211 protein-coding genes and 1 pseudogene (1 of these 212 running past the window's edge) are annotated in these 228,104 nt (G+C 59.0%); 101 read left to right on the top strand and 111 right to left on the bottom strand.

Going from position 1 to position 228,104, the window contains the following annotated elements:
- The 5 genes from G7W63_RS10875 to G7W63_RS10855 all read right to left on the bottom strand — a co-directional run.
- Positions 1-1,094 carry the 5' portion of an isocitrate lyase gene (locus tag G7W63_RS10875; protein WP_166257372.1) on the bottom strand. Its footprint begins 496 nt before the window's first position, so only the first 1,094 of its 1,590 coding nucleotides appear in the window; the start codon lies at positions 1,092-1,094; its stop codon lies beyond the left edge, outside the window.
- A gap of 217 nt (positions 1,095-1,311) precedes the next feature.
- The gene (locus G7W63_RS10870) at positions 1,312-3,009 is read right to left on the bottom strand and encodes a cation:proton antiporter (protein ID WP_166257369.1); all 1,698 of its coding nucleotides are present in this window, start codon (positions 3,007-3,009) and stop codon (positions 1,312-1,314) included.
- A 120-nt stretch (positions 3,010-3,129) separates the two neighbouring features.
- Positions 3,130-5,079, bottom strand: coding sequence for a CASTOR/POLLUX-related putative ion channel (locus tag G7W63_RS10865; protein WP_166257366.1), 1,950 nt, complete (start codon positions 5,077-5,079; stop codon positions 3,130-3,132).
- Between the two features lie 177 nt (positions 5,080-5,256).
- Positions 5,257-6,069, bottom strand: a complete 813-nt coding sequence (locus G7W63_RS10860; RefSeq protein ID WP_242634405.1) for a DMT family transporter — start codon at positions 6,067-6,069, stop codon at positions 5,257-5,259.
- A 168-nt stretch (positions 6,070-6,237) separates the two neighbouring features.
- A complete protein-coding gene (locus G7W63_RS10855; RefSeq protein ID WP_166257360.1) occupies positions 6,238-6,783 on the bottom strand; it encodes a macro domain-containing protein in 546 nt (181 codons plus the stop codon).
- Positions 6,784-6,942: 159 nt separating this feature from the next.
- On the opposite strand from G7W63_RS10855, the gene G7W63_RS10850 reads away from it, so the two are divergent.
- Positions 6,943-7,983 (top strand): acyltransferase family protein, encoded by a 1,041-nt coding sequence (locus tag G7W63_RS10850; protein ID WP_166257357.1) that lies wholly within the window; start codon positions 6,943-6,945, stop codon positions 7,981-7,983.
- A gap of 46 nt (positions 7,984-8,029) precedes the next feature.
- On the opposite strand, the gene G7W63_RS10845 is transcribed toward G7W63_RS10850, so the two are convergent.
- The gene (locus G7W63_RS10845) at positions 8,030-8,950 is read right to left on the bottom strand and encodes a lysophospholipid acyltransferase family protein (RefSeq protein WP_166257354.1); all 921 of its coding nucleotides are present in this window, start codon (positions 8,948-8,950) and stop codon (positions 8,030-8,032) included.
- A gap of 154 nt (positions 8,951-9,104) precedes the next feature.
- Here G7W63_RS10845 and G7W63_RS10840 point away from each other — a divergent pair, with 154 nt between their 5' ends.
- The 6 genes from G7W63_RS10840 to G7W63_RS10815 all read left to right on the top strand — a co-directional run bounded on the left by G7W63_RS10840 (position 9,105) and on the right by G7W63_RS10815 (position 16,106).
- Positions 9,105-10,136 carry a ChaN family lipoprotein gene (locus G7W63_RS10840; protein WP_166257351.1) on the top strand — a complete coding sequence of 344 codons (1,032 nt, stop codon included), beginning with the start codon at positions 9,105-9,107 and terminating at the stop codon, positions 10,134-10,136.
- Positions 10,137-10,321: 185 nt separating this feature from the next.
- Positions 10,322-11,401 carry a TRAP transporter substrate-binding protein gene (locus G7W63_RS10835; protein WP_166257348.1) on the top strand — a complete coding sequence of 360 codons (1,080 nt, stop codon included), beginning with the start codon at positions 10,322-10,324 and terminating at the stop codon, positions 11,399-11,401.
- 134 nt (positions 11,402-11,535) lie between these two features.
- Positions 11,536-12,081 carry a TRAP transporter small permease subunit gene (locus G7W63_RS10830; protein WP_166257345.1) on the top strand — a complete coding sequence of 182 codons (546 nt, stop codon included), beginning with the start codon at positions 11,536-11,538 and terminating at the stop codon, positions 12,079-12,081.
- Positions 12,078-13,367: a TRAP transporter large permease gene (locus G7W63_RS10825; protein WP_166257342.1), complete on the top strand. Its 1,290-nt coding sequence runs from the start codon at positions 12,078-12,080 to the stop codon at positions 13,365-13,367. Before G7W63_RS10830 ends, G7W63_RS10825 begins: the two co-directional genes overlap by 4 nt.
- A gap of 290 nt (positions 13,368-13,657) precedes the next feature.
- Entirely contained in the window at positions 13,658-14,980 is a 1,323-nt protein-coding gene (locus G7W63_RS10820; protein ID WP_166257340.1) for an SAM-dependent methyltransferase, read from the top strand.
- Position 14,981: 1 nt separating this feature from the next.
- A complete protein-coding gene (locus G7W63_RS10815) occupies positions 14,982-16,106 on the top strand; it encodes an NAD(P)/FAD-dependent oxidoreductase (protein WP_166257337.1) in 1,125 nt (374 codons plus the stop codon).
- Between the two features lie 90 nt (positions 16,107-16,196).
- Here G7W63_RS10815 and G7W63_RS10810 read toward each other — a convergent pair whose 3' ends face one another.
- Positions 16,197-16,670, bottom strand: coding sequence for a Dps family protein (locus G7W63_RS10810; RefSeq protein ID WP_166257334.1), 474 nt, complete (start codon positions 16,668-16,670; stop codon positions 16,197-16,199).
- Positions 16,671-16,890: 220 nt separating this feature from the next.
- Between G7W63_RS10810 and G7W63_RS10805 the strand changes: the two genes are divergently transcribed.
- Positions 16,891-17,151 (top strand): DUF2061 domain-containing protein, encoded by a 261-nt coding sequence (locus tag G7W63_RS10805; protein WP_242634388.1) that lies wholly within the window; start codon positions 16,891-16,893, stop codon positions 17,149-17,151.
- A 40-nt stretch (positions 17,152-17,191) separates the two neighbouring features.
- Here G7W63_RS10805 and G7W63_RS10800 read toward each other — a convergent pair whose 3' ends face one another.
- Together G7W63_RS10800 and G7W63_RS10795 are read right to left on the bottom strand one after the other, a co-directional pair.
- Positions 17,192-18,640, bottom strand: coding sequence for a dihydrolipoyl dehydrogenase (locus G7W63_RS10800; RefSeq protein WP_166257331.1), 1,449 nt, complete (start codon positions 18,638-18,640; stop codon positions 17,192-17,194).
- 254 nt (positions 18,641-18,894) lie between these two features.
- Positions 18,895-19,983, bottom strand: a complete 1,089-nt coding sequence (locus tag G7W63_RS10795; protein ID WP_166257328.1) for a 3-deoxy-7-phosphoheptulonate synthase — start codon at positions 19,981-19,983, stop codon at positions 18,895-18,897.
- A gap of 373 nt (positions 19,984-20,356) precedes the next feature.
- Here G7W63_RS10795 and G7W63_RS10790 point away from each other — a divergent pair, with 373 nt between their 5' ends.
- Entirely contained in the window at positions 20,357-21,130 is a 774-nt protein-coding gene (locus G7W63_RS10790; protein WP_242634387.1) for a secretin, read from the top strand.
- Positions 21,131-21,148: 18 nt separating this feature from the next.
- On the opposite strand, the gene G7W63_RS10785 is transcribed toward G7W63_RS10790, so the two are convergent.
- A complete protein-coding gene (locus G7W63_RS10785; protein WP_166257321.1) occupies positions 21,149-21,658 on the bottom strand; it encodes a J domain-containing protein in 510 nt (169 codons plus the stop codon).
- Positions 21,659-21,940: 282 nt separating this feature from the next.
- Here G7W63_RS10785 and G7W63_RS10780 point away from each other — a divergent pair, with 282 nt between their 5' ends.
- The 4 genes from G7W63_RS10780 to G7W63_RS10765 all read left to right on the top strand — a co-directional run bounded on the left by G7W63_RS10780 (position 21,941) and on the right by G7W63_RS10765 (position 28,201).
- Positions 21,941-23,065 carry an efflux RND transporter periplasmic adaptor subunit gene (locus G7W63_RS10780; RefSeq protein ID WP_166257318.1) on the top strand — a complete coding sequence of 375 codons (1,125 nt, stop codon included), beginning with the start codon at positions 21,941-21,943 and terminating at the stop codon, positions 23,063-23,065.
- Positions 23,065-26,163 carry an efflux RND transporter permease subunit gene (locus G7W63_RS10775; protein ID WP_166257315.1) on the top strand — a complete coding sequence of 1,033 codons (3,099 nt, stop codon included), beginning with the start codon at positions 23,065-23,067 and terminating at the stop codon, positions 26,161-26,163. Before G7W63_RS10780 ends, G7W63_RS10775 begins: the two co-directional genes overlap by 1 nt.
- Positions 26,164-26,257: 94 nt before the next feature.
- The gene (locus G7W63_RS10770; protein WP_166257312.1) at positions 26,258-26,572 is read left to right on the top strand and encodes a DUF3301 domain-containing protein; all 315 of its coding nucleotides are present in this window, start codon (positions 26,258-26,260) and stop codon (positions 26,570-26,572) included.
- A gap of 213 nt (positions 26,573-26,785) precedes the next feature.
- Positions 26,786-28,201 (top strand): sensor histidine kinase, encoded by a 1,416-nt coding sequence (locus G7W63_RS10765; RefSeq protein WP_166257309.1) that lies wholly within the window; start codon positions 26,786-26,788, stop codon positions 28,199-28,201.
- Here G7W63_RS10765 and G7W63_RS10760 read toward each other — a convergent pair.
- Positions 28,134-28,793 (bottom strand): response regulator transcription factor, encoded by a 660-nt coding sequence (locus G7W63_RS10760; RefSeq protein WP_166257306.1) that lies wholly within the window; start codon positions 28,791-28,793, stop codon positions 28,134-28,136. The two genes, G7W63_RS10765 and G7W63_RS10760, sit on opposite strands and share 68 nt — an antisense overlap.
- A 229-nt stretch (positions 28,794-29,022) precedes the next feature.
- On the opposite strand from G7W63_RS10760, the gene G7W63_RS10755 reads away from it, so the two are divergent.
- The 4 genes from G7W63_RS10755 (at position 29,023) to G7W63_RS10740 (ending at position 33,789) form a co-directional block, all read left to right on the top strand.
- Positions 29,023-30,714, top strand: coding sequence for an acetolactate synthase large subunit (locus tag G7W63_RS10755; protein WP_166257303.1), 1,692 nt, complete (start codon positions 29,023-29,025; stop codon positions 30,712-30,714).
- 45 nt (positions 30,715-30,759) lie between these two features.
- Entirely contained in the window at positions 30,760-31,509 is a 750-nt protein-coding gene (locus G7W63_RS10750) for a substrate-binding periplasmic protein (RefSeq protein ID WP_166257300.1), read from the top strand.
- A 102-nt stretch (positions 31,510-31,611) separates the two neighbouring features.
- Complete coding sequence (locus G7W63_RS10745; RefSeq protein WP_166257297.1) at positions 31,612-32,907, top strand: pyridoxal phosphate-dependent aminotransferase; 1,296 nt, start codon at positions 31,612-31,614, stop codon at positions 32,905-32,907.
- A 78-nt stretch (positions 32,908-32,985) separates the two neighbouring features.
- Positions 32,986-33,789: an inositol monophosphatase family protein gene (locus G7W63_RS10740; RefSeq protein ID WP_166257294.1), complete on the top strand. Its 804-nt coding sequence runs from the start codon at positions 32,986-32,988 to the stop codon at positions 33,787-33,789.
- A 48-nt stretch (positions 33,790-33,837) separates the two neighbouring features.
- Here the strand turns inward: G7W63_RS10740 and slmA are convergent, their stop codons facing one another.
- From slmA to G7W63_RS10695, 9 genes are read right to left on the bottom strand one after another with little or no spacing between them, the layout of a single operon-like run.
- A complete protein-coding gene (slmA, locus tag G7W63_RS10735) occupies positions 33,838-34,425 on the bottom strand; it encodes a nucleoid occlusion factor SlmA (protein ID WP_166257291.1) in 588 nt (195 codons plus the stop codon).
- A 45-nt stretch (positions 34,426-34,470) separates the two neighbouring features.
- A complete protein-coding gene (locus G7W63_RS10730) occupies positions 34,471-35,280 on the bottom strand; it encodes a thiazole synthase (protein WP_166257288.1) in 810 nt (269 codons plus the stop codon).
- A 46-nt stretch (positions 35,281-35,326) separates the two neighbouring features.
- Complete coding sequence (gene thiS, locus G7W63_RS10725) at positions 35,327-35,530, bottom strand: sulfur carrier protein ThiS (RefSeq protein ID WP_166257285.1); 204 nt, start codon at positions 35,528-35,530, stop codon at positions 35,327-35,329.
- The gene (locus G7W63_RS10720) at positions 35,527-35,943 is read right to left on the bottom strand and encodes a DUF423 domain-containing protein (RefSeq protein WP_242634386.1); all 417 of its coding nucleotides are present in this window, start codon (positions 35,941-35,943) and stop codon (positions 35,527-35,529) included. The genes thiS and G7W63_RS10720 overlap by 4 nt, the downstream gene beginning before the upstream one ends.
- A complete protein-coding gene (locus G7W63_RS10715; protein ID WP_166257282.1) occupies positions 35,933-36,733 on the bottom strand; it encodes a symmetrical bis(5'-nucleosyl)-tetraphosphatase in 801 nt (266 codons plus the stop codon). The genes G7W63_RS10720 and G7W63_RS10715 overlap by 11 nt, the downstream gene beginning before the upstream one ends.
- Positions 36,730-37,572: a 16S rRNA (adenine(1518)-N(6)/adenine(1519)-N(6))-dimethyltransferase RsmA gene (gene rsmA / locus G7W63_RS10710; RefSeq protein ID WP_166257279.1), complete on the bottom strand. Its 843-nt coding sequence runs from the start codon at positions 37,570-37,572 to the stop codon at positions 36,730-36,732. Before rsmA ends, G7W63_RS10715 begins: the two co-directional genes overlap by 4 nt.
- Positions 37,569-38,567, bottom strand: coding sequence for a 4-hydroxythreonine-4-phosphate dehydrogenase PdxA (gene pdxA / locus G7W63_RS10705; RefSeq protein WP_166257276.1), 999 nt, complete (start codon positions 38,565-38,567; stop codon positions 37,569-37,571). Before pdxA ends, rsmA begins: the two co-directional genes overlap by 4 nt.
- Entirely contained in the window at positions 38,564-39,886 is a 1,323-nt protein-coding gene (locus G7W63_RS10700) for a peptidylprolyl isomerase (protein WP_166257273.1), read from the bottom strand. The genes pdxA and G7W63_RS10700 overlap by 4 nt, the downstream gene beginning before the upstream one ends.
- 40 nt (positions 39,887-39,926) lie before the next feature.
- Positions 39,927-42,275 carry an LPS-assembly protein LptD gene (locus G7W63_RS10695; RefSeq protein ID WP_242634404.1) on the bottom strand — a complete coding sequence of 783 codons (2,349 nt, stop codon included), beginning with the start codon at positions 42,273-42,275 and terminating at the stop codon, positions 39,927-39,929.
- A gap of 247 nt (positions 42,276-42,522) precedes the next feature.
- Here G7W63_RS10695 and G7W63_RS10690 point away from each other — a divergent pair, with 247 nt between their 5' ends.
- The 3 genes from G7W63_RS10690 to G7W63_RS10680 are packed head-to-tail and all read left to right on the top strand — an operon-like array spanning position 42,523 to position 44,999.
- The gene (locus G7W63_RS10690; RefSeq protein ID WP_166257270.1) at positions 42,523-43,548 is read left to right on the top strand and encodes an aminoglycoside phosphotransferase family protein; all 1,026 of its coding nucleotides are present in this window, start codon (positions 42,523-42,525) and stop codon (positions 43,546-43,548) included.
- Between the two features lie 4 nt (positions 43,549-43,552).
- Positions 43,553-44,242 carry an N-acetylmuramate alpha-1-phosphate uridylyltransferase MurU gene (gene murU / locus G7W63_RS10685; protein ID WP_166257267.1) on the top strand — a complete coding sequence of 230 codons (690 nt, stop codon included), beginning with the start codon at positions 43,553-43,555 and terminating at the stop codon, positions 44,240-44,242.
- Between the two features lies 1 nt (position 44,243).
- Positions 44,244-44,999, top strand: a complete 756-nt coding sequence (locus G7W63_RS10680; RefSeq protein ID WP_166257264.1) for a co-chaperone DjlA — start codon at positions 44,244-44,246, stop codon at positions 44,997-44,999.
- A 17-nt stretch (positions 45,000-45,016) separates the two neighbouring features.
- On the opposite strand, the gene G7W63_RS10675 is transcribed toward G7W63_RS10680, so the two are convergent.
- On the bottom strand, positions 45,017-46,006 hold the full coding sequence (locus G7W63_RS10675; protein WP_166257261.1) for a DUF3530 family protein: 990 nt from the start codon (positions 46,004-46,006) through the stop codon (positions 45,017-45,019).
- Positions 46,007-46,135: 129 nt separating this feature from the next.
- Between G7W63_RS10675 and rpe the strand changes: the two genes are divergently transcribed.
- From rpe to trpC, 6 genes are all read left to right on the top strand, one after another.
- Positions 46,136-46,807 (top strand): ribulose-phosphate 3-epimerase, encoded by a 672-nt coding sequence (gene rpe / locus G7W63_RS10670; RefSeq protein WP_166257258.1) that lies wholly within the window; start codon positions 46,136-46,138, stop codon positions 46,805-46,807.
- Positions 46,804-47,493, top strand: coding sequence for a phosphoglycolate phosphatase (locus G7W63_RS10665; RefSeq protein ID WP_166257255.1), 690 nt, complete (start codon positions 46,804-46,806; stop codon positions 47,491-47,493). Before rpe ends, G7W63_RS10665 begins: the two co-directional genes overlap by 4 nt.
- 233 nt (positions 47,494-47,726) lie before the next feature.
- Positions 47,727-49,214, top strand: a complete 1,488-nt coding sequence (gene trpE / locus G7W63_RS10660) for an anthranilate synthase component I (RefSeq protein WP_166257252.1) — start codon at positions 47,727-47,729, stop codon at positions 49,212-49,214.
- A gap of 15 nt (positions 49,215-49,229) precedes the next feature.
- Positions 49,230-49,808, top strand: coding sequence for an aminodeoxychorismate/anthranilate synthase component II (locus tag G7W63_RS10655; RefSeq protein ID WP_166257249.1), 579 nt, complete (start codon positions 49,230-49,232; stop codon positions 49,806-49,808).
- Positions 49,809-49,863: 55 nt separating this feature from the next.
- Positions 49,864-50,895: an anthranilate phosphoribosyltransferase gene (gene trpD, locus G7W63_RS10650; protein WP_166257246.1), complete on the top strand. Its 1,032-nt coding sequence runs from the start codon at positions 49,864-49,866 to the stop codon at positions 50,893-50,895.
- Positions 50,896-50,926: 31 nt separating this feature from the next.
- Entirely contained in the window at positions 50,927-51,739 is an 813-nt protein-coding gene (gene trpC / locus G7W63_RS10645; RefSeq protein ID WP_166257243.1) for an indole-3-glycerol phosphate synthase TrpC, read from the top strand.
- 74 nt (positions 51,740-51,813) lie between these two features.
- Here the strand turns inward: trpC and G7W63_RS10640 are convergent, their stop codons facing one another.
- On the bottom strand, positions 51,814-52,428 hold the full coding sequence (locus G7W63_RS10640; RefSeq protein WP_166257240.1) for a glutathione S-transferase family protein: 615 nt from the start codon (positions 52,426-52,428) through the stop codon (positions 51,814-51,816).
- Positions 52,429-52,588: 160 nt separating this feature from the next.
- Here G7W63_RS10640 and G7W63_RS10635 point away from each other — a divergent pair, with 160 nt between their 5' ends.
- The 5 genes from G7W63_RS10635 (at position 52,589) to G7W63_RS10615 (ending at position 57,414) form a co-directional block, all read left to right on the top strand.
- Positions 52,589-53,650 (top strand): PA0069 family radical SAM protein, encoded by a 1,062-nt coding sequence (locus tag G7W63_RS10635; protein ID WP_166257237.1) that lies wholly within the window; start codon positions 52,589-52,591, stop codon positions 53,648-53,650.
- Positions 53,651-53,728: 78 nt separating this feature from the next.
- Entirely contained in the window at positions 53,729-54,463 is a 735-nt protein-coding gene (locus tag G7W63_RS10630; RefSeq protein WP_166257234.1) for a glutathione S-transferase family protein, read from the top strand.
- 23 nt (positions 54,464-54,486) lie between these two features.
- On the top strand, positions 54,487-55,089 hold the full coding sequence (locus tag G7W63_RS10625; protein WP_166257231.1) for a DUF938 domain-containing protein: 603 nt from the start codon (positions 54,487-54,489) through the stop codon (positions 55,087-55,089).
- A gap of 47 nt (positions 55,090-55,136) precedes the next feature.
- Complete coding sequence (locus G7W63_RS10620; protein ID WP_166257228.1) at positions 55,137-56,330, top strand: M24 family metallopeptidase; 1,194 nt, start codon at positions 55,137-55,139, stop codon at positions 56,328-56,330.
- Positions 56,331-56,469: 139 nt separating this feature from the next.
- Positions 56,470-57,414, top strand: a complete 945-nt coding sequence (locus tag G7W63_RS10615; RefSeq protein ID WP_166257225.1) for an alpha/beta fold hydrolase — start codon at positions 56,470-56,472, stop codon at positions 57,412-57,414.
- Between the two features lie 258 nt (positions 57,415-57,672).
- Here G7W63_RS10615 and crp read toward each other — a convergent pair whose 3' ends face one another.
- Complete coding sequence (crp, locus tag G7W63_RS10610) at positions 57,673-58,314, bottom strand: cAMP-activated global transcriptional regulator CRP (protein WP_166257222.1); 642 nt, start codon at positions 58,312-58,314, stop codon at positions 57,673-57,675.
- 241 nt (positions 58,315-58,555) lie between these two features.
- On the opposite strand from crp, the gene G7W63_RS10605 reads away from it, so the two are divergent.
- The 4 genes from G7W63_RS10605 (at position 58,556) to G7W63_RS10590 (ending at position 61,647) form a co-directional block, all read left to right on the top strand.
- Positions 58,556-58,990, top strand: a complete 435-nt coding sequence (locus G7W63_RS10605; RefSeq protein ID WP_166257219.1) for an OsmC family protein — start codon at positions 58,556-58,558, stop codon at positions 58,988-58,990.
- Positions 58,991-59,225: 235 nt separating this feature from the next.
- Complete coding sequence (gene speD, locus G7W63_RS10600) at positions 59,226-60,017, top strand: adenosylmethionine decarboxylase (RefSeq protein WP_166257216.1); 792 nt, start codon at positions 59,226-59,228, stop codon at positions 60,015-60,017.
- A 147-nt stretch (positions 60,018-60,164) separates the two neighbouring features.
- On the top strand, positions 60,165-60,767 hold the full coding sequence (locus G7W63_RS10595; RefSeq protein WP_166257213.1) for an FMN-dependent NADH-azoreductase: 603 nt from the start codon (positions 60,165-60,167) through the stop codon (positions 60,765-60,767).
- Between the two features lie 34 nt (positions 60,768-60,801).
- Positions 60,802-61,647 carry a pirin family protein gene (locus tag G7W63_RS10590; RefSeq protein ID WP_166257210.1) on the top strand — a complete coding sequence of 282 codons (846 nt, stop codon included), beginning with the start codon at positions 60,802-60,804 and terminating at the stop codon, positions 61,645-61,647.
- A 52-nt stretch (positions 61,648-61,699) separates the two neighbouring features.
- Here the strand turns inward: G7W63_RS10590 and G7W63_RS10585 are convergent, their stop codons facing one another.
- Complete coding sequence (locus G7W63_RS10585; RefSeq protein ID WP_166257207.1) at positions 61,700-62,566, bottom strand: phosphoribulokinase; 867 nt, start codon at positions 62,564-62,566, stop codon at positions 61,700-61,702.
- A gap of 22 nt (positions 62,567-62,588) precedes the next feature.
- Complete coding sequence (locus G7W63_RS10580) at positions 62,589-66,371, bottom strand: DUF1631 family protein (protein WP_166257204.1); 3,783 nt, start codon at positions 66,369-66,371, stop codon at positions 62,589-62,591.
- Between the two features lie 103 nt (positions 66,372-66,474).
- Between G7W63_RS10580 and G7W63_RS10575 the strand changes: the two genes are divergently transcribed.
- A complete protein-coding gene (locus G7W63_RS10575) occupies positions 66,475-67,545 on the top strand; it encodes an aminopeptidase (protein WP_166257201.1) in 1,071 nt (356 codons plus the stop codon).
- On the opposite strand, the gene argA is transcribed toward G7W63_RS10575, so the two are convergent.
- The 7 genes from argA to coaBC form a co-directional block, all read right to left on the bottom strand.
- The gene (gene argA, locus G7W63_RS10570; protein ID WP_166257198.1) at positions 67,516-68,823 is read right to left on the bottom strand and encodes an amino-acid N-acetyltransferase; all 1,308 of its coding nucleotides are present in this window, start codon (positions 68,821-68,823) and stop codon (positions 67,516-67,518) included. The two genes, G7W63_RS10575 and argA, sit on opposite strands and share 30 nt — an antisense overlap.
- Positions 68,824-68,863: 40 nt before the next feature.
- Entirely contained in the window at positions 68,864-70,042 is a 1,179-nt protein-coding gene (gene argE, locus G7W63_RS10565) for an acetylornithine deacetylase (RefSeq protein WP_166257195.1), read from the bottom strand.
- Between the two features lie 77 nt (positions 70,043-70,119).
- Entirely contained in the window at positions 70,120-71,532 is a 1,413-nt protein-coding gene (locus tag G7W63_RS10560; RefSeq protein WP_207308933.1) for an acetylornithine deacetylase, read from the bottom strand.
- A gap of 64 nt (positions 71,533-71,596) precedes the next feature.
- The gene (gene argB, locus G7W63_RS10555; protein ID WP_166257192.1) at positions 71,597-72,493 is read right to left on the bottom strand and encodes an acetylglutamate kinase; all 897 of its coding nucleotides are present in this window, start codon (positions 72,491-72,493) and stop codon (positions 71,597-71,599) included.
- Between the two features lie 31 nt (positions 72,494-72,524).
- The gene (locus G7W63_RS20125; RefSeq protein WP_166257189.1) at positions 72,525-75,161 is read right to left on the bottom strand and encodes a phosphomannomutase/phosphoglucomutase; all 2,637 of its coding nucleotides are present in this window, start codon (positions 75,159-75,161) and stop codon (positions 72,525-72,527) included.
- Positions 75,162-75,317: 156 nt separating this feature from the next.
- Positions 75,318-75,779, bottom strand: coding sequence for a dUTP diphosphatase (dut, locus tag G7W63_RS10545; protein ID WP_166257186.1), 462 nt, complete (start codon positions 75,777-75,779; stop codon positions 75,318-75,320).
- Positions 75,780-75,809: 30 nt separating this feature from the next.
- Entirely contained in the window at positions 75,810-77,021 is a 1,212-nt protein-coding gene (gene coaBC / locus G7W63_RS10540; protein ID WP_166257183.1) for a bifunctional phosphopantothenoylcysteine decarboxylase/phosphopantothenate--cysteine ligase CoaBC, read from the bottom strand.
- A 193-nt stretch (positions 77,022-77,214) separates the two neighbouring features.
- Here coaBC and radC point away from each other — a divergent pair, with 193 nt between their 5' ends.
- The 3 genes from radC to rpmG all read left to right on the top strand — a co-directional run bounded on the left by radC (position 77,215) and on the right by rpmG (position 78,538).
- Positions 77,215-77,889 carry a RadC family protein gene (gene radC, locus G7W63_RS10535; protein WP_166257180.1) on the top strand — a complete coding sequence of 225 codons (675 nt, stop codon included), beginning with the start codon at positions 77,215-77,217 and terminating at the stop codon, positions 77,887-77,889.
- A gap of 245 nt (positions 77,890-78,134) precedes the next feature.
- Positions 78,135-78,371 carry a 50S ribosomal protein L28 gene (gene rpmB, locus G7W63_RS10530; protein WP_166257177.1) on the top strand — a complete coding sequence of 79 codons (237 nt, stop codon included), beginning with the start codon at positions 78,135-78,137 and terminating at the stop codon, positions 78,369-78,371.
- A gap of 11 nt (positions 78,372-78,382) precedes the next feature.
- Positions 78,383-78,538: a 50S ribosomal protein L33 gene (rpmG, locus tag G7W63_RS10525; protein ID WP_166257174.1), complete on the top strand. Its 156-nt coding sequence runs from the start codon at positions 78,383-78,385 to the stop codon at positions 78,536-78,538.
- Between the two features lie 56 nt (positions 78,539-78,594).
- Here the strand turns inward: rpmG and G7W63_RS10520 are convergent, their stop codons facing one another.
- The 4 genes from G7W63_RS10520 to G7W63_RS10505 all read right to left on the bottom strand — a co-directional run bounded on the left by G7W63_RS10520 (position 78,595) and on the right by G7W63_RS10505 (position 82,858).
- Positions 78,595-79,455 carry an endonuclease/exonuclease/phosphatase family protein gene (locus tag G7W63_RS10520; protein WP_166257172.1) on the bottom strand — a complete coding sequence of 287 codons (861 nt, stop codon included), beginning with the start codon at positions 79,453-79,455 and terminating at the stop codon, positions 78,595-78,597.
- Positions 79,456-79,533: 78 nt separating this feature from the next.
- Positions 79,534-80,157 carry a thiol:disulfide interchange protein DsbA/DsbL gene (locus tag G7W63_RS10515; RefSeq protein WP_166257169.1) on the bottom strand — a complete coding sequence of 208 codons (624 nt, stop codon included), beginning with the start codon at positions 80,155-80,157 and terminating at the stop codon, positions 79,534-79,536.
- A 373-nt stretch (positions 80,158-80,530) separates the two neighbouring features.
- Positions 80,531-81,982: an alpha/beta hydrolase gene (locus G7W63_RS10510; RefSeq protein WP_166257166.1), complete on the bottom strand. Its 1,452-nt coding sequence runs from the start codon at positions 81,980-81,982 to the stop codon at positions 80,531-80,533.
- Positions 81,983-82,249: 267 nt separating this feature from the next.
- Entirely contained in the window at positions 82,250-82,858 is a 609-nt protein-coding gene (locus tag G7W63_RS10505; protein ID WP_166257163.1) for a c-type cytochrome, read from the bottom strand.
- A 185-nt stretch (positions 82,859-83,043) separates the two neighbouring features.
- Between G7W63_RS10505 and yihA the strand changes: the two genes are divergently transcribed.
- Entirely contained in the window at positions 83,044-83,688 is a 645-nt protein-coding gene (gene yihA, locus G7W63_RS10500; RefSeq protein WP_166257160.1) for a ribosome biogenesis GTP-binding protein YihA/YsxC, read from the top strand.
- A 212-nt stretch (positions 83,689-83,900) separates the two neighbouring features.
- Here the strand turns inward: yihA and G7W63_RS10495 are convergent, their stop codons facing one another.
- Positions 83,901-84,563: a TetR/AcrR family transcriptional regulator gene (locus tag G7W63_RS10495; protein WP_166257157.1), complete on the bottom strand. Its 663-nt coding sequence runs from the start codon at positions 84,561-84,563 to the stop codon at positions 83,901-83,903.
- 240 nt (positions 84,564-84,803) lie between these two features.
- Here G7W63_RS10495 and G7W63_RS10490 point away from each other — a divergent pair, with 240 nt between their 5' ends.
- The 4 genes and pseudogenes from G7W63_RS10490 (at position 84,804) to ggt (ending at position 88,859) form a co-directional block, all read left to right on the top strand.
- Positions 84,804-86,249, top strand: a complete 1,446-nt coding sequence (locus tag G7W63_RS10490) for a coniferyl aldehyde dehydrogenase (protein WP_166257154.1) — start codon at positions 84,804-84,806, stop codon at positions 86,247-86,249.
- A gap of 131 nt (positions 86,250-86,380) precedes the next feature.
- Positions 86,381-86,863, top strand: a complete 483-nt coding sequence (gene coaD, locus G7W63_RS10485; RefSeq protein ID WP_166257151.1) for a pantetheine-phosphate adenylyltransferase — start codon at positions 86,381-86,383, stop codon at positions 86,861-86,863.
- A 91-nt stretch (positions 86,864-86,954) separates the two neighbouring features.
- Positions 86,955-87,113: pseudogene (locus G7W63_RS19980) on the top strand (4Fe-4S dicluster domain-containing protein); the annotation flags it as partial.
- A 3-nt stretch (positions 87,114-87,116) separates the two neighbouring features.
- A complete protein-coding gene (gene ggt, locus G7W63_RS10475) occupies positions 87,117-88,859 on the top strand; it encodes a gamma-glutamyltransferase (protein ID WP_166257148.1) in 1,743 nt (580 codons plus the stop codon).
- A 43-nt stretch (positions 88,860-88,902) separates the two neighbouring features.
- Here the strand turns inward: ggt and G7W63_RS10470 are convergent, their stop codons facing one another.
- The 4 genes from G7W63_RS10470 to G7W63_RS10455 form a co-directional block, all read right to left on the bottom strand.
- Complete coding sequence (locus G7W63_RS10470) at positions 88,903-90,195, bottom strand: DUF945 family protein (RefSeq protein ID WP_166257145.1); 1,293 nt, start codon at positions 90,193-90,195, stop codon at positions 88,903-88,905.
- A 32-nt stretch (positions 90,196-90,227) separates the two neighbouring features.
- On the bottom strand, positions 90,228-92,354 hold the full coding sequence (gene ppk1, locus G7W63_RS10465; RefSeq protein WP_166257142.1) for a polyphosphate kinase 1: 2,127 nt from the start codon (positions 92,352-92,354) through the stop codon (positions 90,228-90,230).
- A gap of 60 nt (positions 92,355-92,414) precedes the next feature.
- Positions 92,415-93,431 (bottom strand): porphobilinogen synthase, encoded by a 1,017-nt coding sequence (hemB, locus tag G7W63_RS10460; protein ID WP_278185421.1) that lies wholly within the window; start codon positions 93,429-93,431, stop codon positions 92,415-92,417.
- A gap of 276 nt (positions 93,432-93,707) precedes the next feature.
- Entirely contained in the window at positions 93,708-93,929 is a 222-nt protein-coding gene (locus tag G7W63_RS10455; protein ID WP_166257140.1) for a hypothetical protein, read from the bottom strand.
- A gap of 274 nt (positions 93,930-94,203) precedes the next feature.
- Between G7W63_RS10455 and G7W63_RS10450 the strand changes: the two genes are divergently transcribed.
- From G7W63_RS10450 to panP, 4 genes are all read left to right on the top strand, one after another.
- Positions 94,204-94,836 carry a TetR/AcrR family transcriptional regulator gene (locus G7W63_RS10450; protein ID WP_166257137.1) on the top strand — a complete coding sequence of 211 codons (633 nt, stop codon included), beginning with the start codon at positions 94,204-94,206 and terminating at the stop codon, positions 94,834-94,836.
- A gap of 20 nt (positions 94,837-94,856) precedes the next feature.
- A complete protein-coding gene (locus tag G7W63_RS10445) occupies positions 94,857-96,554 on the top strand; it encodes an isovaleryl-CoA dehydrogenase (RefSeq protein ID WP_242634401.1) in 1,698 nt (565 codons plus the stop codon).
- A gap of 138 nt (positions 96,555-96,692) precedes the next feature.
- On the top strand, positions 96,693-97,031 hold the full coding sequence (locus G7W63_RS10440) for a DUF503 domain-containing protein (protein ID WP_166257131.1): 339 nt from the start codon (positions 96,693-96,695) through the stop codon (positions 97,029-97,031).
- A 203-nt stretch (positions 97,032-97,234) separates the two neighbouring features.
- Positions 97,235-98,911 (top strand): pyridoxal-dependent aspartate 1-decarboxylase PanP, encoded by a 1,677-nt coding sequence (panP, locus tag G7W63_RS10435; RefSeq protein ID WP_166257128.1) that lies wholly within the window; start codon positions 97,235-97,237, stop codon positions 98,909-98,911.
- Between the two features lies 1 nt (position 98,912).
- Here the strand turns inward: panP and G7W63_RS10430 are convergent, their stop codons facing one another.
- Together G7W63_RS10430 and G7W63_RS10425 are read right to left on the bottom strand one after the other, a co-directional pair.
- On the bottom strand, positions 98,913-99,179 hold the full coding sequence (locus G7W63_RS10430; protein WP_166257125.1) for a hypothetical protein: 267 nt from the start codon (positions 99,177-99,179) through the stop codon (positions 98,913-98,915).
- Positions 99,180-99,262: 83 nt separating this feature from the next.
- Entirely contained in the window at positions 99,263-100,828 is a 1,566-nt protein-coding gene (locus G7W63_RS10425; protein ID WP_166257122.1) for an inorganic phosphate transporter, read from the bottom strand.
- A gap of 190 nt (positions 100,829-101,018) precedes the next feature.
- On the opposite strand from G7W63_RS10425, the gene G7W63_RS10420 reads away from it, so the two are divergent.
- The gene (locus G7W63_RS10420; protein ID WP_166257119.1) at positions 101,019-102,119 is read left to right on the top strand and encodes a GGDEF domain-containing protein; all 1,101 of its coding nucleotides are present in this window, start codon (positions 101,019-101,021) and stop codon (positions 102,117-102,119) included.
- Between the two features lie 79 nt (positions 102,120-102,198).
- On the top strand, positions 102,199-102,648 hold the full coding sequence (locus tag G7W63_RS10415; protein WP_166257116.1) for a flavodoxin domain-containing protein: 450 nt from the start codon (positions 102,199-102,201) through the stop codon (positions 102,646-102,648).
- Positions 102,649-102,711: 63 nt separating this feature from the next.
- On the opposite strand, the gene tesB is transcribed toward G7W63_RS10415, so the two are convergent.
- Positions 102,712-103,581, bottom strand: a complete 870-nt coding sequence (gene tesB / locus G7W63_RS10410) for an acyl-CoA thioesterase II (RefSeq protein ID WP_166257114.1) — start codon at positions 103,579-103,581, stop codon at positions 102,712-102,714.
- On the opposite strand from tesB, the gene G7W63_RS10405 reads away from it, so the two are divergent.
- A complete protein-coding gene (locus tag G7W63_RS10405) occupies positions 103,580-104,194 on the top strand; it encodes a hypothetical protein (RefSeq protein WP_166257111.1) in 615 nt (204 codons plus the stop codon). The genes tesB and G7W63_RS10405 overlap by 2 nt on opposite strands.
- A 29-nt stretch (positions 104,195-104,223) precedes the next feature.
- Here G7W63_RS10405 and G7W63_RS10400 read toward each other — a convergent pair whose 3' ends face one another.
- Together G7W63_RS10400 and rd are read right to left on the bottom strand one after the other, a co-directional pair.
- The gene (locus G7W63_RS10400; RefSeq protein WP_166257108.1) at positions 104,224-105,378 is read right to left on the bottom strand and encodes an FAD-dependent oxidoreductase; all 1,155 of its coding nucleotides are present in this window, start codon (positions 105,376-105,378) and stop codon (positions 104,224-104,226) included.
- Between the two features lie 16 nt (positions 105,379-105,394).
- A complete protein-coding gene (rd, locus tag G7W63_RS10395; protein WP_166257106.1) occupies positions 105,395-105,562 on the bottom strand; it encodes a rubredoxin in 168 nt (55 codons plus the stop codon).
- A 238-nt stretch (positions 105,563-105,800) separates the two neighbouring features.
- Here rd and G7W63_RS10390 point away from each other — a divergent pair, with 238 nt between their 5' ends.
- The 5 genes from G7W63_RS10390 (at position 105,801) to phoR (ending at position 110,059) form a co-directional block, all read left to right on the top strand.
- Positions 105,801-106,358 carry a hypoxanthine-guanine phosphoribosyltransferase gene (locus G7W63_RS10390; RefSeq protein WP_166257104.1) on the top strand — a complete coding sequence of 186 codons (558 nt, stop codon included), beginning with the start codon at positions 105,801-105,803 and terminating at the stop codon, positions 106,356-106,358.
- Positions 106,324-106,920: a chorismate--pyruvate lyase family protein gene (locus tag G7W63_RS10385; RefSeq protein ID WP_242634385.1), complete on the top strand. Its 597-nt coding sequence runs from the start codon at positions 106,324-106,326 to the stop codon at positions 106,918-106,920. The genes G7W63_RS10390 and G7W63_RS10385 overlap by 35 nt, the downstream gene beginning before the upstream one ends.
- An 81-nt stretch (positions 106,921-107,001) precedes the next feature.
- The gene (gene ubiA, locus G7W63_RS10380; RefSeq protein WP_166257101.1) at positions 107,002-107,886 is read left to right on the top strand and encodes a 4-hydroxybenzoate octaprenyltransferase; all 885 of its coding nucleotides are present in this window, start codon (positions 107,002-107,004) and stop codon (positions 107,884-107,886) included.
- Positions 107,887-108,004: 118 nt separating this feature from the next.
- A complete protein-coding gene (gene phoB / locus G7W63_RS10375) occupies positions 108,005-108,697 on the top strand; it encodes a phosphate regulon transcriptional regulator PhoB (RefSeq protein WP_166257098.1) in 693 nt (230 codons plus the stop codon).
- A 39-nt stretch (positions 108,698-108,736) separates the two neighbouring features.
- On the top strand, positions 108,737-110,059 hold the full coding sequence (gene phoR / locus G7W63_RS10370; RefSeq protein ID WP_166257095.1) for a phosphate regulon sensor histidine kinase PhoR: 1,323 nt from the start codon (positions 108,737-108,739) through the stop codon (positions 110,057-110,059).
- Positions 110,060-110,075: 16 nt separating this feature from the next.
- On the opposite strand, the gene G7W63_RS10365 is transcribed toward phoR, so the two are convergent.
- Complete coding sequence (locus tag G7W63_RS10365) at positions 110,076-110,894, bottom strand: response regulator (protein ID WP_166257092.1); 819 nt, start codon at positions 110,892-110,894, stop codon at positions 110,076-110,078.
- Between the two features lie 170 nt (positions 110,895-111,064).
- Between G7W63_RS10365 and G7W63_RS10360 the strand changes: the two genes are divergently transcribed.
- Positions 111,065-112,336, top strand: coding sequence for a lytic murein transglycosylase (locus G7W63_RS10360; protein WP_166258331.1), 1,272 nt, complete (start codon positions 111,065-111,067; stop codon positions 112,334-112,336).
- Positions 112,337-112,418: 82 nt separating this feature from the next.
- Here the strand turns inward: G7W63_RS10360 and arfB are convergent, their stop codons facing one another.
- Positions 112,419-112,835 carry an alternative ribosome rescue aminoacyl-tRNA hydrolase ArfB gene (gene arfB, locus G7W63_RS10355; RefSeq protein WP_166257089.1) on the bottom strand — a complete coding sequence of 139 codons (417 nt, stop codon included), beginning with the start codon at positions 112,833-112,835 and terminating at the stop codon, positions 112,419-112,421.
- Between the two features lie 41 nt (positions 112,836-112,876).
- Between arfB and G7W63_RS10350 the strand changes: the two genes are divergently transcribed.
- Both G7W63_RS10350 and G7W63_RS10345 read left to right on the top strand, forming a co-directional pair.
- On the top strand, positions 112,877-113,914 hold the full coding sequence (locus G7W63_RS10350; RefSeq protein ID WP_166257086.1) for a metal-dependent hydrolase: 1,038 nt from the start codon (positions 112,877-112,879) through the stop codon (positions 113,912-113,914).
- Positions 113,911-114,609: a pseudouridine synthase gene (locus tag G7W63_RS10345; protein WP_341273680.1), complete on the top strand. Its 699-nt coding sequence runs from the start codon at positions 113,911-113,913 to the stop codon at positions 114,607-114,609. Before G7W63_RS10350 ends, G7W63_RS10345 begins: the two co-directional genes overlap by 4 nt.
- Positions 114,610-114,646: 37 nt before the next feature.
- Here the strand turns inward: G7W63_RS10345 and G7W63_RS10340 are convergent, their stop codons facing one another.
- Genes G7W63_RS10340 through ilvD form a run of 4 tightly spaced genes read right to left on the bottom strand, consistent with a single transcriptional unit; the run spans position 114,647 to position 118,284 of the window.
- Positions 114,647-115,126, bottom strand: coding sequence for an asparaginase domain-containing protein (locus tag G7W63_RS10340; RefSeq protein WP_166257083.1), 480 nt, complete (start codon positions 115,124-115,126; stop codon positions 114,647-114,649).
- A 28-nt stretch (positions 115,127-115,154) separates the two neighbouring features.
- Positions 115,155-116,093, bottom strand: coding sequence for a D-alanyl-D-alanine endopeptidase (gene pbpG / locus G7W63_RS10335; RefSeq protein ID WP_207308932.1), 939 nt, complete (start codon positions 116,091-116,093; stop codon positions 115,155-115,157).
- Positions 116,094-116,105: 12 nt separating this feature from the next.
- Positions 116,106-116,561, bottom strand: coding sequence for a CopD family protein (locus tag G7W63_RS10330; RefSeq protein WP_166257080.1), 456 nt, complete (start codon positions 116,559-116,561; stop codon positions 116,106-116,108).
- Positions 116,562-116,607: 46 nt separating this feature from the next.
- Positions 116,608-118,284, bottom strand: coding sequence for a dihydroxy-acid dehydratase (gene ilvD / locus G7W63_RS10325; RefSeq protein ID WP_166257077.1), 1,677 nt, complete (start codon positions 118,282-118,284; stop codon positions 116,608-116,610).
- 278 nt (positions 118,285-118,562) lie between these two features.
- On the opposite strand from ilvD, the gene G7W63_RS10320 reads away from it, so the two are divergent.
- Positions 118,563-120,974, top strand: a complete 2,412-nt coding sequence (locus G7W63_RS10320; protein ID WP_166257074.1) for a phosphoketolase family protein — start codon at positions 118,563-118,565, stop codon at positions 120,972-120,974.
- Between the two features lie 52 nt (positions 120,975-121,026).
- Here G7W63_RS10320 and G7W63_RS10315 read toward each other — a convergent pair whose 3' ends face one another.
- Positions 121,027-123,732 carry a cation-translocating P-type ATPase gene (locus tag G7W63_RS10315; protein ID WP_166257071.1) on the bottom strand — a complete coding sequence of 902 codons (2,706 nt, stop codon included), beginning with the start codon at positions 123,730-123,732 and terminating at the stop codon, positions 121,027-121,029.
- Positions 123,733-123,880: 148 nt separating this feature from the next.
- On the bottom strand, positions 123,881-124,486 hold the full coding sequence (locus G7W63_RS10310) for a Yip1 family protein (RefSeq protein ID WP_166257068.1): 606 nt from the start codon (positions 124,484-124,486) through the stop codon (positions 123,881-123,883).
- 149 nt (positions 124,487-124,635) lie between these two features.
- Here G7W63_RS10310 and G7W63_RS10305 point away from each other — a divergent pair, with 149 nt between their 5' ends.
- Positions 124,636-125,628 (top strand): LLM class flavin-dependent oxidoreductase, encoded by a 993-nt coding sequence (locus G7W63_RS10305; protein ID WP_166257065.1) that lies wholly within the window; start codon positions 124,636-124,638, stop codon positions 125,626-125,628.
- A gap of 41 nt (positions 125,629-125,669) precedes the next feature.
- On the opposite strand, the gene G7W63_RS10300 is transcribed toward G7W63_RS10305, so the two are convergent.
- A complete protein-coding gene (locus G7W63_RS10300; RefSeq protein ID WP_166257062.1) occupies positions 125,670-126,242 on the bottom strand; it encodes a glutathione S-transferase family protein in 573 nt (190 codons plus the stop codon).
- A 234-nt stretch (positions 126,243-126,476) separates the two neighbouring features.
- Between G7W63_RS10300 and G7W63_RS10295 the strand changes: the two genes are divergently transcribed.
- Positions 126,477-127,274, top strand: a complete 798-nt coding sequence (locus G7W63_RS10295; RefSeq protein ID WP_166257059.1) for a dienelactone hydrolase family protein — start codon at positions 126,477-126,479, stop codon at positions 127,272-127,274.
- 41 nt (positions 127,275-127,315) lie between these two features.
- Here G7W63_RS10295 and G7W63_RS10290 read toward each other — a convergent pair whose 3' ends face one another.
- From G7W63_RS10290 to cysZ, 6 genes are all read right to left on the bottom strand, one after another.
- Positions 127,316-128,230, bottom strand: coding sequence for a bile acid:sodium symporter family protein (locus G7W63_RS10290; RefSeq protein ID WP_166257056.1), 915 nt, complete (start codon positions 128,228-128,230; stop codon positions 127,316-127,318).
- A gap of 210 nt (positions 128,231-128,440) precedes the next feature.
- Positions 128,441-128,647, bottom strand: a complete 207-nt coding sequence (locus tag G7W63_RS10285; protein WP_152205488.1) for a cold-shock protein — start codon at positions 128,645-128,647, stop codon at positions 128,441-128,443.
- Positions 128,648-128,928: 281 nt separating this feature from the next.
- Entirely contained in the window at positions 128,929-129,309 is a 381-nt protein-coding gene (crcB, locus tag G7W63_RS10280) for a fluoride efflux transporter CrcB (protein WP_166257053.1), read from the bottom strand.
- Between the two features lie 120 nt (positions 129,310-129,429).
- Positions 129,430-131,880, bottom strand: a complete 2,451-nt coding sequence (locus G7W63_RS10275) for an acyl-CoA dehydrogenase (RefSeq protein ID WP_166257050.1) — start codon at positions 131,878-131,880, stop codon at positions 129,430-129,432.
- A gap of 98 nt (positions 131,881-131,978) precedes the next feature.
- Positions 131,979-134,828, bottom strand: a complete 2,850-nt coding sequence (gene rapA / locus G7W63_RS10270; protein ID WP_166257047.1) for an RNA polymerase-associated protein RapA — start codon at positions 134,826-134,828, stop codon at positions 131,979-131,981.
- Positions 134,829-134,853: 25 nt separating this feature from the next.
- Positions 134,854-135,606: a sulfate transporter CysZ gene (gene cysZ / locus G7W63_RS10265; RefSeq protein WP_166257044.1), complete on the bottom strand. Its 753-nt coding sequence runs from the start codon at positions 135,604-135,606 to the stop codon at positions 134,854-134,856.
- Between the two features lie 94 nt (positions 135,607-135,700).
- Here cysZ and G7W63_RS10260 point away from each other — a divergent pair, with 94 nt between their 5' ends.
- Positions 135,701-136,102 (top strand): VanZ family protein, encoded by a 402-nt coding sequence (locus G7W63_RS10260; protein ID WP_242634383.1) that lies wholly within the window; start codon positions 135,701-135,703, stop codon positions 136,100-136,102.
- Between the two features lie 452 nt (positions 136,103-136,554).
- Here the strand turns inward: G7W63_RS10260 and G7W63_RS10255 are convergent, their stop codons facing one another.
- Positions 136,555-137,202, bottom strand: coding sequence for a class I SAM-dependent methyltransferase (locus tag G7W63_RS10255; RefSeq protein WP_166257041.1), 648 nt, complete (start codon positions 137,200-137,202; stop codon positions 136,555-136,557).
- A gap of 131 nt (positions 137,203-137,333) precedes the next feature.
- Here G7W63_RS10255 and mnmH point away from each other — a divergent pair, with 131 nt between their 5' ends.
- The 5 genes from mnmH (at position 137,334) to G7W63_RS10230 (ending at position 141,982) form a co-directional block, all read left to right on the top strand.
- Positions 137,334-138,455, top strand: a complete 1,122-nt coding sequence (mnmH, locus tag G7W63_RS10250) for a tRNA 2-selenouridine(34) synthase MnmH (protein WP_166258318.1) — start codon at positions 137,334-137,336, stop codon at positions 138,453-138,455.
- 96 nt (positions 138,456-138,551) lie between these two features.
- On the top strand, positions 138,552-139,385 hold the full coding sequence (locus tag G7W63_RS10245; RefSeq protein ID WP_166257038.1) for a mechanosensitive ion channel family protein: 834 nt from the start codon (positions 138,552-138,554) through the stop codon (positions 139,383-139,385).
- Between the two features lie 279 nt (positions 139,386-139,664).
- Positions 139,665-140,243: an aminoacyl-tRNA deacylase gene (locus G7W63_RS10240; protein ID WP_166257035.1), complete on the top strand. Its 579-nt coding sequence runs from the start codon at positions 139,665-139,667 to the stop codon at positions 140,241-140,243.
- A 71-nt stretch (positions 140,244-140,314) separates the two neighbouring features.
- Positions 140,315-141,613, top strand: a complete 1,299-nt coding sequence (locus G7W63_RS10235) for an FAD-dependent oxidoreductase (RefSeq protein WP_166257032.1) — start codon at positions 140,315-140,317, stop codon at positions 141,611-141,613.
- Between the two features lie 3 nt (positions 141,614-141,616).
- Positions 141,617-141,982, top strand: a complete 366-nt coding sequence (locus tag G7W63_RS10230) for a histidine triad nucleotide-binding protein (RefSeq protein ID WP_166257029.1) — start codon at positions 141,617-141,619, stop codon at positions 141,980-141,982.
- Positions 141,983-142,026: 44 nt separating this feature from the next.
- On the opposite strand, the gene G7W63_RS10225 is transcribed toward G7W63_RS10230, so the two are convergent.
- The 6 genes from G7W63_RS10225 to G7W63_RS10200 form a co-directional block, all read right to left on the bottom strand.
- A complete protein-coding gene (locus tag G7W63_RS10225) occupies positions 142,027-142,869 on the bottom strand; it encodes a DUF2059 domain-containing protein (protein ID WP_166257026.1) in 843 nt (280 codons plus the stop codon).
- A 95-nt stretch (positions 142,870-142,964) separates the two neighbouring features.
- Positions 142,965-143,687, bottom strand: coding sequence for a phosphate signaling complex protein PhoU (gene phoU / locus G7W63_RS10220; RefSeq protein WP_166257023.1), 723 nt, complete (start codon positions 143,685-143,687; stop codon positions 142,965-142,967).
- Between the two features lie 27 nt (positions 143,688-143,714).
- Positions 143,715-144,602, bottom strand: coding sequence for a phosphate ABC transporter ATP-binding protein PstB (pstB, locus tag G7W63_RS10215; protein WP_166257020.1), 888 nt, complete (start codon positions 144,600-144,602; stop codon positions 143,715-143,717).
- 11 nt (positions 144,603-144,613) lie between these two features.
- Entirely contained in the window at positions 144,614-145,891 is a 1,278-nt protein-coding gene (gene pstA, locus G7W63_RS10210; protein WP_166257017.1) for a phosphate ABC transporter permease PstA, read from the bottom strand.
- Complete coding sequence (pstC, locus tag G7W63_RS10205) at positions 145,884-147,272, bottom strand: phosphate ABC transporter permease subunit PstC (RefSeq protein ID WP_166257014.1); 1,389 nt, start codon at positions 147,270-147,272, stop codon at positions 145,884-145,886. The genes pstA and pstC overlap by 8 nt, the downstream gene beginning before the upstream one ends.
- A gap of 136 nt (positions 147,273-147,408) precedes the next feature.
- A complete protein-coding gene (locus G7W63_RS10200; protein ID WP_166257011.1) occupies positions 147,409-148,458 on the bottom strand; it encodes a substrate-binding domain-containing protein in 1,050 nt (349 codons plus the stop codon).
- A 265-nt stretch (positions 148,459-148,723) separates the two neighbouring features.
- Between G7W63_RS10200 and G7W63_RS10195 the strand changes: the two genes are divergently transcribed.
- The 6 genes from G7W63_RS10195 (at position 148,724) to G7W63_RS10170 (ending at position 153,612) form a co-directional block, all read left to right on the top strand.
- The gene (locus G7W63_RS10195; protein ID WP_166257008.1) at positions 148,724-149,140 is read left to right on the top strand and encodes an acyl-CoA thioesterase; all 417 of its coding nucleotides are present in this window, start codon (positions 148,724-148,726) and stop codon (positions 149,138-149,140) included.
- Between the two features lie 114 nt (positions 149,141-149,254).
- Positions 149,255-150,205 (top strand): phosphate/phosphite/phosphonate ABC transporter substrate-binding protein, encoded by a 951-nt coding sequence (gene phnD, locus G7W63_RS10190; protein WP_166257005.1) that lies wholly within the window; start codon positions 149,255-149,257, stop codon positions 150,203-150,205.
- Between the two features lie 20 nt (positions 150,206-150,225).
- On the top strand, positions 150,226-151,041 hold the full coding sequence (phnC, locus tag G7W63_RS10185) for a phosphonate ABC transporter ATP-binding protein (protein ID WP_166257002.1): 816 nt from the start codon (positions 150,226-150,228) through the stop codon (positions 151,039-151,041).
- A complete protein-coding gene (gene phnE, locus G7W63_RS10180; RefSeq protein WP_166256999.1) occupies positions 151,042-151,857 on the top strand; it encodes a phosphonate ABC transporter, permease protein PhnE in 816 nt (271 codons plus the stop codon).
- Entirely contained in the window at positions 151,854-152,663 is an 810-nt protein-coding gene (gene phnE, locus G7W63_RS10175) for a phosphonate ABC transporter, permease protein PhnE (protein ID WP_166256996.1), read from the top strand. The genes phnE (G7W63_RS10180) and phnE (G7W63_RS10175) overlap by 4 nt, the downstream gene beginning before the upstream one ends.
- A gap of 4 nt (positions 152,664-152,667) precedes the next feature.
- Positions 152,668-153,612 carry a TIGR01459 family HAD-type hydrolase gene (locus tag G7W63_RS10170; RefSeq protein WP_166256993.1) on the top strand — a complete coding sequence of 315 codons (945 nt, stop codon included), beginning with the start codon at positions 152,668-152,670 and terminating at the stop codon, positions 153,610-153,612.
- Between the two features lie 124 nt (positions 153,613-153,736).
- On the opposite strand, the gene G7W63_RS10165 is transcribed toward G7W63_RS10170, so the two are convergent.
- The 5 genes from G7W63_RS10165 to G7W63_RS10145 form a co-directional block, all read right to left on the bottom strand.
- Complete coding sequence (locus tag G7W63_RS10165; protein ID WP_166256990.1) at positions 153,737-154,534, bottom strand: ABC transporter permease; 798 nt, start codon at positions 154,532-154,534, stop codon at positions 153,737-153,739.
- On the bottom strand, positions 154,521-155,129 hold the full coding sequence (locus tag G7W63_RS10160) for an ABC transporter ATP-binding protein (protein ID WP_166256987.1): 609 nt from the start codon (positions 155,127-155,129) through the stop codon (positions 154,521-154,523). Before G7W63_RS10160 ends, G7W63_RS10165 begins: the two co-directional genes overlap by 14 nt.
- Before the next feature lie 96 nt (positions 155,130-155,225).
- Positions 155,226-156,428, bottom strand: a complete 1,203-nt coding sequence (arsJ, locus tag G7W63_RS10155; RefSeq protein WP_166256984.1) for an organoarsenical effux MFS transporter ArsJ — start codon at positions 156,426-156,428, stop codon at positions 155,226-155,228.
- A 1-nt stretch (position 156,429) separates the two neighbouring features.
- A complete protein-coding gene (locus tag G7W63_RS10150) occupies positions 156,430-157,434 on the bottom strand; it encodes an ArsJ-associated glyceraldehyde-3-phosphate dehydrogenase (protein WP_166256981.1) in 1,005 nt (334 codons plus the stop codon).
- 46 nt (positions 157,435-157,480) lie between these two features.
- Positions 157,481-158,245 (bottom strand): metalloregulator ArsR/SmtB family transcription factor, encoded by a 765-nt coding sequence (locus tag G7W63_RS10145; RefSeq protein WP_166256978.1) that lies wholly within the window; start codon positions 158,243-158,245, stop codon positions 157,481-157,483.
- An 84-nt stretch (positions 158,246-158,329) separates the two neighbouring features.
- Between G7W63_RS10145 and arsH the strand changes: the two genes are divergently transcribed.
- Both arsH and arsB read left to right on the top strand, forming a co-directional pair.
- The gene (gene arsH, locus G7W63_RS10140; protein WP_166256975.1) at positions 158,330-159,082 is read left to right on the top strand and encodes an arsenical resistance protein ArsH; all 753 of its coding nucleotides are present in this window, start codon (positions 158,330-158,332) and stop codon (positions 159,080-159,082) included.
- Positions 159,083-159,092: 10 nt separating this feature from the next.
- Entirely contained in the window at positions 159,093-160,163 is a 1,071-nt protein-coding gene (arsB, locus tag G7W63_RS10135) for an ACR3 family arsenite efflux transporter (protein ID WP_166256972.1), read from the top strand.
- A 144-nt stretch (positions 160,164-160,307) separates the two neighbouring features.
- Here arsB and uvrD read toward each other — a convergent pair whose 3' ends face one another.
- The gene (uvrD, locus tag G7W63_RS10130; RefSeq protein ID WP_166256969.1) at positions 160,308-162,473 is read right to left on the bottom strand and encodes a DNA helicase II; all 2,166 of its coding nucleotides are present in this window, start codon (positions 162,471-162,473) and stop codon (positions 160,308-160,310) included.
- 247 nt (positions 162,474-162,720) lie between these two features.
- On the opposite strand from uvrD, the gene G7W63_RS10125 reads away from it, so the two are divergent.
- The 3 genes from G7W63_RS10125 to G7W63_RS10115 all read left to right on the top strand — a co-directional run bounded on the left by G7W63_RS10125 (position 162,721) and on the right by G7W63_RS10115 (position 166,027).
- Entirely contained in the window at positions 162,721-164,334 is a 1,614-nt protein-coding gene (locus tag G7W63_RS10125) for a methyl-accepting chemotaxis protein (protein ID WP_166256966.1), read from the top strand.
- A gap of 131 nt (positions 164,335-164,465) precedes the next feature.
- A complete protein-coding gene (locus G7W63_RS10120) occupies positions 164,466-165,602 on the top strand; it encodes a hypothetical protein (protein WP_242634382.1) in 1,137 nt (378 codons plus the stop codon).
- An 11-nt stretch (positions 165,603-165,613) separates the two neighbouring features.
- Positions 165,614-166,027, top strand: coding sequence for a type 2 periplasmic-binding domain-containing protein (locus G7W63_RS10115; RefSeq protein WP_166256960.1), 414 nt, complete (start codon positions 165,614-165,616; stop codon positions 166,025-166,027).
- 78 nt (positions 166,028-166,105) lie between these two features.
- Here G7W63_RS10115 and G7W63_RS10110 read toward each other — a convergent pair whose 3' ends face one another.
- Positions 166,106-167,557 carry an NAD-dependent succinate-semialdehyde dehydrogenase gene (locus G7W63_RS10110; protein WP_166256958.1) on the bottom strand — a complete coding sequence of 484 codons (1,452 nt, stop codon included), beginning with the start codon at positions 167,555-167,557 and terminating at the stop codon, positions 166,106-166,108.
- A gap of 190 nt (positions 167,558-167,747) precedes the next feature.
- On the opposite strand from G7W63_RS10110, the gene G7W63_RS10105 reads away from it, so the two are divergent.
- Positions 167,748-168,761, top strand: coding sequence for a histone deacetylase family protein (locus tag G7W63_RS10105; RefSeq protein ID WP_166256955.1), 1,014 nt, complete (start codon positions 167,748-167,750; stop codon positions 168,759-168,761).
- Between the two features lie 20 nt (positions 168,762-168,781).
- Here the strand turns inward: G7W63_RS10105 and thiI are convergent, their stop codons facing one another.
- On the bottom strand, positions 168,782-170,236 hold the full coding sequence (gene thiI / locus G7W63_RS10100; protein WP_166256952.1) for a tRNA uracil 4-sulfurtransferase ThiI: 1,455 nt from the start codon (positions 170,234-170,236) through the stop codon (positions 168,782-168,784).
- Positions 170,237-170,400: 164 nt separating this feature from the next.
- Between thiI and ppnN the strand changes: the two genes are divergently transcribed.
- Positions 170,401-171,789 carry a nucleotide 5'-monophosphate nucleosidase PpnN gene (ppnN, locus tag G7W63_RS10095; protein WP_166256947.1) on the top strand — a complete coding sequence of 463 codons (1,389 nt, stop codon included), beginning with the start codon at positions 170,401-170,403 and terminating at the stop codon, positions 171,787-171,789.
- A 65-nt stretch (positions 171,790-171,854) separates the two neighbouring features.
- Here ppnN and G7W63_RS10090 read toward each other — a convergent pair whose 3' ends face one another.
- Positions 171,855-172,190 (bottom strand): c-type cytochrome, encoded by a 336-nt coding sequence (locus G7W63_RS10090; protein WP_166256944.1) that lies wholly within the window; start codon positions 172,188-172,190, stop codon positions 171,855-171,857.
- Between the two features lie 251 nt (positions 172,191-172,441).
- Between G7W63_RS10090 and G7W63_RS10085 the strand changes: the two genes are divergently transcribed.
- Entirely contained in the window at positions 172,442-173,545 is a 1,104-nt protein-coding gene (locus tag G7W63_RS10085; RefSeq protein WP_166256941.1) for an enoyl-CoA hydratase/isomerase family protein, read from the top strand.
- Between the two features lie 62 nt (positions 173,546-173,607).
- On the opposite strand, the gene G7W63_RS10080 is transcribed toward G7W63_RS10085, so the two are convergent.
- The 3 genes from G7W63_RS10080 to G7W63_RS10070 all read right to left on the bottom strand — a co-directional run bounded on the left by G7W63_RS10080 (position 173,608) and on the right by G7W63_RS10070 (position 177,001).
- Entirely contained in the window at positions 173,608-174,264 is a 657-nt protein-coding gene (locus tag G7W63_RS10080) for an ankyrin repeat domain-containing protein (RefSeq protein ID WP_242634381.1), read from the bottom strand.
- A 136-nt stretch (positions 174,265-174,400) separates the two neighbouring features.
- Complete coding sequence (locus G7W63_RS10075; protein ID WP_242634380.1) at positions 174,401-176,611, bottom strand: tRNA(Met) cytidine acetyltransferase TmcA; 2,211 nt, start codon at positions 176,609-176,611, stop codon at positions 174,401-174,403.
- 6 nt (positions 176,612-176,617) lie between these two features.
- Positions 176,618-177,001 carry a DUF2237 family protein gene (locus tag G7W63_RS10070; RefSeq protein ID WP_166256935.1) on the bottom strand — a complete coding sequence of 128 codons (384 nt, stop codon included), beginning with the start codon at positions 176,999-177,001 and terminating at the stop codon, positions 176,618-176,620.
- A gap of 272 nt (positions 177,002-177,273) precedes the next feature.
- On the opposite strand from G7W63_RS10070, the gene G7W63_RS10065 reads away from it, so the two are divergent.
- The 4 genes from G7W63_RS10065 to G7W63_RS10050 all read left to right on the top strand — a co-directional run bounded on the left by G7W63_RS10065 (position 177,274) and on the right by G7W63_RS10050 (position 182,543).
- Positions 177,274-177,948 carry a hypothetical protein gene (locus tag G7W63_RS10065; RefSeq protein WP_166256932.1) on the top strand — a complete coding sequence of 225 codons (675 nt, stop codon included), beginning with the start codon at positions 177,274-177,276 and terminating at the stop codon, positions 177,946-177,948.
- Positions 177,949-178,074: 126 nt separating this feature from the next.
- Positions 178,075-180,363, top strand: coding sequence for an ATP-dependent helicase (locus tag G7W63_RS10060; protein ID WP_166258312.1), 2,289 nt, complete (start codon positions 178,075-178,077; stop codon positions 180,361-180,363).
- A 53-nt stretch (positions 180,364-180,416) separates the two neighbouring features.
- Positions 180,417-180,911 (top strand): outer membrane protein assembly factor BamE domain-containing protein, encoded by a 495-nt coding sequence (gene bamE, locus G7W63_RS10055; RefSeq protein ID WP_242634379.1) that lies wholly within the window; start codon positions 180,417-180,419, stop codon positions 180,909-180,911.
- A gap of 126 nt (positions 180,912-181,037) precedes the next feature.
- A complete protein-coding gene (locus G7W63_RS10050) occupies positions 181,038-182,543 on the top strand; it encodes a flavin-containing monooxygenase (RefSeq protein ID WP_166256929.1) in 1,506 nt (501 codons plus the stop codon).
- Positions 182,544-182,567: 24 nt separating this feature from the next.
- On the opposite strand, the gene G7W63_RS10045 is transcribed toward G7W63_RS10050, so the two are convergent.
- Positions 182,568-183,839, bottom strand: a complete 1,272-nt coding sequence (locus G7W63_RS10045; protein WP_166256926.1) for a D-amino acid dehydrogenase — start codon at positions 183,837-183,839, stop codon at positions 182,568-182,570.
- 97 nt (positions 183,840-183,936) lie between these two features.
- Here G7W63_RS10045 and G7W63_RS10040 point away from each other — a divergent pair, with 97 nt between their 5' ends.
- A complete protein-coding gene (locus tag G7W63_RS10040) occupies positions 183,937-184,758 on the top strand; it encodes a TatD family hydrolase (RefSeq protein WP_166256923.1) in 822 nt (273 codons plus the stop codon).
- Positions 184,759-185,069: 311 nt separating this feature from the next.
- A complete protein-coding gene (locus G7W63_RS10035; RefSeq protein ID WP_166256920.1) occupies positions 185,070-185,546 on the top strand; it encodes a helix-turn-helix domain-containing protein in 477 nt (158 codons plus the stop codon).
- A 133-nt stretch (positions 185,547-185,679) separates the two neighbouring features.
- Here G7W63_RS10035 and G7W63_RS10030 read toward each other — a convergent pair whose 3' ends face one another.
- From G7W63_RS10030 to G7W63_RS10010, 5 genes are all read right to left on the bottom strand, one after another.
- Positions 185,680-186,591, bottom strand: coding sequence for a LysO family transporter (locus tag G7W63_RS10030; protein WP_166256917.1), 912 nt, complete (start codon positions 186,589-186,591; stop codon positions 185,680-185,682).
- A gap of 62 nt (positions 186,592-186,653) precedes the next feature.
- Complete coding sequence (locus tag G7W63_RS10025; protein ID WP_166256914.1) at positions 186,654-187,025, bottom strand: PA4575 family protein; 372 nt, start codon at positions 187,023-187,025, stop codon at positions 186,654-186,656.
- Between the two features lie 21 nt (positions 187,026-187,046).
- On the bottom strand, positions 187,047-187,367 hold the full coding sequence (locus G7W63_RS10020; RefSeq protein WP_166256911.1) for a DUF2288 domain-containing protein: 321 nt from the start codon (positions 187,365-187,367) through the stop codon (positions 187,047-187,049).
- A gap of 223 nt (positions 187,368-187,590) precedes the next feature.
- Positions 187,591-190,356: an aconitate hydratase AcnA gene (acnA, locus tag G7W63_RS10015; RefSeq protein ID WP_166256908.1), complete on the bottom strand. Its 2,766-nt coding sequence runs from the start codon at positions 190,354-190,356 to the stop codon at positions 187,591-187,593.
- A 331-nt stretch (positions 190,357-190,687) separates the two neighbouring features.
- Entirely contained in the window at positions 190,688-192,517 is a 1,830-nt protein-coding gene (locus tag G7W63_RS10010) for an ABC transporter ATP-binding protein (protein WP_423202286.1), read from the bottom strand.
- Between the two features lie 317 nt (positions 192,518-192,834).
- On the opposite strand from G7W63_RS10010, the gene G7W63_RS10005 reads away from it, so the two are divergent.
- The gene (locus tag G7W63_RS10005; RefSeq protein ID WP_242634378.1) at positions 192,835-194,148 is read left to right on the top strand and encodes a DUF4013 domain-containing protein; all 1,314 of its coding nucleotides are present in this window, start codon (positions 192,835-192,837) and stop codon (positions 194,146-194,148) included.
- Position 194,149: 1 nt separating this feature from the next.
- On the opposite strand, the gene G7W63_RS10000 is transcribed toward G7W63_RS10005, so the two are convergent.
- On the bottom strand, positions 194,150-195,598 hold the full coding sequence (locus tag G7W63_RS10000; protein ID WP_166256902.1) for a rhomboid family intramembrane serine protease: 1,449 nt from the start codon (positions 195,596-195,598) through the stop codon (positions 194,150-194,152).
- A gap of 144 nt (positions 195,599-195,742) precedes the next feature.
- Between G7W63_RS10000 and G7W63_RS19975 the strand changes: the two genes are divergently transcribed.
- The gene (locus tag G7W63_RS19975) at positions 195,743-196,489 is read left to right on the top strand and encodes an OmpA family protein (protein WP_242634377.1); all 747 of its coding nucleotides are present in this window, start codon (positions 195,743-195,745) and stop codon (positions 196,487-196,489) included.
- Positions 196,490-196,576: 87 nt separating this feature from the next.
- Here G7W63_RS19975 and G7W63_RS09990 read toward each other — a convergent pair whose 3' ends face one another.
- The 5 genes from G7W63_RS09990 to G7W63_RS09970 form a co-directional block, all read right to left on the bottom strand.
- Positions 196,577-196,978, bottom strand: a complete 402-nt coding sequence (locus tag G7W63_RS09990) for an MAPEG family protein (RefSeq protein ID WP_166256899.1) — start codon at positions 196,976-196,978, stop codon at positions 196,577-196,579.
- A gap of 13 nt (positions 196,979-196,991) precedes the next feature.
- Positions 196,992-197,231, bottom strand: coding sequence for a GlsB/YeaQ/YmgE family stress response membrane protein (locus G7W63_RS09985; RefSeq protein WP_166256896.1), 240 nt, complete (start codon positions 197,229-197,231; stop codon positions 196,992-196,994).
- 111 nt (positions 197,232-197,342) lie between these two features.
- Entirely contained in the window at positions 197,343-198,047 is a 705-nt protein-coding gene (locus G7W63_RS09980; protein WP_166258301.1) for a lysophospholipid acyltransferase family protein, read from the bottom strand.
- A 42-nt stretch (positions 198,048-198,089) separates the two neighbouring features.
- A complete protein-coding gene (locus G7W63_RS09975) occupies positions 198,090-198,692 on the bottom strand; it encodes a class GN sortase (protein WP_166256893.1) in 603 nt (200 codons plus the stop codon).
- Complete coding sequence (locus tag G7W63_RS09970; RefSeq protein ID WP_166256890.1) at positions 198,689-200,839, bottom strand: marine proteobacterial sortase target protein; 2,151 nt, start codon at positions 200,837-200,839, stop codon at positions 198,689-198,691. The genes G7W63_RS09975 and G7W63_RS09970 overlap by 4 nt, the downstream gene beginning before the upstream one ends.
- Positions 200,840-201,022: 183 nt before the next feature.
- On the opposite strand from G7W63_RS09970, the gene pdsR reads away from it, so the two are divergent.
- Both pdsR and G7W63_RS09960 read left to right on the top strand, forming a co-directional pair.
- Positions 201,023-201,724 (top strand): proteobacterial dedicated sortase system response regulator, encoded by a 702-nt coding sequence (pdsR, locus tag G7W63_RS09965; RefSeq protein ID WP_166256887.1) that lies wholly within the window; start codon positions 201,023-201,025, stop codon positions 201,722-201,724.
- A gap of 44 nt (positions 201,725-201,768) precedes the next feature.
- On the top strand, positions 201,769-203,766 hold the full coding sequence (locus G7W63_RS09960; protein WP_166256884.1) for an ATP-binding protein: 1,998 nt from the start codon (positions 201,769-201,771) through the stop codon (positions 203,764-203,766).
- Here G7W63_RS09960 and G7W63_RS09955 read toward each other — a convergent pair.
- A complete protein-coding gene (locus tag G7W63_RS09955; protein ID WP_166258298.1) occupies positions 203,735-204,541 on the bottom strand; it encodes an ATP-binding protein in 807 nt (268 codons plus the stop codon). The two genes, G7W63_RS09960 and G7W63_RS09955, sit on opposite strands and share 32 nt — an antisense overlap.
- Positions 204,519-205,505, bottom strand: coding sequence for an alpha/beta fold hydrolase (locus G7W63_RS09950; protein ID WP_166256881.1), 987 nt, complete (start codon positions 205,503-205,505; stop codon positions 204,519-204,521). Before G7W63_RS09950 ends, G7W63_RS09955 begins: the two co-directional genes overlap by 23 nt.
- 179 nt (positions 205,506-205,684) lie before the next feature.
- Here G7W63_RS09950 and G7W63_RS09945 point away from each other — a divergent pair, with 179 nt between their 5' ends.
- The gene (locus G7W63_RS09945) at positions 205,685-206,128 is read left to right on the top strand and encodes a hypothetical protein (protein WP_166256879.1); all 444 of its coding nucleotides are present in this window, start codon (positions 205,685-205,687) and stop codon (positions 206,126-206,128) included.
- A gap of 7 nt (positions 206,129-206,135) precedes the next feature.
- On the opposite strand, the gene G7W63_RS09940 is transcribed toward G7W63_RS09945, so the two are convergent.
- The gene (locus G7W63_RS09940) at positions 206,136-206,864 is read right to left on the bottom strand and encodes a polyamine aminopropyltransferase (RefSeq protein ID WP_166256876.1); all 729 of its coding nucleotides are present in this window, start codon (positions 206,862-206,864) and stop codon (positions 206,136-206,138) included.
- A gap of 208 nt (positions 206,865-207,072) precedes the next feature.
- Here G7W63_RS09940 and G7W63_RS09935 point away from each other — a divergent pair, with 208 nt between their 5' ends.
- Positions 207,073-207,762: an SDR family oxidoreductase gene (locus G7W63_RS09935; RefSeq protein WP_166256873.1), complete on the top strand. Its 690-nt coding sequence runs from the start codon at positions 207,073-207,075 to the stop codon at positions 207,760-207,762.
- 62 nt (positions 207,763-207,824) lie between these two features.
- Here the strand turns inward: G7W63_RS09935 and G7W63_RS09930 are convergent, their stop codons facing one another.
- The 5 genes from G7W63_RS09930 to G7W63_RS09910 form a co-directional block, all read right to left on the bottom strand.
- Complete coding sequence (locus G7W63_RS09930) at positions 207,825-209,162, bottom strand: erythromycin esterase family protein (protein ID WP_166256870.1); 1,338 nt, start codon at positions 209,160-209,162, stop codon at positions 207,825-207,827.
- 130 nt (positions 209,163-209,292) lie between these two features.
- Positions 209,293-209,907, bottom strand: a complete 615-nt coding sequence (locus G7W63_RS09925; protein ID WP_166256867.1) for a PqiC family protein — start codon at positions 209,905-209,907, stop codon at positions 209,293-209,295.
- Positions 209,904-211,559 (bottom strand): PqiB family protein, encoded by a 1,656-nt coding sequence (locus G7W63_RS09920; RefSeq protein WP_166256864.1) that lies wholly within the window; start codon positions 211,557-211,559, stop codon positions 209,904-209,906. Before G7W63_RS09920 ends, G7W63_RS09925 begins: the two co-directional genes overlap by 4 nt.
- Positions 211,549-212,169 (bottom strand): paraquat-inducible protein A, encoded by a 621-nt coding sequence (locus G7W63_RS09915; protein WP_166256862.1) that lies wholly within the window; start codon positions 212,167-212,169, stop codon positions 211,549-211,551. The genes G7W63_RS09920 and G7W63_RS09915 overlap by 11 nt, the downstream gene beginning before the upstream one ends.
- Positions 212,166-212,765: a paraquat-inducible protein A gene (locus G7W63_RS09910; RefSeq protein WP_166256860.1), complete on the bottom strand. Its 600-nt coding sequence runs from the start codon at positions 212,763-212,765 to the stop codon at positions 212,166-212,168. The genes G7W63_RS09915 and G7W63_RS09910 overlap by 4 nt, the downstream gene beginning before the upstream one ends.
- A gap of 316 nt (positions 212,766-213,081) precedes the next feature.
- On the opposite strand from G7W63_RS09910, the gene G7W63_RS09905 reads away from it, so the two are divergent.
- Both G7W63_RS09905 and G7W63_RS09900 read left to right on the top strand, forming a co-directional pair.
- Entirely contained in the window at positions 213,082-213,348 is a 267-nt protein-coding gene (locus tag G7W63_RS09905) for an acyl-CoA-binding protein (RefSeq protein ID WP_166256857.1), read from the top strand.
- A gap of 123 nt (positions 213,349-213,471) precedes the next feature.
- On the top strand, positions 213,472-213,783 hold the full coding sequence (locus G7W63_RS09900) for a site-specific integrase (RefSeq protein WP_166256854.1): 312 nt from the start codon (positions 213,472-213,474) through the stop codon (positions 213,781-213,783).
- 39 nt (positions 213,784-213,822) lie between these two features.
- On the opposite strand, the gene G7W63_RS09895 is transcribed toward G7W63_RS09900, so the two are convergent.
- Positions 213,823-214,299 carry a hypothetical protein gene (locus G7W63_RS09895; RefSeq protein WP_341273679.1) on the bottom strand — a complete coding sequence of 159 codons (477 nt, stop codon included), beginning with the start codon at positions 214,297-214,299 and terminating at the stop codon, positions 213,823-213,825.
- 120 nt (positions 214,300-214,419) lie between these two features.
- Complete coding sequence (greB, locus tag G7W63_RS09890; protein WP_166256851.1) at positions 214,420-214,923, bottom strand: transcription elongation factor GreB; 504 nt, start codon at positions 214,921-214,923, stop codon at positions 214,420-214,422.
- 411 nt (positions 214,924-215,334) lie between these two features.
- Here greB and G7W63_RS09885 point away from each other — a divergent pair, with 411 nt between their 5' ends.
- On the top strand, positions 215,335-215,607 hold the full coding sequence (locus tag G7W63_RS09885) for a hypothetical protein (protein ID WP_166256848.1): 273 nt from the start codon (positions 215,335-215,337) through the stop codon (positions 215,605-215,607).
- Between the two features lies 1 nt (position 215,608).
- Here G7W63_RS09885 and G7W63_RS09880 read toward each other — a convergent pair whose 3' ends face one another.
- The 8 genes from G7W63_RS09880 to ftsY all read right to left on the bottom strand — a co-directional run bounded on the left by G7W63_RS09880 (position 215,609) and on the right by ftsY (position 223,703).
- Positions 215,609-217,096: a HAMP domain-containing sensor histidine kinase gene (locus tag G7W63_RS09880; protein WP_166256845.1), complete on the bottom strand. Its 1,488-nt coding sequence runs from the start codon at positions 217,094-217,096 to the stop codon at positions 215,609-215,611.
- The gene (locus G7W63_RS09875; protein ID WP_166256842.1) at positions 217,083-217,763 is read right to left on the bottom strand and encodes a winged helix-turn-helix domain-containing protein; all 681 of its coding nucleotides are present in this window, start codon (positions 217,761-217,763) and stop codon (positions 217,083-217,085) included. The genes G7W63_RS09880 and G7W63_RS09875 overlap by 14 nt, the downstream gene beginning before the upstream one ends.
- Positions 217,764-217,858: 95 nt before the next feature.
- On the bottom strand, positions 217,859-218,656 hold the full coding sequence (gene hyi / locus G7W63_RS09870) for a hydroxypyruvate isomerase (protein WP_166256839.1): 798 nt from the start codon (positions 218,654-218,656) through the stop codon (positions 217,859-217,861).
- 3 nt (positions 218,657-218,659) lie between these two features.
- Positions 218,660-219,595 carry an NAD(P)-dependent oxidoreductase gene (locus G7W63_RS09865; RefSeq protein WP_166256836.1) on the bottom strand — a complete coding sequence of 312 codons (936 nt, stop codon included), beginning with the start codon at positions 219,593-219,595 and terminating at the stop codon, positions 218,660-218,662.
- Between the two features lie 105 nt (positions 219,596-219,700).
- Positions 219,701-220,561, bottom strand: a complete 861-nt coding sequence (rpoH, locus tag G7W63_RS09860; RefSeq protein WP_166256833.1) for an RNA polymerase sigma factor RpoH — start codon at positions 220,559-220,561, stop codon at positions 219,701-219,703.
- Positions 220,562-220,805: 244 nt separating this feature from the next.
- Complete coding sequence (gene ftsX / locus G7W63_RS09855; RefSeq protein WP_166256831.1) at positions 220,806-221,810, bottom strand: permease-like cell division protein FtsX; 1,005 nt, start codon at positions 221,808-221,810, stop codon at positions 220,806-220,808.
- A gap of 9 nt (positions 221,811-221,819) precedes the next feature.
- On the bottom strand, positions 221,820-222,494 hold the full coding sequence (gene ftsE, locus G7W63_RS09850) for a cell division ATP-binding protein FtsE (RefSeq protein ID WP_166256828.1): 675 nt from the start codon (positions 222,492-222,494) through the stop codon (positions 221,820-221,822).
- A gap of 9 nt (positions 222,495-222,503) precedes the next feature.
- Positions 222,504-223,703 carry a signal recognition particle-docking protein FtsY gene (gene ftsY, locus G7W63_RS09845; protein WP_166256825.1) on the bottom strand — a complete coding sequence of 400 codons (1,200 nt, stop codon included), beginning with the start codon at positions 223,701-223,703 and terminating at the stop codon, positions 222,504-222,506.
- Between the two features lie 203 nt (positions 223,704-223,906).
- On the opposite strand from ftsY, the gene rsmD reads away from it, so the two are divergent.
- Positions 223,907-224,506, top strand: coding sequence for a 16S rRNA (guanine(966)-N(2))-methyltransferase RsmD (gene rsmD, locus G7W63_RS09840; protein WP_166256822.1), 600 nt, complete (start codon positions 223,907-223,909; stop codon positions 224,504-224,506).
- A gap of 48 nt (positions 224,507-224,554) precedes the next feature.
- On the opposite strand, the gene G7W63_RS09835 is transcribed toward rsmD, so the two are convergent.
- Positions 224,555-225,730: a DesA family fatty acid desaturase gene (locus G7W63_RS09835; protein ID WP_166256819.1), complete on the bottom strand. Its 1,176-nt coding sequence runs from the start codon at positions 225,728-225,730 to the stop codon at positions 224,555-224,557.
- 208 nt (positions 225,731-225,938) lie between these two features.
- Between G7W63_RS09835 and mutM the strand changes: the two genes are divergently transcribed.
- The 3 genes from mutM (at position 225,939) to yrfG (ending at position 228,083) form a co-directional block, all read left to right on the top strand.
- On the top strand, positions 225,939-226,751 hold the full coding sequence (gene mutM, locus G7W63_RS09830; RefSeq protein ID WP_166256816.1) for a bifunctional DNA-formamidopyrimidine glycosylase/DNA-(apurinic or apyrimidinic site) lyase: 813 nt from the start codon (positions 225,939-225,941) through the stop codon (positions 226,749-226,751).
- Positions 226,752-226,897: 146 nt separating this feature from the next.
- Positions 226,898-227,233 carry a hypothetical protein gene (locus G7W63_RS09825; RefSeq protein ID WP_166256813.1) on the top strand — a complete coding sequence of 112 codons (336 nt, stop codon included), beginning with the start codon at positions 226,898-226,900 and terminating at the stop codon, positions 227,231-227,233.
- Between the two features lie 169 nt (positions 227,234-227,402).
- Positions 227,403-228,083: a GMP/IMP nucleotidase gene (yrfG, locus tag G7W63_RS09820; protein WP_166256810.1), complete on the top strand. Its 681-nt coding sequence runs from the start codon at positions 227,403-227,405 to the stop codon at positions 228,081-228,083.
- The last annotated feature ends 21 nt before the right edge of the window (positions 228,084-228,104 follow it).

Genomic DNA, 228,104 nt, shown 5'->3' with positions numbered 1-228,104 from the left:
TTAACCATGGAGGCGATCTGGCCAACATGGGGCTTCTCGGTTTCGATCCACAGCAGGTCAGCACCATTCTGGAGGCTGGTGATACAGTCCAGAACCACGCGGTCTTCGCCTGAGCCCGGCTTGAACTGGAACAGACCGGAAGCCAGGCGCTTGGGCTTGACCAGCTGGCCGTTCTGCTTGATCACAACGTCGCCGTTGTTGATGTCTTCTGCCCTGTCGATAACGTCGCCATCGATGAAGCTGTTGTACTGGTCGCCCAGGTCACCCGGCTCGTTGGTCACGGCGATCTTCTGGGTCAGGCCTGCACCCAGGGAGTCAGTACGGGCAACGATAACGCCGTCGTCAACACCCAGCTCCAGGAACGCCAGACGAACCGCGTTGATCTTGGACAGGAAGTCGGCGTGGGGTACGGTGACCTTGCCATCCTGGTGACCACACTGCTTCTCGTCGGAAACCTGGTTTTCAAGCTGGATACAGCAGGCACCGGCTTCAATCATCTTCTTGGCCAGCAGGTAGGTGGCTTCTGCGTTACCGAAGCCGGCGTCGATGTCGGCGATGATCGGCACCACGTGAGTTTCGTGGTTGTCGATCTTGGCTTCCAGTTCCTTGACCTTGGCGCTGTCGCCAGCTTTGTTCGCTTCTTCCAGATCACGGAACAGGTGGTTCAGTTCCCAGGAATCTGCCTGACGCAGGAAGGTGTACAGCTCACCGATAAGGGAAGCAACAGAGGTCTTCTCGTGCATGGACTGGTCAGGCAGCGGCCCGAATTCGGAGCGCAGGGCTGCGACCATCCAGCCAGACAGGTACAGGTAACGACGCTTGGTGGAACCGAAGTGCTTCTTGATGGAGATCAGCTTCTGCTGACCGATGAAGCCGTGCCAGCAACCCAGGGACTGGGTGTACTGGGAGGTATCATTGTCATAGTTCGCCATGTCTTCGCGCATGATCTTGGCGGTGTACTTGGCGATATCCAGACCCGTCTTGAATTTGTTCTGGGCGCGCATGCGAGCGGCGTGCTCGGGCTTGATGGCGTTCCAGGTGGGGTTCTGCTTTAGAAGCGATGCGATGGCATCAACGTCGTTTGCGTATGGCATGATTTCAATCCTGTGTCGTAGGTTTTACGTGGCTTTTGCCGAAGGCATGAAAGTGATTCCATGAGCCAGCGGGATGCTCAAAAAATGGGCTGCACGCTGACAGTGGCGACTACTTTAGTGCCTGGGAATTCATAATTGAAATTTATATTGTCTATTCCCGGCATTTTTTATATGAATACCCTTGACCTAAAGTCTAACATCAGCCTCAAGCATTTGATTAATAATTGGTTTCAGCGGTTTCGGGATAGCTGTTAATCATCTCTACAGCTTGACGGCCGGCATCCTGGAACGGCATGAAGACCAGATGAGCCCCCGCCCGCAACAACGTTTCCCGTTCCTCGGGGTTCTTGGTGGAGACGGCCACCCGGCCCTGATAGCCATGGTGCTTCAAGGATGCCATCAACACCAGTCGGGGGTCGCCGTGGGTGACACCCAGCTCATGCTCCGGCATGGCAGAGATAACCCAGGACGGATGCTGTAGTGGCAGGGTACCGACCAGTTCCTCATCTGTGGCATCCCCGTAGACGGCGTCGAACCCTGCCTTGCGCCAGCGTCGGACAACATCCGGATTGAAATCGACCGCGAGTATCCGGTGGCCTGCCTGCCGGAGGTTCTCCGCCATTGAGCGGCCATAGCGCCCCAGGCCAAACAGGATCACATCATGCTGGCGCGATGCGACGGTATCGGCCGCAGCGGCTTCGCGGAAAGGGTCCTTGCGCTCGAAAATGCCGAGGGCCGGTTCGAACCAGCGATAAAGCGTCTGGGAGTAGCTGATCATATAAACTGAAAGTGCGATCGTTATAAGTCCGACCAGGGTTACAAGGCCCAGGGCGTCCGTGTTCAGGTGTCCCAGGGAAACCCCCATGGCAATAAAAATGAGTGAAAACTCGCTGATCTGGGCAACGGTGAGTCCTGCCAGAAAGCCGGTGCGCTTCCGGAAACCAAGGAAGCCCATGATGATGACAACAATCAGCGGGTTCCCGACCAGGACAAAGACCGACAAGACCAGCGCCGGCCAGAGCTGGGCCCCCAGCATGCCCAGATCCAGCTGGGTGCCCAGGGAGATGAAGAAAAACAGCAGCAGGAAGTCCCGAAGGGAGGAAAGGCGCGCGACAATGGCTTCCCGGAATTCGGTGGACGCCAGCGAAACCCCGGCCAGAAGGCCACCCAGCTCTTTGCTCAATCCGACATAGTCAGCCACGGCCGCCAGCAGCGCTGCCCAGGCAATGGCAAAGATAATGAGCAGCTCAGACGAGTGGGCGATCCGGGTAACAAGAGGATCCGCCAGATACCGGATAAACAGCCCCACCAGCACAAGCAGCGCCACCCCGTAGCCGAGCACCTGAAGAACATGGATCAGCGGACCCGCACCACCGCTCTCTTCCGCCCCTATGCCGAAGGCCGAGAGCACCAGCATCGCAAGGATGACCACCAGGTCCTGAACAATGAGAAAACCGATGGCGACGCGCCCATGGAGGGAATCAACCTCTTTCTTGTCCGTCAGCAGCTTGACGATAATAATGGTACTGGAAAAGGTAAGAGCCACCGCCACATAGAGCGACGTCAAGAGCCCCAGGCCCAGGGCCAGGGCTATGCCAAACCCGACAACAGTGGTAAAGGCCACCTGCCCCAGGCCTGTAGCCAGTGCCACCGAGCCCAGCGTCCTCACCAGCTTGAGGTCAAGCTTCAGACCCACCAGGAACAGCAGCACGGCGATGCCAAGCTCCGCCAGCAGGTCAATCTTGGCGTGGGAGTGTACCAGGTCAAGGGCGGATGGCCCCGCCAGTACCCCGACCGCAATAAAGCTGACGATCATGGGCTGGCGCAGAATCAGGCCCAGGGTCCCGACCACTGCGGCCAGCATGAGGAGGACACTGAGTTCGTAGAACGGATGACTCGCCAGAAGCTCGGCCATGGTGAAAGTCCTTTTCGTTAACTCAGCTCTTCGTTAGCCGTTCTCTTGAATAAACATGCTGTACGGGCTCCATTATAACGTTTACAGCAACCCCGATACCCGACCCGAATCAGTTAAATGCTAGACCGACAATACCACCAGACGGTCCCCAGGCTGAAGATCCAGGTAATCCCGCCGGGGCGGGCTTAGCATCAGGTGCCGACCCTGGCTATCCGGTGCATGGCGAAACACCCCCAGGGCGATCTCCCCTCTCTCCGCCACGATACGCTGGAGCAACTGGAAGTCGACACTGGCCGGCAATGGGTAGTCCTGGGCATCCCGGAATTGTATCTCTGCCCCGCCCTCGGTAAACAGCTCCTCAAACACGACGCCCAGTTCCCTCCGCAGGGCCACCTGGGCCAGCACGTGACTGAGGATCATGGGACTGACAATGACCTCACTCTGATTGGCACTCAGCAGCGACTGGTTGTCCGGATCGCTCAGCTCCATGATCAGCTGGGGCCTGCGGGTATACTCGCTGAGTATGTCTTCCAGCTGCAGATACCCGACCAGGGTGCGGGCATCGGCCTCCTCCCCGGAAGCCAGCCTGTCACTGCTCAGTAACAGCACCGAATCGTAGGTGTCGGGCCGAAGGCGGCGAAGCTCCCCTTCTACCATGTAGTCAGCCTCCACGTGCCGGACGCGAACCCGTTCGGTCTCCCCGGTATAACCGGCAATGTCCCGCTCCCGTGCATCCGCCGGCACGACCGAGATGAGGTCGATGTCAAACCGGTGGGAGGGATAGCTGGCCAGCTCTGTCATCAGACTCATTACCCGCCGGTTCCAGCCCAGGATCAGCATCCGGTGGGTACGGGGTTCCGGTGCAGGCAGCCGGGCCTCCGGTGCCGGACGGTCGATCATCCTGAGCGGCTCGGCTTTCTTGTCGAGTTCGGTATCCGGGTAATCGTACGCCAGGAGGACAAGTCGGTCCTCTGCGGTTACCTGGGTATCGGAGGGCGCCAGCAGTCTGACCTGCCAGCGCTTGCCCCCGGTGCCCGGCTGGAGCAGCCCCAGCAGGATGGCCCGGGGCAGTTGGGCCGCTACTTCGGCAAGGGTCATACCAGCGACCGGTTCACCACTGCGGACAAACAGCTCCTGACCGTCATCTGATGACAACAGTTCGTTGTAAACTTCGGACAGGCCCGGGTGCAATATGTTCTGGGTCATCAGGCGACTGATGGTGGCATCTCCGGCAACCACCTCAACCTCACCGGGGTAGGCACGCTCGATAACCGGGGTTTTGCGCAGATCCTGCACCTCAGCGACCACAAAGGGCAGTGGCACGGCCAATTCGCGGGCCTGGGCAGCAATGGAAAGGAGCGCCTTCACAGTCTCCACATCGGAGGTCACCAGACTGTTGGGGCCGTGGGCACCGCTGGGCACGATCACCGCTGCAGCATCGAGACAGGCCACCCGGTGCAGTGCATCAGGCTGGATCGCCAGCCCCGCCCGCAGGATGATCTGCCGGGCCCGCCGACCGATGCCCGGCTCATTCCGCAGCTCGTGCACCTGCCGGGCCGAGGCGTTTTCGGACAACACCACCAGACGCAATCGACTGGTATCGTGGCGCTCCAGAAACCGCCTGACACGCCCTTCCGAGCCCAGCAACTCCGCCAGCAGCGGCAGGGTCTGATTGGTCCAGCCCAGTACAACCACATGATTTCTCAAAGCGACCGGCGTCAGCCCGCGCTCAAGGTCTGTCATCTTGGCAATCAGCCAGCGGGTCAGGATCGCCACCAGCGTGCCCATGAATACCACATAGCCGCTGATGGTCAGCAGCGTCGACACAAACCGTTGCCAGTTACCTACGTCGTCACCCAGGTAGCCCGGGTCCGTCAGCCTCAGGAAGGCCCACCAGACAGCATCGCCGACATCCTCAAAGGGCGTACCCAGCGGAATCACGAGCAGGCCGCCGACTAGGGATATAAGAAAGATAAAGACGCCTACCACCAGCAGCTGGAAGCCGGCGCCTTTGACCAGCTGGCGTTCCACCACGAATTTGACCCGGTCAATAAAACGTAAACGCAGCATTTCTGTGCTCCAGGTAGGCCTTTACAGACAGTGTGCCCAGAGCGCGAAACCAGCAAAAGGTCCTACGCCCGGGCTGAGCATCATACCGTATCCGGCAAGCACGCAGTTGCAATAGGTGTGGAGTCTCCCCATTGGACAACCGGGCATCACACGTAGGATTTGATGGCAGTTGGCGGTTTAAAGGGCGCCGGCACGGCGTTTCTCAAAAATGACCAGGCCGATGCCGCCCAGTATGGCGACGCCTGCAAGAACCAGCCGCAGGGTCAGAGGTTCACTCAGCAGCAGAACCCCTCCGATAGCGGCGATGACAGGAACACTCAACTGGACGGTGGCCGCTGTTGCCGACTTGAGTGCGGGCAGCACCATGTACCAGACCGCGTAGCCCAGCGCCGACGTAACGGCACCAGAAGCAAGGGCATAGGCGGCCCCGGCGCCATCGAGGCTGAAGTTGCCGAGCATCAGGATGCTCAGCAGAAGCGTGAAAGGTACGGACCTGGCGAAATTACCGGCGGTAACCCGGGTGGGATCTCCCGCGCCTTTGGCCCGCAGCGAGTAGCACCCCCAGGCCACCCCGGCAGTCAGCATGAGTGCCGAGCTGGTCACAGGGGGCGCCGTCAGCCCCGGCAGCAACAGCCCCACCAGACCGCCAAAGGCAAGCAGAAAACCCAGCCATTGCAGCAGCCGAAGCCGGTCGCCCTGCCACAGTCCGTAACTGATCATGGTCGCCTGCACCGCCCCGAACAGGATCAGCGCGCCAGTGGCAGTAGACAGACCGAGGTAGGCAAAGGAGAAAGCGGCAGCGTAAATGAACAGTGCGAATGCCGACAGCCAACTGCCCTGACCGGAAGCGCTGGTCCGCCGGGCATTCACCAAGAGCCAAAGCACCAAGGCGCCAGACATCAGTCGAATGGCTGTGAACGTGGCCGCATCGATATCGGTCTCGCGCAGAGCGGCACGGCCCAGCAGCGAGTTCCCGGCGAATGCGATCATGGCAAGGGTAGTCAGAACAAAAGCACGAACCTGGGTCACAGCCACTCCTGAGATTCCGCCACGTAACAACAGATAGCGCAACCCAAGTGTAGTGGCCATTCAGCGACAGCGCTTCCCTCAAAGGTCGTAGCCTGATCCTTCTTTCAGCCAGGGCCCCGGGCCGGTTAACTATACGTCCGGATCTGCCAGAGCGCCCAGGGCGAGATCGTGAACGCTGCGGTCGCCTTCACTGGCAAGCACAAACCTAATGTGTGCTACCGATGTGCCCTGACCGATCAGGTTCAGCAAGGTGCTGAAAGCGACTCGGGCTGCGGCCTCCATCGGGTAGCCAAAGGCCCCGGTGGATATCGCGGGAAACGCCAGGCTCCGGATGCCGTGCTCTTCAGCGAGGGCTATGGCATTGCGGTAACATGCCGCGAGACGCTCATCAGCAGGTTCATCGACGCCGTATACCGGCCCCAGGCAATGAATCACGAACTTGTTGGGCAGATTCTGGCCGCCGGTGATGACTGCCTGCCCGGGCCTTATAGGTGCCAGAGAGTGGCACTCATCCTCCAGACCGGGTCCGGCTGCCCGGTGAATGGCGCCGGCAACCCCGCCACCCGTTCGCAGTTCGGCATTGGCTGCATTCACTATGGCAGCCATATCAGGCTGCTGGGTGATGTCGCCTTGTACGCATTCGATGGTCACTCCGTGAATCTGTCGCTGACTCATGACGGTCCCTCCTGCGTTCTGGTGTGGTTTCATCACACCAGCATAACGGCGCAGCCGCAACCGGGACAACCGGGGCAGCAAGAAACCCTGGTGACACCTTTGATGACACCCAGGCCAGTAATCATTAAACTCGGCCGTCACTTTGCCGTGAAGCCGCCTATGCCTCAGACCGACCGTCTACTAGCACTCGACGCCTTGCGGGGCCTGGCTGCCCTGGCGGTGGTGCTGTTCCATTACGCGCCCTATTACAACCAACTCTATGGCCATGGTTTCCAGCCCTGGCCGGTACTGGAGTTCGGGCGCTATGGCGTACACCTGTTCTTCATGCTCAGTGGCTTCGTTATATTCATGACCCTGACCCGGACACCTACCGCTGGCTGGTTTGCTGTAGCCCGGGCCTTCAGGCTGCTGCCCGCGCTCTGGTTCGGGATCGCTGTCACCATGCTGTCGGTACACCTGCTCGGACCTGCAGACCGTGCCGTGCCGCTGGGCACGGCCATGGTAAACATGACCCTGCTCCACGAATACCTGGGCTTCGCCCATGTGGACGGGGCCTATTGGAGTTTGGTCATCGAAGCTACCTTCTATGCCTGGATCGCCCTACTGTTCTACTGGCTCGGCAATGGCCCCATGCTAATGCGCATTTTCTGGCTCTGGGTGGTGGTCAGCTATCTGGCGGTCATCTACTGGGGGGTTATTCCGGATGGCCTTGAATTTCTCCTGAAGGAGTTGCTGTTTACCCGCTACGCGCCCCTGTTCATCAGCGGCATGCTGCTGTACCGCTGGCATAGCCGCGGCTCACTGCCCGTGGGTGAGGGATTGCTTCTTGGACTGGCGGTTGGCCACTGCCTGATCGCCTACCGGGCCCCCTTCAACCTCTTTGTGCTCGGCTGCTATATGGTATTTGCCCTGGCCATCGCCGGACACTTGAACTGGCTTGCCACCCGCCCACTGCTCTGGCTTGGCCGGCTATCCTATGCGCTTTACCTGGTTCATCAGAATGTTGGCTACGGCATCATGACCATGAGCTACGGAGCGGGCCTGCCCGGCACGGTGGGGCTGGCCCTGGCCCTGCTGACCGCTTTCGCGCTCGCCATTGCGGCCCATCACTGGGTGGAAAAACCGGCGCTGCAATGGTTCCGGAGCGCCCGGGAAGCCATGCTTGCCCGCAAGCCAACAGAGCCTGTGAGCCCCCTGTGAGGATGACGAACCGGTATCTGTGAGGCAGATCTGCAGAACTTTAGAGTCAATATATTGTTGGCGCACCTTCCGGGCGTGTCTTGAAGCGTTTGTGAAGCCACAGGTACTGATCCGGATGCTGACGGACAGTTGCTTCAATAAACCCGTTCCAGGCGGCAGCGTCATCCTGCTCGTCAATGCCGAAGCTCTCCTGAATGGGTGACAGGGTGACCTGGTAATTGCCATCGGGCGTACGAAGGTGGCTGACACAGATGACCGCCGCGCCGGATTCACGGGCAATGTAACTCGGAGTGCTGATGCAGTTGGCTTCAACGCCGAAAAAGGGGGTGAACAGGTCACCCTTGCGCCCGAAGTCCTGATCACAGGCGTACCAAACCTGGCCACCCTCCTTGAGAAAGGCCAACATGCTGCCCAGCTGTCGTTTGGTAAATGGCTGTATATTGAAATGACGCCGGCGACCGGTTTCAATCATCCGGTCCACGATCGGATTGTTGTTGGGGCGGTACATATAGCCGGGCTTGCTAAGCCTGGAAGCGATCAATGGCAGGGCGAAATCAAAAATACTGTAGTGGGCACCAATCAGTAAGACGCCCCTGCCCCGAGCCATGGCCTCATCGAGATGCTGCAGGCCGTCAAACACGGTGCTGTCCTGCTGCGGGGCCGTGTTCCGCCACCAGGCGTGGGTGCTCTCGAGGAACCCGCGGCTGCAGGCCACAAAACAGTCCTCCACAATCTGTCTGTGCCGGCTTTCCGGGAGTTCAGGGAAGCAGGCGGCGACGTTGGTCATGGCCACTTTATGGCGGGACTTGAGACGCTTATTCAACATCAGCCCCAGGGACCGTCCCCAGCGCTGCTTCTGGGTCATGGGGAGCCAGGACAACAGAAAAAGCAGGGCAACGACCATCCAGGTAGGCCAGAAGCCCGGGTGCCACAACGGACGCGTCCGTCTGCGGAATCTCTTGCTCATCAGATCAATCGCCTGCTTGGGTAGGAAAAAGGGCTAGCCAGTACGTACTACAGTCAGAATGAGCGCTTCGGAATCTGCTCACAATGACATAAATGCCGCGTTTTAAACAGTTGACCCTGGCGCCGGCCGGGCGCAGCGGGATCTGGAGAGAACCATGACAAAAAGCTCAATACTTTTGCTACTTGGGCTGGCTTTGTTCCTGCCCGCCTGTGCAGGACCAGGCAAAGGAGCTCTGGACAAGCCCCAAGCCTTGCAAAGCCTGTACGACTTTCACCTCGTGAGCGCTAAGGATGGCCAGCCACAATCTCTTGAGCAGGTTGTGCAGCAACTGGCGGATGTGGATGTGGTCTTTATAGGCGAATACCACGGCCACAACGGAGCCCATTACTTCCAGGCCCGTATGCTAGCTGAACTCCATAGGCAGCAACCGGACCTGGTGCTGTCCATGGAGCAGTTCACTATTGAGCACCAGGCCACCCTCAACCAGTACCTCAAGGGCGAAATCGGTGAAGCGACACTGTTAGAAGAGGCCGAGGCCTGGCCCAATTACCGGGCGTCCTACCGCCCCCTGGTAGAGTTTGCCCGCAGCCACTCCCTGCCTGTGATCGCCGCCAATGCTCCCGCGGACGTGGTGCGCTGCGTCGGTCGGGTGGGCGCCGACTATCTGGATCATCTTGAGCCTTCAGAGCGGTCCGAATTGCCGGAGGCGCCTTTCTTTACAGTGCCCGCTTATGAGGACAAGTTCGCCGCCGCCATGGGGCAGCAAAATCGTGGCATTGCAGGAGGCCGCCTTTTCCACGCCCAGCTCCTGCGTGACAACACCATGGCGAAGGCCATCCTTGAGGCGTACCGAGCCCGGCCCGGTCAGCAGATCATCCATGTCAATGGCACCTTCCACAGTGAAGAACATCTTGGCACAGTGGCCGCGCTGGCCTGGCGTGATCCGGACCTGAGCATTCGCGTCGTCAGCCCGGTCATTGCTGACAATCCCGACAGGCCCGAGCTGAAACCGGGGGATTCCAAAAAGGGCGACCAGCTCTACATGCTCCGGGAATTGCCGAAGGACTATGTCGACCCCGAACGCCAACGTGAGATGTTGAAGCGCCACCACAACAAAGCGGCCGATCCTGCCTGTGACAGCCCTGGCCAGGCAACAGGATATACCGCGCCGACCACTAAGACTTAAGTCGAGTGGAGCCGGCATTTTAGTTCATTCCAGCAACAAACCGTGCTAGCTTGATCGGGCAATATTTTGTGGCTTCCTGGTCGCTCACGGGGTGGCTCAGAGAAGGGTTCAGCAAGGCTGAACCGGTACAGTTGAGCCAAACGGTCGCCACAACCAACAATAAATACAATGAGGAACGCTGAGCTATGAAAATTCGTTCTGTACTGGCATCCGTCACGGCGCTCACGCTGACGGCTGCGCTGTCTACATCTGCACTTGCCCAGGAAAAGTTCACCCTGAAGATGGCAGAGACCTGGGGCCCCAACTTTCCGATTTTTGGAGACACCACCAAGAGCATGGCCGAAATGGTCGAAAAGATGTCCGACGGACGTCTCACGATCCGTATCGACTCTGCCAACAAGCATAAAGCGCCTCTGGGCGTTTTTGACATGGTCAAGGCCGGCCAGTACGACATGGGCCATTCCGCGTCCTACTACTGGAAAGGCAAGGTTCCCAACACCCTGTTTTTCACCAGCATGCCCTTTGGCATGACTGCCGATGAGCAATACGCCTGGTTCTATCACGGCGGCGGCATGGAACTCATGCAGGAAGTCTACGAGCCCCATAACATGCTGTCTTTTCCTGGCGGTAACACCGGCGTTCAGATGGGCGGCTGGTTCAACAAGGAAATCAATTCCCTTGAAGACCTCCAGGGTCTGAAAATGCGCATTCCCGGGTTTCAGGGCGAGGTGTTTGCCGAAGTGGGCGTCAACCCGACCAACATTGCACCGGGCGAGCTTTACACCGCCCTCGAACGTGGCACCATTGATGCGGTCGAGTGGGTCGGCCCGGCCCTTGACCTTCGTCTTGGCTTCCAGCAGATCGCCGACTATTACTACACCGGCTGGCACGAGCCCGCCACCGAGCTGCAGTTCCTGATTAACCAGAAGGCCTGGGATAAGCTCCCTGCTGACCTCCAGGAAATTCTCAGGGTCGCCATGCGCACGGCAGCCTACGACATGCTGATCCATTCAACCCATGAGAACTCCAAGGCCTGGGCCACCATTCAGGAGAAGCACCCCAACGTCCAGATCAAGAAGTTCCCGGATGAGGTGCTGAACGCTATGGTCAAGGCCAACGCCAAGCTCTTGGCAGAAGCGGCCGAGGGCAACCCGGAAGCGGCGAAGATCATCGAGTCCCAGGAAAAGTACCTGCGCAACGCGCGCAACTACACAGACATATCCCTGCGGGCCTACCTGAATACAATGGCGGAAATCGAAGACTAGATTCTGCCATCGTCTAGACTAGAGTGAACCAGTGCCGGGCATGCTCAAGCTGAGCCTGTCCGGCACACTTCGTTTAAGGCAGTCCGACAGTCGCTTGCGCGAGGGGCGGATGGTAACTGCGAGAGGGCAAGTATATGCGATGGGTCATTGCGCTGGACAATCTGTTGGCGCGTATTTCGTACCTTTGCGGCTGGGTGGCAAGCGCAGCTTTTGTGCTGATGATTTTCAACGTGTTCTACAACGTGTTGGCCCGCTACGTCTTCAGTGAAGTCTCTATCGGCATGCAGGAGATGGAGTGGCACCTCTACGCCGCCGTTTTTCTGCTGGGTATCCCTTACGCCCTGCGAACCGATGGCCATGTCCGGGTCGATGTCTTCTATGACCGCTGGACCGACGCCACCAAAGCGTGGATCAACATGATTGGCGCCATTATCCTGGTGATTCCGTTCTCCTACCTGCTCATCCATTATGGCTACAGCTTTACCGTGGAGTCCTACGCACTTGGTGAAGGCAGCGGAGACCCCGGTGGCCTGGCGTATCGTTGGATCATTAAATCACTGCTTCCCGTTTCAGCATTCTTCCTGGCCACCAGCGGTCTCGGCATGGTCACCCAGGCTATCCGGGTACTGAAGCTGGGCGAATCCTATACCAGCGATAAATCCGCAGGAGGTCTGGCATGATCGGTATCGTCATGTTTGTTGTCGCTCTTCTGATGCTGATGTTCGGCTTTCCCGTGGCCTTTACGTTTGGCGGTCTTGCCCTGCTGTTCGGGGTGTTTGCTGAAGGCATGGATCTGTTTGCGTTCATGCCTTTCCGTATCATGAGCATCATGCAGAACACCGTCCTGATGGCGATTCCGCTGTTCATTTTCATGGGAATCGTACTTCAGAAGACCAAACTTGCAGAGCAATTGCTCGAGTCCATGGGACGCCTCTTCGGTGGTCTGCCAGGCGGTCTGGCCATGTCCACAATCATCGTGGGCGCTCTGCTTGCGGCCTCAACCGGCGTTGTCGGGGCCAGCGTGGTCGCCATGGGCCTGATTTCGCTACCGGTCATGCTGGCACATGGTTACGACAAGAAGCTCAGCTGCGGCACCATCTGCGCTTCAGGCACCCTGGGGCAGATCGTGCCGCCTTCCATTATCCTGATCATTCTGGGGGACGTACTCGGCCTGCCAGTGGGTGATCTTTTTAGGGCCGCCGTTATCCCCGGTGCGGTACTAATCGGGCTTTACCTCGGCTATATCATCATTCTCACGCTGCTCAAGCCGAACATGGCGCCGCCGATGAAGCGCATCAATGATGACACCCGAAGCCAGGAAATCGTCAAGGCGCTGATTGCCATCATCCCGCCGCTGGCGTTGATTGCCATCGTGCTTGGGTCCATCTTCACAGGCATAGCGACTCCCACGGAATCTGCGGCTCTGGGCGGTGTCGGCGCCCTGGGACTGGCCGTTGCGTACCGGCAGTTCAGCTTCAAGCTCATGTGGCAAAGTGCCCAGGACACCGTAAAAGTAACCGCCATGGTGTTTGCAATACTGCTGGGCGCGACGGCTTTTTCCATGACCTTCAGTTACACCGGTGGCGACTATATTCTGGAGGAGTTCCTGCTCTCCCTACCAGGTGAAAAATGGGGATTCCTGATTTTCGCCATGCTGGTCATTCTGATTCTGGGTTTCTTCATCGATTTTGTGGAGATCTCCTTCATCATCGTGCCGATACTGGCGCCGGTTGCTGAGGCCCTGGGTCTGAACATGCTGTGGTTTGCCATTCTGATCGCCATGAACCTGCAGACCAGCTTCCTGACTCCGCCGTTCGGGTTTGCCCTGTTTTACCTTAAAGGAGTATCGCCGCCCGCAGTCCGAACCACGGACATCTATACGGGGGTTATGCCCTTTATCGGCCTTCAGATTCTCGTGCTGGTGATGCTCTTCATATTCCCAGGCTGGTTCGGGATGAGCAGTTAAGTCCGAAGCTCTGAAGTAATGATAGACCCGGCCCAGGCCGGGTTTTTTGCTCTAAAATTGATCTATATCCGAACAAATCTTGATTCTTCCCCTATCATTGGCACACTGGAGGTGGCAACTTCCCGCACCCAATCAGGCCGATGGAAGGAGCTTATTGGCAGACGGGTGACAGGAGGCAGCCGTTTTCTATAATTGAGTTGAATAACCGGGCCGTACTGGGCGTTTTAAAGCTGTTTTTCTGACCCATCATAAGGCCACAAAGACAACGCTTGATCGGGGAGGGAATACCCATGACTCAAAGCACCAGTAAGGCACAGCCTCTGCAGAACGATGATCTGAACCAGGATCAACCTCACGTATTGTCCATTCCGGTTGCAGAATCCCAGCCTGACCGGGCACCCCACAGTTACGAACGCTGGCTGCTGGCCAAGCTTCTGCGCATGACTGGCGCGCCGCCGGTCCGCTTCCGGCTATGGAATGGCGAAGAGGTCGAACCGGAAGAAACCACTCCGGAGTTCACCCTTTGCCTTAGCGATCCAAAAGCCCTCTATCAATTGGTCAGTAACCCAAACCTGGCGTTTGGTGATCTTTACAGCAGTGGCCGGCTACAGATTGAAGGCCATTTACCGGATCTGATGACCAGCCTGTACCGGGCCGTTCACCAGGCAAAACAACGGTGGCCCAAATGGCTGGAAACCCTCTGGCGCAACCATAACCCCCGCTCCACCAGCGTTACTGACGCCAAGGAAAATATTCATCACCACTATGACCTTGGTAACGAATTCTACCGGCTTTGGCTGGACGAGGCCGAAATGCAGTACACCTGCGCCTACTATGAAAAGGCCGACCTGACTCTGGAGCAGGCGCAGCTTGCCAAGCTGGAGCACGTTTGCCGCAAGCTCTGCCTCAAACCCGGCCAGACGGTTGTTGAAGCGGGCTGTGGCTGGGGAGGGCTGGCCCGCTATATGGCGCGGGAGTATGGCGTTAAGGTCCATGCCTATAATATTTCGAAGGAGCAACTGGCCTATGCAAGGGAGGAAGCGCGCCGCCAGCAGCTCGACCACCTTATCGACTACGTGGAAGACGATTACCGCAACATAGAGGGCCAGTACGATGCCTTTGTCTCCGTGGGTATGCTGGAACACGTGGGCAAGGAAAACTACGCCGAGTTCGGCGAAATCATCAAGCGTTCGCTGAAGCCGGACGGCATGGCGCTGGTCCACAGTATTGGCCGTAATCGACCCATGCTGATGAACGCGTGGATCGAAAAGCGGATCTTCCCCGGCGCCTATCCACCCAGCATCGGCGAATTCATGGCGGTCTGTGAGGCCGGAGAATTCTCGGTTCTTGATGTCGAAAACCTGCGCCTGCACTACGCCCATACCCTGGAAGACTGGTTTACCCGTTTTCAGAACCACGAGGACCGGGTTACCGAGCTCTACGACGAGCATTTTACCCGGGCCTGGCGACTGTATCTTGCAGGCTCAATGGCCGCATTCCGGGCCGGCGGCCTGCAGCTCTTCCAGGTGGTCTTCACCCACGGTGACAACAACAGCCTGCCGTCAAATCGGCATCACCTGTATACAAAACCCGCGGCCCCGGAGAAACCCTGATATGGAGCACTACGACCTGATCATCGTCGGCGGTGGTCCCGCCGGCTCCACGCTGGCCTGGACCCTGAGGGATGCCGGGAAGAAGATCCTGGTGATCGACAAACAGGACTTTCCCCGGGATAAGACCTGCGCGGGCTGGGTAACGCCGGCCGTTATGGACAGCCTCCACATTGACCATGAGGATTACAGTCAGAGCCGGACCCTGCAGCCGATAAACAGTTTCCGTATCGGCATGATGGGACAGGCCCCGGTTGAGAATGACCACGACGGCGTGGTCAGCTATGGTATTCGCCGATGCGAGTTTGACGATTACCTGCTTCAACGGGTGGCCTGTGACAAGGCTTTGAAAACGCCGGTGAAGTCTTTGAAACGTCAGGCCGACAGCTGGATTGTCAACGATCACTATGAAGCGCCGCTTATTGTAGGAGCCGGCGGCCATTTCTGCCCGGTTGCCCGTGAGCTTGGTGACGGCCCGGGTGGCCATGAAACAGTGGTGGCGGCCAAGGAAGTGGAATTTGAGATGACGCCGGAGCAGGCATCGCATTGCGAGGCCCGGGGAGAACGCCCTGAACTCTGGTTCTGCCGCGATCTCAAGGGCTATGCCTGGGTCTTCCGCAAAGGCAATTTCCTCAACATCGGCCTGGGCCGGGAAGACAATCACAAGCTGACGGATCACCTGAACCGCTTTATTGCTGATATGAAAGCCCAGGGGCGAATACCGTCAGACCTGCCGCGCCGCTTCAAAGGCCACGCCTATCTGCTTTACGCTCACGCCGAACGGCCACTGATTGACGACGGTGTCTTGCTGATTGGCGACGCGGCAGGCCTCGCCTACACCCAGAGCGGCGAGGGCATTCGGCCAGCGATTGAGTCCGCGCTGCTTGCGGCTAAAGTTATCAGGGAGGCGCCTGACGCTTCCGCCCGCCATCTTCAGAGCTATGGCGAGGCGATTTCCGAGCGCTTCGGCACCCGTGCGCTGAACGAAGGCTCCAACTGGCAGATTCCGGACTGGGTGAAAATGCCCCTGGCCAGCGGGCTGATGCGCTCCCACTGGTTTACCCGCAAAGTTGTGACGGAAAAGTGGTTCCTGCACCAGCAGGTGCCCCCACTGGAGGTGGCGGTCTGAAAATACAGGCTCGGCTGCCTGCAACCAAAAAGGCGACCATGGGGTCGCCTTTTGAACTGCTGCTTTCCTGGCCGGTGCTTTCCTAACCAGTTACTTGCCCAGATAGCTGCGATACATCCAGACCAGCTTCTCCTGCTGGGAAATGTAATCGCTCATCAAGGCAACGGTGCCCTCGTCATCGGCTTCGCCTGCCAGAGACAACAGGTCACGCTGCTTCCGGATAAGTTTGGCAAAGCTTTCTACAATGTTTTCCACCGCTTCCTTACCGTCATGGACGTCTTTGCGTTCCGGCACGTCCGACTTCTCGATGTAAGTACTGTAAGCATGGGCGGGACGGTGCCCCAAGGTTAGCACGCGCTCGGCGATCTCATCGATCTTGGCGAGCAGGTCATCATAGAGCTCTTCAAACTTGACGTGGAGCTCGAAAAAATTGTCGCCCTTGATGTTCCAGTGATAACCGCGCACGTTCATGTAGAAAATCTGGTAGTTAGCCAACAGCGAGTTGAGTTCATCCGCCAGTGTTTGCGTTTTCGCGGTATCCAAACCTAGAAAGTTAATACTCATACGGTCTCCTTTTCGTTCCAGTAAATCGCAAAATCCACTTTTGACTTCCAATATAAAGAATCTAATGCCGGGTGCACAGTTTAGACCAACAATCCCTGCAATAGTCTCATGTTATCTCTCTGCGATAAACTACCGCTATTGAAACTCGAAAAACAATTAACTTAACAATGATTATCAATACGCGTCTAATGAGGTTGTGAGTCATCAACGGGAGTAACCCATGAGCGCAATACGTCTGTTTGTACACGACCACGGCAGGTCCGGTGACAATTCGCTGATCAAGACGATCACCTTTGCCGTAACCCATTTTATCGTGGCGTTCTCGGTGGCCTACGTGCTGACTGGGGATCTGCTTATCGGCAGTCTTATTGCCATGGTGGAACCTGCCATCAACACAGTGGCCTACTTTTTCCACGAGAAGTTCTGGAAGCGGGTAGAAGCGGTCAGGAGAGTTCGCGAATCGAGCCGGCTCCCTGCCTGAGAGCACCGGGCACCAGACCCACTCTCCCGAACCGAGCGGATCAGCTCCCCGGCCCGCATTCCATGCACCGATCGACCATCTTCGGCCCGATGCGCAGTTTGAAGTTGAGATCCCTCAGAGCCGTTCGTACCCCTTCCTCAATGACAGGGTGATAGAATGGCATTTCGAGCATATCGCTCACCGTCATGCGTTTCTGTACCGCCCAGGCCAGCAGGTGACCAATATGTTCAGCAGCGGGGCCGAACATTTCGGCGCCCAGGAACAGGCCCGTGCCCTGCTCCCCGTAGACCCGCAAAAGGCCTTTATTCTTACCTATAACCCGGCTGCGACCCTGGCCTTCGAATGAAACCTCGCCGACTTCGAAACGACCCTGGCACTGCTCTTCTACCTGGTTGATGCTCAGGCCAACGGTTGCTATCTGCGGATCGGTGAACACCACAGCCAGAGGTGTGCGCCGCAGACCGGCCCATACCTTCCCCTGGAAGCCGGCATTGTTCCCTGCGATACGACCTTCGTCAGACGCTTCATGAAGCAGGGGCAGATCACTGCTGACGTCCCCGGCCATGTAAATGTGACTGTTGCCGCACTGCATGGTGAACCGGTCATACACTGGCACACCGCGGTCATCCAGCTCGAGATCGGCGTTCTCAATGCCCAGCTTGTCGATATTGGGACGGCGGCCGGTTGCCGCGAGGAGGTACTCAAAGGTTTCAGTGGTCTCGCCCTTGACCGGATCCGTAAAGGTGATATTCACACCACTGTCTGTGCGGTTAATGCCCGACACACTGGAATCGGCATCCAGTGGAAACTCTTCATTGAAGGCTTTCAGGGCATAATCGCGGACACTTGTGTCCTGAAGCGGGCCGACCGCACCACTGACACCAAACATCCTGACCCGCACCCCCAGCCTGCTCAGGGCCTGGCCCAGCTCCAGACCAATGACCCCGGGGCCGAATACGGCAACCGACTCGGGCAGGTCATCCATGTCAAAAAGGTCGTCATTGACAATCAGCCGATCCTCTGCGGCAGTCAGAAAGCCGGGAATATTGGACCTTGAGCCCGTTGCAATGACGATACGCTCCGCTTCGACTTCGATTCTGTCATCAACCAGAAGACGGTGGGGGTCTATAAAGCGGGCATGGCCGTTCACTTTGTGGTCCTCCGGAAAGCCCTGCACAGAGTCCAGCACAAAACTCACAAAACGATCGCGCTCCCTGCGAACCCGTTCCATCACAGCCCTGCCATCAATGCGCATATCACCGGGATAAACCCCGAACAGTCCCGCATGCTTCATGTCGTGGGCTGCGTCGGCTGCCGCGATCAGCAGCTTGCTCGGCATGCAGCCCACCCGGGCACAGGTCGTGCCGTACGGTCCCCCCTCGATAATCACCAGATTATCGGTGTGATCCCGGGCCGCTTTATAGGCGCCCATCCCGGCTGTCCCTGTGCCGATGATCGCAACGTCGACTTTTCGCTTCTGGTCGGTCATGGTTTGCCTCCGAAAACGGTGAAATTACCCGTTTCCCTAGTCTAGTAAGTTAGAACACTGCGGGTACAGAGCCAGGACCCACGCTCTTGGGCAAAAAAAGGCCCTTTCAGGGCCTTTTATACAACGGGCTCGGAACCTGCCCATGGATGCCTCCCTGGCTTTCAGTGACGAAATATACGGCTCGCGGCCACCCTGGATCAGAAAACGGGTAGACGCCATGACCAACCAGCGGCCGTTCAGGCTGACTCATCCCGTCACAGACTGCGAATCAGGGCCTCAGTCTGGTCCCAGCCCAGGCAGGGGTCAGTCAGGGAACAGCCGTAAACCAGTTCGGCGCTATCGACCTGCCGCCCCGGCGCCAGAAAACTCTCTAGCATCAGGCCTCGGATATTGTCGTTGCCTGCCTCTCTTTGGGTCATGACATCACGGGCAATGGTCACCTGGAGTTCAAACTGCTTGCGGGCATTGTCATGGCTGCAATCCACCATGACGGCGGTGTTCAACCCAGCCTTTTGCAGGGCCTGCACCGCCTTTTCTATACTGGCTGCGTCGTAATTGGTTAAGCTCCGGCCTCCGCGCAGTACGAGGTGGGTATCGCGGTTGCCTGGGGTGGTTACCATCGCCGGGGTGCCGGACCGGGTCATGGCCAACCGATGGTGGCTGTGAGCCGCTGAGGTCATGGCGTGGGCGGCAATACTGACATCCCCATCGGTGCCATTTTTGAAGCCCACCGGCATGGGCAGTCCACTCACCATTTCCCGGTGAATCTGGGATTCGGTGGTACGGGCACCGACCGCCGTCCAGCTCACAAGGTCCTCCAGGTAATCCATGGCCATGGGGCTCAGTGCCTCTGTCGCCACGGGCAGGCCCTGTTCTGCCAGGTTGAGCAACAGCCGGCGGGACCGGATCAGGCCCTGGTGGAGATCGCCCCTGCCGGTCCGTTCGGGATCGTAGAGCAAGCCTTTCCAGCCCACCGTGGTCCGGGGCTTCTCGACATAAGCGCGCATAACGATAAGGAAACGGTCGCTGACATCTTCAGCAAGCTGGCATAGCTTCTCACCATACTCCAGCGCTGCCATTTCATCATGAATCGAGCAGGGCCCCACGACCAGCAGCACTCGACGGTCCTGACCTGTCAGGATCTGTCGGATCTCAGCCCGGTGCTTCGCAATCCTGGCTCGCACTCGGTCGCCAAGAGGCAACTGAGTCTGAAGCATTTCCGGGGTCGGTAGCAGGGTTTCAGTTCCAGACGCCCTGGACGTCGATAGTTCCCTTTCTGCCAGGCCCTTAACCGATGGGGTCACCGTCAGGTCCTGTGTCTCCAGATTCAGAGGCGTGTTCATGTCCGTTTCCCATATCCTTGTATCAGAATCAAAAAAGCCCCGGCTGGGCTACCAGTCGGGGCTTTTCGAGTCCGGTGGCAGCCTAGGTTTCTGCCGGGCCGCCTTCCTCGTGTAATCTTATGAAGGTTCTACGGATGGCCCGGGTTCTGGCTAAAATAAAAGCCATAGTCAAGCCACCAGAAAAACACAGCCGCGCCGGAAACCAACGCCGGAGCGAAAGCTTTCAGAACATTCAATTGACAGGGCGCGTGTGTTGTCTTCATGCTTTTCACTATAACGCGGCCGGATGTGTTTGCAACCGTTTGCATGCTTTTTCTCTGTCATTCGAGACAGTACTGCCAGGAGTCCATTCATGCCGCCAGGGGGTTTGTCCTTGAAATTGCCTGCCCTATGGCTGGCTTTTCTGCTGGCCTTCGGCGTCAACGCCCACGCAATGGCGGCACCGGAAGCGCGCACTTACAGCCTGAATAACCGGCCAGCGGCTGATATTGCGGCCCAGCTTCGCGACCTCTATCCGGCGGATCAACTGGCGGTCTCGGCGCGGGGTCAGCAAATGATTCTGAGGGCCGAACCTGCGGTTCTCGATGAAGTTGGCCAACTGGTGGAAACCATGGATGTTGCGCCTGTCCAGATGCGCATCAGCGTACGGTCCGGCCAGTCTGGCCAGAGCTCGCGCCAGGGCGGCGGCGTTGGCATCAACAATGGGCGGGTAACGGTTCAGGGTGAATCACGTACTATCTCGACCCAGCGCAACCAGGAGCAGAACCTGATCGTTCAGGACGGGCAGTCGGCCCATATCAGTTCCGGCCAGGTACGCACGATTCCGGTAGCCATCAGAGGTGGCCGCAACCCGGCAGCCATTCTGCAACAGGTCGACATCCGCAGCGGATTCATCATTTCACCGCAGGTTATCTCGGACCAGCAGATCGAACTGAACGTCATGGCGTTCGATAACGACCCGGCCCAGGATCTTCCCGGCTATAAAACCGAAGCAATCCTGACCATCCGGCGGGTGGAACCGGGTCAGTGGGTTGAGCTGGGCAGTACCGAGACCCGCAGCCAGAACCAGAGGGAAGGCCTTACCTACGAGGTAGGCGGCAGTCAGGAGGCCAGTCACCGCTACCAGATAAAGGTGGACGTGCTCTAGTGGCACGCCTGCAAAGGCTCAACTACCGCGCCTGCCCAAAAGCACGGTCTTGGCTTCATTGAGCTTGGCCGCCAGGTAGTCAGTGCCACCGCGGTCAGGATGCAGCTTCTGCATCAATCGGCGATGGGCCATCACAACCTCGTCCTCTGCACATCCCGGCTTCACTCCAAGCACCTCACAGGCTTCTGAAACGCTCATACTTCCTGTTACCGGCGGAACCTGCCTCCCCGGACCTTCGCCAGCGCTCCGTTGCTGGCCATGACTTTTATAGGTGCGGAACAGGCGATTCAGCGCGGGCAGGTATTTCAGCAAAACCGGCAGTCTGCGCAGCATTGGCAGTAAAGCGGCCACCGCGGCGACCAGTATATGAACCCGCCCGGTCAGAACGAGCCCCAGCAGAAGCAGGCCCGCCGCAGCCAGCGCGACTTTCCAGCCGACAGTCTTCCTTTGCTCCGGCGCCAGGCCGGCCCAGTATTTGAGAGTGACAAACACCAGCAACGTCAGGCCAATTCCCAAAAGCCAATGCATTTTATTTATCTCCCACCTGGGCCGGCATCATATACAGATCACCTTTTAATCGCGCTATGATGCCAGACTTCATCGTCTGCTGAAGTACCAAAGCCAAATTGAATCTGTAGGAGCAGGCACGCTGATCATCCGGCTGATTTTTTGGCCGGTTCTTGAGACTGTGCTTAGGCAGCTATCTATTTTAGGCTATACTGCGCCGCCGGCACCCTCAGTTTTCAGTCACGGATACGCGCCAAGCGTATCAGCACTGGTCACGGACACATGTATTTCAGGATCTAACTCATGCGAACAGCGTCCCGTTTTGCCATTGTCATTATCTTTCTAGTCATCGTCCTTGGCGGTATCTTCGGCTACAAGTTCTACCAGTTCGGACAAATGCAGGAGCAGCTTTCCCAGCCCCAGCCTCCGGCAATCGTCTCGGTAGTGGAAGCGCAGTCCGAAGACTGGCTGCCGGCTGTCAAAGCAGTGGGTAGTATAGAGGCCGTTAATGGCATTCAGGTGGCCAATGAAGTACCCGGAATCATAGAAACCATAAATTTCGAGTCCGGTGACACAGTTGAGTCCGGCAGCGTGCTGGTTCGTCTGGACGCTGCAATAGATGAAGCGGCGCTACGGACACGAAAGGCAGAAGCCCAGCTGGCGGAACAGGAGTTCAAGCGGGTCTCTGATCTGTTGCCCCGAAGGGCTGTGTCCCAGTCCCAGTACGATGAGGCCAAAGCCAACCTGGATTCAGCCAAGGCGCGGGTCAACGAGGCCGAAGCCCAGCTTAACAAAAAGGTCATCAGGGCACCCTTTGCCGGCACACTGGGCCTGCGCATGGTGGATCAGGGAGAGTACCTGCCCACAGGCTCTGCCATTGTCGAGATCAACATGCTCGACCCGATCTATGTGGATTACACCCTGTCGGAGAAAGAGCTCGCCAAGCTGGACACCGGCTATGACGTGGAAGTCACCGTGGCTGCGGTGCCTGACTCCACCTTTACCGGCGAAGTCAGTGCGGTCAACTCCTCAGTAAACCCCGAGACCCGCACCGTTCGCGTACGGGCGACCCTGGCCAACCCAGACAAAGTGCTCAAACCCGGCATGTTCGCTACTATCCGCACCCTGCAGCCGGAAGCCCGCGAGGTGGTCACCATACCCCGTACGGCCATCTCCTATAACACCTATGGCGACTTTGTCTTCGTCACCAAGACCAATGACGAAGACCAGCTGGTGGTCGAACGGCGCACCGTAACCACCGGCGAGACACGGGAAGGGAACGCCTCTGTGGTGGAGGGGCTCGAAGCGGGTGAACAAATTGTGTCCAAGGGCCTGTTACGCCTGAGAGCGGGACAGCGTGTCAAGATTCAGGACGACGAAGAGGCCGCTCGCGACGGCGCGGCCGCCGAATCGGAGGCCTCTGACTGATGCGTTTCACCGACATATTTGTTCAGCGCCCTGTTCTTGCCACTGTGGTCAGCCTGCTGATCCTTTTGCTTGGCGCCCGGGCCGCCATGGAGATGGAAATCCGCCAGTATCCGCAGCTTGAGAGCACCACGGTCACGGTCACAACCGCGTACCCGGGCGCCAGCTCGGACCTGGTCAAAGGATTTATCACCACGCCGCTGCAGCAGGCTATCGCCGAGGCAAGTGGCATTGATTACCTGAGCTCAACCAGCGCCCAGGGCCGGTCCACCATCGAAGCGAAGATGGTGCTTAACTACGATGCCAACGCAGCCCTGGCGGAGATTCAGGCGAAAGTCGCCAGCCAGCGCAACGTGCTGCCGGCAGAGGCCCAGGACCCGGTTATCTCGTCGACCACCGGCGACTCCACGGCGCTGATGTACATTGCCTTCTACAGCTCGGAGTTACAGGTACCCCAGATCACCGACTATCTGACCCGGGTAGTGCAGCCAAAGCTCCAGGCCCTGGCCGGCGTCGGCAAGGCGGAACTGCTGGGGCGCAAGTTCGCCCTGAGAGTCTGGCTTGATCCCGAACGACTTTCGGCGGTGGACCTGACGCCCCAGGAAGTGGTCAGTGTCCTGCTGGCCAACAACTATCAGGCGGCGGTGGGTAATACCCGCAGCGAATACGTCAAGATCAGCATGACCAGCAATACCGACGTCGGCGACCCTGAGCAGTTCAAGGATCTGGTCGTGAAGGAGTCCAATGGCACACTCGTGCGGCTGCGAGACATAGCCAACGTGGAACTGGGCTCGGAAACCTATGACCAGCTGGCCCTATATAAGGGCCAGCCTGCCACCTACGTGGCCATAGAGCTGTCGCCAGGAGCCAATCCCCTGACGGTGGCAGAGCTGGTAAAGGACGAACTGCCGGGCATTGAGCAGCAGCTACCCTCTGGGCTCAATGTCCGGCTGGCCTACGACGCTTCCGATTTTATCGACAACTCCATCAACGAAGTGATCAAGACACTGCTCGAGGCTATGGTCATCGTCCTGGTCGTGGTCTTCCTCACCCTCGGTTCGGTACGGGCAGCCATTGTGCCTTCGGTAGCAGTGCCTCTGTCTCTTGTGGGTGGCGCTTTTGTCATGCTGCTGATGGGCTTCTCCCTGAACCTGCTGACGCTGCTGTCCATGGTACTGGCCATTGGCCTGGTGGTGGATGATGCCATCATTATGGTGGAGAACGTCCACCGGCATATCGAAGCTGGTGAGTCCCGATTCGATGCTGCGATCAATGGCGCCCGGGAAATGGCGACACCCATCATCGCAATGACCACCACCCTAGTGGCGGTTTACGCGCCTATCGGTTTCATGGGCGGGCTGGTGGGTTCGCTGTTTACCGAATTTGCCTTCACCCTTGCCGGCACGGTCGTTATCTCCGGCATTGTGGCCCTGACCCTGTCTCCCATGCTCTCCAGCATGGTGTTGAAGCCCCACGGCAACCCCGGCAAATTCGAATCATTTGTGGAACGCACCTTCACGGGTCTGGCCAACAGCTACAAGCGTGCCCTTACCTCAATGATGCAGACCCTGTCAGTGGTCATCTTTTTTGCCGTCGTCATTCTGGCGTCGATCTACTTCATGGTGACCATGAGTCAGAACGAGCTGGCGCCGACGGAAGACCAGGGCATTCTGTTCTACCAGGGCCAGGCCGGCCAGACCTCGACCCTGGAGTACCTCCAGGAACACGGCGATGAGGTCCAGCAGCGCATGTCCGAGGTCGACGGCTATAACGAAGACTTCATGATTCTGGGTATCACCGGCCCCAACGCGGTATTTGGCGGCTTCAAGATGGCGCCCTGGGGCGACCGCGACATCAGTCAGTTCGAGGTTCAGCCCAAGCTCCAGGAAGCCCTGTCTCACGTGACCGGACTGAAGACCGCGGTGTTCCCCCGGCCTTCCCTGCCAGGTTCCGGGGGCGGCCTCCCCTTCCAGTTCGTGCTGACTACCGGTGAGAGCTACGAGCGTCTCAACGAGGTGGCCAACGAATTACAGTCCAAGGCGATGGAAAGCGGCAACTTCATGTTCCTGCAAAAATCCATCGATTTTGACCGGCCTGTGGTTGGAATCAAGGTAGACCGTGACCGTGTTGCCGATCTTGGCCTGTCCATGCAGGACGTCGGCCGAACCATGGCCAGCATGCTCGGCGGCGGTTACATCAACCGGTTCAATATGCAGGGCCGTTCCTATCAGGTCATTCCTCAGGTGGCCCAGGAATTCCGGCTCGATGAGGAGGCCCTGAACGACTATTACATCCGGGCGGATAACGGCGAACTGGTTCCCCTGGGCAGCGTTATCAGCTTCGAAAGAACCGTTGAACCCTCTCAGCGGACCCAGTTCAATCAGTTGAACTCCCTGACTCTTGAAGGTGTGCCCACCCCCGGTACCACGGCAGGGGACGCCATGGCGTTCATGGAGCAGACCGCAAGCGAGGTGCTGCCCCAGGCCTTCAGCTACGACTACACAGGTGAGACCCGGCAGTTGGCGACCCAAGGTAGTGCGCTGATGGTGACCTTCTTCCTGTCACTGCTGGTCATCTATCTTGTACTCGCTGCCCAGTTCGAGAGCTGGCGGGACCCGTTTATCATCCTGGTCTCTGTACCCATGTCGGTCGCGGGAGCCATGGCCTTTATCGTGCTTGGGTTCGCCACCATGAACATCTATACCCAGGTGGGTCTGATCACACTGATAGGCGTGGTCTCCAAGAACGGCATTCTGATCGTCGAATTTGCCAACCAGCTACAGCAGCAGAAGGGCCTGAGCAAGCGGGAGGCCGTGCTTGAAGCCGCGGCCATACGGCTTCGCCCTATCATCATGACGTCAGTGGCTCTGATCTTCGCCATGGTGCCGCTGCTGATTGCAGCGGGCCCCGGGGCTGAAAGCCGCTTCGCTATTGGTCTGACTATTGCGACAGGTCTAGGCATCGGCACCCTCTTTACCGTCTTTGTACTGCCGGCCTTCTACATTCTCCTGGGCCGGCAACATCCCAGCGGTGGCCCTGATCAGAGCACGGACAGAGACCATCCGGACGGCGGGCCTGATAGCAAAGCCCTTGCTCACTGAGCCTGTCCTGTAACTGCGAGCCCGATCAGCGCCAGCGGTGGTCGGGCTTTTTTTAGTGTAGTCTGGGCAAACTTAGCCTTGTTGTGGAAATTCTGTGACTCTCAGCTCCCTGTTCTGGATCTTCTTGTTCGGTTTTCTTGTGTGGTACTGGTGGAAGGCCAAGGCCATAAAGGATTGCGTGGTTAACGCTGCCCGCGACTACTGCAGGAAAGCCGATGTGTTACTGCTCGACGAGGCGGTCTACCTGCGGGGGCTCTGGTTCAAACGCGACCGGCAAGGCAACCTGCGGGTCTGGCGCCGGTTCCTGTTCGAATTCACCGCCACGGGCGAAGAGCGATACCACGGCCGCGTCATCATGCTCGGCAAATACATTGAGCACATTGAGCTGGAACCTCACCGGTTCAGTTAGAACCGGGCCAGCCGGTCGTTCACTGCCTTTCTTCCATTAGCCCATTAGCCATTATCTTGCTACCACCCAGGCATCTGTAGTGAGACTAGCTCCCCCAGGAATAACCTGAATCCTCGTAGTGTGCCCTACTGCCAATTCCCGGGCTGGGTTAGGAGTAAACTTGGGAGCATGGATTGAGAGCGATGCTCTGCAGAACCTCCACCGGTAAAAACAATGACTCCCGACCGGGTACAGGAACAGAAAACAGCGGGCTTCAGGAAGTTACGGTTCTCGCCCGAGCTGGAAGCCCTTTATCAGCGTGACCGTGATCAGGCCATGCGACTGCGTTGCCGACCTGTCACCGCAAGCGCGCTGGCTCTGCTGGTCCTCTATGCCCTGCTTGACCTTGTCATGCTGCCCTCCGAATTGGCGCAGCAAACCATAGCCGTGCGCTCCTTTGTGACCTGCCCCGCCATTCTACTGGCCTGGGGGCTTTCCTACCGACCCGTTTCAGCTGACACTTTTAACCTGACTTATACCGCCGCGTACGTTGCCGGCGGATTGAGTGTCGTCCTTATTATCGCCCTGGCGCGCCTGGACAGGTTTCCCCTGCCCTATGAGGGCGTTCTGCTGATGCTGATGTTCGGATATTTCGTTATGGGCCTGACTTTCCGGGCCGCATCCGCTGCCTCGGCCGCTATTATTGCTGCCTATCTGGTCATGGAGGCAATGGTCGACACGCCACACGACGTGGTGGTGCTCAATGGGGTCTTTCTGTTTACCGCCAATGTCATGGGCATGGTGGGGTCCTGGCTCAGCGAATACCGCCAGCGGGCTCATTTTCTTGATCGGGTGCTGCTTGACGAAAGCCGCCGTTTTGCCGAACAGGAAAACGCCCGCAAAACCCATCTGATCACAGCCGCCAGCCATGACCTCAGGCAACCCCTGAACGTTATCAGTCTGATGCTTGAAAACCTGACGCCTGCGCCGTCATCTGGCGAGGCCGCGCTACTTGGCCGTTTGAAGGGCTCGATGGCACACTTCAATTCTCTGTTGGGGTCTGTACTGGACATTTCCCGCCTTCAGCAAAACATGGTCCAGCCGGAGCCCCGGGGACTTGCTGCCTCCACGGTTCTGGATCAACTGGTCAGGGGGCTGGAAGGCGATGCGTCCCGGCGCGGAGTCGAACTGAACTGTGATCCCGGCGACCCAGGTAACGGTGTGCTGGCTGATCCCCAGCTTCTTCACCGTATTCTGCAAAATCTGGTGTTGAACAGCCTCGAACATAGCGGTGCTGACGCTATTGAGCTGACCGCTCGACCGGTGGCTGACTGCTTGCGGTTCGAGGTCAGGGACAATGGTCGCGGCCTGACCAGCGCGACCATGGAAAAAGTATTTGAGCCTTTTTTCCGTACCAACAATAAGGCCCGGGAACGTCAGGGCCTGGGCCTGGGCCTGGCGATCGTCAAGGAGCTTACGGAGCTGATGGAGGGGCGCTGCGGTGTCAACAACCTGGAAACCGGCGGCGCCTGCTTCTGGTTTGAGATGCCCGCCGTTATCGTAGCAAATCGCGGGACCGGCCCTAGAGCAGTCCCAGGGCCCGGGCCTGGGCAACACTCTCCGTGCGGTTATGCACCCCAAGCTGAATAAAGATTGCTTTCAGATGGCTCTTGACCGTGTGCTCGGTGAGGTCGAGCATCTGGCAGATCTTCTTGTTGGGCAAACCCTCGGCGATCAATAGCAGCACCTCCCTCTGCCTGGGCGTCAGATAGCAAAGCTCGGGCTGATCCTTAGGCAGGGTTGGGTAAAAACTTTCGCCTCTGCTGATCGCTTCGATCAGGCTGACAAGCACCTGACGTCCGGCTGACTTGGGCATGTAGCCTTCAGCGCCGACGGACCTGGCCATCCTGATGACGGTCTCATCTTCATTGCTTGAAATGACGACCACGGGATTACCCAGCCCCTGCGAGGCCATGCTGTCCAACAGTGTTAGACCACCCTCACCCTGGAGTGCCAGGTCCAGCAATACCAGCGATGTCCCCGGATGCGCAATCAGGTCAGTCAGGGCCGCAGCCACGGTGTCTGTCTCGGCGCATGCCTGCACCAACCCTTCCTTGCGAAGGATGGAGGCCAGACCGTCGGCAAAAAACGGGTGGTCATCCACGATCAGTACCCGGTCCAGGGGTAAGCCCCGGGAAAGGCCAACGGTCGCCGCGCGCATACGGTCAGCGGTTGATACCATTGATTATCTCCATCAGCACGTTTTTGTTTTTTGCTGTGCCTGTTGTCACTATACGCCTGACATCACTCCCGGGCTGAGAGCTGGGTAATATTTTCGCAAACCGGACCCGGTTCTCGTAGCCAACTTGCCCCGGAGTCTCCTGCCCGGTTAGATGAGGCAAGGAAACTTGTCTCAGTCCGGTCTTTTAGACCATAGTCATCATTAAACCAGCCGTTCAACAGGGGTGCTCATGACCGCGACGAGCCACGGAAATGCCGAGGGGATCAAGGGGTCCGACCTGCTTGTCCAGGCACTCGAAAATGAGGGCGTCAAGTACATTTTTGCCGTGCCAGGGGAGGAAAACCTCGACCTGCTGGAGTCTATCCGGACCTCCGGTATCGAACTCATCCTGAACCGGCACGAACAGGCAGCCGGGTTCATGGCTGCGACCTATGGACGGCTCACAGGGAAGGTCGGCGTGTGCTTATCAACACTGGGCCCCGGTGCCACCAATTTGATGACCGCTGCAGCCTACGCCACGCTCGGCGCCATGCCCATGCTGATGATCACCGGCCAAAAGCCCATCAAATCGTCAAAACAGGGTCTGTTCCAGATTATCGATACGGTGGACCTTATGCGTCCGCTGACCAAGTACACCCGCCAGATCAGCAACGCCAATACCATCCCTGCCAAACTACGTGAGGCCGTTCGGCTTGCCACTGAAGAACGACCCGGAGCGGTACATCTGGAGTTGCCCGAGGACATCGCGTCTGAAATGGCGCTGCCGGATACTCACATCTTCCTTCCCAGTGACGCCCGGCGGCCCACAGCCAGCATCAAGAGTCTGGAAAGCGCCCGCGAGATGATTCATGCCGCCCGGTACCCGCTGATCATGATCGGTGCTGGCGCTAACCGGAAACGGGTTTCCCAGGCCCTGATACATATGGTCAACGCTACCGGCATCCCGTTTTTTACCACCCAGATGGGCAAGGGCGTGGTGGACGAGCGGCATCCGCTCTATCTTGGCAATGCCGCACTTTCCACCGGAGACTTTGTGCATTGCGCCATAGATCATGCTGACCTGGTCATAAACGTGGGCCATGACGTGGTGGAAAAACCGCCGTTTTTCATGCGCCCCGGCGGCAAGAAAGTCATACATATCAATTTCAGTCCTGCGGATGTTGACCCGGTTTACTTTCCCCAGCATGAAGTCGTGGGTGATATCGCCAACAGCGTTGACTGGCTTGCAGAGCATTGCGGCCAGAGCAGCAACCACGACTTTACCCGTTTCCAGGAGGTAAAAAGTTCCGTTGAAAGGCACCTGTCCGAGCGTATCGACGACGAGCGCTTCCCCATCATTCCCCAGCGCATCGTGAACGATGTGCGCCGGGTGATGCCGGAGGATGGCGTCATCGCCCTGGATAATGGCATGTATAAAATCTGGTTCGCCCGTAATTACAAGGCCTACGATAACAACACGGTGTTGCTGGATAATGCCCTTGCCTCCATGGGTGCGGGTCTGCCCAGTGCCATGGCAGCCGCCATGGTCTACCCCGAGCTGAAAGTGATGGCCATCTGCGGAGACGGCGGCTTCATGATGAACAGCCAGGAACTGGAAACCGCCATACGCCTGAAGCTCAACCTGGTGGTCCTGCTTATCAATGACAATGCTTACGGCATGATCCGGTGGAAACAGGCAGAGGACGGTTTTGAGAACTTTGGCCTGGAATACCAGAACCCCGACTTCGTCCGTTATGCCGAATCCTATGGTGCCGTTGGGCATCGTGTCGAATCTGCTGGCCAACTGAGACCGGCGCTGGAAAAAGCGCTGACCGCAGGTGGTGTCCATCTGGTGGAAGTTCCGGTGGATTACAGCGAGAATAGCCGGGTGTTTAATGAAGAGCTTGGCCAGTTGACCTGTGATGTGCGGGCGGGTACCTGAGTTCTGCTCGGGCATTGATCAACGCTTTTGATGGCAAGCCACGTTATGAAACGCCGAATTTCAGTTTTTTTGCTGTTCATGCTGTCAATGCTCGGGCCAGTGCCCCTGTTCGCGTCCGAGCGCAGCCAACCCGAGCTTAGAATCGTCACTTCCTATTATCCTCCCTTTCAATACCTTGAAGGCAACACAGTGGTGGGGGAGCACACGGCTATCATTCGGCAGGTAGTCACTGACATGAACCTCACGCCCCATATTGAGTTGTTGCCATGGATACGGGCCGAGGCTCGGATCAAGTCAGGGGCAGCGGACCTTGTGTACTCGCTGACCTACTCGGAACAGAGAGCTCAGCATTACCTGTTCACCAACCCCATAGGTGAAGCCAGGGATGTGCTGTTCGTCCACCGAGACGCCCGCCTGCCCGGCCACAGGCTGGCGGATCTGGACGAGCTGAAAATCGGCGTCTCCGCTTCCTACAGCTACTCACCTGAATTCATGCGCTGGCTTGAGAACCGCTCCGGGCCGGTGGTGCGCATTAGCCATGAAGCACCGGAACTGACCGGCCTGCGTATGGTCGCCCATGGGCGCCTGGACCTCTTTATCTGCGAAGTGTCCGTCTGTGAATACATCATCGAGACGCACCGCGACGCCAACCCCAAGCTCGACCGGCTTGAACACCTGCCGGGCACGGTCGGCATCAGAAGACCTTTCCGGGCGGCTTTCAGCCGCCACCATCCGGAAGCGGCGGCCTTGCGGGAGGCATTTAACGACGCACTGGATAAACTGGACCTGCCCTGATTCCCGGCCGGAACCCTCGGCAATCCCCTACCTCATTAGAGCCATGCCCGGGCGCGAGGTTTTCTATACTGTCGAGACCGCCGCCAACCAAAGACCGGAGCCATGGATATCCAGACCGATCATAATTACGCCATCAATCTCAATGTTCGAGGCATACAGCCATCGGCCACCCTGCGCATCAATGAATTGAGCAACCAGCTCCGGTTGGAAGGCAGGGACATCATAAAGCTGGGTCTTGGCCAGTCCCCCTTTCCCGTGCCCGCGCGTGTGGTGGAGGCCCTGCAGGCAAATGCCCATGAAAAGGACTACTTGCCGGTCAAGGGCCTGAGGGCACTCAGGGAAGCCATTGCCGGCTATGTCAATCGCAAGGAACGTATGCGTAGCAGCTGGGAAGACGTGCTCATAGGGCCCGGCTCCAAGGAGTTGCTGTTCATTCTGCAACTGGCCTATTACGGCGACCTGCTGATTCCCCGGCCAAGCTGGGTTTCCTATGCCCCTCAAGCCCGGATTATCGGTCGCTCGGTGTACTGGCTGCCCACCCACGCCGAGAACAACTGGCAGTTGACCGCCGAAGAGCTGGATATTGTGTGCCGGGACGACGCCAGCCGGCCCCGCATCCTGATTCTCAATTATCCGTCGAACCCGACCGGATGCACCTATACCGATGACCAGCTGCTCGCCATTGCCAACGTGGCGCGCAAGTACCGGCTGATCCTGCTCTCTGATGAGATCTACGGCGAGGTGCATTTCGAGGGCAGACACAAATCCATTGCCCGCTACTATCCCGAAGGCACCATCATCAGTACCGGCCTGTCGAAGTGGGCGGGTGCCGGCGGCTGGCGCCTGGGTACCTTTGTGTTTCCACCGGAGCTGAGACCCCTTCAGGACGCCATGGCGATCATTGCCAGCGAGACCTATACCGCCACCAGCGCCCCCATTCAGTATGCTGCCATAACCGCGTTCAGCGGCGGCCAGGACCTTGACGACTACCTCCACCATTCGCGACGGGTGCTCAAGGTCATTGGTGAATACATGCACCAGCGACTTTGTGACATGGGCGTGCCCACCCAGAAGCCAGAAGGCGCGTTTTATCTATTCCCGGATTTCTCTTCTTATCGGGAAGCCCTGTCCCGGCGGGACATAAAGACCAGCGCGGCCCTGTGTACCTCTTTGCTGGAAGAGATCGGCATTGCGATCCTGCCCGCCAGTGATTTTGGTTTCGCTCCGGATCAGCTCAGTGCACGGCTGGCGTTTGTGGACTTTGATGGCGCCCAGGCCCTGGCGCTTGCGGCGGGGGACTACGCCGACGAGAGTTTGAGCGACGAATTTGTCGAGCTCGCCGCCCCCCGCATGAAGCAGGCAATGGATAAGCTGGAGCAATGGCTGAAACAACTGTGAAACACCGGTAGCCTTGAAGTCGCTACAGAAACCCTTGAGTGTTGATGCTCAGGGGTTTTACCAACCAAGGAGCGTACCGTGCAGGCGATTGCCGATTTTGCAGAACAGATTGCCCTAGAGGCTGGCCGACTTATTAAACACGAGCGCGACAATAATCCGCTCCGTACCGATTACAAGGACCAGACCGAGCTGGTTACCCATGCTGACCTGCTGGCGGACAAGCTGATTACCGAGGCCATCCAGGCCCGATTTCCCAGCCACCGCATTCTGTCGGAAGAGTCCCGGCCGGACAAAAGCCAGGCGGCGGATTTGGACAGCCCCCTGTGGATTATCGATCCCATCGATGGCACCGTGAACTACGCCTACGGCCATCATCAGGTGGCCATTTCCATTGCCTACGCCGAGAAGGGTCACGTTCAGGCTGGTATCGTTCACGCGCCGTTCGTGGCTGAGACCTTCAGGGCCGTTCGTGGCCACGGCGCCACCCTGAACCAGGCCCGCATCCAGCACAGCGGTGCGACCGTGCCCCGCGACTCCCTGTTCGCCACCGGCTTTCCCTATACCAAGGACAAGCTGCCACCCCTGGTGAAACGCCTGGATGCCATGATACATAACTGCCGCGACCTGAGGCGTCTGGGCTCGGCGGCGCTGGACATCTGCTGGGTGGCTTGCGGGCGGCTGGACGCCTACTACGAGTCCGTCAGTCCATGGGACTTTGCCGCCGGTCGCCTGATTGCACTGGAAGCCGGAGCCCGGGCCGGGCATTTTTCCGAGGTGCCAGACGGCTATCCGGTGGACCTGTGGGGGCAGGATCTGCTGATCTCAGCACCGGAAATCTACAACCAGCTCAGAGACATACTGCAGGAGGCGTCCCGGGGTTAGGCGGGACCGAAACCTCGCCGGAAGAGTCACGGAGACACCAGCCGAGAATCAGGACCACAGGGATTCGGCCAGGATCTCCCAGCTCTCGTCAAAACCGGCGGCCGGCAGGCGTTCGAACGAAGTCCGGACGAAGCGTTGCAGACGGCCTTCGACGAACACCATGACCCAGTCAGCGCTGCGCCCTGCGCTGGTGCGGGGCCGAAGATTCTGGCGCAGATCGCCCTCCTTGAGGATCTGCCGGATCTGGGTTTCCAGCCGCTCGAAAAACTGGCAGGAACGCTTGCGTAGGGCTTCGTCTTCCCCCATCAGGGCGTCCCCTGTCAGTACCCGGCACAGGCCGGCATTGCGCTCGGCGAACACCAGAACCAGGTGCACCAGCTGTTGCAGACGCACCCGGGCGTCGTCCTGTTCCTGGAGGATCATCTGGCAGCGGGAGAAGACTGCGTCCTCCGCAAACTCGATCAGGCTTTCGAACATCTTGCGTTTGCTGGGAAAGTGGCGGTAAAGCGCCGCTTCAGTCACGCCTACCTGGCGGGCAAGGTTGGCGGTGGTAATGCGGGCGCCGGGGTCGGATTCCAGCAGTCCCACAAGCGCCTGCAGGATCCGGTCACGCCGGCTGGGTTCGGTTTGGTTCATGTTGCTTGGCTTCCACAGGAAGCTGAACAGACAACTGCTCAGATGTCAGAAAAACATACCGTCCAGAGGCGAAGACGCACTGGCGTACAGTTTTTTCGGCATCCTGCCGGCTAAATAGGAGTCACGGCCAGCCTCAATAGCCAGACGCATAGCACGGGCCATACGGATAGGGTCCTGGGCCAGGGCAATGGCGGTATTCATCAATACCCCATCGCAACCCAGTTCCATGGCTATGGTGGCATCGGACGCGGTACCTACCCCGGCGTCCACCAGCACGGGCACCTTGGCATTCTCAACAATGAGACGAATATTGTAGCGATTCTGGATGCCCAGGCCCGAGCCAATCGGTGCACCCAGCGGCATGATGGCAATGCACCCCATCTCTTCAAGACGCTTTGCCAAGAGAGGATCGTCAGTACAGTAAACCATCACCTTGAAGCCATCCTTGATCAGCTCTTCCGCGGCGATCAGGGTTTCGGTCATGTTCGGGTAGAGGGTCTTCTCGTCCCCCAGCACTTCCAGCTTCACCAGGTTGTGGCCATCGAGCAGTTCCCGGGCCAGCTTGCAGGTCCGCACCGCCTCTTTGGCACTATAGCAGCCCGCGGTATTGGGCAGAATGGTGTACCTGTCCGGTGAGATCACGTCGAGCAGGTTAGGCTCATCGGGGTTCTGGCCAATGTTGCTGCGCCTTACCGCGACAGTCACGATTTCCGCACAGCTGGTTTCAATGGCGTGGCCGGTTTCGGTCAGGTCCCGGTATTTTCCGGTGCCCACCAGCAGCCGCGAGGAATAGACCTTGCCATCAATGACCAGGGGTTTGTCTTCCGGAAGCCGGTTTTTGGACTCTTCACTCATACTGCACCTGTAATTGATGGGTTAAAGGACCGTTCAAGGCAGAAGATCAGCCGCCCCCTATGGCGTGCACCACTTCGACCCGATCGCCAGGGTTCAGCTTATACTCATCGTGGCAGCTGCGGGGGACGATGTCCTCGTTCACTTCCACCGCCAGGCGTTTGCCCGTCACCGATAACTGATTCAATAGCACAGCGATGGTCGCCTGATCCGGAACCTCAAGAGGTTCACCGTTCAGTTGTATCTCGATCATGTCGACTCCTCCTTTCGAGCCGTGGAGCCCAGGCCGGCGGCCACCAGCAATGCCCAGCCCGCGATGAAACACAGGCCACCCATGGGGGTAATGGCACCAAGGGCCGGTGTGTCGGTCAATACCAGCAAGTACAGACTGCCACTGAAAAGCACGATGCCGACGGTAAACAGGGCCGCGGCCAGGGCAAGCAGCCGGCGGGACAGTCCGAAACCGGCCAGCAGCGCTGAAACAATCAGTGCCAGACTGTGGTACATCTGATAGGTGGCTCCGGTCTGGAAGACTTCAAGGCCCCGCTCGCTGACCATGGCTCGCAGCCCGTGGGCGCCAAAAGCGCCAGCGACGACAGCCAGCAGGGCGAATACCGCGCCCAGCACCAGAGGCCAGCGTAATGGCAGCAGATACCTAGCAGTCACAATGGGTCTTCTCTCCGGTGTCGAGGTTCATCACAGTGAGTGCGCCTCCCCAGACACAGCCCGTATCCAGACCGATAAACCGCGAATCCCCGGTCTGCCCTTCCAGCGACGCCCAATGCCCGAAGATAATACGCACCGCATCATCTCGGGGATAATCGAACCAGGGTGCGTAACCTTCCGGCGCCTGGTCAGCGGATTCCTTCGTGCTCAGCTCCAGAGTGCCGTCTGAAGCAATGAATCGCATGCGGGTAAAGTAATTGGTGATCATGCGCCAGCGGTCGACCCCTGTAAGATCATCCTGCCAGCGTTCCGGGTAATTGCCGTACATATGGGTGAAGAACTCGACCGCCTCCGGGCCCCGTATGATGGAGGCAAGTTCAGTGGCATACCCCAGGGCATCGTCCACCGACCAGATGTGGGGCAAGCCGGCGTGACTCATGAAATACTGCCGGTCCGGATCGTATACTCCCAGCTTCTGTTGCCTTAGCCACTCCACCAGGCGCTGAAGATCGGGCGCCCCGAGAATGTCATCGAGAGTGTCCTTGCCTTTGATCTTGTGCCCGCCCAGGACCACGGCCAGCAAATGCAGATCGTGATTGCCGAGCACAACTTCGGCAGAGGCCTGCAGGCTCTCGATGTATCGCAGCGTCTCCAGGGATTCGGGGCCACGATTGATAAGATCCCCGGCTACCCAGAGCCGGTCCCGGGACGGCGAGAAGTCGACCGTCGCCAGCACCTGGCGCAGGCGCTCGTAACAGCCCTGAATATCGCCAATGGCATAATCTGTCATTGCTCTTCCTTTCGCTCAGACTCTGATTCGCGCTGCAACTGATCCGGATTCCGGCCAACCACAGCATCAGCGATCATTACGTACTGTTCCAGAGAGAGGTTCTCCGGCCTCAGACCATCGTCTATGCCCAGCGCTCTGAGTTCCTCTGCAGTCACAACCCCCGCAAGGGCCTTGCGCAAGGTCTTGCGCCTGGCATTGAAGGCCGTTCGCACAACCATCTGCAGAGTACCAAGGTCCCGTGCCGGATGTGGCAGGGTTGCATGGGGCACCAGGCGCACAATGGCCGAGTCCACCTTGGGCGATGGCCGGAACGCGCCCGGCCCCACCTCGAACAAAGGCTGCACCCGGCAGAAGTACTGGGTCATGATGCCCAGCCGGCCGTAATTGTTGTCGCCAGGACCTGCTGCCATGCGCTGCACCACTTCTTTCTGCAGCATAAAGTGCATGTCCTGGACGGCATCGGCCTGGCCCAGCAGGTGGAAAATCAGCGGGGTGGAAATATTGTAGGGCAGATTTCCGACAATTCGCAGGGGCCGGTCTACCACCAGCTGCCGGAAGTCAAAGCTGAGGGCATCCGCTTCGTGAATCCGCAAGTCGGGATAATTGAAGAACTTGGTGCGCAGTACCGGCACCAGGTCCCGGTCCAGCTCAATGACCTGCAGCCGTGGGTTGGCCGCCAGTATTTCCTCGGTCAGGGCACCAAGCCCCGGGCCGATTTCCACCATGGCATCATCCGGCTTCGGATTGATGACCCTGACGATGCGCTCGATGACCCCGGGGTCCTGTAGGAAGTTCTGACCAAACCGCTTGCGGGCCTGATGACCTGCCGGACGACTCATGATGCAGCTCCTTTGCGGCTCAGGACCATCTCACTGGCGACCCTGATGGCCGTTTGCAGACTGCCCCTGTCGGCACGACCGGTTCCAGCAAGGTCCAGAGCGGTGCCGTGGTCAACAGACGTGCGCACAATGGGCAGGCCAAGGGTGATGTTAACCGCCCGGCCAAAGCCCTGGTATTTGAGCACCGGCAGCCCCTGGTCATGATACATGGCCAGTACCGCATCGGCCTGATCCAGCCAGTGGGGGGTGAACAGGGTGTCTGCCGGCAGCGGGCCGGTCAGGGTCAGGCCTTCTGATCTTAGCTTTGCCAGGGCCGGCTCAATGACCTCGATCTCCTCACGACCGAGGTGACCGCCCTCGCCCGCGTGGGGGTTCAGACCGGTGACCAGGATCCGGGGCCGGGCCAGGCCGAAAAATGCTTTCAGGTCATGGTCAAGTATTCGCGCTACCTGGCAGATTCGCTCCGGAGTCACGGCTGCCGCCACATCCTTTAAAGGCAGATGGGTGGTTACCAGAGCAACCCGCAGCTCCTCCGTTGCCAGCATCATCACGACCCGCTCGACACCGCACAGCTCCTGGAGGTATTCCGTATGGCCGCTGAAGGCAATGCCGGCGTCGTTTATCACCCCCTTATGCACAGGCGCTGTCACCATGCCATCGAAGGTTCCGTCAAGACAGCCTTTAGCAGCGGTCTCGAGGGTCTTGACCACATAGGCGCTGTTGTCGACATCGAGTTCGCCCGCCTGTGAACTGGCCAGACCTGAAACCGGGTAGACCGACAGCTCACCCGCCCCCCTAGCCACAGGGTTTCCGGGTTGCCAGGGTGTCAGGGTCACGTCCAGTCCGAGTTGTTTTGCCCGGGACTCAAGCAGATCCTGGCTGGCGACCACCACAACCCCGGCCTCGCGTTCCCCGGCGGCCCACTGGAGGCATAATTCAGGCCCGATTCCCGCTGGCTCACCGGCGGTCAGGGCGAGACAGACGCTCTCAGTCATGATTGTCCGTCATCAGAGAGCTCATCGGTCTTGAACTCCACATAGGCTTCATCGCGGACTTCACGAAGCCAGGTCTGAAGCTCAACCTCGTACTTGCGACGGTACAGGGACTGTCGTGCCTCAGCTTCCTTGAGTTCGCCGCCGATATCTTTCTGCCGGCGCTCCAGCACCTCAAGAATGTGCCAGCCGAATCTGGAACGGAAAGGGCCTTTGAGCTCCCCGACCTCGGCTTCCTCCAGGGCTGTCTCGAAAGCCGGCACCATCTGGCCTTTGCTGACCCAGCCAAGATTACCGCCATCCGAACCTGACACCGGGTCATCGGAAACCTCCCGTGCCAGGGCGGCAAAATCGGTGCCTTCCTGCAGCTGCTGGTAGATCTCACCTATGCGTTGTTCGGCTTTGGTATCGGACACCGTATCCGTCGGCCGGATAAGGATATGGCGGGCACGGGTCTGCTCGACCATGGTTTCGTCGCCGCCCCGCTTGTCGAGCACGGTCACGATGTGAAATCCGCTGCCGCTGCGAAGCACCTCGGAAGGTTCGCCAACCTCGAGCTGCGGCGCCACATCGGCCACCAGGGACGGCAGTTGGCTTTCTGGCCGCCAGCCCATAACACCCCCTTCCAGGGCATTGCTGGCATCAGACTCCGCCACAGCAACCTCCCGGAAGTCCCGACCACCTTCGATCGCGTCCAACAGGCTCTCGGCTTTTTCCCGCGCCTCAGTCACCTCGGCGTCGTCGTTAAAGTCGTCCACAGCCACGAGAATATGGGCAAGCTGATATTCAACACCGGAGCTCTCCTGGCCCGCGGAAGCTGCCATGAAGTTCTCGACTTCGCGCTCGGTCACCCGGACCCGATTGTCCACCTGGCGCTGCTGGACCCGGCTGATCAGCATTTCACGGCGGATCTGCTCACGGGCCTCGCGATAGGTCAGGCCTTCCTGAGCCAGCTGAGATTCAAACTGGGCCAGGGTCATGTTGTTCCTGGCGGCAATGTTCTGCATGGTATCGTTAAGCTCATTGTCGCTGATGCGAATGCCCATCTGCTCAGCCCTCTGGAGCTGAATGGCATCCGTTACCAGCTGTTCCAGCACCCGCTCTTCCAGTATCTCCCGGGGCGGCATGCGCGTGCCCTGGGCATTGAGTCGTGACACCACGGTGCGAACCCGGGCATCAAGCTGCGATTCCAGAATGACGTCGTCCTCGACGATGGCTATGACCGAGTCGAGCTTCTTGCGCTCGGCCAGGGTCGTGGTTGCCATCGCCAGCGTCAGGAGCACTACCAGGGCGCGGGCGCCAAAATGCAGGGTTGCCTTCATAATCACCTCAGTTAATTCATTTCAATGCCGTTGGCCCGCGTCAGTAAGTGCGGGGCTCAAAACGACGGCGCTCACGTTCTTCAAACCCGTAAATTGCATCGGAAACCCGGCTTGATGAGCCGCCACTGCCCCCCAGCCCCTTGAGCTGAATCTGGAACAGAATACGGTTTTCAAGGGTTTCGTCATCAGTCAGATAGTTCTGGCTGACCAGTTGGACGCTCCAGCAGCAGTTGTTGTATTCAATGCCCGCCAGAGAGCCTGCGGTACGGTCGGTTCTGGCGTCATAAACCCAGCGGCCAATCAGACTAACACGGTCTGTGACAGGAAAAACCGCGCCAATATCCGTCTGCTCGAATTCATCACGACGGTAGGTGTGGCCTACGGTCGCCAGGTAGCGATAATCCCGGGAGTGGAAAACCAACTGGCTGCGCCCCTCCTGGGTCTTGTGGTCCCGTGGGTCCCAAAGGCCCGACGTGCGTATGTCCAGGGTATCCAGCGGCTTCAGCACTGCCTCGCCGGCCAGCGCCGAGTCACTTCGATCGGCCGCGCCCTGGCCCGCCAGGGTCACGTCGCGGTCGTCGTAGTAATAGACCTGACCAATGCTGAAAAGTGCCCGCTCGGCACCGGTATTAAGGTCATTAAACCGGGTCGACACCGCCACCGTGAGCTGATTGGTGTCGCCTACCCTGTCGCCGCCGGTGAAGCGGTTGCGGTCGAAAAGCTCATCAAAACTGAATGCTTCCACGGCTGAGTCGAAATCGGGGATGTCATTCTGCTCATCGGCATCCGCCCAGGCATAGTAGAGCCTTGGCTCCAGGGTCTGATTGAAGGGAACGTCAAACAGGCTGGTGCGACGGTCGAAATACAGGCCGTTGTCCCATTCGAAGACCGGCACGGTCCGGTCAAACCCCGCGTCACCCAGCTCATAGTCTTCCAGTTCATAGCGGGTGTAATCGAGGGTGACCGAAGGCCGAGAATAGCCCCAGATGGTGCGCATTCCCAGGGCCACTTCGGGCAGAAGCCGGAGACGCTGGCCATTGGCCCGGTCCAGCCCGCTCAGTTCGTTGTTGTCCCGATGGAAGTAGGTGTATTGGGACTCAAGGCCGGTTTCCACCATGCCCAGGTCGTACTGGGCCCCGTAGAGCAGTTCCGGTAGCTGATCGTAGGGCCGGTTTCGGGCCGCAATGCGGTCGGTGATGGTCTGGTATCCGCTCAGATAGGCATCAAAATAGCTTGCGGTGCCCATGTAGCGCACGCCACCCTGGCGCAGCAGATGGGTCTGCTGGTTGATATCGAGGGTTCGGTTGAGATCACTCAGGTAATCGTTATCCGACACCACGGAATAGTCCCCGTAGCCGGTCCATCCGCCCCCGAGCCCTGCCCGGGTGGAAAAGTCCAGGGCCCAGCGCTCGGGGTCGTTGCCGGGTGACTGTGACTCAAACTCCTGATCCTCGGCAATATAACCGACCTGCAGGACAGAGGGGCCCAACACACTCAGGTGACGACCCTCGGCCTCAGTCAGCAGCCCACGACCGTGAATATACTGTGGCGTCAGGGTAGCGTCGTAGTCAGGGGCAAGATTCAGGTAATAGGGCACCGCCAGGAAGCCACCGCTGCCGGTATTGGAAGTGCCGAAAGCAGGATAAAGGAAGCCGGACTTGCGACGGTCATCAATGGGAAAGCTGGCGTAGGGCCAGTAGAAGACGGGTACATCCTTTACTTCCAGCCGCACGTGCCTTGCTGTGCCCACGCCCTCAGCCTGGTCCAGCTCTATCTCGGAGGCAACCACTGCCCAGTCATTCTGGGACGGGGCACAGGTAGTCAGCCGTCCACCGCTGATTTCAACCAGGTCGGGCCGGGGCCGCGACAGGCGCGAGGCGGTGCCACGCATCTCCGATGCGTGCAGCAGAAAAGTGGCGCTGTTGATATCCAGGCTGCCCGAGTTCACATCATATTGCGCCTGCTCGCCCGTCAGCAGTACGCCCTGGCCCCGGCTCACAATTGGCCCGCTCAGGTTGAAGTTGCCGCTGATCTGATTGTAACGGGCTTCGGACCCGGTTGCCGAAAACTCACCCTGGCGCAATTTCACGTCACCTTGGAGGAACAGCTCCCGGTCTATCTCATAGCGGGCATTGAGACCGCTTGCCTCCAGTGGCTGCTCACTGTCAGGGCCGACACCCGCCAGACCATCTCCAGGATCCGCCGAAGCATCTCCCCGGGAAGGCAGATAGCCGCCCTCACAGAAGACTGGCAGCGTATCCTGCACGTCTTGTGGCAACTCGGAACGGGGCCGCCAGTCCAGTTCTGCCGCTGACGGCTGGCCCTGGGCATAAGCCGGCAAAACCCCGGTGCCCGAGAGCAGGCCTGTCGCGACTGCAGCGCACCCCATCCAGCCACGATTACGCCTGCGGCGCATGCGGTCGGACGAACTGGAAAGACAGTTAAGCACGTGGGCTGGGTTCCTTAGCGAGACAGCAGAGGCAACAAATCGGGACCGACTAGTTTACACGCCGCACCGGGCCTTGTTAACGGAAACCGTTCCCGGAAAACCCTGCGCAATTGTCGAGGATGCAGGCTTCTGCTAAGTTTCGGTGCTTGAGCCAGTTTTCCCAGCACTTTGAAAGCAGCAGATACTCATGGATACGAGATTGAATGCAGTTGTCGAATGGGTCAGGCGCCAGCCCGGATTTGAGCAGGCACGTCTTACGCCAGTCGCTGGCGATGCCAGCTTCCGCCGCTATTTCCGGGTTGAGAGCCCCGAAGGCAGCGCCATCGTTATGGACGCGCCACCGGACCATGAGGATTGCCGACCCTTTGTGGCCATAGCCCGCCACTGGCAAAGCCATGGCGTAGCCGTACCAGCGCTGATTCATGAGGATCTGGACCAGGGCTTTCTGATGCTCGAGGACTTCGGTGACGAACTGCTGCTTACCCGCCTGGACGACCGCAATGCCGATAAACTCTATCAGGGCGCCATGGCGGAGCTGTGCCGGATACAGCAGGTTCCGGACGCACCCGACTACCCGCTACCGCCCTACGATGCCGCCCTGCTTGACCGGGAAATGGCCCTGTTTCCGGACTGGCTGATCACCCGGCAACTGGGCATCACGCTGACGATCCAGGACCAGGCGATGCTGGACACCGCCTTCGCGTTCCTGCGGGAGAGCGCGCTTGCGCAGCCCGAGGTGACCGTCCACCGGGATTATCATTCACGTAACCTGCTGGTGCGGCCAGGGACCAATGTTCCGGGCGTGCTGGACTTCCAGGACGCGGTGAGGGGCCCGGTGACCTATGATCTGGCATCGCTGCTGAAAGACTGTTACATCTGCTGGCCCGAAGCAAAACTCGGCCCCTGGATCGAGCACTACCGAAACCTGAGCAGGACTGCCGGGCTCCACAACGCTGAATCCGACACCTTTCGCCAGTGGTTCGAACTGATGGGCATGCAGCGCCACCTGAAGGCGGCCGGTATCTTTGCACGCCTGGCCATTCGCGACGGCAAGACCCGCTATCTGCACGACGTACCCCGCACCGTGGGTTACCTGGTGGAGGCCAGTGGTCGCCAGCCGGCGCTGCGCTACCTGCACGGCTGGCTCCAGGAGGTGGTGGTGCCGGCGCTGGACCCGGCCTGGGGCAAGGCTACTGCCCCGGGAGGACAGTAAAGCCGTGAATGCCATGATACTGGCCGCTGGCAGGGGCGAGCGCATGCGCCCCCTCACGCTGACTACACCCAAGCCACTGCTCCACGCAGGGGGCAAACCCCTGATTGGCTACCATCTGGAGAACCTCAGGCACGCCGGGGTGGAAAAGGTCGTGATCAACCACTCCTGGCTGGGCGAGCAGATTGAGCAAACCCTGGATGACGGGCGGGATTACGGGGTGTCTCTTGTCTATTCCGCCGAACCGGAACCTCTGGAGACCGCCGGCGGCATACGCCAGGCCCTTGAGCTTCTGGCCCCTGAAGGCCAGGACTGGTTCATGGTGATCAACGGTGACGTCTGGACAGACTTTGACCTCGCTATACTGGTTCCGCCAGAGGACCCGGCTTGCCGCGCAGTGCTGGTACTGGTGCCCAATCCACCCCAGCATCAGGAGGGCGACTTCACGTTGACAGAGGATGGCTATGTTGTTGCCGATGGCGGCGACAGGCTGACGTTTGCCGGCATCAGCCTTCTGCACCGGGAGCTGTTCGCAGGGCTCGCCCCCGGGTACCGCCGGCTAGCTCCGGTACTGACGGAGGCGATGGCCAGCAACCGGGTGAAGGGCCTGTACCACACCGGTGTTTGGTCTGATATTGGCACCCCGGAGCGTCTCGGCGCACTCGATCGTTACCTTTGCGAAAAGGAGGGGCGCTGACATGCCCGCCTCCAGCCGCGATCTCGTGCTGCCTGCCCGAATAGAAATTGAATTCTATGATCTTCTCGAGGAACTCAATGCTTGCGGCCACCGCGCCGATGAACTGATTGAGCGGACCAGTTTGCCGGGCTGGTGCCGGCGCAGCCTGTTCTACTTTCTCGGCTACGTGGGCAAGGCCGACGGACGGGTGACCCAGGCAGACATCCGTTTTGCCGAAGCCCTCATGAAGGCCCTGCAGCTTTCTGCGCGCCAGCGCCGCCACGCCATCCATCAATTCAAGCTGGGCAAGGAGGCTGAGGAACCGGCCAGTCTCCGTGGCCTGCGCCTGCGAACCAGCGCGCGGTTCTGGCCATCGCCGGCACTGCGCATCGCCTTCTGCCTGAGCCATGCCGCCCAGCTTCATGGCCAGCCGAGCAAGACCCGACGCTACCGTTGTGAAGACGCCATTGATCTGATGGGCCTGCCAGTACAGCTTCTGCAGGAGATCCTCAGCAGTTACGCCCGCAAGGTCTGGATTACCCGACCGGAGCTGCAACCGGTCCCGGACAGCTATGAGAAAGCCTGCCGGCTACTGGGGGTGGGTACCCGAGAAAGCTTCGTAAAGATCAAACAGGCCTATCGTCGGCGGGTGTCCGAATGTCACCCCGACAAGCTCGACCGCAATCTCGGGGAGCAGGACCTGGCCCTCGCGAAGGAGCGCCTGCACCGTTACCAGAAGGCCTGGGAGCTGATCAAGCGCCGTCATGAGGCACGCTGAAACACTCTATCTACCCGCTACTGCCTGTCCCTGAGCCAACCGTCCAGCCGGTTGGCAACCTGGGAGCCATTGCGGGCCACGGGGGACGCTGGTACGGCGACGACCTGCTGGGCATAGCCCTGGACACCCTGCCGCCGGGCAAGTGCCTGGCGCTCCCGGACCGGGGCCCGGGGCGACCGGTTGCTGGCGATGTCCAGCACGGGCAGGGATCCGGCGCCACTCAGGGCCTCCAGAACAGAGCGAGCTCCGGGCGGGTCCAGCCTTGGGGCAATCCATATAAGGGCCGCAATGTCCGCCTGGCTGGAAATAACCAGCTCGGATACAGGGCCGGCGCCACGGCCTATGCCGGCGACTACAATACGGCGGTAGCCCAGCTCCTGCAGCTCGCCCAGTGCGGCAGTCAGCTGTGCCTGGACTCTTCTGGCATAGGCATCCTGAAGCTGTTCCTGCTCTGAGCTGCTCATGACATCAATCATCACTGACGCATCGCTGGGCTGTGGACTGTCGGCCAGGCGCTCACTATCGGCCTCAGGGCCCCGCGTTCGGGCGTTACCCAGCCTTTGCTGCTCGCGGATGCGCCGGGCCTGCGCAAGAGCCGGCGGAAGTTCGGGCAGGCCCACTGTCATGGCGGCCCAGCCGCGTTCTGCCAGGCCCGGACGCAGGCTCCCAAGTAACTGCACATCAGCGGACTGGCCTTCGTCACCCAGGATCAGAACAGCACCTTGCGCCTTCGCCCCCTGTTCTGCTTCAAACAGCACTAGTACCTGACCGGAATCACCAGTTTCCAGCCACAGCGCCTGGTCAGGTTTATCCCGAGCCAGTTCCCTTGAGTTCAACCCGGAGGAAACGCTGTGGCGGGACGGCGCCTGGTCCCCGTTTTCCGTTGTTTCGGCCGCCGCCTCACCCCGGTCTTGCTCCTCAGCGGATACCTGAGGCATCAGCAGCACTGGCGTCACCGCCAGGAACAGGCTGAACACCACGGCGTCTGTCCTTCTGTTCTTTCTCATCAACCCCTGCTCTTGTTGGTCTGCAATCCACGACGCTTGCGCCCCAAAATAGGCTTCAAGCTGTTAGACTAGCACCTTTGCGAACTTTTCCGTTGAACACCCACTTTCAGTCTGTGCGAGCGAGATACCATGACTCCGTTTCAAATTGCGCCGTCCATTCTTTCTGCCGACTTTGCCCGCTTGGGCGAAGAAGTCGACACGGTGCTGGCCGCCGGCGCCGATATCGTCCACTTCGACGTCATGGACAACCACTACGTACCGAACCTGACCATTGGCCCCATGGTGTGTGAGGCGCTTCGCAAGCACGGGGTCAGCGCTCCTATCGATGTCCACCTGATGGTATCGCCGGTGGACGACCTGATCCGCATGTTCATTGATGCCGGCGCCACCTACATCACGTTTCACCCGGAAGCCTCCAATCACGTGGACCGCTCCCTGCAGCTGATCCGGGACGGTGGCTGCAAGGCCGGCCTGGTGTTCAACCCCGGCACCCCCCTGCACTACCTCGACTATGTCATGGACAAGATCGACATGATCCTGCTGATGTCTGTCAATCCGGGGTTCGGCGGTCAGAAATTCATACCCGGCACGCTCGAGAAGCTACGCCACGCCCGCCAGCGCATTCATGCGTCAGGGCATGACATCCGGCTTGAGATCGACGGCGGTGTCAAAGTAGATAATATCCGTGAGATTGCCGAAGCCGGTGCCGACACCTTTGTCGCAGGCTCGGCCATCTTCAATACCAGCGACTACAAGGCCACCATCGACCAGATGCGTGCCGAGCTGGCGTCTGCCCGATGAAGTTAACCGAACTGTTCAGAGGTCAGTGGCCGGGCACCATACTGCTGGATCTCGATGGCACGCTGGTGGACAGCGCGCCAGACCTGGCCGGTGGTATTGACCAGATGTTGAGAGCCCTCGGTCGCGCACCGGCTGGCGAAGATAAAGTCAGGGAGTGGGTGGGTAACGGCGCCGCCATACTGGTCCGTCGGGCACTCGCCGGCGACGTGGACTACGAGCGGCACCCGGCGCCGAGCCAGATTGAATTCCAGCAGGCCCTGGACCTGTTCTATTCGGCCTATGGCGAGCTCAACGGTCTCTACTCGACCATTTATCCCGGTGTGGAATTATTCCTGGAAACAGCCGATGCCATCGGTTGCAGGCTCGGCGTGGTCACCAACAAGCCCCACGCCTTTACCCAACAACTGCTCGACCAGATGGGTCTGAGCCACTGGTTTGCGGTCGCCGTCAGCGGCGACACCCTGCCGGTACGCAAACCCGACCCTGCACCCCTGAGTCATGCAGTGGATCTGCTGGGAGGCGACCTGGCGAGCACGCTTATGATCGGAGACTCAGTGACTGACGTCGATACGGCGAGAAACGCCGGTGTTCCCACGGTTGTCGTCCGCTATGGCTACAACTACGGCGGCCCGGTTGATGAGTTGGGGGCAGATATTGTGGTTGATTCACTGGCAGAGCTTTTGTAATCTCGTTGCTCCTTCATCAATTTACTACGATTTCGGGAGAAACCTGCCGTGCAGGGACTGAATCTGACTGCAACCCGGGGCGTCCTGACGACTCGGGCATCACGATGGTGGCGATGGCGCACCGGCTGAACACAGCCCGGCAGCGACCCCTGGCCAAAAACTACGCTGCCTGACACCGAACTGTCCGACTCCATCAGGGCAGTCAACTGCAGATCAGATCCAGGAAGACCGACATGACACCCGAGCGTTTTGCTTCGCTATCCGAAGCCGGCTACAACCGTATTCCCGTCTACCGTGAAGTACTTGCGGATCTCGACACCCCACTAAGTACCTATCTGAAGCTGGCCGCCGGCCCTTATTCCTACCTGCTTGAATCCGTGCAGGGTGGCGAAAAATGGGGGCGCTATTCCATCATTGGATTGCCCTGCCGGGAAATCCTGCGGATAACCGGATCGAAGATAGAGATCTCCCGGGACGGCGAAGTGGTCGAATCGACCCACAGCGATGACCCGCTGGCATTTGTGGAAGCCTACCACCAGCGCTTCCGGGCGCCGGACCTGGACGACCTGCCAAGATTCAATGGCGGCCTTGTGGGTTATTTCGGCTATGACACCGTGCGCTTTATTGAAAAGAAGCTCGCCGCGTCCTGCCCGCCGGACCGGATCGGAACTCCCGATATCCTGCTCATGGTCTCGGATGACCTGGTGGTGTTCGATAATCTCAGGGGCCGGCTGCACCTCATCAGCCACGTTGACCCGAGCGTCGCCAGTGCCTTCGAAACCGCCCAGGCCCGGCTGGATGAGCTTGAAAACCGTCTGCACCGTCAGGTGGCGGATGCCCCGGTTACGCCGCCCCACCTTCGTGGTCAGGTCGTGGACGAAAGCGACTTCGTCTCCGGCTTCAGCAAAGACAGATTCGAGTCAGCTGTCGACAGAATCAAGAGTTATGTGCTCGATGGCGATGTGATGCAGACGGTCATATCCCAGCGCATGTCGATCCCGTTCGAGGCGCCGCCCCTGAACCTTTACCGCTCCCTGCGGGTGCTCAATCCATCGCCGTACATGTATTTCCTGGATCTGGGTGACTTCCAGATCGTGGGCTCTTCGCCGGAGATCCTGGCACGGGTGGAGGATGACGAAGTGACCGTACGGCCCATCGCCGGCACCCGGAAGCGGGGCGCCACCGATGCCGAAGACCGTGCGCTGGAAGCGGAGCTGCTGGCTGATCCAAAGGAAATAGCCGAGCACCTGATGCTGATCGACTTGGGTCGCAACGACGCCGGCCGCGTATCCGAAACCGGTACCGTCAAACTAACCGAGAAAATGGCCGTCGAGCGCTACTCCCACGTCATGCACATCGTTTCCAATGTCACCGGTCGCCTGAAAGCCGGCATGTCCAGCATTGATGTACTGAGGGCCACCCTGCCCGCCGGCACCCTGAGCGGCGCCCCGAAGATCCGTGCCATGGAAATCATAGATGAACTGGAACCGGTCAAGCGCGGCGTCTATGGCGGCGCCGTGGGTTACCTCTCCTACAACGGCAACATGGACACCGCTATTGCCATTCGTACAGCAGTGATCAAGGACAAGACCCTGCACATTCAGGCTGGTGCCGGGGTCGTGGCTGATTCCATTCCAAGGCTTGAATGGAAAGAGACCATGAACAAGGGCCGCGCGATTTTTCGGGCGGTAGCCATGACTCTGAACGATTTCGACCACTGAGGCGGGGAGACGACCATGCTGCTGATGATAGACAACTACGACTCCTTTACCTATAACGTGGTGCAATACCTGGCAGAACTTGGTGCCGACGTGAGAGTGGTCCGCAACGACGAGATTTCGGTGGCCCAGATCGAGGCCATGGAACCGGAACGTCTGGTTATTTCACCCGGCCCCTGCACCCCCAATGAAGCGGGCATTTCCATGGAGGCTATCCGCCATTTTGCCGGCAAACTACCGATTCTGGGCGTATGCCTCGGGCACCAGGCCATCGGCCAGGTCTATGGGGGCGATGTGATACGGGCAGGCCGGGTCATGCACGGCAAGATTTCCCCGGTATTCCATACCGATTCCGGTGTCTTCCAGGGCCTCAATAATCCGCTTCAGGCGACCCGGTACCACAGCCTGGTCATCGATCAGAAAACTCTGCCGGACTGCCTGGAAGTCACCGCCTGGACACGGCACGAGGATGGCGCCGTGGAAGAGATCATGGGCGTTCGACACAAGACGCTGCCCATCGAAGGCGTCCAGTTTCACCCAGAATCCATCATGACCGAGCAGGGCCACGAATTGTTGCGCAACTTTCTACGCCTCTGAATTGCTAAGCTACTGTCATGGACACCCGGAATTCACCGACTGAGAGACCGCTCACATGGACATGAAAGAAGCCCTGGATCGCATCGCCGGCAACCTTGACCTGAGCCGCGACGAAATGAAGCAGGCAATGCGCAGCGTAATGACCGGCGAAGCCACGGATGCCCAGATCGGCGCCTTTCTCATGGGCCTGCGACTCAAAAGCGAGACGATAGACGAAATAACCGGCGCCACTGAAGTCATGCGTGAGCTGGCCACACCGGTAAAAATTGAAGCCGAACCCCTGATCGATATCGTGGGTACCGGTGGCGACGGCGCCAACCTGTTCAATATCTCATCGGCATCAGCTTTCGTGGTAGCCGCGGCCGGCGGCTTCGTGGCCAAGCATGGCAATCGCGCGGTGTCATCGAAAAGCGGCAGCGCCGACCTGTTGGAGCAGGCTGGTATCAACCTGCAACTGACCCCCGAGCATGTGGCCCGGTGCGTGGAACAGATCGGCGTCGGTTTTATGTTTGCCCCGGCCCACCATGGCGCGATGAAACACGCGATCGGGCCCCGCAGGGAACTGGGCATGCGGACCCTGTTCAACATACTCGGGCCCATGACCAACCCGGCCGGCGTCAAGCGCCAACTGATCGGGGTGTTCAGCCGTGCCTTGTGTGTGCCCATGGCGGAGGTACTTCAGAAACTGGGCAGCGAGCACATCATGGTGGTGCATTCCCAGGACGGTCTTGATGAAATCAGTCTCGCCAGTACGACCCATGTGGCCGAACTGAAGGACGGCCAGATCCGGGAATACGACATAACGCCGGAAGAACTGGGGATCAAGAGCCAGTCGCTCCTGGGCCTGAGCGTCGAGACTGCCGAGGATTCGCTCAGGCTCATACGGGCTGCCTTTGGACGCGGGCACGACGAAATGGCCGAGAAAGCCCGGGACATGATTGCCCTCAATGCCGGTGCCGCCATTTACATCGCCGGCCTGACGGACACCCTGGCGCATGGGGTGGATATGGCCCAGGACGCCATGGGCAGCGGCCTGGCGGCCGGAAAAATGTCAGAACTGGCAGACTTCTCGCACTGTTTTGACTGACCGCGTTTAACCGCTTTGACGAAGAGATACCATGAACAAGCCTCAGGATGACCGTACACCGACCATTTTGCGCAACATCGTTGCCCGCAAGTGGGAAGAGATCGACCAGCGCAAACGCCAGGCATCGCTGGCGGACCTGCGGGCCAAATGCGGAGACCAGCCCCCCACCCGCGGCTTTACGGCCGCCATGGCGAAGCGAATCAAAGCCCAACAGGCAGCTGTCATTGCAGAAATCAAGAAAGCTTCACCGAGCAAAGGGCTACTGCGAGACCCGTTCGAACCTGAGGTTATTGCCTGCAGCTACGAGGAAGCCGGTGCCGCCTGCCTTTCAGTGCTCACCGACCAGGATTTCTTCCAGGGCCACGAGGACTACCTGACCGCCGCACGCAATGCCTGCAGCCTGCCGGTTATCCGCAAGGACTTCATGGTGGCGCCCTATCAGATCTACGAAAGCCGGGCACTCAACGCCGACTGCATCCTGCTCATTGCCGCCTGCCTGGATCGCAACCAGATGCAGGAGCTCGAAGGCATCGCCCATGAAATCGGGCTGGATGTACTGGTCGAGGTCCATAATGGTGAGGAGCTTGAAGACGCCCTCACCCTCCGGACGCCACTGGTGGGCATCAACAATCGCAACCTGCATACCTTCGAGGTTTCTCTAGACACCACCTTCGAACTGCACGGGCGTATCCCGTCCGGCCGGCTGACGGTAACCGAGAGCGGCATCCTGACCCGGGACGATGTGGAGACACTGACCACCAGGGGCATTTTCGGCTTCCTGGTGGGGGAATCGTTCATGCGGGCCCCCGATCCCGGCCAGAAGCTCCGGGAGTTGTTCAGCTAAGCGTCCTTTGAGAAACGACAGGCGGACCAAGAGTGGGCTTTGAGCCGCTTTTGGTCTCACCCATAGAATTGGGCTTAAACCCGGGCGGAAGGGCGGCCTTTGATACGGTCATACCAGGCCTGCAGGTTCGCCTGCTCGGGCTTGATACGGATGTTGTTGACCTTGTTGAAATCCACCGTCGTGAATGCATTGATATCCGCCGCAGTAAACTGGTCACCGCAGATGTACTCCCGGTCAGCCAGTTGTTTATCAAGAAAATGGAAGAATTTCTCCACCGTTGTGCGGCACTCTTCGCCCCACTCCTTGATCGGGTTCATCCGGTCCTTGAAGTAGCCGCTGGTGTGCTGGAAGCACATACCCGTTGGCATGAAGAAGTAGAATTCGATCCAGCGCAGCCATTGCTCTACCTGGGCCTTCTCCAGGGGACTGCTGCCCAGCAGGGGCGTCTCTGGGTAGCTCTCTTCGAAATAGCGACAGATCGCCATGGTTTCGGCGATGCAGGTGCCGTCTTCAAGCTCCATCACCGGAACCTTTTTCATGGGGTTCATGGCAGCGTACTCAGGTGTCAGGTTCTCGCCTTTCTGCAGGTCAATCTGAACAAACTCTGCCTTATCCAGCAGCCCTTTCTCGGCCATGAACATGCGGACCCGACGGGGGTTGGGTGCGGTTTTGGTTTCGTAGATTTTCACCGAAGCTGACCTCTTTTTGTTAGGGAACAAACCAATCAGAAGACTGCCGTGGCCCCGCGCCGGCGTCAAGACATTCTGGGCCTCACCAAAGCACCAGCAACTTGCCAGCGAGAGCAAATTCGAATACTGTTTATACATACAGTATTTCAGAGTAACAAACATGCGAACCCGCGGCACCGGCTACAACCCCCACAATCGCTTTCAGGTCCTGGCCTCTGACCGGGCTACAGACGACGGCTGGTATCAGGATCCGGACGATGTAATGTGCCCGGACAGCCTGGCCACCCGGGTTGTCGATGAGCAGGTAAAAACCATCATCAGTCGTAACAGCTCGCCGGATGTGTCATTCGAGCAGTCGATCAATCCCTACCGGGGCTGTGAGCATGGCTGCGTATACTGTTTTGCCCGGCCAACCCATGCCTACTGGGATCTCTCCCCCGGCCTGGAGTTCGAAACCCACCTGATCGCCAAGCCTAATGGCCCCGCCCGGTTAAGGGCCGAGCTGGACAAGACCGGATACCGCTGCTCACCCATAGCCCTGGGGGTGAACACCGATGCCTACCAGCCCATCGAAAAACATCGTGGCATCACCCGGGCCCTGCTGGAGGTACTGAAAGAATACCGGCACCCGGTAACTATCATTACCAAGGGCGCCCTGATCCTCCGGGACCTAGATCTGTTGGCGGAACTGGCTGCGGATGGCCTCTGTTCCGTGCGGGTAAGTCTCACCACCCTGGACAATCAGCTCAAACGCCAGATGGAGCCCCGCACAGCGGCGCCGGCAACCCGGCTGCGGATTCTGAGGGAGCTGAGCGCGGCAGGTATCCCGACCGGTATCATCATGGGCCCCGTGATTCCCTTCATCAATGACCATGAGCTAGAAGCTATGCTGGAAGCGGCAGCGGGAGCAGGTGCAACCCGCGCCAGCTGGATCATGCTGCGCCTGCCCCATGAAGTAACAGAACTGTTCGAGGAATGGCTGCAGCGGCATTATCCCGACAGGGCTTCCCATGTCATGAACCGGATTCGCGACCTCAGAGGTGGCAAAACCTACGACGCCGACTACAGTCAGCGTATGACCGGCCAGGGCCCCTATTCAGACCTGATCCGCCAGCGTTTCAACGGAAAAATGCGGGCCCTGAAGCTTGACAGGCACGAAACCGAGCCCCTGCGCACAGATCTTTTCCGCCGGCCCTCCGGAGAACAGATGACGCTGATCTAAACCATTGCCTGCAGTTGCATAGAGCATGGGTACCGGCCAATAATCGGGCTCAGATTCACGGCCGGAGGCGAGTCGCCCATGAGCGTAAAACTATTTCAGTTTGCGGTTTCCCATTACTGCGAGAAAGCACGCTGGGCGCTGGACTACAAACAGATCCAGTACGAGTCGATAAACCTGGTGCCGGGCACCCACATAAAAACCATTCGGCAGCTGGCCGATAAGAGTTTGGTGCCGGTACTCGATCACGACGGTCATGTGGTGCAGGGGTCGGCAAGTGTACTGACCTACCTTGACGAACAGTTTGCCGACCGACCCCTGACCCCGGAAGAGCCGGACCAAAAGACGGCCGTCATGGCATGGGAGAGGCGCCTGGACGAACTAGCCGGGCCCGCCGTGCGCTGCTACAGCTACCACCATCTGCTGAAAAGGCCACGCCTGGTTGTGCCCCTGCTGGCCGCCGGTAAGCCCTGGCTGTACCAATGGGGCATGCGGCTCGGTTTCAGCAGAATTGAGGAAGGCATGCGTCAGTGGATGAAAATAAACGATCGGACCGCAGCAGCAGCCCAGGTCACCATGGAAACCATCCTCACTGAGCTTGCTGAGGCCTACCGCCAGAATCCTTACCTGGTCGGTAATCAGTTTACCCGTGCCGATCTGACCGCCGCTGCGTTATTTGCCCCGCTGTTTCAGCCGGCCCGGTATCCTGTACCCTGGCCTGACCAGAAACGGTTGCCTGCCGACATGCAGTGGTGGCTGAACAAGCACGAGACGCTGTTGGCACCTCTCAAAGCCATGTATGAGCAGTACCGCTGACTCTACCCCATACCGGAGTTTCCATGACAGAGCCACTACCCTTTTCCCAGGCCTGCGAGAATAACAAGGAACCCATTCTGCAAGTACTTCGGGAGTGGCTGGACAGCCCCGGTCTTGTACTGGAGCTGGGCACCGGCACGGGGCAACACGCGGTGCACTTTGCCGCCGGCCTGCCGCATCTGGAGTGGCAGCCCAGCGACCGTCCGGAGGTGATTGATAACTGTCGCGCACGCATTGATAACTCAGGCCTCGGTAACCTGCGCCCGCCTGTCAGTCTGGATGTGCGCCAGTCGCCCTGGCCGCTGAAGGCCGCGGATGCGGTCTTCTCTGCCAATACCGCCCATATCATGGCCTGGCCTGAGGTGGAGAGCATGTTTACCGGGGTATCCGGTCTGTTGTCACCGGGCGGCCTGTTCTGTCTGTATGGCCCCTTTCACTATCACGGGGAGGCGACCAGCCCAAGCAACGCTGAGTTTGACGCTCATCTGAAAGCCCAGGGGTCGGGCATGGGCATACGGGATATGGACGAACTGGAGCCGCTGGCCCGCAGCAACCGGCTTGAGCTCGCAGCCGACATTGCCATGCCCGCCAACAATCGCCTCCTGATTTGGCGCCGCCTGCCCTGATCGGGTCTACACTGGAGAGACACTCCAGACCAGGGTAAGGGGGATGCATGGACCATATCGCCTATCAGGACCGCTTGCGTGCGGTATTGATGAACCGGGAAGCCGCGTTTCCGGACACGGAGTTTGACCGCCGCTGCCTGGCCCTGGACCGCCATCTGGACATGGCTGGCCTGGACGCCGTCCTGATCACCCACCCTGCTGACATCTATTATCTGACGGGCTATAACACCTTCGAAGTGTCGGTCTATACCGGCCTGCTATACCAGTCCGGGCGCCGGGTGCTGCAGGTGCCTTCCATTGAGACCGGCCCCGCTGTCGCCTGTGCCCGCTGCGAAGAGATCATTGGCTATCCCTGGGAGGGTCCTGGCGAAATCCTGGGCCCCCTCGCCGACACCCTCGCCAGTATGGGCTCAACCATTGGGCTGGACCTCTGGGGCGCCGGATTGAGGTCCGGTATTGTCGACGGCCTGAAAGCCCGCCTGCCCGATCACCGGTTTGTGGACGCCTCCGGGCTTCTTGCCCCGGTCAGACTGGTAAAGTCCGACCTTGAGATTGCCTGCCTGGAGCGCAGCGCCCGCATAACAGAGATCGGCATCGCCGCTGCCAGAGCCGCTGTCTCGGCAGGTGTTACCGACAATGAAGTGGCGGCTGCGGCCTCCGACGCCATGCTGACGGCCGGCACAGAGTTCATGAGCATGCAGCCCATTGTGGTGGCCGGCTTGCGCAGCAGCATCATCCACACCAATCACCGGCGCTTTGCCATTGCCGAGGGTGAACCCGTGTTCATTGAGGTAGGGGCGGCTTATGAACGCTATACCGCACCTCTGATGCATACACTGGTGGCCGGCAGCCAGGGCCCCGATTCACGCATGCTCCAGGTCGCCCGGATGTGTCGCACCCTCTATGAAACGCTGATCAACGCCATGGTGCCTGGCCATACGTTCGCTGAAGCGGCGGCGAAAGCCGATACTGAGCTGGCTCCCCTGGCAGGGGATATTTTCTTTTCCGGGGTCTACGGTTACTCCGTCGGCGCCCAGTTCCCGCCTTCCTGGGTTGAGGGCACCGGCTTTATAGCCCGGGGCCAGGAAACCCCGTTTGAAGAGAACATGGTCTTTCACCTGCCCTTGTGCCTGCGCATACCCGGGCTGTGGGGCATGGGGTTCAGTGAGACAGTCAGGGTCGGCCCCAGCGGGGGCGTGGCCCTGACACGAAACAGCTGGGTCCTGCAGCAGAGCGACTAGAAATGACCAGAAACTGGCTATCGCCTGACCAGAGCACCTGATCCAGGGGTTGGTCGATTAGCCACCGGATATTCCATACAGATCTCATTAGTCCCGGATATTTCCCGCTAGACTGTGGGCAAAAAAATCAGGGACTGCCATGAATTACAGCGAATACTTTCTTACCGCCATCGATGGCCATCGCATCCCGGTCAAGCGCTGGCGTCCGGCAGAGGCCAGATCGGGGCTGGTTGTTGCCCATGGTATGGCAGAGCATGCCGGACGCTACTCGGCACTTGCGCACTACCTTACTCAATACAGCATTGATGTGTTCGCCATAGAGCATCGGGGCCACGGCAGTCGGTGTCCCGCAGGCGAGCTTGGGCACTACGCCGATAATGGCGGCTGGCAAAAGGTGATAACCGACCTGCATGAACTGGTGGGGCACGCGCGCTCGGAAAACCCGTCCCGGACCCTGGCCCTGTTCGGTCACAGTATGGGCTCGTTCATTGCTCAGGCGTATGCCCAGCAACATGGGGACCGGATTGATAGCCTGACCCTGTCTGCCACCAACCGCATCAACCATGCCCAACTTCGGGTTTCCCGCGCTCTGGTCAGTGTTATCCGTGCCTTAAAAGGGCCCCGCCACGTAAGCCCGCTCATTGAAAGCCTGACCTTCGACGCCTTTAACAAGGCCTTCCGGCCAAACCGCACCAGCCATGACTGGCTAAGCCGCGACACCGGCCAGGTCGATGCCTACCTTGCAGATCCATACTGTGGCTTTGGCTGCAGCGTCCAGCTCTGGCATGACTTCCTCGGCGGGATGCTGGCTATCGACCCCGGACAGTGGCGCAAGGATTTACCCGTGCATATCCTGTCCGGCACCGCTGATCCGGTGGGGGAGATGGGTAGGGGCGTGCGGCAACACATCCGGGTCATTCGCTCAGCGGGGGTTCAGGGCAGCGAGCGCCTGTTCGACGGCGGCCGCCATGAGCTGGTTAACGAGGTCAACGCCAAGGAAGTGTGGGAGCACCTGCTTAAATGTGTGCCCAAGGAACCTCAGGCAGACGAGCCCCGGAACACCGTCGGTGTGCTCGAAAGCTGAAGCTTCCGCTACGACACACCCTATTCCTGATAATGCGGCGTCGGTTGTTTGAATGCAGCGGAAGCTTCAGCTTTCGTGGAGCCGCCAGGCTCCCGGGGAACATGCCACCTTACTGGCACACCGTGGGTGTGCTCGAAAGCTGAAGCTTCCGCTACGACACACCCTATTCCTGATAATGCGGCGCTGGTTGTTTGAATGTAGCGGAAGCTTCAGCTTTCGCGGGGCCGTCAGGCTCCGCAAACACCCTGTTCCGATTGGTCAGCGGGTTCCGTAAACCACCATGGTCTTGCCTTTGACCTGGACCAGGCCCTGCTCCTCAAGGGTCTTGAGCACCCGGCCCACCATCTCCCGGGAACAGCCTACGATCCGGCCAATTTCCTGGCGTGTGATCTTGATCTGCATGCCGTCAGGGTGGGTCATTGCATCGGGTTCCTTGCACAGGTCAAGCAGCGTCCTGGCAACCCGGCCGGTGACATCAAGGAAGGCCAGGTCGCCCACCTTGCGGGTGGTCTGGCGCAAACGCGTGGCCATCTGCTCGCCAATGAAATAAAGCACCCGCGGGTCCTGCTGGGCAATTTCCCGGAACTTTGTGTAGCTGATCTCCGCCACTTCGCACTCGGTTTTGGCTTTTACCCAGGCGCTGCGGGAATCCATGTTGTCGAACAGACCCATCTCGCCGAAAAAGTCACCGGCGTTGAGATAGGCCATGATCATTTCCCGGCCGTCGTCGTCTTCAATAATGACGGTGACCGATCCTTTGACGATATAGAACAGTGAGTCGCTCTTGTCGCCAGCGTAGATAATGGTGCTTTTGGCGGGGTAACGCCTGCGATGGCATTGGGACAGAAAATAGTCCAGGTGTTTGGTCTTTTGCTCAACCGGTTTGACGATAGTGGCCATATGGGGTGCCGTGCCTCCTTAATGCTGTGTATTTCCAGTGTTGTTATTGTGACCCTGCTTTCCATGCGGGTTCGACGTTAGTCGTAGTGTCTGTAGCGAAGCAACTTATAACAAGATGGCCTTACTTCAGCAACCAGAACACAGTATAGAACATAAACATATATTTGCCGCGCCCTCCCCCGGTGCCGTGCATCCGGCTATGTGCTAGCATCCGGGCTAACGTTATCGGGGAGATGCATTGATGAAGGCGACCATCGAATGGGCCGGCGAGGCCAGCTTCAGAGCCACCAGCGGTTCCGGCCATACGGTTCAGTTGGACGGACCGCCGGACCATGGCGGCCAGAACCTCGGCCCACGACCGATGGAGATGTTGCTCATGGGGCTGGGTGGCTGTGCGTCTTTTGACGTTATGAGCATCCTCAGGAAGAGTCGCCAGGATGTTACCGGCTGCCGGGCCGAACTGATCGCTGAGCGTGCTGACGCGGTGCCCGCGGTGTTCACCCGCATCGGCCTGCACTTTATCGTGACCGGACACAACCTGAAGGAAAGCCAGGTAAAACGCGCCGTCAGTCTTTCCGCTGAAAAGTACTGCTCAGCCTCCATTATGCTGGAAAATGCAGGCGTGGAGATCAGTCACAGTCACGAGATCCAGGACGCATCACCTGAGCGTACCTGACCCCCATCCGCAGGTCCTGCCGGGTATTGGCGAGACTTGTGGTACTGCTAAAATGTCCGGCCGGACCTATTCAACGCCCTGATCGGTGTGCATAATACGCAACCTTCCGCCGGCCTGGGCAAAACGTGATCAAAATGACCCTGGCCCCGGTGGCGGCCTCAGTGCCAACTACAAGCTGGCGTGCGCAAGCGGGCATGGCCTTCGTCATTCATCTCCAGAGCTTGGGGGGCTGAGCATGGAATCCAAACTTCAACTCCACGGTTTCAATAACCTGACCAAATCGTTGAGTTTCAATATCTACGACATCTGCTATGCGCAGACGGAAGAGCAGCGCAAGGCCTACATCGACTACATTGACGAGATGTATAACGCCGAGCGCCTGACCCAGATTCTGTCGGATGTGGTAAAGATCATTGGTGCCAATATCCTGAACATCGCCCGCCAGGATTACGAGCCCCACGGCGCATCGGTCACCATGCTGATTGCCGAACATGAGCTCAGCACCGGCTCGCCCGACAACGAAGAGTCCCCCGGCCCGCTGCCCGATACCATCGTGGCTCACCTGGACAAGAGTCACGTAACGGTGCACACCTACCCCGAGAGTCACCCCTACGAGGGCATCAGCACTTTCCGGGCAGACATTGATGTGTCCACCTGTGGCCTTATTTCGCCATTGAAAGTACTGAACTACCTGATCCACAGCTTCGACTCCGATGTGGTCACGGTGGATTACCGGGTCCGCGGCTTTACCCGGGACGTGGACGGCACCAAGCACTACATCGACCACGACATCAACTCGATCCAGAACTACCTGACCGAAGACACCCAGAACGCCTATCAGATGATTGACGTCAATGTGTATCAGGAAAATATGTTCCATACCAAGATGATGCTGAAGAACTTCAAGCTTGATAACTATGTGTTTGGCGTCGACGCCGAGAAGCTGGACCCGGCCGAGGCCCAGTCCATAGAGGAGCGCCTGAAGCGGGAAATGCTCGAGATCTTCTACTCGCGCAACGTGGAGTAACCAGCCGGTTGATCGGCGGGCCACTCAGGCCCGCTGATCTATCAGTTTTTTTGATCAGCCCTTCCAGAATTCTCCGTTTTCATCTTCCGCCATAAACCCGTGTAATGCACCCATACCCTGATATCCCAGGCTTTGGAGGCACTCTACGTGAAAAACATTCTTGTCATAAGCGCCAGTATTTTTGGTCAACAGGGCCAGTCGAGCCAGCTTGTTGAAAAAACCGTCGCCAATCTGCTCGCCCAGCATCCTGAGGCCACGATTACCCGGCGGGACCTGGCAACCGACCCTGTGCCACACCTGACAGGAGAGCGATTCGCCGCGCTGCTTTCGGTAGAAAGTGATCGTACGGAAGACCAGCAAAACGTGCTGGCTTATTCAGACGCCCTTATCAGTGAGATTCGCGACGCCGATGCGGTGGTGCTGGGGGTGCCCATGTACAACTTCGGTATCCCATCGGCCCTTAAAGCCTACTTCGACCATATTGCCCGGGCCGGCGTGACCTTTCGGTATACCGAAAATGGTCCGGTGGGCCTGCTGGAGGACCGTCCGGTCTATGTGCTGGCAGCACGGGGCGGGATCTATGAAGGTACCGCGAACGACTCCCAGACCCCATACATCCGCTCATTTCTGGGATTCCTGGGCCTGAACGGTGTCCAGATTGTGTATGCGGAAGGGCTTAACATGGGCAACAGCCAGAAGCATGATGCACTGACCAAGGCTGAAAGCCGTATTGATGCCCTGACAGCGTAACCCTTCTTGATACCGGACAACCAGGAGGTATGGCATGACACAACGCAGAATTGAACGGGTAATACCCACGATAGAGACATCTGACGGTGCCGGGGTAAAAATTCGTCGCTCCCTGGGCCAGTCCCAGGCTGTCCGACTGGATCCTTTCCTGATGCTGGACGAGTTCGGCTCGGACCAGGCCGCAGACTATATCGCCGGCTTCCCGTCCCATCCCCACCGTGGTTTCGAGACCGTGACCTATATGATCGAAGGCCATATGCTCCACGAGGACCATATGGGTAACCGGGGCAACCTGAAGAACGGTGGGGTCCAGTGGATGACCGCCGGGCGCGGCATTATCCACTCGGAAATGCCGCAACAGGAAGAGGGGATCATGCGGGGCTTTCAGCTGTGGCTGAACCTGCCGGCCAGGGACAAGATGATGGATGCCGGCTATCGCGATATCCAGCCCGAGGACATACCCCGTATCCCGTTCGAGGGCGGACTGATAAAACTGATTGCCGGACGCCTGACGCTCGCCGACGGTGAACACGAAGGTGCCGAGCTGGGCGGTGCCACCTGCCCTCTTTATGCTGACATCCATCTGGATGCGTTTGCCCGGGTAACACTTCCGGTGACGTCGGATCTGGACGGCCTGCTTTATCTCTATGAGGGCAAGGCCGTGCTGGACGATACCGAGCTGACACCCAGCGCCGCCAACGTGCTGTCAGGGGGCGATGAGATACAGCTTGTTGCCGGCGACGGTGGTGCCCGCTTGCTACTTATTGCAGGTCGGCCCATAGGCGAGCCCATTGTGCAGTATGGCCCGTTTGTTATGAACAGCCGCGCCGAAATTGAGCAGGCGCTGGCAGACTATCGCTCCGGCGCTCTCGCCGGCTGAGCCCTGATGTTTTACCAGCTCCCCTTTACCCGACCCGGGGCAGCCTGGTGGATCATGCGAAGGGTTTGTGGGCCATCAGTTCCAGCACCATGGGCCTCATGATGAGGTCCATGGCCAGCGAGAGTTTGGTCCCGGGAATCACCAGGGTGTCGTAACGGGAGATACGGCTGTCTTCAATCATCCGCAGCAGATAGGGAAAATCCACCGCTGACGGCTCCCGGAAGCGGATCACGATGAGGCTCTCATCCTCTGTAGGAACCTCTCGCACTACGAAAGGATTGGATGTGTCCACCAGGGGTATGCGCTGAAAGTTCACATGGGTATGGGAAAACTGCGGCACTATATCGTGCACGTAGTCATCCATGCGATTGATGATGGTCTTCACCACGGCCTCTTCCGAATAGCCCCGGTGATAGGTGTCCCGGCGGATTTTCTGTATCCACTCCAGGTTGACGATTGGCACCACCCCGATCAGCAGGTCGACATACTGGGCTATGTTGTAAGTCTCACCGGTGACCCCGCCGTGGAGGCCCTCGTAGAACAACAGGTCTGTGTCTGCCGGCAGTGGCGCCCAGGGCGTGAACGTTCCGGGCTTGTATCCTGCTGCGATCAGTTCCCTGTCTTCGTCATGCACATAGCGGCGGAACTGACCGCTGGCGGAATGGCCATAATCGTAGAAAAGCGCTTCAAGCTTATCGATGTGGTTAGCGGCAAGGGCAAAGTGGTTGCGTTCACCGAACTGGCCTTTGGCGGCAAGCCGGCTCATCTGTTCCCGGTTGTAGCGGTGAAAGCTATCGCCACTGACCATGGCTGCCTGGATGCCCTCGCTGGCAAAGATCCGGCTGAAACTGTGTCCAGTGGTCGTGGTGCCAGCACCGGATGAGCCGGTAACGGCAATGATGGGATGGCGTCGGGACATAACTTTCCGTGTTCTAAGGTGGTCAGGTCAGACTGCTGAGCAGTCTTGGCTTTTCAATAATATAGCCTTGGGCGTAATCTACCCCTAATAGGCGTAAGGCTTCCAGCGCCTCCCGACTTTCCACCTGGGACGCGATCACCTCTTTGTCCAGATAGTGAGCCATTTCAACCATTGACCGGACCATGGCGTGGTCGGTCTGGCTCGTGGCAATCTGCTGTATAAAGGCGCCATCCAGCTTGATCAGATCCACCGGCAGGCTCCGCATATACTGGTAGGAGGTTGGCCCGCTGCCGAAATTCCCCAGGCAGAAGCGACAACCCAGCTCTTTCATCTCCTCTATGAACTCGGCAACTCCCTGCAGGTTATTGATCGCTGCCGCCTCGGTGATTTCAAACCACAGGCGCTCAATGGGGGCGTCTTTCTGACTCAGCTTGTCGTAGATGAACTCCAACAGGGACTCGTCGTTCAGCGAGTAACCTGACAGGTTGATGCACATGCCACCAAGATGGGCTTCATCCCCGGACGAAGACTGCAGCCAGTCGAGCATGCGTCCGACGACCCACCGATCAACCGCCTGCATACGATCGTAACGTTCTGCCATGCGCACGAGTTCGGCGGCACTGATCAGGTTGCCCTGGTCATCGTACATGCTGATCAGTATTTCATACTGAGTGCCCATGCTGGTTTCCTGGTGCAGGGGAATGATTTTCTGGCACCGCAGCAGCATCCGTTCCTCATCCAGATCGCCCAGGCTGGCCACCTTGGCGGCGATCTGTTCCTGCAGCGCCAGGCCCTGGGCATCCAGGCTGTAGACAGACATCCGGCCACTGCCCTGCTTCTTTGCCGCCTTGCAGGCTTCGTCCGCGGCCCGGTGCCAGCGCTCCGCTGTGGCCAGCGCCGGAAGCGAGGGCGCAAGCCCGGCGCTGGCTGAAAGCTTGTAGTCCCGGCCGGCAAAGGTGAGGTTCAGCTCTTCCACATCCTTGATAATGCGCCCGGTCACATCACCCGCATGCTCCGCTGGCACCAGGAAGCCAAACTCGTTACCCCCCAAGCGTGCCAGGGGCATGCCGTCCCCGACCCGGGTACGTAGGATACCGGCCACCTCCCTGAGCGTCTCGTCACCGGATGCATAACCTGCGGTGTCATTCAGCAGACGGAACTGGCGCAGATCCAGCCTGACCAGCACACGCTCATCCTCGTTCCGCGCCAGTTGCTGCTCCAGCATTCTTTCAAATTCGCGTCGCGCCAGCAGACCGGTCAGCTCATCGTGGGTGGAGGCCCAGGACAGCTGGTCATACACCTTGCGAACCATACGATCGATACTCTCATCAACAAGAGGCCGATCGTACAGAGTGTCCGGAACCAGTATGCCTTTTTGCATCTGGCGGGCCAGGGCTTCCAGCTCCAACTCAACCACCCGCATGCCCTGATGATTTACAAACACAAAGCGGTTAAAGCCACGGGCAATCCAAACCACACGAATATACTGGGGCTGATCCGGCTTTTCCTGGTCACACATCCAGTCGCCGGTGCGTAGCTTCTGGGCCCGGCTGACCCAGCGTTGCAGGCTGCGCCGTTCGCGATCGGCACGTTCGGCCTGGCGGGCATCCTTTTGCCGGAGTGCTGCGGGCACGTCCACCATTTCCACAATGGTTTCCGGCCGGCGTACCAGGAACTGCTTGAGCTCGTCCCTGATCTGCGACGACGGCATATGATTGCTGGAAATGGACGACAGGCCGTCTTGAATGACCCGCAGCAGCTCCGGCAGGTTGATGGCAGCGCCGGAATCTTTGCCGAAGGTAATCAGGGAATCCAGAACGGTCAGATAGTCGTCCCATAAGGGACTATCAGCACCCTGGCGTATCCAGGTCAGGGAAAGCAGATCCCGCCAGCCGGCGTTGAGTAGGCTCATGACTACCCGGGGGACCTGGCGACCTGCAAGTCGGCGATCCAGGGCGTCGGTAACAGCGGCCTTGGACTCCGCCACTTTTTGCGACCCCTCCGCCGCTGCCGTTACCCGTTCTACGTTACGCCGGTAAACCAGGTTCTGCCGGTCGATAAGGGTATCCAGCTCGCCTATGGCGCCCTCGAAGACACGAGTATCCTGCTCAAATTCAGCAGTAATCCTCTGCACCAGTTCGTCAATGCGCCTCTGGATCACAGGATTCATCCGGCCGCCTTTGGCGCCGAGCTGGGCAAGACGGTTCATGACCCCCCGCACGGGGCTGCTCTGGTCATCAAAGAAGGCCCGGTCCCGCAGGACGACCTTCAGGACCGGCACTTCCAGCTTGCGCATCAACTGTTGCGCGGATTCGCTGAGCTTGGGGCTTTCCACGACACTACGGAAGAACCGATCAACCACATCCAGGGTTTCCTGCTGCTCTTCATTCAAAGCCACAGTCCCCGAGGCCTTTACTTTATCGACAACACGCACTTTAAGTGATTGGACATCAGGTCCGGCGTTGTCCGGCTGTAGCTGAAGTTGCTGCAATTCCCGCTGGAACTCTCCAGCCGATAGCCGCCGGGCGGCAAGATCGAATTTCAGTTGCGGTGCCTCGCCCGCTGCGATCCGGCCTGCGGCCAGTGTGCCCAGCAGGTTTCGGACGGTCGCAAAGGCAGACTGGGCAGACCGGAAGTAGGCCTTGAACCCCGACACACTGCCAACAGGCTGTCGGGGCGGTTCGCCGGGCAGGGCGTCCTGAGCCTGCGCCCCTGCGGGCTCGGGGCCTGCCTGGGCACCAGCAACCGCCGAGACTGGGGTGGTTGCGGCACGGACAGGCGTATTCGGCACTTCAGTCGGCGGGACCCGCGGCGAACGTTCGCTCAGGTACTTGCTGAGATCCAGATCCGGTAACACGCCCTGGCGGATAAAGATTTCATTGAGTGACTGGTACAACGGCCCGAGTTCCTGCAGGACGGTGCCTTCAAAAGCCTTGAGGCAGACCTTTTCGGCCGGACGGCTGGCATTAAGATGCTGGAGCCCCAGGTGAAACGTCTCGCAAACGAGTGCCGGGCCCAGGGGATTATGATGGCCGGTCGCGTTGTTGATCGCCAGCTTGTCGAAGCGCATCTTCAGTTGCAGCAGGTCGTGGCGATACAGGGTGTCGGCCTTGGTGACCATGACTTTTATGGTAAGCCAGTCCTCGAACTCCCCCTTGTCGACCAAAGACAATTCAGCCCCTGGTAAGCCTTTGCGAGCCGGTTTCAAAGGCGACTCCAGGGCCTGGATCATCTGTTGCAGAATCGCTTTTTGCCGGACCGGCACCTGGCCTGCCGTGTCCAGATAATCATTAGCCTGCTGGTCACTTGCCGCCCGTTGTCCGGCGGCCTCAAGATCTGCGACCATGCGACCAAAGCAGTCGTCCATCAATGGCTCGATATGCTGAACCACAGCCCGGGCACATTGATGCAGAACGAACTGTATCCGTTCGCTAGGCGGTGTCAGGGCAGAACGCTCCAGGTTCCCATCGGCGCCGCACTGACTCATCATGGCTGCCAGGGCCTTCGGATTCGACTTGCGAAATGCCACCCCCATGGCATTGTCCATCCGCCGGGCGATCTGAACCTCAAGGGTGTGCCAGCTTTTATTGTCCGGACTTCTGAAGCGAACGCGCAGCTCGTCATTACCGGTGCGGGCCAGAAGTTCGTCAAGCTTTCGGGCGGTATCGGGAGAATAGCGAATAAACAGACCTTCCGCGCAAAAGTCCGCGATCTGGCAAGGCCAGGCAGCTTCCTTTGCCATGGCAAGCTGGGCTGCAAGCTTGATCGGCTGTCGAAGACTGGCTCGACGTTCCTTCGGTTCCATTGACGACCTGATTCTGGTGGTGCGGGCGTGTACGGGCGGGGTCAGTGTGGCGTGCTGACTCCTGTTAGTATGGCCTGCAAGACGGAGGTTGAGAACAAATTTTATGCAACAGCTTAGCCAGATATACCTTTTTTCGCTACTGATTCTGAGTCTTGGCGGTTGCACTACCGTGAACTACTACACCCAGGCCGTAGGTGGGCAGATGTCACTGCTCTGGCATGCCGAGCCTGTTACCGATCTTATCGCCGACCCGGAGGTGGATCCGGAACTCAAGGACGCTCTCGCCGTAGCCAGTGATGCCCGGGAATTTGCCCGCCACCGGCTGGCCCTGCCCGTGGGCGGCAGCTTCCGGGATTTTGTATACCTTGAGCGACCCTACGTGGTGGTCAACCTTATGGCCGTGCCGGAGTTCTCACTGGACGCCCACCAGTGGTGTTATCCGTTGATAGGCTGTCAGTCGTACCGGGGCTACTTCAACCCTGACGCTGCCCGCAAGGAACAGGAGGTTTTCGAAGCCCGTGGCTACGACACCCTGCTCGGCGGCGTCACCGCCTACTCCACCCTGGGCTGGTTTCCGGACCCACTGCATTCCGGTTTCACCAACCTGGACCAGGAGCGTATGGTCGCCCTTATCATTCATGAGCTTAGCCATCAGGTGATCTACATTGCTGACGACACCGCCTTCAACGAAAGCTATGCCACGGCGGTTGAACTGGAGGGCCTGAAGCTCTGGCTGGCACAGAGCGGCCATGACGAAGGTTTTGCCAGGGCGCTGGCACGACTCGCAAACCGGGATGCCACTCTGGTACTGGCGGAAGCAGCCGTGGCCGACCTGGAGCAGCTCTATGACCAGGAGCCTCTGTTACCACGGGCCAAGCTCCGGAAACAGAAACAACAGATCCTTGCCACGCTCCGCAAACGCTACCTCGCTTTGGCCGCAACCTGGTCCGAACCCGGGCCTTTTGGTACTGCTCCGGATCCGTTCAATAATGCGCATGTGGCGCTTTTTCGCCAGTACAACCAGTTTGTCCCGGGTTTCCGCCAGCTTCTCCGGGACCATGGCTACGACTTTGCGGCTTTCCATGAAGCGGTTATCGAGCTCTCGGAACTTGCCAGGGAGCCCCGGACAAACCGGTTGATTTCGTTAGGCCAGAGGTTTGACGAAAACCTTTGAATTGCGCTGGGTATTGTAGGCCGCCAACTTGGGCCCGGGCAGGGCCTGGACCGTCGATGGCTGGAACCCCCTCTCCCTGAACCAGTGCTCGGTCTGGGTGGTGAGAACGAACAGGCGCTCCAGGCCAAGCCCGCGGGCCTTGCCCTCCACCATGGCAAGGATGTCGTCGCCCCTACCGGCCCGCCGGTAGGCAGGGTCAACGGCGAAACAGGACAGCTCCCCCGCCTTTTCATCAGGAAAGGCATACAGGGCTGCGCATCCCACGATGGTGCCATCCCGTTCAGCGACAATAAAACAGTCGATTTCGGTTTCCAGTAGTTCGCGGGAACGCCGCACCAGAATACCCTGCTCTTCCAGCGGCTGGATCAGTTCCACAATGCCGCCGATGTCTTCGACCCGGGCCCGTCTGATCTGCTCGTAGTTGTCATCACTGACTAGGGTGCCGGAGCCATCCCGGGTAAAGAGCTCCTCCAGCAGAGCGCCTTCCCGGGCATAGCTGATAATGTGGGAACGCTTGACCCCTTTCACGCAGGCATCACAGGCGGCCTTGAGCAGATCCCGGTCCGGCCCGGCTTCGTGGAAGGCCAGCCGTTCGGTGGTCTGACGCACAGTCAGCTCCCGGATCAGCGTTCCTTCGTTGTCCAGCACCCCCTGGTGCTCGGTAAAGATAATTAGTTTTTCCGCCTGGAGTGCGGCTGCCACCTGGCTGCCAACGTCCTCGTAGGACAGGTTGAAGGCATCGCCGGTGGGTGAGTAGCCAACCGGCGGCAGGAGTACAATATGCCCCTGCTCAAGAAGTTTGTCGATGCCGCTGACATCCACCCGCCGTACCCGTCCGGTAAAGCCATGGTCGACGCCGCCAAGTACGCCGACCGGCCGGGCCGCCACGTAGTTGCCGCTGCTCACCCGGATTCGCGCACCGTGCATGGGGGAGTTCACCAGGCCCATGGAAAGCAGACTCTCAAGGTAGGCACGCAAAGCGCCGATGGCCTCAAGGGCATAGCGCAGATGGGCTTCGGGGGTAATTCTCAGGCCTTCGTGGAAGCGGGAGGGCTGCCCGGCCTCATCAAAGCGGCTCTGGATCTGGGGGCGCGCCCCGAACGCCACCACCAGGCGGACACCCAGACTGCTCAGCAGGGTGATGTCATGAATGATATTGATAAGGTTGTGGTGGGCTATGGCTTCGCCACCGAGCGACAATACCACCGTGCGACCCCGGTGGGCGTTTATATACGGCGATGAATGGCGGAAGCCATGCAGCCAGTCGTTAGAAATCAAGACCTCGACTCCCGGTAAGGTTTGGGGGTATTAACTGACCTCAACTTGAGGCTGGCGCTGCACAAAAATGCTGGATCAACTGTTTAAGGATTTTAACACCCGGATCAATCTGGGCGAGGTCCAGGAATTCGTCGGGCTGGTGAGCCTGGTCGATAGACCCGGGGCCCAAGACCAGGGTTTCCAGATTCAGCTGCTGCAGCCACGGCGCCTCAGTGGCAAACGCGACCGCTTCCGCCTTGTGGCCGGTCAGGCGTTCGCAGACCTTGACCAGTTCGGCGTCCGCCGGGGTTTCAAATGGAGGAACGCCGTCAAACAATGGCTCAAACGCCAGCTGCAGGCCCCGGCGACTGGCCACGGGCTGTATCTCATTGAGGATGGCTTGGCGGAGCTCGTCCATCGCCATGCCAGGCAGGGGCCTGAGGTCAAAGTGCAGCTCACATCTGGCACAGATGCGGTTGGGGTTGTCACCGCCATGAATGCAGCCCAGGTTCAGGGTCGGTACCTGGACCTTGAAATTCGCATTCTGATACTTCGCCTGCCAGCCCGCCCGCAGAGAGAGCAATTCTCCCATAGCCTCGTGCATGCCCTCCAACGCATTATTGCCGAGCGAGGGGTCCGATGAATGGCCGGATTGGCCCTCAAAGACCAACCGCTCCATCATGATGCCTTTATGCATCCGAACCGGTTTGAGACCGGTGGGCTCGCCGATAACCGCATACCGGCCCTTGGGTCGTCCGGCTTCCGCCAGGGCCCGGGCACCGTTCATCGAGCTTTCTTCATCGGCGGTGGCCAGTATGATCAGTGGCTGTTTCAGGTCCTGTCCCACGAAGTCGCGGGCGGCTTCGATAGCCAGGGCAAAAAAGCCCTTCATGTCACAGGTGCCAAGGCCATACCAGCGGCCGTCCCGCTCCGTCAGAGTGAAGGGATCACTCTGCCAGCGCTTGTCGTCGTAGGGTACGGTGTCTGTATGGCCTGAGAGCACCAACCCTCCCGGTCCGCTGCCCAGGGTGGCGATCAGATTGTACTTGCCCGGCATGCCGGGCACCGGCAATATTTCTGTGACAAACCCCATGGGCTCCAGCCACTCGGCCAGCGTCCTTATCACCGGTTCGTTACTGTGATCCCAGTCCGGATTGGCGCTGCTGATGGACGGCAGTGAAACCAGCCGTGCCATCATGTCCCGTATATCCAGCCCCTCAGGGCGATTTTTCTGCGACATACCCCACCCCTGTTCAGCGAAATACAAATGGACCAGGATCAATGTCATGCCGGACCCACCACCGAACCCTGGACTGGTCACTCCTGGTTCGGGAACTCCGGATCGATTGGCGACTCGCTGTTTCCGTCAGAGCCGGAATCAGGCACCTCTTCGGGCAATCTAGCCGGGTCCGGTTGTTCGGGCAGTTGCCCATCGCCAAGCTCCGGCTCCGGCACCGGCTCGCCCTGATCAGAAGAGCGGCGCCACACCTCGAAAGTCACAACAGCACTGCTATCTATGGGATAGGCAACCAGGCCGCCATCCATTTCCCGGGCAACTTCCAACTGTCTGTCGTCAGCACCGGTAAGCCTGCCTTCGACCACACGGCCACTTGCCAGCGTAACCCGGACCCGCCGTTCAAGCCAGCGCCGGGCGTTATCGACGGTATCGCTGCGCCAGGCCACCACTTCCGGGTCATCACCGGTCACCGGTTCCAGTGCCGCCTGGGGCAATTCAGGGGATTCCGGTTCAACGGCTGTCAGGAAAATATCCGGAACCCGGGCGCCGTTGTAGCCTAGGGTCATGCTGGCCTCTTCAACCACACTTTTGTCTTGCCCCGGAGCTTCCGTTTTCTCACCCGCGCTGCGAACCGGCAGCCCGAGCCCCTTCGCATCGGGCTTGAGGCTGAATTCGAGACTGCCACCTTCGGTAACCCAACGCCGATACAGCGCCCGCAATTGCGGGCTGGGCTCAAAGCCCCTCGCCTGCAGCGCTTCATTAAAGCCCTCGGTGACAGTCGTCGCCCAGTCTTCAAGCTCAAGGCCGGATTCCCTGGCACAATAGGCAGCCACTTTCCGCATAAAGCCGCCATCCCGCAGAACAACCTCAAGAGGCTGATTGCCCGAACGGATAATCTGCCCGGGCTGTGTCGGGTCAAGCTTCGCGCCCGGCCAATTTATCTCCACGCTGCCCACCTGGGCCGTATTCAGCTCAAAATGCATGCCTTCGGCAGTCTGTTCCAGCAGCGCATCGCCAGACACCACCGTTACAGCCATGCGGATAAGATCACCGGTACCCAGCTGCTGGCGATGATCCGGCCCACACACTGGCACGAACAGAGCGGGAATCCGGGCCTCACCCGGCGCGACCCAGTTCTTGATCATGGCAGCATCAAGCGCCAGTGAGATATTGTCCGCTTCCAATTGCCATTGCCCGGGCAGGTCCTGCGGTTCCAGCAATGCCATGATCAGGGCCACAGGCGAACCGGTCCTGAAATGGAGGGTTTGCGCCTCCAATGGCTGAGCAAGGCGGAAAGGCTGGTAGGTCACGTCCTGCAAAGTCAGCTGCCCCGACACGCTCGAGCCAAGCCCTTGCCGTGATATCACCCCATGCCCTGACATGACATGCCTTGCCTGAGCCAGCCTGCTATCAGCCAGATACCACACTGTGCCCTTGAAACCTGCATAGGCCACCAGAGCCAGGACCAGCAACACCGTAAACAACTTCTTCATGCCAGACTCCAGTTTCACCGCTTACTGCTTACTTCGGCCAGGGGACTTTTACTGATAGCCAGCCTCAGCCACGGGAAATCAGGGTGCCTACCCCTTCATCAGTAAATATCTCCAACAGCGTGGCGTGGGCAACACGACCATCGATGATATGTGACGTGCGCACTCCATTTTCCACGGCGCTCAGGGCGCAGCGTATCTTGGGCAACATACCCCCGTGGATGGTTCCGTCTTCAATGAGAGCGCTGACCTGTGCTGCGGTGAGGCCGGTCAATACCTTGTCGTCCTTGCTTTTAAGTCCCGAAACATTGGTCAGGAGAATCAGTTTTTCCGCCCGCATGGCTTCGGCCACCTTGCCTGCCACCAGATCGGCGTTAATGTTGTAGGAGGCCCCGTCGCGGCCCACGCCGATGGGAGCAATCACCGGAATGACGTTACTGCGGGTCAGCATGTCGATCACTTCGACGTTGACGCTCTCGACCTCGCCCACATGGCCGATATCAATGATTTCAGGGCGGGCAAGTTCGTCCTTTTTACTGGTGACTTCCAGCTTGCGGGCGCGGATCAGGTTTGCGTCCTTACCGGTCAGGCCAATGGCGGTGCCGCCCTGTTTGTTGATCAGGGAAACGATCTGTTTGTTGACTTGGCCGCCAAGCACCATTTCAACCACATCCATGGTCTGGGTGTCGGTCACTCGCATGCCATTGACGAAATGGGACTTGATATTGAGGCGCTCCAGCAGGTCACCGATCTGGGGCCCGCCCCCATGCACCACGATGGGATTGATGCCGACCAGTTTCATCAACACCATGTCACGGGCGAAACTGCTTTTCAGCTCTTCGTTTTCCATGGCATTGCCGCCGTATTTGATCACCACGGTTTTTCCGGTAAACCGTTGGATATAGGGCAAGCCCTTGCTGAGTACGGCCGCCACCTGCATGGCCGTTTCACGATCCAGTGCCATTTCTAATGCCTTCTTCAAGAGGTGTATGGGTTCAGAAATCCGTAATCAGATCAGGCGCTATCTTCGTGAGATTGGTCCTGAACACGGATTTGATACGCTCGAGTGCTTCTTCGGTTTCAGCCTCGAACCTCAGCACCAGAACCGGCGTGGTGTTGGAAGCCCGACACAGCCCCCAACCTTCGGGATACTCCACCCGAACACCGTCAATAGTGTTGACGTTGCCATCACCGAAATCGCCTTCCTTACTGAGCCTGTCCACCAGAGCGAACTTGCTCTCATCAGTGACAGCCACATTAAGTTCCGGTGTACTGATGTCCTCGGGGAACTCCTCAAAGACCTCGTCAATCTGACGGTCCTCAACGCCGAGAATCTCAAGCAGGCGGGCAGCGGCGTAGAGACCGTCATCAAAGCCGTACCAGCGCTCCTTGAAGAACATGTGCCCGCTCATTTCACCGGCCAGCAAGGCGCCGGTTTCACGCATCTTGGCTTTCATCAGCGAATGTCCGGTCTTCCACATGATCGGCCGTCCGCCGGCCTGGCTGATCACATTGGCCAACCGCCGACTGCATTTGACGTCATAGATCACATCGGCGCCGGGGTTTCTGGACACCACATCACGGGCAAACAGCATCAGCAGCCGGTCCGGCCAGATAATGCGGCCGGTATTGGTTACCACACCTAAACGGTCACCATCGCCATCAAAGGCCAGCCCAATATCGGCCTTGACCTCAGCGACCCGACGTATAAGGTCAGCCAGGTTTTCCGGCTTGCCGGGGTCCGGGTGGTGGTTGGGAAAATCGCCGTCCACTTCACAATACAGTGGCACCACTTCACAGCCCAGTTCTTCCACTAGCATCGGACCCAGTTCGCCGGCGATACCATTGCCGGCATCCAGTACTACCTTGAGGGGTGCGGCTACCGCAATATCGCCGACGATGCGGTCAAGATAGGCCCGGCGCACATCCTGTTCCGAGCGGGCGCCCTGACCGCTTTCAAAATCACCAGTCTGGATGCGCTGGTAGAGTTTCTGTATGGCCTCGCCGGACAGGGTCTCACCACCGATCATCATCTTGAGACCGTTGTAATTGGACGGGTTGTGGCTTCCGGTAACCATGACCCCGGACCCGGTCTCAAGCAGATGGGTTGCAAAATACAGCACGGGCGTGGGGACCGCCCCGAGCTCGATCACGCTGCACCCTGACGAGAGTATGCCCCGGGCAAGAGCGTCTGCGAACTCGGGGCTGGAATGGCGACCGTCATAGCCGATGCACAAAGTGGTGGCATTGCGGCTGATGGCCTCGCTGCCAATGGCCTGGCCGATCACCGCAACAATTTCCGGTGTCAGGGTATCCCCGACGATTCCCCGTATGTCGTAGGCCCTGAAAATGGAAGGCGACACGCTGACCAGAGGCAGGGCGACCTCACCGACTCCGAAACCTGCATCGTCCCCTGGCTCACCGAAGCCCAGCACATCTTCGTCGCCGTCCAGCATGTCGATATCCAGCATGTCTTTATCCTGGAACAGAGGCTCCTCGCTACCCGCGCCGGGTCGGGCTTTGGCTGCAGCGGGCGCGGATGCCTTAGGGGCCTGGGCGCGACCCGCCTCGGTGGCCTTGCTCAGGCGTTTTTCCACAACCTGGGCCATGCGCTGGAGAACCTCTCCCAGAGAAGCGGCCATGTCCCATTCCAGGTTCGGCAGCCGGGCCCGCTCGCCACCAAAGGCCTTATGGGCCCATTGGATCAGACTGGCAATCTCGTCCCGTAGTTTACGCAGGGCGCCGGCCATCAGGAACCAGATGATACCTGCTGCGACCAGGGCCGGCACGAACACTACCAGTAACGCCAACAGCGAATCACTCAGGTTGCTAGCTGTCGGCTGGGGCGCGTACTGCAGTCCCCAGTTGGGCGGACTCAGCGAACGGGTCAGCGCCTCACCCGAGCCCTCACCAACGGCAACCACGGGCTGGGCGTTACCGGAAACGGTCTGGACCAGCGTCAGGCGTCCGTTGGGCTGGCCCTGCCCCGGCTGCATCACCGCCGTCAGCACGCGGGCATCAAAAACAACCAGTACGCTTCCGACCACCGCCTGGCTATTGGCATTCCGGACCGGGGCCGCAATCTGGACAAACCAGCTGCCATCCCGGGGATAGGCGTCCGGGGCGACCTGCCGACCGGACTCGGCACGCCGGGCCAGGTCCAGACTCGCAAACCCCAATCCTTTGGTAGCACTGGCACGCCGTGGAATCTCACCGTAAGGAAAAAGAAATGCATCGGAAACCTGGGGCAACAGATTCTCAAGACCCGCCGTAACCTCTTCCTGGTCAGTGCCTTCAGTCAGTGCCCGCACCACCAGGGGCTGGGTGGCATAGCCCTGGACAAGGCCCTGCAAAAGCTCGAGACGCTGTTCTATCCGGGCGGCGGCCTGATCTGCAAAGCGCTCGGCCTGCTGGCGGGCCTGGGCCTGCCCGGCCGGCTGCAGTACCAGAAGGTAGAGCAGTGCGGCAGCAACAACACCCGCAATTACGACGACCGCAGCCTGCAGCGTAATCACTGAACTCAGGCTTTTCAGAGCAGAATTCGCGGATTTAGCCGGTTTTTTCTGCTTGGGGGCCTGTTCCGGCCGATCACCGACCGCCTCGCCTGTATTCTTCTTCTTGCCGAGCTTCATAATGGAATCCGTTTAGTCTGCCGTCAGGGCGGCCATTTTTGCCAGGTATTATCTGTGCCAGTCACGCTACAAAGCATTGATTAAATGGACAGTATAGAGGGATCAGGCAATTTGTGCCCTACCCCGGGAGCAGCGCTGCCGAAAGCAAAAATGACCTCAACCTCTCCCAGTGGAGCCGAATCCACCATCACCACGGGCACTTGTGCTGAAGGCGTCAACGATCTCAAGTTCCGCCTGCACCACAGGTACCAGAATCAATTGGGCGATGCGTTCGCCGACCTCCACCGTGAAACTGGCCTTGCCCCGGTTCCAGCAGGACACCATAAGCTCACCCTGGTAGTCCGAATCGATCAGCCCCACCAGATTGCCGAGCACAATCCCATGCTTGTGACCCAGACCACTTCGGGGCAGGATCATCGCAGCCAGCGAGGGATCGCCGATATGCATGGACAGCCCTGTTTTCAGCAATACCGTATCACCCGGTTCAAGTGTAACCGGGGCGTCGCTGCAGGCCCGAAGATCGAGGCCCGCAGAACCGTCAGTGGCATAGCCGGGAAGTGGGATGGAGTCGCCTATTCGAGGATCCAGGACCCTGACCTGCAATGCGCGTTTAGTCATAAAGATACCTTACTGCCGGGTTTGAAATAGTTAGCGTCCGCTTTGCTGGCGGTATCGCTGGGCAACCAGCTGGATCAGCTGCTGCGCCAGCTCAGCCTTGCTTGACCTATCAAACGTCTGCCTGCCGTCCGCCCAGAAAACGGTGATTGCGTTGTCATCGCTGTTGAAGCCGATGCCGGGCTGTGACACATCATTGGCGACGATCATATTCAGCTTCTTTTTCTTCAGTTTACCTGTGGCGTACTGTTCAAGGTCGTTGGTTTCCGCCGCAAAGCCCACCGTGAAAGGTGCATTGGGGTGCCCTGCCACATGGGCGAGCACATCCGGATTGCGCACCAGCTCCAGGGACAGGGTTTCGCCGGATTTTTTCATTTTCTGGTCGGTTTCATTACGGGGCCGGTAATCCGCCACTGCTGCAGTCGCGATAAATATGTCACAGGTTTCGGCGACGGCGGCATCAGCGGCATTGAACAGCTCCAAGGCAGTGATAACAGGCCTGACTTCCACCCCCACAGGAGGCGCAAGGGCGACCGGCCCGCTGATCAGAACCACCTCGGCACCGGCAGCTTTGGCAGCCGCCGCCAGAGCATAGCCCATCTTGCCGGAACTGTGATTGCTTATATAGCGGACCGGATCAATGGCTTCCCGGGTTGGCCCGGCGGTAATAACCACACGCTGACCCGTCAGCGCCCCCGCGCCAGTTGATTCTGTCGCGGTTACCAAATCGGCAATGACCTGGGGCTCCAGCATGCGGCCAGGGCCGGTGTCACCACAGGCCTGGTCGCCCTGGGCTGGACCCCAGATGCTGACTTGCGGATCTACCTGAAGCAGTTCCAGGTTTCTCCCGGTCCTGGCGTTACTCCACATCGCCTGATTCATTGCCGGTGCCAGCGCAATGGGTGCGGCCGTCGCGCAGCACACGGTAGTCAACAGGTCATCCGCGAACCCATGGGCCAGACGGGCGATAAAATTGGCAGAGGCAGGCGCCACCAGCACCAGGTCCGCCCATTTGGCCAATTCGATATGGCCCATGCCGGCCTCGGCCTCGGGGTCCAGCAGAGAGGTTCGAACAGCTTCTCCGCTGAGCGCCTGAAAAGTAAGCGGGGCTATAAAAGCCTCAGCGCCGCCGGTCAACACCACCTGAACCCTATGGCCGGCTTTTTTCAGCAGGCGTACAAGCTCTGCGCTTTTGTATGCCGCGATACCGCCGGTTACGCCCAGCAGAATACGTTTTTGCGCCATGCCTACTCCTTATCACAGGAACCAGTCACCCGTGTAGCGATCGCACAGGGAATCAAGGCGTTAAAGATAGCATCGGACGGGCCCTGCCGACAGTGTAATGGCCGTGGTAGAATCCAGTCCGCGCAGGACGCGCATCTAACTGGCCCATGCTGCTGTCGCAGGGGCCTTTCACCGTATTCGCAAGGAAGCAGCCATGACACAACTCCCCTGGCCGACGGACGAACGGCCCCGCGAGCGCCTGCTCGCCCATGGTGCCGGCAGCCTGTCTGACGCCGAATTACTGGCGATATTTCTTCGCACCGGAACCCCGGGCCGGCCGGTGATGGCCCTATCCCGGCACCTCATTGAGCAGTTCGGCAGCCTGCGCGGGCTGATGACGGCCTCCCGCCGTGGTTTCTGCAGCATCAACGGCCTTGGCGACGCCAAGTATGCCCAGCTTCAGGCCGCCATGGAGATGGCCAGGCGGGTGATGGACGAGCCCCTCCGCCAGGGCGACCCGCTGCGCTCCCCGGAAGACACCCGGGCGTACCTGCGCAGCAGGCTGGGAACTTACCCTCATGAGGTATTTGCGGGGCTATTCCTCGATAATCGCCACCGGGTCATCCGCTACCTGGAGCTGTTCCGGGGCACCATTGACGGAGCAGCAGTCTACCCCCGCGAGGTTGTACGCCAGGCCCTGGAGTTCAATGCTGCCGCAGTCATTTTTGCCCATAATCATCCGTCCGGGGTAGCCGAGCCCAGCCAGTCGGACGTCAGTCTGACCCGCCGCCTGAAGGAGGCCCTGGGGCTGGTGGATATCCGGGTGCTCGATCACATGGTGGTCGGTCACGGCGAAGTTATTTCCCTGGCTGAGCGGGGACTGATGTAAAATGCTGGCACAGGGCGTCGCTCAAGCGGGTAAACGACGTTTCTGCCTGGCTAATTTCCCAACAATTTTTGCGTTCGGGCCGCGGTTCTGGTATAAAAGCGTCCCTTATTTTCAGGCAGTGCCAAAACGTCATGAGCGCAGGCCAGCGTTTTCACCGTCTGTTCTGGCAGCGTCTGGCGAGTATTCTTAGGCGCAATTGAACGAATTCGTATTTTTCAGGACCAACGCTCAGGTCGGAGGCAAGTATGTCCAGAGTCTGTCAGGTTACCGGTAAGCGCCCGCTTTCAGGTAACAACGTATCTCACGCGATGAACCACACTCGTCGCCGTTTCCTGCCCAACCTCCAGAGCCACCGCTTCTGGGTTGAGTCAGAAAACCGCTTCGTAAAGCTGAAGGTTTCGACCAAAGGCATGCGTATCATCGATAAAAAAGGCATTGACGCTGTGCTGGCCGATCTTCGTGCCCGCGGCGAGAAATTCTAAGGAGCCGCATCATGCGCGAAAAAATCAAGCTGGTGTCATCAGCAGGTACGGGTCACTTCTACACGACCCACAAGAACAAGCGTAACACCCCGGAAAAGATCGAGATCAAGAAGTTTGATCCGGTTGTCCGCAAGCACGTTGCGTACAAGGAAGCCAAGATCAAGTAACCGATCCTGGCTCATAAAAAACCCGGCCTGGCCGGGTTTTTTATGCTCGGTAAAAACTAGAACTTTTTCAGATAGCCCTTCGGAAGCGCAATATCCATGGCGATCGGCAAGTGATCCGAGACCGGGTAGCTCACTACCTCCGAGCGTCTGATCTCAAGACTCGGACTGACCAGTATATGGTCCAATGCCCGCTCTGGCCGCCAGCTAGGAAAACTGTGGGCGGTATCAGGCAAGGGGATAAGTCCTGAATCACTCAGGGGCGTATTGGTGAGCAACTCATCCGCATGGTTATTCATGTCGCCCATGAGCACGACATGCTGGTAGTCGGCAATCAGTTCGCTGATATAACCAAGCTGCTTTTGCTGCGCTGCCCGACTGAGGGAAAGGTGCATCATCACCAGAACCAGCGGGTCCTCTTCCGAACCATACCTGGCTACGATAGCGCCCCGCCCGGGAATCAGACCTGGCAAGCGGTATTCGGTTACATCAAGGGGACGGTAACGGCTAAGCAGTCCATTGCTGTGCTGGGCAAGGCGACCCAGATTCCGGTTCAGCTGTTGGTGCCAGTAGGGAATGCCGCTGGCCTCCGCCAGATACTGTACCTGGTTGATAAACCCGCTACGCAGGCTTCCCCCGTCGCATTCCTGCAGGGCAACCACGTCGTACTGTCCAACCAGGGAAGCAATCCGGTCTAGGTTCTCGAACCGTTTACGATGGGGCAGGAAGTGCTGCCAGCTTCGGGTTACGTAATGTCGGTAGGAAGACGTATTGATTCCCACCTGGATATTGAAGGTCAGCAACCGGATGTGACGCTCAGGCTCGAACACCGGCACATGATCCGTGCCTGAGCAGGACCCTCTTCGGGGCTCCCCTGACCCGCCCCAGCCTTTGAGCTGTTTGCGGAACCGTCTGTACATCGGGTTTGATTCTGACACGGTCACCTCAAGTGCTGCGCCACCCCGCATGAACGCAGGTGGCGCATGCTTTTATTGCTTTTATTGCTGGCGTTCCTTTTCGACGAGGTAGTCCACCACCTTGATCATATCCTCATGACTCCCAGCTGAGGAGGCACTCACTTTGTATTTGCCATTGACCAGCATAGCCGGAACGCCGGTGATCCGCGCACCGCGAATCTTTGACTGGGCCTGGTTCATCTTGGCATTTACACCAAAACTGTTGTAGGTCTTGATGAAAGCCTCGCGGTCTACCCCATGGTCTGCCAGAAAGTCGGCCAGGGCTTCAGCGGAGTCCAGCTGCCGACGGTCACGCGCCAGGGCGTCAAAAAGCGGATCATGGGCTTCTTCAAACTTGCCGAGGGCCTCTACAGTGTAAAACGCGCGTGCATGGGGCTCCCAGGAGGCACCAAGTGCCGCCGGCAGAAGCTGGAATTCGACATCTTCTGGCAAATCTTCTTCCCAGCTCTCAATCAGGGGCTTGAAGGAATAGCAATGGGGACAGCCATACCAGAAAACTTCGGCGACCTCGATCTTGTCTTCGGTTGAGGTCGCAACAGGATCCGCCAGTGTCTCGTAATGCTTTCCTTCTTCCCAGCTCTGGGCCTGAGCCCCCATCGCCATGACTGCAAGCAGACACATCGTCACCTTCATTATCTGTTTCATAGCCTTCTCCGTGGAAGCCAGCCTTGTCGGCTCGGGTTTATGTAGCCTTGTGACCTCATAAAAGCCACAAAGTTCTTGTTCGTAGTGATGTTTTCCCCTCCGGAACGCACGCCAGCTCCACCAGGGCTATTAAAGAGAATTATGCCCAGTCCAATCCCAGCCTTCCAGTGACAGGCTATTCACTTCCCGGAGCCAGGTAAGGGGATGGTATCGCTCTCTCGCCACTTTACATCTGGTTCCACTCGGCAGGCCCGTACTTTGCCTGAACATTTCTTCAGATTCAGTTGGCGTCAGACACCCTGGACTGGGTGCAAACATTGAAGCACCCGCCAGAATTCAGCGGATGCTTCAGCATTACACCGGCAATTGCCGACTATTCACACTGTGGAAGACCTTCCCGCCCGCCGGACAGCTCATCGTTGGTGTAACTGCAGCCGTATTGGTCATCAGCCACTGTGACCGGGTCCAGTACGTCATCGCCTCCGGGCTTGATACCCAGGTTCACCCAGGTCACCAGATCCACCAGTGCCATCGAGAACTCAGTACCGGAGAAGCCGCAGTGGTTCGGATCGCGGATCGCCCTCTGTACCAGCATATCATCGCTGCCATTGGCCTCGGCGGCTTCACGATAGAGCTGTTGGTGTACAAACGGTACGAAGAAATCACCCAGCGTGTGCATGGTCAATACCGGCACATCGAAGTCGCCCTGAACCAGGGGCAGCCAGCGGACGCCGTCGTCGCGCACAGAGTTAACTCCCTTGTCCGCATGGAATCGACCAACCTGGGCGGTGAATGCCCGTTCCTCGCCGGTAAAGCGCTCGCCGTCTGTCCATCGATAGATACGGTCGGTATTATCGTAGATATCATTCGCCAGTATGCCGGTTACCGTCCCGTCGCGTCCGCCAGTACCCAGAACCGCTCCCTGCCAAACCGGACTCTGAAAGCCCTCGTCAAAAATCGGCCGGTCTCCGCCCGTCAGGTTCATCGCGATGTCCTTCAGGCGTTGGCCAGCTTCATTTTTTGGCACGTAAGTGGGCGCACCGCCATCGAATTCGAACAGGTTGAACAGTGCCTCGCCGAGATAATCCTGAAAGTCCTCGTAAGGCCGATGGCCGAAGCCACCAAGCTCCCTGACAACGCGGGGGTAGTCACCAAGCCACTGAAACTGGTTCTGTTCCGCCTGGCACAGGGGTAGGGCCCCGTCGTAAGCAACCGGATAACGAGCCGTCTCCAGGGTTTCCCGCTCGACGGCGGCGGCAGCTGCGTGCCCCCCCATCGAAACGCCGGCAATCAGATACTGACCCGGGTCCTCATACCCGACACTCCAGTCGCGCTCAAGATAATCCGTCAACTCCAGCGCCAGGCGGTTGGTATCCTCAATGGCGGCACGAACGTCATAATAGTTGGCCGAATAGGAAGAGGCCGCCCAGGCATAACCAAGAGCCAGGGCCGTACTTCGAAACGCAAGGTTAGGCACCTCACGGGTCACCGTCTCCCCCTGGCCACGGAAACCGTGAGTGTACATGATCACACCGCCATGCCAGTTCTGCGGAAATTCGGCGGTGTAGGAGGCCGGCCCCTGAATGCCCTCATAAACACCCCAATAGGATGTGGCATCCTCGAGAGCAGTGAAAGCCAGATCGGCATTTTCCTGAACCTGGAAAACCCGACTGTCGTGTTCACGTACTTGCTCGGTCAAGCCGTTGCCTATTCCCTGCCCCTGCGCTTTGCCCTGGTCCGATGCCTTGGCATAGGCGACGGTCGGGGCGGTAACAGCTACTGCAGTGGCACAGGCTAGCGCCAAGAGGTTTTTACTTACTATCATGTTTCATCTCCAAATTATTGTTGTAGGCACTTCCATATTATTGCTGTAGGCACTTATTACTGCTGTAGGCACCTTGTTTCGCTAAGCGAAATTACATTTCTAAAGCCAGCGACCTATACCTTAGGAGCATTCGGTAAACGGCGCAATTAACAAATGCCTTAGGCAAACCGCTTATTCGGACTATCCGCGATGACTCATTCATCAGCGGGGCCCGGGCATAAAAAAACCCCGCACTTGGCGGGGCTTCTTACTTTCTGTTATCTGAGGTCAGTGCAGGCCCGATATATAGCTTGCCAATGCTTCTATCTCTTTATCAGACAGCTTCGATGCCACATCCATCATGATACCGGCTTGCGGACCACTGTCCCGTTCACCGTCACGGTAGGCTTTCAGCTGTTTGCTGACGTATTCCGCACTCTGCCCACCCAGAAGAGGGTAGGCCGCAGGTTCATTACCCTTGCCCTGGGGGCTATGGCAAGCCACACAGGCCGGCACATTGGAGGCCAGGCTTCCGCCGCGGTAGAGATTCCGGCCTTCCTCCACCAGATCAGGGTCGGCCTTGCCGATGGTGATCGACTGTTCATTGAAGTAAGCCGCCAGATCTTCCAGGTCATCTTCGGACATATCGTCCAGCAAGCCTGTCATTTCCGGAACCGGACGCTCACCGGATTTGATCAGGCTAAGCTGCTGGTGAAGATACTTCTCCCCCAGACCGGCGATTTTAGGGTACACAGCCATGGCGGGCTCGGCTCCACCCTGCCCGTGACAGCCCGCACATGTCGCGGCGTTTGCTTCGCCTGCTTCAGGATCTCCCGCGCCGAAGGCCGTGGCCGTCAGACTGACGCCGAGAACAACACCTGCGATCAGTTTTTTCATGCTCGCTCCGCTTCTCTCTCATCTATACACGTTGCGCGATAAACACATTGTGCGTTAAGCAGCCTGCAGATGTTGACCGACCCGGTTTAGGGGCCTTTATACCAAGGCTCTGCGCGCTGTCCGAATTTGGTGTAGCATTATACATTAATCCCCGACAACTGAAATCAATAGGTCCTCCCTTAACCGTGCCCGACGAAATCACTGACAAGTCAATATCTTTCAACAGCGCCCGCTTCCTGGTCAGCGCCTCCAAACTGTCGGAATGTCCGCCGGACGAGGGCGGCGAAGTCGCCTTTGCTGGCCGATCCAATGCTGGCAAGTCCAGTGCCATAAACACCATCACAGTAAACGGGAAACTGGCGCGAACAAGCAAAACCCCCGGGCGCACCCGGCTGATCAACTTCTTCTCTCTCAATCGCCCCGCCTGCCGGCTGGTTGATCTGCCGGGTTATGGTTATGCCAGAGTTTCCCGTGACATGAAAGATGACTGGCAAAAACACCTGGACAATTACCTCTCCCAGCGCCAGAGCCTGAGAGGACTGGTGCTGGTCATGGACATTCGCCACCCGATGACGGATTTCGACCAGATGATGGTGGAATGGTGCGAACATAACAAGTTGCCCCTGATGATTCTCGCCACCAAGTCCGATAAGCTAAAATTCGGCCAGGCCAAAACAGCCATGCACAAGATCGCCGCACAGCTCAAGGGATTCAGCTACGTGCACCATTTGGTGATGTTTTCATCCACCGATAAAACCGGGCTTGAAGAAAGCCGTACCGCATTGACAGCGTGGCTGGAAGGGACAACGGCCGAGATCCAGAGCACCTAGGTCCAGCTTCGATAAAGGCAAAAAAAACCCGGCCGTTGAGGGACCGGGTGAAACGTCAGGGTTTGCGACGTGCTAAAGCCTGAGATAACTCAGGAAGACGCCATGGAATGTCCGAATTCCTCAGCGTCTAACCCTAGGACCGGCCGATTTTCATAAAGTTCCTTTGTGTTACATTTTTGATCTTGACCTCCGGCCTTATCGTTCACCCTCGTTTACGCCACCCGCGCCTCAGGCAACTCCGGCCGATACTTTTCCCGCAGCGCCATCACCGGCTCCCGGAACTCCGGCGTGAGATAAGGCAATTCCAGGGTAAGTACCTGGTAAATACCCTGTTTGAGCTGAACCAACGTGAGATCGTTGGACAGACCCGATCCATGAGCGGTCTTGAGGAAGGCCATCCAGTTGGTGATAACCAGCCATACATTCAGGGACATGGCCGAACGCAGATCTTCCGGCTGTGGCTCAATCACTCCGCCCTCTGCCAGACCATCAAATATCCGGTTGATCGCGCCCAGACAGCGGTTGGTGAAGTGCTTGTAGTCGTCTCGCAGGCGGGAATCGCTGTCCAGCAAAAACTCCAGGTCGCGATGAAAAAATCGGTAACTCCAGAGCCCGTCGAACACCGACTCCAGATAGAACGTCATATCCTCAAGCCACAGCGGTCGGTCGTCGGGTATTTCCAGGTAATAGTCCACCAGCTTTTCGTACTCGAGAAAAATCTCGTAAATAATGTCGGACTTGTTTCTGAAGTGGTAATAGAGGTTACCCGGGGATATTGCCAGGAAAGCCGCGATATGATTCGTGGTGACGTTGCGCTCGCCACGTTCGTTGAAAAGCTCCAGGGCCGACAACAGGATCTTGTCTCTCGTTTTCATAGGCTCACTGTCAGGACGATCTTTTGTTTACCCGGCGCTTCAGGTTAAACCATGAACTGGCCCGATTCGCCGGGGGCGGCAGCTTGACTCACTAGAGTATATACTCTAATAATATCGCTGTGCGCAAACTGAACACTTTTTAAGCATCACAGCATTGTTGCAGTAACCTCAAAAGCACACCCTACAAAATCAGGCGGCCGGCCCGTTAGCCCCGCCAGCCGTTGCGTTAAGGAGAGACTCATGGTCGCCAATGTCGTTCAGTTAACCGAGAGCAAGAAGCAGATCCAGTACACCGGCCGCATTTTCGAGGAGCAGCGCCAGGCCTATCGGCGCAACCCCATGCCTACCCTGACTGAGCGCAAGGAGAACCTGAAGCGGCTGAAGCGGGCCTTGCTGGTTCACGAAGACCGACTGGTGGAAGCCATAGATCGGGATTTCAGTTGCCGCTCAAAAGACGAGAGCAAAATCGCTGAAATCATGCCGGCGATTCAGGGTATAAACCACACCCTCAAGCATCTGGAGGGCTGGATGAAACCTGAAAAACGCAAGGTTTCCATGCTCTTCCAGCCCGCCAGCAACAAGATTCACTACCAGCCTCTGGGCGTTTGTGGCGTCATCGTGCCCTGGAATTATCCGCTGTATCTGGCCGTCGGCCCGATGATTTCCGCGCTCTGCGCAGGCAACCGCGTGATGATCAAGATGTCGGAGTTCACCCCCCATACCTCGGCCCTGTTCAAGGAACTAATGGACGACACCTTTCCCCAGGACCTGGTGGCCGTCATTACCGGTGAGGCAGACGTTGCAGCGGACTTCTCCAGCCGTCCGTTTGACCACCTGCTGTTCACCGGCTCAACCGCCGTCGGCAAGCTTGTCATGCGGGCGGCGGCAGAGAACCTGACGCCGGTCACCCTGGAACTGGGTGGCAAATCTCCGGCCATCATTTCAAGCGATGTGCCCATGGAGGATGCTGCCCATCGCCTGGCCTTTGGCAAGGCGTTCAATGCCGGCCAGACCTGCGTTGCACCGGATTATGTGCTGTGCCCCGGGGACCGGATCCAGAATTTCGTTGAGGAATTCCGTAACCAGTTCGCCTGCATGTACCCGAATCTTCGTGATAATGATGACTTCACGGCCATTATCAACGAGCGTCAGTATGACCGCCTGAAAAGCTACCTCGACGATGCCCAGGCGAAAGGCGCCGAACTGGTGGAGGTCAACCCGGCCCGGGAAAATCTGCAGGACGGCACCCGGAAAATGCCCATCACCCTGGTGCTCAATGCGACGGAGGACATGAAATTGATGCAGGATGAGATTTTCGGACCCATCCTGCCCGTGATCAGCTATAACACCCTCGACGACGCGATTAACTACATAAAAGACCGTCCAAGGCCGCTGTCACTCTACTATTTCGGCTATGACCGTGAGGCTCAGGATCATGTCCTGGACAACACCCATTCGGGCGGTGTCTGCATCAACGATACGCTGATGCATGTTGCCCAGGATGACATGCCCTTCGGCGGCATCGGCTCTTCCGGCATGGGCAACTATCACGGCAAGGAGGGCTTCCAGACCTTCTCCCACGCCAAGGCCGTCTTTAGCAAGCAGCGTTTCAACAGCAGCAAGTACGTGTACGCTCCCTACGGCACCGCCATGCACAGGATGGTGTACAAGATGTTTATCCGCTAGGCAGCCTCACCCTTTCCCGGCGCGGCGTCGGGAAAGGGTGCGCAGAGGATCGATCCTCCATGCTGGGCCAGGAGGCGATCAAGCGCCCGCTAACTGGTATGCTAGGGGCTTCCAGTTGAAGAGGATGTCCCATGACAAAGGTTATTTACCCCGGCACGTTTGATCCCGTGACCAACGGCCACACTGACCTGATCGAACGCGCAGGCAAGCTATTCAATGAAGTAGTGGTTGCGGTCGCCCATAGCCCAAAGAAACAACCGCTGCTAAGTCTTGAGGAACGGGTCCGGCTCGTTCAGAAGGCGACCACACACCTTCCTAACGTCTCGGTCACCGGCTTCAACAACCTTCTGGCTGAATTTGTTGTGCAGCAGGGAGCCTCCGTTATTCTTCGTGGCCTGCGGGCGGTGTCTGACTTCGAGTACGAATTCCAGCTGGCTGATATGAACCGCCATCTGGCGCCGGATGTGGAGAGCGTTTTCCTGACCCCGGCCAATCACCTTTCCTATATATCATCCACCCTGATTCGTGAGATTGCCTCCCTCGGCGGCAATGTCGACGAATTTGTCGATCCGGAGGTCGCCCAGGCGCTCAAGAGGCGATTTGCCAACGCCTGAAGCTGATACCGGGAGTATAGGAAACTTGAACTTTCCCATGCCATTTGCCTGAGGTAACGTTGAGTGGCCTAGATCATTACTGACGAATGCATACGTTATTGACCCGGCACGCTGTACCGAATGTGTCGGTCATTATGATGAACCCCAGTGCCAGCAGGTTTGTCCTGTCGCCTGTATTCCACTCGACCCGGCTCTCATGGAAGACAAGGCCCAACTGATGGCCAGGTATCACCAACTGACAGGTCAATAGATCATGTTCAGATTCTGCCGTTTTTCCGCCGTCACCCTCACCCTGCTGGTTGCTCTTACCGGCTGCGCAGACCCGGGCATCAGGGCTGACCAGAGCCTTGCCGTTGATACTGCGTATCAGCCCGCTGTGGCCAGCGCACACCCTCTGGCAACTCAGGCCGGCATCGATGTCATGGCCGCCGGCGGCAATGCCTTCGATGCCGCTATCGCCACTGCAGCCGTGCTCGGCGTGGTTGAGCCATACAGCGCAGGCATCGGTGGCGGAGGCTTCTGGCTGCTGCAAACCGGCACTGGCGATACCATCTTTGTGGATGCCCGTGAAACGGCCCCTGGGGCGGCCCACGAGACCATGTACCTGAACGCCAATGGCTATGTTCACCCTGACAAACTCTCGGTCAACGGTCCCCTTGCGGCGGGCATTCCGGGTCAGCCGGCGGCCTTTGCCCATATCAGCCAGCATTACGGCGAGCTGGCGCTTGAGCCGGTACTTGAGCCTGCGATCCGCCTGGCCAACGAGGGCTTTCCGGTAGATGAGCACTACCAGCGCCTGGCCGGTTGGCGTCAGACCGCACTGCGGCAATACCCAGACGCCAGCGCCGTATTCCTGCGCGACGGGCAGATCCCTGAAGAGGGCGCCACCATACGTCAACCGGCCCTGGCCAATACCTTGAGCCAGCTGGCGCGCGATGGCCATGAAGGGTTTTATGAAGGGCGGGTCGCCCGCGAGCTGGTGGAGGATGTCAGGCGGGCGGGAGGCATCTGGAGCCGGGAAGACCTGGCGGGTTACCGGGTGATCGAGCGCGAACCCATCCGGATTCAGGTCGGTGACCGCCAGCTCTGGAGCGCGCCACCGCCCTCGTCTGGAGGTATTGCCCTGGCCCAGATGTTTGGCATGATGGCGGCGGTGCCCCGGCAACAGCTTGAGCAGGGCGATCTGTCCCCGGAAGCCGCCCGGGTGCATTATCTTGCTGAGATCATGCGCCGGGCCTATCGTGACCGGGCCCTGTATTTGGGCGACCCTGATTTTACCGATATACCCCTGGCAAAACTGACGGCTAAAGCCTACCTGGCTGAACTGGCGAGCACCATTTCCATGTCGTCGGCGACACCAAGTGAGGACCTGGATGGCGATCTTGGCGCCGGCATGCATACCACACATCTTTCCGTGCTGGACCGCGACGGTAACCGCGTCAGCGCCACCCTGAGCATTAACCTGCCCTTCGGATCGGCGTTTCTGTCAGCACAGACCGGCGTCCTGCTGAACAATGAACTGGATGATTTTGCCATCAAACCGGGCGTGCCCAATGCGTACGGCCTAGTGGGCGGCGAGGCAAACAAGGTTGAGGCGGGCAAACGCCCACTCTCCAGCATGACGCCGACCCTGATGTCCGACGCAAACGGTGGCCGAAGCGCCATCATAGGCACGCCCGGCGGAAGCAGGATTATCACCATGGTCTATCTTGGCCTGCTTGATCTGATCGACGGCAAGACTGCGCCAGAAGTGGTTCAGGCCGGCCGTTTCCATCATCAATACCTGCCCGATGTGATTCAGTATGAACCTGGAAGCCTGAGCAACTCCGTACTGGACCAGCTCAGGTCCCTGGGCCATGAACTGGACGATGTCGGCAGGGAGTATGGCAACATGCAGCTTATCGTGGTCAAACCCGACCGGACCAGCCTGGCGGTTTCCGACCCCCGGGGCGGGGGCGCGGGCAGCGTCGGACCACCTCCCCTTCCTGACAACTGACAGAACTTCTAGGACTTGCCGGCTCTATGCCAGTCGTTACCTGTCAGATCATGGGCGGCAGGGGAATCAGTGTGCCGTTGACGTCCAACTGCAGGTTTTCGAGCTCCGCATCCAGAACGTAATCTTCGCCATCCGGGGTAATCAGGCCCTGCTCGATCAGCGGTGCCATTTGGTTCAACAGGGCAGGCTGCGAGCTGACCAACTCGGCCGGCAGGCGCAGATCCAGGTTGCCTGTCAGGCGCTCCATGACCAGGGCCATATCTTCCGCCTCCTGCTGGCTCAACTCCGGGTGGCGCAGCATGAGTTCCCCCGTGACCCGGCCTTCCGGGAAGGTCAGGCCTACTTCCGGGAATCCGATGGCAAAGCCGCCGGCAGCCAGACGCCTGAGACTGGCGTTCAGGCTGTCAATGGCCTGCATCTGTTGCTCCATCAGCTGCTGCTGGGATTGCTCCTGGGAGGAGGCGGCGTTGAGCATCTGAAGTTCGGCAAAAGCAGCCAATAGGCCATTCCAGGCATCCACATCAAGCTCCTCCATGGCAAAACGGGCCCGGTAAGGTCCTGACTCGCCCGCGGCTGAAGTGGCCTGGCCGATTTCTATGGCAGTATCGGTGCTGAAGCTATCACCTCCCTCCCCGGCCCGGGTTGTGCTGTCCAGCGACAGGCCCTGCAGGCTCAGCTCGGGCTGACCCTCCAGACGGGCCGTGACGGTATCAATCTCGATGGTGCCGGTACCGGTCCAGACATCGCCCCTCAGGCGCTCCATTGACTGGTGCAGCAGCAGATTGTTTACCGTGAAACCGGCATCGGGGCCGAGGGCAACCATGCCCTGCCAGTCAACATCAAGCTCAAAACTGCCCCCTTTATCCGCGATAACAAGCCGGCCGATCAGCTCGAATGCTTTCAGGGATTCGCCGGTCTCCTCGTCACGGGCATCGATGGCTGGCACCGTAAACACGATATCTGCCGTACCCCAGGCGTTAACGGTCGTGGAAATGCTGGGCTGGTCTTCCGGAAACAGCTGCTGCATCAGTTCAGACCCTGGATCACCAAGCTGCAGGTCGATCTGGCTACTGAGCAGGCCATGGCTGACCTCGCCCTGATAGGGAACGTCTACCATGTCGCCCGAGCTGGGGTCCTGTATACGCAGGACGCCTGCCACGTCGGCGCCAAAGTAACTGCGTTCATAAGTCCTGGTATCCATTGCCAGCATTTCCTGCTGGGCATTCATCTGGGCTTCCGCCTGAGCCCACTGTTGCTCCGTAAGCACGCCAACACCCCAGGGCGCGACCATGACAACAGCGAGAACCAGCAGCGCTGCGACTATCCATTTTTTCATTACTGATTACTCCGATGAAAGGGCTCTGTTGGCTATTTTGTGGTCAGACGGTCCAGCAGCGCTGTCTGGGAAGCGAACCGCTCCTCTTCCGGCGCCGGCTGATTCTGGACGTAACGACCATCGGCCTGCAACACCCAACTCTGGCAGTTATCGGCAAGATAGGCATCCAGATCGTCCCTCACCCTGGCGGCAAGGTCCTTGTCTTCAATGGGAAAAGCCACTTCAACCCGGTTGACCAGGTTACGGACCATGGCGTCGGCGCTGGAGCAGAAGACTTCCACCTTGCCGTTGTTGCAGAAGTAATAGACCCGGGAATGCTCCAGAAAACGGCCGATGATGGATCGCACATGGATGGTCTCGGACAGCCCCACGATGCCTGGGCGCAGGCAGCAGATGCCCCGGACGATCAGATCTATCTTCACACCTGCCTGGGAGGCCCGGTAAAGAGCCTGCATGACATCAGGGTCAGTCAGGGCATTGATCTTGAATATGATGTGACCGTCTTCACCATGGGCAGCTTCGCGGTCAATCAGTTCAATCAGTCTGCGGTGCAGGGTGAAGGGCGCATGGAACAGTTTCTTGATCTTCAGCGCCTTGCCCATGCCGGTGAGCTGCTGGAAGAGCTTGTTGACATCATCCCCCAGGGCATCGTCACAGGACAGCAGGCTGTAGTCGGTATACAGCCGCGCGTTGCCGGCATGGTAATTGCCCGTGCCGAGATGCACATAACGCTTCAGACGGCCCTCCTCGCGGCGCACGATCAGGATCATCTTGGCGTGTGTTTTGTAACCCACGACACCGTAAACGACGATAACGCCTGCCTCCTGGAGCCGGCTTGCCAGCTCCAGGTTCTCGGCCTCATCAAAGCGCGCCCGCAACTCAATGACCGCGGTGACCTCTTTGCCCCGGCGGGCGGCGTCCATAAGCGCCTCGACAATCTCAGAGTCAGCACCGGTACGGTATAGGGTCTGGCGAATCGCAAGGACCTGGGGATCTTTGGCAGCCTGACGCAGAAAATCTATTACCGGGGTAAAACTTTCGTAGGGATGCAGCAGCAGCACCGGCTGCTGGCGGATCGCATCGAAAATCAGCTCCTTGTTGCGTATCTGCTTGGGCACCGCCGGGGAGAAGCCCGGGTAGGTCAGATCCGGCCGGTCGACCAGACCACCGACCGCCATCAGTCGCGTCAGGTTGACCGGGCCATTGACCCGGTAAAGCTCCCTCTCGGAAAGCCCGAACTCCTTGAGCAGAAACTGCATCAGCTCGTCCGGACAGTTATCCGCCACCTCGAGCCGGACCCCATCGCCAAAGCGGCGGCTGAGCAGCTCGCCCCGCAAGGCCGAGGCCAGGTCCTCCAGATCGTCCTCCAGCTCCAGATCTGCGTTCCGGGTCAGGCGAAACTGGTAGCAGCCCTTGATTTCCATGCCCGGGAACAATTCGTCGGTGTGGGCGTGGATCATCGACGACAGGAACACCAGGTTCTCCCCGCCCTCACACACATCGTCAGGCAGGCGCACCAGCCGCGGCAGAGACCTTGGCGCCGGCACAATGGCCATGCCGGTTTCCCGCCCGAACGCGTCTTTGCCGTCCAGTTCGACGATGAAATTGAGACTCTTGTTAACCAGTCGGGGGAACGGGTGCGAGGGGTCAAGCCCGATCGGATTCACAACCGGCAGTATCTCATCCTCAAAGTAACGCTGAACCCAGGCTGCCTGCGCCGGGGTCCACTCCCGGCGCCTGACAAAATGGATGTTTTCCCGCTTCATGGCCGGAATCAGCTCATTGTTGAGAATGTCGTACTGGGCGTCGATATACTCGTGGGCGACCTTGCTGATCTCGTTCAGCAGCTGCTCCGGCAAAAGTCCATCAGGGCCGACGCTCTCGCGCCCGTACTTCATCTGCTGGCGCAGCCCAGCCACCCGGATCTCGAAAAATTCGTCCATGTTGCTGCTGAATATGCAGCAGAAGATCAGACGATTGATGAGCGGAATGTTTTCGTCCAGAGCCTGCTGAAGTACGCGGAAGTTGAACTGGATATGGCTGAGCTCGCGATTCAGATAATGCTCCCGGGCCGCCGGGTCCAGAGGTGGCAACAATTCCGGCAAAGCCTGGGTGGTGCCAACTTCCTGGCTCAGGGTGCTATTCGAGTCCGTACTCATGACGTTGCAGATCCTTTTAATACAAGGTTTCCGACCTGCCGGAGCCTCAGTGGCAAGGCGTCAGGCTGACGATTGTTTAAGCAGCCGGGCGGCGCGCCGGGCGAAATAGGTGAGAATGGCATCGGCGCCCGCCCGGCGCAGGCAAATCAGGCTCTCCATCATGACAGCATCGCCATCCAGCCAGCCTTTCTCAGCAGCGGCCATATGCATGGCGTATTCACCACTGACCTGATAGACAAAGGTGGGCACCTTCAGCTCCTGTTTCACCCGATAGACAATATCCAGGTAGGGCATCCCCGGCTTCACCATGACCATATCGGCACCTTCCGCCAGATCCATGGCCACCTCGTGAATGGCTTCATCACTGTTGGCCGGGTCCATCTGGTAGCTGGCCTTGTTACTCTTTCCAAGGTTGGCGGCCGACCCCACCGCATCCCGGAAAGGCCCGTAATAACTGGAGGCGTACTTTGCTGCGTAGGCTAGAATGCGGGTATTGACATGGCCAGCGGATTCCAGCGCCTCCCTGATCGCCTTTACCCGGCCGTCCATCATATCTGAAGGCGCTACAATATCGGCACCGGCGTCTGCGTGGGACAGGGCCTGGTGAACCAGAGCCTCGACAGTGACGTCGTTCATCACGTACCCATCGTTATCAATAATGCCGTCCTGACCGTGGGTGGTGAACGGGTCCAGGGCGACATCCGTAATCACGCCCAGGGTCGGGTGTGCCAGTTTAAGGGCCCGGGTTGCTCGCTGGGCCAGACCCTGGGTGTCCCAGGCGCCGGAACCGGAGAGGTTCTTCTCGCTGGCCGGCACCACCGGGAAGAGTGCGATCGCAGGCACGCCCAGTTCCACTAGTTCGGCTGCCTCCTTCACCAGGAGATCGATGCTCAGGCGCTCAACCCCCGGCATGGAAGCAATCTCCTCACGCTGGTTCTCCCCTTCCAGCACAAACACCGGATAGATGAGGTTGTCCACCGAGAGGCGGGTTTCCCTAACCATGCGACGAGAAAAGTCATCAACCCGGTTACGGCGGGGTCTTGTGGCGGGAAACAGACGGTGACGGGGTGAAAACACAAACAACCTCCTTTCAACGTGTTAACGGACGATTCTGACCTGCCAACCCCGGCCTACAGCCCGGAGCGAACCTTGGTTTTGACACTGACATAGTGTCGCTGCCCTATGACAATTTGAGGGAGAATCGCTGATCAGCAGTCAATCCTGTTCATCATACACGGCTGCTCTGGCTGCGGCATGACTGCAGATCGGGCATCGGTACAAATATCCCGCTCTCAATAGAAGAAAGGCTGGAAGACGGCGCCATCCACTTGAAGGGCGCCACTGACTCGCAACTCAGATGGAACGGTTGTTAAAACCCGTCTCGACCTTGCGTGGGGGCTCGGAACGCAGGGTTGTGTCAACTTCCTTGATGGTGCCACCCTGACTCAGAAAGGCTTCAATATCCGCTGCCAGTTGGGCCCGGACACGGGCACGGCCTGCGATGGAATGGTTATCCTCGCCGTCGCTCCCCCAACTAACGGATCGTTCCAGACTGCTCTCATCGAATTCACTCATGGCTTTGCTCCCCATCAGCGAAATCCTTACCAAGAGCACAGCATTCCAGGAGAATGGCGCTCTGTCTCGGCGAGTGACCTACGAGCATACTCGCCTTGGCGTCTTTATAATCCGGTTTTGATGACAGCGCTATTTGCATGGAACAGATATTTTGTAATTTTTTGTAACCGTTCTCTTCTGCGTCCATGACAGGAGCTGCACGGCCCGCTATAAGCGCTGTCGAACAGGTTGACACAAGAAATGAATAATGATTCACTTATTATCAGGAGTGGCCATGGCCTACCGTGAAACTGAAAAAATGCGCAACCGGAAGGTCCAGACCCGCAAGCGTATTCTGGAGTGCGCATTCGAGCGCGTAACCAGTGGCGGGTTCAGAAGCGCCCAGATCACGCATGTGGCCAAAGCGGCGGGCGTGGCAACAGGAACCATTTACCGACATTTCGAGTCCAAGGAAGAACTCTTCGCAGAGATCTTTCGCACCGCGACCCAGCGGGAAGTGGACAAGGTGGCCGAGGCCCTGGCCGGACCCGGGGATGCGGTTGCCCGACTGGAAGCCGCTTTGCGGCAGTTCGCCGCACGCGCCCTGCGCGGGCCAACCATGGCATGGTCACTTATTGCCGAGCCGGTGGATCCACGGGTCGAGGCAGAGCGGTTGCTTTACCGACAGGCCTACGCCGAACACTTCGAAAAGGCCATAAACGAAGGAATAGAGAGCGACGCCCTGCCCACGCAGAATGCGCGACAGAGCAGCACCTGCCTGGTGGGCGCCATTGCGGAAAGCCTGGTTGGGCCGTTGTCACCCGCACAGAGCGGAAACAGCCAGGCCCTTAGCCAAACTACTCAGACACAGCTGGTCGAGTCCATCGTCTGCTTTTGCATACAGGGGCTCACTGGCACCCGGAGGTAACAATGAACGCCCGCCAGCCCATGCCCGCAAACACTGCCGGTCAGGATAACGAGAGCCCGAACCGCGACCCCTATCTGGCAGTGACCCATGAAGTGGTCAACCAGCCTCCAGCTCTACAGGACTACAACCTGTTCGGGCAGGATCAGGCGCTTCAGGAAGGGGTCGCGCGGGAGGGCGCCAGCTGGGCAGAAGCGGACCTGAGCCGCTTTGGCGAGCTTGCCGGTAAGGCCAGCACCATTGATCTCGGCTTCCAGGCCAACGAGTACAAGCCTGTACTCCACACCCATGACCGCTTCGGCCACCGTATTGACCAAGTCAATTTCCATCCCGCTTACCATGAACTGATGACCATCGCCATGGAACACGGCCTGCACAGCAGCCCCTGGACAGATCCAGGTCCTGGCGCCCAGGTCGCCAGGGCCGCACGGTACTACATGCACTCCCAGGTTGAGGCCGGACATGGCTGCCCGATCACCATGACCTTTGCCGCCATTCCTTCCATTCGCAAACAGCCTGAGCTCGCCGCCATCTGGGAGCCGCGCATCCTTGCTACCAGTTACGACCCCCGCAACGTGCCTGACAGCCAGAAGGCCTCGGTCACCATTGGCATGGCCATGACCGAGAAGCAGGGCGGTACTGATGTCAGAGCCAACAGCACCAGGGCCTACCCGGCAGGCACTCCGGGACCGGGTCAGGCCTATGAGCTGGTCGGTCACAAGTGGTTCGTGTCGGCTCCGATGTGTGATGCTTTTCTGGTGCTCGCCCAGACCGACATGGGGTTGTCCTGTTTCCTGATGCCCCGCTGGCGTCCGGACGGAACCAAGAATCCCTGGCAGATACAGCGCCTTAAGAACAAGATGGGCAATGCGTCCAATGCCTCCAGCGAAGTAGAGCTTCGGGGGGCCCTGGCCTGGATGGTGGGTGAAGAGGGCCGGGGCGTACCCACCATTATTGAAATGGTTGCCATGACCCGCTTCGATTGCATGATCGGAAGCTCCGGCGGGCTGCGGCAGGCCACAGCCCAGGCGCTGCATCATTGCCGCCACAGGAAAGTCTTCGGCAACCACCTCAACCAGCAACCCCTGATGCAGAATGTGCTGGCGGATCTGGCCCTTGAAAGCGAAGCTGCCCTTGCCTTCACACTGCGTATCGCCCGGGCACTGGACAACCAGCACGTGACCCACGAGCGGCTTCTGGCCCGGCTGGCTACCCCTGTAGGCAAATACTGGGTCTGTAAACGCGTCCCCAATCACGCCTACGAGGCCATGGAGTGCATAGGCGGAAGCGGCGTCATGGAGGATTGCATCATGCCAAGACTGCTGAGGGAGTCTCCGGTCAACGCCATCTGGGAAGGCAGTGGCAACGTACAGTGTCTTGACACCTTGCGCGCCCTGCAGAAGGAACCCGATGTCCTGCAGGCGTTCTTCAGCGAAGTGGCCGAAGCCAGGGGCAGCGATCGTCGATTTGACCGGTTCCTGGCGCAGTTGCAGAGCGACTTCTCCGACATCAGTGACTTTGAATACCGCGCCCGCAATCTTGTTGACCGGCTGGCGCTGAGCATGCAGGCTTCGTTGTTGATACGTCACTCGGCCGCTGCCGTCGCTGACGCTTTCTGCGCGTCCCGGCTGGAAAGCCAGGGCGGGTTGAACTACGGCAACCTGCCGACAGGCACCGACCCCCGCGCCATCATAGAGCGCGCTACCCCGATCCGGGACTGACCCCGGGCGGCGCCGATCACGCAATAGCGCAATAAAAGTTGAAATAGTAGACTCAACTCAACGGGGTGCCCAAGTGCCCCCGTAGCTTTTCCGCGTGCTCCGGTCGGGGCAGTTGATTTCAAAACTTCAGGTTCTGTTATGTCTGATGCTCTGAGACGCTTGCTGGCCACGCCAGACCATGGCCCTGCCATCACGCCCCATGTGGGCGTCCTGACACTACACTTCCAGGTGTACGGGTGTAATGACCTGAAAGCCAAGCGCAAGGCGTTCACGCCTATGCGAGCCATCTGGGGCAAGGAGCCGGATCTGGCCGTCGCGGAAACCGCCGATATCGACGCCCTGGACTCCGCCACCTGGACTGTGGCGACCCTGGGTACCTCTTCACGCCAGATCCAGGAACGGCTTGACCAGGTCGAGAAGGCCATCGCCGAGCGAATTGACGCCCCCGTGCTTGATGTCCAGAGGGAGATACTCTGACACTGCCCATGGGGGACGTTGGCAGCCGGGGGATGACACCGTATACTACGCGTCCCCGCGGGGACGCGAACACAGCTGGCACGGAGCTTTTCGGCACACCGTGTGCCAGACTGACTGAGAGGCAGTCCATGACTTCCTGTTTTCTGACCGTTAGCGTATCAGGATCGATGCGAACGGCACACCACTGACCGTGCGTGGCGCATATGACCGGTAAGAAAAAAACCGCTCAGGCTTCGATCGAGGCGATGTACCGTGTATTCACGGTGCCCGAGGCACCGGAATCCACGCTGAGCCGTGTTGACCAGGACATTTCCCGCAACCTTGCCGGATTCCTGCAAGAGCATATTGTTGCGGTCGAACGCGACCTGAGCGATGTCGAGAAGAACTTCTCGGAATCCTCCGTGCCCGAAAAACCCATTTTTGTCTCGGAGCAGGCCCAGTTCCTGCTCGACAAGCTGGTCGCCAACTCCGTTCACACCGCCTCGCCCAGTTTTATCGGTCACATGACGTCAGCGCTGCCCTACTTCATGCTGCCGCTATCCAAGATCATGATTGCCCTGAACCAGAACCTGGTCAAAACCGAAACATCCAAGGCCTTCACGCCCCTGGAGCGCCAGGTACTGGGCATGATCCACCGGCTGGTTTACCAGCAGGACGGGGCGTTTTACCGCAAGTGGATGCACGACCCCAGCCATGCCCTGGGCGTCATGTGCTCCGGCGGCACCATTGCCAATCTGACGGCCCTGTGGGTAGCCCGTAACCATGCATTTCCTGCGGAGGGGAGTTTCCGCGGGCTGCACCAGGAAGGTCTTTTCCGGGCCCTGAAATATTATGGTTACGAGGGTGCCGCCATCCTCGTTTCCCGGCGTGGCCACTACTCCCTGCGCAAAGCTGCGGATGTGCTCGGCCTGGGCCGGGAATTCCTGATTGCCATTGATACCGATGACGATAATCGGATACAGACCGATGCCCTGCGGGACCGGTGCCGGGCCTTGCAGAAGCAGAAAATCAAGGTGCTGGCCATCTGTGGAATTGCCGGTACCACGGAAACAGGCAATGTTGATCCGCTGGATGCCATGGCAGACATAGCGCGGGAGTTTGGCGCGCACTTCCATGTTGATGGGGCCTGGGGCGGGCCGACACTCTTCTCGCGCTCACACCGCCATCTGCTCAAGGGCATTGAACAGGCCGATTCGGTCACATTTGATGCCCATAAGCAGCTGTATGTTCCCATGGGCTCGGGGCTCGTTGTGTTCCGCGACCCGGCCCTGGCAGGAGCTGTAGAACACCACGCGCAGTATATAATCCGTAAGGGGTCACGGGATCTGGGCAGTAACACGCTGGAAGGGTCACGCCCCGGCATGGCCATGCTGATCCACTCGGGGCTGAAGATTCTGGCTCGGGAAGGCTACGAGATATTGATCGACCAGGGTATAGAGAAGGCCCAGACTTTTGCCGGCATGATCGAACAGAGACCGGACTTCGAACTGGTCACCAAACCCGAACTGAACATTCTTACCTATCGCTACTGCCCGGAACTTGCGCAACAGGCGCTGGACGTGGCCAACCCGCTTCAGGCCGAGCGCCTGAACACCAGCCTCAACCGGATCACCAAGTTCATCCAGAAGACCCAGCGTGAGCACGGCAAGGCGTTCGTTTCACGGACCAGGCTCGAGCCTGCCCGCCACCATCACTTCCCCTGCATCGTCTTTCGGGTGGTGCTGGCCAATCCGCTGACGACCACCGACATCCTGCGGGACATACTGGACGAGCAACAGGTGCTGGCCACAGAGCCTGATATCCAGGACGAGCTTGCCATTCTGTTGCAGCAGGCACGGGCCATCCTGGCGGAACAGTTACCAAAGACCCGGGAGGCCTGAGCTAGTACATGGCCTCTTCGTCATCCAGCACGTCGTGCAGAATTTCGAGGAACATATGGTCCGCTTCGCTCCAGTTTTCAGGAATGCGAACGTTGGTATTAGCGCTTATCTCCCGTGCAATCAATTCGTCGGCATTTGGCTGACCACGGTATTTGCGGGCAATTTCAACAGACTTCACCGCAATGGTGGGGTCACTCATGACCTTTTTGATAAAAACCCGCAACTCATCAATGATTCGAGCCTGACGACCCTCTGAAGCATTGCTCATGCTGAACTCCTGATTAATTGGCTGCCGGCCGGGCCTATGCCCGGCCGGTTCAGTATGACGGATTCATCGCTGTGCCTGCCAGTCTAGTCGATCAGCAGCCCCCTGAGGGTGAAAAACAGCAAGGCAGCCATGCCAGCTGAGGCCGGAACAGTAATAACCCAGGCCGCGATAATCCGGGTCAGGTGAGAGCGCTTGACCAGTTCCTCCCGGTAGATCTTCTTCAGACGCTTACGTTCGCGCTTCGAAAGGGGCAGCTCTTTCTTCTGCTTGCGGGCATGTTTGAGCAGCTGCTCCATCTCTTCCACCGAGGCATTCCGGAAGTCGTCCAGGAAAGGCTGCAGACGCGCCCGCTCCACCTCATCATGTTCCTGGATGATGTTGTGGATCTGGCTGGCGTAGTTGGACTTGAGATACTCCCGCAGGAACCCGACACCGAAGACACCGCCAATGGCAATGTGGGTTGAGCTGACCGGCAAACCCAACTGTGACGCGATAATCACCGTCAGCGCAGCAGAAAGTGCGATACAGAAGGCCCGGGTTTTGTCGAGTTCGGTAATCTCGCTGCCGACTGTGCGTATCAGGCGGGGGCCAAAGAGCATCAGGCCGACCGCCAGGCCAAGCGCCCCCACCAGCATCACCCAGAGCGGAATGCTGGCGCTGGCAACGATATCTCCCCCCGCGAGCGCATCATTGATAGCGGCCAGAGGCCCGATGGCATTGGCTACGTCGTTGGCCCCGTGGGCGAAGCTCAACAGGGCGGCCGCAAAGATCAATGGCCAGGTAAACAGCGTGTTGACACCAGCGGCGTTGCTTTCCATGGTGGCCGCCTTGCTGTTCACCAGCATGCGCATGATGATTAGCACTACCGCTGCCACAGCAAGGCCTACCAGCGAGGCACCCAGGAAATCCACCTGTATGAGTTTCTTGACCCCCTTGACCATCAGGTAGGTGCCGAACGCCCACGCCATGATGGCCACAACCCAGGGAACGAATTTGCGGGCAGCCGCCACCACATCCTGGCGATAAAGCACCGTGCGCTTGATAAGGTAGAGAAACAGGGCGGCAAACACGCCCCCAAGTACCGGGGAGATAACCCAACTCGCCACAATCGCTGCCATCACATTCCAGTCGGCAATCCCCCAGCCCCCGGCTGCGATGCCGGCACCGAGCACACCACCAACAATGGAGTGGGTGGTGGAAACCGGGGCGCCCATCCAGGTGGCCAGATTCAGCCACAGTGCCCCCGCCAGTAAGGCGGCGGTCATTAGCCAGACAAACGAGCTGACGTCGGGCAGGCGTTCCGGGGCGATAATACCGCCCTTTATAGTGGACACCACGTCGCCCCCGGCAATGATGGCACCGGCCGCTTCAAACACCGCAGCCAGCAGTACCGCCGCACCCAGGGACAGAGCACCTGCACCGACCGCTGGCCCAACGTTATTGGCGACATCATTGGCACCAATGTTGATGGCCATGTAGCCGCCGATCACAGCCGCAGCCATCAAAAGCATGCTGGAGGGGAGGTCAGCGCTCAACTGGCCCACATAGAGCCAGACGCCGAGCAAAAATAAAAGACAGATACCTATACGGAAACGCTCGGTCGACCGGCTGGTCAGCGCCTTCTCGAAAAAGCCTTTGCTCTTCGCCATAACAGATCTTGCCCTGGGTTAGGATCTCAGGCGGCCACTATAAGATTTTTGTCATGGGATTGAAATAATAGAGGCGTTCAGTGCGGACTCTGCTTCCCCGCCAGACCTGCACCTCTATATTAAAACCTGAGATTTTGACGCATAATCGACTGGCTAGACGTCATTTTAATAACAACGAGACGGCGCGTGCATGAATGAGTTTGCAAAGGCACGACTGGACACCGCCGAAGAGCAGGAAGAGATCCGGGTTTCCCGGGTGCTCACCTGGCTCTCATTGATGGCGATCGTGTTTCTGCTGGGCATCGGCGCCAAGGCGATGGCCTCAAGCCACGCCGGCCATGCCTATGCCCTTTGGGCCTTTGCCGGCGTTATTACGATCAATCTTCTAGTGTTCTGGCGCACCCGGAACCGGACCGCCAACAAGACCGGCATGATAGCCACGGTGGCGGCTCTGTTCGCCTACCTGATTGCATCCGGCGGGGAGAGCAATACCGGCCCGCTATGGTTCTACGTATTTCCACCCTTGCTCTTTTACCTGACCGACCTGAAGACAGGCACGCTGTTACTGAGCGCCTGCCTGATATTTGCCGGCATTGTCTTCCAGTTTCCCCAGCTGCCTTTCGTGACGGCCGAGTACGGCAGCGATTTCAAGATCCGCTTCTTTGCCACCATCGCCTTTGAGTCGATTTTCTGTTTTGTACTCGAAGCCAGCCGGCGCAAGGCCCGTTACGAGTTGGTCAGCCTCGCCATTATGCATGAACGCGCCGCGCGCACCGACGAGCTGACCGGTCTGGCCAACCGGCGCGACATGCACCAAAGGATGAGTGCCGAGTTCCAGCGCTTCCAGCGTTCCGGACGCCACTTTTCCATTGTTCTTATCGACCTTGACCTGTTCAAGCGGATCAATGACGAATTCAGCCATAACGCCGGTGACCTGGTTCTGAAACAGTTTGCCGACCTTCTCAAGACCGCACTGAGAGAATCGGATGTGCCAGCGCGCTGGGGCGGGGAGGAGTTCCTCATTCTGCTGCCCGACACCTCCCTGCTGCAGGCACTGACGTTGGCGGAAAGAGTAAGGGAGCAGGTCGAGCAGATGGCCTTCACACTTGGGGGCAAGCGCTTGCCAGTTACTATCAGTGCTGGTGTGTGCTCCATTTCCCAGGTAGGAAGCATCGAACAGATACTGAAACAGGCCGACGCCAATCTGTATGAAGCCAAGGGTGCCGGTCGAAACCGGATTGCTCCACGGGTCAGAAGCACGAGCTCGCCGGGCGCGGCCTCCTCTGCCTAGCTCGGCGTCCAGTTCGGCTTGAGCGAGGCCGGAGCGGGGGCTAACATAGCCCGCTCAGTCGCAGACAAGAGAAACCTAAATGACAGCGGTTACCGTGCTGGTGGGCAGTGTTTATGGCGGGGCATTACAGACAGCCCGCGAACTCAGCAAGCAGTTCCGAGCCCAGGGACACTGCATCAGGGTCGTGGAGGAGCCAGAACTGGAGGATTTGACGGCAAACCGGGATCCGGTGCTCATCTGCACGTCCACCACCGGCCAGGGCGAGGTCCCGCCGGGACTGTTGCCGCTCTATCTGGGCCTGCGCGACCAGATGCCCATGCAGGAGGGGCGCCCTTTTGGCATCATTGTGCTGGGCGACAGCTCCTACGGCGACACCTACTGCGGTGCCGGAGATCTGATGGAAGAAGCGTTGCTCGAGGTGGCCGCCGTCAAGGTTGGAGAAACCCTGCGCATTGATGCCCTGGAGGTCACAGAACCTGAAACAGTGGCCATTCTCTGGTTCGAGGCGTGGCTTCATCAGCTGCCCTGAGGTCGGGCTGGCGAACCAGGAAACACCACAGGCACGACGGCTTGGCTGACTGAGTCCTTGTTGTCATTTTTCGGACTTGGGCTTCCTGCGGATCAACGCTTCCTGGGTCGTGGAAGCGACAAGGCGCCCATCCCGGCTGAATACATTGCCACGGTTAAAGCCCCGTCCGCCAAAAGCACTGGGGCTGTCCATGTCGTATAAAAGCCAGTCGTCCATGCGGAAGTTCTGATGAAACCAGATGGCATGGTCGAGGCTTGCCACCTGCATATCACGGTTCATGAAAGTGACCGAATGGGGATGCAGCGAGGTACCCAGAAAACTGAAGTCCGAGGCGTAGGCCAGCAGGCACCGATGCAGAACCGGATCGTCCGGCAGTTTTCCCTGGGCCCTCAGCCAGCTTTGCTTATGGGGCGACCGCGGCTCCGGCTTGAGCGGATTGACGGGGTCGACCGGACGTATTTCGATAGGGCGCTCCCGGGTCAGGGTTTTCTGCAGCGCTTCGGGTATGTATGGCCGGAGCATCTCGCTATACTCCTGTTCAGAGGTAAGATCATTCACGGACGGAGCAGGAGGCATGTCAATCTGATGCTCAAAGCCATCTTCCTCGACCTGGAACGAGACCGAACCGGTGAGTATTTCCTTGCCTTCCTGTCGGGCGATAACCCGACGCACGGAGAAGGTACCGCCGTCACGTACCCGCTGGACTTCGTAATCAATGGGAAACCGGTGGTTGCCCGGCCGCAGGAAATACGCATGCATCGAGTGGGGCAGCCGGTGTTCAACGGTCCGGCTGGCAGCCATGAGACCCTGGCCAAGCACTTGCCCGCCGAAGACATTGGGAAAGCCCAGATCTTCGCTTTCGCCCTGAAAATGATCGTCCCCGACCGGGGCCAGATCCAGCAATTCAACCAGTGCTCTGGTGATATCCAGCATGCCTTCTCCAAATAAAGTAATTAGCTCACGAAGCGTTGTTCTACCCCAGAGCAAAGCCGGGCGCAATGGCAGGATTGTCAAATCCCACGGTTCAAAACGTTCGCTGCGTAGTGGCGCCGGAGTTTTTCTGCTGGCAATCGCTCCTCTGACCCCTGGTTTTGCCCAGCAACCAGCTGGTCAGGGAGTCGACTGGCGCTATGAACCGGGACTGGCATGCTGTGATGATTCGTTTACAGGAGAGGAGCGACCAGAGAAGCCAGCAGGAACCGGCGAAACCGCAGACAGGTTACTGGTGCCTGCTGAAGCCCTGGCCCTGGACACGGAACCCGCCATTAACCAGGACCCCGGACCGGTGGTCTTGCCTCAGCAAAGCTGGCCCGAGGAGGTGGACCGGAGAAAAGACTGGGGCTGGCACTGGAAAGAACCCAGCTTCGGGACCAGTGACCAGCTGACGACTTATGATGAAGACCGGACCGCTGTAGAGATTGCAGCGCAGCGCCAGACCGAGGCCCTGGCAAAATCCGCCCCGACTCCTCCTGGCGCGGAGGTTCTGCCGGATCAGCTTCAGGGCCTCAATTACCATGTGGACTTCGGGATCGAGTTCCGTTTCTGAAAGATCGACCGATCCGGCAAAATCAGCCTTTAGCCGTGCAGGGGCGGCATCTCCTTGGCCAACGCCTGTTTCTCTATAGCGTAGTCCCCAGTGACCGCAAAACCCAGGGTCTGGCCATCTTCATTCCGGAACAGTGCCCGTACGCTATTCCCCTGTCGCTCCACCTGCCACTGCCCTTCGGCACCTGCCGGTGGCGGGCAGACAGCAGTAGGGCAGGAAGGCGTCTTCACCATGACCGGCATGGCGCCATAGGTGACCTTTGTCGGCTCCGAAACCAGCGTTTTGGCTAGCGCCCGAGCACAGGCCATCAGTGGCAGCACGTAGAGCAAAACATGGCCATCCACTTCGGCGCAGTCACCGAGGGCATAGACATCCCTGGCGCTGGTTTCCAGGGTACGGTCGACACAAATGCCCCGATTGACCTCCAGCCCTGCAGCCCGGGCAAGGTCGGTACGGGGCCGCAGGCCCACCGCTGAAATGACAATATCCGCTGACAAGGTTTCGCCATTGGCCAGGGCAAGCTGAACTCCGGACCCCGCGGAATCGATGCGTTCCACCACTGTCTCGAGATGAAAGCGAACACCCGCCTCGGCCAACCCGTCCTTGACGGCCTCGGCGGCTGTCGCGGGTAGCAGACCCGGCATCACCGTGTCAGAGGGCGCTATGACATCAACCTCATAGCCGCCATTGCGCAGGTCATTGGCAAACTCACATCCGATCAGGCCAGCACCCATAACGGCCACCCTCCGACTGGCTGCCAGCGCATCCCTGAATCTGCGGTAATCCATCAGGTCGTTGATGGAAAACACATGTTCCTGACCGTCCCCGGCGATGGCCAGATGGATCACATCCGCGCCCCAGGCCAGTACGAGCTTTGAATAAGACAGGCGCTCATCGCCGATAATCACTTCATGGGCTTCGGCATCAATACCAGTGACCGTGGTATGGGTACGGATCTCCACACCGAGCTGGTCGACCATGGCCTGTGCCGTTGCCTGGGCAAGCTCATCCGCCTGTTTGCCTTTGGTCAAACCGGTGGACAGCATGGGTTTGGAGTAACTGAAGCCGTCATCAGCGGTCACCATGATTACCGGCAAATCCTTGTCCTGCTTGCGGATCTCCCGCGCCAGGGAATAGCCTGAAAGGCCGGTACCAATGATAACAATGGGGGCTTCTGTACTCATCTTCTGCGCTCCTGGTTCAACCAATCTCGATCATTTCGAAATCTTCCTTGCCGACGCCACAGTCAGGACAAACCCAATCCTCCGGCACGTCTTCCCACGCCGTTCCCGGCGCAATGTCATCCTCGGGCCAACCCATGGCTTCGTCATAAATCCAGCCACAAACCACGCACTGCCACTTCTTCATGTGTTACCTCCGGTCACTGGGGGACAGATAATAATTGTCCGACAATCTATCATGCAAGGCCAAAAGGGCCATCCACGGTGAAAAGCAGGCCGACCATAATACGCATTGTGCGTTGATTGACCAATGCCCGACGGGACACCTTTGGCGCTGCATGCTGTAACAAGACTTATTACACAACTCTCCCTTCCCCGCACCAGCTTCGGTATAATCCGGCGTTTTACGACAGGATCTGATCACTATGACCGACACCGTCGCCGAGATGAACCAAGTGTTTGCTGAGGCCGACTGCCTTGCGGACGAGCATCAGGTTCATGCTGCCGTCAAAGCCATGGCAAATGCCATTTCAGCGCGTCTTCAAGGCAGCAATCCGCTGCTGTTCTGTGTCATGAATGGTGGCCTCATCCTCACCGGCCAACTATTACCGCAACTGAAGTTTCCGGTTCAGGCGGAATACCTGCATGCGACCCGTTACCGCCAGGAAACCACCGGCGGTATCCTGGAGTGGAAGCTTCGGCCGGAGGCGTCCATGACTGATCGCACGATACTGATCGTTGACGACATCCTGGACGAAGGCACCACGCTGGATGCCATTGTCGACTACTGCCGCGCCCATGGCGCCCGGGAAGTGCTCACTGCGGTCCTGGTGGACAAGCAGCATGACCGCAAGGCCCGCCCCGGGCTCAAGGCTGATTTTACGGGCATGGTGGTAGAAGACCGCTTCCTGTTCGGTTTCGGTATGGATTACAAAGGCTACTGGCGCAATGCGCCGGGGATATATGCGGTTAAGGGGCTTTAACGCCGCACCAGGTCAGCAGGTCCCTCCCACTCGCTGGTACCCGTCCCTGGCCTCTGCAGGATTGCATGCCTCGCTGGTTCCCGGCTGGGGCAGGTACTGGCTGACTCTCGAGGGCTCCTTGACCCGGGCACTGCAGCTGCAGTGCCGGGAAAGCTTCCATGTGGACGTCCTGAACGAAGGCTTTGCAGCGCCCTCCCCGGAGGAAAGCGGTGCCCTGGGCCTGGCCCCCCGCAAGCTGGCCTGGGTCCGTGAAGTGCAGTTGTGCGGCGATGGCCAGCCCTGGGTCATGGCCCGCACAATCATTCCAGAAGCCACCCTGCGCGGTCCCGGCCGGCGCTTGAGACACCTGGGACGCCAGCCCCTGGGCGCCTACCTTTTCAGTCGGCCTGAATGGCAGCGGGGTCGCTTCCAGGCCGGAATCTGCCAAGTCCAGCCCGGCGACCAGCAGCTTCCTCCCGTGGCCAGACGCTCGCATTTCTACTCAGAACAGGACCAGTTGCTGGTAGGGGAGTATTTTCTGCCCGCCCTGCTGGAAAAGGGCCCCCTGGCAGGTACCGACTGACACTACCCTTAACCGAAGCAGTGGGGCCCGCTATACTTCAGGCCGGCCTTTACATACCGGACAGCAAACCAGGCTCGCTTTATGACCACGACTGTTCTTCCCCCTGACCTTCGGACCCGGCTCACGGACTACGCCCGCCTCTTGCGGCTAGATCGTCCGATCGGCACTCTTCTGCTTTTGTGGCCCACCTACTGGGCCTTGTGGCTGGCTGCCGAAGGCATGCCAAGCCTGGCCAACCTGGTCATCTTCACCCTCGGTGTTTTCCTGATGCGGGCCGCAGGCTGTGCCATCAATGATTTTGCCGATCGCAAGGTGGACGGCCATGTCAAACGGACCAAAGACCGGCCCCTGGCCTCCGGTCGCGTCAAGCCTGCTGAAGCCGTGGCACTTTTCCTGGGCCTGGCCCTGGCCGCCTTTGCCATGGTGGTGCTGTTTACCAACACGCTCACACTGTACCTGTCTATTGGAGGTCTTGTTCTGGCCTTCATCTACCCGTTCATGAAGCGTTATACCCACCTGCCCCAGCTTTTCCTGGGCGCGGCCTTTTCCTGGGCCATCCCCATGGCCTGGGCTGCAGAGGCAGGGGAAGTGGCACGGCTTGCCTGGCTACTGTTCACTGCCAACCTGTTGTGGACGGTCGCCTACGACACTCTCTACGCCATGGTCGATCGGGACGATGATCTGAAGATCGGCATCAAGTCGACTGCCATTCTGTTTGGCGAGAACGATCGCGCCATTATCGCCATCCTCCAGAGCCTGGTCATTCTTGTACTGGCCATGATCGGGCACCAGGCCGGTCTGGGAGGCTTCTACTATACTGGGCTCGTCGTCATGGCGTGCCTGTTCATCTACCAGCAACACCTGGTGCGATACCGCAAGCGGGACGCCTGCTTTGCCGCCTTCCTCAATAACAATTGGGCCGGCCTGGCGGTCTTTGCCGGCCTGGTACTGGACTATCTCTGGTAGCAGAAAATGCCCGCCGCTCCCTCTCGCCCTGGTGGGTGCCGGGATCTGTCATATACTTGTAACACGCGCAGGTTGTAATGAGGCAGCAACAAACTTCGACTGATACAGGCTTATGCGCATGTCCGGAAAAACTGTCCTGATTGTTGATGATGAAGCGTCCATTCGCGAGATGATTGCCATTGCCCTCGAAATGGCAGACTACGAATGCCTTGAGGCCGCAGATGCCAGAACTGCCCACGCCCTGATCGTAGACCGCAAGCCGGATCTGGTGCTGCTTGACTGGATGTTGCCCGGCACCAGCGGTGTCGAACTGGCCCGCCGGCTGAAAAAAGATGAGGGCACTGCCGAAATCCCCATTATCATGCTGACGGCGAAGGTCGAGGAAGACAACAAGATCCAGGGCCTGGAAGTGGGTGCGGACGATTACATCACAAAGCCCTTCTCCCCCCGCGAGCTTGTGGCCAGACTCAAGGCCGTCCTGCGCCGGACCACACCGCCGGGTGTGGAGTCCGTCCTTGAGGTGGACGGTCTCACCCTCGACCCGGTCAGCCACCGTATAACAACCCCCGACGGTGCGGTTACCATGGGGCCAACGGAATACCGCCTGCTGCAGTTCTTCATGACGCATCAGGAAAGGGTCTATACCCGCTCACAACTGCTTGACCAGGTGTGGGGAGGCAACGTCTATGTCGAGGAGCGCACGGTGGATGTCCATATACGCCGCCTGCGAAAGGCCCTCGGGCCACAATACGACCACCTTATACAGACAGTCCGCGGCTCCGGTTACCGGTTCTCTACCCGCGCAGCCTGAGGTTCCTGAAGTCACAGAGCAGTCCGAACAGGTAATTGCATGCACTACAGCTGGCCCCGTTATGTGCGCCAAATCTTTATTCTGCTTCTGGTCAGTACCGGCCTGGGCTTCTATTTTGGCCAGCCTTTATGGGGTTTGCTGGCCGCCCTCGGGCTTTACCTCTGCTGGACCCTGACCCAGACCAGAAAACTCTATCAGTGGCTGAATGGGCCCGACACCGGACAGGAGCCCCCCCAGAGTATCGGCCTGTGGGGCGATCTGTTCGATGCCCTCCATCGTTTACAGCAACAGCACCTGCACACCAGAGACCGCCTGCAGGCCGAGGTCAACCGGGTTCAGGAGTCGACCAACGCCATGCGGGATGGCGTCATCATGACGGACGCCCAGGGCGTGCTGGAGTGGTGGAACGGCTCGGCTGAGTACCTGCTGGGCTTTCGCCGCCAGACCGACCGGGGCCAGTTCATCCACAACCTGATCCGTGCACCGGCCTTCAAGAGTTACTTCGACAGGGCCGACTACCGGGAAGCGCTGGAGATCAACTCCCCCTCCAAGCCCCACCTCCACCTGCAGATCCAGATCAGCCTGTTCGCCGACAATGACCGCCTGATCGTGGCGAAAGACGTTACCCGGCTTTTCCAGCTGGAACAGATGCGGCGGGATTTCGTGGGCAACGTGTCCCATGAGATGCGCACGCCCCTGACGGTCATCAGTGGCTACCTGGAAACCCTGGTGGACCATGCCGAGGAGTTGCCACCTAAGTGGCGCCGTGCGATCCATACCATGGCCCAGCAGTCGGCCCGCATGGAAGCGCTGATCACAGACCTTATTCTGTTGTCGAGGCTGGAGACAGATGAGCATATATCCGACGATGCAGTGACCGATATTTCGGGGCTGATAGAAGATATTCACCATGACGCACAGGCGCTGAGTGGCGAAAAACACCATGAATTTACCGTTGAAGTGGACCCTGGCGCCTACCTCCATGGTGACGAGAGCCAGTTGCGTAGCGCGTTTTCCAACCTCATCTTCAACGCAGTCAAATACACCCCGGCCGGCGGCCGGATAGCCATCCGCTGGAGTACCGACCGCCAAGGCGCCCACCTGAGCGTCAGCGACACCGGCATGGGTATCGACCCTGTCCATATTCCGAGGCTGACGGAGCGATTCTACCGGGCCGATCCCAGCCGGCACCAGGACACCGGGGGCACCGGCCTGGGTCTGGCCATCGTCAAGCACGTGCTACTCAATCACGATGGCAAGCTGGAAATCAGGAGTGATATGGGTAAAGGCAGCGAGTTCATCTGCCATTTCCCCCGCGAGAGGATTGCCGAGTCGCCGTACGAACCAGAAGACTTTATCTGACCCGCACTGGCCGAAATCAGCCGGAATTGAAGCGGGCAATGAAACGGGAAAGATCCTCCAGCTTCTGGGGGTCTTCGTCCACGAAGCGGATAACCAGGCTGACAAAATCCGTATCCTGGCGCTTGTCCACCGCCTGCAGTTGGTGGACATAGCCATTCAGCCTGGCCACCTGGCCCTCGGCAATTTCCATATCGACCACAGCCTGGTCGAGAATACCCGGGAACACCTGGTCCCGCTTGGCGATTACCCGCACCTCGGTCAGGTTGATGTCCTTCACCACCGATCGCAACACGCTGTCTGCGAACCTTACAGCTGCCACACTGCGTTGCGCAGGGGTCGCCCGCCTGGCGACTTCCGGCTCCGGATCGCGCTTCCTGGTGAGCAGGTTGGCGGACTCACGAAAGGCCTCAGCCGGGCCATCCATCGACTGGCCACTTTTGCCCATAGCTGAGCGCAGGCGACTGCCCATGACCTTGATGATCTTGTTGCTCAGACCCTCTGGGCTGAAGGGCTTGCCCAGATATTCTGACACCCCTTCCTGGACCGCTTCCACGACATGGCTTTTGTCGCCACGGCTGGTAATCATGATGAACGGCGTTTTGCGGTGAGCGTCCTGCTGGCGCATCCACTGTAAAAGCTCCAGCCCTGACATTTCCGGCATCTCCCAGTCACACAGGACAAGGTCGAAGTGGTTTCGGCTGATCAGGGTCTGTGCCTTTCTGCCGTTCGGCGCCTCGGCCAGCTCAATCACCGGAAAGCGCTGTCGTACCGTGCGCTTGACCAGATCCCGAACGAAACTGGCGTCATCGACTACCAGTGCTTTCAATGTTGCCATAGTTAGACCGACTCTTTTTATCTGCTGCACGCCACTATAGTTGAAAGTCACTTCCATGTTTGTGACAGCTCGTGACCGGGGTTAATGAAATGTCATGGAAGGCGTCCATATTGGCTGTTTTGTAGGGTCGGAAACAGGCTACCATGGCTGCCAGACGCTCTATTCTACCCATGAGGCTTGCCGTGCTCTGTAATCCGTTTTCACCCCTGGCCGCGCCCTTTGTCCGACGTGTGTGGCTTGGCGCTTTTACCCTGTTTTTATCCGTGCCAGCCCTGGCGCAAACCGCACCGGATGCTCCCTCTGAGGAAGAGTTTGCCGCCTGTCTTGCCAAGATTGAGTCCAAGGCCGTTGAGGCGGGCGTGTCATCGGACACGGCAAAGTCTGTGCTCGCCGACGCCAGGTATGTAGAGCGGGTGATCGAGCTTGATCGCCGTCAGCCGGAATTCACCACGACCTTTGCTGACTACCTTAACCGTCGGGTCAACGACGACCGCGTCACCAGGGGCCGGGAGCTACTTGAAACCCACAGTGATCTGCTCGCCCGAGTCACTCGGGAGACCGGTGTACCGGCACCCTACCTGGTGTCTTTCTGGGGGCTGGAAACCAATTTCGGCAGCTATTTTGGCAAGATGGCGGTGCCCAGTTCGCTGGCGACGCTGGCCTGCGACCCGCGTCGAAGTGACTATTTCACCGGTGAGCTGATTTCTGCGCTTCACATCGTTGATGAAGGTGCTATCAGTGCCGAGCGAATGGAAGGCTCATGGGCGGGCGCCATGGGGCACGTCCAGTTCATGCCCTCGGTGTTTCTGCGGTACGCAGTGGATGCAGACAATGACGGCCGCCGGGACCTCTGGAACAGTCTCGACGATGCCATGATGTCTGCCGGTAAATTCCTGGAGGACCTGGGCTGGGACAGCGAGTATCGCTGGGGTCGCGAAGTCAGCCTGCCTGACGGCTTCGATTACAGCCTCGCCGATGGTCGTCGCCTGCCGCTGTCGGAATGGCGTGAGCTGGGGCTCACCGATGCCTTCGGCAGGCCCCTCGCCAACGACGACATCAAGGCGGCGCTGGTCGTCCCCGCAGGCCATGAAGGCCCGGCCTTTCTGGCCTATAAGAACTTTAACGTCATCATGGGCTGGAACCGCTCCGAATTCTATGCGATCGCAGTCGGGCATCTGGCCGACCGCATTGCCGGTGCCGGGACACTGCAACAGCCACCGCCGGAAGACACGCCCAACCTGGCCCGGGATGACATCCAGGCATTGCAGCGCAAGCTGACCGAAGCCGGTTATGACACCGGCGAGCCTGACGGCATCATGGGGCCTGCCACTCGGGCGGCGATTCGTAACTACCAGCAGGACCACGACATGATCGCTGACGGCTATCCCGGCGCCGATCTTTTCCAGGCGCTGGAAATAACACTCGCGTCGGCATCGGGGTGAACCTGCGCTGACAAGCTAACCAGCTGTTCCTGCTGGGGCCCGATGGTCCGGCTCCGGCAGGACTGTCAGGACCTCAACCGGATCAGAGGTCAACCTTGCCCCTCAGTTGCTTCTTCTGGCCTCTCTGCTTCTTTTTTTCTATGCGCTTCTTCTTTGCGCCCAGGCTTGGTCTGGTTGCGCGCCTGGCTTTCTGCACCACCAGGCCCTCCTGGATGACCTCCTTCAGACGCTCAAGGGCGTCGGCACGGTTTTTCTCCTGACTCCGGAACTTCTGAGCCTTGATGACAAGCACGCCATCGGACGTAATCCGGCTGTCGGACAAGGCCAGCAGGCGGGCTTTCAGATACTCCGGCAGGACCACCGACTGACTGATGTCAAAGCGCAAATGCACTGCGGAGGACACTTTGTTCACGTTCTGTCCGCCGGATCCCTGGGCACGGATGGCCTGGAATTCGAGTTCGGCCTCGGGAATGGTGATCTGATCGGTTATTCTGAGCATACTGTTAACAACCTGTTTCGGCCCGAGCTGGAAAAAATTCTATGGATTCAATAACACAGGCAGCGCTTGGAGCCACAATCGGCGGTGCTGTTCTTGCCAGGCCCCTGGGTCGCAAAGCTCTGCTGGTCGGCGCATTGTTGGGCACACTGCCGGATATGGACGTGGTCCTCGACTATGGCACGGCAGTGGCAAACTTCAGCCAGCATCGCGGCTTCAGCCACTCTCTGTTCATACTCGTACCGCTTGCGGTCGTACTTGCGTGGGGCGGTCACCGCTGGCGGCCGGACATCAGCCTGCAACGCTGGCTCACATTTACCGGCCTGGTCCTCGTTACCCACACCCTGCTGGACTGCCTGACCACCTATGGTACCCAGCTGTTCTGGCCGTTGGGTGAACCAGTCGCCATGACGAGCATCTTCATTATCGACCCACTTTATACTCTGCCTCTGTTGCTTGCCATTGGCATTGCTCTCTGGCGCCCCCGTAAGTCTGCGGTTTTCGGGACTGCCCTGGTGGTTTCGACCCTTTATCTGGGCTGGAGCCTGGCGGCCCAACAGGTCATTACCGCGCGGGTAATGCCAGCCCTGGCTGAAGAAGGCCTGGAAAACGCGCCCCGACTTGTCCAGCCCATGCCGCTGACTACCCTTTTATGGCGGGTGACGGTGCTTGCCCCAGATGAACGGCTGGAAATCGTCACCGGCTTCCTCGATGGCGAGATTCCGCTGACCATCGAACGCTTCCCGCGCAGTCGCGAGCTCGAATCCGTGGTCGCAAGCCTGGCCGAAGGCCGTCGCCTGATCTGGTTCACTGACGGATTCCTGGCCTACGAACGTCTTGGGGACAAGCTGGCGGCCACCGATATCCGCCTTGGTGTACCGGGCGCCCATCCGTTTACCTTTGTCCTTGCCGAAGCTCAGCCTGAAGACGCTGGGTGGACACCGGTCAGCAGTTATAAAACCGACCAGCCTGCCATGCGGCCCGGCCTGTTCAGTGCGTTGTGGCAACGCATAACCGGCGCCTCTCCGGTGCTCTGTCTCGCTACCCTCGAAACCGGGCCAGTGGGGTTGAGCTGCTCATGAGCCTGCGCCTGGATTTTATTGTCGCCAACAGTACGGAGCTGTCCCGCAAAGAAGCCAAGCGAGCCATCCATGCCGGTGAGGTCAAGGTGGACGGCATACCCTGCCGCAAGACGTCGACCCATATACAGCCCGGTCAGGCGGTCACCTGGCAGGGCGCACTGCTGTCCATTAAGGGTGACCGATACCTCATGCTGAACAAGCCCCGGGGCGTTGTCAGCGCCACCATCGACAGTGACCACATGACCGTGCTTAGCCTGTTACCAACTGAGGCCCGCCAGGGCCTGCATATTGTTGGCCGGTTGGACAAGGACACGACCGGGCTGCTGTTACTGACGACTGATGGCCAGTGGTCACACAGGATCACCGCACCTCGGTCCGCGTGCGCAAAAACCTACCGTGTGGAGCTCGCAGAGCCCCTGACCCCGGAGGCTAGCCACCACCTGGAGAACGGCGTCAGACTGAGAGACGAGGACCGGCCAACCGCGCCCGCACGGGCGGAGCTTCGGGGCCCCCGCACGGTGGACCTGACCATTACGGAAGGACGCTACCATCAGGTAAGACGGATGCTGGCAGCCGTGGGCAACCATGTGGAATCCCTGCACCGGCTCCGGATCGGAGATATTTATCTGGATTCCAGCCTGGCCCCGGGGCAATTCCGCCCGCTATCAGACCACGAGATCAACAGCGTCCGTTAGGCGGACGGCGCCGACATGATTCGAGAAGCGGCCAACCTCAGGTTCGTTCAAAGCGCTGGGCCTTCAGATTCTTGCGAACGGACCCGGCTTCGAACACCTCGCCGTTCATCGCCAGGTAGATCCCTGGCGGCAGCAGCTTGGCCGCAGCCCAGGCAAAACCCACGTTAAAAATGGCGTCGCTGTAGCGCATACGGGCCGGCTGCATGGCGCCTGTCAGTACAATGGTTTTGTCGCCGACCGATGCCAGGGCCTGTGCTGTCTGGGGCATGGTGTCGGTGCCGTGAGTGATCACAATCCGTGCCGCACTGGAGGCCACTACCGCCTGGCGGATCTGTTCCCGGTCAGCATCGGTCAACTCGAGGCTGTCTTTTCTCATCAGGTCCGTGATGGCGTAGCGATCGGTAATATTAGCCTCTGCCAGGATCGCCGGTAGGGTCGACTCACCAATGGTGAATTCACTATTGGCGTCAAAATAGACTTTGTCGAAGGTGCCCCCGGTGGTGAAAATCTGGATCATTGCCGGCTACTCCAGGTCAGGTTTCAGGTCACTGGCTCGATGCTGTCGAGGTGCCCCCACGGGCAGCATGGTGGGCGTTTTTCTTCCTTTCGTATTGATAGGCGGCCCCAGCCACGCGGCCACTGTCGCCGGTGACAAGCCAGCGTCGAATGCGACCGGCATCGCCGATAGGCGAGCGCGAGCCAAAGGAGTCGAGCATGACAGTCACCATCGGCTTGCCGTCAATGGTGGAAACCATCAGAAGGCATCGCCCTGCCTCGTCCAGGAAGCCGGTCTTGGTCAGGGCAACGTTCCACCTCTGGCTGTGCACCAGGGCGTTGGTATTGCCAAACGCCAGGGAATACCTTGGCTGGCGGAACCGGGCGGTGAAGTAGCGGGACGCCGACATCTCGCCCACCTCAGGATAGGCCAGCAGTGCATTGGCCAGCCTGACCAGATCCCTGGCGGTGGACTGGTTGCCGGCAGACAGCCCCGTCGGGTCGACAAACCTGCTCTGGGCCATGCCGATCCGAGCGGCTGTGGCGTTCATGTCCGAGACAAACGCGTCGTAGCCTCCGGGATGGTGGCGGGCGAGGGTGTAGGCTGCCAGGTTCTCGGAAGACATCAGCGAGATCCTGAGCAGGTCCCGACGCCGCAATTCCGAGCCCTTGCGGATGCGGGAATAAGCATTGGCTTCCGCCGGAATATGCCGGGGGAAGACCTCCAGCCACTCGTCCATCGCCTGGCCTGACTCCATCACCACCAGAGCCGTCATCAGCTTGGTCAGGGAGGCGATTGGCACCAGGCGGTCGGCGTGTTTGTCGTGGAGCAGTTCATCCTCCCCCACCACCGCCACCGCGGCACTCACCGACGCCAGCATCAGACCGTCCGGATTAATCGCCGAGTTGGCCGCGAGCTGTTGTGCCTGGGACACTACAGGTAGCCCTGAAAACAAGACCAGATACGCCGCTACAACCATACTACGCATTTTTTCGACCCTTCAGAGATAACGCCCGCCGGACCCCAGGATGACCACGATCAGACCCAGGATGAGGTTGATACCGACCAGCTTTCGTATCTGCCCCACCCTGCGGGTCGCCTCCGCGGTATCGTCGGCCGTAATTGCCTTTTTCAGGCGGCGATAGGGGGCAAAGTAGACGTGCAGGAACAGCAGCATCATCAGCAGACCACCTGCCTGCATGGCATGGATGTGCCAACCCGTGTTGGCCATGCCTCCGAAATACATGCCGATCATCCCGTAGCCCGTTACCAGCAGCGTGACGATGCTGACCCAGACCCAGAGAAAAAACAGGGACAGGGTATGACACCAGAGCAGAGCCCGCTGGCCCGGCTCCAGGACTTTCGCGGCGACCGGCCTCAGGGCCATATACGCGAAAAACATACCGCCGACCCAAATCACGGCGGCGAGGGTGTGCAACGCAATCATTAAACTCATCAGTTACTCTCTTTATTTTGGTGGCCGGAATGGTGACGCCCGGTGCTCAGAATTTGTCCGTTACTGCGCCTTCGGAAGCTGAGCTCACGGTATGCGCGTATTTGGCCAACACGCCCCGCGGATAACGGGGTGCCGGCGCCTGCCACTGTTCCCGACGGCGGATCAGCTCTTCCTCGCTTAGCGCCACGGTAATGCTGTTGGTTTCCGCGTCGATCGTAATCTCGTCACCATTTTCCACCAAAGCAATCGGCCCGCCATCGGCCGCCTCCGGAGTGATATGACCCACCACGAAACCATGACTGCCGCCGGAAAAACGACCGTCGGTAATCAGCGCCACATCACTGCCCAGGCCCTTGCCCATAATGGCGGACGTAGGGGTGAGCATTTCCCGCATGCCGGGACCGCCCTTCGGCCCTTCGTAGCGGATGACCAGCACATCGCCGGCAACCACTGTTCCATCCATAATGCGCTCCTGGGCTTCCTCTTCGGAGTGGAAAACCCGGGCGCGACCACTGAAGCGAACCCCCTCTTTGCCGGTAATCTTGGCGACTGAACCTGTGGGGGCCAGGTTGCCATAGAGTATACGCAGGTGACTGTCTTTTTTGATGGGGTCAGCCAGGGAATGAATGATGGTCTGGCTGGCCGGATAAGGTGCAACGTCCGCCAGATTCTCGGCCAGAGTGAGCCCGGTCACGGTCAGGCAGTTGCCATGCAGCAGCCCCGCATCCAGAAGCATTTTCATTAGGGGTTGAATGCCACCAATCGCCACCAATTCGGACATCATGTAGTGACCGCTGGGCCGAAGGTCCGCCAGCACCGGCACCCGTTCGCCTATCCGGGTAAAGTCGTCCAGGGAGAGGTCGACGTCAACAGTGCTGGCCATGGCCAACAGATGGAGCACCGCGTTGGTAGAGCCTCCCAGGGCAATCACCACGGCAATGGCATTCTCGAAGGCCTCCCGGGTCATGATATCCCTGGGCTTAATGTCCTTTTCAAGCAGGTTCATCACGGCGGCACCGGCGGCCCGGCAATCATCCATTTTCACCTGAGACACCGCATTCTGTGCGGAGCTTCCCGGCAGACTCATACCCATGGCTTCAATGGCCGAAGCCATGGTGTTGGCGGTATACATGCCACCACAGGACCCGGGCCCCGGAATCGCGGTCTCCTCGATCTGCTTGACCTCAATAAGGTCCATGTCGCCCTTGGCGTAGGCACCGACGGCCTCAAACACGGAAATAATATCGGTGTGGTTCTCACCCGGCTGGATCGTACCACCGTAGACAAAGACCGAAGGTCTGTTCAGGCGGGCAAGACCCATGACGCAGCCCGGCATGTTCTTGTCACAACCGCCAATGGCAACCAGCCCATCAAAGCCTTCGCACCCAGCGGTGGTTTCTATCGAGTCGGCAATAACTTCCCGTGACACCAGCGAGTACTTCATGCCTTCGGTGCCGTTGGCAATACCATCTGACACGGTGATGGTGTTGAAAATCAGGCTTTTACCGCCGGCCTCATCGGCGCCATGTCCGGCCTCTTCCGCGAGCCCATTGATGTGCATATTGCAGGGCGTAAGATTGCTCCAGGTGGATGCGATCCCTACCTGGGGTTTCTTGAAATCCGCATCGGTAAAACCGACTGCCCGAAGCATGGCCCGACTGGCCGACTTGCCAATTCCATCGACTACGGGTGCGGAGAATCGGCGTCGTTTGTCGTCAGTCATCAGTGTATTCCTCTGCCTAAGCGCCGTCATGGCTGGTGATTCACTTCACAGCATTGTTGGTTTGATCGGGTACTGCAAGCAAGCGGACCCGATGACGAAATGCAAAATGGTTAAAACAGGGTAAAACTTCTCTGAATTTAAAGCATTAGTAAATTTTACAGAAGCGGCAAGGGACAATCGATTATTCCCGGGCTACAGAACCTCTGACATGCGTCAAACCCGGCCTCCGGCAAACCCTCTAAACTGGCAGCCAACCGAAGACTGCACTGGAGGCCGTCATGAACTCATCTTTCGCTGACCTGCATTCGCTGGACGAGCACGCCGCTGCCAATGCCGACTTTCGCCAGTGGCGCGATGGCTACGGCGTAATCCGGCATCTGCCTGAAACCCAGGAACAGGTCGTCAAACTGGCCAAAGAACTGGTAAAAGCAGGTCATGTCGTGGAAGTCAGCGACGTCTACCAGCAACTCAGCGCTCTGGATCACCTTACCTGCGCCGGCCTGTGGCTGGTTGCCCACATGACCTATGCCAACGTCGTCCGTACCGACGGGGCGGCGCTCAATGTACAGGATTTCAAGGTGAGCCCTGAGGGCCATACCGGAGGCGCCCTCAACATGGTGCCCGCCTATGCAGCCTACCTGGCATTGAACAGTCTGACTGAGAAAACTCGAAGCTGGCTCATGGGTCAGGGCCACTGCGTCGCTGCGATTGACGCCCTGAACGTGCTGACCGGTAACCTGCACCCGGAGCAGGAAGCCCGTTACTGCGGCACTTCGGGGCTTACCCAGCTGGTAAGGGACTTCTACAGCTATCGACAGGAGGCCAATGGCCGCAACGCAACTCCCCTGGGCAGTCACGTTAATGCCCATACCGCCGGCGGCATCCTGGAGGGTGGCTACCTGGGTTTCGCAGAGCTTCAGTACGCTCACATGCCCATGCCCGGAGAAACCCTGGTCGCGTTTCTGTCAGATGGGGCGGCAGAAGAGCAACGAGGCAGCGATTGGGTACCGCGCTGGTGGCGGAGTCAGGATTGCGGCCCGGCACTGCCCGTGATGATTGCCAATGGCCGCCGTATTGAGCAGCGCACAGAACTTGGCACCCGAGCGGGCCTGGATGGCTTCATTCATCACCTGAAGCACAGCGGTTTTGACCCGATTCGTTTCGATGGCCGGGATCCGGCGGCCTTTGTATGTACCCTGTACGAAATGGAACGCCGACTGGCCCGATACAGCCAGGAAGAAGCTGCCGGCCAGCGAAGCTATCCCGTGCCCATTCCCTACGGCATAGCCGAGACGGTGAAAGGGTATGGATTTTATGGGGCTGGCCAAAACGAGGCGCACAATCTGCCACTGCCGGGCAATCCCCGCGTGGATGCGCGCTCCCGGGAGCTGTTCAATAGCGCCACCAGTGATCTGTGGGTACCCCCCGAGCTGCTGGCCTCTGCCTGTAGTCTGTTAAGCCAGCACCAGGCCCAGAGCCGACCAAGGGAGCGCGATCATCCGCTTGGTCGACGCCACCCGAAAGCGCCCGAACTGCCCGAACTCCCCTGCGTTGAGAGCGCATGCTCGCCCATGCTTGCTGTGGATGATTACTTTCAAGCCCTGGTCGCGGCCAACCCTGACCTGCGACCCCGGGTTGGCAACCCCGATGAACTGGCAAGCAATAAGCTCTCGGGGGTGCTGGCGACACTCAAGCACCGGGTAACCGAACCCGAAAACGAGCTGGAGTCCATCCATGGTTGTATTATCACTGCACTGAATGAAGAAGCCGTGGTATCTGCCTGCCTTGGGAACAAGGCCGGTCTGAACCTGGTTGCCAGCTACGAAGCTTTCTGCGTGAAGATGCTCGGCGCCATTCGCCAGGAGGTGATCTTTGCGCGTCACCAGAAGGAGGTGGGCAGACCTGCAGGCTGGCTCGGGTTTCCCATTGTCGCAACGTCTCATACCTGGGAGAACGGCAAGAACGAGCAGTCCCATCAGGACACCACCTTTTGCGAAGCGTTACTGGCTGAAATGAACGATGGGGTGCGGGTTCTGTTTCCAGCGGACTACAACAGCACCCTGGCACTGCTTCCTTCAATCTACAGCGCCCGGGGCCTACTAAGCTGCCTGGTGGTGCCAAAACGCTCGCGCCCCTTGCTTTTTGACAGGGCCGAGGCCGAGCAACTGGCCCGGGACGGCGCTCTGGTTGTCGCTGAAGACACCTCAGCCGGCGATCCCATCCTGTTGATCGCCAATGGGGCCTATCAGCTGTCCGAGATGATCAGGGCATCGGAGCGCCTGCACGACGCCAACACGCCCTTCCGGCTGGTCTACGTTCAGGAACCCGGTCGCTTCCGGATGCCAAGGGACGAGTGGGAAAGCGGAACCTGTCTGTCAGAATTCGAAATAGAACGGCTGTGTCCGTCACGGATGAAACATCGGGTCCTGATGACTCATATGCGCCCGGAAGCATTTCGAGGCCATGTCTGGCGCCTGTGCCCTGAGGCCGGCCGAAGCCGTGTGCTGGGCTATGTGAACCGCGGCGGCACCTTCAACGAGGCCGGCATGCTGTTCGCGAACCGGTGCACCTGGGCACATGCACTGCTTGCCTGTGCTGAGCTGTTGGACAGACCGGCCAGCCAATGGCTCAGCCCGGAAGAACTGGCTGCGGCAGAAGGTCGAGGCAACCCCGGCTGCCTGGCGGGTTAGACGGGGAAGTCCCAGGCTCCGATGGGCCTGGGTTACTGCTCAAGCGGATCAGTCAGGCGGTTCGGGCCCGTAGCCTGGTGCGCAGGAAGGTTTCCAGCTCCAGTATCAGCAACAGCAAGACCCCCGCAACCGCAGCAAATCCGAGCTCAGCAAGACCAAGGGCGCGGGTGCCGAATGTGTCATTAAACAGGGGCGTATAGGTAAACAGGAGCTGGACAGCTAATACGCAGACCACGGCGCCCAGCACAATGGGTGTTCCCAGCACGCCCCGGAGTGTGATCGAAGCCGAATCCAGATACCGTACAGCAAAGAGATAGAAGATTTCCATCGCTACCAGGGTGTTGACCGCAAGGGTACGTGCGGTTTCCACATCCCCGGTCCGGGCCATGGACCAGTACCATGCTGCAAAGATCCCGCCGAGAAACAGCAACGACACCAGCGCTACCCGCCAGATCACAAATGGCGCCAGCAATGATTCCGACTTCGCCCTCGGCGGATGTGACATGACACCTGGCTCCGGGGGTTCGAACGCCAGGGTCATGGCCAGCAGAACGGAACTGACCATATTTACCCAGAGAATCTGGAGCGCGGTAATCGGCAGGGTCAGGCCCAGAAGCAGAGCCACGATAAGGCTTACGGATTCGCCACCGTTAACGGGTAGAATGAAGGCAATGGTTTTCTTGAGATTGGCGTACACCGTACGTCCTTCCCGCACTGCCGCTGCGATACTGGCGAAATTGTCATCAAGCAGCACAACGGACGCCGCCTCCCGCGCCGCCTCCGAGCCTTTAATGCCCATGGCGATACCCACATCCGCCCGTTTCAGGGCAGGGGCGTCATTGACTCCATCGCCAGTCATGGCAACCACGCCGCGACGGGCCTGAATCGCCTCAACCAGCCTGAGTTTGTGTTCCGGGCTGGTCCTGGCAAATACATCGACCTCATCCAGAAGGGCCACCAGATCCGTCGCGCCCAACGTATCCAGCTCGGCGCCGGTTACGACCCGTGCAGTGTGTTTGAGCCCAAGCCTGACAGCTATGGCCGAGGCAGTCAGAGCGTGGTCGCCGGTAATCATTTTGACGTCGATGCCGGCACTGTGGCAGTCGGCAATCGCTTTGATGGCTTCCTGCCTGGGTGGGTCCATCATGCCAACCAGACCAATCAACTCAAGCCCCTGCTGCAGGGAACCGATATCAAGCACAGTAACCTGTCCGGCGTGAGGCTGGCGGGCAAAGGCCAGCACCCTGAGCCCATCTGCTGCCAGGATGTCCACCACCTTGTGCACGGCATCGGCGTCCAGCGGCTCAGGCCCCGAATCGCCCATGACCGTATCGCACATGGCGATCACCCGTTCAGGGGCACCCTTGAGGTAAACCATCTTGTTGCCATGATGGTCGTGGTTGAGGGTCGCCATGAAGCGGTAGGCGGTATCAAAGGGCACCTCGTCAAGGCGCGGCCACTGCCGGGAAAAAGACTCGATATCCAGCCCGGCTTTATGGCCAAACAGTTTCAAGGCCCCTTCCATGGGATCACCCTGCACTTCGACCTCTGTGTCCCGGCGTACCAGCACTGCGTCGTTGCAGAGCATGGCTGCCCGGGCCAGTTGCTCTAGGCAAGGGCCAGTCACTTCTGTATCTTTGATGCTGCCGGCCAGCCCGTAACCTTCGCCGGTTACTTCCAACGTTTGCCCGCCTGCGAAGGCCTTGGTGACCATCATCTCATTGCGGGTAAGGGTGCCGGTCTTGTCCGAACAGACCACCGACACCGCCCCGATACTCTCGATCACCGGCATGCGCCGCACCACCGCCTGCCGGGCCGCCATCCGCCTCACTCCGATGGCCAGGGTAATGGTCAGGACCGCGGGCAAACCCTCCGGTATGGCGGCCACCGTCAGCCCGACCACAGCCATGAACAGGTCGGCCAGGGGCATAGCACCCACAACGGATCCCACGACGAAAATCGCAAGCGCCACGACCAGGATTACCAGCGACAGGTAACGGGCAAACTTGTCTACCTGTGCAATCAACGGCGTTTTCAGCGAAACCGTCTGCCGTAGCATGCCGGAAATGCGCCCCAGCTCGGTATGAATGCCAGTGCGAACCACAATAGCGCGGGCGGTGCCAGAGGTGACCAGGGTGCCGGCAAAGGCCATACTGTACTGATCGCCGATAATGGCCGATTCGGGCTGGCTGCTGATGCTCTTTTCGACTGCCAGTGATTCCCCTGTCAAGGCAGATTCATCAATGTTCAGGCCATGGCATCGTTCAAGCCGCATGTCAGCTGGAACCCGGTCACCGGCCTCCAGTATCACAGTGTCCCCCGGTACCAGCTGTGCGGCAGGCACACGGGTCTGCCCTTCGCTGCGCACTACCGTGGCCGTGGGAGCAAGCATGTGGCCGATCGCGGCCAACGCATGCTCTGCACGGCCTTCCTGGAAGAAGCCAATCAGTGTCTGCAGCGCGACAACGGCCAGGATCACAACGGTATCGACCCAATGGCCGAGCACGGCCGTTACCAGGGCGGCGCTGAGCAGAACATAAATGAGGGTATTCCTGAGCTGCGCGGCGAGACGCTTGAGCGGCCCCCGGGAGGCGGCCTCGGGCAACTTGTTGACGCCAAAACGATTCAGGCGATCACCGGCCTCGGCAGCGGACAGGGGAGCGCGAGCATCAAGGGATTGCCGCGCCGCGTCGACGTCAAGGGCGTGCCACTGCCGGGCTTCGACGGTTTCAGACGGGCGACCGTTACTGGCTTTCATGATGAGGACTCCGGGAAAAATAGCATGCCACTATTCAACCCGGATCATCGCAATCGTGCGTTGAGACAGATCAATTCCCAGTATGAGACTGATACCATTGTCTTGTTCCGGCCCCAGCTACCGACCCCAGCTCCCCCGAAAGCCGGTATCAGTCCGTGTATTCGGGACCAAACCCCATGCTCCAGAGCAGAACCGAGCCCACCCGGGTGGCAACCAGTATGACCAGGGCTACGGTCAGGAGGGCCCCCGCATACATGGCCGCCTGGGCCCTTGGGATACCCATCACAATGGGCAGGCCATCGTACATCAGGTAGGCGCCGTAAAGGGCAGCCAACAGGAATACCAGGGCGTTGAACCACGGTACTGGGTATAGCAATGCAAAACCGGCCAGAAATAAGGGAGTGCAGCTATAGGCCGCCAGAGCAATAGCGTTGGAGCGACTGACCTCTTCTTTGGCACCGAAGGTCTTGGCCATCCAATTAATGGCATAGCCCAAGGCAAACACACCTACAAGTATGGCAATATAGGTCAGCACACTCAGTTGCAGAGCGCTTATCTCCGTGAACTTGATTACCCTGTCACCAACATTCCAGCCGAAATAAGCTGTTGATATATAGCCACAGATGGGACCAATTGCGGCCAACACCAAAACGTAGGCCACATACACTCGACGCGGGGTCTCGTGCTCTCTGCGGATCGACGCCCACTCTTGGTCGGGATGGGTGAACAGTCCAAAGGCGTGGTTTAAAAGCATTGTTCTATCTCCGGATGGGTTCATAGGTACAATACGCCGTGGTACCTCTCACGGACTTTTCACAGAAGCTTCAGTCGAGCTGATCAGGGTATTGAAACGCCCGACTCGCCCTCCATCAATCAAGTATAGTAGCCAATTCCGGAGTCTTCATGACGATCAATCAGCCTTTTTCACTCCTCGAACTGGCGTCCGTTCGCGAAGGCGATTCAGTGGGTCAGACGCTCGCCAATACCGTGAAGTACGCGCAGCACGCCGAAGGTCTAGGATTCCGACGGTTCTGGCTGGCAGAGCATCACAACATGGAAGGCATCAGCAGTTCGGCCACTTCCGTACTGGTCGGTCACCTGGCCGGCGCTACCCAGACCCTGCGGGTAGGATCCGGGGGCGTTATGCTGCCAAACCACCCGCCACTGGTGATTGCCGAACAGTTCGGCACGCTTGCCAGTCTTTATCCGGATCGCATAGACCTCGGTCTTGGACGAGCGCCGGGAACCGACCCCATCACCAGCCGCGCGCTGCGTCGGGAAGGCCTTGGTGCTGAACAGTTCCCGCAGGATGTCGCACAGCTTCAGTCATTGCTGGGCCCTCTGCAGCCAGGCCAGAGGCTCAAGGCTATCCCCGGCGCGGGCACGGAAGTTCCCATCTGGCTACTTGGTTCCAGCCTGTACAGTGCCCAGCTTGCAGCCCATAAAGGCCTGCCCTATGCGTTTGCCGGCCACTTCGCGCCCGGGCTCTACCGGGAGGCCATCGGAATCTACCGGCGCGACTTTCAGCCTTCAGCAACCCTCAGCGAGCCCTACGCCATGCTTACCGTGCCTCTTGTGGCGGCGGAGACCAATGAAGAGGCCCAGTGGCTCACCACCACCAGCTACCAGCGGATTGTTGCCCTGTTCCGTGGTGAGCCGTTGTGGCTGAAGCCCCCCGTAGCGTCCATGAAAGGGCTCTGGTCAGCTGGAGAAGAGGCTGCTGTGCGGGACTTTCTGGCACTGCAGGTGATTGGAGACCGGGACAGCATTCGCGCCCAGCTGGACCAACTGCTCGCCAGTGTGGAGGTGGATGAAATGATGTTTGCTATCGATCTTTACGACCCACAAAAACGCCGACAGGCTCTCGACATACTGGCGGCGGCGAAGGCCCTGTAAACGCCGGTTTGTGGCGGTCCGGGTAACGCACCCGCCACATTTCACGCCTGCCGGGGATCGGTCTCGGCAACCATGGCCTGGGTCGTGTAGTGATCCCGGAGGGTTATCAGACTTTCGATGCCGGTAAAGTCCACCAGGTCACGAAACTCCACCCAGTCCACCAGACAAAAGAGACACATGGCCGGGTAATTCCAGGCCCCGAACTGACCCTCGTCTACCATCGCGGCCAATGTACGCAGGGTGGTCATGATCCTTTCCCGCTGCAGGTTGTAAAACAGTATGTCCTGCTCAACATCCAGACCTGAGCGCTTGGAGAGCAGCAGTGTCACGCATGAGTCATTGGCGGCATCAATCAGGGTCAGCTGGTTTTCCTGGTCCCAGGTGAGCCCGGCCACATTCATTTTCGCATGGAGGTAGCGCGCAATTATCCGGGAGTCGTAGACCTCCTGCTGACCATCAATCAGCATGGGAATCTTCAGTGCCGGGTTCCTCCGTCGCAGCTCGTCACGACCCTGGCCATAAATATCCAGATTCACGAAATCATAGGGCTGATCCTGCAGCAGGAGTCTGACGCGTCGCACGTAAGGGGATGTGGTGGAACCGATCAGTTGCATGATACCTCCGGAAATTGGATAGTTTGAAGAACGGTTTTGGTCGATTCTGAGCTTAGCAGGAAAAAACCGTTGTGCCCGTGGACAAACTCCACCAGACCTCGACACGACCGGCAAGCTGACCCATAGTCATTAATCCGTGGCCACCCCCGCGCCGTATGAGATTCATCAATTCGGTAGTCGTCATAAGCGCCGGCACCTGAGTAGTTGCTGACCCATTCTTCTCAAGGAGAGATCATGAAGACTGTATTTCCTCTAGCGTCTGCTTTCACCTTATCCCTGCTGAGCGTTTCGGTGCAGGCCGAACTTAAAACCGAAACCGTGGAATACGAGGTTAACGGTGAATCCTTTACCGGTTACCTGGCTTACGATGATGACCTTCAGGGCAAGCGACCCGGGGTCTTGGTGGTTCATGAATGGTGGGGCCACAACGAGTTTGCCCGCGACCAGGCCGAAAAACTGGCCAGCGAAGGCTATACCGCTTTTGCTCTGGACATGTACGGAAGCGGCAAGCTCGCCGACCATCCTGACGATGCCAAGAAATTCATGCAAGCCGCCATGGGCAACAAAGGTGCCCTGGAGGCAAGGTTCCGCGCCGCCATGGAACTGCTGCAGAACCATGAGTCCGTGGACGCAGACAGGATCGCCGCCCAAGGCTACTGCTTCGGCGGTGCCGTCGTGCTCAACATGGCAAGACTCGGTATGGACCTGGAGGGCGTCGTGAGCTTCCATGGCTCCCTTGGGTCTGACATCCAGCCTGAAGAAGGCGGTATCTCCGCCCGGATTCTCGTCTACACAGGGGGCGCTGACCCCTTCGTGCCGGCCGATCAGGTAACCGGGTTTGTGGGGGAAATGGTGAAGGCACAAGCCGACCTGACACTGGTCTCTTTCCCTGGCGTGAAGCATTCGTTCATGTCGCCGGAGGCAGACAAGCTGGGGGCCAGGTTCGACCTGCCCATGGCCTATGACGAGGAAGCCGCCGATCGCGCCTGGGAAGGCACGAAGACGTTTTACCAGAACCTGTTTTCAGACTGAGCCAGGTACGCTCTGCCCCCGGGCCGGGGCAGAGCAAGCCATCATCCGTTCTGGGATTGCAGCTGCCCTGCACGGGCATCCCGGGCAGGGAGCCACCGGCTGGTGAAGTAAACCAGTATGCCGGCGGTAATGAACATGACACCAGTATAGATGGCCGGTGTCAGCGACATGGCGTAGTTGCTCAGCATGCCCAGCGCAAGCACCATGGAGAGACTGCTGTTCTGCAGGCCCACTTCCAGCGTCACGGAAATACTCTGGGCCCGGTTCAGAGCGAAAGCCCGGGCGCCGTAGTAGCCAATGGCCATAGTCGAGAGGTTAAGGATGAGGGCAACAGGACCAGCCCGGACCACGGAATCCAGGAACACATCCATCTGCTGGTAGACCAGAAACGCGATCAGCAGTATCAGGAAGATAACCGCGAAATATTTCACCCGCTGTTCCACCGCAATGGCAAAGTCCGCTTTGAAATGCCTCACCAGCATGCCGATGCTGATCGGAATGGCCGTCAACGCCAACAGACTGATCATGGTCTTTGCCACCGGCAGATTCAGCACTTCCGTCTCGCCCATGAAGTGCAGCAGCGACGCATTGATAATGAAAGGAATAGTGAGCACCGTGACAATGCTCGCCACCGCGGTCAGCGTCACAGAGAGCGCGACGTCGCCGCGACCCAGATGCGCGTACAGATTGGACGTTGTACCCCCGGGACACACCGCCAGCAACATCACACCGACTGCCAGCTCCGGGGAAAGAGGCATGACGTTGGCCAGGCCAAAACCGATGAGCGGCAGAATGATCAACTGACAGGTGAGACCAATGGCGACCGCTTTCGGGTAGGCCAGCACACGCCGGAAATCGTCCGGCACCAGCGATAGCCCCATTCCGAGCATAATCAGGAACAGACAGACTGGTATTACCTGGACGTTAACAATATTGATCAATTGTTCAGGGCTCATGGCATCTCCTCGGCCCCAGGCCGATCAGAGACGCCGGGGAAGTGACAGTGCGTTATTGTTGTTGAAGCAGCATTCAGCAGAGTCTACCGGGTTCCCATAAATGCGTGAAATACATATTACTTATCCCTCCGCATTCGCCAGATGAATACAGAAAAACGGGCACAAAAAAAGGCAGCCTTGGCTGCCTTTCTTAGAGAAGCTGTCTGTTATTTACAGAGCAACTACGTTCTCCGCCTGAGGACCTTTCTGGCCCTGAGTCACGGTGAACTCAACCTGCTGGCCTTCAGCCAGGGTCTTGAATCCTGAACCGGTGATGGCGCTGTAGTGAACGAAAACGTCCGGGCCGGACTCACGAGTGATGAAACCAAAGCCTTTTGCTTCGTTGAAGAACTTAACAGTACCGGTAGTAGTAGACATACTTAAATTTCCTGAACTCAATAATTTATCTGCCGCTGCTCGACATGAGCAATCAGCGTTTACGGAAAAACAATACTGGCGTAATCAAAAACAGGACGATGCACTACGTACTACGGCGGGAAACGTCTTATTCATGAAATGCTTTACTTATCTTTCCTTGCCAAAGAACTTTACTCCTTGTTACGAAGAAAGCAAATAGTTTTTTCGCCGAATAAGTAAAGTTCCTGAGTAAAAAGATCATACTGGCGATGTTTTGGCCTTCCGTTCAGCCTCTTAACAGTTCAGCCTCTTAACAACGTGTAACCGAGCAGGCCAACTGCAGTCATCAGAACCGAACCGACTACGTGAAGCAGAACCCCTGCCAGAGCCAGCGTCCACTTACCCCCTTGTAGGAGCGACAGGATCTCGAGGGAGAACGTGGAAAACGTGGTGAGCGCCCCGCACAGACCCGTGACCGCAAACAGCCGCCATTCCGGAGACAATGAAGCCGTATGGGTGAAATAGCCCATCAAAAGGCCCACGAGTCCGCCACCGATCAGGTTGGCAGTGAGTGTGCCCAGAGGGACAGCGCTACCGGAGGTATTCAGCCAGAGGCTCAGGCCCCATCGCAGGTTCGCTCCCAGCATTGCCCCAAGACTGACAGCCAACATTGATAACCACATGACTCTGGAACTCCTGAACTGCATAAAAAAGGCCCACAGCGCTCGCTGTGGGCCTTTGGACATACCTGATGCCGGGCAACTGCCTCGAGCGTAGCCGAGGCCAGTGGAAGGCTCAAGTTTTTACGCTGCGTTGTGCTCTATGAGCGACTCCTTGTCATGGGCAAAAGCGTCAAACGGAAAATCATCCACTGACAGCATTTCCAGCACCTTGGCCTCATAGGCCTCCATGAACTCGTACTCTTCCTGAGTAAAGATCTCGGCCTTACGGGCAGCCTCAAAACGAGCCTCGGGGTGCAGTACTTCCATGGGCAGCTCGCCTTTGGCATAGGCCTTGGTCGCCTTCCGATACAGCACCTCAGCCCGCTCGTAGTCCTTGAGCAAGGTATTGTACTGGGCCACCGGGTTCGGGAATTCGCTTTCGCTCTCGCTGTGCCAGATCGGCGACAACAGCTTGTTGCGAACCGGCGTATCCGTGGACATCGCCCTGGCCAAGGCACGGGTGCGGTTATCGTGAGGCTTGTCCCAGCGACGGCCTAAGGGCATGGTCACCGCACGCAGTACGATAGCAACGGCACGATTCGGCAGGTTGTGGAGAAAGTCATCCAGCGCCTGCTCGGCCCGGAACAGTAGCAGCCCGAGACTGTACTCCATCAGCTCTTTTTCACCCTGGACTGGTTGGGTCTCGTGCCAGTTCTTCAAAACCATGGACGCCAGATACAGGTTGGAAAGAATATCACCCAGGCGTGCTGAAATAAGCTCGCGCATCTTCAGTTCTGAACCCAGCGTGGTCATAGCAGCGTCGGCACACAGACCGAAGGCGGCGCTAAACCGCGCTACGCCCTGGGCGTACCGGCTGGAGGAGCTGTCGAAGGGTACGTCCGTGCGACCGATGCCCAGCGCCTGTGTAAAGGCCCGGGCAGCATTGCCAAAGATCAGGCCGGCGTGGCCGAAGAAGGCACTGTCGAAGGCGTCGATATCATCGCGGTCCTTGGCGTCCAACTCGCGCAGGACATAGGGATGGCAGCGAATCGCACCCTGACCGAAGATCATCAGGCTGCGGGTCATGATGTTGGCACCCTCCACCGTAATGGAGACCGCCGCACCGGAATAGCCGATACCCAGATAGTTACGGGGGCCCAAGGTGACGGTCTTGCCGCCGTGGACGTCCATGGCATCGGTGAGCACCGAGCGCTGCATTTCGGTGAGGTGGTATTTGAGGATGGCCGAAGGCACCGCAGGCTTCTCGCCCTTGTCGACCATGTTGGCGGTCTGATTGACAGCAGCCTGGGCAATGTAGGTGTGGGCGGCAATACGGGCCAAAGGTTCCTGGACACCTTCCATGTCAGCCACTGGCGTATTGAACTGACGCCGAACCCGGGTAAAGCCGCCAGCGGTGCCGACCGAATAGGCTGCAGCACCCGCTGCGCCGGACGGCAGGGTGATGCAGCGGCCCACGGACAGGCATTCTACCAGCATGCGCCAGCCCTCCCCGGCCATTTCCGGACCGCCGATAATGTAGTCCAGAGGAATGAAGACGTCCTTGCCTACAATCGGACCGTTCATGAACGGCGTGCCTATGGGAAAGTGCCGACGGCCAATTTCCATGCCCTTGGTGTTACGGGGGATCAGTGCACAGGTAATGCCCAGGTCTTTTTCCTCGCCCAGCAGATTGTCAGGGTCGAACATCCGGAATGCCAGGCCAACGACCGTGGCTATAGGCGCCAGGGTAATCCAGCGCTTCTCAAAGTTGAGCTTGAGACCCAGCACTTCCTTGCCTTTGATCTTGCGCTTACACACGATGCCGGTATCGGGCAACGAGGTGGCGTCTGAGCCAGCTCGCGGGCCGGTAAGACCGAAGCAGGGAATTTCGCGACCATCGGCCAGACGTGGCAGGTAATGATTTTTCTGTTCATCGGTGCCGTACTTCAGCAGAAGCTCACCAGGGCCGAGAGAGTTCGGAACCCCGACGGAGACCATCAGCGCCTCATTGGAAGACAACTTTTGCAAAACCGCAGACTGGGCCTTGGCTGAGAAACCCAGACCACCGTATTCCTTGGGAATGATCATTCCAAAGAAGCCTTCCTCCTTGAGGAACTTCCATAGCTCCGGCGGCAGGTCGGCACGGTTCATGGCAATATCCCAGGCATTGCACATGGAGGCAGCTTTTACGCACTGGTTATCAATAAACGCCTGCTCTTCCTGGGTAAGACCGGTATTCCGGTTGGACAGCAGGCTGTGCCAGTCCGGGCGGCCGGTGAAGAGTTCGCCGTCCCAGCCCACAGTGCCGGCTTCCAGGGCCACTTTTTCGGTGGCTGATACTTTCGGCGCCACCTTCTTGAACATGGCAAACACCCGGGGCGTAAGCCAGCCTTGCCGTAACTCGGGCATGCCGCAAGCAGCGGTAATAGCAGCGCCGAGGAACAGGACCAGTGCGAGCCAGCCCGAAGCGAATATCCACGACAGCAAGCCAACGCCGACCATTAGGGCAATCGCGGGCTTGGCCCCGGCTTCGCGTCGCATGATCGTCAGCAACCCGGCCACGGCAATTATGAACAGAATAAAGGTCATCATAGGCTTTCTCTGTCTTCCATCATTTGTAAATTTACGTTAACAACTACGACAAAAGTACCCTATCGGATGTCGTGTGGCCAGAGCACACAGGTACCAGGCTAGGACGTAACAATCACCCGGATGCCTTCCAGCGCAAGGCTGGACCGCTCGATCGCGGTCTCGCTGGCGGCCAGCTGATCGCGGAAAAATGCGACCTCTTCCTCACGAATGGCGGGATTCGTCTGACGCAAGGCCTTCAGCCGTCGTATCTCCGGCTCAAACAGACCCCGTACCCGCTCAAGAGCTGCCTTCTGCAAAGGCTCAAGCTGTTGCGCTGCCATGCCGTCCGCATGGTCGACCATGGTTTCCACTTCAGCTCGTATCCTGGGAACGACCGCCTGGGCAGTTCGACGCCTGATATTGGCGCACAATTCGTTGAGCCGATCGTGGGGCAAGGCCGCTGACAGATCACGGCCGTTAAGGTCCACCAGCAGGCGCAGGGGCGACGATGGTAACGAGCGGGCCAGCTGCAGCGAAGCAGGGGCCGGACAGTGCACGATATAGAGTGCTTCCAGCATGAGCGTGCCCGGGGGCAGACTCTTCACAGACAGACTGGCCAGCGCCGCTTTACCCAGCTCAGAGCTGACGACCGAATCCATGACTCCTGTCACCATCGGATGCTCCCAGCTGAGGAATTCCAGATCCTCCCGCTCCAACGCCTGGGAACGGCTCCAGGTCACCGTAACGCCTTCTTCAGGCAATTCCGGAAAGTGGGCGGTGAGCATGTGATCGCTGGGCCTGAGCACATCGGAGTCGTCCGAATGATATTCAAGTTCAACGCCGAAAATGTCGAAGGCTTCCAGCATATAGTCCCTGACCTGCGACGACGCCTCTTCCGACTCTATCTGGCGGATCAGCTCAGCGGCCCGGTCCTTGCGACAGGAGTTGAGCTCGATAAGCGCATCGCGGCCTTTTTGCAGCGCGGCGCGCAGCCGACCCGCTTCCTCGGCAGTTGCTTCAATCAGCAGCTCGAGCTTCTCCTCGTCGCCTGCCAGGGCCTGCTCCCACTCAGGCCGAACATGATCCCGCACTGCAATACCCACAGAATTGCTCTCGGTAAAGGCCCGCAAGCCCTCGCCAAACCATCGGTATTGCACTTCCTGGGCAGTGTCTTGCAGGTAAGGTACATGAATATCGATCACATCAGCCTGACCGATCCGGTCCAGGCGGCCGATGCGCTGCTCCAGCAGGTCAGGATTGGCCGGCAGATCAAACAGTACAAGATGATGGGCGAACTGGAAGTTACGGCCCTCGCTGCCGATCTCTGAACAGATCAGAGCCTGGGCGCCCTGGCCGCTCTCGCCGAAGTAGGCTGCGGCCCGGTCCCGCTCAATCAGGCTCAGGTGCTCATGAAATGCGGCGCTGCGGATGCCGGCACGCAGTTGCAGGTGAAACTCAAGTGCCATCGCCGTCTCTGCCCGGGCGCAGATCACCACCACCTTGGCGGGACGCAGGCCGGTCAGCGTTTTTTCCAGCCAGGCGACCCGGGGATCCTCCGCCAGCCAGCGCTCGTCATCCACCCCTTGTTCGGGGCTCAGGCCTTCCGGACCGAAACGCTGAGCTTCGGAATACAGTTCCGGACACGGCAAAGGCGCCGGATGGAGCCGTCGCTCCGGGAAACCCTGAATCGCCGCCCGGGTGTTACGAAACAGCACGCGTCCCGTGCCATGGCGATCGAGCAGGGCGTCAACGATCGCCTGAACCGGATCAGCATCGGTCAGCAGCAGGTCCAGCTCCGACCCCAGCCATTCCCGCAGGACTTCCTGCTGTGACTGATCTGGCGGAGTGTTCTGGCCCAGAAGGGCGCGCACCACCTGGTTGATTCGCTCGTAGTTCTGCTCCTGCTGGCGAAAGGCCTCCAGATCATGAAACCGGGCCGGGTCCAGCAGCCGCAGCCGAGCAAAATGGCTGGCAACCCCGACCTGCTCCGGTGTTGCAGTCAACAGCAAAAGGCCCCTGGTCTGGGCCGCGAGGGACTCGATCGCCTGGTATTCCGGACTCGCCTCGGCCGGCGACCAGGCCAGGTGGTGAGCCTCATCCACAACCATCAGGTCCCAGCCGGCTGCCAGCGCATCTGCCCTGGCGTCAGGGTTATTGGTCAGAAAGCTCAAGCTGCAAAGCACCCGCTGTTCATCCTCAAAGGGATTGCCGGCGCGCTCCTGATCCAGCTCGTCATCAATGCCATCGGACTGATCCGCTTCATAGCGGGCCTGATCAACAATGCTGAACCGCAGATTGAACCGTCTGAGCATTTCCACCAGCCATTGGTGGATCAACGAGTCCGGTACCACAATCAGAACCCGTTGCGCACGCTGGGTGTGCAGTTGATAGTGCAGGATCAGCCCGGCCTCGATGGTCTTTCCCAGGCCAACCTCGTCCGCCAGCAGTACCCGCGGAGCATGGCGGCGGGCAACCTCATGGGCAATATAGATCTGGTGCGGCAGGTGCTGGGTTCGGGCACCGATCAGCCCCTCCACCGGAGATGCCCGCAGCCGCTCTTGCGCATGAATCGTGGCAAAGCGCAGCCGGAAGGCACCATTGCGCTCGAATTGTCCGGCGAAGAGCCGCTGCTGGGGTGTTGTGAAATGCACAAAGCTGCTGAGACGAACCTCAGAGATGACCTTGAGGTCGCCATTCTCATCTTCGGCATGGTAAAGGATTACTCCCCCGACCTCTTCCAGTGCCCGGACGGTAAGCGTCTCGCCCTCGAAGGTCTCGATCCGTTCACCAAGCTGATACTGGACCCTCGCCAGAGGGGCATTTTCCATGGCATAGGTTCGCTCTTCATCAGCGGCCGGGAAGCCCAGGGTCACGCGGCGCCCGGATACTTCAGTGACGATTCCCAGGCCCAGACTGGTGTCGCTGTGGCTTACCCATCGCTGACCAATGACAAAATCCGAAATATCCAAAAAGCCTCCACAAAGTTCAATGGGTTCAAGGTGTGGCCGAGGCTTCAGCCTCCCTTACCCAGTAGGCGGTAGCGCCGCATACTGCCGCAGGCACGACCACAAGGTTAAGCACCGGCACCATCGAAGCCAGTGCAATCGGCAGGCCAAAACCCAGGGCCGCTGGGCGGTTACGCCTGAGGCGCTGTTTCAGGCCGGGGAAACTCAGCCTGTGGTTATCCGCCGGATAGTCGACGTACTGCAGGGCCATCATCCAGCTGTTGAAACCGAACCAGAGCACCGCAGCCACCAGATTCACCACTGGAATGAGACCCAGAATGAGAAGACCCAGCGCCCGGGGCAGGTAATAGGCGATCTTCTGAACTTCCCGCCAGAGCGAGCGCGGGATATCACGGATAATCTGCGCCCAGCCGCCATCACTAACAACCACCTGTCCGGTCAGATGCTTCTCTGTGAGCTCCGACAGGTAGCCGTAAAAGGGCGATCCGATCAAATTGGCGACAATCACGAACCCGTAGGCCAGCATCAGCAATATAACCACGCCGTAGAGGATCCAGAACAGCCAGTCGAGACTCTGCAGCCAGGCCCAATCCGGGAGCCAGCCCATGGCGGCAGCAATCATGGCACCGAAGATTTCAGCCAGGAACAGAAAAAATATGCCGAATAACAGAATGTTCAGCACCAGGGGAATAACGACGAAGAGGCGAAGCCCGGGCTGGCGGATAAGCCGGAACCCCTCACCTAAGTAACCCAGTCCTGACAAGAATCCACCTGCTGGCATGGCACCCAAGCCTCCGGTTTGCCGTGGTTTTTTGGCACTCAACGGCCGCAGAGCATATCATGTCGCGAGTTTCCGCCACAGTCGGGTTCGCATTATGTCCCTAAAAAACCAGATCGCCCGCCTGCTTGGTGCCAGAACATTATGGCGGGTGTTTTTTGCTGCGTCCGTTCTGGCCATTGTCTATCTGGCCACCACCAGCCAGACCTACACCGTTCAGGCCACCTTCAGCGACAAGTTCAATCACATTATTGCCTTCACTGAGTTGACGATCCTGGTGAGGCTGGGCTGGCCCCGGGCGCATTGGCTGACCGCCATATTACTGGTAATGGGCTTGGGCCTGTTGATCGAGCTTGTGCAGGCGCCGCTGGCCCATCGCCACTTTTCTTTCATGGATCTGCTCGCCGATGCCACTGGCATGGCTGTTGGTCTGCTGGTGTCACCCTGGCTCAAGGTGCTGGCGCGGCGATGGGCTGCTGACAAGGCGGATCAGCGGTGATGGGGCGATCGCAGCTTTTAGGAGATCAGCCATTATACTTGTGAGACATATCGCACAACGGTGTAGGTTACGTCCGAAAAAGTAGCCAGAAACAGCAGCAGATAAAAACTTCCCCAGCCCACGGTGCTGTTTTGTATACAAAATGTTACATAAGCATATTCGCCTTGCGGAATTATTGCGTGGAAGTCACAACAATGTCACAGCCTGCTTGGTATAGTGGCGTCGTCAGGGATGACAGGGATCAGGACGAAGAAAGGGATGTTTCCCCACAGGATCGTGGGGGGAAGCAAGGAGCATCGGATGCATCGCTTAAGGGAAACCTTTCCGGATGCTGGCTAGGATGCCGGCTCCACGGAGAAGGCACAAGGATGAGGGCGCGACACGGCTGTCGCACAGCTCGCAGGGACGCGACACTCTGTTCCGACAAAGGACAACTCAGGTTGTCCTTTTTTTTATGCCTTATAGATTCTCACCCGGTTGAACTCCTCGAACTCGTTAAGGTCCGGCCAGGTCCGCCCCTCAACGGTCGACTGCAGGCAGTAGCGGGCATCGCCAAGGTTCCGTATCCGTGAATCGGCCAGCAGGACCCCTTTCGCTGCGACACAGAAAGCATCCAGCAAGGGCAGATTTTCCGCGTCGTAGAGCACATCGGCTGCAAGTATCAGATCGAGTCGGGATGGCCTGTGTTCCCAGCTGTCGCAGAACCCGAGGCTGACGCCGTTCAGGGCGGCATTGGCTCGGGTTGCCTGCAAGGCTGCAGGGTCCGAATCACAGGCTATCACCTCGCTGGCCCCTGCCATTGCTGCAGCAATGGCCACTATCCCTGAGCCACAGCCAAAATCCAGTACCCGCCGGCCGGCCACCAGCTCCGGGTTGGACAAAAGATAGCTTGCCAGCACCTGGCCACTGGCCCAGCAGAACGACCAGTAGGCGGGCTCATCCACGACCGCCTGGGCCTCTTCATGGCTCAGCGGACCTTGTAGAACCGCCGGGTCGAAAAGATACAGCGCCACATCGCGACACCCGGCCGGGCGGCTGGCCTTCACTCGACCGTGAGGCAGGGTCTGTTGCAGCAGCTGGTCAAGCACCTCCCTCGTCATGTCTATTGATTACCTCCTGAAAAGAAGAGCATTCTAGCCTTTTTTCCCGCTCGTTTCCGGCCTCTGCGGGCAAAAAATAGCCAGCTCCGGTATACTCCTGCCCCATCCCAAGAGCGATCGGATGCGTAATGATGATGTCCAGAACTGACACCACGGACTATTTGTCCCTATTCCTGAACGATACACCGCTGATGGATGTCCGGGCCCCTGTGGAGTTCTCCAAAGGCAGCTTCCCCCAGGCAGTCAATGCCCCCCTGATGAACGACGAAGAACGCCACCGGGTCGGCCTGTGCTACAAACAAAAGGGCCAGGACGCCGCGATCGAGCTGGGACACCAGCTGGTCTGCGGGGACATCAAAGCTGACCGTATGGCGGCCTGGACCCGGTTTGTCCTATGCAACCCCGAGGGCTACCTGTTCTGTTTTCGAGGCGGTTTGCGTTCGCGATTAAGCCAGCAATGGCTGGCTGAAGCCGGCCTGGACTATCCGCTGGTGAAAGGCGGCTACAAGGCGCTACGTCGCTTCCTGCTTGACCAGCTGGAGACACAGATTGAGTCGGCAGACTTTGTAGTCATAAGCGGGCGCACCGGTAGTGGCAAAACCCGGCTTTTACAGGATCTCCCAAGTCACGTCGATCTGGAGGGCATCGCCAACCACCGGGGCTCAAGCTTTGGTCGACAGGTAACGCCACAACCCAGTCAGATCGACTTTGAAAACCGCCTGGCCATTGCCCTCCTGAAAGCGGGCCATAAAAGCTCAGGCCCCATCTACCTTGAAGATGAGAGCCGGCTCGTGGGCCGCTGCTACCTTCCGGAATCCCTGTGCCAACGCATGGCCGCGGCACCGGCGGTCATGCTGGAGCGGACCCTTGCCGAACGCACCAGCATCATTCGCGAGGATTATGTGGAAGCCATGCAAGAGAACTTTTGCGAAAGGGACGGCGTGGCAGCCGGCTGGCTGAATTTCCGCGACTACCTGCTCAGCGCCCTGGACCGCATCCGCAAGCGTCTGGGCGGAGAGCGCCACAGCCAGCTGCGTAATATCCTTTTGGCTGCACTTGATGCGCAGGAACAGCACCGGGATCTCAGCGGCCACGACGCCTGGATCCAGGTACTGCTCACGGACTACTACGACCCCATGTACGACTACCAACTGAGCCAGAAACAGAATCCGATCGTAAAGCGAGGCAGCCACGAAGAGCTACGGGCGTGGGCGTGCTCCGCCCCGCGCCAGGGCATCTACGCACACGGTTGACCCGATCCCACAACCAGGGAACGAGGTTCTCTGCTATAAGGTCACAGGACCCAACCATTACAACTCAGCTAAATAACGAACACAGAAGGAGTAATCATGGAGAACCTTTTCGCGGATGATGGCCAGGCATCGGAACTGATCCAGCAGGCCATCACAATGGTCATGACCTATGCGCCCAAGGTGCTGCTGGCGATTGCAACTCTGATTGTCGGCCTCTGGCTGATCAAGCGCTTGATCAATGTCATGGACCGCAAGCTGGGCGCAAAAGACCCCAGCCTGAACAAGTTCGTCTGCGGGCTGGCCAGCGCGATTCTCAAGATCCTGTTGATTATTTCTGTCGCCTCCATGATCGGCATTGCGACCACTTCCTTTATCGCCGTGATCGGTGCCGCCGGTCTGGCTATCGGCCTGGCGCTCCAGGGCAGCCTGGCCAACTTCGCCGGTGGTGTCCTCATCCTGGTATTCAAGCCATTCAAGGTAGGCGATACCATTGAGGCCCAGGGCTTCCTCGGCGCTGTGCTGGAAATCCAGATCCTCTATACCATCGTCAATACCTTCGACAACCGTCGCGTCATCATTCCCAACGGCGAGCTTGCCAACTCAAGTCTGGTGAACGTAAGCATCTACGATACCCGCCGCTGTGATCTCACTTTCGGCATTCATTACGACGACGATATCGACAAGGCCAAAGCCATCTGCAAACGCCTGGTTGAGGAGGACGGACGGGCCCTGGCCGATCCGGCGCCAAGGATTTCCGTCGGCAGCCTGGGCGACAATTCAGTAAACCTCATTGTGCGCCCCTGGGTAGCCACCGACGATCTCTGGCCCTTCTACTGGGACATGCAGGAGAAGGTCAAGAAGGCCTTTGACGAAGAAGGCATCACCATCCCCTTCCCCCAGCGCGACGTTCATCTGTACCAGGCAAAATAACCAGCCCCGGCCGGTGCGCCATGGCGCACTGGTATTTTTCCCCTGTCCGGTCTGACAGAGTTTTAATTTACGGCTCCCGCCCTGACAGAAGCGCTTTCCCCGCCGCCCGCTTTTCTGACCTGAGTCTCAGTGGACAAACTTCACTTTCGCTTTACCGAAAACCTCGACTAAGCTAAGACCAAACCTTGATAAACAAGGTCGTCATGCATGCGGACATTGTCCCCGGGCAACCGATACTAACCCGGGATACGCTGTCATTGCTGGTAGGAGGTGGTCACTATGCCGGTACAGCAGTTAAAGCAGTTTCTCGACGCTTCAGGTACGGAATATCTGTGTCTGTCCCATCCACCCGCCTTCACCGCCCAGGAGCTAGCCCAGCACATTCAGGTAGCCGGTGATCAGGTCGCCAAGACCGTGATCGTGGAGCTTGATGGCAAAATGGCCATGCTGGTTATGCCGGCAACCTGGCGCGTTCGCTGGGAACGGCTGACCCAGGTACTTGACACTGACTTCGTGCAGCTTGCAGATGAGCAGGAGTTCCAGGACAGTTTCCCGGATTGTGAGGTCGGGGCAATGCCGCCCTTCGGCAATCTCTTCGGTATGTCCGTTTATTGCTGTGAGGCGCTCACCAACCAACCTGAACTGGCCTTTGCGGCCGGCACCCATACTGAATCCATACATATGAAAACCCGGGACTTCCTGCAACTGGTGCAGCCTGTGGTTATCCAGCAGGGCTTCATCAAGCCGGGCGGCAAGAAGCCGGCCTGGCTCAGCCGCAGCAACCGCCGGCCCCGGGTCGATGTAGTGCAGCCCGAAGCCCGGGCCAAGAGCCCTGCCCGCGTCTACTCCTCCGGCTAACACAGTCAAGCCCGGGGATTTGCCTGTCAGCGCCCAGGGGGTAGACTGAACCCCCAAGACAGGAAGGTGACATGACACAGCAGGCAGACATCGTGGTAATCGGCGCAGGCATGGTCGGCGCTGCGCTCGCAACAGGACTGGGCCAGTCAGGATTCCGGGTGGCGTTGGTGGACAGGGCATCAGAGCCTGATATGGCGTCCACTACTGCGCCCGACCTCAGGGTGTCCGCCATAAGCGCTGGCAGCGAGCGCTACCTTCGCAAGCTTGGCGCCTGGAGCCGAATGGAGCAGCAGCGCCTGACCCCCTACCGGCGGCTGTCCGTCTGGGACCAGTCTCCCTATCCGCTATCCGGGTTCAAGCCCCAACCCGCGCGAACGACGTTCAGTGCCCGTGAGCTTGATTGCAGTCATTTGGGGCATATCGTCGAAAACCAGGTGACTCAACGTGCTTTGTGGGAGTGCGCGAAGAACATTGAAAATGTCCAGGTTCACGCGGGCGACAGCGTCAGGGCGATTCATAACGGTACTGACGACGCCCGGGTGACACTGGAAAGCGGACTGGAACTGACCTGCCAGCTGGTCATAGGCGCCGATGGCGCCCAGTCCCGGGTACGGACCCTGGCAGGCATTGGGGTAAGCCGTGACCAGTATGCCCAGCAGGCCCTGGTCGCCTCGGTAAGATACCGCGGCCCGGTTCAGGACATTACCTGGCAGGCCTTCTTTCCCAGCGGCCCACGGGCTTTTTTGCCGCTGCATGCCAACGGAGAAGAAAGCTGGGCTTCGCTGGTCTGGTACGATGCGCCGGATGTGCTGGCAAGGCTAAAAAGTCTTTCAGGTACCGAGTTTCTGGCAGCTGTCCAGTCGGCATTCCCCGAGGACCTTCCCACCCTGACCCATGTCGAGGCAAGAGCCAGCTTTCCCATCGCCAAACAGCATGCATCTCGCTATGTGGAAGGCCGGGTGGTTCTGGTGGGTGACGCTGCTCACACCATCAATCCGTTGGCCGGCCAGGGGGTCAACCTGGGGTTTCAGGACGCGGAGGAACTCGAGTCTCAGCTTCGGGAAGCGCGGCGTGCCGGAAGCGATCTGGCAGAGCCATTTTGGCTGGGCCGCTATGAGATCAAACGCAGGCCGGCCAATCGGCGCATGATGCTGGCCATGGATGCCTTCTACTATCTGTTCAGCAATCGCCTGCCGCCCGTTCACCTGCTACGGAATCTGGGGTTGGGGCTGGCCCAACACCTGCCGTTTGCCCGCAACCAGGTGGCCCGTTACGCTATGGGTCTTGAAGATGGACGCACCCGGAGCGTGGCAGGACTGCTGGCCAGCCTGCCCCGCCCCGGGTTTATGAAACAGCCAAAAGGACCTTAAGCAATGGCAGAGACACTCTTCAGCAAGATCATCAATCGCGAGATTCCGGCAGACATAGTCCATGAAGACGAGCTCTGCCTGGCCTTCAAGGACGTCAATCCGCAGGCCCCCGTTCATCTGCTGATCATTCCCAAAAAGCAGATCGCCACAATCAATGATATCGAGCCGGAAGACCGGGAAGTGGTAGGGCATCTGTTTCTGGTGGCATCAAAGCTTGCCAAAGACATGGGGTTCGATGATGACGGCTACCGGGTCGTCATGAATTGCAACGAGCAGGCAGGCCAGACGGTGTTCCATATTCACCTGCACCTGCTGGCGGGAAAACCGCTGGGCTGGCCGCCTTACACGGACCGGCAAAAGCAGGCCTGAACTGCCTGGCCCGGGCCCGGATTACTGGGTTGCTTGGTAGGGAATCAGGATTTACCCGGGCCAAACAACCGGGCAATCCCGGCCCCGACACTTTCGATGGGCTCGATGATTGCCCGCTGGACTGATCCGGTGACCACCTCGTTGAAGCGGCTGCCATCCTCGGATTCCATGAACTGGATGTAGGAGCGCATCTGCTGGTCTGATAGGTCCTTGTAGGTGTAGAGGTAACCGGCATAAACCTGCTGCTCAACAATACCCCGCAGCATGGTGCGCTGGCTCTCGACCCGGTTGCGGATGGCATCCACATCCACCACTCCGCCGTTGAAAGCAGCCATGGCTGTTCCGAACGCGGTCTGGATGGCAATAGCCGTGTCCACAGCGCTGTCGGTGGCGCGGGAAGCGCGGTCAAAACTGGAAAACAGTTCCGCCCGCTCACTGCCTTTGTACTGCTCGATCAGCTTCGGGCCCTGTTGCTCGATCTCCCGCCAGGCCGACGGCAAGGCAGCCTTGGTTTCGGCTTCAGTGACTTTCTGGCCGAGACCGGACTGATACCAGCTGTCCACGGTTTTCAATGTGGAGTCAGAAAGATTGCTGGACAGGTCGCCCACCACACGGGTACGGATCTTGTCACTGCTGAAAGCCTGACCCACCATGCCGGTGATGGCGCCCTTGACCAGGGGGTCCAGGTTGCCGGTTTGCTGCAGACCCTGGCTGATGCCCTCGGTGAGCATCTGCGGGTATTGATCAATAACGGTGCCCAGGGCTGAATGACGAACCACCGATTGGGCCAACTCTGAGGCCTGGACCCGCGTGGTGACGGCAAGCAGGAGTGACAGGCACAGCAGCGCACCTGCTACCCGATAGGAAATGGAACGGCTCGATAACATGGGGCACTCCTGGCGACAGAAAAAACGGAGCCTCCTTATGCCACGAGCCCGGCTCAAGAACAAGGCGTCGATCTATACGAAAATGACATCTTCGGTCAGCGGCCGACGATGCGCTCCGCTTCTTCCACCGGCGTGTGCCTGACGTCCTCGCCCTTGACCATGAAGATGACATTTTCTGCCAGGTTACAGGCATGGTCACCGACACGCTCAAGCGCCCTCAGCACCCACATCACCGCCATGCACCGGGAGATATTGCGGGTGTCTTCCATCATAAAGGTGATCAGGCTGCGGGTGGCAGCCTGATACTCTTCATCGACCCGTTTGTCTTCCTTCATAATCCGCAGGGCCTGCTCCGAGTCAAGGCGTGCAAAGGCATCAAGCGCATCCCTCAACATGCTTCCCACATGCTGACCGATGTGCCTGACCTCGATATACCCCCGCGGGGCCTGGCCTTCTTCCACCAGGCCGATGGCGAACTTGGCGATTTTCTTGGCCTCATCCCCTACCCGCTCCAGATCCGCCACCATCTTGATGACCGAAATGACAAGACGCAGATCCCGGGCCGCCGGTTGGCGCTTGGCGATGATCCGGGTGGCCTCCTCGTCAATCTCGACCTCCATCCGGTCCACTTCCTTGTCTTTTGCCCGAACCTCATCAGCCAGTTCGCCATCGTTTTCCATCAGGGCAATGATGGCACTGTTGAGCTGCTGTTCAACCATGCCGCCCATCTCAAGGAAGTTCGCCTTGAGGTCGGCCAGATCGTCATTGAACTGGTGAGAAATATGGTCGCCATATACATCTTCTGTTTTCTTTGTCATTGCCGTGCTCCTGGGTTCCTGCTTAGGCTAGCCGAAGCGGCCTGTAATATAAGACTCGGTCAGTTCGTGCTCGGGCGTGGTAAAGACCTTGTCGGTGTCATTGACTTCCACCAGGTGCCCGAGGTGGAAGTAGGCCGTCCGGTGAGAAACCCGCGCAGCCTGTTGCATGGAGTGGGTCACGATCACGATGGTATAGCTCTGTGACAGCTCCGAAATCAGCTCTTCAATTCGGGCAGTGGCAATGGGGTCCAGCGCTGAACAAGGTTCGTCCATGAGTACCACCTCCGGGCTCACTGCGATGGCACGGGCGATGCACAGACGTTGCTGCTGACCACCTGACAAACCAGTACCCGGCGTAGCCAGACGATCCTTGACCTCCTTCCAGAGGCCGGCTTTCTTCAGGCTGCTTTCGACAATGTCATCCAGTTCGGACTTACGGTTAGCCAGGCCATGGATGCGCGGCCCGTAGGCAACGTTGTCGTAGATCGACTTGGGAAACGGATTAGGCTTCTGGAACACCATGCCGACCCGGGCCCGGAGTTCCACCACATCCCGTTTGGATTGATAGATATCCACCCCGTCCAGTTCCAGGCGGCCCTGGACACTACAGATATCAATACTGTCATTCATGCGGTTCAGGCACCTCAGGAACGTGGACTTGCCACACCCGGACGGGCCAATAAAGGAGATGACCTCGTTTTTGGCAATGTCCAGGCTGATGTTCTTTATGGCCTGTACGTCGCTGTAAAACACGTTCACATCGCGCAGGGTGAACTTGGCATTATCAGAATATGGCTTCCCAACCGTCTTGCCATACGCGATGCCCTCCTCAGTCCTGACCTCCTGATCGACCGTAGGCTTGCTTTCAGATTTCACTTCCGCACTGGCGGTGATGGGATGCTTCAGATTAGTCATGGGTAATCTCCTTACCAACGGCGCTCAAGGCGCTTGCGGAGCCATATGGCCAGTGCATTCATAGTGAACAGGAACGTGAGCAGAACCATGATGCCGGCGGACGCCAACTCAATAAAGCCCTGCTCTGCGCTGCTGGCCCACAGATAGATCTGGACCGGAAGAGCGGTTGCCGAGTCCAGGAACCCTTCGGGTACATCAACGATAAAGGCCACCATGCCGATGAGCAGCAGAGGCGCGGTTTCACCCAGGGCCTGGGCCATGCCAATGATGGAACCGGTCATCATGCCCGGCATGGCAAGGGGCACCACATGGTGGAGGACCACCTGCATCTTGGAGGCGCCGATGCCTTCGGCGGCTTCGCGGATTGAAGGCGGCACGCTCTTGATGGCAGCACGGCTGGAAATGATGATCGTCGGAAGCGTCATCAACGCCAACACCAGACCACCGACAAGTGGCACCGAGCGGGGCATCCCGAACAGGCCGATAAAAACAGCCAGGCCCAGCAGACCAAAGATGATGGAAGGCACTGCTGCGAGATTGTTGATGTTGACTTCAATAAAGTCCGTCAGCCTGTTCCTGGGCGCAAACTCCTCCAGATAGACGGCAGCGGCGACTCCCACCGGGAAGGCAATAACCAGGGTCACGACCAGCGTCAGCAGGGAGCCAACGATTGCGCCCAGAATACCGGCATTGGTGGGTTCCCGGGAGTCGCCCGTAGAGAACAGTACGTCGTTAAACGCGGTATCAATAATGCCTTGTTCCCGCAGCTGGTCGACCCACTCAATCTGCTGCTCTGACAGGCGGATGCTGTACATGTCGTTGTCCGCATGTTTGACGTACACAGACACCCTGTCATGGGCCAGGAAGGTCATGGTCTGGGTGGTTCCCAGGAGCTCCGGACTGTCCTTGAGCAGGTCGCGGATGCGGTTGGGCGCGTAGGTGCCCACCATGCGCGCCAGTTCACGCTCGGCGGTTTTGTCCTGGGCGTCGGGGAGCTCTTCCTGCAGCGCCCGTACAATAGGGGCGGTGAAATCCGCCATGGACAGTTCATCCGGGTCGGTAGGGTCTTCCAGGTACATGACCTCCGGATCCAGGGTAACGTCCAGGGTGATGGTGGTTTTGATGAACCCGGTGTAGCCCTTGCTAATAATGTCAGCAAACAGCACCAGCAGGGCAGACAGCGCTATAACGATCGCGAGAATACCGTAGGCACGGAAACGGCGTTCCTTGCGATAGCGACGCTTGAGGGACCGCCGCACCAGCTCGGCTGGGGATGTTTGGTCAGTCATACTGTTCCCTATATTTGCGCACAATCTTCAGAGCAAGCACGTTCAGCAGCAAGGTGACGACGAAGAGCATCATGCCGAGGGCAAATGCCGCAAGGGTCTTGGCGCTGTCGAATTCCTGATCGCCCACCAGCAGGGTGACAATCTGCACAGTTACCGTAGTCACAGACTCCAGCGGGTTGGCCGTCAGGTTCGCCGCAAGCCCAGCCGCCATGACCACGATCATGGTTTCTCCGATAGCCCGGGAGGCCGCCAGCAATATACCGCCCATGATGCCCGGCAAGGCAGCCGGAAAGATGACGTTCTTCATGGTTTCGGACTGGGTCGCACCCATGGCAAGGGAGCCATCCCGCAGGTTCTGCGGCACGGCATTGATCACATCGTCAGACAGCGACGATACGAAAGGAATGATCATGATGCCCATCACCAGACCTGCTGCCAGAGCGCTCTGTGATGACGCCTCAAGCCCGATGGCTTCGGCAAGATCCCGAATGAACGGTGCCACAGTGAGAGCGGCAAAAAACCCGTACACCACAGTTGGCACGCCGGCCAGCAGTTCCAGCGCCGGCTTCACAGTGGCCCGGATGCGCTTGCTGGCGTACTCCGACAGATAGATGGCCGACAGCAGCCCTACCGGAACAGCCACAAGCAGAGCTATGGCGGAAATGAGCAGGGTACCGGTAAACAGGGGAATCATGCCGAAGGAGCCATCGGCACCGACCTGATCCGCTCTCAGGGCCGTCTGCGGACTCCAGCTGGTACCAAACACGAAGTCCCAGAACGAGACCATTCCGAAAAACCGGATGGTTTCAAAGATGACGGAAAAAACGATACCAACAGTGGTGAGTACCGCTACAGCGGCACAGACGAAAAAGATACGCCTCAGCGTAGTCTCAACGCTCTCGCGAGCATTGATATTCGGGGCGACACGTGACCAGGCAAAAGCTGCACCAAGGACAGCGACAAGAAGAACCAGTACCGCCTTGAAGGTCTGGCTCTGGTTTCTCAGATTTTCCAGCAGGGAGCCGGCCTGGGCGATTTCCGGCGGCACGAACTGGGGATCAAGCTTGCCGGCGGCTACGTTACTGATCTGGGACAGGATAAGGCTGGCCTGTCCTTCCGATTCAGGCATCAGATCAGATGGCAGGGACGACACCACCAGACCCTGAATCACCTTGCCCTCAAAGGCGACCCAGAGTGCCAGCACGATCAGGGCCGGAAGACCGCACCACAGGGAGGCTCTAGCCGCATAGTAGAAAGGCAGGGACTTGAGATGTCTGATGCCACCCAAGGGTGCCGCAACAGCCCGGGAGCGCATATACGCCAAGCCGTACGCCAGCACCGCAAGAGCTAGAACCAGGGGCAAGAGGTTACCGGTTTGCATAGTATTCTCTATATGAAAGGTCTATTGAAATATCAGGCATTGTGCCAGCCTCAACATCGGCAGTCATAAACACAACAAAAGGAACGGGGGCCTGGCGGCCCGCGCTCCTTCATTACTGTGGGTCAAAAATCCAGCGTTACAGCTCGTCCCCTGTCATTGGCTCCAGCTGCTTGGCCTTCTTGGCAGCTTTCATGCGCACATCACGGGGGTTGGGTATAAGGCCTACATCGACCAGATAGCCGTTGTCGCCCCACGCACCTTCGCTGGTAAATTCCTCAACATATTCCTTGATGCCTGGCACTACACCCACATGGGCATTCTTGACGTAAAAGAACATAGAGCGCGCTACCGGGTACTCGTCACTGCCAATGGTCTCCTGGGTAGGTTCGACGCCGTTGATGGTAGAAGGCTGGACCTTGCTGCGGTTTTCTTCCAGGAAGCTGTAGCCGAAGATGCCCAGGGTGTCATTGTCTCGGACCAGACGCTGAACAATCAGGTTGTCGTTTTCGCCGGCCTCAATAAACGCACCGTCCTCGCGCAGATTATGGCAGATGGAGCGCATCTCTTTCTTGTCCTTGGACTTGATCCAGTCGTATTGCTTGCAGCCACCTTCCATCGCGATTTCCACGAAGGCGTCGCGGGTGCCTGAGGTAGGCGGAGGACCCATGACGGTGATTGGCTTGTCGGGAAGGCTGGAATCGACGTCACTCCAGTTCTTGTAGGGGTTGGCTACCAGCTTTTCTCCACCTTCAGGGTCCGGAACGTCCTTGGCCAGGGCCAGGAAGATATGCTCCAGGCTGAGGTCCATTTTTTCTGCATCTTTGGAGTTGGCTAAGACGATACCGTCGCTGCCAATTCGAACTTCGGTTATTTTCTCAACACCGTTGGACTGGCACAGCTCAAACTCGCTTTTCTTCATGCGCCGGGAAGCGTTGGTAATATCCGGATGCTGGGTGCCCACACCGGAACAGAACAGCTTCATACCACCACCGGAACCAGTGGATTCGAGCTTGGGGGTCGGGAAGTCGGTGTTACGACCAAAACGCTCGGCAACCACGGTAGCGAACGGGTAAACCGTAGAAGAGCCGACGATGTTGATGGTATCGCGGGCCAGGGTCGGGGTTGACATGGCAGCCATGGCTCCGGCTACTGCGACACTAGCGACTGCTGCTTTTAATTTGATCACGTTAAGTCTCCATCCTTCACTTGAGCTATGGTTAGCTACGTTATGGGCGCTGACTGGACCAAACAGGTCACCAATACCATGACCCCCTGACCCTCAGGCGAACCGGCCTGTGCTAGCCGATGTCTGGAGATTACCCGGGTTATATTACAGCTCTGTGACAGCTGAAAAAAACCTACGCTTGCGTGTTTTTCCTTGCAGCCTGCGCAGGCCGTATTAACATGCAGGCAGACAATTCCAACAAGACCAGAATCTGAGGTAGCAGTAGATGACAGTGCTTGATGATGACAAACCCAGGCCCCGCGGGAATCTGATGATCCAGGTGATTCCGCTTCCCTCCGAGACCAACGCCAACGGTGATGTTTATGCGGGCTGGGTGGTCAAGCAGATGGACCTGGCCGCCGCGACCATGGCCGGGCGCATCTCGAAAGGGCGTAACGCTACCGTGGCCATTGACCGGATGGAGTTCCTGTCACCGCTCCGGGTTGGCTCCCAGGTGGGCTGCTACTGTGAGCTGGGGGATATTGGACGCAGCTCCATGAAGATCAACGTCGAAGTCTGGACCCTCGACCGTAACGCGGACAGGCCGCGGAAGGTCACCGAGGCCCAGTTCGTGTTCGTGGCTATTGATGACAACGGGCGTATAAGGGAAGTGCCGGACCAGCAAGCCACCAGCAACACGTGAGAGTCGCTGGGTAAGTGTCGCGATTGTGTAGAGATTCGTCCCGCCTGTCATAAAACCATCATTGGATTGCCTTATTTTCGGGAAAGTACTTTCTCGCAAACAAGGAGTCCGACGATGAAGAAGCTCAAGTTAGTGGCCTGTATTTCCCTGCTGCTCCCGCTCACCGCTGCTCAGGCAGATTTCCGCCTCGACAGCCGCTATCAGGACCAAAATGGCGATCTGATGGCTGATATTCCAGAGGACCCATCCCAGCAGGCAGACCCCTCTACTCTGATTTTCGCCTATACGCCGGTAGAAGATCCTGCGGTTTATCGGGAAGTCTGGTCTGATTTTCTCGACCATCTGGCGGACGCCACTGGCAAAAAAGTGCAGTTCTTCCCGGTCCAGTCGAATGCTGCCCAGATAGAAGCGATGCGGGCGGGTCGTCTGCACATTGCAGGGTTTAACACCGGTTCAAATCCTCTTGCGGTAGCCTGCGCCGGTTTTCGCCCATTTGCGATGATGGCATCGGAAGATGGTTCTTTCGGCTATGAAATGGAAATTATCACTTATCCGGATTCCGGTATTGATGAGGTGGAAGATATCCGCGGCAAGGAAATGGCCTTTACCTCACAAACATCAAACTCCGGCTTCAAAGCACCATCGGCCATTCTCAAAGCCGACTATGGCATGGTGGCCGGCGAGGACTTCGAGCCGGTGTTCTCCGGCAAGCATGACAACTCCATTCTTGGTGTGGCAAATCAGGACTATCCTGCAGCCGCCATCGCCAACTCAGTGCTGGATCGCATGCTGCAAAGAGACGTTGTCGACGAAGACCAGATCGCCTCCCTCTACAAATCCCAGACCTTCCCCACCACCGGCTATGGCCTGGCCCATAACCTGAAACCGGAATTGCAGGAAGCCATCCAGGACGCATTCTTTTCCTTCGACTGGGAAGGCACGGCGCTGGAGGAAGAGTTTTCCAAGTCCGGCGAGGCACAGTTCATTCCCATCACCTTCAAGGAACACTGGGAAGTTATCCGCAAGATCGACACCGCTAATAACGTTGAATACAACTGCCAATAAAAAAGTGGTAACCGTTAAACGTGCTTAAACTCGACAAGCTGTCCAAAACCTACGCCACCGGCGACACTGCCCTGCGCCAGGTCACCTTCGAGGTGACTGCCGGCCAGGTGGTGGGGCTGATTGGTCCCTCAGGTGCGGGGAAATCCACCCTGATCCGCTGCATCAACCGTTTGGTGGAGCCCTCTGAGGGCACCATCACTCTGGGGGATACGAACCTGGCGCGGCTCAAAGGCCGAGCCTTGCGCCGCGCCCGCCGGCGCATCGGAATGATTTTCCAGGAATACGCCCTGGTAGAGCGTCTGACGGTTATGGAGAATGTTCTTTCCGGGCGGTTGGGCTACGTGCCCGCCTGGAGGTCATTCCTGCGTCGCTATTCACCTGAGGATGTGTCCCAGGCTTTCTCGCTGCTGGAAAAGGTCGGGCTTTCGGACTATTTTAACAAGCGGGCTGATGCCCTATCGGGGGGACAAAGGCAGCGGGTGGGCATTGCCAGAGCCCTGGAGCAGAATCCGGAACTGCTGCTGGTGGACGAGCCGACCGCCTCGCTGGACCCGAAAACGTCCCGGCAGATCATGCGGCTGATCGGTAGTGCCTGCCGGGAACGCAACCTGCCGGCCATCATCAACATCCATGACGTGATGCTGGCGCAACAGTTCACTGACAGAATTATCGGACTACGGGCCGGGGAAGTCGTCTTTGATGGATCACCCAGAGCGCTGACCGATCAGGTTCTTACCCGTATTTTCGGCGACGAGGACTGGACCCGTATGCGAGGTGAAGAACCTGACAGCGAGCAGACCCGCACGCCAACGGTGGACCTGGCGGAGGGAGTATAGATGCAGGCGCAAATCTCTCATCAGCGCCCAACAACCTGGAAACGACCCCCGGTCATTTTCACCCATACCCTGTGGCGCTGGGCGATCTATACCGGTGCGCTTATCTACCTGGTGCTCGCAGTCCAAACCATAGACATTGACTGGCAGAGGGTCTGGCTGGGCCTGGACCGGGGCTGGAAGTTCGTGGAAGGCTTCCTCACTCCTGATTTCACCACCCGCTGGCGTGACATCCGGGAAGGGTTGACCGAGAGCCTCACCATGACCGTGACCTCGACGGTTGCCGGCATCCTGATTTCCGTCCCCATCGGGATCGGCGCCGCCCGTAATCTGGCACCCATGCCCGTTTACCTGGCTTGCCGTGGAATCATTACCCTGTCGCGCTCGTTTCAGGAAATCATCATTGCCATTCTTCTTGTGGCCATGTTCGGGTTCGGGCCCTTCGCGGGATTCCTGACCCTGGCCTTTACCAGCATCGGCTTTCTGTCAAAATTGCTGGCGGAAGATATCGAAGAATGCGACCCGAGTCAGATCGAAGCCATCCGGGCCACCGGCGCCGGTTGGTGGCAGGTGGTCAACTATGCGATACAGCCCCAGGTAATGCCCCGATTGGTGGGCCTGTCCCTTTACCGGCTGGACATCAACTTCAGGGAATCGGCTGTTATCGGTATTGTCGGTGCAGGTGGCATTGGTGCCACCCTGAACACGGCCATCGACCGCTACGAGTATGACTCCGCCGGCGCCATCCTGATCATTATCATCGCCATCGTGCTAGTGGTTGAATACTCTTCTTCCTACGTTCGCAGGTGGGTCCAGTGACGCGCAATTCCTCCACACCTGTATGGCATTACCGTACTCGTACGCAGACCCTGATCCACTGGCTGGGCTGGTTCTCGCTGGTGGCGCTGACCGTGTTCTGCTGGCAACTGATGAACGAAAACACCATCTGGGCTTTTGTCAGTGATGCGCCGGATCAGGCCGCGGATATTGGCGGCCGAATGTTCCCGCCCGCCTGGGGTTATATTGATGAGCTCTGGGCACCGCTGTGGGACACCATTAACATTGCCACCCTGGGTACGCTGATGGGGGTAGCCATTGCCATACCCGTGGCTTTTCTTGCGGCCACCAACACCACCCCCAGCACGCGTTTCGTTCGCCCTGTGGCACTTCTGGTTATCGTTGCATCACGCTCAATCAATTCGCTGATCTGGGCGCTGCTGCTGGTGGCGATTATCGGGCCCGGATTGTTGGCGGGTGTGTTTGCCATCGGGCTGCGCTCCATCGGCTTTGTGGCCAAGCTTCTCTACGAGGCCATCGAGGAAATTGATACCACCCAGGTGGAAGCCATCCGGGCCACTGGTGCCAGTGGCGCCCAGGTTATCGACTACGCCATTGTGCCGCAGATCCTGCCGGCGTTCTGGGGCATCAGTGTGTTCCGCTGGGACATCAACATTCGTGAATCCACCATCCTGGGTTTGGTCGGTGCCGGCGGCCTGGGCATCCAGCTCAGCGCCTCCCTGGCAACCCTGGCCTGGAATCAGGTGGCGATGATTTTCGTGGTCATCCTGGCCACGGTGGTTATCGCTGAATGGGTTTCCGCAAAGGTGCGCCAGGCGGTAATCTGAGGCGATGATCGATACCCACCCCATTTGTTTTGAAGGCGTTACCCCAACCCCTGCCTGGGCATTTACTCAGTACCAGCGGCTGGGCGATCAGCTACCGGCGTCGGGGGCAAGCACCGGGGCTGCCCGCAGGGTTGAGTCCCTGGCACCATTGGCTTCAGAGTTCGACGCCTTTGTGTTTGACGCGTTTGGGGTTTTGAATACCGGGCCAAGGGTTATTCCGGGTGCGGTGGACCGTTTGTCTATCCTGCAGGCTATGGGCAAACCGGTGCTGGTGCTGTCCAACGCCGCCACCGCCAGCCAGCCGGTCCTGGCAGAAAAATACCAGCGCATGGGGTTTAATCTCACCGAAAACCAGATCATCTCAAGTCGCTGGCTGCTGGAAGACTCCCTTGCCCGCCACCCCCGGCCAGGCACCTGGGGCGTGATTGCACCGCCCCAGTCCGACAGTCACACATTGCCGTCCATCGTACAGCGACCCGTGCAGGCGGGGATCACCGACCAGGAACTGGATGACTTCGATGGCTTCATCTTCCTGAGCAGCGAGAACTGGAACGAGGTCCTGCAGGCCCAACTGATGGCCAGCCTGAAACGTCGTAAACGCCCACTCGATGTCGCTAATCCCGACCTGGTGGCGCCCCGGGGCGACTGCCTGACCCTGGAACCCGGTTTTTTCGCCCACAAACTCCGCGAGCAGACTGGCATCAGCCCCCTCTTCTTTGGCAAGCCCTACGGGCCGGCCTTCGCCGCCGTACTGAGCCGGCTGACCGACATACCGGCCCACCGCGTGCTGATGGTGGGCGATACCCTGCATACCGACATTCTCGGCGCCCGCGCCGCCGGTATGGCAACCTTGCTGGTGAGCGACCACGGCTCCCTGGCGGGAATGGACATCAACAGCTGCATTGAGCTTTCCGGCATCTCACCGGATTTCGTTACCCCTTCCATCTGAACAGACTGCGGCCTGATCCGTGCGAGACGTGCTGGCAAAGCATCAGGTCTGGCTGTACTTGGGGCTGTACTGACCGGGCCGGCGCCCATCCGAGTATCAACCCTGGTGGGCCAACGGCCCCTATTCAGTGCCTTACCAGCCGATCAAGGCGCAGGCGTTCACGTTCGTCAAACAGCCGGCAGCCGCCCCAGGAAACCGCCATCAGTGCACCAAAGCCGGTGCCCACGGTAATGATCAGCATCACCAGAATCTGATACTTAACTGCCACCGAAGGGGGACTGCCCGCCAGGATCTGGCCGGTCATCATGCCAGGCAGGCTGACGATTCCCGCTGCCGCCATGGCGTTAATCGAGGGCATCATCCCACTGCGCATGGCGTCCCTGCGGATGTCCTCCAGTGCCTGCTGCCAGGTCTGGCCCAGCATCAGCCGATTCTCAATGACGGCTCGCTGGTGCCAGACGGATTCATTGAGTCGGTCAAGGGCGAGACTGACGCCAGTCATGGTATTGCCGAGCATCATCCCTAGCAGTGGAATAGCATATTGGGGGGCATACCAGGGCTCGGGGCCGATGATCACGGTTAGGGCCAGAACGGTAACCGTAAACGACGAGACAAACATGGCACTGGTGCCAATGCCGAATGCCCACCAGCCCTGCAGCCGTCGTGCCTGGCGCGCCATCACTTCCCGGCCTGCGGCGAGCAGCATGACCAGTGCCAGCAGGGCAACCCAGTAGAATGCGGAGGAAGCGAACAGCGCTTCGAGCACCAACCCGATCAGCGCTAACTGGATAACCGTGCGAGTGGCGGCAATCAGCAGGCTACGGGTGATGCCCAGGCGTGCCACATAGCCGGTTGCGGCCAGGGCAAGAACCAGCAGAGCCGCCAGCCCAAGTTTCCACCACGCCAGATCAATCACTTCCATTGACAGGTTCCAGTCTGGTGCCGTGAATCTGGTAATGGGCGTCTGCCACACGGTGAATCTGCGCCGGCTCATGGGCAACCCACAGCGTGGCGATCTGTCGCTGGCGGATTTCTTCGAGCAACCAGCGTTCAACCGTTTCCGTGGTCCTGCCATCCAGATTGGCGGTAGGTTCGTCCAATAGCAGTGCTTCGGGCTGCAGGACAAGGGCTCGCCAGAGGGCCAACCGCTGTCGCTCACCGGATGACAGTCGACTGACCGACCACTCCATCACATCCGGCGGAAAACCCAGAGCCGAGGGCAGTCGCTCATTCCCTTTATCTGGGAAATGACCACCCACCTCATCAAACCACCACTGACTATCAGAAGGCACCATCGCCACGCGGCTTCTCCACTGGTGTGCCGGCATGGACTGCTGGTTGGCACCAGCCAGGGAAATGACTCCACCATGGGGCTCCAGGTCAGCCACCGCCCGCAACAGACGACTTTTGCCGCTGCCCGAAGGTCCTGACAGGCAAATCACCTGTCCGGCGGCCACTGCCAGCGATACATCACTCAGGTCGCCAACGCTGACATTTTCCAGCAAGAGGTGGGTCAAAATAGCTCACTATGGCTGCGCAGTTATGTTTACACTTTTGCACAGGACCCTGCCGACAACCAACTTCGTTGGGGTTGGCGGAATGCCTGTCCGGCCTCAGGCCCGCTCAAGCGTCACCGACCGCTTGTCTGGCAATAGTACGGAAAGCAGGGCAGCCGTTGCCACCAGCCCCGATGAAATCCACAAACAGGCTTCAAGGCCGTACGCCTGGTAGACCCAGCCAGAGAGGAGGGTGCCCAGCAGTCTACCCGCGGCATTGGACATGTAATAGAAACCCACATCCAGCGATACGCCATCGCCCCGGGCGTAACTGACAATCAGGTAGCTGTGCAGGGACGAGTTGATGGCGAAGAGCACGCCGAACAGCAGCAAGCCACCCACAACCACCAGTTGTGGCGACCCGCCTGCCATCAGGCCCACGGCAATGGCAGCGGGGATCAGCGCCAGGGCGGCTGCCCAGAGCACTGCTGGCTGTTTGTTTTCCATATTGCCGGTAATGCGAGGGGCAATCGCCTGGATAAAGCCATAGCCAATAATCCAGCTGGCCATGAATCCTCCTACCCGCCAGTGATCCCAGCCGAACACCGTCGACAGGTAAACCGGCAGCGCCACCACAAACCAGACGTCACGGGCACCGAACAGGAACATGCGCGCTGCCGACAGCACATTGATTGCGCGGCTCTTCGACAGGATTTCGCTGAACTTCGGTTTGGCCTTGCTCTTGCCCAGCTCAGCCTTAAGCAGGAACAGACTGAGCAGCCAGACCAGGCCGAGAGCCACGGCCATGAATATTACGGCGCCCGTGAACCCGGCGGCCATCAGCAGCACGCCGCCAAGGAAGAAACCCACACCCTTCAGGGTATTCTTGGAACCAGTGAGTATGGCCACCCACTTGTAGAGTTTGCCCTGCTCCGCATCCGGCACCAGCAGCTTGATGCCGCTCTTGGCGGACATCTTGTTCAGGTCCTTGGCAATGCCGGAAAGCGCCTGGGCCGCCATTACCCAGGGCACGGTGAGCATGGCCGCCGGCACTGCCAGCATGGCAAGGGCGAAGATCTGCAGAAACAGGCCGATGTTCATGGTGCGGTTCAGGCCCATGCGGGCGCCCAGGTAGCCACCGACCAGGTTCGTCACCACCCCGAAGAACTCGTAGAAGATGAACAGCAGGGCTATTTCCAGGGGCGAGTAGCCCAGCTGGTGGAAGTGCAGCACCACCAGCATCCGCAGGGCCCCGTCCGTCAGGGTAAAAGCCCAGTAGTTGCCGGTGATAACCAGGTACTGACGGATGGCAGGGGTCATGTCAGGCCAAGCCTACCTTGCGCGCCAGCTCCACCGTGCGGTTGGCGTAACCCCATTCGTTGTCATACCAGGCGTAGATTTTCACCTGGGTGCCGTTGACCACCAGGGTGGACAGGGCATCAACGATGGACGAGCGTGGGTCGGTCTTGTAGTCGATGGACACCAGCGGGCGCTCTTCATAGCCCAGGATGTCTTTCAGTTCGCCCTCGGCCGCTTCCCGGAGCAACTGGTTCACGGTGTCACGGTCGGTGGCTTTCTCCACTTCAAAGACGCAATCGGTCAGCGACGCATTGGTCAATGGGACCCGCACCGCATGGCCATCGAGCCGGCCCTTGAGTTCCGGGAAGATCTCAATAATGGCCGTGGCTGAGCCGGTGGAAGTGGGGATCAACGAACTGCCACAGGCCCGGGCCCGACGCAGGTCCTTGTGGGGAGCGTCGAGAATGGTCTGGGTATTGGTCAGGCTGTGAATCGTGGTGATGGAGCCGTGCTTGATCCCCAGCTTCTCGTGGATCACCTTCACCACCGGTGCCAGACAGTTGGTGGTGCAGGAAGCAGCCGTGACAATCCGATCATGGGCCGGATCGAAAATGTGCTCATTGACGCCCATGACTATGTTCTTCGCACCCGTTTCTTTCACAGGTGCAGTGACCACTACACGCTTTACGCCCTGGTCCAGGTAACCCTGAAGAGCGTCCACTTTCTTGTTGACCCCACTGGCTTCGATCACCAGATCACAGCCGGACCAGTCGGTATCGCCGATGGCCTTGTTGCGGGTGACACGGATACGCTGACCTTCAATAACGATGTCGTCGCCGTCGGCTTCAGCCCCATGGGCCCAGGTCCCATGAACGCTGTCGAAATTGAGCAGGTGTGCCAGTGTCGCGGCGTCCCCGCCCGGGTCATTGACCGCTACGAACTCCATGTCGGGCCATCCCCAGGCTGCACGCAGTGACAGGCGTCCCATGCGGCCAAAACCGTTAATGCCTACCTTGATCTTGCTCATTGGTTAACTCCATATAATTCGATGAATCAGCGGACGCTGCTGTCCGTCATGGGCATGGGACTTCTGGCCTGTCAGCCATCACCTGCAGACGTTCCAGCGGACGCCCGGTCAGTGCCTGGCTGGCTTTCGCCGTTTCTTCCAGCACCCGTACCAGCCAGGCCGGCAGACTGGCACTAAGAAAATAATAGACCCATTGGCCGCGGCGCTCGGTTTCCACCAGTCCGGTATCCCGCAGAATGGCCAGGTGACGACTGACCTTGGGCTGGGACACATCCAGGGCCTCGGTCAGTTCGCAGACGCACAGTTTGCGCTGGTCGCGGATTAGCAGCAGGGCCGCCAGCCGCAGGTCATCCGCCAGTGCCTTGAACACAGAAACCGGGTTAAAGTCCGCCGGCTTCAGGCCCGTTTGTTTCTGATGGACCAGCGTAAACAACCCGATGCGCTCCCTCAGTTCTTTCAGGGTCAGCATGAATGTGGCATGACGATTCGCCGGCGCCGGGTCCGGGAAGTCCCAGGCAATCTGCTGGGCCGGCTGGCAGATGGAACCGCATTCATTGGCCGCCTTTTCACACAGCGTAATGACATAATCCCAGGGTTCGTTCTGCAATTGGCCAAGGGCCTTGCTATGAAGCCCCTCCACCGGGACCCCTGCTTCGGACAGTACCTGCAGCGCCATAGGATGGGCCTGCCCTGGCTCCGTACCGGCGCTGTGTACATCGAACCGATCCCCGGCCATGTTCCGCAGCAGGGCTTCAGCCATCAGTGAGCGTGCGCTGTTGGCAGTACATATAAACAGGACTCGGCGCTTCATATTCGTTTCACCGTATATTCAGATTGCGTTATATTCTTAATTCCGGATATTATGCGTTGAACATGACAAAGTAAAGACTGCCACATGACAATACGCAGGCCGGAGACTCCGAATATCGTGACCATTCCCCAGGACCTTCCGAATATCGACCAGGGGCAGCTCGTCAGGCCCAAGCCGGACCAGTTCTCTGGCGTTCTGTCCTCGACTCACCCCCCGAGAGTCCTGCTTCTGTATGGCTCCCTGCGGGCACGCTCATTCAGCCGTCTGGTGGTGGAGGAAGCCGCTCGCCTGCTAGACGCCATGGGTGCGGAAACCCGCATATATGACCCGCGGGGCCTGCCATTGGCCGATGCCGAAGAAGCATCGCACCCCAAAGTCCAGGAGCTGCGGGATCTGGCCGAATGGTCCGAGGGGATGGTGTGGTGCTCCCCGGAGCGTCATGGCGCCATGACGGGCGTCATGAAAACCCAGATCGACTGGATTCCCCTCTCCATTGGCGGCATGCGCCCCACCCAGGGCAAGACACTCGCGGTCATGCAGGTCTGCGGAGGCTCCCAGTCCTTCAATGCGGTGAACCAGTTGCGGGTGCTGGGGCGCTGGATGCGCATGGTGACCATTCCCAACCAGTCGTCGGTGCCCAAGGCGTTCACCGAGTTCGATGACAATGACCGCATGCTTCCGTCTCCCTATTACAACCGGATCGTGGATGTGATGGAGGAACTGGTGAAGTTCACCCTGCTGACTCGGGACCGCAGCGAGTATCTGACGGACCGCTATTCCGAGCGGGTGGAGAGCGCCGAGGAAGTATCGAAGCGTGTCAATCAGCGATCCATGTGAGAGGCAACCAATGAGCAGCAATACCGAAATCGCCACAGAAGCAGATACCAAGGAAGGCATGGACCTTTTCGGACGATACCTGTCGGTCTGGGTGGCCCTGGCCATCGTTGCCGGTGTGGCCCTGGGCCAGCTGGCACCCGCCGTCCCTGAAGCTCTTTCGCGGTTTGAATACGCCCAGGTTTCCATCCCCATCGCCATCCTGATCTGGGCCATGATTTTCCCGATGATGGCGCAGGTCGATTTCAGTGCAGTAGTGGGCGTGAGGAAAGAACCCAAAGGCCTGGCCATTACTACCATCGTAAACTGGCTGATCAAGCCATTCAGCATGTTTGCCATCGCCTGGTTCTTCCTGATGGTGGTTTTCGAGCCCCTGATCGCACCGCAACTGGCCCGCGAATATCTGGCCGGCGCCATCCTGTTGGGTGCCGCGCCCTGCACCGCCATGGTATTTGTCTGGAGTTACCTGACGAAGGGTGACGCGGCCTATACGCTGGTGCAGGTCTCCCTGAACGACATCATCATGCTGTTTGCCTTCGCACCCATCGTGGTGTTTCTGCTGGGCATCTCCGACATTCAGGTGCCCTGGGACACGGTCATCCTGTCCGTGGTGCTTTACATCGTCATTCCGTTAACCGCCGGCTACCTCACCCGGCACGCCCTGATCGCCCGCCGGGGTCAGCAGTGGTACGACGAGGTCTTCATGAAACGGCTGGGACCGGTGACACCGGCAGCGCTGATTGTCACCCTGGTGCTGCTGTTTGCCTTCCAGGGCGAAGTGATCCTGGAAAATCCCCTGCACATTGCCTTGATCGCCGTGCCGCTGATCATCCAGACCGTACTGGTTTTCTTCATTGCCTACGGCTGGGCCAAAGTATGGAAGGTGCGTCATTGCATCGCCGCGCCCGGTGCCATGATCGGGGCCAGCAACTTCTTCGAACTGGCAGTTGCAGCTGCTATCGCCCTGTTCGGCCTGCAGTCCGGTGCCGCCCTGGCGACAGTGGTAGGCGTACTTGTTGAAGTGCCGTTAATGCTGATGCTGGTGCGCATTGCTAACAGGACAAGGGGCCACTTCCCAGCCTGAACACATTGGTTTTAAAAAATTGGGAAGGAACAAGCAGCCCCTGTACCAGGTTGGGGAGGCTATTCCGCCCGGAAAAGGTGTCTGAGCAAAGCGAGTTCTTTTCCCAGAGGAATAGCCTCCCCAACCTGCCCCCCCCCTGGAAATTCAGCAGGCCTCCAACGGCGCATAAGCCAGCACCAGCCACTTGGCGCCTTCATCAAAATTGACCTGTATGCGGGTATGGTGGCCGCTGCCTTCACTGTTCATGACAATACCTTCCCCGAACTTGGGATGGCGCACCCGCTGGCCCAGACTGAAGCCGGTGCCTACATCAGGGGCCTGACTGAACAGCCCCTCATTGTGCCGCGACACCATGGCCGGCCGGGAAACGGTATTGCGCAGACGCACTTCCTGTATGCAGTCGCCGGGAATTTCACGGACAAAACGCGACAGGGCGTGGAACTTCTCCTGGCCATACAGGCGGCGGGACTCTGCGTAGGTGAGAGTCAAACGTTTCATGGCCCGGGTGATACCCACGTAGGCCAGGCGCCGCTCTTCTTCCATGCGCCCGGGCTCCTCCAGCGACATGCTGTGGGGAAACAGACCCTCCTCTACCCCGGCCAGGAACACCAGGGGGAACTCCAGGCCCTTGGCCGAATGCAGGGTCATCAACTGCACGCTGTCTTCATGGGCCTCAGCCTGGGCCTCGCCCGCATCCAGCGCGGCCTGGGCCACAAACTCCGCCAGTGCGTCCATGCCGTCGTCCACTTCAAAATCGGCCATGGCGTTGACCAGCTCATCCAGGTTCTCGGCCCTGGCCTGGCCTTTCTCGCCTTTTTCACTGGCGTGGTAATCCCGCAGGCCACTGGCTTCAATGGCGCTTTGGGCCAACCCCTGAAGTGACGCATTCTCGGCCATTTCAGTCAGGCTGATAATGATCTCCATGAAGCGCTGAAGGCCAGTTTTGGCGCGCCCTTTTAGATGGCCCGCTGCGAGCAGCCGCTCCGACGCTTCCCAGAGGGAAAAGCTCTCCTGACCGGCCAGCGCCCGGATTTCAGCCAGGCTCTTGGCCCCTATGCCCCGGGGCGGGATATTCACCACCCGTTCAAAGGCGGCATCGTCATTGCGATAGTGCACCAGACGCAGGTAACCCAAGGCATTGCGGATTTCCTGGCGGTCGTAAAAACGCAGGCCGCCGTAGACCCGGTAGGGAATGCCCTGACGCATCAGGGATTCTTCCAGCACCCGGGACTGGGCGTTCGAGCGGTACAGAATGGCGGCTTCACTGCGCAGGTTGCCCTCGGAAACCCAGCTACTGATGGTATCGGCTATATAGTTGGCTTCATCCTGCTCATTAAACGCGGCATAGAGGCTGATGGGTTCGCCCTCGGTGCCATCGGTCCAGAGCTCTTTCCCCAGCCGGCCCTGATTGTTGGCAATGACGGCATTGGCGGCCTTGAGGATCGTCTGCGTGGAACGATAGTTCTGCTCCAGCCGCACCAGTCGGGCGTCCGCGTAGTCATTCTGGAACTGCTGGATGTTCTCGACCTTGGCGCCGCGCCAGCCGTAGATGGACTGGTCGTCGTCTCCTACCACCGTCAACGGAACCCGGTTGCCTGCCAGCACCTGGAGCCAGGCGTACTGGATCGTGTTGGTGTCCTGGAACTCGTCCACCAGTATGTGACGGAACCGGGTCTGATAGTGGGCCAGCAACTCTGGCCTGTGCAACCAGAGCTCGTGGGAACGCAGCAGCAGCTCACCAAAGTCCACCAACCCTGCCTGTTGGCACAACTTTTCATACTGGCGGTAGATTTTCAGCATGGTGGAGGTGAAGTGATCGCCCGGGTTCTCCTGGATGTGGTCCGCCCGCAGGCCCTCATCTTTCTGGGCACTGATGAACCACTGGGCCTGTTTCGGTGGCCATCGGCTCTCGTCTATCTGGAACTCGCGCATCACCCGCTTCACCAGCCGGAGTTGGTCATCGCTGTCGAGCACCTGGAAATTTTCCGGCAGGCCGGCGTCCTTCCAGTGCGCCCGCAGCAGGCGATGGGCAATGCCGTGAAACGTGCCGAACCACAGGCCCCTGGAGGGCAGACTGAGCATCTGCTCGATGCGGTAGCGCATTTCCTTCGCCGCTTTGTTGGTGAAGGTGACCGCCAGCAGACTGCTGGGGGGCAGCTGGTCCACCTGCATCAGCCAGGCCATGCGATGGATCAGCACCCGGGTTTTGCCACTGCCGGCCCCGGCGAGCACCAGCAGATGATCATTCTGGGCAGTAACCGCCTCGCGCTGGGCTTCGTTGAGTGGATCGATAATCGGGGAAACATCCATGGGCACAACCGCTGGGTCTGATGGCTTTGAGTATCTGCGAATGCCCGGGATTATAGCAGGCAACGAGTGCGGTTTGTCCGGCAACAAGCCGTGATTGGACGCACAGTTCGCATGCCAACCAGTTCGCATGCTGAACTACAAACAGATCGTAACAAAGAACAACAATTTGCCCATGTCATCCGATATGTCGCCTCTTTAGACTTGCCGGCATGAGACTGACGCCCGGATCGGGCAAGGATAGATGTACATGCTCTCCAGACTGAAGATTTCCCACAAGCTCGCGTTACTCGTCGCCATCGCCGTCATCTCCTTTATCCTGAGCCAGGGTTTTGCGCTGGTCACGGAACAGTCCAATTCCGAGCGCCTGAACCAGGTCCGTGACCGTCTTTATCCAACCCTTGAGCTGACCACAGTTAACCGCGGTCAGTTACAGCTTATGGAACAGCAGATCAACGGTTCGGTGGCCACCGGTGATGACCAGCAATTGGCCTCCACCCGTGAGTACCTGGACACCATCACCGGCAATCTGAACGAAATTGCAGCCCTCAACCCGGCTTTGAGCTCCGAAACCAAAAAGCTTCGGCAACAGCTTGAAGGCTATTACGCCAACGCTACCCGCATCGCCACTGCGATCATCGAAGGCACAGCAGATTTCAGCAAGATTGGTGACGAGGCTGCCGCCAATGCCCGCCGTCTCGAGCAGCTGAGGGCTGATCTCGATACCATGCACCAGCGCACCCGCGACCATTTTCAGGCGGCTATTTCAGATACTGTGGAAGCGTCCAGTGACGCCAGCTCTGTTTCCGTGGCCATCCTTGTCATATCTCTGGTGGTGCTGGTTGGCCTGAGCCTGATAATTGGCCGCTCCATATCCAGCAGCCTGAGCCAGATCATCCTTTCGCTGAAGAACATGGCCTCAGGCGAAGGTGACCTGACCTCACGTATCGACTACCACGGTAAAGATGAGCTCAAGGACCTGGTCGACCAGTTCAACCTGTTCGTCGCCAAGCTTCACAAGTCGTTCGCCACCATCAGCCAGGATGTGAATGGCTTGAATTCGGTTTCCGACCACCTGGCCCGCACCAGCCGCACCAACCTTGAGCGTATCAGCAACCAGGCCCAGGCCATTTCCTCGACCCGTAACTCCGTCGATGAGCTGGTTCGCAGCGTGGAAGAGGTGGCTGGCTTTGCCTCCAGTGCCTCGGACCAGACCCAGGATGCCTCCAAGTTTGCCCAGACCGGCCAGGAAAAAGTGAACCACAACGTGGCCACTATTCGGGAACTTGTGTCGGAGATCGAGGCAACGGCCGGCCTGGTGAACCAGTTTGACACCTTCTCCAGCAAAGTGGGGGGACTGCTCGACACCATCCAGAACGTCGCCGAACAGACCAACCTCCTGGCCCTGAACGCCGCCATTGAAGCGGCCCGGGCCGGCGAACATGGCCGTGGCTTTGCTGTGGTTGCCGATGAAGTGCGGGGGCTTGCCGTTCGCACCCATAAGGCTACCGAAGAAATACAGGGCGTTATTTCCGAACTCTCCAAGCTGTCATCTTCAGCGGTGACCTCCATGGAGAGCAGCGTCAACAAAGCCCATGAAGGCGTGACGGCGACCACTGAGTCCGGCGATATCCTCAGCCGCATACTGAAAAACGTCCAGCAGATCAGTGAGCTGAACGAACAGATTGCCGCCGCCACTTATGAGCAGAGCACCACGTTCAAGGAAGTGACCGGCCATATGACCGACATGCACCGCAACGCCGAAGCCGTCATGGAGAGCACCGATGAGCTCGACAGCGTAAGCCGCGACATCCAGAAAGTGAGTACCGGCCTGCACACGGTTGCCAGCCAGTTCCGCGTTTGAATCAAAGACGTTAAATCCCGTAGAACCAGGAAGACCCCAAAATGAAGAAACTTTTCCGCCTGGCGCCCCTAGCGGCAGCCATTGCTGTCGCGCCGGTTATGGCCCAGACCAACGATGAGACTGTGTCCCGGATGCAGCAGCAGCTGGATTCAATGCAACAGCAGCTGAATTCTGTCAAAGACGAGCGCGTACGTTTCAATGGCTTCTTCAGCACCGGCTTTGCCCGTGCCAGCAATGACGCTGGCTTTGATGGCGTTACAGATGAAAGCAGCGTAGCCGATCAGAGCCTGCTGGCTCTGCAGGGCACCTTTGACGTAACCGATAAAAGCCAGGCCGTATTGCAGCTCGTGGGCCGCGGTGCTGAAGACTGGGACCCGGTTGTCGAGTGGGCATACCTGAGCCATCGCCCCACTAACGACCTGCAGCTCCGTGCCGGCAAGATGCGCCTGCCTTTCTTCATGTACTCCGATTCGTTGGAAGTCGGCTATGCTCAGACTTGGGCCCGGCCACCCGCCGCAGTTTATGATCCTGTGGCCATCCAAAGTTATGTTGGAGCCGACGCAACGCACACATTCAACTTCAATGGTTCATCTTTGACGACCCAAGTCTTCACTGGGTTTACTGAAGAAGAGGGAAATATCTCCGAAGTTAAGTTGCGTAACACTGCTGGTCTTACACTTAGCTGGACAGATTACGTTTGGACAGTTCGTGGTATTGCAGCTACCGCAGAAATTTCCATCAATGCCACCCGCCTGGCTGCGATCGCCGAAGCGAATGACCTTCAGTTGGTGGACGGTCAGGCAATTCTCGCCGATGAAGAAAGGGGCAATTTTTTCGGCCTTGGGCTAGGTTACGATAATGGAACCTGGCAAGTTATCTCTGAAGTCACCCGGGCGGAAGTTGACGGGAAATTTGCTGACACCGACTCGGCTTATGTCTCTGTAGCCCGCCGTTTCGGCACCCTTACACCTTATGCGGTTGTAGGTTGGATTGAGAGCCAGGACAACGAGGAGCGGGCGGGAGCGTTCCTTGCTCAAGGACCTACCGGCATTATGCCAGCCGTCCCCGAATCAGTATTGAATACCCGTAGGGATGAATACAGCGTTGGTGTTCGCTGGGACATCACCCCTGGCGTTGCCATTAAGGCAGACGTTACTCACGTCCGCGGTTTTGAAGGTTCAGCCGGTGGACTCAACCCCGCCTTTATACTGGCCAACGATGACGATACCACCAACGTCTACACCCTTAAACTCGACTCTGCATTCTGAGGAGGCCAGACATGAAAAAGTACAGCCTGATTTTACTGGCAAGCATGCTGGTCAGCCCCCTGGCCCTGGCGGAAGTCGTGGTTATCGGCCACCCAGGTGGTCCGGACAGCATCACCTCCAACCAGGTGCGGGATATCTACCTGAACCGTAGCCAGCAGCTGCCGGATGGCCAGAAAGTGCGGCCTTTCGAGCTGCCTGAAGGTGCCCCTGCCCGCTCCGAGTTCCACGAGAAGGTGACCGGACGGAATGACGCTCAGCTCAAGTCCTTCTGGTCCCAGCAGGTGTTTACCGGCCGTGGTCAGCCGCCCCAGGAACAGGGCAACACCGGCGCCATGAAGGCCTCGGTGGCTTCGACTCCGGGCAGCATTGGCTACCTTGATGCGTCTGAAGTAGACGATTCGGTCAAGGTTATCCTGACACCCTGATATTCAGGCGAACATAAAAAAGCCAGGACGCGAGCGTCCTGGCTTTTTTATTACTGCAGACTTCGTAGCTAGGTAGCCTCAGAAGCCCCGGGGCACGGTCTGCGGCTCCACAAACTCGAACAGACCTTCCAGGCCACCTTCACGCCCGATTCCCGATGCCTTCATGCCGCCAAACGGTGCTTCCGGCGTGGGCCCGGTGCCGGTATTCCAGCCCACATGACCAAACCGCAGGGCGGCAGCAACACGCTGGGCCCGTTCGGGGTCAGCAGTGAAAAGGTAGGCGGCCAGGCCGAATTCGGTATCGTTGCCCGCGGCAATCACCTCGTCATCGTCCCGGAATAACGCCATGGGCACCAGGGGACCGAAGGTTTCTTCCCGGAAACAGGCCATGTCCCGGGTAACACCGGTGACCACGGTTGGCGGGTAAAACAGATCTTTTCCTGACAGGTCCGTGGGTTTGGGGCCTGCAACAAGTTCGGCCCCTTTTTCCAGGGCATCCGAAACATGGCGATGTACCTTGTCAAAGCCGGCCTTGTTGATCAGCGGCCCGATGTCGACATCCTCGTTCATGCCGTCGCCCACCTTCATGGCCTCGACTTTCTCAGCAAGCTTTTTACCGAAGGCGTCCGCCACCTTTTCATGGACAAAGACCCGGTTGGCGCAGACACAGGTCTGGCCGCCGCCCCGGAACTTGTTACCCATCAGGTTGGTGGCCGCCGCATCAAGGTCCGCATCCTCAAACACGATAAACGGCGCATTACCGCCCAGCTCAAGGGCCAGCTTCTTAACCTGGTCGGCGGTGTCGGTAATCAGCTTGCGCCCGACCTCGGTGGAGCCGGTAAAGCTCAGCATGGGTACCTCGGGATGCTCGCACAGCACTTTGCCAATCATGCTCGCCTTCCCCATCACCAAATTAACCATACCGTCTGGCATATCCACGTGCTGATCAATCAGGCTGAACATCGCGATCATGGTCAGTGGGGTCTCACTGGCGGGCTTGATCACCGACGGGCAACCTGCCGCCAGCGCAGCGGACAGCTTTTTCGCGATCATGCCTATTGGGAAGTTCCAGGGCGTAATCAGGCCGACCACACCGATTGGACGATAGTGCACGGTCCAAGTGCAGTCTTTCGGCTTCTCTGCAATGGTATGGGCATCCAGGGCCTGAATATGGCGGGCGCAGTAATCGAAAAATCCTGCCGCGTACTCAACCTCCCCTTTTGCTTCCTTGAGGGGCTTGCCGTGCTCTTGGCACAGGATCCGTCCCACTTCCTCTTTATTGTCCAGAAGCGTGTCCCGAATACCCTCAAGCCATCCACGACGGGTTTCCAGAGAGTAGGGCTGGGTCAGCCGCAGAGCTTTCGAGCCTGCATCGACGGCGGCGTTTACATCCGCTTCGCTCATGGAGGGCACCTTGGCTATGACTTCGCCGGTGGCAGGGTTGTATACGTCAAAGGTGGCATCCTCGCCGGGGTCCTTCCATCGACCGCCTATATAGCCGTTCAGGTTCTTCAACAGTGGTGAGTCCATAGCTTAGGCTCCTTTGTCGCAGACAGGTTATTTAACAGTCAACGGTCATAGTGGCCGCTGAATCTGGCCCTGTAAAGTCGTGCGTCAAACACCCCGCAGGACATTGGTAGCATCTCCGTAGACACTGGGGGTTTTGACCCGCAGGACCTTGAGCCTATACTCCATGGATGACCCAAAAAGGAGCCGGCTGATGAAAGCGTTTTTTCACCCTGCACAAGACCAACACCTGCCCAAAACCTACTTTACCCGGGGTCAGATGCGCCAGCCCCAGGAAGTGCCTGATCGCACCTCGCAAATGCTCGAGGGCCTTAAAAGCCTGGGAATTCCGGTGCTTGAGCCCGCAGACCAGGGCGCCGGGAATATTTCCCGGGTCCATGACCTTGGCTACCTTCGGTTTCTGGAGTCGGCTCACCGGCGCTGGAGCGAAATGGGTGACTGGGGTGACGAGGTGATGTCGAACATTTTTGTCCGCTCCCCCAACCCGCTGCGGGGCATTCTTTCCGAAGCCGCCTGCTACCAGGCCGATGGCAGCTGCCCTATCGGTGCCAACACCTGGGAAGCGGCCTACTGGTCCGCCCAGTCAGCCCTCGGGGCCGCCGATGCTCTGATGGCAGGCGAACGCACAGCCTATGCAGTATGCCGCCCGCCTGGCCATCATGCCCGCCGGGATGCGGCCGGTGGCTTCTGCTACCTGAACAATGCCGCCATTGCCGCCCAGAAACTGACCGCCCGGTTCCCGCGCATCGCCATCCTCGACACCGACATGCACCATGGCCAGGGCATCCAGGAGATTTTCTACGACCGCAAGGACGTGCTCTACATTTCCATTCACGGCGACCCGACCAATTTCTACCCGGTGGTCACCGGCTTTGAGGACGAGCGCGGGGTTGGCGAGGGCGAAGGCTACAACATCAACCTTCCCATGCCCCACGGATCCTCAGAACAAGACTTCTTTGACCGGCTGGAAGAAGCCATGGCGGCGGTGACCCTGTTCAACCCGGACGCCCTGGTGCTGCCCCTGGGCTTTGACATCTACCATGCCGACCCGCAAGCCAAGGTCTCCGTGAGCTCAGAGGGTTTTGAGCGCCTGGGCAAGCGCATAAGCCAGGCCGGGCTGCCTACCCTGGTGGTCCAGGAAGGCGGCTATGACATTGAGTCCCTGAGCGAAAATGTGCAGCGGTTCTTCAAGGGCCTGGGTGTCTGAACTAGCCCGGCCATGGCCGGTCAGTGAGCGGGAGCGTACACCTTGATGTTGCGGTGGCCCTCGGCCCGCAGATGACCGGCGTGAAGCTGGCTCATGGTGCCCTGGTCGCAGTACAGCAGGTATTGCTGATCCGCAGGCAGGGACACAAAGGCCTGGTTGAGCTCATAAAAGGGAATAGGCATCACCCGGTTATTGGTCAGCTCCAGCGGCGCGCCCTCCTGCTCGTTAGGATGTCTGAGATCGATAATGACATCCTCGGTGGCGGGGGTCCGGACCAGCTCCACCTCTTCCGGCGTCACCGTCGTGCTCATGAGCTGGTCTATGGGAAGGGCCGTCAGGTTCGCAATGGCTCGTGCCAGCACTGCAGAATCCATTTTCTGTTCTTGCGCCTGAACCCGGTCAAGTCGCGCCCGGGTGACCGGTCGCCGGGAAATCACGCCACAATATTCCGGCATGGTACGGGCAAACGGCTCGGTCCCGATCTCTGTGGCGAGGCGGATAATCTCACCCTTATCCATGGCGATCAGCGGCCGCAGCACCACCTGATCGGATGCCTGGTCGACCACATTCAGGTTGGTCATGGTCTGGCTCGACACCTGGGCCACAGCATCGCCGGTCACCAGGCCGGTAGCGTTCATCTGGGGTGCAATCTGAGACGCGGCTTCCAGCATCTGGCGCTTGAGCACCACGCCCCAGTGCCGCGAGTCCACCGTATGAAGAATTTCGGCCACCACCCCTTCAAAGGGTACCGAGATAAACTTGACGCTGTGAGACGCGCCATAGCGCTGCCACAGATGATGGGCCACCTGGCGGACACCCACTTCGTGGGCTGCACCACCCAGATTGAAGAACAGGAAGTGGCTGCGCATGCCCCGACGCATCATCAGATAGGACGCCACCGACGAGTCGTAGCCACCGGACATGAGACACATGACCGACTCCACACTCCCCAAGGGGAAGCCGCCCAGGCCCGGATGCCTGTGGTAGGCAATGTGGTACCGGTTTTGCCGGATCTCGATCCGGACGGCAACCTCTGGCTGCTTGAGTTCCACCTTGCGGGCGCTTGTCTGTTCCAGCAATACCCTTCCCACATGCCGGGCCACCTGGTCTGAGCGGAAATCATGGTCGCCCAGGCGCTTCACCCGCACGGCGAAACTCTTCCCTGCAAGACGGTCCTGGTAGGCCGCCAGTGCTTTTGCAGCCATATCATCAATGTCCATAACGGGGAACTCACCGATCTCCTGGATACTGGCTATGCCCGGAATGCGTTTCAGGGCGTCCAGAACCGATTCTGCCAAGCCTGGCGAATCCTCCAGGCTGACATCGACCCGGTCAAAGGAGCCGTCCACGAGAATACCTGGCGCCAGCTGTTTGAGGATCTTGCGAATATTCTGGCGCAAGATACGCATCTGGCGCTGGCGCACCGGCTTGCTTTTAATGGTCACTTCAGGAGCAGGTCGAATCAGAAGTCTCATGGCGCTGGCGTTGTGTGGGAAGTGTAAAGATGGGTGACGCAATGGGTAGCGAAAACTCATTAAAGCGCTTAGTGTAACGGGTTCAGTCCATGCTTCAAAATCGGGCACCAGTCAGCCCGTTTCGACGACACGATTTCTGAATTCCAGCAGGAGCTTCGCTTTTCATGAGTCAGGCCACCATTAGTGCTCTCGTTTCTCCCGAGGGCAGCCTTGAAATTCTCTCCGCCCAAGAAGTGAGCCGCCTGAAGGATCGCAGCGAAGGCGGCCTTTACAGTCTCTTTCGTCAGTGTGCACTCGCAGTACTCAAAACCGGGGCCGAATCCGACGACTCTAAGGAGTTGCTCGACATCCATGCTGAGTTTGATATACGTCTGATACCTCAGCCAAGGGGCCTTAAACTGGAGCTTATCAACGCTCCGGCGTCTGCATTCGTGGATGACAAGATGCTCACTGCCATCCGCGAGCACCTGTTCTCGGTGCTGCGGGATATTGTCTATTCACACTCGATTCCTACCGAAGCGGCTGGTTTCAATAGGGAGGAACCAGAAGATATTACCAATCTTATTTTCCACATCCTACGCAACGCCCGGGTCCTGCAGGCTGGTCGCCAGCCCGACATGGTGGTGTGCTGGGGTGGCCATTCCATCAGTCGGGAAGAGTATGTCTACAGTAAGGATGTGGGGCACGAGCTGGGCCTTCGAGGGCTGAGCATTTGCACCGGGTGCGGTCCCGGCGCCATGAAGGGACCAATGAAGGGGGCAACCATCGGCCACGCCAAGCAGAGGGTCAAGAATGGCCGCTACATTGGTATCTCCGAGCCCGGCATCATCGGCGCAGAAGCGCCAAACCCCATTGTCAATGAACTCGTCATCATGCCGGACATTGAAAAACGGCTGGAAGCCTTCGTACGGGCGGGACACGGCATTATTGTTTTCCCGGGCGGTGTGGGGACCGCCGAGGAGATTCTTTATATCCTCGGCATATTGCTGCATCCGGACAACGCCGAACTGCCCTTTCCGCTTGTGTTCACCGGTCGAAAAGAAAACGCCGGCTATTTCCACATGATTGATGAATTCATCCGTAACGCCCTCGGGGACGAGGCCACCAAAAAGTATGAGATCATCATTGATGACCCGGTACGCGTTGCCCAAACCATGAAAAAAGGCGTCGGCCAGGTCACCAGCTTCCGTCGCAGCAAGCAGGACGCATACTATTTTAACTGGATGCTGAAGATTGACCCGGTGTTCCAGATGCCCTTCGAACCCACCCACGAAAGTATGCGGGAACTGGAACTGCACCGGCACCAGCCCGTACACATGCTGGCAGCCAATTTGCGGAAAGCCTTTAGCGGCATTGTGGCGGGAAACGTAAAAGCTCGGGGTATCAAACAGGTGCAGGAAAAAGGCCCCTTCGAAATTGCCGGGGACCCGGCCCTTCTGGCACCGCTTGATGCCCTACTTACAGCGTTTGTGGAACAGAACCGGATGAAGCTGCCCGGTACCTCAGCCTATAAACCCAGCTACCGGATTGTGCCTCTCACTTCCGACAAGTAACCGGGCAAAAGCCCCAGGGGTGAACCGGCATGGCGACCACTGCCAGCCGGTTTGCCAGCTGTTGTCTACTTGCCGCCGGCAGGCATTTGAGCGTAATAGGCCGCTAGGTTAGCGATGTCCTCATCACTCAGACCGGTAGCCTGACCCTGCATGACAGCGGCCTGCCCGCCGCTGCGCTGTTTGTTCTTATAGGCATTCAGGGCCATCACCAGGTAGGCCTCGTTCTGCCCCGCAAGGTTTGGATAGGACGGAATCTGAGCAATACCGTTTTGCCCATGGCATGCAGCACAGGTACCAGCCCTGGCCTTGCCTGCCTCTGGATCACCCGCTCCGGTGGCGAGCATGGGAGCCGCCGCCAACAGAGTAAAAATGCTCGCAATGGTATAGTTTTTCAGTTTCATGCAGTCTACCTTCTCTCAACGTGCTGATTTTTTTACTACTCTGGGCTAAAGCCAGTCCGTGGACTGCTGTTGATGCCTGACTTATACCATAGGGTCCTGAGTGAGCAAATGCTATAAGTCAATCTCACCCAGGCTTCCTGGCCAAAGGGATTCGACATAGGTCCCGTGTTAACGGGGCGTTTTTAACGCCAAAGTATAGGCACTCAAAATCCCTCTGGAGCCCACGGATATCACGGAGAACCGCCGCAATCATGCCCATCAAGACCGAAGAGCTCAGCTGCACAGAAGGCCGGCTTGGACTAATCACTCTGGACGCCCCTGAGACCATTAACGCGCTGTCTGAAACGATGATCGACCAGATGCAGGCAACTCTGGACTGCTGGGCAACGGACGATAACATCTGCCTGGTGATGATTCAGGGCAAAGGTGACAAAGGCTTCTGCGCCGGCGGCAACCTCCGCGAACTATACGATGCACTTCGTGGAGCGGATGATCCGGCCACCCCGGCCAGATTCTTCAGCAAGGAATACAGACTTGATTACAGCCTCCACCGCTACCCCAAGCCGGTCATCTGCTGGGCTCACCGGGTGGTCATGGGCGGTGGTCTCGGCCTGCTGTCGGCCTGCCGCTACCGTCTGGTGACGCCCGACCTCATCATGTCGATGCCCGAAATCAGTATCGGCCTGTTTCCGGACGTGGGCGCAAGCTGGTTCCTGAACCGGCTGCCGGAAGGGCTCGGGCTGTTTCTGGGGCTCACCGGCGCAAGGCTCAATATAAGCGATGCGCTTCGGGTAGGGCTGGCCGATCTGGCAGCCTTCCCCCATCAGCGAGAGACCCTTATTGAGACAATCCAGGGAACCCGCTGGAGCGGCGAGGTATCTACCGATGACAACCGCCTGTATCGCCTACTGAACCGGCTGCAGGCACCCGCGCCGGACAGCCTTCCCGAGAGCAACCTGGCCCGGCATGAACGCACCATAGCCCGCCTGTGCCGTGACGGCGAGCTGCCGACTATCGTGCAGTCACTGCTGGCTGAAAAGTCAGAGGATTCCTGGTGGCAAAGCTGTACCGAAACGCTGCGCAGAGGCTGTCCGGTCAGTGCCTGGCTGATCCATGAACAGCTGGAGCGGGGGCGCCAGCTTTCCCTGGAGGAGATCTTCCGGATGGAGCTGGTAATGGCAGCACGCTGTGCCGAGGAACCCGATCTTGCTGAGGGTATACGAGCACGGCTAATCGAACGGGACCAGAGCCCGGTGTGGCAGCACGCCGGACTTTCGGATGTTACACCGGAGTATATCGAGCGCTTTTTCATACCGTCCTGGAGCGAGATGGAAGATCCGTTGATCGCGCTCTAGTCGAAACAGGACAGAAAACACGGCAGTTGCAAGGCGCAGGTTAGAGCCAAACGGGATGAATGTCAGGAACCGGCACCGGCCTGCACCAGCAGCATCTCCAGGTCTTCATTGTTTCTGGACCGGGCCAGATCAAGGGCGGTGTAGCCATGCTCATCGATAAAAGCCACATCGGCACCGGCTGCCAGCAGAACTTCCGCCGTTAAAAGGTCACCGCCGTTCACGACGTGCATCAACAGGGAGCGGCCATCCTGGCTGACATTCACATTGGCGCCTGCCGACAGCAGGGTTTTCACTACCGAGAGGTGGCCCTCCCGCGAAGCCAAGAACAGGGCAGTGTCGCCGCCAGCACTGGTGGCGTTGACCCTGGCCCCCGCCGCAAGCAGAAGCTGTACCGAGCGACGGTGGCCCCGCCCTGCCGCGGCCATGAGTGACGTGATCCCTGACTCGTCCGCCAGATCCGGCGCGGCGCCCTCGCGAAGCAGATACCAGACCAGCTCGTCATGGCCATTCTCAGAGGCAACATAAAGCGGCGTGCCCTGCTCAGTCAGGGTGTTCAGGGAGGCGCCCGCTTCCCGCTGGGCCCTGACCTCATCAATATCGGCATCCTGAACGGCGCCCAGCAACGGTGTGGCACGGGCGCTGGCGTGACGGTTTTCAAGATTGGCGGGGCCCGGGTCAGAGGCACACCCCGCAAGCACCAGACCGGAGGCGATCAGCAACAGCCATGCACGACTGGGACCCGGCCGCCGGGAACATGCAGGAAACAGGATTCGGAAACAGGCCGTCATGGCGGGATCTCGTATTGAAGTGCTGAGCTATTCTCGCCATCGCTCTGTAGCAATGAAAGCGAGCGGTTCACAAGTTCGTGAAGGGATCGGTCTCAGGGATTGGCTTATGAACCGGTTCAGAGAGCGCAGCCTCCAATTGCCCCGCCAGCTCCCTCAGACGCGCCTCGCCGTCGCGACGCCCGGCACACAGCCCCGCATCCTGAAGCTCGCCCCAGCTCCAGCCCTGAAGGATTTTCCGACACCACAGGATGTGCTCCGGGGAGGCCATGAGCCGGGCCGCTGCACCAGGCTGCAGGGTCAGCCGTATCAGCGGCAGCAGGCTCAGTTCCAGACCACGATGGCCCTGACAGAACCCGGCGAGTTCTGTTCTATCAAGGGGTGACAGTCCCAACGGGCCTGACATCTGTGCAGACACAGCCAGAGCAACCTCCGGACTCAGGGTGGGCCAGACCCTGGGTAACAACATGGGCCAGTGTTCCGCGAAACGGGACTGTATCTGGCCGGCAAGGGATTCAGCCGACGCTGACAGACCGCACAGTACCTGCACAGCGTACTCACCACTGCTCGCTTCCCGCTGCAGGCCAAGGCGCATCACTGCCAACCCGCACCGGCGCCAGAACCCGAGCAGGTCGGGCGCGGCTCCAAAGCTGCTGCCCAGGCCGTCCAACCCCTTGTCGACAGCCCAGTCTCTGGCAGCTGCCACCAACGCCTGACCCACTCCCTGGCGGCGCCACTGGTCCACTACGGCAATTCGTATGATCCTGGCCAGCCGCAATTCGGCGGCCTTGGCAAAACCACTGTGATTCGCCAGTGACTGGGGTAGCAGGTGACCCCGAAGGCGGCGCGAACCCTGTGCGACCTGCTGCGCCAGACCGGGCTCCAGCCCCCCTTCCACACTGCCCCACAGTACACCGACGATTCTGCCTCCTGCCTGAGCCAGCCAGCTCTGCCCAAGAGGGTCATCTAGCCATTGACGGAGGTCCCCGGGTGTCGTCCGGTAGTGGGCATCCACCAATAGCCCGAACACCTCACGCAGCTCGATTTCGGAAGCCCGGGCCGGATGCCAGGGAGTGATGGTAACGGGCCCCGCGACCGGTACATCCGGCGATTCAGCATTCAGCAGAAAGAGCTTGCGGATCAGAGTTTCCAGAGGGTCGTCATTTGCCCAACGTACCGGCTGGGAAAGTGTTATCCGGCGCCACTGGGGAGCATGGGCCTGGAGCACCCGATGGAACCTGAGGGCGAATCCCCGGCCCGAACCTTCGTAGCCGTGGGTGGTCGTTGCATAGACCACCCGGGGCCAACCCAGCAGAACGGATTTGAGCAGCGGGGCCGGAATTGCCGCTGCTTCATCGACCAGCACCAGATCCGCAGGAGGCCGATTTCGCAGAAGTTCATCGATGGCATGGAAAGTGACCGTTGATCCGCAGTGCAGGGAAATCTGGCCGGTTGCGCTGGAAACGTCGTCATCTGGCGTTTCGCCTTTTATCAACCTATTGCCCGCCGTTTCTCTGCCGTGCCTGAACAGGGTGGCCGCAGCACCAGGGCTGGGCGCAGTCACCGCCACATGACAGGGGTGACCACTTTCTGCGAGCCAGCGGACAGCTGCGATACCCAGGGCGGCTGATTTACCTCTCCCCCTCTCGGCCGTGATCACCAGCGGTCGCTTACGCCGCCCCCTGGCGGTACGGGTGATGGCTTCTATGGCGCTGGCCTGGTCATCCGTTCCGCCAGGCTCAAAGGCTGACCCGGGCACAGGTAGATGCGGCAGGGCATGGGGCTCGTGTGAAGCTTCGGGACCCACACGAACGCGGATCACCTCTGGATCCTCGCCAATCACCCTTGCCATTCGGTCGGCAAACGGATGCGCCGGGGCATTCTCAATCCCTGTGCGCCGGTAATCCGGGTCCGGGAAAGTCGCCCAGCTCGCCAATGGCGGCATCAGCCAGAACCAGAGGCCGCCAGCAGTAAGGGTGCCGCTCAGCGCGGCGAGGCTGTCCGGCGGGTTGCCCCGCCAGCCATCCCATACCAGCACCTGTGTTTCACGGCCGAGCCAGCGGACGCCTGCCGTGGGTTTAATTGCCACAAGCCCGGGATTTGGCTGCTCCGACGCATCGCCATTCCACAGGCCCACCTCAAACTCGAGGCAACCCAGCACCCGGCCCAGCCAGTCCAGCCCCATGTCCCGGTCGCCTTCGACCAGTACCAGGCGTCGTTCACCCCGCGCCCGGAGCTGCTGTTGAAATCCGGCCCAGTCGACTTTGGAATTGGCAGGCACCGAAGGTCAGCTAAGATCTATAGCGTGGCGTTTGAGGTCGTCCAGGCTGCAGTACTTGAGCGCGAGACGATGGGTCGCCCTGAGCTTCACCCGGGGCGCACGGCCGGCCTCAAAGGCCTCCTGCCATCGGGCGGCGCAAAGGCACCAGGCATCCCCTGCCCTGAGTCCGGGGAATCCGTTGGCCGGCATGGGTGTACTCAGATCGTTTCCCCGGCTGCGGGAATAAGCCAGGAACTCATCGGTCATCACGGCACAAACCACATGGGCGGACCGATCTTCCGGCCCGGTATTGCAGCAGCCATCCCGGTAAAACCCAGTTTCGGGATCCGTGCCACAGACCTCCAGTTTTTCACCTAGCACATTGATGGATTCAGCAAGCACGGTGGCCATATCAGTCACTCCTGTTACCTGTCACTCCCGGTCCCCTTCAGGCTGGAAGCTCAGTGAGAAAAGAGGGCCATTATGGGGGATGAAAGCGGTTGTGTCAGGCCTGTGATGCCTACGGCGATCCGGTTCACGTGACCACAGGAATATAAGCCAATGCCTACGGTGTTTTTAGACAGAGTCGGCTTCCTCTACCGGGAAGATCGTATAAAATCCCCGCTTCATTTCGCCGGGTTCACGCCCGCGACCGATGGATTTCAACAAAATGGAACTTTCAGATGCCGTTAAACCTGTGCTTTGGTGCCACCCGCCCCCTGTCCCTGAGCCTCTTCTGGACTTTGATGCTTGGCCTGATCATCGCTCCGGCCCATGCCTATGCCCTTAGTGGCCCGAAGGTTGAGTCGTTCATTGCAAGCATTAAAGAAGTCCATACGATTGTTGAGAATTACGAGGGAAGCCCGCTGGAGGATGAGCTCGACGAGGACGATGAAGATGACCTGGATTACACCAATGCCTACTCGAGCCTTGTCAGCCACCTGGACGAAGAACCCCCGCTAAAACGAGAAGTAAGTGCCGCCGCCAGACGTCATGGCTTCAGCACTCTTTCCGAATGGGGCCGGACCGGAGATCAGGTTTTTTCGGCGTTCATGGCCATCGGCCTGGAAGGCCAGCCTGCGATGGATGAAGCCGGCATAGAAAGCTACCTGGCATCAATGGAAGCGGCCCAGTTGCCAGAAGAGGATATGCAGGAGATGCGGCGGTCGATGGCAAGTCTTTTGGAAGCCAACAGGAAACTTCGTCAAGTCCCCAAGGCGGACATCGAAGCGGTCCGGCCCCACGTCGATGAACTGATGGCAATCCACATGGTTGATGAAGACGAGGCTGGCGAAGACGAGTGGAGCGACGACGACTGGGAAGATGAAGAGCTGGATGACCGGCAGGGCTATCAGTAAAACCAGGCCCTGAACCGGACGGCGGAGTGCCCGGTCGAACTCCGCCGTGCAGCACAGCCGGCGACGTTTATCCCGAAACGGTGATAACGGTTACCCTCACCCGCCTTGGCGATTACAATGGGCGCCATGCCCACCGACCTCCCCGATTACCTGACCGACGAGCAGCGCGCCATTATTACCGCCGGCAACGAGCATGTGGTGATTACGGCTGTGGCTGGTAGCGGCAAAACCTCAACCCTGGCCTGGCGCATCCGTTATCTGCTTGAGCAGGGACAGAATCCCAGCCGCATTCTGGTGCTGATGTTCAACCGCAGTGCGCGGGTGGATTTCGAGCGCAAGCTGGCGAATGTCACCCAAGGCACGTCCCTGGCGCTGCCGGAAGTGCGAACGTTCCATTCCATGGGTTTGAGACTGTATCGGCGTTTCATCCGCGAGGGCTACCTGCCGGCGTTTTCCGAAGCCATTCTGACCGAGCAGGAGATCAACTTTCAGGTCTGGCTGCTACTTCGGCGACTGGTACCGGAAGAGTTGCAGGAGGAGGTCCGGCGCAGCAAGAAAGAGTATGTGGAAACCGCCAGCGGGTTTATTGACCGGGTCAAGACCACGCTCTCGCCCGCGGACGTCGTGTTTGAGGAGCTGGGCTACGAGCCAAAGCACCGCTATCTGGTGGACCTTTTTCACAGCTTTGAGCAGTGGCGCAAGGCCGAGAGCCGGATCAGCTTCGCCGACATGCTGTACGAGCCGGTTATGGCCATCCACCAGAACCCGCCGCTGCAGACTCTGGTCGCCAACAAGATGGATCTGATACTGGTGGATGAGTATCAGGACACCAATGAAATCCAGCACCTGCTGTTGGGTTATGTGGCCGGCGACCGGGCCCGGGTGACTGTGGTGGGGGATCCGGACCAGACCATTTACGAATTTCGTGGCGCCCGGCCCGAGTTCATCCTGAACCGGTTCAGTGCCGAGTATGACCGCCCGCTTGAGCAGACTCTCAGTTACTCCTTTCGCTATGGCCACCGGGTCGCACTGCTGGCCAATCATCTGATCAGCAATAACCAGGGCCGCCGGGACGTGCTGTGCCACGCCCATGATACGACGCCAGAGACAGGGATATCGCTATACGAGCATGAAAGTGACCCCACCACGGTGCTTAGCATTCTGGACAGCCTGTCGCCCCAGGCCCGGAACGAGACCGCCATCCTGTTCCGGGTCTGGAGCCAGAGCGTCGCCATTGAACTACAACTGCTGGCACGACAGATTCCCTACCGCATCGACAAAGGTAAGGGCGCCCTGTTCAGCCGCGAAGCTGAAGCCGTGACCGCGCTGCTTCAGGTCACCACTGGAAATCTTGCCAACACGCCCGAATCCGACAGGCTGACACTGGCCCGTGCCCTGCTGACGTTTCCCCATGTGGGTCTCAAGGCCCCGGAACTGGCTCAGTTGGCCGGGTTTCTGGCCAGGTTTGACGCTCATTGGGGCGATCGCCTGCAGGCCATGGATTTTGATGCTCTGACGCCGATGGCGGGGAAGAAACTCAAGCGCCTGGGGGAGGTCCTGCAACAACTGCAGGACTTCTCGGGGCCAGTGGCCGAGCTGATTCGTCGCTACGCTGAGCACACCGAGCTTTACGAAGGCTTGCGTAGCCTGGCCATGACCCACGAAGCGGCCAGCGAACGGGTCGACACGGTAAAAGGCCTGCAGGGGTATCTGGCAGGCCTGGGCATGTCAGGGTCCGAAGCCCTGGCGCATTTGCGAAGTCTGCGGCAGGAAGCCCATCAGCATACCGCCCGGGGCGGTGTTCTGATGTCGACGATTCACCGCACCAAGGGGCTGGAGTGGCCGACAGTCATCCTGCCTGGATTGCAGGAAAAGTATCTGCCCTACAGCCCGAGGCAGAGCGACGACGTTATCGCCCTGCTGGAAAGTGAACGGCGCCTGCTCTATGTGGCCATAACCCGAACGCGGCATCAGTTGCACCTGATCACCCGGGTCAGCGGTCCCCGACCCGCCGTGGATACCGGCCAGGTACCCAGCCGCTTCATCCGTGAACTCAGGTTCGAGCTGTCGGATCAGTTGGGCAGCCAGCTGCACACACTTGCAAGCACAGCGCCGAAGCCCGCAAGCCTCGAACTGGCTGTGGCTCCCAGCCCTGTCAGTGAGCGTTACGCGAAACGGGCGGGGGTCGTGATCACCCTCACAGGTAGTGCTGAGACCGATAGCGAAGCGGGCAACGCGGGCGAGCACGGGATGGTCTGGAGCCACGGCCGACTCAACCACGCCGTCTTTGGCCACGGCAAGGTGATTCGCGAAGAGGAGAGCTCCTTCGAGGTGAGCTTTGACACCGGGCAGACCCTGAATTTCAGCAAGCAGACAGCGCACCTGTACTTCAAACCCGTGTCGGGGCAATACTGACTGATGACCTGACAAAGAGCGGGACTGTTTTTGTCGAAGTCCAGGAGACGGCCGTGTCCATTGCTGTTAGAGATGCCCGCAAGATTCTGGCCTGGAGCTTTGCCGGGCTTATAGCGCTCACCCTGGCGATGCCTGCCTCCGCTATCTACCGCTGCGGCAGTACGTTCTCCGATCAACCCTGCGGCCCTGATGCAGAGGAAATTACGGTCCGCGATAACCACATCGGGGGTAATTTTGAGTCCAACCTTCCGGAACTTGCCGAGCCTGCGCCCGATACCCGGGCCGAAACCGGGAAAAGCGATCAGCCGGAGGATGCCTGTCGCTTCATCAGTTCCACTGACCTTCGCACCCACCTCGCCCGAAACCAGGTGGTCAAGGGCATGACCCGGGACCAGGTGCTCAAAGCCTTCGGCCGGCCACCAGAGACCTATCCGGTGCCCCGGGAAACCTGGGTCTACCAGACCGATTACTACGGCAAGCTTTATGAGCTGACCTATGTCTACTTCCGGGATGGCTGTGTCGATAAAGTGGAGTACAGAAAACCCTGAACGACCTCGCAACTGGCCTCAACAACCCTTGCACAGCTCTTACGAATGCGGTTGTATTGATCGGTATAAACCAATTGCTTTACAACCGCTGAGCGACCCTGGGCCGCCGGCAGATGGGGGACAACCATGACGACCCGGCATTTCGATGTACTGATTATCGGCGCAGGTCTTTCAGGGGTAGGGGCAGCTTACCATTTACAGAAGCATTGCCCCGGCAAGTCCTTTGCCATCCTGGAAGGTCGTCAGCGTATGGGCGGCACCTGGGACCTTTTCCGGTACCCGGGCATACGTTCCGACTCGGACATGTACACCCTGGGTTATTCGTTTCGGCCCTGGACCCACGGCAAGGCCATAGCCGACGGCCCTTCCATACTTGAGTACGTCAGAACCACAGCCCGGACCCATGGTATTGATCAGAAGATTCATTTCGGCCAGTGGGCGACGCGCTACAGCTGGAACAGCGAGGAAGCACGGTGGACCGTTGAGACCCGCTCGCAACAGGGGAACGAAGAGCCCCAGACCCGGCGATTCACCTGTAACTTCCTGATCAATTGCAGCGGCTACTACCGTTACGATCAGGGCTATACTCCGGAATTCCCCGGCCGGGAGCGGTTTGAAGGCAAGGTAATCCACCCCCAGCACTGGCCAGAAGATCTCGACTACAAAGGCAAGCGGGTAGTCATTATTGGCAGTGGCGCCACCGCCGTTACGCTGGTGCCCGCCATGACCCGTGACGCGGCCCACGTCACCATGCTGCAACGCTCACCAAGCTATGTGGTGTCTCTGCCTGATGTGGACGCCATTGCCCAGGCCCTGCAAAGGTTGTTGCCGACCAAGCTCGCCTATCAGGTGACCCGCTGGAAGAATGTGTCCACCCAGACCCTGTTCTTTCAGGCCTGCAAGCGCTTCCCCAAGCTGATGCGCAAGCTGATACGCTGGCAGACTCGTCGCGAGCTGGGGCCGGATTTTGATGTGGATACTCACTTCAATCCCAGTTATGACCCCTGGGACCAGCGCCTGTGCCTGGTACCCAACGGCGACCTTTTCCGGGCGCTCCGCAAGGGCGAGGCATCGGTGGTGACCGACCAGATCGACACATTTACCAGGGACGGCATTCGGCTGTTTTCCGGCCAAGAAATCAAGGCCGATATTATTGTCACCGCCACTGGCCTGAGTCTGGTAGCCCTGGGCGGTGCCGAACTGGAACTGGACGGCCGTCCTGTCAGCCTGCCGGATACCATGAGCTACAAGGGCATGATGCTCAGTGATGTGCCCAACCTGGCTCTGGTGGTGGGCTACACCAACGCTTCCTGGACACTCAAGGCGGATCTGACAGACGAGTATGTCTGCCGCCTCATCAACTATATGGACGAGCACGACTACGACGTATGCGTGCCGGCGTCGGACCCCCGGGTGAACGAGGCTCCCTTCCTCGATCTCAATTCCGGCTATGTCCACCGTGCTCTGGAGCATCTGCCCAAACAGGGCGATCGGGCCCCCTGGCGGCTCTACCAGAACTATCTGCTGGATCTGATCAAGCTTCGCTTCGGCACCGTGGACGATCAGGTCATGCGCTTCACCCGCGCCCCCGGCAAAGAGATGCGTGGTGAGGCCGCGGACCGTGCGGCCTGACGACCACAGACCTGACCGTGGCTATTATTCGGCATAGCGACCGGGCCGGAAGGCATCAAGATTCATGGCCGGCACTTCGCCATCCATAACCTGTGCGATCAGCCTGGCGCTACCGGTAGACAGGGTCCAGCCAAAGGTGCCGTGGCCGGTATTAAGGTACAGGTTCTGTCGGGGCCCGCGTCCGATAATCGGCGGGCCATCGGGCGTCATCGGACGAAACCCGGTCCAGCTGGTGGCATTGCTCAGGTCTGCGGCACCGGGGAAACGCGACGCCACTGACTTGCGGATGGTTTCCAGCCGGCGTTCCGGTATATCCCGGTTAAAGTCATCCAGCTCGACAAAACCGGTGGCCCTCAAGCGGTTGCCCAGGCGCGTGGCGACCACCTTGAAGTTATCATCATGTACGGTGGAGACCGGCGCCAGTTGTGGATCAAGCAGGGGTGCGGTCAGCGAGTAGCCTTTGACCGGGTAGATGGGCAGGCGTAAGCCGAGGCCTGACAGCAGAGCCGGCGAGGCGCAGCCGCCGCAAAGCACGAAGGCATCCGCCGAGAGCTGTGCGTTATCGCCTTGCCCCGACCTCAATTCAACGCCCTGAACCTGGTGGCCATCAGCCAGGAACCGGACCAGTTCGGTGTCGAAGCGAAACGCCACGCCCCGGGCTTCACAAGCCCGGGCCAGGGCCTGGGTAAACAGCTGGCAATCACCGGTGCCGTCGGTGTCGTAACTGATGGCGCCATGAAGGGGGCCTGCTCCGGTCATGCCGGGCTCAGCTTCGCGGACCTGGTCTACACTTAAAAGGCGACAAGGAACGCCCATCTCCTGCAGCAGGTCGTAGGTGGCGCGATAGTCGGCCATGGCCTGGGCCGTACTGGCCAGTTGCAAGAGGCCGTCGTGCTCACCGTCAAACGCCAGGGACAGTTCATTTTCCAGCGCCAGGAATGTTTCCCTGCTGTGCATGGCCAGGCGCAGCATAGCGCGACGGTTAAGGCCATAGAGGCCGGGGGCGTAGGCGAACCTCAGGGTTTCAAACATGAACCGCAGGGCACTGAACGAAGGTGGCATACCCATTTTCAGGGCGCCGTCAGGCTTTATCAGCATGGGCAAGGCCTTGCCGACCATGGCCGCAGAGGCCCAGGGATAAACCACGCCGTAGGACCGCTGGCCGGCATTGCCCCGGCTGGTTTCCAGGGCCGCATCCGGCAACCGCTCCACCACGGTCACCTGATGACCACGCTTCTGCAGGGCCCAGGCTGTGGTAACGCCCACCACCCCGGCCCCGATAACCACTGTGTGCATGCCGGCCTCCTGTATCTGTCATCCGCCCCCGCTACCTGTGCCGAAGGCCCTGGCGTGTTAAACTCCCCACACGTTCACCATTAAAGACCAAGGTTCTATGGGCAGCAAAAGACGGGAAATACCAGTATTCGACCATCCCATTATTGAAACCCACTGTCACTTGGACTATCTCAAGGATCGCCCTCTGGCCGAAACCCTGGCAGAGGCCAGGCGAGTCAATATCGAGCGTATCATTACCATTGCCGTATCACCGGAGAATCTGTCCCGGGTTCGTGACCTCACGACAATTGCCGACTTTGTCTACGGCACCCAGGGCGTGCATCCCCACGATGCGGAGAGCTATACCGACGAGGCCGAGGCCGAGATAAAAGCCCACGTCAGTGGTGAAAAAATGGTCGCCGTGGGGGAGATTGGACTCGATTACTTCTACGACAATGCCGACCGGGCCGTGCAACGGGATGTATTCCGGCGTCAGTTGCAGATTGCCTGTGATACCAACCGCCCGGTGGTTATTCACAGCCGGGAAGCGGATGACGACACCATTGCCATACTCGCGGAATTCGAGCACAGCTTGACCCGTCGCGGGGTTATCCACAGCTTTACCTCCGGCCCTGGGCTGGCACGCTACGCCATCGACCAGGGTTGGTGCCTGGGCTTTAACGGCATAGCCACCTTCAACAAGGCCGAGAATGTCCGGGATATCATTCGCATGACACCCATCGAGCAGCTTCTGCTGGAGACCGACTCGCCCTTTCTGACGCCGGTGCCTTACCGCGGTCGCGAGAACGCTCCTTTCTATATTCCGTTTGTGGCGGAAAAAATTGCCGATGTTAAATCCTTGGCCGTGGAGGATGTGATTGTGGCCACCTACCGCAACAGTCTTCGTACGTTTTTTCCCGCTTCGGTCAGCCCGGATTGAGCCAGTCCCGGGCCACTCCTGGCATGCACCGAGCACTTTGAAGGACCCACAATCGAGATAAGTAGCATCCTGCCTGTTTCTTTTTTCCGCTCTTTACTGCTTTGTACTCGCCGCTGGAAAACAATGCGCAGCCCTGTTATCAGCCGCCCGCCTCACGGTCTGGGCCCAGATAGTGCTTATCCTGAAGCTCAAGCTGTTCTCGTAATTAAATGTCGTAGAAGCATTTTCGAAGAAGCAATTTGCGTTATGTGTACCTTTGTGTTACGAATTTTTTAGGAGTAGCATTAGAGACCCTTCTAAGCAGGATGGTTATGGGTCTCGGCAGCGCTTTGCGTCAACTTCGAAAATCAAAAGGCATCACTCTGGCAGAGTTGGCAGACGGTGCCGGTTCGCATGTGGGCAACCTGTCGCGGATAGAACGGGGCGCCGCAAAACCGAGCCTGAACCTGCTCTATCGTCTGGCGGAATCCCTCGATTTCAGTCTCGCGGAAATCTTTTCGGCAGCGGACCAACGGGCCCATGACGACAAGCAGGTCATTCTGAATTCGCTGTTTATTGCGCTTTACGATGAAGACCGGGAGCTTCTGGTGGACTTTGCCAAGCTGCTCCAGGAACGTGCCAGCCGCGATATGTCCGACATAATGGTGGAACACCAGTCCATGCCTGCGGACGAGGACGAGGACGAGGACGAGGCAAAGGACAAAGGACAAAGGACAAAGGACAAAGGACAAAGGACAAAGGACGCCAGCAGAGCCGAAGATACAATAGGACAGGCTGAAACAAAATAACCTGTTTATTCTTGCTGCATTTTTTAACACTAAATATGCCTGAAAAGCACAGAAAGCCTTTTCCCTAATCTCCAGCCAGCCACCTCTGACCATTTCGGGCCTTGCGCCTTTTCTGACCTGTCCTGACCAGCCCTCAGGGAGCAAAAGACAGGAACAGCCCCATCAGTACCGGTGAAATAAACGAAAGTATAAAGCCGGAAGCAATAGCCACGGGCACGCATACAAGGCCGCCGCTGCTACGGATCACGGGCAGGGTAAAGTCCATGGCTGTGGCCCCGCCATAACCGATGGCAAGTGCCGGTCGGCGCCCAATGACCAGTGGTATGATCGCCAGCGCAATGATTTCGCGCATCACGTCATTGAGAAAGGCCACCCCACCCCAAGCCGGTCCCAACGCCTCGCCAACAACAATCCCGGACAGCGAATACCAGCCAAAGCCCGACACCAAAGCCATGCCCTGGTACCACGGGATCCCCAGTAACGGAATAACCAGCAAGCCGGCCAGCAGTGAGCTGACAGAAAGACTCATCGCCACACCCAGCCCTTGCCGGTTCATCAGAAGCCTGCGCAGGGAGAGACCCGCATTCCTCAACTGAAGGCCGATCAGGAAAAGCAGTAGCATCAGCGCGCCGGTGGCGACGTCCTCTACCAGCGGCAGGTCCGGTAGCAGGTAATAACCAGCCAGCAGCCCGGCCATAACCGCAACCATTGGCTTTAAAGCGGACAGAAAAAGTCGGCGATAACCGGGAGAGGACGATCGATCGGAGCGGTCTGGAGCCATCGGTTGCCAGCGGTGCCACAGCCATAAACCGGCCATATTGGCAAAGAAAAGCACGAGAACCAGAACGACTACGTGGCGGGCCATGGTACCAAGCTGGCTCCAGAGCCCATCCATCTGGCCCAACCCAATGCCCAGTAGGATCAGTATGAAATAGACCAGCGCTTCAACACTGTAGTGAATAAGGCTCATCAGTGCGGGCCTGGACAGAGCGATGGCGAATCCCACAAACAGGGGCACCAGAATCAACAGAGCGTCGATCAGCATAGGGCTATGAAACTCGGGACTAATGCAGTTTAAAGGTGACTACCGGAATCAGGGCTGGCGCCTCAGCTTATGGGCTCATGCTGGTCCGGATCAAAGCGATAATCGCCTTCGTTGGCGTCGCGGTCTTCACGGATCGTGCGGGCAAGGCGCTGGGCCGCGACGGTCCAGACCGGGTGGGCTTCCGGCTGGGCCTCGTAGCTTTCGCCCAAAAGAGAGCCGGCGACGCCTCGCAGCGCGGCCTCCGCCTGGGAGGCACTGCGGAATGGCCCCTGGCAACGGTGCCGTTCTGGCTGATGGTCGTCGGGGCCACTCATGGCCACAAGAGCCCATATTCCACCACCGACATTTTTAATGTGGAGCTCGATCCTGCGCTCTCGCCGTGTCAGAACCAGCGCACGCAATGGGCCTCGGCCGTGAAAATAATGCAGTTTCATGGGATTGTGTTCGCTACGCTATTAATGCAAGGCACCATCATTCCTGTCCTGGACGAGAACCCATGGCGCGATGACCACGGCCCAGAGTTCGGTGTTTTTTTCGTACCAGGCCCGGGCTATTTCCGGCTCCACCTCGCCCACCTGTCCGGCCCCGAGCCACTGCTCGAACTGAGCCTTGTTGTCCGCCGTCAGCTGCACTGCAACATCAAGCAGATCCAGTTCCGGCGACACCCGGACCACGTGTCCGCGGGCATAGTAAGTCTGGAGATCATGCCAGCCAATCTGGGAGGTCTCCAGGTTCAGTTTTTCTTTCAGATCATCTGCTTGATGCGGGGCAGACATGGGCGTCTCGGCTCTGGTTTCAAATTCGGTTCAACTCTGGTGACCTGTCCGGCTTCGGATATGGCCCCGTCACGGATCCTTTCCACACTGGCAAAAGCCCCGGGCTAGCCTTCGCGCCGGTCACATGGACATGGGCACCCCCCCTCAGTTAGAGGGTCAGCGTGGCACGAATTCGGCCGTGCGACAAGACCAACACGGCCGAAAGCCCGGGGCCGCAGACTGGTTAGGCCGCAGCGATCATTTGTCGTAGAACGTAGTGCAGAATGCCTCCGTGTTCGAAGTAGGTTGCCTCGTTTGCGGTATCGATACGCGAGACCAGCTGGCAGGTCTCGGTCTTACCGTCGGGATAGGTCACCGTCATTTCCAGCTCGGCTCCAGGCTTCACCTCCCCCGATAAACCACTGATGCTGATGGTCTCCTCGCCCGTGAGCTCCAGGCTTTTGCGATCCGTGCCCTGGGGGAACTGCAGGGGCATCACACCCATACCAATGAGGTTGGAGCGGTGTATCCGTTCATAGGACTCGGCAATAACCGCTTTAACGCCCAGCAGGCGCGTCCCCTTGGCCGCCCAGTCCCGAGATGACCCGGTGCCATATTCGGCGCCGGCGATGACCACCAGCGGCGTGTCTTTCTCTGCGTACTTCATGGCAGCATCGTAGATGGGCATTTCTTCGTCATTGGGCACAAACCGTGTGAAACCACCCTCGACGCCGTCCAACATTTCATTCTTGATGCGCACATTGGCAAATGTGCCCCGCATCATCACCTCATGGTTGCCCCGGCGGGAACCGTAGGAATTAAAGTCCTTAGGCTCGACGCCATGGTCCTGCAGATACTTGCCCGCGGGGCTGTCGGCCTTGATGGAGCCGGCCGGCGAAATGTGATCGGTGGTGACGGAATCCCCCAGTATGGCGAGAATATGGGCGTTTTCGATGTCCTCGACCTTCTCCGGTTCCGGACCAATACCCTCGAAGAATGGCGGATGTTGGATATAGGTGGACTTGTCCGACCAGTCGTAGACCTTGCTGTCCGGCACATCCAACGACTTCCAGGTGTCGTCACCCTCGAATACACCTGCGTACTCGCTTTCGAACATGCTGGTCTTGACCTTCTGAACCGCCTCGGCAATTTCCTCCTGGGACGGCCAGATGTCCTTCAGGTAGACCGGATTGCCGTCGCTGTCCTCACCCAGAGGCTCCTTGCTGAGATCCAGCCGGACGTTGCCGGCCAGCGCGTAGGCCACCACCAGAGGCGGAGATGCCAGCCAGTTGGTCTTGACCAGGGGATGAATGCGGCCCTCGAAGTTGCGGTTACCGGAAAGCACCGCTGCTACCGTAATGCCACCCTTCTCCACCGCCTCTTCGATGGCTTCGGGCAGCGGCCCGGAATTACCGATACAGGTGGTACAGCCGTAGCCCACCAGGTTGAAGCCCAGTTTATCCAGATCCTCCTGGAAGCCGCCGGCCTTGAAATACTCGGTCACCACCTTCGAACCGGGGGCCAGCGAGGTCTTGACCCAGGGCTTGGTCATCAGGCCTTTCTCAAGCGCTTTCCGTGCCAGCAGGCCCGCCGCCATCATGACGCTGGGATTGGACGTGTTGGTGCAGGATGTGATTGCCGCAATGACGACTGCACCCGGGTCCAACCTGAGCTTCTCCCCTTCCATTTCGAACGACTGGCTGGTGTGGTGCTCATAGCTGTTGTCGACACCAACCGCGGTCTGTCCGCCTTCGCCCTGCCAGCGTTCGTTGTCCGGGGCGCTTTTACCGTTATCGCTCTGCTGCATGATCAGTTCGAACGTGGACTTCATGTCACTAAGGGCAACCCGGTCCTGGGGACGCTTGGGGCCGGCGAGGCTGGCTTCCACCTCAGCCATGTCGAGCTGCAGGTTATCGCTATAGACCGGCTCATGGCCGGGTTCACGCCACAGGCCCTGGGCTTTGGCGTAGGCCTCCACCAGGGCGATCTGGTCCTGGTCGCGCCCGGTAAGCTCCATGTACTTGAGGGTCTGGTCATCGACCGGGAAGAAGGTACAGGTGGCCCCGAATTCCGGAGACATGTTGGAAATGGTGGCCCGATCCGCCACCGGCATGTCGTCGAGACCGTCGCCGTAGAACTCCACGAACTTGCCGACCACGCCTTTCTTGCGCAGCATTTCGGTAACGGTGAGCACCAGGTCGGTGGCGGTGATGCCTTCACGCAGCTTGCCGCTGACCTTGAAACCGATGACTTCGGGAATCAGCATGGAGACCGGCTGGCCAAGCATCGCTGCCTCCGCCTCAATGCCGCCAACGCCCCAGCCCAGGATGCCCAGGCCGTTGATCATGGTGGTGTGGGAGTCGGTTCCCACCAGGGTATCGGGAAACGCAAATGTCTTGCCGCCCAGCTCCTTGGTCCAGACCGTTTTACCCAGGTACTCCAGATTGACCTGATGACAGATGCCGGTACCCGGGGGTACCACCCGGAAGTTGTCAAAGGCCTGCTGACCCCAGCGCAGGAACTCGTAACGCTCCTTGTTGCGCTCCATCTCGATAACGACGTTATCCTTGAACGCGGACGGGTCGCCGAATCGGTCCACCATCACCGAATGGTCGATCACCAGGTCGACCGCCGACAGCGGCTTGATCAGGGCGGGATCTTTGCCCGCCTTGGCCATGGCGTCCCGCATCGCCGCCAGATCGACCACCGCCGGCACGCCGGTAAAGTCCTGCATCAGCACCCGGGCAGGCCGGTACTGGATCTCGGCATCGGAATGGCGATTCTTGACCCACTCGGCCATGGACTCGAGATGGGACTGGTCAACAGTGTCATTGTCTTCGTGGCGCAGCAGGTTCTCCAGCAGCACCTTGAGGGAAAAAGGAAGGGTATCGACGCCGCTTAACGAACGCGCGGCTTCAGGCAAACTGTAGTAGTGAAAGGTCTTTCCTTTGACGTCCAGGCTGCTCAGAGTCTTGAAGCTGTCCTGGCTCGGGTTGGTTTCGTTCGACATGTTGGTCTCCTTCAACGTGTTCTTGGGGACTCCCAAAGCCGCTCTGTATCCGACCGATTCACTCTGGTACGAAGCTGGTCACAACGACTTGGTCCTGGCCAACTCAGGTTGAGCGAGAGAAATCCGACTGTGAAACATCTATTAACTATTGCAGCTATTAAAAGGACTTCAACCACTGCTGCGGTTATCTCCTTTATTCACCCGGTGAATGCCTGCCAGAAAGCACGGCCTGGGTACCCGGACGCAGCTTTTAGCCATTAGTCCCATGCTTTTAGCGATTAGTACCATAGTGTCACATCTGTTTCGCCCGGGGGAAAGAATCGCACCTGGGTCAGGTTTGCAGCTCGCCGTAGAGTTGGGCGTATAGTCCCTCCCTGGCGATCAGATCGTCATGGCGACCTTCCTCAATAATTCGGCCATCTTCGAACACACAGGCCCGGTCTGCCTGTTTAACCGCGCTCAGGCGATGGGCGATGATGAGTGTCGTACGTTGCCTCAGAAAGCCCTCAAGGGCCTGGTGCAGCTTTGATTCGGTTTCGGCGTCCAGGGCCGAGGTGGCCTCGTCCAGTATAACCAGGGCCGGGTCGGACAATACCATGCGCGCGATGGCCAGGCGCTGGCGCTGGCCGCCGGAAAGCCTCACCCCCTGACGGCCCACCAGGGTGTCCAGCTGATCAGGCATGGCGCGCACTGTCGCGTCCATCTGGGCAATCCCCAGCGCCTCCCATAGCTCGTTGTCGGACTGGTCACGGCCCAGGGTCAGATTCTGCCGGATGCTGTCATTGAACAGTGCCGGATGCTGCAGCACGGTTGCGATATGCTCCCGCAGGCGGGGCAGGCCAATGCGCTGAACCGGTACATCATCAACCAGCACTTCCCCCCGGTCAGGGGTATACATGCCCAGAATGATCTGAACCAGGGTGGACTTGCCGCCGCCACTGGCGCCTACCACGGCCACTTTCTCCCCCTTGCCCAGGTGCAGATTAATGCCGCGCAGCACCGCTTCTTCGCCGTAACCGAAGTGGATGTCTTTCAACGTCAGGCTGACCGTGTGCTGGCCCTTGAAGGGATTCTGCAGGGCCGGGTAGCGGGGCTCCTCCTTCAGGGTCAGTAACCGGTTTATGCGGGCAAGGGCCGCATTGGCGGCATAAAAGGCATACTGCATATTGAGCATTTCCTGCACGGGCGTCAGCATGAACCAGAGATAGCCGAAAATGGCGAACATCATGCCGATGCTCAGGTCGCTCAACAGCACGGCTACCATGGCGGCGGCGCGGAAAGCGTCAACCCCGAACTGGAACAGCGCAAAGCTGGCCCGGCTGGCGGCGTCGCTTCGCCACTGGAACTGGACCGCATGGTCCCGTACCTTGCGGGCCTTGCCAATCAGTTGCCTCAGATAAAGCTCTTCCCTATTGGCAGCCCGCAATTGATGCATAGCATCAAGGGTTTCTGTCAGTGCGCCCTGGAAGACCTCGTAGGCGCTGTTCTCCCGCCGCTTGAGCTCTTTGACCTGCTTGCCGATCAGCATGGTTACAAAGATCACCAGGGGATTGAACAGCAGGATCAGCAAAGCGAGTTGCCAGTGCACCCACAGCAGAATGACGGCGGTACCCAGCACGGTCAGGCTGGCCACCAGGAATCGGCTGATGGTGGTGCCCAGGAACTGGTCTATGGTGTCCAGGTCGGTGATGAAATGGCTGCTTACCGAGCCGGACCCCATGGTTTCATATTCCGACATGGACACGCGCTGCAGCCGTCCCAGCAGCCGCGACCGCATACGGAAGACCACATCCTTGGAGATTTTGGAAAACTCCCGGGATTGCGCCACATTGAATCCGAGCGCGGTCAACCGCATCAGAAACGCCGCCAGCACCATCACGGCAATATAGGCGACGGGCTGGTGCCAGGCCTCAGGCAGAAAAGTCTGCATGACCGGCAAAACCGGGCCTTCGTCCTCCAACAGCACCTCATCCACCAGCACAGGCAGCAGCAGCGGTACCGGAACGCTGGCCAGGGTGGCAAAGATGGCGAGAATGTTGGCGCGCACCAGCCTGGGACGATGCTTGAACGCCAGCCTGGCGATTGAACGCCATGTGTAAGTCCGTTCACCAACCTGTGGTTCTTTGACAGCAGACACCTGCTCCCCGGCGTAGTCTTCCAATGCTCCTCCTGACTGGGTGCCCGCAACTGGGACGATTCCACGGGACGGGACTGAACATACGACCCCATTCGGACAATAGCCTACTGTCTATGATAACTCACCCGGTGACTGGCCCACAGGCCCGGCATCTGCGATCATGACAGGATGTTAATCGTATTATCGGATCGGGCCCGCCTTTGAAACACGACTGTCATTACCATCCCGGTGAGCCCGCCAAGTGGCACTGTGGCGAGTGCCTGACCCACTATTGCCCGAGCTGCATGCCGGACGCCGCCCCCCGCAGACAGCATGGACTCTGTCCGCATTGTGGCCGAAACATGCGCTATCTTGGCGCCGCAACCGAGGTGGTGCCTTTCTGGAACCGGCTATCCGCCTTTTTCCGCTATCCGTTTCATGTTGATCCCCTGATGGTGATCGCCATCTGTACCTTTGTGCCCATGCTCCTGAGCGCCAACCTGATTGGCGTGCTGGTCACGGTTCTGCTGGTGCTCGCGCTGTTCAAGTACACCTACGCGGTGATCCGTCATACCGCCGATGGCCATATGAAGCCGCCGCCGCTGGCCACGGCGTTCAGCGGCGATGGCTTTGGCATCGTCATTCTGCAGCTGGTGGTGTTCGTCCTGATGGGAGGCCTGGTATTCTCCGCCGGGCTTGTGGGTGGTCCTTACCTGGCGCTACTGGTGCTGGCCTTTGCAGTGCTGGCGCTGCCGGCCAGCATCATGGTACTGGCCATGGAGCACTCGGTGATGGCCGCGGTCAATCCAATGAACCTGGCAGTGCTTATCTCCCGTATCGGCTGGCCCTATTTCCTGCTGTACGGCTACGTCATCCTACTCACCCTGGCGTCCGGTGCAGCCCAGGAATTTGCCCTCAACCATTTCGCGCCCTGGCTGGCCCAGCCACTCGCCGGTTTCCTCAACAGTACCTTTACTCTGATCCTGTTCCATATGCTGGGCTACCTGCTGTTCCAGTACCAGGAAGAGCTAGGTTTCGCCAGCGACCTGCAGGATGCGGACGAGCAGGACTCGGGCCACCAGCGCGACCGCAGCGGGCGCTTCGACGCCGACCTGGACATGAACCTGAAAGACGGCAATTACGACCGCGTGCTGTCAATGCTCAAGGACAGCCTCAAGCGGGACCCCCACAACAGCCACCGGATCAGCCAGCTATACCTGCTGCTCAAGGCGCGGCACGATACCGCCGAGCTCTGCCGTTTCCACCCGCGCCTGCTGTCCTGGCTGGCAAGCCGTAACGACAGTGACGGCATCAAGGAGTTGCTCCGGATTCTTGAGCAGGCTGAGCCAGGCTTTCGCCTTGATGATCCGGAGCTATCCCTGGCCTGTGCCCAGCCGCTGTATCGCCAGGGTGAATACAAGGCCGTGCTGCGCCTGCTACAGGATTTCCACAAGCGCTTCCCGGACTGCGAACAGCTTGCGCCAGCCTACCTGCTGGTAGCCCAGGCCCTCGCCAACGGGCTAGGACTCTGGGACAAAGCCACAGCGTTTCTCAGCTTCATCGAGAAGAAATGCCCACAGCATCCCCTGCATGGCCAGATCGCCGCCTATAAGGAACAGGCCAGCCGGAGGGAGCCCCTGAAAGGCCCCAGGGCCACCTTCGCAGTTGACGGCTGAGTCATACCGCCGGCAGAAGCTGGCGGTAGTGGCGGGCCTTGGGGGTCATCTGGCGTTTCTCGAACTCCTCCGCAAGCAAACGACACGCCTCCCCCACCAGAAGCTGGTCACCGGTTCCACGCAAACGCTCGAAGGCTTTCTCCGCGTTCTTCAGGTCGTCGTGCCGGAGACAGGCGAACAGAACCCGATTATGATCCTCCGCTGCCAGCGGTTTATTGCCTGAACCTTTCGACAGGTATTCCTGCCAGACTTCCACCATGCGTTCGGGCTGACGCCTGCTCAGGGACTGGTTCATCAGGGCCAGGGTGCGGTCGCGGTATTCCTGCGTCTCTGGCCGTAACTTGGCCAGCTGGTACAGGTGCTCCAGCAGAATGACGCGTTCGGGGTGACGCTCCCACAGGGCTTCAAACTGGTGCTTTGCCAGGGCGAACTCCATGCGCCCCAGGCTACCCATGGCCTGGGCGTAAGCACTGGTAAAACGCTCATCCTGTTCGTCCTGCTCAGGCTCGAAGAAGGCTTCCCTGACCTGAAACCAGCTCTTGCCCAGCATCAGAACCAGTGCCGCACCGGCCACAAGACCGCCGGCATGAGCCATATAGGCGATGCCAGTGGCGCCGGCAAACCAGTAGTCGTAGAGTTCCTTGCCCAGCCACACCGGCAGCAAAGCCAGCGCCGGGGCACGGAAATAGTTGAAATAGACCCCGAAAAAGTAGAAAAAGCGTATTTTCCTGGCCCCGTAGATGGCCACGTACATACCCATCAGACCGGAAATGGAACCAGACGCACCGACCAGAGGCACCTGGCTGCCCTTTGAAAAGGCGGTATAGACGAGTCCTGACAGGGCGCCACAGAGCAGATAAGCCAGCAGGTAGCGGGCCGGCCCCATGGCCTTCTCGACGGTGAAGCCCAGCAGGAACAGGAACACCAGGTTACCGATAAGGTGCCCCAGGCCACCATGCAGAAACTGGTAGGTGATCAGCGCGTACAGGTTCAGCTCGCCCGGTATCAGCCCGAGCTGGTTGGCGCTGAGCTTGTCGATCAGTTCGTTCTGGATCGGAGGCCGCGCTGCCTGCCAGCGAGCCTGTTCCTGGGGTGCCCACACCAGCCCCTTGTTGTCCTGCAGGTAGTGGTAGAATTCCCGGTCAGACAACATGATTGCTGCCTGCCAGAGCTGGCTGCCTTCGTTGACCGCGTCCCGGAATGCCTGGAGCTCATGAATGCGGTCGGTGTCGCCTTTGACATTGACCTCGCGCTGCAGATAGGTCTCGTAAACCGGCGCCTCCAGGGTCACAAGCCCGGCGTCCAGGTAACGCTCAATGGCCGTGGCCTGCAGGCGTGGGTCTGCTCCCTGGTAGAACAGGAACACCAGCAGACAGGTTGCCATAAGACCCAGGGTCATCCAGGGCGGACGCTTCCAGTCGATGGTATTTTCCGCGGGGATGATCAGCATGGGCAGTCACAATTGGTCATAATTCGTCGTCTCCGATCTGCTTTTTACCACAGCATCGCCCGCTTTTCGCGCTGAAATACACCCTGACAGCCACAAACCTGAGGCCCGGCGAGGCGGGGCCTCAATCAAGTCAGGAGAAAGACCATGTCACACCCCTACCCAGCCCTCCCGGGGCCCCTGTCATCCATCGGTAACAAGGGTCCTGTTCAATCCCTACGGTCCATGCGCGTGTTAGTCTGTGGCGGGCTCATGGCCAGCCTGCTGGCCGGCTGCGCGGCCACCGGTGATAACGCCGAGGTTAGCTCCAATGGCAGAGCCTCAGCACCAGACGTCATCAAGGCAGACACTATCGACCAATCGCCAATTGTGGTAACAGACAATTCTGACAATAGTCCTGCCAAACAAAAAAGCAGCCCGATCAATGAAACCAAGGAAGAACACATGACTGTACTAGTACTGGACAACCCGGAACTGATGGCGCGCGCTGCAACCCTGGACACCGGATTTGCCAGACCCATACCCACGCTCGAGCATAGCCCCCGAAAGCCCCACCGCATGCGGTTTCACTATAATTTCAACAGCCACCGGCTAACCGAAGAGGATGAGCAGACCCTGCGCCAGCACGCAGCCTACCTGAAAGCTCATCCCGAGCTCCGGGTGCATGTCCACGGTCACACGGACACCTTCGGCAATGACGAATACAACACCTTCCTGGCGCGCCTGAGAGCCAGCTCGGCAGCCAAGCTGCTTGTTTCTGAGGGCATAGCCGAATCACGCATCCAGACCACTGGCTGGGGCAGCGCCAGGCCTCTCACCAATCCCGCTGACCATGCCGCCAATCGTCGTCTTGAACTGGAGTACGACTCCGCCCAGATGGCGAAAGCACAGTAGATAGCCCGAACCGGGCTATAGGTTCCAGGCAGGGATTCGCACAAAAAAGCCACCCGGCAGGGGTGGCTTTTTTTAGTGGCGCCAGGTCTAAAAATTCACTTGGTACACGTTCCATATCAGCAACAATGCCATCACCAGAATTGCCAGCCAGGTGAGCAGTATGCCCACCAGTCGTGCCCGGTGGGGCCCACCGTGGCCCTTGGCCATGCCCCAGGCGTGGAGCAGGCGTCCCACTACGAAGGTCATGCCCACCCAGTAAACATGGCCGGCACTGACCCCGTTGAGTTCGCCTATGGCCATCAGGATCAGCGCCAGCGGCGCATATTCCATGAGATTGCCGTGAGCCCGCACGGCGGACTCAAAGTCCCGGTCTTCGTTGTGGCCCATCCCCCGTTTGTACTTCAGGCGAAAGGTCGACACCCGGTAGGCGAGAAATAGCGCAAACAAAGCGACAACACTGGCGAAAATCGCCGACATCGGAATAATCATTCAGCAGGCCTTCTTACTTTTTGATGGCACCCACAATGGCCAGCAGCAATATCGCGCCCACTGTGGCCGTGACCAGTTCTCCTACTGCGCCCTGGGATGCCAGGCCGAGCAGACGAAAGACGAAGCCGCCGATCACCGAGCCGACAATACCTATGCCGACATTGGCGAGCACCCCAAAACCCCGGCCCTTCATGATAAGACCCGCGAGCCAGCCGGCAACGCCGCCGATAATCAGAAACAGTATCAGGTTCATTAAGTCCCTCCAGGTTGGGTGATTTCGGATTGGTTACGAGCGTCCGCCATGGACGGCGACCTTGAGACTGCCCTGTTTTCAGCAACCCTGCAAGAACCGGAGCGGGGCAGTTTAGTGGGCCATGCCATTGATAGCCCTCTGCATCTCGCCATGGCACCGGGCAATCAGTTCGGGAATGTCAGCGTTGGTCAGACCACGGGTTTCAACAGGCGGCAGGATTTGCACGGATACCGGTTTCCTGCGACCGAGGAAGCCGGTTGTAGAGGTATCGTAGGGACTGGCGCAGATCATGGTGATGGGAACGCCGGAGGCGATGGCGGCATAGAATGCGCCTTTCTTGAAACTCTGCAGGCCCCGGCCACGGCTCCGGGTGCCCTCGGGAAAGACCCATACGCTCTTGCGATCAACGGTAATGGCGTCGCTGGTGGCCTGCATCACCGCAACCGCCTTGTGGGAGCGAGCCCGGTTGATCATGACGTTGCCCCCGAGCCAGAACACCTGGCCGAAAAAAGGCACCCAGGCCAGGGCGGCCTTGCCCACTGTTACCGTGCGGGGCGGCAGCAGATCGGCGAATACGAACAGGTCGTCGTTGTACTGGTGGTTTGCGATTAGCACCGTGGGGCGGTCGTGGTAGAGATTTTCAGCCCCGATCAGGGGACGCTTCATGCCCATCACCGCCCGTCCCGTTCGGGCCATGATCCAGCCCAAGGTCCGGTTGTTGTCCGGGTTGAACGGTCGCGCCAGGCACAGGCCCAGCCCCACCAGGCAAATAATGGGCACCAGCGCCCAAGCCAGCAACATGCGCAACAGCCCCATCACCACACCCCGCCTCTGGAAAATCTGGCGCACAAGTGTACGCTAAAATCCGGCGTCGGCAATACCTCCGCCGGAGGCCAGGTTCAAGGGTAAAGGAGGCCGAACACGGGCTTCAACCAGGTAGCGTAACGGACCGTCACTGGCAAGGCTGTCAAATGGAAAGCAGGTAACCAGCAAGAGGCTATCCGGCGCCATGGCGTCCAGTTCGATGCCTTCCTCCCGGCTGTCCGCAATGCGGATACGAGTCACCTCATAGTCTGTCCAGCTGCCCGCCTGATCCTGAAGACGCAGCAGGTTGCCGGCCTTCAGGTGTTCAAGGGCATCGAAATGGGTGTCCCGATGACCGGCAATAATAATTGGCCCCTCCCGGGTTGCGCCCGCCAGTCTGCCCGGCCCGAACGCCAGACTCTCGCCGTGAACACCTTCCAACACGATCAGCGGCTCTGTGCCGGGACCCAGATCCAGTCGCGCCACCGGCCAGGTATCCGCCCAGGGCCAGGGTCTGGCCGGCTGTTGCCTGGCCTGGGTTTCAGCCCAGGCCAGGGTCAGCAGCTCCTGGGCCAGCATGGCCTTCAGGGGAATCCAGGCACCGACAACGAACACGGCACCGAACAGCAGGCTCAAGGTCAGCAGGCAGCGGCTCATGTTCTAGTCCTCCTGCGAACCAGAGCCAGCAATCCGCACAGCAGGCCTCCGAGTGCGCCGGTCATCATAAGGGCCGGCGCACCCGTTGCGGTCTGGGGATAACGCAGCATGGCCGGTGCACTGCCCTTGGGCAGGAGGGTCGGAACCGGCTCAGCATCAAGCGGCTCGTCTGCCTCCCGTCTGGGCGTTTTGTCGACCGCGACAAAGCTTGTGTAGGGCGTCACCAACTGATACTTCAGACCCAGTTCGGTCACCTGATCTTCCGTACGGGTGCCTGAAGGGCTTTCCCCCGCGGCTTTTGTGACAACGGAGCGGTCCAGCAGACCATTGATTTTCTGCCGCGCCCAGTAACGATGGAGACCCTGCCCCGGCGCGGCACTGGTCAGATCCAGGCTCTGCTGCCAGTTCTGGCCTCCGGCCAGGCGGCCCGACATGACCAGCTTTCCCTCGGCAGCCTGACCCCGGACGACCTGGATCAGGGGTTCTCCCAGAAACAGATCGCCCGGTCGTTGCGGTAACGCCTCCGACTGGATGTCATCGGGCCAGGCCACGCTCAGATCGGTGAGTACCGGGGCCTGCATTTTACCGAAGAGATCCTCCAGGGGTTTGGCCATAGTGGTCAGATCTGTGATGGCGGTATAGGTGCCCCGGCCGAACCGGGCGGCCTCCCGCATGAAATGGAGATTCGGCGCCGCCCCTATTCCCACGGTGAACAGACGGCTTTCACCCAGTTCCTGCTCGATCTGCTGAAACAGGGCCGCCTCGTTACCAACAGCACCGTCCGTGATAAACACCACCTGGCGGACCCGGCCAGAGCGCTCCTTGCCGGCGGCCAGGGCCCTCGCCAGCGCCGGGGCCATTTCTGTGCCGCCGTCTGCGGTCAACCCGCGGACATAGGCCTGGGCCTGGTTCAGGTTAGGGGCTGAAGCCGGGTGCGCTGAGGGGAAAAGGCTGCGGGCGCTGTGACTGAACTGGATAATGTTGAACGTGTCGTCTGGCCCCAGGGTGTCGAGCCCTCGCATCAGCGCAGCCTGGGCCTGGCGGATGGACTCGCCGGCCATGGAGCCGGAGGTATCAATGACGAACACAAGCTCCCGCGCCAGACGCCCGCCCCTTTCAACTCCCGGCACCAGCAGGGCCAGCAGATAGTCCTCCCCCTGCCAGCGCTCATGGAAGACTGCTGCAGAGGGCGCTTCACCTCGTACCGGCAGCCACCGGACAATCATGTCCCGATTCATGGGCACCGCGCCCTCAGTTGGCGTCACCCTTACGGTGTCGCCATCCCAGGTACTCTGGAGGCTGTGGCTGGGGCTCAGCACCGAGGCGATGGGCAACCCGGTATAGAGTTCAAGGCTGATACTGGCCTGGTGGCTACCCGGGGGAAGATCGTCAGGCAGCACGGTGAACGGGCTGATGGCATCAGCGTCCGCCACTTGCGTGGTGGGCATGGCCCAGCCCTGACGCCAGTTGTCAGGGGCGTCGGCTACCTGAGGCGCGCCGGGCATGTAACGGGGGGTCAGGGTTGTCGGCAGGCGCAACTCGAACTCGCCGGACTGGTAGCGCACCGCCTGCTGGTAACGGATCTCCACGGTAATCTCTTCGCCCGGCGGTATATTGGCCAGGCGGGTGGTGAACAGATTGGGACGTTCCTGGGCTACGGTTGCGGCCTGACGACTCTCTGCCTTTGCAGTCTCGTACTGGGTTGCCGCTTCCTGGCGGGTCTGGATTTCACCCTCGATCACTCGCTCACCGGCCCGCATTTTCAGGCTGTAGACACTGGCCTGTTCCGGCAGGGGGAACACGTAAATGGCCTCGCGCCAGTTCTGCCCGGCATTGCTGAAGCTCTGTCGCAGGCGGGTTTCCGCAATCAGCCCACTGACGGTAACCTGGTAGTCAGCACTGAGCAGAGTTGCCTGCTCGCCACGGCTGCCAGGTTCCCCGAAATAGAGCGCGCCGGCGGTCTCCTCGCCCCTTTCGGTGGCTTCCGCATACACCGGGTGCAGAGACAGGAACAGCGCAACCAGAAGCCACAGACTGACCCCTTCCAGCAATTTCCTGAGTTTCACCGGCGTCGGTTGTGCCCTGGACACTGTTCGTGTTCGCGAGATAGACGTACCGGTATCACGGCTAACAGAAGTGAAGAACATGGAACAGGCTCCGGCAGTTGATTGGGTATGGGAGCCATTTAAAACAAGTGATGGGTCTGTCCGGTGGCACAAAGGGGCAAAGCGCCGGCAGAAAATGATGAATTATGGCAAACCTCTCCCGGTGCCTTGTGCTCTGTCGCCAGCGTGGTTAAATAAGCCGGACGTTCAGCACCGGGTAAGGCTATGAAACGGCACATTGCACTGATCGAAGATGAACCTGCGATTCGGGAAAACTACCGGGCGGCCTTTGAGCGGCGTGGCTACCGGGTATCAGTCTATGGCGAGCGGGCAACGGCCTACGCCGCCCTGAGAACCGGTCTGCCGGACCTGGCGATCATTGACGTTGGCCTCGGCGACGAAATGGACGGCGGCTTTGACCTGTGCCAGGACCTGCGCAAACTGTCCCCCACCCTGCCCATGATTTTCCTGACCGCCCGGGACAGCGACGCCGATTCCGTGCTCGGCCTGAGGCTGGGGGCGGATGACTACGTCACCAAGGACATGAGTCTCGATCACCTGTTCGCCCGTATTACGGCGTTGCTCCGACGCGCGGACGCCTGGGCTGAATCCAGCCGGCAGGCCGACGAAGTTCTGCAGCGGGGCCGCTTGCACTTGAACGTAGACCGCATGACGGCGGAGTGGGATGGCCGTCCGGTTGACCTGACCGTGACCGAGTTCTGGATGCTGCACGCCCTGGTTCACCACCCCGGCCATGTCAAAAGCCGAACCCAGTTGATGGAGGCCGCCAGCACCGTCCTCGACGACAACACCGTGACTTCACATATCAAGCGCATCCGACGCAAGTTCCAGCAGAACGATCCGGAGTTTGACGGCGTTCAGACGGCCTATGGCTTCGGCTATCGCTGGAATGCCCATGAAAGCTGACCCATCACCTTTGCCGAGCCCAAAGAAATCGTGAGCCGGTTCCGATGACGCTCAAACGCCAGTTGCTGATTGCCAGCCTGCTGATGTTGCTGATCCCCTGGGCGGGGCTGCAGTTTGTGCTGGAGCTGGACCAGGCTCTGAGAGCGCAGGCGGCCCAGCAGTTGCAAAGCCAGGCCAGCCGTATGCAGACAGGCGCCCGGAAGCACTTGCCGGACACAGATCAACGCCCGGCGATTTATGCCACCACCGTGGAACGGCAACTCAATCTCGACGGTTACGGCGACGACTGGCCCGGTTACGATGAGGAAGACGCCGAAACAGTGCCTTCAGGGCAGCCGGCCGACTGGCAGATAGCGGTAAACGGGGATCATCTATACCTGCTGCTGCGGGTCGCCAACCCGAACCCCCGCTACTTCGACCCGGGCCAGCCGAACAGGGCCCATGAACATCTCCGGATTTACTGGCGAGACGGTGGCGAACTGAAGGAGCGCCATATCCAGACCCCTGCCCCCGGACCGGTGGTGGGCTGGCGGCCGGGACGGCAACCAGCCGCCGACTACCAGGTGCGGGGCTACTGGCAGGCCACCGGCCGGGGCTATCAGCTCGAGCTCCGGTTACCCCGTCCCGGGGCAGATCAGGCGTTCGGATTCATGCTGCACCGGCCGGACCCGGTTACGGGTGATACCCGCGCGGTCACGGGTACCGGGTCACCACCCGAGCTACCAAGGCTGGTGACGCGATCGGCTGCTCTTGAGGACACCCTGGCCTCGGCCATCCTGCCGGGACAACAGGTCCTGGTGCTGGATACACAGGGCTGGGTACTGGCACAAGAAGCCCTGTCGGCCCCGGATAGCCAGCCAGATTTCGAGTCGCTCGGGGCGATGGACATCATCGAGCAGATCAGTCTGAATATCCTGCGAGCACTGGTACGCCATTTTCAGCCCGATCCCATTGCTTTACCGGAGAATTTTGACCGCCTCGACCCGAGCCAGCTTCCAGAACAGGGAATCGTGCGCCATGGCACGGAAACACCGCAACTGATGGTTCACCGGGCCCTGGACGATGGCCGCCACCTGGTCCTGGAACAATCCCTGAGCCAGCTGGTGGCCCTGTCCGGGGACGCCCTGGGCTCGGTGATCGCCCGCAGCACGCTGCTTATCCTTGCCCTGATGCTCGCGCTGCTCGGCTATGCCAGCTGGCTGTCCTGGCGCATTACGCGCCTGCAACAGGCGGTTCGGGGAAGCATCGACACGGATGGCCGAGTGATCGGCCCCATGCCGGCCAGCGCAGCCCGGGATGAGCTCGGGGATCTGTCCCGGCAATTCAGCCAGATGATCGACAATCTCCAGGGTTACACCCGCTATCTGGAAAGTTTTTCACGGCGACTGTCCCATGAACTCAAGACCCCGGTCGCCGTCATGCGCTCCTCCCTCGATAATCTTGCCCAGGAGGACAGTCGCGAAAATCAGGATGCCTATCTGCAACGGGCACAGCAGGCAACGGACCGGCTGAGCCAGATTCTCCAGGGCATGAGTGAAGCGGCAAGACTGGAGCAGAGCTTCGACCATGCCGAGAAAGAGGCCTTCGACATGGCGGTCGTGGTTTCCCAGGCTACCGCTGCCTACCAGGCACTGTCTCCGGATCATCGTATTCTCTACCGGGGACCGGACGCCGGGGCTGCCGCCTATGGTTCCCCGGAGCTGCTGGTGCAGTTGCTGGACAAGCTGGTCGACAACGCCCGGGATTTCACGCCGCCGGGCGGCCTTATTGAGGTCGCGGTGACACCCGGACCGGGGGGCAACGAACTTTCGGTATTCAACGAGGGCTCCAGCCTGCCCGCCCACCTCACCAGCGAGATATTCAGTCCCTTCGTGTCGCTACGCGACCGCGCGGATCAGGGCCACCTTGGCCAGGGACTGTTGATCGTCAGGCTGATTGCCGAATACCATCAGGGCAGCGTGCAGGCTGACAACGCCGACAGCCCCCGTGGGCCACAGTCAGGCAGAGGTGTCATTTTCCGGATCTGGCTTCCGCTGCCGTAGGGGTCGGGACCACTTCATACTGGCGGTAGAACTGTTGCGCCGTGCGGCCGTTTCTGACACCGCGTGCCAGGGCGAAAGCGATTGCCTGCTTATGCAGTTGCCGCCGGTCAGCCACGTCGGGGAAGAGGGCATCAATGGCCTCAAGATAGAGGTCCTGCGAAAAGCTGTAGAACGACAGCTGCAGACCAAACCGGTCTGCCAGGGACACCTGCTCTTCAATGGCCTCGGCCGGGTGCAGTTCGCCCCCGCTCATGGTGCTTTTGAGGTTATCCGCCATGAACTCGGGCATCAGATGGCGCCGGTTGGACGTTGCGTACACGCGCACATTTTCGGGGGGCAACTCCAGGGAGCCTTCCAGCACGCTTTTAAGCGCCTTGTAGGAGGACTCGCCGGCCTCAAAGGAAAGGTCATCGCAATAAATTACGAACCAGAAGGGCTGCTCGCTGATCTCATCCACAATCTCGGGCAGGTTCACCAGGTCGTCTTTGTCCACCTCGATCATTCGCAGCCCATCGCTGGCATAGCGATTCAGCAAGGCCTTGATCAGGGAGGATTTGCCGGTTCCGCGGGCGCCCCAGAGCAGGGCATTGTTGGCGGGCCGGCCTTTCAGGAAGCGCTCGGTGTTACGGGCCAGGGCTTGTTGCTGACGCTCAATGCCCTGCAGGTCCTGCCACTGGACCGGATCCAGGCGGCGAATCGGCCGCAATCCTGCCCGGTGCCGGCGCCAGGCCGCGGCGGAAGTTGTGGTCCAGTCAATCGTTACCGGTGTCCTCATCGCTGTCATCTGCCGAGGTCTTTGAAAGTTGCTGGAACAGGCTAGCCTGAAACGCCTTATCAAGAAAATAGAAATGGCCCTGGCCGGGCAGGCGCTCCAGGGTTGCCCAGGGCAGGTGGCGAGCCAGATGTTGGCCAAATCCCTCCGGCGTGAAGGGGTCGTCTGTGCCCTGGTATATCGCGACCGGCACCCTGACGTCCGCCAGGCTGAAGCCCCAGCCCGACAGTTCGTTGGCCAGATCCTGGGCGATGGCCCGGCCATGACTGTGCAGGCACACCAGCTGGTCGCGATGGAACAGACGCCAGTGCCCGGGGTCCTGCAACAGGGCCCGGTCGGCCGGGCTGGTAAGTTTGCGGACCTGGGTCATGTAGGCCCCTGACCGCATTCGTGCCAGCCTTGCCATACAGGCTACCGCGAATCGGAACACCGGCATACCGAAGGCCAGGACCGCCGGGCCCGGCCAGCCGGTAGTCAGGAACCAGCGACCAGCGGTCGGGTACTCCTCAAGATGGGTATAACTGGACAGCAACACCACCCGCTCTACCTGCCCGGGTAAGGCGAAGGCACAGGCCAGGCTTCGGGAGCCACCGCTTGACCAGCCCATGGCGATGAATTTCCGGAGGTCCAGCTGATCGGTCAGCACAGCGACATCAGAGGCATAGTCCAGCAGGGTGCGGCGTTTCTGTCGGGTGGAAAATCCGATACCCGGACGGTCCACAGCAATAATCCGGAAGCCCGCAGCGAGGCCCTGTTCATGGAAGAAACCTGCTTCCATCCGGGAGCCGGGCATGCCGTGACTGAAGATAACCGGCCTACCCTCGGGGTCGCCGCAGTCTGCGTAGGCAAGCCGGCGACCATCCGGCAGATCCAGATAACAGTTATAGCGGCACTGGGCAGCTTTTTCGTGGCTGTTACCGGAAGCTCTTTCAGGAGATTGGGGGCTGGTCGTTCCTTCGATACGCACGTTCCTTGACTCCTGGCGGTCAGTTCCTGATTCAGTATAGCTTTAGCTCAGCCCGGTCCGCGTTTCGGTAGGGATTGAAATAATGTCCCTGGCCCGGACGTAGCCCCGGCAAAAAGGGTCTGCTAAGCTTCGCAGCTGCGACAGGAGGTCGCACGAGCCACAAGCGAAGGAGACGCAGGATGCGCCCCACCCTCACGGCCATGGCACTGCTGATCAGTCTATTGGTGCCGTTTGATAGCCACAGCCAGATCTACCGTTGCCAGACAGATAGCCAGACCCTGTTTTCGGATAGACCCTGCGGTGCCGGGGCCGAAGTCGTCACCGTCGAGCCGGCCCGGACCGGAGGCCGGCTGGATACCGGCGCTGATTTCCGCTTTGAGCCACCAGCGCCCAGACAGGCCAGAGCGTCCCGTACCGGTTGCGCCAGGGGTTACATCCAGTCCACTGAACTGCGCCGGCTTCGGGTGAAGTCCAGGGTAGAGGCTGGCATGAGCGCCACCCAGGTACGCTATATTCTAGGCGATCCGGACCACCATGCCGGCCAGTGGTGGGTATACCAGCGCCGGGGCAAGGAAACCGGACGTTACCTGATCAGGTCTGGCTGCCTCGTTAGCTGGCGTTAGAGCCGGCTCACTGCCCGGGCTGGCGTGCCACATAAACCGTGTTGGATGACTCCGTGTTCTGGAACGGATTGAAGAACGACACCACCCGGGCTTCCACCTCAACAAACAGGCACTGCAGGATTTCCATGAATTCCTCATCGGGTGGTTCGTTGGACCACATGCCAAAGACGCCACCGGGCCGCAACTGGCGCGCCATTCGACCCAGACTGTTGGTATTGTAGAAGGTTGCATTGGACTCGTTCAGCAGGGCCCGTGGCGAGTGGTCGATGTCCAGCAAGATGGCGTCGAAGAGCTTGTCCGGTTGATCCTGGTCAAAACCGGTGCCCTCGGCCACTGCCAGATCAAAAAAGCTGGCATGGACAAAACGGCAGCGCGGATCATCGTTAAGAATTTTGCCAAGAGGCACCTTTTCCTGCTCATGCCACTGAATCACTGTATTGAGGGCGTCCACCACCAGCAAGGAGCCCACCCGGTCGTGTTTGAGCGCAGCCTCTGCGGTGTAGCCCAGGCCCAGGCCACCCACCACCACCTGCAGGTTATCGCCGCTGATTTCAGCCAGGGCCATGTCTGCCAGCGCCACCTCGGCATCCACAAACATGCTGGACATCAAAAACTCGTCCCCAAGCTTGACCTCATAGATGTCTCGGTCGCCAAGGGCGGGAATACGGCGCCTGCGAAGGGTTATTTCACCCAGGGCGGAAGGTTGGGTGTCAATTTCCTCAAACAGAAGGCCCATCGGTCACCTTGATATTGATGCATTTAGAACGAACACTCTAACAGAAAAAGTCCGCTCGGCTGCCACGGCCGTACCAATGGGCATAGCCAATCGCGACCCGAAGCGCTTCGCGCTATCCGGCCCCGGGTGATAGGCTCGGGTTTCAGGACGGTACCGGTAGTGATCCAGATCCAGTGGTAAATCAGATACCAGTGATAAGGAGGTTACGATGACACAACCAGTTCTGCTTATAACCGGCGCCTCATCCGGCATCGGCGCGGCCACTGCCCGTGCGGCTGCCAGGGAAGGTTACCGGTTGGTGCTGGCAGCCCGCTCCGAAGACAAACTGGCCGAACTCCGCGACGAACTTGGGGGCGAATCCCGGGTGTTGACGGCGACCTGTGACGTTCAGAGCGGCGACGACCAGAAAGCCATGGTGGACAAGGCTCTGGAAGCCTTTGGCCAGATAGACGCAGTGTTTGCCAACGCCGGCCGGGGTGGAAGCTCAGGGGGTTTCAGCGGCGCCGATCCTGAGGTCTGGCGAGACATGATTCTGACCAATGTGCTTGGCGTCGGGCTCACCCTCCAGCACTGCCTGCCGGCGCTAAAGAAAAGCCGCGGGCATCTGCTTATTACCGGGTCGGCAGCAGGCCGGACAACCATTCCAGGCTCTATGTACAGTGCCACCAAGTGGGCGGTTTCAGCCATCGGCTATGGAGTACGGGAAGAGTTGCGCGGCACCGGGGTGCGGGTAACGCTGATCGAACCAGGCATGGTCGATACAGCGTTCTTCGATGAACCACCAGCCTCGGCCCTGGAGCCCGCCGATATTGCCAATGCAGTGACCTACGCTCTGGCCCAGCCAAGGCACGTGGACGTCAACGAGATCCTGGTGCGACCAACGCCGCCGGTGGACTGATAGCTATTTCAGGCGGTGGGCAGGATCTGGCCCACCGCCTGCTGGTCGGTTTCATGGTCGGTCTAGACGCCGAAAGGATAAGTCTCGGGCGCGCGATCGGTCCACTCCGACACTTTATCCAGGGGCTCCAGTGCCCGCGTGGTGTCAAAATGCAGCACCACATCAAACTGGTCTGCCAGTTTGCAGTTGAAATAATGACTCCTGCGTTCGGAACTGGCCAGATACAGCACGCCAATTGCCCGCTCCAGGCGGCTCTTGGGAAGGATTGCCGCCACCCGCTGATCCTGCAGGTCAAGCAGAAACGCCTCTTCTCCAATCTCATGAAACAGATGCTCGTAACTGTCGGGCAGAGCTGGTTTAACTGTCTTGAGCTCAACGTCGCCGTTCCAGGCAGAGGCCGCGGACACATGACCCCGGGAGGTGGTGAACCCTACCAGAAGGGCATCGTCACGGTAGCGCTCCCGGGTCAGTTGGCCGAGGTTGAACTCCCCCTGCTCACCCATGGCCGTGGCACGGGCATCTCCGAGATGGGAGTTGTGGGCCCAGACCGCTAATCGGGCGCTGTTGCCGGTCCGCGAGGTCAGATGCTTGCGCAGGGCCTCGAGGGTGTCGCTCATGTGGCGGTCCCGGATATTCCAGGTGCTGATCCGGCCGGTAAACATGGTGCGATAGTAGCGTTCAGCATTGCGGACCAGACTGGCGTTGCGTTCAGCCTGAAACTGCTCATCTTCGGCCAGCATGCCACCCTTTCTGACATAGTCCGCAGCGTTGCCCTGGATCCTCATCAACTGCTTGACCACTTCCTCTTCGCAGGAAGGCCGCTTGCCCAACATCACACCGTAGCCGTACTCCTGTTCATCGGAGGTGTGGTCGAGGCATCCATAACTCTGCCGCGCATGGTCCGCTGCCTCAGGGTCTACCTGCTCCAGGTAGTCAATGACGTGGTAGATGGACTCATACATGCTGTACATGTCGAGGCCATAAAAGCCCACCTGCGATTCCAGACTGCGGCCGTAGTTGAACTCGCGCAACCACTCCACAAATTCCACCATCACCGTATTACGCCACATCCACAACGGAAACCGGTGAAAGTCCCCCAACGCTTCCGCGGCGGACTCATCAAAGCCAAGGCCTCTGACATAGCGGTTGATGCGGTAAGCCGCAGGCCAGTCGGCCTCAACAGCGATAGCACTCAGGCCCTGCTCCATGATCAGCCGTTTGGTGACCTCAGCGCGGGCCTGGTAAAACTCGTGGCTGCCATGGGTGGCCTCCCCGAGCAGAACAAAACTCTTGTCGCGACAAAGCGCGAGAAGCTCGTCGTAATCGCCCGCCTCCCCTGTCAGCGGCGTTATGGCCTGGCGGAGCATGTCCAACTGTTGTAACCCGTGGCCTTCTGTCATGACGGTTGCCTCCTGCAATCGATTCCTTTCGGACATTAAGCATTTTTTACCATGCCTTCAGGAAATGTGGCATCCGCAGCCCGTTTATTAAAGGCTCTCCCCTTAAAAATTCTTCATGCCGCCATGAGTCTTACTCCGGCTCCGGCGCTTTCCCGGGACAGCCCCCACCCTCAGTCAGTGCCCTTGACGCGGCCATGGCATGCCTTGCCAGCAAGGCAAGATTGCTCTGCTGGGCAATAACCAGAGAGTTGATCTCGTGGCCGGCCTGGGCCGATGCCACCACCTTGCAGGTAAGCTGGCCATCACCCTGACGCAGCACCTGGTAGCGGGCTTCCAGCAGGGCATACTGGTTCGAGACCAAGTCGAACCGGATGATCTCCACCCGGACTCTGACCGGTGTCTCGCTGTTGCCGGCTTTAAAGCGGGCGAACCGGGTTTCCAGGGCACTTCGGATCTCCTCCGACAGGCTGGCGCCCCACCAGTCTGAGCCCATGATGGCGAGACTGCTGTCGTCTGTTCGCAATACCACCTCGGAGCGGTCCACCTGAGGCGGGACAGTGACGCTCTCCAACCGCAGGCTACTGACGTCAGCGGGAATTTTTTCGGAGTTGGTGATTTCACCTTCGGCAAGCGGAACCAGGGTATGAAAGCGAACCTGGGGACTGGTGCAGGCCCCGAGGCTTGCCAGGAGCATAAACACCATTAACGCCCGGAACGAGGGAGCCCGTGCCTGTGCATTTATCATGGCTGCAGACTCCGGTCCTGGCCCTGCCGGCCCCGGAGCAGTGCTTCCGGATGCCGGCGCAGGTAGTCGGTTAGTTCTCGTACTGAACGTGACATGCGCTCAAGCTCTCCTAATGCCTGGCCCAGCTTGTGCCGGGCGGGTGAATTCTCGTCCAGGGTTTCATTGGCTGAATTCAGGGTATCTTCCATGCGGGCCATGACCTGGTCGATGCCTTCCAGGGTGGACCGGGTCGCTGGCAGCAGGTCGCTGTTGAACTGTGCCATGGCCTCACGCATCTCAGCCAGTCCGCCGTCCAGATTGGCACCGATACTTTCCACCGGCAGTTCACTCAATCGCTCAACCAGACTCAGTAGCTGCGCCTGCAGCTGATCGAGACTGGTGGGTCGGGTGGGAATAATAATCGCCTGTGTACTGGTCATGAAATCTGCATCATCAGCGTTCGGGTAGAATTCCAGTGAGATAAACAATTTGCCCGTAATCAGACTCTGGCTCCGGGCTTCAGCACGAAGGCCGTTCTGGACAAAACGCTCGAACAGCTTGCGGGTGGCTGTCTCATCGCTTCTATCCTCCTCTGCGGCCTGCAGCTTGTCGTAGGCCTGCCCCATCAGCTTCGGGTATATCTCGGCCTCTACGATAACCGGAAAACTCTGGTCGGCAGGATCATAATCGAGGGTGATGCTGTTTACCTCGCCAATATTCTTGCCCATGAAGTCTACCGGCGCCCCGGCGCTCATGCCCCGCAGAGACTGGTCGAACTGCATGCGTATCCGCTGGGCTCTGCCCTTGTCAGCAGCGAAAGCGCCGTCCCTGTTATCGAACAGGCGAAAACTGTCTCCGGCCTCTGCCAGAACCGCTTCCGAAGACTCCGGCAGGTCGGGCCTGCCAAAGGCGATGCCGCCGGTCACCAGGGAAACCAGTGATTGCACGTCCATTTCGAGACCCTCAGTGCTCACATCCACCTCGATGCCGCTGGCATTCCAGAACCGGGTTCCGGAAGTGACGAAGCGGTCATGAGGGGACGATACAAACACTTCGAGATTTACCGCCGAGCCATCATCGGACAACCCGTAGGACACCACCTGCCCAACCTGGACCTTGCGGTAATAGACCGGCGAACCGACCGAGAGGGAGCCGAGATCACCAGCCTGTAAACCAAAGCGTTTGCCAGGCTCACCGTAGGTGATGGTCGGCGGCGTTTCGAGCCCGGTAAACTCACGGGTCGTTTCCGCGGAGCTGCCGGGGTCAGCGGCAATAAAGCCACCTGTGATCAGGGTGTCAAGACCAGAGACACCGCCTACCCCGATTCGCGGGCGAACAACCCAGAAACGCGAATCCTCCCGGGTGAAGGCCTCGGCATTTCCATCGAGCTGAATGGTTGCGATAACCTTCGAACGGTCGTCGTTCAACTTCACATTGGTCAGACCCCCGATCACCACATTGCGGTACTGGACCGGCGTCTCTCCAGGCGTCAGGCCTTCCGCCGTTTCAAAGGTCACTTCAATAACCGGTCCTGCGTCCTGCCAGACCCTGACCAGCATCGACAGCCCGATAAGTCCCGCCACCAGGGGAACCAGCCAAACCAGAGAAATATGCCATCCTCTTTTACGCAGCTCTGGCTGGCCTGGGCTTTTGCCTGTGTTCTCATCCGTCATGGGTTCTTCCTGTGTCCCAGATCAACCGTGGGTCGAAACTCAAGGTGGCCATCATGGTCAATATAACGACCAGTCCGAAGTAAAGGATCCCGACACGGGGCTCTATGCTGCCCAGCGCTCCGAACTGGACAAGTGCCGTAAGAAGGCCGGCTACAAAAACATCCAGCATGGACCAGTAGCCAATCAGCTCCAGCCCCCGGTACAGCTGGGTCCGCTCTCGCTGTGAGCGGGCACTGCCGCGCTGAACGGTTATAAGAAGCACGCCAAGGGCCAGGAACTTGGTCACCGGCACGCCCACGCTTGCAACAAAAAGGATGACAGCGATATCCCAGGACCCGTCCAGCCAAAGGTCGACCACGCTGCCCAGTATGGTCGTGCTCGAGTCATACCTGAAGCCGCTGGTGTGCATGATGGGCAGGACGTTGGCGGGAATGTAGAACACAAACGCAGCAATCAGCAGGGCCCAGCTCCGATTGATCGAGCCTCGCTTGCGCCGGTGGAGGGTGGCGCCACAGCGCAGGCAGGGGCGGGGTATGTCCGAGAGCGGGCAGGCACACTTGCAGTGGTGACACAACTGCAGGTTGAGTTCGTCAGCGAAAGGCAAGCTCACGAGACCTGCTCCCAGAGCATACGGATGTCACGTCCGGCCACGCCAATCATGAGCAGGCTGAGGAACCCCAGAGCAAACAGACCCAGGGCAGGTTCAGCCTCCAGTCGCCCGGTCAGCTTGAACACCGTCACCAGAGCACCCAGTAAAAAAACTTCCAGCATGCTCCAGGGCCGCAGGGCCTCCAGGTTCCGCATCGCCCACTGAAACCCTGGCGCGCGTTTGCCCCGGCAGGCATAGGATAACAGCCAGATCAACAGCCCGACCTGGAAAGCAGGCACCAGCACTGTGGCAAACGCCGCCATGAGGGCCATGAAAATCACCGGACCATGGGCAAGGGCAGTGGCGGCATCGATTAGAGTCGCTTCCTGAAGCTGGCCCCGGGTGTGCACCGACATGATCGGGTAAAGGCAAAGGAACGTCAGTAACATGCCGGCAGTCACACTCAACGCCAGCAACTGCTCCACCGTCAACCAGGCCGGTCGGGATATGATGGCGCCGCAACGCACGCAGTGAGCTTTTTCATCATGGCCGAGTACCGGATGCTGGTACGCGGAATCGCAATATTCGCAAATAATGATGGTGGATGGTTCTGGCATCCGCTCAGGTTCCCTCTGTTGCCACGTCTGATCAGGCACTGATCAGCTTGAAACAACCGGATGCCCATGTCCATAGGCAAGGCTTCCTGAAATCCCTGAAGTACAGCCTTACCGATACCCGGGGGTACCTGACAGGGCGCTTAGGGCGTCTCTAACGCTGCTTTGGTAGGTGGAGAAAACAGGCTGAGGAAGATACCCGATCCACACAGGCGTTGGAACGACAGGACAATGACGTTGCAGACCTGTTCCCGATATACTCCCCATCTGCGAATAGTTTAAATGGACCGTTAAATCCAGAACGATAAAGGAAAGCCCGATGAGTGACCTGAAAACACGTTTCGACGAAGCAGTAAACTATATCCAGACCGCTGAGGGAGATTTCAAACCCTCCAACGAGCTTAAGCTGGAATTCTACGGCCTGTATAAACAGGCCACCGAAGGTGACGTGAGTGGTAAGCGTCCCGGTATGATGGATTTTGTCGGACGCGCCAAGTACGACGCCTGGGCGAGCTATAAAGGTATGTCCAAAGACGAAGCTATGCAGAAATACATCGACCGGCTGGAGCAAATGAAGAAATCCTGACTTATCTCAAGGCGCTGGCAGAAACATTATCCGGCGCCCCTAAATCCCTTTGCCGTGGTCAAGGGATTGTCATAACATGCGCGCATTCTAACAAGTACAAAGTTACCCACAGGATGATCCCCCATGAGTATCACCGAAGCGCTGGAACAGAGCCAGCCAGGACTTGTGGTTCGCGTGCAGCAGGCTATAAAAAAACAGCAGCTTAACCATCGGACCGAGCAAACCTACCTGCACTGGATCACACGATTCGTGCTTTTCCATGGCCTCAAAGACCCAGAGGCACTGCGGACAGATGACCAGCAGTTATTCCTTACGTATCTGAACGACCGTATGACCCTGTCCCGGGCCCGGCTGAACCAGGCACGCCAGGCTCTGCAATTCTTTTATGAGGATGTACTGGAGAAAAACGCAACCGGGTCAGCTGTCGCTTGTTAACGGCATGTATGCCCTTGCCACGCCTGGGTGCAGGATCGGTTAGCGGCCCTGAAGGTTGGTGTTGAGGGCGTCGTAGTTCCGGTTTTCTGGCGGTCGGATAACGTAGTTGCTACCGAATGTCTGGCCTGGGACGACCTTTGGATTACTGAAGTGTATCTCGACGGGTATTTCAGAGCGCCCCAGATCCGTGCGGCTGTCCCTGGGCTGAAGCGCCAGGGGATCAAGATAGAAATCCTCATTGGTTGTGCTTGAGGACTCCCGTGCAGTCCGCACTGGCACGCCCGCCGCCGGCGCTGCCAACCCGCCTTCGATAACCGTGCCGGCAAGGGAGTCTTCTGCCATTGAACTGAAGGGTATGGTGTCCACGGTGGATCGGTCTTCATACTCGAAGGCGCGGACCTGGTCCGCGTCTGCATCGGTCTGGACGCCAGACTGGGCCTGAACCATTGCCGGCAGCAGCAGCGCCAGCATCAGGCCCTGCGCCGCGAGTCCCCTTGATCCGTATAAGCTAGCCATAACCGCACCTGAGTATGTTTTCGACATTCCGCCTCCTGCGTCATGCCAACTTTTGGACAGTTTATATCCAATTAAAGCAAACGTCGGGCTTGGTCGCCAATTTTGTGACGTGCGCACAGGTCATTCCAGGCCATAACGGATATTGGTGATCACCACCTCTGCCGGACCATCCGGTGTCCGCACCACAACTTCATCATCGCAGCGCTTGCCCAGCAACGCCCGGGCCATGGGCGAGTCCACGCTCAACAGGCCCTTGCTGAGATCGAACTCGTCCGCACCCACCAGCCGGTAGCAGTGTGACTGCCCCGCATCATCTTCAATAGTGACCCAGGCACCGAAATAGACCTTGCTCTGATCATCGGGCGTGCGATCGACTACGGTCAGCTCTTCCAGCCTTTTGGTCAGAAAACGGATACGCCGGTCAATCTCCCGCAGCTGTTTCTTGCCGTATATGTACTCGGCATTCTCGGAACGGTCGCCTTGAGCCGCCGCCTCCCGAACCGCCTGGGTGACTTCGGGTCGCTTGGACTTCCACAGATAGGAGAGCTCCTCCTTCAATCGGCGCTCGCCTTCGGGAGTGATATAACGAGCCCGCGCCTTGGGGCCTGAAGTAGAATCCGCCATTGTTTCGCCTGCCATACCGGTGTGAGTTCAGGAGTGCTGGGAGAGGGACCATAAAAAAGCGCCCATAAAAAAACCCCGCAAAAACGGGGTAAGGCTAGCGCTGTGCTGGAGGGGTAAGCAAGCCTCCTGGGGCCGGGAAGCCTAGAGAGGGTCTGTAATACCAACGCTTGCTTGATTACCTTCCTGACCTATTCTGCACACTCGCCCTTACCCGCTAATGGCGCACCCATTAAGCTTTTGTCAGACAAGAGAGACTCGAAAGCCTCATACTGCCCGGATTAGGTTGCCCACTCTAGAGTGAGCCGTTAGCTTCCATCCACCAGCCTTGGCTTTGGCCGGTTAATGAGGCCCGCTCAATTGTCGTGGCCCTGCCGCCAGCCCACTATCAGCTCCAACACAAAGGTGACTCCCATGAACACAAAAAAACTCCTGAATACCGCCCTCAACGGCCTCGACTACCTGGGCTTCCAGCTGGATCAGTTCGGCATTACCGGCAAGATCAATCGTCATAACGTGGCGGCGTTTCTGATGGCCGAGCAACACCATCTGGAAGGGGAATGGGACAGTCTGCAGGCCCGTTTTGACCGACGCAAAGCCCACTTCGAAGCACTGGTTGAAAGCGCCGAAATGAGGGCAAGCCGTCTGCTCTCGCCGATCAGCAAACTACGCAGCCGCGCCGCCTAGTTTACTGCCCCGTCGGTGATGGCGGTGGAGTGCGCTCATCGTTGTCGGCGCTCTCCGCGGCCAGGGCTTTCGCACTGACAGCCTTGATACGACGGTTGTCCGGCCGGTAGCCGGGCAGTCGTACTATTACCGTGAGTCCAGGCGGGTCCTCACCGGGGCGGCGATCGCTGAGCTCGATTCTGCCCTGGTGTATTTCAGTCACAGCACTGACCAGACTGAGACCCAGGCCATTGCCCGGCAATGACCGGCTTTTCCCGACTCGGTAAAAGCGCTGGAAGACCTGGTCTTTCTCATCGTCGGGAATACCTATGCCGCTGTCCCGGACCTCCAGCACAGCCTCATCTTCTTCCGTTCGCACCACGACACAGATATCGCCCTGTTCCGGGGTGTATTTTATGGCGTTGTCGATCAGATTGCTTACCATCTGGAATAGCAGGTCCCGGTCGCCCTCAATCATCACCTGATCATCCACCTGCTGTTCAAAGGTCTGATCCTTGTCTTCAGCCAACGCCTCGTAAAGCTCACAGGCGTCGCTCACCAGAAGGCCGAGAGACACCGCCTTCATATCGGCAGCGTTGCCCCGGGTTTCCAGCCGGGCAATCCTTAGCAGCGCATTGAAGGTGGCCAGCAACTGATCCGCCTCGGCCACGGCATTACCTGCGTGTTCCCGGGCTTTGTCGTTATCAACGGATACCAGGGTGTTTTCCAGCTGATTACGCAGTCGGGTCAGAGGCGTGCGCAGGTCGTGAGCGATACTGTCAGACACATGACGTATGCCTTCCATCAGGTACACAATACGATCCAGCATCTGGTTAAGGTTATCAGCCAGCTGGTCGAAATCGTCCTGGGTGCCCCGGGTGGGGATACGTAAAGACAGGTGCCCGGTCATGATCTTTCGGGAGGTATTATTGATCACCTCTATGCGTCTTGTGGTGCTGCGGCTCATCAAGAAACCGCCCAGCAAGGCCAGCGCCAGGGTAATGCCCATACCCCAGTTGATGGCAGTCTCAATCAGCTGTTTCAGCGTGGTCAGGTCCTCGACATCCCGTCCCACCAGCAACCTGAGCCCGCCCTGAACCTCGAAAATGCGTGCCCTGGCCTGGCGCTCGGGGCCGGTCCAGCCAACGCTTTCATCCAGGGTGAAATTGATCCAGCCACTTTGTGACTGCGCCGATTCGGGCCAGGTTGCCAGGTTGCCAGCCAGTTTCAGGTAGTCATCGGTTGTGAAGAGATAAATCGACTTGGCGTTGGGATCACGGGCAACCCGCTCCCGAATAATGGTAATCAGGCCATTGAGACCGCTGCCGCGATACTGCTCTGCAAGACCTGCAATTTCTGCCTCAATGGTTTCGTCAGTCTGCGCTGTCATGAAGCCTGCCGTACGCCAGTAGATAAAGGCCAGCAGCAGGAATACCGAGGTCGCGAAAACGACCATATAGAGCAGCGCAAGCTGAAACGTTGAGGTCTTGAGTTGGCTAAGCAGTTTCACGCAGCATGTACCCAGCGCCCCGAATCGTCTGCAAAAGCGGCGTGTCGAACTCTTTATCGATTTTCGCCCTGAGACGGCTGATATGCACGTCTATGACGTTGGTCTGCGGATCGAAGTGGTAGTCCCAGACTTTTTCAAGCAGCATCGTACGGGTCACCACCTGGCCGGCGTTGCGCATCAGGTATTCCAGCAAGCGGAACTCCCGGGGCTGGACATCGATGTTCTGGCCGGCGCGTTTGACGGTTCTGGCCAGCAGGTCCATTTCCAGATCCGCTACTTTCAATACGGTTTCAGTTTCTGCCGTCTGGCGGTTGCGGCGAACCAGGGATTCGATACGGGCCAGCAATTCCGTAAAGGAGAAGGGTTTGGTGAGATAGTCGTCGCCGCCGCCCCGAAGCCCTGCCACCCGGTCATCGACATCGCCCAGCGCACTGAGTATGAGGACAGGTACCTGATTGCCAGTGGCTCGTACGGTTTTGATAATGGCAAGCCCATCCATACCCGGCAGCATGCGGTCGACAATCATGATGTCGTACTCTTCACTTGCCGCGAGCATGAGCCCGTCTTTACCATCAGCTGCATGGTCTACTACGAAATCGGACTCTTTCAGTCCCTTGATAAGGTAGGTTGCAACGTCCTGATCGTCTTCTATTACCAGTGCTTTCACCGGTGAGCCTCCCGATTTACGGATGATTTCGTAGAGTCAGAGTAAGGGCATCACGCCAGACCTGCCAGTTACGATCTTGTAAGAGGGTGTCGCCATCAGCGACGGAACTGCACCTTGCTGCTCTCCTTCATCCATTCCAGACTTGCCTGGGTCGATGCTTGCGGATGATATTCGGCGCTGACCCAACCCCGGTAGTTCAGTTGATCCAGGGCATTGAATATCCGGCCGAAATTGATTTCTCCGGTGCCCGGCTCATGGCGACCCGGATTATCGGCAAACTGGATGTGCCCAATAAAGGGAAGCAGCCGCTCCAGCGTGCGGATCAGATCTCCCTCCATGATCTGCATATGATAAAGATCATACTGCAGCTTCAGGTTATCGGCGCCAACCGACTCGATCAAGCCCATGACACGGTCAGAGGTATCAAGCACGAACCCTGGCATATCCACTTTCGAATTGATGGCTTCTACGCACAGGGTAATCCCTGACCGCTCGCATACCTCGGCCGCCCACCGCACGTTCTCTTCCAGGGCCCGCCATGCGGCCTCCGGAGTCTGGTCCGGCGGCCGAAGCCCGGCCAGGCAGTTAAGCCGCTGGCAGCCAAGGATTTCGGCATAGCGGACGGCCTCTTCCACACCTTTGCGGAATTCCTCAACACGGTCGGGAAGACAGGCAATGCCCCGCTCACCCGCCTCCCAGTCCCCGGGCGGAAGATTGAACAGGACCTGGGTAAGGCCATGCTCATCCAGCCATGACCTCAGTGTTTCTGCCGGCCAGGGGTAGGGAAACAGGTATTCAACCCCTGAAAAACCCGACTCACGGGCAGCAGCAAAGCGCTGTTCGAATGGCAGTTCCGTGAAAAGCATGGAAAGGTTGGCAGCGAAGCTTGGCACGGGTCAGCCTCCTTCCCTGTCGTCACGGCTCCCAAGCCGGGTGCCATTGAGCTGTTCCAGCTCCAGCAACAGCCCGCTGTGGTCCACTTCGCTGTGTCCATTCGCCAGCAAGGCCAGATAGCCATCATGCACCTGCTGGGACAGCGGCAGGGTCAGATTTTCGGCCCGGGCCTCGTCCAGAATCATGCGCATGTCCTTGAGCTGGATACGGGCTGGCGCGCCTGGGGTAAAATCCCGGTCAATCATGCGCTGGCCGTGAAGTTCAAGTATCCGGCTGCCGGCGAACCCTCCCATCAAAGCCTCTCGCACGGCAGCCGGATCCGCACCACCGCGGGCGGCGAGCAAGAGAGCTTCAGACACTGCCCCGATCGTGATACCGACAATGGCCTGATTCGCCAGTTTGGCCAGCTGGCCCGAGCCGACAGGGCCGATATGGGTTGGCGTACCGAGGACGTCAAGCACCGGCGCCATGTCATCCATAACCTCGGCCTGACCTCCAACCATAATGCTTAACCCGGCCGCTTCAGCGCCCACCGTCCCCCCCGAAACCGGCGCGTCGAGATAGCGAGCTTGCTTTTCTGCAGTCAGGTCACTGTGCCTCCTGGCCAGCGCAGGAGAGACGGAACTCATATCGATCAGTGTCGCCCCGGTCCTCAGTGCCGAAATTACGCCCTGGGCAACCAGCACATCCTCGACCACCGAGCCGTTCTCCAGCATGGTAATGACCACATCAGCCTGAACCACGGCCTGGGCCGGCGATTCGGCTATTTGGGCCTGGTCCCGGAAGGGTTCGCACTTGCTCTTGGTGCGGTTCCACAGTGTCATTGGAAAACCGGCTGCCAGCAGGTTGCGGGTCATGGGGGTTCCCATCAATCCGATACCCAGAAACGCAATATGGGGCTTGGGAGTTTTTGTCTGCTTGTGGTTGGCCACGGTCATTTGCTTCCCCGAAAATCCAGGTTCGAAAACAGAAACGCCACCAGGCCGGAGCGTGGTGGCGTTCAGTTTACCGCTAAATCACATGCTTTTCTGGTTCAGCGCGGTTCAGGCCGCCTCGACCATCTGCATGCGGATTTTCTTCATGGCGTTCTTTTCCAGCTGGCGAATGCGCTCAGCCGATATACCGTACTTATCCGCCAATTCGTGAAGCGTCGACTTGCTGTCTGTCAGCCAGCGTTCCCGAAGAATATCCTGACTGCGTTCATCCAGTGCCCCAAGGGCTTCCATCAGACGGCCGTTGGAATCTTCCGTCCAGTCTGTCTGCTCCAACTGGATAGCCGGGTCACTGCGGTGGTCTTGCAGATAATGCGCCGGGGCCTGATAGGCGGTCTCGTCATCATCATCCATCGGGCCGTCAAAGGCCGTGTCATGGCTGGCCATGCGGCCTTCCATTTCACGCACCACCCTGGGCTCGACACCCAGATCTTCTGCCACTGCATTCAGCTCGTCATGGTTCAGCCAGGCCAGGCGCTTTTTCTGACTGCGCAAGTTAAAGAACAGCTTGCGCTGGGCCTTGGTTGTTGCCACTTTCACAATGCGCCAGTTACGCAGAATGAATTCGTGTATCTCGGCCTTGATCCAGTGCACAGCAAAAGAGACCAGACGAACGCCGTACTCAGGGTTGAAGCGCTTAACCGCTTTCATCAGCCCGACGTTGCCTTCCTGGATCAGGTCGGCCTGGGCGAGGCCATACCCGGAATAGCTGCGAGCAATATGTATTACAAATCGCAAGTGCGACAGCACCAGCTGACGGGCCGCTTCAAGATCGCCGTCATAATGCAGTTTTTCGGCAAGCTGACGTTCCTCGTCGGCGGTAAGCACAGGGATCCGGCTCGCAGCCTGAATGTAAGACTCAAGGTTCGCTCCCGGAACCAGGCGGTCTGCTAGCTGTAAGCTTGTACCCATGCGTTCCCCTCCCATGTTGTGCGGTCAACCAATATAGCAATTGGACATCAGACCGCCAAGGTCTAAAAAAGTTCCCTATCAAACACCGCGTGCCAGAAAACGCTCCGTTTCTCTCCATTCGGGCTGGTTTGATGCTCTTTTAACGTACACTGACCCCTCGTCAGAGTTCAATACGCTATTTCCGCGACATGGGATCATATACGGCGCTTAGTATCCCGTCTGGTTAATTCGTTGACCTGGGACACTAGCCGGGCTCTATGGCATCCAGGTGCCGCTTCACCGCCAGCCACGCCCCCAGCCAACCCAGTAGAACCGCACCGAGTATGAGCAGGAGACTGCCTTCAAACGACAATCCGGTGAGTGAGAAATTGCTCCGGTAGAGGCCCGCCAGGCGCTCGACCGGCCCGGTCAGCCACCACAGGGTGAGCTGAAGCAGAATAAACGCGACCACGCCGCCGCCCAGGCCGAACCATATGCCGGTATACAGGAACGGGCGGCGGACAAAAGCATCGGTGCCACCCACAAGTTTGGCCACCAGAATTTCGTCCCGGCGACTTTCAATGGCCAGGCGAATGGTATTGCCTATCACCAGAATGACCGCCACTGCCAGCAGCACAGCGAGAGCCCATACGCCTCTCCCCAGCAGCTCGGTGATTGCGTTCAGCCGTTGCAGCCAGCCAAGGTCCACCTGGACCCGGGCGACTGCCCGCAGGTCCTCCAGGGCAGCAACCAGGGCCTGCATGCCGAGCTCGTTGCGGGCGCCCTCTTCCGGCGTTACAAGGAGCGTGTGTGGCAACGGATTCTCTGCCAGATAGTCCAGCGCCTGGCTCAGGCCCGAGCTGGCGCGGAATTCGGCCAGGGCAGAAGTTTTATCGATCAGCTCCACTTCCTGCACGTCGGCCCGGGTGGCAATATCGAGGCGAAGCCTGTCGGCATCCTCTTCCGTTACGTCGTCATGCAGATATACCGTAACTCTGGCAGCGCTTTCCCAGCCCGCGCTCACGCCCTGCAGACTGGTCAGCAATAGCAGAAGGCCTACCGGCAGTGCCAGGGCGACGCCCATCACCGTCCACGTCATCAGACTGGCTACCGGAACCTGGAGCATACGGCGAACGCTGTCCCGAGCAACCTTGCGATGGTGGCCAAAATAACTTTCGATAGCCTCCCGGACCGGCGAGTGGCTACGATTGGCCCCCCGTTTCTGGCTGGCCCTTCGGGTTTCTGTCCTGGGGTGCTTGTTACTACTCACAGCAACTCCTCACGCGACGCTGCGGCCGCTACCACTGACCAGACGGCCATCGTCCAGGGTCAGCGTCCGCCGCCCCATGTCAGTAATCAGGGCAATGTCGTGACTGGCTATCAGCACCGTCACCCCAACCTGACTGAATTGCTCAAACAGGTGCATGATATCGGCAGACAATTGCGGGTCCAGGTTGCCAGTGGGCTCATCCGCCAGCAGTACCGGCGGCTTGTTCACGACCGCACGGGCGATGCCCACGCGCTGCTGCTCACCGCCGGACAGCTGGATGGGGTTCATCTTTTCCTTACTGAGCAGGCCCACCTTGTCCAGCGACGCCCGCACCCTCCGGCCTATGTCCCGGCCCGGTACGCCCATGACCTCAAGGGGCATGGCCACATTATCGAAAACGGTCCGGTCAAACAGCAGGTGATGGTTCTGGAAGACGACCCCGACATGGCGCCGGATGTAGGGCACCTGCCGCCTCGGCATTTTATTGAGCAGTTGGCCACCGACGATGACACGACCGGCACTGGGTCGCTCCATTAACATGATCAGCTTGAGCAAGGTACTCTTTCCGGCCCCCGAATGTCCGGTCAGAAAAGCCAGCTCGCCCCGGCCCAGGTGAAAATTCACCTGCTTGAGGGCGGTATGATCGTCATCGTAGCGCTTGCTGACCTGCTCGAACTCGATCATGCGTCCGGACTACTCATCGAACAGGGCATCAACAAAGGTCTCCGCATCAAATTGGCGCAGGTCCTCTACCTGCTCACCCACGCCGATATAGCGAATGGGCAGCTGGAGCTGACGTGCAATGGCAAACACGATACCCCCCTTGGCGGTACCGTCGAGCTTGGTCAGCGTAATGCCGCTGACGCCTACCGCCTGCTGGAACACCTGGGCCTGGCTCAGGGCGTTCTGCCCGGTGCCGGCGTCCAGCACGAGCATAACCTCATGGGGCGCCTGGTCATCCAGCTTTTTCATGACCCTGACCACTTTCTCCAGCTCGGACATGAGATTGTCCTTGTTCTGCAGCCGGCCAGCAGTATCGGCAATCAGGATATCCACCTCACGGGCGGCGGCAGACTGTACCGCATCGTAGATGACCGAGGCACTGTCTGCACCGGTATGCTGCGCGATGACAGGAACCTTGTTGCGCTCACCCCACACCTGCAGCTGCTCCACCGCGGCGGCCCGGAAGGTATCCCCGGCGGCAAGCATGACCGACTTGCCTTCATTCTGGAACTGGCGGGCCAGCTTGCCGATTGTGGTGGTCTTGCCGACGCCGTTGACACCAACCATCAGTATGACAAAAGGCTTCTTGTCGGATTTGATTTCCAACGGCTGGGCACTGGTCGCAAGCAGCCCCCGGAGCTCGTTTTTCAGCGCTGTTCTTAACGCGGCGCCGTCCTTGAGCTGCTTACGCTCGAGCTTGCTGGTAAGGGAGTCAATAATCTCCGAGGTTGCCGTTACGCCCACATCGGCCATCAGCAAGGTGGTTTCAATTTCTTCCAGCAGGTCCTCGTCTACGGTCTTCCCCACCGAGAACAGGCCAGTGAGGTTGGACGAAAGGTTACTGCGTGTTTTGCCGAGGCCCTGACGAATACGTTCAAAAACGCTGACTGTCGGCTCGACTTCCTTCGGCTTTTGAACCGCCGGCAGCTCTTTTTCGGGTTCGGGCGCAGGTACCGGGGCCTTTTCTGGCTCCGGCTCGACGGGCAGAGGTATCTCTTTGGCTTCCGGCTCAGGTTTGGGCTGGGGCTTTACCCCTTCGCCGACCTCAGGTTTGCGCTGGGGGATGCGCTTGGGTTTCGGCATGCGCCGACGTGCTCCCACCAGTTCCAGCACAAACACGAGCACAAGAAAGACCAGGAAGCCGATTGAGATCCACTCTGCCATTGTCATTAGTTTCCATTCCCGGGAGTTGCAAGGCCCAGCGGCAAGTGCAGCTGGGCCGGAAGATTTGAACCGGTCATTCTAGCGGTCGCGTTACGAGCCGTCCAAGGCTTGCGCTTATGAGGCGACGGATTTTTCGCTACCATACTCGGGTCTGGCCGAATTTGCGGCTCTTTGAAGTATGCCCTCCACCCACAAAGGCCTTCTACAGCATGGCAGAAAAACGATCAGGCAAGGCCTCAGTGTCCGGCGGCAACGCCGGTGAACTGCGGATTATCGGCGGCGAATGGCGCAGTCGGCGCCTGCGCTTTCCAGAGGCAGGCGGCGTAAGGCCAACCCCTGCCCGCATCCGGGAGACCCTGTTCAACTGGCTGACGTACCACCTACCCGGTAGCCATTGCCTCGATCTGTTTGCCGGCAGCGGTGCCCTGGGGTTGGAAGCCCTTTCACGAGGTGCCGGTTCGGTGACCCTGGTGGACCACACCCCGGCCCTGGCCAGCGCCCTTAAAGCCAACCTCGCCCTGCTCGGCTCGACATCGGGTTCGGTCGTGTGCGCCCCGGTAGAGCGCTATCTTGCCACCGCTCCTGCAATGCCACTCGACATCCTGTTCATGGACCCGCCTTTCCGGCAGGGCTGGCCGGAACGGCTGATTCCGCTTCTGGTTGAGAACAACTGGGTTCGGGAGGGCGGCTGGATTTACGTGGAGCACGAAAGTGAGCGCAGCCTGACGGCGGTGCCGCAGCATTGGCACTTGCACCGTCAGAAAACAGCCGGTCAGGTAAGCTACAACCTGTTCAGGATCCAGGCATGAAAAACCCGCTTCCTGAGAAGCGGGTTCCTGGTGTCCCAGAGCAGCCAGTCAGACAGGTCGCAGGGAGTACGACTTCAGGTGTTCCGAGAACTCCTCAAGGTAGCGTATGCCGCTGGCTTCTGCATCGCGACACCACTCCATGAGCGCCTGCAGCTTCTCTTGCTGCTTCACGCCCCGGCGGCGCCACAGAGCCTGGAGTTCATGACTCTTGTCGTAGATCTGCCGCAGGACCGGGTTGGTTTCCAATATGGAGTCCAGTTGTTCCTGGTCACTCGGCTTGATCAGTGAGACCTCGCGGGACAGCAGCCGACGAATCTTACGATAACGGGGCTTGATGGTGTCTTCCATCAGGGTCTTTTGCTGGCGCAGTACCGGCTCCATGACCTGCTTGCGGTACTGGCGCATGATATCAAAACGGTTATTGGCAATGGCCTGAACCGTTTCCACATCCATGTCCTGTTTGCCCGGTACTGAGTGGGCAATAGGCCGGAAACCCTTGGGCTTGGCCAGACCGAAGAGCTGGAGCATACGGATGTAGCCCCACCCGATATCCACTTCGAACCATCTGCGGGACAGCTTTGACGAGTTCGGGTAGGTGTGATGATTGTTATGAAGCTCTTCGCCGCCGATCAGTATGGCCCAGGGCATGATATTTCTGGCGTTGTCGGCACACTCGTAATTGCGATAGCCAAAATAGTGGCCCACTCCGTTAACCACACCTGCAGCCCACACCGGAATCCACATCATCTGCACCGCCCAGATCCAGATGCCATGGACACCGAACAGTGCCAGGTTAATAACAGCGAGCAACGCAATACCCAGGTTGTTGTGGCGGGTATAAACATTGCGCTCTACCCAGTCAGTCGGCGTCCGCTGCCCGTAACGTTCGAGCGTCTCCGGAGTTGCGGCTTCAGCATAGAGTTCGGCACCTTCAAGAACCACTTTCCTGAGCCCCTTGACCACCGGGCTATGGGGATCGTTTTCGGTTTCGCAGGTGGCATGGTGCTTGCGATGAATAGCAGTCCATTCCTTGGTGATAATGCTGGTGGTCAGCCACAACCAGAAACGGAAGAAATGCGCCACGGCCGGATGCAGATCCAGCGAATTGTGAGCGGAATGGCGGTGAAGATAGAGTGTCACGCTGACGATGGTCACATGGGTCATGCCCAGAGTAACCAACACAAGCTGCAACACAGATAGGTCCAGAAGACCATTATACCACATACAGGAAACCCTCAAATCAATACGGTAGGCTGGCAGGCCTGATTTACTACTCTCACAACTTTAGCTTACAGCTGTACGCCAGAACAACCCGATTTTCATGTTATCTGGTAATGGAATACCCGCATAAGGTCGGGTTGTCACGGATTGACAGAGGGCTGCCTGAGGCGACAATCGGCAGCCATCAGCCTAAGTTTCAATGGAGACCAGCTTGCCCGAGTTACCGGAAGTCGAGACAACACGCCGTGGTATAGCTCCCTTTATGGAGGGCGTAAAGGTCGCGGAAATCCACGTTCATGGAGGACGCTTGCGCTGGCCGGTCCCGGAAAACCTGCCGGAACTTCTCCGGGACCAGACGGTTCTTGCCGTCGACAGACGAGCCAAGTACCTGCTTTTGCGTTTCGAACAGGGCACGCTCATTGTCCATCTTGGCATGTCCGGCAGCCTGCGGGTCATTACCGATCAGAGCCCTCCTCTTCGTCACGACCATGTTGAGCTGGTGATGGCGTCCGGCGTCCAGTTGCGCTACAACGACCCGAGGCGCTTCGGCTGCTGGCTCTGGGCCCGAGAACCTCTCACCCATGCCCTGCTGGCACAACTGGGACCCGAGCCACTGGACAGCGTCTTTACGGGTCACTATCTGTACCGGTTATCCCGACAGAAAAAAACGCCCGTAAAACACTTTCTGATGGATAATCACACGGTAGTGGGGGTAGGAAATATTTATGCCAATGAAGCCCTGTATCTGGCCGGCATAGACCCCCGTCGCGGGGCCGGGCGCATCAGCCGCAATCGGTATGAGCGCCTGGCACAGGCCATCAGGGAAGTTCTGAGCGCGGCCATCCTCATGGGCGGCACTACCCTTCGGGATTTCGTAAACAGCGACGGCAAGCCCGGCTATTTTTCCCAGTCCCTGCAGGTTTACGGACGTGGAGGCCAGCCCTGTCTGGAATGTGGAACCGACCTCAAGGAGGTGCGCATGAGCCAGCGCACCACCGTTTACTGTCGGAAGTGCCAACGCTAGCGTCTTTTCAGGCAGTACAACTGGCGATAACGCACGGAAATGCGTTTGAAATTACCTCAATATGATTCATAGTTAACGATGAGTGTCCGCTGATCGGCCTACCCGGGCTGAGCAGTCCAGCGGCAACTGAAACCAGGAGAACAACGATGTCAGCCAAGTTTTCACGCGTATTCACCACAGCCGTAGCGGTGTGCCTGTTGGCCTTCGCGTCCCTGGGACATGCCCGTGGCGTTGACGAGACCCCGTCGGCACTTGCCATGACTGGCGATGCCCTGCTCGCACGTCCGGTTCTGTTTGCCACCACCATCGTAGGCAGCGCTGTGTATCTGGTGTCCCTGCCGTTCTCGCTGCTGGGCGGCAATGCCGCTGAAGCCGGAGAAGTACTCGTGGTAGGGCCGGCCAAGGCCACTTTCGTTCGCTGCCTCGGCTGCACCAATGGCAAGAAGCAGGAAACCGTAGGCCAGGAACAGGCCAGCCGCTGACTCCGGCGTTACCGCCGCCCTGCCCGATCGTCGGAGGGCCCTGCCAAAGGGGCCTGCTGGATCTGCTGCAGCCGGTGCGTCATCTGGCGGAATATTCCTGCTTGCCAATCTGCACATTGTGCGGCAGCCTGAGGCCGTCTTCATACAGGTTTTGAGCAGGTTTTAAGCAATGGTTAGCTGGGATAATCTAGAGACAGTGTTCCTCGACATGGACGGGACCCTGCTCGATCTCCACTTTGATACCCACTTCTGGCTCGAGCATTTGCCCAGGCGCTATGCCGAGCAGTTCGGTATTTCGCCCGCACAGGCGCGCGCCAAGATCCTGCCCATGATCCAGGCGGAGCGTGGCTCGCTGAACTGGTATTGCACCGACTACTGGAGTGAACGCCTGGCGGTCAATATTGCCGCCCTGAAAGCCGAGGTCCGCGACCGGATTGCCTACCGCCCCCATGTCACCGATTTCCTGGGTCAGATCCGGAAGGCCGGCATGAATTGCGTTATCGTGACCAACTGCCACCCGGACCCTCTGGCGCTGAAGCTGGAGGTGACCGGCCTTGACCGCTATGTGGACAGCATTGTCTCCAGTCACGATCTGGGCAAGCCGAAGGAGGCCACGGACTTCTGGTTTGACCTGCAGGCACGGGCCCCTTATGACCCTGCCACCACGCTGATGGTGGATGACAGCATACCCGTACTGGAGAGCGCGCTCTCCGCGGGCATCAGCCAGTGCCTGGCAATTCTGGCACCAGACAGCACACTTGCGCCGCTGCAGGCTCACCCGGCCATACCCTCGATTTCTCATTTCAGTGAGATCCTGCCGTTGCCCCATCGCACTGGCCCCATCCGTTAGCGCGTGCCATCGAAAGGATGA

The sequence above is a fragment of the Marinobacter salicampi genome (assembly GCF_011074795.1).
GTDB lineage: Bacteria > Pseudomonadota > Gammaproteobacteria > Pseudomonadales > Oleiphilaceae > Marinobacter > Marinobacter salicampi.
The sequence above is the reverse complement of the archived record's forward strand: the minus strand, read 5'-3'. Positions and strand labels throughout refer to the sequence as shown.

What these genes read in the sequence shown, in the direction of transcription:
- G7W63_RS10870 (WP_166257369.1), bottom strand. Translation starts at nt 3,009, where the DNA reads ATGGCCGAGCTTCTGGCGAGTCATCCGTTCTACGAACTCAGTGTCCTC.
- G7W63_RS10865 (WP_166257366.1), bottom strand. Translation starts at nt 5,079, where the DNA reads ATGCTGCGTTTACGTTTTATTGACCGGGTCAAATTCGTGGTGGAACGC.
- G7W63_RS10860 (WP_242634405.1), bottom strand. Translation starts at nt 6,069, where the DNA reads ATGATCGCATTCGCCGGGAACTCGCTGCTGGGCCGTGCCGCTCTGCGC.
- G7W63_RS10855 (WP_166257360.1), bottom strand. Translation starts at nt 6,783, where the DNA reads ATGAGTCAGCGACAGATTCACGGAGTGACCATCGAATGCGTACAAGGC.
- G7W63_RS10850 (WP_166257357.1), top strand. Translation starts at nt 6,943, where the DNA reads ATGCCTCAGACCGACCGTCTACTAGCACTCGACGCCTTGCGGGGCCTG.
- G7W63_RS10845 (WP_166257354.1), bottom strand. Translation starts at nt 8,950, where the DNA reads ATGAGCAAGAGATTCCGCAGACGGACGCGTCCGTTGTGGCACCCGGGC.
- G7W63_RS10840 (WP_166257351.1), top strand. Translation starts at nt 9,105, where the DNA reads ATGACAAAAAGCTCAATACTTTTGCTACTTGGGCTGGCTTTGTTCCTG.
- G7W63_RS10835 (WP_166257348.1), top strand. Translation starts at nt 10,322, where the DNA reads ATGAAAATTCGTTCTGTACTGGCATCCGTCACGGCGCTCACGCTGACG.
- G7W63_RS10830 (WP_166257345.1), top strand. Translation starts at nt 11,536, where the DNA reads ATGCGATGGGTCATTGCGCTGGACAATCTGTTGGCGCGTATTTCGTAC.
- G7W63_RS10825 (WP_166257342.1), top strand. Translation starts at nt 12,078, where the DNA reads ATGATCGGTATCGTCATGTTTGTTGTCGCTCTTCTGATGCTGATGTTC.
- G7W63_RS10820 (WP_166257340.1), top strand. Translation starts at nt 13,658, where the DNA reads ATGACTCAAAGCACCAGTAAGGCACAGCCTCTGCAGAACGATGATCTG.
- G7W63_RS10815 (WP_166257337.1), top strand. Translation starts at nt 14,982, where the DNA reads ATGGAGCACTACGACCTGATCATCGTCGGCGGTGGTCCCGCCGGCTCC.
- G7W63_RS10810 (WP_166257334.1), bottom strand. Translation starts at nt 16,670, where the DNA reads ATGAGTATTAACTTTCTAGGTTTGGATACCGCGAAAACGCAAACACTG.
- G7W63_RS10805 (WP_242634388.1), top strand. Translation starts at nt 16,891, where the DNA reads ATGAGCGCAATACGTCTGTTTGTACACGACCACGGCAGGTCCGGTGAC.
- G7W63_RS10800 (WP_166257331.1), bottom strand. Translation starts at nt 18,640, where the DNA reads ATGACCGACCAGAAGCGAAAAGTCGACGTTGCGATCATCGGCACAGGG.
- G7W63_RS10795 (WP_166257328.1), bottom strand. Translation starts at nt 19,983, where the DNA reads ATGAACACGCCTCTGAATCTGGAGACACAGGACCTGACGGTGACCCCA.
- G7W63_RS10785 (WP_166257321.1), bottom strand. Translation starts at nt 21,658, where the DNA reads ATGCATTGGCTTTTGGGAATTGGCCTGACGTTGCTGGTGTTTGTCACT.
- G7W63_RS10780 (WP_166257318.1), top strand. Translation starts at nt 21,941, where the DNA reads ATGCGAACAGCGTCCCGTTTTGCCATTGTCATTATCTTTCTAGTCATC.
- G7W63_RS10775 (WP_166257315.1), top strand. Translation starts at nt 23,065, where the DNA reads ATGCGTTTCACCGACATATTTGTTCAGCGCCCTGTTCTTGCCACTGTG.
- G7W63_RS10765 (WP_166257309.1), top strand. Translation starts at nt 26,786, where the DNA reads ATGACTCCCGACCGGGTACAGGAACAGAAAACAGCGGGCTTCAGGAAG.
- G7W63_RS10760 (WP_166257306.1), bottom strand. Translation starts at nt 28,793, where the DNA reads ATGGTATCAACCGCTGACCGTATGCGCGCGGCGACCGTTGGCCTTTCC.
- G7W63_RS10755 (WP_166257303.1), top strand. Translation starts at nt 29,023, where the DNA reads ATGACCGCGACGAGCCACGGAAATGCCGAGGGGATCAAGGGGTCCGAC.
- G7W63_RS10750 (WP_166257300.1), top strand. Translation starts at nt 30,760, where the DNA reads ATGAAACGCCGAATTTCAGTTTTTTTGCTGTTCATGCTGTCAATGCTC.
- G7W63_RS10745 (WP_166257297.1), top strand. Translation starts at nt 31,612, where the DNA reads ATGGATATCCAGACCGATCATAATTACGCCATCAATCTCAATGTTCGA.
- slmA (WP_166257291.1), bottom strand. Translation starts at nt 34,425, where the DNA reads ATGAACCAAACCGAACCCAGCCGGCGTGACCGGATCCTGCAGGCGCTT.
- G7W63_RS10730 (WP_166257288.1), bottom strand. Translation starts at nt 35,280, where the DNA reads ATGAGTGAAGAGTCCAAAAACCGGCTTCCGGAAGACAAACCCCTGGTC.
- thiS (WP_166257285.1), bottom strand. Translation starts at nt 35,530, where the DNA reads ATGATCGAGATACAACTGAACGGTGAACCTCTTGAGGTTCCGGATCAG.
- G7W63_RS10715 (WP_166257282.1), bottom strand. Translation starts at nt 36,733, where the DNA reads ATGACAGATTATGCCATTGGCGATATTCAGGGCTGTTACGAGCGCCTG.
- rsmA (WP_166257279.1), bottom strand. Translation starts at nt 37,572, where the DNA reads ATGAGTCGTCCGGCAGGTCATCAGGCCCGCAAGCGGTTTGGTCAGAAC.
- pdxA (WP_166257276.1), bottom strand. Translation starts at nt 38,567, where the DNA reads ATGACTGAGAGCGTCTGTCTCGCCCTGACCGCCGGTGAGCCAGCGGGA.
- G7W63_RS10700 (WP_166257273.1), bottom strand. Translation starts at nt 39,886, where the DNA reads ATGAAGGCAACCCTGCATTTTGGCGCCCGCGCCCTGGTAGTGCTCCTG.
- G7W63_RS10695 (WP_242634404.1), bottom strand. Translation starts at nt 42,275, where the DNA reads ATGGGGTGCGCTGCAGTCGCGACAGGCCTGCTCTCGGGCACCGGGGTT.
- G7W63_RS10690 (WP_166257270.1), top strand. Translation starts at nt 42,523, where the DNA reads ATGGATACGAGATTGAATGCAGTTGTCGAATGGGTCAGGCGCCAGCCC.
- G7W63_RS10680 (WP_166257264.1), top strand. Translation starts at nt 44,244, where the DNA reads ATGCCCGCCTCCAGCCGCGATCTCGTGCTGCCTGCCCGAATAGAAATT.
- G7W63_RS10675 (WP_166257261.1), bottom strand. Translation starts at nt 46,006, where the DNA reads ATGAGAAAGAACAGAAGGACAGACGCCGTGGTGTTCAGCCTGTTCCTG.
- rpe (WP_166257258.1), top strand. Translation starts at nt 46,136, where the DNA reads ATGACTCCGTTTCAAATTGCGCCGTCCATTCTTTCTGCCGACTTTGCC.
- G7W63_RS10665 (WP_166257255.1), top strand. Translation starts at nt 46,804, where the DNA reads ATGAAGTTAACCGAACTGTTCAGAGGTCAGTGGCCGGGCACCATACTG.
- trpE (WP_166257252.1), top strand. Translation starts at nt 47,727, where the DNA reads ATGACACCCGAGCGTTTTGCTTCGCTATCCGAAGCCGGCTACAACCGT.
- G7W63_RS10655 (WP_166257249.1), top strand. Translation starts at nt 49,230, where the DNA reads ATGCTGCTGATGATAGACAACTACGACTCCTTTACCTATAACGTGGTG.
- trpD (WP_166257246.1), top strand. Translation starts at nt 49,864, where the DNA reads ATGGACATGAAAGAAGCCCTGGATCGCATCGCCGGCAACCTTGACCTG.
- trpC (WP_166257243.1), top strand. Translation starts at nt 50,927, where the DNA reads ATGAACAAGCCTCAGGATGACCGTACACCGACCATTTTGCGCAACATC.
- G7W63_RS10635 (WP_166257237.1), top strand. Translation starts at nt 52,589, where the DNA reads ATGCGAACCCGCGGCACCGGCTACAACCCCCACAATCGCTTTCAGGTC.
- G7W63_RS10630 (WP_166257234.1), top strand. Translation starts at nt 53,729, where the DNA reads ATGAGCGTAAAACTATTTCAGTTTGCGGTTTCCCATTACTGCGAGAAA.
- G7W63_RS10625 (WP_166257231.1), top strand. Translation starts at nt 54,487, where the DNA reads ATGACAGAGCCACTACCCTTTTCCCAGGCCTGCGAGAATAACAAGGAA.
- G7W63_RS10620 (WP_166257228.1), top strand. Translation starts at nt 55,137, where the DNA reads ATGGACCATATCGCCTATCAGGACCGCTTGCGTGCGGTATTGATGAAC.
- G7W63_RS10615 (WP_166257225.1), top strand. Translation starts at nt 56,470, where the DNA reads ATGAATTACAGCGAATACTTTCTTACCGCCATCGATGGCCATCGCATC.
- crp (WP_166257222.1), bottom strand. Translation starts at nt 58,314, where the DNA reads ATGGCCACTATCGTCAAACCGGTTGAGCAAAAGACCAAACACCTGGAC.
- G7W63_RS10605 (WP_166257219.1), top strand. Translation starts at nt 58,556, where the DNA reads ATGAAGGCGACCATCGAATGGGCCGGCGAGGCCAGCTTCAGAGCCACC.
- speD (WP_166257216.1), top strand. Translation starts at nt 59,226, where the DNA reads ATGGAATCCAAACTTCAACTCCACGGTTTCAATAACCTGACCAAATCG.
- G7W63_RS10590 (WP_166257210.1), top strand. Translation starts at nt 60,802, where the DNA reads ATGACACAACGCAGAATTGAACGGGTAATACCCACGATAGAGACATCT.
- G7W63_RS10585 (WP_166257207.1), bottom strand. Translation starts at nt 62,566, where the DNA reads ATGTCCCGACGCCATCCCATCATTGCCGTTACCGGCTCATCCGGTGCT.
- G7W63_RS10580 (WP_166257204.1), bottom strand. Translation starts at nt 66,371, where the DNA reads ATGGAACCGAAGGAACGTCGAGCCAGTCTTCGACAGCCGATCAAGCTT.
- G7W63_RS10575 (WP_166257201.1), top strand. Translation starts at nt 66,475, where the DNA reads ATGCAACAGCTTAGCCAGATATACCTTTTTTCGCTACTGATTCTGAGT.
- argE (WP_166257195.1), bottom strand. Translation starts at nt 70,042, where the DNA reads ATGTCGCAGAAAAATCGCCCTGAGGGGCTGGATATACGGGACATGATG.
- G7W63_RS10560 (WP_207308933.1), bottom strand. Translation starts at nt 71,532, where the DNA reads ATGAAGAAGTTGTTTACGGTGTTGCTGGTCCTGGCTCTGGTGGCCTAT.
- argB (WP_166257192.1), bottom strand. Translation starts at nt 72,493, where the DNA reads ATGGCACTGGATCGTGAAACGGCCATGCAGGTGGCGGCCGTACTCAGC.
- G7W63_RS20125 (WP_166257189.1), bottom strand. Translation starts at nt 75,161, where the DNA reads ATGAAGCTCGGCAAGAAGAAGAATACAGGCGAGGCGGTCGGTGATCGG.
- dut (WP_166257186.1), bottom strand. Translation starts at nt 75,779, where the DNA reads ATGACTAAACGCGCATTGCAGGTCAGGGTCCTGGATCCTCGAATAGGC.
- coaBC (WP_166257183.1), bottom strand. Translation starts at nt 77,021, where the DNA reads ATGGCGCAAAAACGTATTCTGCTGGGCGTAACCGGCGGTATCGCGGCA.
- radC (WP_166257180.1), top strand. Translation starts at nt 77,215, where the DNA reads ATGACACAACTCCCCTGGCCGACGGACGAACGGCCCCGCGAGCGCCTG.
- rpmB (WP_166257177.1), top strand. Translation starts at nt 78,135, where the DNA reads ATGTCCAGAGTCTGTCAGGTTACCGGTAAGCGCCCGCTTTCAGGTAAC.
- rpmG (WP_166257174.1), top strand. Translation starts at nt 78,383, where the DNA reads ATGCGCGAAAAAATCAAGCTGGTGTCATCAGCAGGTACGGGTCACTTC.
- G7W63_RS10520 (WP_166257172.1), bottom strand. Translation starts at nt 79,455, where the DNA reads ATGTACAGACGGTTCCGCAAACAGCTCAAAGGCTGGGGCGGGTCAGGG.
- G7W63_RS10515 (WP_166257169.1), bottom strand. Translation starts at nt 80,157, where the DNA reads ATGAAACAGATAATGAAGGTGACGATGTGTCTGCTTGCAGTCATGGCG.
- G7W63_RS10510 (WP_166257166.1), bottom strand. Translation starts at nt 81,982, where the DNA reads ATGATAGTAAGTAAAAACCTCTTGGCGCTAGCCTGTGCCACTGCAGTA.
- G7W63_RS10505 (WP_166257163.1), bottom strand. Translation starts at nt 82,858, where the DNA reads ATGAAAAAACTGATCGCAGGTGTTGTTCTCGGCGTCAGTCTGACGGCC.
- G7W63_RS10495 (WP_166257157.1), bottom strand. Translation starts at nt 84,563, where the DNA reads ATGAAAACGAGAGACAAGATCCTGTTGTCGGCCCTGGAGCTTTTCAAC.
- G7W63_RS10490 (WP_166257154.1), top strand. Translation starts at nt 84,804, where the DNA reads ATGGTCGCCAATGTCGTTCAGTTAACCGAGAGCAAGAAGCAGATCCAG.
- coaD (WP_166257151.1), top strand. Translation starts at nt 86,381, where the DNA reads ATGACAAAGGTTATTTACCCCGGCACGTTTGATCCCGTGACCAACGGC.
- ggt (WP_166257148.1), top strand. Translation starts at nt 87,117, where the DNA reads ATGTTCAGATTCTGCCGTTTTTCCGCCGTCACCCTCACCCTGCTGGTT.
- G7W63_RS10470 (WP_166257145.1), bottom strand. Translation starts at nt 90,195, where the DNA reads ATGAAAAAATGGATAGTCGCAGCGCTGCTGGTTCTCGCTGTTGTCATG.
- ppk1 (WP_166257142.1), bottom strand. Translation starts at nt 92,354, where the DNA reads ATGAGTACGGACTCGAATAGCACCCTGAGCCAGGAAGTTGGCACCACC.
- G7W63_RS10455 (WP_166257140.1), bottom strand. Translation starts at nt 93,929, where the DNA reads ATGAGTGAATTCGATGAGAGCAGTCTGGAACGATCCGTTAGTTGGGGG.
- G7W63_RS10450 (WP_166257137.1), top strand. Translation starts at nt 94,204, where the DNA reads ATGGCCTACCGTGAAACTGAAAAAATGCGCAACCGGAAGGTCCAGACC.
- G7W63_RS10445 (WP_242634401.1), top strand. Translation starts at nt 94,857, where the DNA reads ATGCCCGCAAACACTGCCGGTCAGGATAACGAGAGCCCGAACCGCGAC.
- G7W63_RS10440 (WP_166257131.1), top strand. Translation starts at nt 96,693, where the DNA reads ATGTCTGATGCTCTGAGACGCTTGCTGGCCACGCCAGACCATGGCCCT.
- panP (WP_166257128.1), top strand. Translation starts at nt 97,235, where the DNA reads ATGACCGGTAAGAAAAAAACCGCTCAGGCTTCGATCGAGGCGATGTAC.
- G7W63_RS10430 (WP_166257125.1), bottom strand. Translation starts at nt 99,179, where the DNA reads ATGAGCAATGCTTCAGAGGGTCGTCAGGCTCGAATCATTGATGAGTTG.
- G7W63_RS10425 (WP_166257122.1), bottom strand. Translation starts at nt 100,828, where the DNA reads ATGGCGAAGAGCAAAGGCTTTTTCGAGAAGGCGCTGACCAGCCGGTCG.
- G7W63_RS10420 (WP_166257119.1), top strand. Translation starts at nt 101,019, where the DNA reads ATGAATGAGTTTGCAAAGGCACGACTGGACACCGCCGAAGAGCAGGAA.
- G7W63_RS10415 (WP_166257116.1), top strand. Translation starts at nt 102,199, where the DNA reads ATGACAGCGGTTACCGTGCTGGTGGGCAGTGTTTATGGCGGGGCATTA.
- G7W63_RS10405 (WP_166257111.1), top strand. Translation starts at nt 103,580, where the DNA reads ATGCCTTCTCCAAATAAAGTAATTAGCTCACGAAGCGTTGTTCTACCC.
- tesB (WP_166257114.1), bottom strand. Translation starts at nt 103,581, where the DNA reads ATGCTGGATATCACCAGAGCACTGGTTGAATTGCTGGATCTGGCCCCG.
- G7W63_RS10400 (WP_166257108.1), bottom strand. Translation starts at nt 105,378, where the DNA reads ATGAGTACAGAAGCCCCCATTGTTATCATTGGTACCGGCCTTTCAGGC.
- rd (WP_166257106.1), bottom strand. Translation starts at nt 105,562, where the DNA reads ATGAAGAAGTGGCAGTGCGTGGTTTGTGGCTGGATTTATGACGAAGCC.
- G7W63_RS10390 (WP_166257104.1), top strand. Translation starts at nt 105,801, where the DNA reads ATGACCGACACCGTCGCCGAGATGAACCAAGTGTTTGCTGAGGCCGAC.
- G7W63_RS10385 (WP_242634385.1), top strand. Translation starts at nt 106,324, where the DNA reads ATGCGCCGGGGATATATGCGGTTAAGGGGCTTTAACGCCGCACCAGGT.
- ubiA (WP_166257101.1), top strand. Translation starts at nt 107,002, where the DNA reads ATGACCACGACTGTTCTTCCCCCTGACCTTCGGACCCGGCTCACGGAC.
- phoB (WP_166257098.1), top strand. Translation starts at nt 108,005, where the DNA reads ATGTCCGGAAAAACTGTCCTGATTGTTGATGATGAAGCGTCCATTCGC.
- phoR (WP_166257095.1), top strand. Translation starts at nt 108,737, where the DNA reads ATGCACTACAGCTGGCCCCGTTATGTGCGCCAAATCTTTATTCTGCTT.
- G7W63_RS10365 (WP_166257092.1), bottom strand. Translation starts at nt 110,894, where the DNA reads ATGGCAACATTGAAAGCACTGGTAGTCGATGACGCCAGTTTCGTTCGG.
- G7W63_RS10360 (WP_166258331.1), top strand. Translation starts at nt 111,065, where the DNA reads ATGAGGCTTGCCGTGCTCTGTAATCCGTTTTCACCCCTGGCCGCGCCC.
- arfB (WP_166257089.1), bottom strand. Translation starts at nt 112,835, where the DNA reads ATGCTCAGAATAACCGATCAGATCACCATTCCCGAGGCCGAACTCGAA.
- G7W63_RS10350 (WP_166257086.1), top strand. Translation starts at nt 112,877, where the DNA reads ATGGATTCAATAACACAGGCAGCGCTTGGAGCCACAATCGGCGGTGCT.
- G7W63_RS10345 (WP_341273680.1), top strand. Translation starts at nt 113,911, where the DNA reads ATGAGCCTGCGCCTGGATTTTATTGTCGCCAACAGTACGGAGCTGTCC.
- G7W63_RS10340 (WP_166257083.1), bottom strand. Translation starts at nt 115,126, where the DNA reads ATGATCCAGATTTTCACCACCGGGGGCACCTTCGACAAAGTCTATTTT.
- pbpG (WP_207308932.1), bottom strand. Translation starts at nt 116,093, where the DNA reads ATGCGTAGTATGGTTGTAGCGGCGTATCTGGTCTTGTTTTCAGGGCTA.
- G7W63_RS10330 (WP_166257080.1), bottom strand. Translation starts at nt 116,561, where the DNA reads ATGAGTTTAATGATTGCGTTGCACACCCTCGCCGCCGTGATTTGGGTC.
- ilvD (WP_166257077.1), bottom strand. Translation starts at nt 118,284, where the DNA reads ATGACTGACGACAAACGACGCCGATTCTCCGCACCCGTAGTCGATGGA.
- G7W63_RS10320 (WP_166257074.1), top strand. Translation starts at nt 118,563, where the DNA reads ATGAACTCATCTTTCGCTGACCTGCATTCGCTGGACGAGCACGCCGCT.
- G7W63_RS10315 (WP_166257071.1), bottom strand. Translation starts at nt 123,732, where the DNA reads ATGAAAGCCAGTAACGGTCGCCCGTCTGAAACCGTCGAAGCCCGGCAG.
- G7W63_RS10310 (WP_166257068.1), bottom strand. Translation starts at nt 124,486, where the DNA reads ATGCTTTTAAACCACGCCTTTGGACTGTTCACCCATCCCGACCAAGAG.
- G7W63_RS10305 (WP_166257065.1), top strand. Translation starts at nt 124,636, where the DNA reads ATGACGATCAATCAGCCTTTTTCACTCCTCGAACTGGCGTCCGTTCGC.
- G7W63_RS10300 (WP_166257062.1), bottom strand. Translation starts at nt 126,242, where the DNA reads ATGCAACTGATCGGTTCCACCACATCCCCTTACGTGCGACGCGTCAGA.
- G7W63_RS10295 (WP_166257059.1), top strand. Translation starts at nt 126,477, where the DNA reads ATGAAGACTGTATTTCCTCTAGCGTCTGCTTTCACCTTATCCCTGCTG.
- G7W63_RS10290 (WP_166257056.1), bottom strand. Translation starts at nt 128,230, where the DNA reads ATGAGCCCTGAACAATTGATCAATATTGTTAACGTCCAGGTAATACCA.
- G7W63_RS10285 (WP_152205488.1), bottom strand. Translation starts at nt 128,647, where the DNA reads ATGTCTACTACTACCGGTACTGTTAAGTTCTTCAACGAAGCAAAAGGC.
- crcB (WP_166257053.1), bottom strand. Translation starts at nt 129,309, where the DNA reads ATGTGGTTATCAATGTTGGCTGTCAGTCTTGGGGCAATGCTGGGAGCG.
- G7W63_RS10275 (WP_166257050.1), bottom strand. Translation starts at nt 131,880, where the DNA reads ATGATGACCTTTATTCTGTTCATAATTGCCGTGGCCGGGTTGCTGACG.
- cysZ (WP_166257044.1), bottom strand. Translation starts at nt 135,606, where the DNA reads ATGCCAGCAGGTGGATTCTTGTCAGGACTGGGTTACTTAGGTGAGGGG.
- G7W63_RS10260 (WP_242634383.1), top strand. Translation starts at nt 135,701, where the DNA reads ATGTCCCTAAAAAACCAGATCGCCCGCCTGCTTGGTGCCAGAACATTA.
- G7W63_RS10255 (WP_166257041.1), bottom strand. Translation starts at nt 137,202, where the DNA reads ATGACGAGGGAGGTGCTTGACCAGCTGCTGCAACAGACCCTGCCTCAC.
- mnmH (WP_166258318.1), top strand. Translation starts at nt 137,334, where the DNA reads ATGATGTCCAGAACTGACACCACGGACTATTTGTCCCTATTCCTGAAC.
- G7W63_RS10245 (WP_166257038.1), top strand. Translation starts at nt 138,552, where the DNA reads ATGGAGAACCTTTTCGCGGATGATGGCCAGGCATCGGAACTGATCCAG.
- G7W63_RS10240 (WP_166257035.1), top strand. Translation starts at nt 139,665, where the DNA reads ATGCCGGTACAGCAGTTAAAGCAGTTTCTCGACGCTTCAGGTACGGAA.
- G7W63_RS10235 (WP_166257032.1), top strand. Translation starts at nt 140,315, where the DNA reads ATGACACAGCAGGCAGACATCGTGGTAATCGGCGCAGGCATGGTCGGC.
- G7W63_RS10230 (WP_166257029.1), top strand. Translation starts at nt 141,617, where the DNA reads ATGGCAGAGACACTCTTCAGCAAGATCATCAATCGCGAGATTCCGGCA.
- G7W63_RS10225 (WP_166257026.1), bottom strand. Translation starts at nt 142,869, where the DNA reads ATGTTATCGAGCCGTTCCATTTCCTATCGGGTAGCAGGTGCGCTGCTG.
- phoU (WP_166257023.1), bottom strand. Translation starts at nt 143,687, where the DNA reads ATGACAAAGAAAACAGAAGATGTATATGGCGACCATATTTCTCACCAG.
- pstB (WP_166257020.1), bottom strand. Translation starts at nt 144,602, where the DNA reads ATGACTAATCTGAAGCATCCCATCACCGCCAGTGCGGAAGTGAAATCT.
- pstA (WP_166257017.1), bottom strand. Translation starts at nt 145,891, where the DNA reads ATGACTGACCAAACATCCCCAGCCGAGCTGGTGCGGCGGTCCCTCAAG.
- pstC (WP_166257014.1), bottom strand. Translation starts at nt 147,272, where the DNA reads ATGCAAACCGGTAACCTCTTGCCCCTGGTTCTAGCTCTTGCGGTGCTG.
- G7W63_RS10195 (WP_166257008.1), top strand. Translation starts at nt 148,724, where the DNA reads ATGACAGTGCTTGATGATGACAAACCCAGGCCCCGCGGGAATCTGATG.
- phnD (WP_166257005.1), top strand. Translation starts at nt 149,255, where the DNA reads ATGAAGAAGCTCAAGTTAGTGGCCTGTATTTCCCTGCTGCTCCCGCTC.
- phnE (WP_166256999.1), top strand. Translation starts at nt 151,042, where the DNA reads ATGCAGGCGCAAATCTCTCATCAGCGCCCAACAACCTGGAAACGACCC.
- G7W63_RS10170 (WP_166256993.1), top strand. Translation starts at nt 152,668, where the DNA reads ATGATCGATACCCACCCCATTTGTTTTGAAGGCGTTACCCCAACCCCT.
- G7W63_RS10165 (WP_166256990.1), bottom strand. Translation starts at nt 154,534, where the DNA reads ATGGAAGTGATTGATCTGGCGTGGTGGAAACTTGGGCTGGCGGCTCTG.
- arsJ (WP_166256984.1), bottom strand. Translation starts at nt 156,428, where the DNA reads ATGACCCCTGCCATCCGTCAGTACCTGGTTATCACCGGCAACTACTGG.
- G7W63_RS10150 (WP_166256981.1), bottom strand. Translation starts at nt 157,434, where the DNA reads ATGAGCAAGATCAAGGTAGGCATTAACGGTTTTGGCCGCATGGGACGC.
- G7W63_RS10145 (WP_166256978.1), bottom strand. Translation starts at nt 158,245, where the DNA reads ATGAAGCGCCGAGTCCTGTTTATATGTACTGCCAACAGCGCACGCTCA.
- arsH (WP_166256975.1), top strand. Translation starts at nt 158,330, where the DNA reads ATGACAATACGCAGGCCGGAGACTCCGAATATCGTGACCATTCCCCAG.
- arsB (WP_166256972.1), top strand. Translation starts at nt 159,093, where the DNA reads ATGAGCAGCAATACCGAAATCGCCACAGAAGCAGATACCAAGGAAGGC.
- uvrD (WP_166256969.1), bottom strand. Translation starts at nt 162,473, where the DNA reads ATGGATGTTTCCCCGATTATCGATCCACTCAACGAAGCCCAGCGCGAG.
- G7W63_RS10125 (WP_166256966.1), top strand. Translation starts at nt 162,721, where the DNA reads ATGCTCTCCAGACTGAAGATTTCCCACAAGCTCGCGTTACTCGTCGCC.
- G7W63_RS10120 (WP_242634382.1), top strand. Translation starts at nt 164,466, where the DNA reads ATGCAGCAGCAGCTGGATTCAATGCAACAGCAGCTGAATTCTGTCAAA.
- G7W63_RS10115 (WP_166256960.1), top strand. Translation starts at nt 165,614, where the DNA reads ATGAAAAAGTACAGCCTGATTTTACTGGCAAGCATGCTGGTCAGCCCC.
- G7W63_RS10110 (WP_166256958.1), bottom strand. Translation starts at nt 167,557, where the DNA reads ATGGACTCACCACTGTTGAAGAACCTGAACGGCTATATAGGCGGTCGA.
- G7W63_RS10105 (WP_166256955.1), top strand. Translation starts at nt 167,748, where the DNA reads ATGAAAGCGTTTTTTCACCCTGCACAAGACCAACACCTGCCCAAAACC.
- thiI (WP_166256952.1), bottom strand. Translation starts at nt 170,236, where the DNA reads ATGAGACTTCTGATTCGACCTGCTCCTGAAGTGACCATTAAAAGCAAG.
- ppnN (WP_166256947.1), top strand. Translation starts at nt 170,401, where the DNA reads ATGAGTCAGGCCACCATTAGTGCTCTCGTTTCTCCCGAGGGCAGCCTT.
- G7W63_RS10090 (WP_166256944.1), bottom strand. Translation starts at nt 172,190, where the DNA reads ATGAAACTGAAAAACTATACCATTGCGAGCATTTTTACTCTGTTGGCG.
- G7W63_RS10085 (WP_166256941.1), top strand. Translation starts at nt 172,442, where the DNA reads ATGCCCATCAAGACCGAAGAGCTCAGCTGCACAGAAGGCCGGCTTGGA.
- G7W63_RS10070 (WP_166256935.1), bottom strand. Translation starts at nt 177,001, where the DNA reads ATGGCCACCGTGCTTGCTGAATCCATCAATGTGCTAGGTGAAAAACTG.
- G7W63_RS10065 (WP_166256932.1), top strand. Translation starts at nt 177,274, where the DNA reads ATGCCGTTAAACCTGTGCTTTGGTGCCACCCGCCCCCTGTCCCTGAGC.
- G7W63_RS10060 (WP_166258312.1), top strand. Translation starts at nt 178,075, where the DNA reads ATGCCCACCGACCTCCCCGATTACCTGACCGACGAGCAGCGCGCCATT.
- G7W63_RS10050 (WP_166256929.1), top strand. Translation starts at nt 181,038, where the DNA reads ATGACGACCCGGCATTTCGATGTACTGATTATCGGCGCAGGTCTTTCA.
- G7W63_RS10045 (WP_166256926.1), bottom strand. Translation starts at nt 183,839, where the DNA reads ATGCACACAGTGGTTATCGGGGCCGGGGTGGTGGGCGTTACCACAGCC.
- G7W63_RS10040 (WP_166256923.1), top strand. Translation starts at nt 183,937, where the DNA reads ATGGGCAGCAAAAGACGGGAAATACCAGTATTCGACCATCCCATTATT.
- G7W63_RS10035 (WP_166256920.1), top strand. Translation starts at nt 185,070, where the DNA reads ATGGGTCTCGGCAGCGCTTTGCGTCAACTTCGAAAATCAAAAGGCATC.
- G7W63_RS10030 (WP_166256917.1), bottom strand. Translation starts at nt 186,591, where the DNA reads ATGCTGATCGACGCTCTGTTGATTCTGGTGCCCCTGTTTGTGGGATTC.
- G7W63_RS10025 (WP_166256914.1), bottom strand. Translation starts at nt 187,025, where the DNA reads ATGAAACTGCATTATTTTCACGGCCGAGGCCCATTGCGTGCGCTGGTT.
- G7W63_RS10020 (WP_166256911.1), bottom strand. Translation starts at nt 187,367, where the DNA reads ATGTCTGCCCCGCATCAAGCAGATGATCTGAAAGAAAAACTGAACCTG.
- acnA (WP_166256908.1), bottom strand. Translation starts at nt 190,356, where the DNA reads ATGTCGAACGAAACCAACCCGAGCCAGGACAGCTTCAAGACTCTGAGC.
- G7W63_RS10005 (WP_242634378.1), top strand. Translation starts at nt 192,835, where the DNA reads ATGCGCTATCTTGGCGCCGCAACCGAGGTGGTGCCTTTCTGGAACCGG.
- G7W63_RS10000 (WP_166256902.1), bottom strand. Translation starts at nt 195,598, where the DNA reads ATGCTGATCATCCCCGCGGAAAATACCATCGACTGGAAGCGTCCGCCC.
- G7W63_RS19975 (WP_242634377.1), top strand. Translation starts at nt 195,743, where the DNA reads ATGTCACACCCCTACCCAGCCCTCCCGGGGCCCCTGTCATCCATCGGT.
- G7W63_RS09990 (WP_166256899.1), bottom strand. Translation starts at nt 196,978, where the DNA reads ATGATTATTCCGATGTCGGCGATTTTCGCCAGTGTTGTCGCTTTGTTT.
- G7W63_RS09985 (WP_166256896.1), bottom strand. Translation starts at nt 197,231, where the DNA reads ATGAACCTGATACTGTTTCTGATTATCGGCGGCGTTGCCGGCTGGCTC.
- G7W63_RS09980 (WP_166258301.1), bottom strand. Translation starts at nt 198,047, where the DNA reads ATGGGGCTGTTGCGCATGTTGCTGGCTTGGGCGCTGGTGCCCATTATT.
- G7W63_RS09975 (WP_166256893.1), bottom strand. Translation starts at nt 198,692, where the DNA reads ATGAGCCGCTGCCTGCTGACCTTGAGCCTGCTGTTCGGTGCCGTGTTC.
- G7W63_RS09970 (WP_166256890.1), bottom strand. Translation starts at nt 200,839, where the DNA reads ATGTTCTTCACTTCTGTTAGCCGTGATACCGGTACGTCTATCTCGCGA.
- pdsR (WP_166256887.1), top strand. Translation starts at nt 201,023, where the DNA reads ATGAAACGGCACATTGCACTGATCGAAGATGAACCTGCGATTCGGGAA.
- G7W63_RS09960 (WP_166256884.1), top strand. Translation starts at nt 201,769, where the DNA reads ATGACGCTCAAACGCCAGTTGCTGATTGCCAGCCTGCTGATGTTGCTG.
- G7W63_RS09955 (WP_166258298.1), bottom strand. Translation starts at nt 204,541, where the DNA reads ATGAGGACACCGGTAACGATTGACTGGACCACAACTTCCGCCGCGGCC.
- G7W63_RS09945 (WP_166256879.1), top strand. Translation starts at nt 205,685, where the DNA reads ATGCGCCCCACCCTCACGGCCATGGCACTGCTGATCAGTCTATTGGTG.
- G7W63_RS09940 (WP_166256876.1), bottom strand. Translation starts at nt 206,864, where the DNA reads ATGGGCCTTCTGTTTGAGGAAATTGACACCCAACCTTCCGCCCTGGGT.
- G7W63_RS09935 (WP_166256873.1), top strand. Translation starts at nt 207,073, where the DNA reads ATGACACAACCAGTTCTGCTTATAACCGGCGCCTCATCCGGCATCGGC.
- G7W63_RS09930 (WP_166256870.1), bottom strand. Translation starts at nt 209,162, where the DNA reads ATGACAGAAGGCCACGGGTTACAACAGTTGGACATGCTCCGCCAGGCC.
- G7W63_RS09925 (WP_166256867.1), bottom strand. Translation starts at nt 209,907, where the DNA reads ATGATAAATGCACAGGCACGGGCTCCCTCGTTCCGGGCGTTAATGGTG.
- G7W63_RS09920 (WP_166256864.1), bottom strand. Translation starts at nt 211,559, where the DNA reads ATGACGGATGAGAACACAGGCAAAAGCCCAGGCCAGCCAGAGCTGCGT.
- G7W63_RS09910 (WP_166256860.1), bottom strand. Translation starts at nt 212,765, where the DNA reads ATGCCAGAACCATCCACCATCATTATTTGCGAATATTGCGATTCCGCG.
- G7W63_RS09905 (WP_166256857.1), top strand. Translation starts at nt 213,082, where the DNA reads ATGAGTGACCTGAAAACACGTTTCGACGAAGCAGTAAACTATATCCAG.
- G7W63_RS09900 (WP_166256854.1), top strand. Translation starts at nt 213,472, where the DNA reads ATGAGTATCACCGAAGCGCTGGAACAGAGCCAGCCAGGACTTGTGGTT.
- G7W63_RS09895 (WP_341273679.1), bottom strand. Translation starts at nt 214,299, where the DNA reads ATGGCTAGCTTATACGGATCAAGGGGACTCGCGGCGCAGGGCCTGATG.
- greB (WP_166256851.1), bottom strand. Translation starts at nt 214,923, where the DNA reads ATGGCGGATTCTACTTCAGGCCCCAAGGCGCGGGCTCGTTATATCACT.
- G7W63_RS09885 (WP_166256848.1), top strand. Translation starts at nt 215,335, where the DNA reads ATGAACACAAAAAAACTCCTGAATACCGCCCTCAACGGCCTCGACTAC.
- G7W63_RS09865 (WP_166256836.1), bottom strand. Translation starts at nt 219,595, where the DNA reads ATGACCGTGGCCAACCACAAGCAGACAAAAACTCCCAAGCCCCATATT.
- rpoH (WP_166256833.1), bottom strand. Translation starts at nt 220,561, where the DNA reads ATGGGTACAAGCTTACAGCTAGCAGACCGCCTGGTTCCGGGAGCGAAC.
- ftsE (WP_166256828.1), bottom strand. Translation starts at nt 222,494, where the DNA reads ATGATCGAGTTCGAGCAGGTCAGCAAGCGCTACGATGACGATCATACC.
- ftsY (WP_166256825.1), bottom strand. Translation starts at nt 223,703, where the DNA reads ATGACAATGGCAGAGTGGATCTCAATCGGCTTCCTGGTCTTTCTTGTG.
- rsmD (WP_166256822.1), top strand. Translation starts at nt 223,907, where the DNA reads ATGGCAGAAAAACGATCAGGCAAGGCCTCAGTGTCCGGCGGCAACGCC.
- G7W63_RS09835 (WP_166256819.1), bottom strand. Translation starts at nt 225,730, where the DNA reads ATGTGGTATAATGGTCTTCTGGACCTATCTGTGTTGCAGCTTGTGTTG.
- G7W63_RS09825 (WP_166256813.1), top strand. Translation starts at nt 226,898, where the DNA reads ATGTCAGCCAAGTTTTCACGCGTATTCACCACAGCCGTAGCGGTGTGC.
- yrfG (WP_166256810.1), top strand. Translation starts at nt 227,403, where the DNA reads ATGGTTAGCTGGGATAATCTAGAGACAGTGTTCCTCGACATGGACGGG.